Source organism: Kitasatospora sp. NPDC090091, assembly GCF_044747365.1.
Classification (GTDB): domain Bacteria; phylum Actinomycetota; class Actinomycetes; order Streptomycetales; family Streptomycetaceae; genus Kitasatospora.
In genome coordinates, this window is record NZ_JBIVDY010000007.1 from 112343 (window position 1) to 341515 (window position 229173).

A 229173-nucleotide genomic window follows, 5' to 3' on the forward strand; every position below is an offset into this window, starting at 1 on the left:
GGGTCAGTGCTGCCAGACGCGCACGTAGTCGACCTGCATGTCCGCCGGGGTCGCGGTCGGGCCGGAGGCGTAGACCGCGTTGTTGAGGATCAGGTACATCGGCGACGAGGTGATGCCGCTGGTGATCTGGCCGACCTTCACGCCGTCGTAGTAGTAGGTCACCGAGCCCGGCTGCCAGTCGGCGCCGAAGGTGTGCCAGCCGGTGTAGTTGCCCGGGGCGCAGCCGCCGGGGCCGCCGGACGGGGAGTGGAAGTGGTAGCAGGCCTGACCGCTCAGGCCCTCCATGACGTCCAGCTCACCGTCGGCGGGCCAGTTCTGGCCGTCGGTCCAGAAGGCCGGCCAGTTGGCGACCTGCGAACCGGACGCCGGCAGGTAGATCCGGGCCTCGAACGCGCCGTAGGTGAACTGGGCCTTGCCGTTGGTGTTGACCAGGCCCGAGGTGTACGCGTAGTTCTTGCCGTTCACCGTGGCCGGCTTCTGCTCGGCCTTGAGGTGCAGGCTGCCGCCGCTCTCGCTGATCTGGGACGGGGCGTAGGCGCCGGACTCGTCGCCGTTCACCGGAGGCGTCGTGCAGGTGGGGCAGCCGAACCAGTTCGGGTTCCACTTCGAGCTGTCCAGCGAGGAGCCGTTGAACTCGTCGGCGAAGACCGAGCGCCAGGTGCCGGGGATGCCGAGCGGGGCGGCGCCGGAGCCGGACGGCTGGGTGGGCGTGGTGGTGGGCGTGGGCGTGGTGGTGGGCGTGGGCGTGGCCGTGGCGGTCGGCGACGTGGTGGGCGACGGCGAGGTGCTCGGGGTCGGCGACGCGGTGGCCGTGGGCGACGCCGTAGCCGTGGGCGACGCGCTGGGCGTGGTCGGCGAGGCGGTGGCCGTGGGCGACGCCGTGGCCGACGGCGTGGCGGTGGCCGACGGCGTCGAGGTGGGGCTCGACGTCGGGGTCGGCGTCGGGGTCGTCGCACCGGCGGTGAAGGTTCCGATCGGCGTCAGGTTGTGCCAGGTGTTGTTGACCTCGTACGCCACGAAGTACGTGTACTTGCCGGCCGGGAAGGTGCGGCTGTCCGGCGTGAACGTCTTCTGCGTCGAGGACAGCGTCGTCGGGATGGCACCGCGGAAGTCGTAGTGCGTGCCGTCGGCCCCGCGGACCGCGATGGTCAGGGCCTGCACCGCGGTCCGCTTGGTGGCGTGCAGCTTGGCGGTGGCGGTGACCGTCGCGCCGGCGCCGGGCGCGGACGGCGTGACCGTCAGCGAGTCGACCACCACCGGATCGGCCGGCGTGGTCGGCAGGGCCCAGGCGGCGGCCGCTCCGGTGCCGGTCGCGGCGACCGCGAGGGCGAGGACGGCGAGCCTTCGCCGCCCGGTGAACGAGCTGCGGGCACGGTGCTTCGAGTGTTTGGGCATGAGGGGGAGGACCTTTCGTTCCCCCCCGGCTGTGGACACGCGGCAGCCTGAACGAGGGAACGGTCCGTACGCAAGCCCGATGCCGCGGCCGGAACCGCGGCATCGATCGTGCACGTGCTTAAAACTCCAGGTGGGGCGGCCCTTCGAGGTGAGGATTCGGGCCCGCTGTGAGATGGGGCACAGGCGGGCTGCGGGCGCCGGTCCGGCGGTGGGTGGGGGCCGCTCGGACCGGGGGTCCGGATCAGGCCGGTCAGCGCACCTCCGAGGCGATCGCCCGGCTGATCTGCCGGGCTGCGAAGCCCGTGCCGCAGACGAAGCGCATCATCGGCCCGAAGGTGTCGGCGGCGGACAGGCCGGTGAAGTAGAGCCCGGGCACCGAGGACTCGAAGCCGTGGGACAGCCGGGGTGAGCCGCCGTTGCGCCGGGCCACCGTCCGGCGCAGTCCCGGTTCCAGCATCTCCAGCCGCTCGACGTCGACCCGGTACCCGGTGGCGGCCAGCACCTGGTCGACCTCCAGGGTGTCGGTGGTGCCGCGCAGCCGGAGCCGGACCCGGCCGTCGACCTCCTCGGCCGACACCACCCGGTGCCCGGTGAGCAGCGGGAACCGGCCGAGCACCCGCTCGCGCAGCCACCACGCCCCGGACGGTCCGAGTACCGTGCGCACCAGCTCCGCCCGGGTGCGGTCCGGCAGGTACCGGAAGGCCACCGGAGCCCGGGTGAACGCGACGAACGACCAGCCCGGGCCCAGCGGGGATCCCGGGTGCGCGATCCGCGCGGACCACGCCCGGTCACCCGGCCGGTCCGAATCGGGCGGCTCGCCGAACTGCAGGCGCTCCGTCCGCGCGACCAGGACCGGTTCGGCACCCGCCTCGTACATCAGCGTGGCGCTCTCCAGGGCCGACTGCCCGGCTCCGATCACCGCGACCCGCTGGCCGGCGAACTTCGCCAGGTCGGCGTGGTCCGAGGTGTGCGAGGCGAGCCCCGCCGCGACCAGCGGCTGCAGGTCGGCCGGGATCCGCGCGTAGGACGGGAAGCCGCTGGCCAGCACCACCGCGCGGGCCGTGAACGCCTCACCGGTGTCCAGGTGGAGCCGGAAGCCGGCCGGCGCCCCCTCGACCCGGACCACGGCCGCACGCTCCACCCCGGGCACGCACCGCTGCTGGTACCACTCGCCGTAGCGGACGAACTCGTCGATCGGCACCGCGTAGCGGTCGCCCACCCGCGGCTGGTTCCTGCTGGCCCGGAAGTCGTTCAGCCCGAACCGGCGCTCGGGGTCCGCGATGGACGACGCCCTGGGCGTGGACTTCAGGAACATTCCGACGGGCATCCGCGCCCGCCAACTGCCCATCGGCACACCCATGATGCGGGCCGTGACGCCACGCGCCCTGAGGTGGGCCGCGACGGACAGCCCGTACGGGCCGGCGCCGACGATCGCGACGGGCACTTCAGTGATCGAGTTCATTTCGAACCTCCCAGGGCAAGACCCTTGGCCATCCGCTGTCCGGCGAAGCCGGCCACGCGGCGTGTCCCCTGACCGCCGAAGCGGATCGCCATGACGGCGGCCGGTGCCGGGTCGTCACGGCACAGCCAGGCACGCTCCGTGGACCGCCGCGGCTTCAGGTCCGGCAGCGGACGCCGGTCCTGCCAGTACGTGACGGCGGCGGAGAGCATGTCCAGCTGCCCCACCCCGAAGAAACGGTGAAGCTGCGGACCGCGCGGTACCGGGCGTCCGGTGAGGGACAGGTGCAGGGCGCGGACCACGTCCACGCCTCCCGCCGTCTCGAACAGCCGGAACTGGGCACCGGTGCGGGGATTGAAGTCGAGCAGCTTGTACCTGCCGTCGCGCAGGTCCAGCCGCCAGTCGAGGTCGGCGATGCCGCTGTACCCCAGCGCCCGGCAGAGCCGGACGGCGAGTTCGGCCAGTTCGGGGTTGGGCACCGACACCGCTCGGGTGGTGAACCCGCCCGTGGGCGGGTAGGAACGCAGTTTCTGCCCGGTGAAGACGGCGAGCGGTTCGCCGCCGGGGCCGCAGCACAGGTGGGTGATCCAGTCCTCGGAGCGTTCCGGGGCCAGGTACTCCTGGGCCAGCAGCGAGAGGCTGCCGTTCGGCGGGCAGGCGGCCAGCAGCTCCCGCTCGTCGCGCACGATCGTGGAGTGCGAGACCACCGGGCGGCTGAGCCGGGTGAACGGCTCCAGGTTCTTCAGGACCATCGGGTAGCCGCAGGTCCGGGCGGCCGCCAGCAGTTCGTCGTGGTCGCCCGGAGCGACGGTGACGGGTGCCGGGACGCCGTGTTCCTCGCAGATCGCATGCATGGCGGCCTTGTTGGCGAGCCGCCGGGGAAGCCCGGCCGGCACCGGCGGCAGCACGAAGTACGGGGACAGCTCGTCGGCGTGCTCGGCCAGCAGGACCGCAGCCTCGTCGTCGGTGGGCAGGGCGATGCACCGGCGGCCGATCGTCCGGCCGACGTCCTTGACGACGGCGAGCAGCCGGTCGGTGCGCTCACCCCCGGTGGTGGGGCGGACGAAGGCGCGCGTCAGGTAGCGGGAGAGCGCCGTCGGCGTGAGCCGGTCCTCGACCATCGCGTACACCGGCACCCCGGCGCGGCCCAGCGACCGCACGACGCCCACCGGGCCGTGCGCCAGCGGGTACCTCCCCACCTTGACGAGCAGGACCGCGGTCTCCCGGTCGAGGTCCAGCCTGACCGGATCGGTGTGGTCGGCCCGGTTCATGTCGCTCCTCCTTCTTGTCGTGCGCTTCGATGCCGCTGCTCGTGTGCGTCAGTGCTGCCACACGGCGACCCAGTCGACCTTCACCTGCGTCGAGTCGACGCCGGGCGGGGGCGACTGCTGGTAGCCCACGGCAAGGTTGAGAATCAGTTCCATCGGGATGGTCGGGATCGAGGCCCGGTCGGTGACCTGGAAGACCTGCACGCCGTCGACGTACCAGGTGACGGCGTCCGGCTCCCAGTCGAGTCCGAGGACGTGGTAGCCGACGGCGAAGTCCGCCGGCCCGTGGGCGTAGTGGGCGTCGATGTCGGTGCCGTCGGGGGCCTCGGCGTGCAGGTTGAGGTCGACGTACTGGTTGCTGTTGATGAACTCGGCGATGTCCAGCTCCGGCAGGCCGCCCCTGGTGTTGGCGGAGAGCAGCCAGAACGCCGGGAACATGCCGAGCGGTTGGTCGGTGGTCCGGATCGCGGCGGCGAAGTACCCGTAGGTGAAGGTGTGCCGCGGGGTGCCGTCCCAGTGGTCGCGGCCGGTGGAGACCATGCCGGAGGTCCAGGGGTAGGTCCGCCCGTCGCTGCCGGGTGTGGACTGGCGCTGGGCGGTGAGCGTGAGCGCGCCGTTCCCCACCGAGACCTGGCCGGGGAGGTACCACTGGTCCTCGTGGTTGCCGGCGTTGGTGCAGCCGCCGACGTTCCAGTCGTAGCAGGTGGTCCACTTGGAGCCGTCGAGGCTGGTTCCGTTGAAGTCGTCCCGGAAGGCCTCGTGCCACTGGCCCGTTGCGGGCGGCTGGTCCGCCCCGACCGGCAGGGGCGCATCGGCGTCGCCCGCGGCCGCCGTGGTCGGCGGGTGGAGCGCCGCCGCGCCGACGCCGGCGCCGTTGGCCGCGCCGCAGGCCGCGGCCAGCAGCAGCGCGCCCGCCACGGAGACCAGCCGCCACCGGACCTTGGGCCGCGCGGGCTGCCCGGCGAACGCCCCGGCGGACGGCCCGCCGACGCGGTGGGAACGGCGGGAACGGCGGTCGGGCTCGTCCGATCCGGGGGCGGACGAAGGCCCGGGTGCGGATGCCGGGGCGGGGCCGGCGGGCAGGCGGCGCGGGAGCACCGTCAGGAGGGTGGTGAGCACGGCGAGTGCCAGCACGGCCCGGCCGACCGTGAAGGAGTGCGTGAAGAACAGCGCCTCCGCGGTCAGCATCGTGAGCGCCAGGCTCACCGTCACGGTCAGCGCGGCGGCGCTCACCCGTCCGGGCCCCCGGTCGCGCCAGGACGGGCCCGGCCGGGCCCAGGCCACGGCCGCCGCGCCCGGACCGGCGAGCAGGAAGAAGCCGGTGGCGACGGCCCGCAGCGGGTTCCCGGCCGGGAGCAGCAGGGTGGCGAGGGCGGCCCAGCCGGAGAGCGCCGGCAGCACGCGCGGCAGGGTCCACGGTCGGACGGTCACGGCGTCCTCCCTCCGGTCGGGGCGGAGCCGTTGCTCCCGCCGCCGGACGGCGCGTACTGGTAGACGACAGCGTCGTCGTTGGAGAACACCAGCCGCAGGTCGGGGGCGGTCGCCGCGGCGGCCGCGAAGCCCTCGGTGGCGGAGACCGGCAGCAGCCCGGTGAGCTCGCACTCGGCGAGCTGGGCCCGGGTCAGGATCAGGTAGGTCGGGCCGCCGGCGACGTTCGGGCGCTCCAGCACCATCCGCAGGACGTCGCCGGGGTTGGCCACCAGGCGCTTCAGGTCCTCGTGGGAGGCGTCGCTGAGGACGAGCCGGTCGTGGTCGTCGTAGTGCAGCTCGCCTCCGGGCTCGTTGGAGGTCAGCGAGACGATCCGGGAGCCGGGCGGGGTGGCGGCGACGTAGCGGAGTGCGGCGGCCTCCTGCGGGGTGAAGTAGTTCATGCTCTCCTTGCCGAAGTAGCCGAAGAGCAGGCCGCCGAGCAGGCCGAGCAGGACGACGGCGGTCAGGCCGGTCCGCAGCGGGCCGCCGGGCGGGGCGGCCTGCGGGGCGGCCGGCGGAACGGGCTTGTGTCCGGCCGGGTCACCGGGCCGGGTACCGGCTTCGGGACCGGCCGGGGCATCGGTGGGCCTGGCGTCGGCGGGCTTGGCGTCGGCGGGCTTGGCGTCCCGGGTGCCCCAGAGCAGGGTCGCGGCGAGGAAGGCGGCGGCCGGGAGGGCGAACAGGTAGGCCCGGAAGAGCATCTCCCCCTCGTAGGCGTTGGCCAGCAGCACCACGATCGGAGCCGTCAGCAGCGGCACCAGGCCCACCCGGCGCACCCAGCGGCGGCGGACCAGCGCGCTCAGGGCGAGCAGGAAGACCGCGGCGGTCAGGCAGCGGTCGGCCCAGGAGGTCATGATCTGGCCCGGGGCGGCCTGGCCCAGCGTGGCGAGGCCGGCCGCCGCGTTGTGGTCCGGCGAGCCCAGGGCGCTGACCAGGCCGGCCAGGTTCTGCGACACGAACGGCCGGGCCACGGTGGCGTCCCAGAGCACGGTCAGGCCGACCAGCGCGGCCAGCACCGGCAGCACGGTGCGGCGGTTGCGGCGGCCCAGCGCCAGCAGGGCCAGGCTCGCGGCCAGCATGATCGGGGTCAGCTGGTGAGAGGAGACGATCGCCGCGAGCAGCACCAGGACCAGCAGGAACGGCGCCACCCGCCAACCGCCGCGCGGCGGGACCTCGTCGGCCGTCGACAGGGCCCGGGCGCCGGGCGGGCCCTGCCGCCGCTGCGCGGGGCCGCGCCCGGCCGCGACCGAACGCGCCACCGCCAGCTGACGCATGACCAGCGCGATCACGGTGAGCGACAGCAGATACGCGAAGGCCTGCGGGGAGAAGTAGTCCTGCCCGACCCAGGCGGTCGAGAAGTAGAGCCAGACCCCGCCCCAGACCAGCCGGCGGTCCTTGGTGATGCTCCGGAAGAGCATCAGCAGCGGGCCGAGCAGCAGCAGGTTGGTGATCACCGGGTACCAGGAGGCGTAGCCCAGGACGGAGTCCAGGCCGGTGGCGCGCAGGACCAGTGCGTGCAGCTGGAAGAAGCCGGGCCACTGGTTGTAGACGTCGAGCTTGCCGGCGCCCGGCACCGCCCCGCCGTGGCGCAGCATGGCGTCGACGATCGCGACGTGCTTCCAGGCCCAGGCGTACCGCAGGGTCGGGTAGAGCAGGCTGGGCGTGGCGTGGATCACCAGGATCAGGGCCACGACGTACGCGGCGGGCCACCGGTGGCGGATCCTCGGGGCGCGCAGTGCGGTGACGAATCCGATGGTGAGCAGCACCAGGGCGGCGAAGTAGGCCGGCGGCAGTGCCTGGAGCAGGCCGAGGTCGCCCATCCGGGAGAGCTGTGTCCGGGAGAGGGCCAGCAGCCAGAGTGCCAGTGCGGCCGGCAGGGCGCCGCGGACCACCCAGCCGGACCGACCGGGGGCGGCGAGGGCCTCGCGGAGACCGCCGCTCCGGTGGGCGGAGGTGCGCTGGGCGAGTGGGCGGTGAGCCGGTGTCCGCGGGTCGGGTCGGACGTCTTCACGTTCCAGGGAGTCGGTCACTGTGATCACTCCTGACCGCGGCCTCTCGGTGGTCCGCCCACCGGGCGGCCGAGAGCCGCGCGCAGGCGGCGGTACGTCCGCCACGCCCGGGTGGCGGCACTCTCGTGGAAGGGCGCGGTCGGGGCGCCCCGGCGCTTCGTCCAGTCGTCGAACACCTGCGGCGGTGTGTCGGAGCGGACCATCAGGCGGGCGATCCGCAGCGGGTCGTCGGCCGGGGAGCTGAAGGCGTTCCGGACGGCGGCGGCCGAGGTGTACCCGGCCTGGGCGACCTTGCGGCGGACCTCGGCGCCCGAGTACCCGTGCGGGTAGGCGAAGGAGACGACCTCGTGGCCGAGGACGTCCTCCAGCTCCGTCTTGCAGCCGGCGATCTCGTCGGTCAGCCGCTTGCCGTAGACGGTGTCCATCGGGACGTGGGTCCGGGAGTGGGCGCCGATCTCGACGCCCAGGGCGTCCAGGGTGCCGAGCTGGCGCCAGTTCAGCATCGGCGCCGGCGGCAGCATGCTGCCGGTGCCGCGCCCGCCGGGCGGGTGGAGGGCTCCGGTGGTGACGTACAGGGTGGCGGGCAGCCCGTCGTCGGAGAGGATCGGGGCGACCGTCCAGTAGAAGTCGGCGTAGCCGTCGTCGAAGGTCAGGACGGCGGCGCCGGGCGGCAGCTGCGGTCCGCCGCGCAGGGCGGCGACCAGGCGGCGCAGCGGTACGAGTTGCAGGCCGTTGTCCGCGATGCGGGCCAGCTGCTCGCGGAACAGGGCGGGCGTGACGGTGTACGGCGCGAGCCAGGACGGCGGGTCGTCCGAGACCGAGTGGTAGAGGAAGACGGGTATCTCGTTCATGGCGCACCCCAGGTGGGTGCACCTGTGGCCGGCCGGCCGGCCGCGGTGGGGCGGAGCCCGGTGGGCTCGTCGCGGGTGGGCTCGTCACGGGAGGGCTCGTCACGGGAGGGCTCGCCGTCGGCGGGCTCGCCTCCGGTGACCGGACGGACCGCTCCGGTCCGGCGGGGCACGGTCCGTCCGGTTCGGCCGCCGGCGGAACCGGTGAGGTAGCCGGCGGCGGTCAGGGCGACGCCGGCGCAGAGCGCCGCCGCCGTGGCGGGGCGCCACCGGCGCAGGCTGCGCAGCACCGCGGCGGGCACGGTGTGCCGCAGGTAGGTGCGCTCGCTCGCGAGGCCGGCGGCGGCGCCGTCGTGCTTCACCACCGCGGCCTTGGAACGGCCTTCGGCGAAGCAGCGCGCGGCGAAGTAGGAGAGGGTGGTGCGGGCCGGCGGCACCCGGTGGCGGACGGCGGCGGCCGGCTCGTAGCGGAGCACGGCGCCCGGGTGCCGGGCGACCAGCCGGATGCAGAGTTCGGTCTCCTCGCAGCCGAGCGGGCGCCGCCCGACCCGGCCGAGGTCGGTCCGGAAGCCGCCGGCGGCCAGCGCCTCGGCGCGGCGGAAGGACATGTTGGCGCCGATGAAGTTGCGCACCCGGGCGGCCCGGCGCGGCAGGCCCCGGTAGGAGCAGCCGACCACCCAGTCGAACTCGGGCGGGAACCAGCTGGGGCGGCCGCTCTGCCACCACGGCCGGACCAGGCCGCCGACGCCGAGCACCTCCGGTGCCCGGTAGCCGGCCAGCAGGTGCCGGGTCCAGTCGGGGGCGGCGGTGGCGTCGTCGTCGAGGAAGGCGATCAGCTCGCCGCGGGCCGCTCCCAGGGCGGTGTTGCGGGCGCCGGAGAGGCCGCGCCGCTGCGCGTTGGCGAGGATCCGCAGGCCGGTGGAGAGGTGCTCCCGGGCGAGGCGGAGGAGTTCGGGGCAGTGGTCGACGACGAGCAGCAGTTCGTCCGGGGGACGGTGCTGGGCGTGGACCGAGGCGACGGCGGCGCACAGGTCGTCCCAGCGCTCGACGGTGTAGGCGCAGATCACGACGGTCAGGCTCGGCCCGGGGCCGTCGGCGGGCCCGGGGGTCCGGTCACCGGCCCGGTCGGACGACCGGTCGACCGGCTCGGCGGAGCGGTCAGTGCTCATCGCCCTCGCCTCCTTCCGTGGCGACCGGCTGCGCGACCCGCGGCTCGGCGGCCGGCGCCTCCATGGTCCGCAGCCAGCGCCGCAGGACGACGAGCAGGAACGCCGCCAGCGTGTACTCGGCGATCACCCAGGCGAGGCCCACGCCGACCAGTCCGTAGCGCGGCAGCAGCAGCGAGACCAGGGTGATGATCATGACGGCGGAGGCCATCCGCACCCCGACCATCCAGGGCAGCGCGCGACGGACCCGGGCCACCTGGATGACCACGTTGGTCACCGCGATCGGCAGCGCGCACAGGGCGAGCAGCCGCAGCACCGCGGTGCCGTTCGCGGCGTAGGAGGCGCCGAACACGCTCAGGATCCAGGGCGCACCGACCACGATGACGAGCACGGCGCCCGACAGCAGCAGGCCGGTGTGGCGCAGCATCCGCCGGGCGTACTCGGCGAGCCGCCGCGGGTCGCGGGCGCCCTCGACGACCAGCGAGTGGCCCATGCTGAACGTCGCGACGAAGAGGGTGGAGGCGATGACGAAGGCCAGCGAGTAGTAGGCGCTGCCCTCCGGGCCGAGCTGGGCCAGCACGATCAGGGGGACGGCGCTGTAGCTCGCGAAGCTGAAGAGGTTGCCCAGGTAGTCGGCGCCGGCCCAGCGCAGGACCCGCTGGGGCGGTTCGGCGCCGCCGTCGTCGGCCGCCTCGTGGGCCGGCACGGCCCGGCGGAACAGCACCACGTTGGCCAGTGCGATCGAGACGACCATGGCGACCGCCCAGGCGACCAGGATGCCGGTGCCGACGGCCAGGGCCGCGCAGCCCGCGAGGAGCAGGGACTTGGCGACCGCGAAGACCGCGTTCTCGCCGAGCACCCAGCCGGTGCGGCGGGTTCCGGTGAGCGCGCCGTCCTGGAGGACGAAGATCGCGTAGCCGGCGGTGGCCGCGACGAAGGAGACCGTGAGCACCGGCGAGTGCAGGAAGCGCAGGTTGGGTGCGACCACCGGGATCAGCAGCAGGAAGCCGACCGCGACCAGGGCGCTGCACCCGGCGCTGACCGCGTAGCACCACAGCACCAGGCGCCTGGTGTGCCGGCCGGCGGCCGGGACGAACCGCACCAGGGCGTCCCCGAGGTTGAGGCTGCCGAGCGTGGCCAGGAACATCGCGGCCGACAGCGCCGCGTAGCTGCGCCCGACCGTCTCGACGGAGTAGTAGCGGGTGGCGAGGATCCAGAAGAACGCGCCGAGCCCGGCTGCGACGATCGAACTCGCGGCCAGCACGTGGCCGTTGTGCATCAGGGCGTCCGCGCGCAGCCGCTCGGTCATGGCCTTGAGCCGGGCTCGCAGCAGTACGGGGTAGGTGCACTCGCAGGGGAGCGCCACCGGGCACGAGCACGGCCGGGCGGACGCGGTCCTCCGCCGGGAGCGGGCGTGGTCGAGGATGGACATCACGGCCTCGCCGAGTGGTCGGCCCGGCGTTGCATCCGGACGCTGCGCAGGTAGCAGACCGGCCCGTAGACCAGCCCGAGGAGCTCCAGCCGCCCGAGGTGGGCCATCAGCGGGTCGCGGCGTGCCCCGGCCGGGGCGCCCCGGTGCAGGGTCTGCCGGACTCCGCGCGGCACCCGGGCGAGCAGGGCGGCCAGCAGCAGCGGCTGCCGGCGGGCGGCGGCGGCGAGGTAGGCGCCGAAGCCGACGCCGAAGCCGAAGACCTGGGTGGTCAGCGACTCCATGGAGCGGCGGTGGGGGTGCCAGACCAGGGCGTCCGGCCGGTACACGACGGTGTGGCCGGAGGTCAGCACCTGGAGGAAGGAGAGCAGGTCCTCCCCGCCGCGTGCCGGGGTGCCGGTGCTGGTGGCGGGGTCGAAGCCGCCGAGGGAGCGGAGCAGGCCGGTGCGGAAGGCCATGTTGGCCCCGGTGCCGAGCCGGCCGGTGGCGAAGGGGAAGAGCGGGTCGTCGGACGGTTCGGCGAGCGACCAGCTGCGCACGGTGAAGCCCTTGGCGTAGCCGCAGTAGCGCTCCAGCGCGATCTGCGCCCGGGTGTCCAGCTCGGCGGGCAGCACCAGTCCGGTCACACAGCCCACCCGCGGGTCCGAGCGGAAGCCGTCGACCAGGGCGGCCGCCCACCCGGCGTCGATCAGGAGGTCGTCGTCGGCGAAGGCGCAGATCTCGCCGTGGGCCACGGCCAGGCCGCGGTTGCGGGCCCGGGCCAGGCCGGGCACCGGCTCGTGGACGTAGCGGACCCGGCCCGGGTAGCGGAGCCGGACGAGCAGTTCGGTGGCCCGGTCCGAGGGGGCGTTGTCGACCACGATCACCTCGGTGTGCCGGTAGGTGCCGGCCAGCAGGGCGTCCAGGGAGCGCGGCAGCAGGTCGGCGCGGTCGTGCGTGCACACGACGACGCTCACCAGCGGGGTGCCGGCCGGCCGTGCCGGCGGGGCGGCGGCCGGCGGGGCGCCGGGCGCGGGCAGGTCCAGTTCACGGGCCGCCGCCGCGGTCAGGGCGTGGCAGAGTCCGTCCCGGTCGCCGGGCACGGCCTCGGCGGTCACCAGGCCGAGGGGCTGTCCCCGGTGCCGGATCAGCGCCAGGACGCGCCCGTTCGGGGAGAACACCTCACCCCGTCCGGGGCGGTGCAGTTCCTCCGGGCGTTCGAGGTCCAGCTCGGCGACGGCGACGGGCGCGGACGGAAGGGCGATCGGGGCGTTCATGACGGCTGACCTCCGACGCGGCCCGCCGCACCGGGGCGGCGCTGCTGCCAGACGGTGAACAGGTAGCAGAACGGGCCGTACAGCAGCCCGCGGCGCTCCAGCTTGCGGAGGCTGCGCAGGGTGCCGCTGTCGACCCGCCCGACGTGGGGGGCCACCCGGTGGGCGACGTGCCATCGCCACACCCCGTAGGGCAGCCGCCGGACGAGGTCGGCGAGCAGGCTCGGCCGGTGCGAGACCGCCGCCGCCAGGTACGCGCCGAAGCCGACGCCGAAGCCGCTGATCTGGTGGGCGAGCGCCTCCATGGTCCGCCGGTGCCGGTGCCAGATGATCGCGTCGGGCTGGTAGGCGATGGTGTGCCCGGCGGTCAGCACCTGCTGGAAGGAGAGCAGGTCCTCCCCGCCGCGCGAGGGCGTGCCGGTGCCGGTCGCCGGGTCGAAGCCGCCGACGGAGCGGATCACGTCGGTGCGGAAGGCCATGTTGGCGCCCATCCCGAAGCGGCCCGTGGAGAACTGGACCAGCGGGTCGGCCAGCGGTTCCCGGAGCGACCAGCTCCGGGCGGCGAATCCCCGGCCGGGGCCGCAGTACTCCTCCACGACGAACTGCGCCTCGGTGTCGAGCTCGGCGGGCAGCACCAGACCGGTCACGCAGCCGATCCGGTCGTCCGACTGGAACGCCTCCGCCAGGGCCGTCACCCAGCGGGAGTCGGCGATGGCGTCGTCGTCCGTGAAGGCGCAGATGTCGCCGCGGGCGGCGGCGACGCCCCGGTTGCGGGCCCGGGACAGGCCCGGCAGGGGCTCCCGGACGTACCGGACCCGGTCGCCGTAGCGCGATCGGACCAGCCGCTCGGTGGCGTCGGTCCGGGGGGCGTTGTCCACCACGATCACCTCGATCGCGGGCGATCCGATGCCCACCAGCGAGTCCAGGCAGCGGGGCAGCATTTCGGCGCGGTCCCGGGTGCAGACGATCACGCTGACGGTCGGCGGGCCCGCAGGCACCCGGGCGCGTCCGACCCGACCAGGACGCGCCGCGGGTGTCGCGGTGGACAGGGCGGGAACGGGGAGTTCCCGGTGAGCGGCGTCGACCAGCGCCCGGCGCAGCGTGGCGGAGTCGCCTGCTGTTCCGGTGGCCGTGACCAAGCCGAGCGGGTGTCCGTGCAGCCGCACCAACGCCAACACGCGGCCGGCCGGGTCGGCGGCACCGAGACCGCCGGGCGAGCGCAGCCCGCTCGGCTCGTCCAGGTCCAGGTCGACGACGCGGACGGGGGTGTAGAGCGAGTCGCGGGCGGCAGGGCGCGGACAGGCAGCTGCGGTGCGCCGGTCGGAGCCATTCATCATCGCTCCTCCGCGGAAGGGGCCGCCGAGGCCCGGGCGCCGGGACGCTCGGAGATCAGGGTCCTCAGCACCCGGTGGCCGTCGGAGACGGCGTGGAGGTGGGAGCGGCCGCTGCGGCGGGGGAGTTCCAGGCTCGGCACCTCGGCGATCCGCAGTCCGGAGCGCAGCGCGTGCGCGATCATCTCGGCCTCGATCTCGAAGCCGGTCGACCGCAGGTCGAGCGCGTCCAGGAAGGAGCGGCGGAAGGCACAGTAGCCGTAGCACAGGTCGGTGAGGTGTGCGTCGTACAGGCGGTTGACCACGGTGAGCAGGACCCGGTTGCCGAGCGAGCGGATCCGGGTGAAGTCCAGCGAGCCGCCGCCCGCGATGCACCGGGAGCCCTTGACGAAGTCGTAGCCGTGGTCGAGGAAGTGGAGGAAGTGCGGGATCTCGCCGGGCCACATGGACCCGTCGGCGTCCAGCATGACGATGTACTCGCCGGACGCGGCGGCGAAGCCGGTGCGCAGGGCGTTGCCCTTGCCGGGGCCGCGCTGGGCGACGCTGCGGACGGTCGGCAGGCAGTGCCGGGCCATCGGGATGGTGGCGTCGCTGGACGAACCGTCGACCAGGATGACCTCGTCGACGCAGCGCGGGATCTGCTCGAATACCCAGGGGATGTTCCGGGCCTCGTTCTGCGCGGGAACGACCAGCGTCACGCTGTGCTTGCTGGGGACGCCGTCCCCGGCCCGGCGCATCGGCCGCCGGGCGACGGCCCGGTCCTCGGCGCGGCGGTTGGGCCGGCCGTCCTGCTCCGGGTGCGGAACGACGTGGTTGGGCACGGTGGTACTCATCGAGGACGGCCTCTCGGGGGGAGGCGGCGGGCGGCGCCGGGCACGGCGCGGCCCCTGATGGAACGGGGCGGGCCCGGGCGCGCGACTGATGCGCGGGGGGCGGGGCCCCGGAGGGAAGTCCCCGGGGGGACTGCCGAAAAGCTGGAGAGCGACTCTCGCGGCCGAATGGGGTGCGCGCCGCCTGCTCTCGCTCGGGCGCCGGAGCGCCCGGTCTGTCGAACTGGCCAATGTGCTTCCCGCACCGGGGTGCGGGGTGTGCCAGGGCCTCATCGTGCCCAGGTGATCTGCGCCACGTCAAGGGGTTTGTGGGGATTGGTTTCTTATGCCCGATTCGGAATGGATCGGGTGGATCCGGCCGGGCGGCCCGCGGGCACCGGAACGCGGCCGGCCCCGGCCGTGTCGCGGCGCCGTGACGCCCTGCCGCGGCGCAGGGCGCGCGCCCGGGCGGGCGGCCCCGGGCAGCGGCCCGCTCAGCGCCCGACCGGCCGGCCCTCCGGCTCCTCGGCGATCCGCCGGGCGATCTCCCCCGGCCGCACCGGCCGCCCGAAGTGCCAGCCCTGCGCCCAGTCGCAGCCGATGCTGCGCAGCCGCTCGGCGTCCTTGCGGGTCTCCACGCCCTCGGCCGTGACGGTCAGCCCCAGCGCGTGCGCCATCGACACCAGGCCGCTGACGATCCGCCAGCCGGTGGCCTCGTCCTTGGCCGGGTCGTGCAGGTCGCCGACGAACGAGCCGGCGATCTTCAGCCCGGAGACCGGGAGGTCGCGCAGGTAGGCGAGGTTGGACCAGCCGGTGCCGAAGTCGTCCACCGCGAGCGAGACGCCGAGGTCGACCAGGCCGTGCAGGGTGCGCAGCGCCTCGTCCTCCGGGCCGACCACGGTCGACTCGGTGATCTCCAGCTGGAGCAGGGCCGGGTCCAGGCCGGTGGTGTCGAGGATCCGGTCGAGGTCGGTGACGAGCGCGGCACTGCGGGCCTGACGGACCGCCAGGTTGACGTTGAGCTGCGGCGCGTCGCCGCCGAACCGCTTGGTCCAGTCGGCCGCCTGACCGCACGCCTGCTCCAGCACCCAGCGGCCGAGCGGCATGATCAGGCCGGTCTCCTCCGCGGTCGTGACGAACTCGTCCGGGCCGAGCACGCCGAGCTGCGGGTGGCGCCAGCGCACCAGCGCCTCCACCGCGGCGAGCCGGCCGTCGGCCAGTGCGTAGAGCGGCTGGTAGTCGATGAAGAACTCGCCGCGGTCCAGCGCGGCGGGCATCCGGACCGAGACCGCGTAGCGGCTGACGGCGCGGGCGTTCTCCTTGGGGTCGAAGAGCGTCCACCGGCCGCGGCCGGCCTCCTTGGCCCGGTACAGCGTCAGGTCCGCGGCGCGGACGGCGGCGCCGGGTGTGGTGGTGGAGACGCGCCGCTCCAGCACGCCCACGCTCGCGCCGACGGCCAGCTTGTGATCGCCGATCAGCACCGGTCCGGCCAGCGCCTTCAGCACGGTCTTGGCGGCGGCCACCGCCTCCTGCTCACCGCGGCAGTTCTCCAGCAGCACCACGAACTCGTCGCCGCCGAGCCGGGCGACCAGGTGGCCGAGCGGGGTGAGGGCGGCCTTGAGCCGGGCGGCGACGGCGGAGAGCAGCTGGTCCCCGGTGTCGTGCCCGAGGCTGTCGTTGACCACCTTGAAGCCGTCGAGGTCCACGTAGCAGAGCCCGAACCGGGCACCCGGGTCCGGCTCCTCGAAGAGCTTCTCCAGCCGCTCGAAGAAGGCGGCCCGGTTGGGCAGGCCGGTCAGCGGGTCGTGGGTGGCCTGGTGGCGCAGCCGCTCCTGGAGGCGGTAGCGGTCGGTGATGTCCTCCAGCATCGCCACCTGGTACTGCGGGCGGCCGTCGTCGTCGCGGATCAGCGAGACCGTCAGGTGGGTCCAGACCACCTCGCCGTCCTGCCGGTAGTACGGCTTGTCGACCTGGAAGTAGTCCCGCTTGCCGCTGATCAGCTCCTCGTACGCCTCCCAGACGCCGGGGGTGTCCTCGGGGTGGACGAGGTCGCCGACCCGGCGGCCCTGCATGTCCTCCGGCGCGGCTCCGAACAGCTCCTGCAGCGCCTTGTTGACGGCCAGGATGTTGCCCTCGGTGTCGCCGATGCCGATGCCGATCGCGGCGCTCTCGAACAGCGCGCGGAAGCGGGCCTCGGAGGCGCGCAGCGCCCGCTCGGCCTCCTTGCGGGCGGCGTCGGCGGCGGTGCGGATCGCCTCCTGCTCACGCAGCGTGCGCTCGCGCAGGGCGGCGGCCCAGCCGGCCGCGAAGGCGCCGCACACCGCCGGGCCGCGGCCGTCGGAGGCCGGCTGTTCCTGGAGCAGCTCGACGGCCCGGGCCAGCACGACCGGGTCGGTGAAGTGGGCGTCGACCAGCTCGGCGCCGGCCTGCTCGGCCAGGTGCGGCTCGAACGGCTGGTCCTGCTGGGCGCGGTGGAGCAACGCGGCGGTCCGGGAGACCAGCCGGCCGAGCAGGCCGGGGTGGACGGCCGTGCCGTGGTCACCGGAGAGCAGCCGCGCCCAGTCCTCGTGGAACCGTTCGGCGCTGCTCGGCACCGGCGCCTCGCTCACGCTCCCTCCCCGCTGCGCGGAACGGCGGCCGCGCCGGCGGCGCGGCGCCGGGCGGTTCCGCCCCGGCCGCCGGCCGGGGGGACCGCCGTCGCGCTCACGTTCACGCGCGGAACCCCACGCCCGCCACCCCGGTCATCCGCTCGGGGTGCTGGCCGACCGCCTCGGGCTGGTCCGGACGCCACTGCGGCAGGTAGACGACGCCGGGCTCGACCAGCTCGAAGCCGGTGAACATCGCGGTGATCTGCTCGACGGTGCGCATGGTCAGCGGGGTGGGCGTCATCCGGTACAGCTTCTGGTGGTCCTCGGCCTGGTCGGGGCGGCCCTCCAGTGAGGCGTGCGACAGCACCAGCGCGCTGCCGGGCGGCAGGGCGTCGCGCAGCACCGCGACGAGCTTCCACGGGTCGTCGGCGTCGCCGACGAAGTGCAGGACGGCGACCAGCAGCACGGCCACCGGCTCGCCGGGCGCCAGCAGCGCACGCACCTCGGGGCGCTCCAGCAGGTCGTCGACGTCCCGCAGGTCGGCCTGGACGACGGCGCTCTGCGGGTCGTCCTGCAGCAGCAGCCGGCTGTGCGCGGCGGCGACGGGGTCGCGGTCGACGTAGACCACCTCGGACTCGGGGTTGATCGCCCGGGCGATCTCGTGCACCGCGCCGAAGGTGGGGATGCCGGAACCGATGTCGAGGAAGCGCGTGATGCCCTGCTCCGCGACGAACTGCACCGCGCGGCGCAGGAAGGCGCGGTTGGACCGCATGATCTGGGGCAGCTCCGGCCACAGGGCTATCGCCTTGCGGGCCATCTCCCGGTCCACCTCGAAGTTGTGCGAACCGCCGAGGTAGTAGTCGTAGACCCGCGCGGCGTTCGGTTTGTCCAGGTCCGTGCCCTCCGGTACCCAGTTCGGTCGCCGCATCCTAGGGACTCCTTCGTTCCGGTTCCGGGAAGCCAGCTGTCTGACGGGACTGCTGCGACTGATGAGACTACAAGCACAAAAGATCCTCCCCTGCACGCCGAACGCGTGCAAGCGGAGTTCCGCCCTCCCACCGGCGGGTTCCCGTCGGGCGCTGACGGAGCGCTTCCACTCGACGCCCGCGGCGCGCCGCGGCCGTCCGGACTGCCGTTCCGGCGCCGACGACCGAGAATGGAGCCGATGGCCGGACGCATCGAGGACTACGCCCTGATCGGCGACCTGCAGACCGCCGCCCTGGTGGGCCGGGACGGCTCGGTCGACTGGCTCTGCCTGCCCCGGTTCGACTCCCCCAGCTGCTTCTCCGGTCTGCTCGGCGGCGGCGAACACGGTGCGTGGCGGCTCGCCCCGGTCGGCGCCGCGCAGTGTTCCACCCGCCGCTACCGGAGCGACAGCCTGGTGCTGGAGAGTGAGTGGCGCACCCCCGAGGGCGCCGTCCGGGTCACCGACTTCATGCCCCAGCGCGGCCAGGGCGGCCGGCGCACCCCCCAGCTGATCCGGATCGTCGAGGGGATCGAGGGCAGCGTGCCGGTCCGCGGCGAACTTCGACTGCGGTTCAACTACGGCCGGATCGAGCCCTGGGTCCGCCGCACCGGCCGCCACCGGGTCGCCGTCGCCGGGCCCGACTCGGCCTGGCTGCGGGTCCCGCCCGGGGTGCACACCTACGGCCTGGACGGCGTCACCGTCTCCGAATTCACCACCACCCCCGGCCGCCGCACCGCCTTCGTGCTCACCTGGCAGCCCTCCCACCTGCCCACCACCCCGCGCACCGACACCGAGGACGCGCTGGTCGCCACCCTCCGCGACTGGCAGCACTGGGCCGACGGCTGCCGCTACGACGGCGAGTGGCGGGACGCCGTCCTGCGCTCGCTGATCACCCTCAAGGCCCTCGCCTACGAACCCACCGGCGGGATCGTCGCCGCCGCGACCGCCTCGCTGCCCGAGCGGATCGGCGGGATGCGCAACTGGGACTACCGGTTCTGCTGGCTGCGGGACTCCTCGATGACGCTCTCCGCGCTGCTGCGCGGCGGCTTCCGCGAGGAGGCCGCCGCCTGGCGCCGCTGGCTGCTGCGCGCCATCGCCGGCGAGCCCCGCGACCTGCAGGCCGTCTACGGCGTGGCCGGCGAGCGCGTCCTCGGCGAGACCATCGCCGACTGGCTGCCCGGCTACGAGGGCTCCCGGCCGGTCCGGTTCGGCAACGCCGCCGTAGACCAGCTCCAACTCGACGTCTACGGCGAGGTGGTCGACACCCTGCACCTCGCCCTGCTGGCCGGCCTGCCGATGGAGCGGCACGTCTGGACCCTGCTCCGGGCACTGATGGACTACCTGGAGCGGCACTGGCAGGAGCCGGACGAGGGCCTCTGGGAGGTCCGCGGCGGGCGGCAGCACTTCGTCCACTCCAAGGTGATGTCCTGGGTGGCCGCCGACCGCGCCGTCCGGCTGGCCGAGGCCACCGGCCTGCCCGCACCCGTCGACCGCTGGCGGGCCATGCGCGACGCCGTCCACGCCGACGTCTGCGCGAACGGCTACGACCGGCGGCGCGGGGTGTTCGTCCAGCACTACGGCGGCCAGGGGCTGGACGCGGCAACGCTGTTCGTGGTCAAGACCGGCTTCCTGCCGCCGGACGACCCGCGCGTGGTCCGTACCGTGGACGCGATCCGGGAGGGCCTGGACCACGGCGGCCTGGTCCGCCGCTACCAGGCCCGGCAGCGCACCGACGGCCTGCCCGGCGGCGAAGGGGCCTTCCTGGCCTGTTCGTTCTGGCTCGCCGACGCACTGGCCGCCACCGGCCGCCGGACGGAGGCCCGGGACCTGTTCGCCCGGGTGGTCGGGCTCGGCAACGACCTCGGCCTGCTCTCCGAGCAGTGGGATCCGCGCGCCCGGCGCCAACTCGGCAACACCCCGCAGGCGTTCACCCACGTCGCGCTGGTCAACACGGCCTTCACCCTGAACGAGTCTGCGTAGGGCGGGCGGGGGCGGTTCGCGGCGCGGCAGGGTTCCGGTGGCGACTGCGCCCGGCGGGCACGCCCTATAGTGCGGGCGTGGACCCCAACCACTACCGGTTCCGCGACGCGTGGCGGCTCACCGCACCGGCCGACTCCGTGTACGCGGTGCTGGAGGACGTCCGGAACTACCCGCTCTGGTGGCCCGAGATCCGCGCCGTCCGGGAGGACGACCCGGACTCCGGCACGGTGGTGGTGCGCGGTTACCTGCCGTACCGGCTGGTGATCGGCCTGCGGACGGTCCGGCGCGATCCGGCGGCGGGGGTGCTGGAGGCCGCCATGACCGGCGACCTCACGGGCTGGTCCCGTTGGACGGTCGCCCCGCACGACGGCGGCAGCCTGATCCGGTTCGAGGAGGACACCCGCCCCGGCAAGGCCCTGCTGCGCCGGCTCGCCCTCCCGCTGCACCTGGTGTTCCGGGCCAACCACGCCGTGATGATGCGCCGCGGCCTGCGCGGGCTGGCGGCCCACCTCGGCTCGGCCCCGCCGCGCCGGGCGGCGCGGGGGTGACTCCCCGGGGGACGGCTCTCACCCGGTGAACAGCCAGCGGCGCAGCAGCCGCGTCACCACCGGCAGCGCCGCGTAGGTCATCAGCGCGCTGATCAGCGGCGCGGTCACCAGCGGGCGGACGGCCACCGGCAGGCCGGCGAGGTGCGGGTTGAGCAGCAGGCTCGCCGTGACGGTGAGCGGGGCTATCGCCACCGTCGAGGCGACGGCCATCTTCCAGCGCACCGGCGGCCGTCCCTTGGCCGCGGCCGGGGTGGTGGCGAACCAGCCCTCCATGCCGAGGATCTCGTGCCGGTGCACCTCGTGGTGGTGCCCGTCCGCCTCGGCGAAGCAGGCTGCCCGCGCCGGGGAGTCCTGCCAGGAGCGGAACGCGGCGGTGTCCCGGAAGTGCAGCAGCAGGTGCCAGGGGTCGTCCGGGCCGGCCGGGCGCAGCAGGCCGGTCCCGAGGTTGCCCTCGTGCGCGGCGGCCGCGGCGAGGATGCCCTTCGCCCAGACCTCGAACGCCGCCTCGTACCCGGGCTCCACCCGCCGGGCCACGAACAGCGTGATCTCGTCGCCCTGTTGTCCGTGCTGTCCGTCCGCCGCCATCCTGCGCCCCTCCTCCTGCCGGTGGCCGTCCGGCCCGCCGGTGGCCGCCCGTCGTGCGGTGCCCGACCGGCATGCCAGGCCCGCAGCGTAGGCGCAACGTTCCGGCCGGTGCCGCACCGGGGGTGCCGCCGCCCAACAGGACGTGATCATCGTCCAGCCGGCCCCGGCCCCCTGCCCGGCCGGTTCGGGCGATCCTCCGAAGCGACCGCCCGTCACCCGCCGCTACCGCACGGCCCGGCGGCCCGCTACTGCATCGGGCCGCTACCGCAGCCGGCCGGGGGTATCCGGGCCGCGGGGCGGGAAGACGGGAGGAACGGCGGCCACGGCCCGCCCGGTGGCCCTGACCGCCGCCGTTCCCCCACCCGCTCCCCACGCGTTCCCCCTGGAGGCCGCATGACCAGCCAGCCGGACGAGTTCGGCTTCGACCGGCCCTTCGACCGCACGGGCACCGGGAGCAGCAAGTGGGCGCGGGCCGGGCGCTCCGCCGACCCCGCCGGCGTGATCGCGATGGGGCTGGCCGACATGGACCTGCCCGGACCGCCGGCCGTCGCCCGGGCGCTGGAACGCCGGGCACGGCACCGGGCGTACGGGTACACGGTGTGCGATCCCGCCGACCGGGAGCTGGTGGCCGACTGGTACCGCGTGCGGCACGGGGTGACGGTGGACCCGGCGTGGGTGGTGCTGCTGCCGTTCGGTCCGCGGACGGCCGTGCGGCTGCTGCTGGAGGCCGCGCGCCCGACCGGGCCGGTGCTGTTCCCGACCCCCGAGTGGGGCGGCTTCGCCCAGCTGTGCCGGGCCGCCGCCCTGCCGTACCGGGAGGTGCCGCTGGAGCAGGACGCCACGGGCTACCGGCTGCCGCTCGCCGCCCTCACCGGGCACCTGGCCGCCCTGCCCCCCTCCGCCGCCGGACCGCGGCGCCCGGACTCCCACCACCGCCCCGGCGCCCCCGGCGTCGTGCTGCTGAGCAGCCCGCACAACCCCTCCGGCCGGGTCTGGACCGCGGCCGAGATCCGTGCGCTGGCGGAAGCCACGGCGCGGGCCGGCGCCGTGCTCGTCTCGGACGAGGTGCACGGCGACCTCACCCATCCGGGCCACCGCCACCCGGTGGCCGTCGACGCGGCGGGGCCGTACCGGGAGCGGACGGTCACGCTCAACTCGGTCGGCAAGACCTTCAACGCCCCGGGCATCCCGAGCAGCTTCGCCCTGGTGCCGGACGCCGCGCTGCGCGAGCGGTTCACCGGGGTGATGGCGGGCTACGGGCTCTGGGAGGGCGGGCTGCTGGAGCAGGAGGTACAGCGGGCCGCGCTGCGGCACGGCGGTCCGTGGCTGGACGCGCTGCTGGCGCACCTGGCGGCCGCCCGGGACCGGCTGACCGGCCTGCTCGGCGGCGCCGTCCGCTCCGCACCGCAGGCCTCGTACCTGCTCTGGGTGGACGCCGCCGCGCTCGGCCTGCCGCGGGTGGGGGCCCGGGCGGCGCTGCTGGAGCGGTGCGGGCTGGAGGCCTCGGACGGGGCCGACTTCGGGCCCGGCGGCGAGGGCTCGCTGCGGCTCGACTACGCCCTGCCTGCACCGGACCTGGAGGTCGTCGCGGAGCGGCTGAAACGGCTCCGAACGACCTGATTCACCCGGTTGCCACCCCCTCCGAGCTGCGAGGACGCTCTCTTCACGAGATGTTCGCGGAGCGGCCCCGCATGGTCCGTAGCAGACTGGGCAGGGTAGACCGGGCCGCAATCGTGATCCCGAGGATGGTGAGTCCGGTGATACCCGTTCGCCCGACCAGCTCGACCAGCCCGCCGGAACGGCAGAGCGCCGGACCGCCCCCGACCGGGGTGTCCCCGCTCACCGAATCGGCGGCGCGCAGCCACATGGCCGGCGTCTGCTTCAAGATCGGCCCTCCCCGGCTGGTCGGCGTCGAGGTCGAGTGGTTCGTCCACGACGACCGATGTCCCACCGACCCGGTCCTACCGGAGCGGCTGCACGCCGCACTGGACGCACTGCCCCTCGGTGGCCCCGACGGCACGTCGCTCCCCTCCGGAGCCCGCCTCACCCTCGAACCCGGCGGACAGGTCGAGCTCAGCTCCCCGCCCGCCGACGGCCTCGTCGCCTGCGTCGCCGACACCCGGCGCGACCTCGCCGCCCTGCGGGCCGCCTTCGCGGCGCAGGGCCTGCGCCTCACCGGCACCGGCACCGATCCCCTCGCCCGCCCGCGGCACATGGTGCTGGACCACCCGCGCTATCTGGCGATGGAACGTTTCTTCAACTCCGCCGGGCCCTGGGGCCGGATCATGATGACCGGCACCGCATCCGTCCAGGTCTGCCTGGACGCCGGCGACGCGAGCGGGCCGCACGCGGTGGACCGCCGCTGGCGCCTGGCCCACCGGCTCGGGCCGGTGCTGGTCGCCGCCTTCGCCAACTCCCCGGTGCTGGACGGGAAGCCGACCGGCCACCGGTCCACCCGGCAGACCGTCTGGTCCCGGATGGACCCCACCCGCACGCTTGCCCCCGAGCCCGACCACGGCGACCCGTGCGAGGCCTGGACCAGGTACGTCCTGGACGCCGAGGTGCTCTGCATCCGCCGCCCCGACGGGCTGCCCTGGACGGCGCCGGCCGGGCTGACCTTCGCCGACTGGCTGCGCGGCGCCGGCGAGCGCCCGCCCACCCTGGCCGACCTGGACTACCACCGCACCACGCTCTTCCCGCCGGTCCGCCCGCGCGGCCACCTGGAGCTGCGGATGATCGACGCCCAGCCGGGCGACGGCTGGATCGTCCCCGCCGCCCTGGTCGGCGCGCTGCTGGACGACCCGGTCGCCGCCGACGCCGCACTCGCCGCCCTGGAGCCGCTGGAGTGCGCCGACGGCCCGCGCCCGCCGCGCAGTGACGCCTGGCGCCGCGCCGCCACCCTGGCCGTGGCCGACCCCGAGCTGCGCCGCGCCGCCCTCGCCTGCTTCGCCGCCGCCGACGCCGCGCTGGGCCGCCTGCCCGGCGCCGAGCGGCTGCGCACCGCCGTCGCCGCCTTCGCCGAGCGCTACCCCGCGCGCGGCCGCTGCCCGGCCGACGACCAGCTGGACGCCCTGCGCTCCGGCACCCGACGCACTCCCCCGGAGGAGGCCGCACCATGATCGACGACGCCCGCCCGACCGGCGCCCCCGCCGCCGGCACCCCCGCCGGCGCCCGGCCGTCCGCCGCCCGGCCCGCCGCCGACCTCTCCGCGCCCGGACCGGACACCCCGGTCGAGGCCCTGCGCGAGGCGATCGCCGCCGAACTGCAGGCCGCCCGCGTCCGGACCGCCGCGCTGACCGACTGCGTCGAGGACACCGACCTCACCGCCCAGCACTCCCCGCTGATGTCGCCGCTGGTCTGGGACCTCGCGCACATCGGCAACCAGGAGGAGCTCTGGCTGCTGCGCAACGTCGGCGGCCGGGACCCGATGCACCCGGAGATCGACCCGCTCTACGACGCCTTCCAGCACCCGCGCGCCGAGCGGCCCACCCTGCCGCTGCTGCCGCCCGGCGAGGCCCGGGCGTACGCGCACGACGTCCGCGGCCGGGTGCTCGACCTGCTCGACGCCAGCCCGCTGGAGGGCGTGCCGCTGCTGGACGCCGGGTTCGCCTTCGGCATGATCGCCCAGCACGAACAGCAGCACGACGAGACCATGCTGATCACCCACCAGCTCCGCAAGGGCGAGCCGGTGCTGGCCGCTCCCCCGCCGCCGCCCGCCCCGGCGGACGCCGCCGCGCTGCCCGCCGACGTGCTGATCCCGGCCGGCCCGTTCACCATGGGCACCGACACCGAGCCCTGGGCGCTGGACAACGAGCGCCCCGCGCACCTGGTCGAGCTGCCCGCCTACCGGCTGGACACCGCGCCCGTCACCAACGGCGCCTACCTGCGGTTCATCGCCGACGGCGGCTACGACGACCCGCGCTGGTGGGAGCCCGCCGGCTGGGAGCACCGGCAGCAGGCCGGGCTCACCGCCCCGCTGTTCTGGCGGCGCGAGAGCGGCCAGTGGCTGCGCCGCCGCTTCGGCGTCCTGGAGCCCGTCCCGCTCGACGAACCGGTGCTGCACGTGGGCTGGTACGAGGCCGACGCGTACGCGCGGTGGGCCGGGCGGCGGCTGCCGACCGAGGCGGAGTGGGAGAAGGCCGCCCGGCACGACCCGGCCACCGGCCGCTCCCGCCGCTACCCCTGGGGCGATGCCGCCCCCGCCCCCGCCCACGCCAACCTGGGCCAGCGGCACCTGCGCCCGGCCCCGGCCGGCAGCTACCCGAAGGGCGAATCGCCCTACGGCGTCCGGCAGTTGATGGGCGATGTGTGGGAGTGGACGGCCAGCGACTTCCGGCCCTACCCCGGCTTCTCGGCCTGGCCGTACAAGGAGTACTCGGAGGTCTTCTTCGGGCCCGAGTACAAGGTGCTGCGCGGCGGCTGCTTCGCCGTCGCCCCGGTCGCCTGCCGCGGCACGTTCCGCAACTGGGACTACCCGATCCGGCGGCAGATCTTCGCCGGGTTCCGCACCGCCGCCGACGTGGAGGCCGGCTGATGTGCCGCCACCTGGCCTACCTGGGCGCTCCGGTGGCACCCCGGCAGCTGCTGGTGGAGCCGCCGTTCGGACTCCACCGGCAGTCCTGGGCGCCGCGCATCCAGCAGTACGGCACGGTCAACGCGGACGGCTTCGGCCTCGGCTGGTACGCGGACGAGGACGCGGTCCCGGCCCGGTACCGGCGGGCCGGGCCGGTCTGGGCGGACGCCGCCTTCGCCGACCTCGCCCGGGTGATCCGCACCCGGGCGCTGGTGGCGGCCGTCCGCTCCGCCACCGAGGGCTGCGCGGCGGGCGAGGAGGCCGCCGCCCCCTTCGCCGCCGAGCGGTGGCTGTTCAGCCACAACGGCGCGGTGGCCGGCTGGCCGGGCAAGCTGGACGCCCTGGCCGCGCTGCTGCCGCCGGCCGAGCTGCTGGAGCTGGTGGCGCGCACCGACTCGGCGCTGCTCTGGGCCCTGGTGCTGCACCGGCTGCGGGCCGGCGCCGGCCTGGGCGACGCGCTGGCCGGCACCGTCGCGGACGTGGCCGCGCACACCACCGGCCGGCTCAACCTGCTGCTCACCGACGGCCGCGCGATCGCCGCGACCGCCTGGGGCGACACCCTGCACCACCGGAGCCTGCCCGGCCTCGGTGTGGTGGTCGCCTCCGAGCCCTTCGACGACCACCCGGACTGGACGGCCGTCCCGGACGGCTCGCTGCTGCTGGCCGGCCCGGAGGGCGTCACGGTCCAACCGCTCTGACCCGGGTAGGCGCCCGGAACAGCGCCCGCGCCGCCGGCCACGCCGAGCCGGCCGCCTCATGCCCTCTCCTTCACCTTTTGAACAGAGGATCCATCGCCCCATGAGCACCTTCGACGTCACCCGCCTGCTGCCCGCCGACCACTTCAGCACCGCCCTGCGGCACGACGTGCAGCTCGGTCTGACCTCCGAACCCAAGTGGCTGCCGCCGAAGTGGTTCTACGACGCCCGCGGCAGCGAGCTGTTCGAGGAGATCACCCGGCTCCCGGAGTACTACCCGACCCGCGCCGAGCGGGCCATCCTGACCGCGCGGGCCGGCGAGATCGCCGCCGTCACCGGGGCCCGCACCCTGGTGGAGCTGGGCTCCGGCTCCTCCGAGAAGACCCGGCTGCTGCTGGACGCGCTGCGCGGGCGCGACACCCTGGACACCTACGTCCCGGTGGACGTCAGCGAGAGCGCGCTGACCGCCGCCGGGGAGGCGCTCGCCGACGAGTACCCCGGGCTGTCGGTGCACGGCGTGCTGGCCGACTTCACCGCCCGGCTCGGCCTGCCCCCGGGCGGCGGCCCGCGGCTGGTGGCCTTCCTCGGCGGCACCCTCGGCAACCTGCTCCCGGCCGAGCGGGCGGCCTTCCTGCGCGGCCTGCGCGCCGCCCTGGACCCGGGCGACTTCCTGCTCCTCGGCACCGACCTGGTCAAGGACCCGCGGGTGCTGGTCGCCGCCTACGACGACGCGGCCGGGGTCACCGGCGAGTTCAACAAGAACGTGCTCGACGTGCTCAACCGGGAGCTCGGCGCCGACTTCGACCCGGCCGCGTTCGAACACGTGGCGCTCTGGGACCAGGAGCAGGAGTGGATCGAGATGCGGCTGCGCTCGCTGCGCTCGCAGACCGTGAAGATCCCGGCGCTGGACCTGCCGGTCCACTTCGACCGGGGCGAGGAGCTGCGCACCGAGGTCTCGGCCAAGTTCCGCCGCGAGCGGGTCGCCGATGAGCTGGCCGCGGCCGGCATGCGGCTCTCCCACTGGTGGACGGACGACGAGGGCCGGTTCGGGCTCTCCCTGGCCGAGCCTATTTGATTTTTCACCTTACTAATGAGCAAAGGGACTTGAAGGGCATCCCGTGTACAACACTTGAACATTGACGCGTTACGATCGCGACGACCGAGCTCAGCGCCGAGTACCAGTCGAGCACCAGGAGTCAAGATCGTGAGCGTCACCCAGCAGCCCGCGGAGCCGGGGGCGGCGGAGGCCGGGTCCTCCGGCCGCCTCGGCTTCGTCGTCTTCATCACCGCCGCCGCGGCCCTCGGCGGCTTCCTGTTCGGCTACGACAGCTCCGTGATCAACGGCGCCGTCTCCGGCATCCAGGACAGGTTCGGCGTCGGCGACGGCGTGACCGGCCTGATCGTCTCCTCGGCGCTGCTGGGTTCGGCCGTCGGTGCCGCGCTGGCCGGCCGGTTCGCCGACCGCTACGGCCGGATCAAGGTGATGAAGGCGGGCGCCCTGCTGTTCGCGGTGAGCGCCGTCGGCTCGATGCTGCCGTTCTCCGCCTGGGACCTCGCCTTCTGGCGGGTCCTCGGCGGTGCGGCGATCGGCATCGCCTCGGTGATCGCGCCGACCTACATCGCCGAGGTCGCGCCGACCCGCTACCGCGGCCGGCTGGCCTCATTCCAGCAGGCGGCGATCGTGCTCGGTATCGCCATCTCCCAGCTGGTCAACTGGGTGCTCGCGGACGCCGCCGGCGGCGACACCCGCGGCCACCTGCTCGGGCTGGAGGCCTGGCAGTGGATGTTGGGCATCTGCGTCGTGCCGGCCGCGGTCTACTTCGTGCTCTCCTCGACGATCCCCGAGTCCCCGCGCTACCTGATCTCGGCCGGCCGGCTGGACGAGGCCCGCACCGTGCTCGCCGAGGTCGAGGGCAAGGACGCCGACACCGACGCCAGGATCGCGGAGATCCAGGGCCTGATCGCCTCCGACCACCGCCCGCGCTTCCGCGACCTGCTCGGCGGCCGGTTCGGTCTGCTGCCCGTCGTCTGGGTCGGCATCGGCCTGTCGGTCTTCCAGCAGCTGGTCGGCATCAACGTGATCTTCTACTACTCGTCGATCCTCTGGCAGTCGGTCGGCATCGACCAGAGCAACTCGCTGCTGATCAGCTTCATCGGCTCGGTCATCAACATCCTCGGCACCGTGGTCGCGATCCTGCTGGTGGACCGGATCGGCCGCAAGCCGCTCGCCCTGATCGGCTCGGCCGGCATGGCCGTCGCGCTGGCCGCCTGCGGCTGGGCGTTCTCCTCGGCCACCGGCAGCGGCGACAACGTCTCGCTGCCCGACCTCCAGGGAACGGTGGCACTGGTCGCGGCCAACGCCTTCGTGCTGTTCTTCGCGATGTCGTGGGGCGTGGTGGTCTGGGTGATGCTCGGCGAGATGTTCCCCAACCGCGTCCGCGCCGCCGCGCTCTCCGTCGCCGCCTCGGCACAGTGGATCGCCAACTGGGCGATCACCGTCTCGTTCCCCTCGCTCTCGCGCTGGAACCTCTCGGCGACCTACCTGGCGTACGCGGGCTTCGCCGCACTGTCGATCCTCTTCGTGGCCCGCTTCATGAAGGAGACCAAGGGCGTCCGCCTGGAGGACATGGGCTGAGCCACCGGCCGACGCTCCACGACGCCGGCCCGGTCCGGCCCGGCCACCCCGACCAGAGGCCGTCGCCGGTCCGACAGTCGGACCATCGGCCCCCGCACCATAGCGCCCCGGGCGCGGGTGCGGGGGCCGAATCGTTCACTCCCTGCGGCGGGCCGTGCACCTCCGGTACTCATGACCGGCAGGAGGGATGTGTCCTTGATCTTCAACCGGCTTCGTACCCGCAGCACCCACAGCAGCCGCCGGCCCGCTTCGGCGCCCGCCGCAGCGCCGGCGTCGGCACCCGCCGCCGGCTGCCCGTACGCCCACGCGCACCCCGCCACCGACGCCACCGGGCCGGCCCGGGCGACCGCCGCCCGGCCCGGGCCGACGGCCGCTCCGAAGCCCGCGCCGACGGCCGGTTCGAGGCCCGCGCCCCGGCCCGACCTGCTGCCCGCGGTCCGGCAGCCGACCGGCCACGCCACCGGGCGGCTCACCCCCCACCCGGCCGAGCCGTTCACCGACCCCGGGGAGGCCGCCGCCTTCGTCCGCCAGTTCCACCACGAGCAGCCCGCCGCCGGCGACCCGGCCGAGCGGCTGCGCGCGGTGCTCGACGAGATCGACCGCACCGGCACCTACGAGCACACCCCGGCCGAGCTGGCCTACGGCGCCAAGCTGGCCTGGCGCAACGCCGCCCGCTGCATCGGCCGGCTGTACTGGCACAGCCTGGTGGTGCGCGACCTGCGGCACCTGGGTTCGGCCGACGACATCGCCGCCGAGTGCTTCGAGCACCTGCGCACGGCGACCAACGGCGGGCGGATCCGCCCGGTGGTCTCGGTCTTCGCCCCCGACCGGCCCGGCCGCCCGGCCGCGCGCATCCTCAACCAGCAACTGGTCCGCTACGCCGGCCACCCCGCCGCGGACGGCGGCTGGACCGGCGATCCGGCCGGCGCACGGCTCGCCGCCCGGGCCCGCGACCTCGGGTGGAAGTGCGGCCGGGAGCGGTTCGAGGTGCTGCCGCTGCTGGTCCAGGAGCGGCCCGGCGAACGCCCCGAGTGGTACGAGCTGCCGGACGACACCACGTTGGAGGTCGAGCTCACCCACCCCGACCACGACTGGTTCGCCGAGCTGGGGCTGCGCTGGTACGCGGTGCCCGCGATCAGCGACATGACGCTGGAGATCGGCGGCGTCCGCTACCCCACAGCGCCGTTCAACGGCTGGTACATGGGCACCGAGATCGGCGCGCGCAACCTCGCCGACGCCGACCGGTACGACATGCTGGCGACCGTGGCCGGGCGGCTCGGTCTGGACACCTCCAGCGACCGCACGCTCTGGCGGGACCGGGCGCTGGTGGAGCTCAATGTGGCGGTGCTGCACTCGTTCCAGGAGGCCGGGGTGACCATGGCCGACCACCACACGGAGTCGGCGCGGTTCCTCAAGCACGTTGCCCAGGAGCAGCGGCTCGGCCGGCCCACCCCGGCCGACTGGAGCTGGATCGTGCCGCCGGTCTCCGGCGGGCTCACGCCCGTCTACCACCGGTACTACGACCCGGTGGACCTCGCGCTGCGGCCCGCGTTCACGGCGCGCGAGCCCTGGTGACGGCCGCCGGCCGGGCCGCGGTCACCGGCCGGGCCGCGGTCACTTGCCCGGCCGCCGTCGCGCTCGCCGGCCGGCTCGTGGCCGGCCCGGCCGTGTCGGCCCGGTCTCCGTCGCCGCCCGCGTCCTACCGGTCTCCCCCGGCCCGCCGGGCGCCCTCGACCGTGCGGTCGAACCTGAGCGCCAGCCCGTCGAGGAGCGCCTCCAGCCCGGTCTCGAAGGCGCCCTCGTCGATCGCCCCCCGGTGCTCGGCGAGCCGGTGGGCCTCGCCGAGGTGGGGGTAGTCGGCCGCGTCGTACAGCCCGGCGTCCTCCGGGAAGCCCGCCGCGAACGAGGCCAGCGCCGAGCCGGTGACGAAGTACCGCATCAGCGCGCCGATCCGGGTGGCCTGCCCGCGCGGCCAACCGGACTCGACCAGGCAGCCGAAGACGGCGTCGGCCAGCCGCAGCGCGTTCGGCCGGCGTCCGGGGCCCTGGGCCAGCACCGGGACGATGTTCGGGTGGGCGGCCAGGGCCGCCCGGTAGGAGCGGGCCCAGGCCCGCAGCGCCTCCGGCCAGGGCGCCCCCGGGGTGAACATCGACAGGTCGACCTCGCCCATCACGCTGTCCACCACCGCATCCAGCAGCTCGTCCTTGGTGCCGAAGTGGTTGTAGAGGGACGGCCCGCTGACGGACAGCTCGGTGGCCAGGCGCCGGGTGGAGAGCGCGTCCAGCCCCTCGGCGTCGACGAGCCGGAGCGCGGCCGTGATGATGCGCTCACGGCTGAGCAGCGGGGTGCGCGGGCGGGCCATCGGCGCGGTTCCTCCGGTCGGGTGAGGGTCGGGGCGGCTTCCCGCGTGTCTGCCTGCGGGTCGCCAGGGGATGGGGATCGATTCTGGCAGGTGGCCCTTCCCAGCGGAGCCCCGTCGGGGCTACAGTCCCCCCATAAAACTTGCAGCGCTAGTTTAACGGGGTCTCGATGAACCTGGAGCTGTCCGAGGAACAGACCGCCGTCCGCGACCTGGCGGCCTCCTTCACCGACCGCGAGATCGCCCCGCACGCCGCCGCCTGGGACCGCGCCGAGTCCGTCGACCGCGCGATCATCGGCAGGCTCGGCAAGCTGGGCTTCCTCGGCCTCACCCTGCCCGAGGAGTACGGCGGCAGCGGCGGGGACCACCTCGCCTACTGCCTGGTCCTGGAGGAGCTGGGGCGCGGCGACTCCGCCGTCCGCGGCATCGTCTCGGTCTCGCTCGGGCTGGTCGGCAAGTCGGTCAACGCCTACGGGACGGAGGAGCAGAAGCGGGAGTGGCTGCCCCGGCTCACCTCGGGCGAGGCGCTCGGCTGCTTCGCGCTCACCGAGCCCGGCACCGGCTCGGACGCCGCCAACCTCACCACCCGGGCGGTACGCGACGGCGGCGACTGGCTGATCAGCGGCAGCAAGACGTTCATCACCAACGGCACCTGGGCCGACGTCGCCCTGGTGTTCGCCCGCACCGGAGGCGACGACCCCGAGCGGCAGGGCCACCGCGGGGTGACCGCCTTCCTCGTCCCCACCGGCCTGCCCGGCTTCACCCGCACCGAGATCCACGGGAAGCTCGGCCTGCGCGGCCAGGCCACCGCCGAACTCTCCTTCGACGGCGTCCGGGTGCCCGACTCCGCCCGGCTCGGCGAGGTCGGCAAGGGCTTCACGGTCGCCATGGCCGCGCTCGCCAAGGGCCGGATGTCGGTCGCCGCCGGCTGCGTCGGCATCGCCCGGGCCTGCCTGGACGCCGCCGTCCGGTACGCGGGCGAGCGCGAGCAGTTCGGCAAGCCGATCGCCTCGCACCAGCTGGTGCAGGAGCTGCTCTCCGACATCGCGGTCGACGTCGAGGCCTCCCGGCTGCTCACCTGGAAGGTCGCCGACCACATCGACCGCGGCCTGCCGTTCGCCACCGAGTCCTCCGTCGCCAAGCTCTACGCGAGCGAGGCCGCCGTCCGGGCCGCCAACAACGCACTCCAGGTGTTCGGCGGCTACGGGTTCATCGACGAGTACCCGGTCGGCAAGTACCTGCGCGACGCGCGGGTGATGACGCTCTACGAGGGCACCAGCCAGATCCACAAACTGCTCATCGGGCGCTCGCTCACCGGCGTCAACGCCTTCTGAGCGGCCCCGCTCCACGCTGTTCCGTTCTTCCGCTCTTCCGCTCTTCCGCTGTTCTGATAAGGAGCCCGACGACGTGCGTCCTGTCTACTTCGCCGCAGCCCGCCGCACACCCATCGGCCGGCTGCGCGGAGCGCTCGCCACGGTCCGCCCCGACGACCTCTCGGCCACCGTGCTGCGCGCCCTGCTCGCCGACGTGCCCGCCCTCGACCCGGCCCGGATCGACGACGTCTACTGGGGCGCCGCCAACCAGGCCGGCGAGGACAACCGCAACGCCGCCCGGATGGCGGCGCTGCTGGCCGGCCTGCCCGACACCGTCCCCGGAGCCACGGTCAACCGGCTCTGCGCCTCCGGCCTGGAGGCCGTCACCCTGGCCGCCCGGGCGATCGGCTCCGGCGAGGCCGATGTGGTGCTGGCCGGCGGCTGCGAGTCGATGACCCGCGCGCCGTTCGTCCTCCCCCGCCCCGACGAGGCGCTGCCGCACCGGATCGAGACCTTCGACACCCGGCTCGGCTGGCGCCTCACCAACCCCCGGATGGCCGACCTGCACGGGGTGCTCTCCATGGGCGAGACCGCCGAGGAGGTCGCCTCCCGCTACGGGATCACCCGCGAGCGGCAGGACGCCTTCGCCCTCCGCAGCCACCAGCGCGCCGCCGAGGCCCGCAGATGCGGCCACTTCGACGCCGAGCTGGTGCCGGTCGAGCGGCCGGACGGGGTGACGGTCACCCAGGACGAGAGCATCCGCGAGGACACCAGCCCGGAGAAGCTCGCGAAGCTCAAGCCCGCCTTCCGCCCCGGCGGCACGGTGACCGCCGGCAACGCCTCGCCGATGAACGACGGCGCCGCCGGCCTGGTCCTGGTCAGCGAGGAGGCACTGGGCGACCTCGGCCTCCAGCCACTGGGCCGGTACGTCGCCGGGGCCTCGGCCGGCGTGCACCCGGACGTGATGGGCATCGGCCCGGTGCCGGCCACCCGGAAGGCGCTCGCCCGGGTCGGCTGGTCGCTCGACGACCTCGGGGAGGCCGAGCTCAACGAGGCCTTCGCCGCCCAGGTGCTGGCCTCCATGGACCAGCTGGGCATCGATCCGGAGCTGGTCAACCCGACCGGCGGGGCGATCGCCCTCGGCCACCCGCTGGGCGGCTCCGGCGCCCGCATCCTCACCACCCTGCTGCACCGGATGCGCCGCAACGGCACCCGGCGCGGGCTGGCCACCATGTGTGTGGGCGTCGGTCAGGGCACCGCCGTCCTCGTCGAGAACGTCAACTGAGCAGCACTGAGCATCGTCCGGAGGGAGAGTCCGTCGTGACTCGTTTCGCAGGCAAGGTCGCCGTCGTCACCGGTGCGGCCCAGGGCATCGGCGCGGCCACCGCGCGGCTGCTGGCGGAGGAGGGTGCGGCCGTGGCCGTCGTCGACCTCACCGCCGAGCGCGCCGCCGGGACGGTCGAGGAGATCACCGCCAAGGGCGGCACCGCGCGCGCGTACGGCTGCGACGTGGCCGACTACGACGCGGTGGAGGCGGTCTTCGCCGAGGTCGTGAACGACCTCGGCGGGGTGCACATCCTGGTGAACAACGCCGGGATCACCCGGGACAACCTGTTCTTCAAGATGGCCAAGGCCGACTGGGACACGGTGCTGACGGTCAATCTGACCAGCGCCTACAACTGCAGCCACGTCGCCCAGAAGTACATGGTGGCGCAGAAGTACGGCAAGATCGTCTCGCTCAGCTCGCGCTCCGCGCTCGGCAACCGGGGCCAGGCCAACTACGCCGCCGCCAAGGCCGGCATCCAGGGCCTCACCGCCACCCTGGCGATCGAGCTGGGCCCGTTCAACATCAACGTCAACGCCGTCGCCCCCGGCTACATCGCCACCGCGATGACGGCCGCCACCGCCGAGCGGGTCGGCGCCTCGGCCGAGGACCACCAGGCGGAGGTCGCCGCCCGGACCCCGCTGCGGCGGGTCGGCCGGCCGGAGGAGATCGCCTCGGTGGTGGCCTTCCTCGCGAGCGAGGACGCCGCGTACGTCAGCGGCCAGACGCTGTACGTCAACGGTGGGGCCCGCTGAGCCCGAACGGCGGGGCATAGCGCCTTTCGACTGACGATTCGTCATACTGTCGGCCCGGGTGGAGACTTACCTTCACCTGGGCCGGCCTTTACCTTTTCCGGTGGCCAAGCGTGACCATGCCGCAGGTACCAAATGACTATGGCATGATCATGCGGCTCTCGATGGGATGGCCGGAGCCACCCGACCGGACCCGGTCGGGCCCCGTATCCCAAGGAGTCCCATGGGCAGCCCCGCCACCCTCCGCCGCTCCCTGGCCCTGCTCGCCGCGGGGGCCACCGCCCTGACCGCCGGCACCGTCGCAGTACCGGCCGCGTCCACCGCGGCGTCCGCCTCCCTCTCCGGCGTCCACGTCCGCCCCGCCTCCGCCGGGCACCACAGCGCCGTCGGGCGGACGGCGCCCCTCTCCACCTCGGAGTGCGTCAGCCAGATCGGCATCCACTGCTACTCCCCGCTCCAGTACCGGACCGCCTACAACCTCGACCCGCTGTACCGGGAGGGCATCACCGGCAAGGGCCGGACCATCGTCATCGTCGACTCCTTCGGCTCGCCGACCATCCAGCACGACCTGGAGGTCTTCGACAAGCAGTGGGGCCTCCCCGACACCAAGGTCGAGGTGGTCAAGTGGGGCAACGTCCCGGAGTTCGACCCGAAGAACCCCGAGCACACCGGCTGGGCCGGCGAGACCACCCTCGACGTCGAGTACGCCCACGCCATCGCGCCCGACGCGCACATCATCGTGGTGGAGACCGGTGTCGCCGAGACCGAGGGGACGACCGGTCTGCCGGAGATGATGGACGCCGAGAAGGCCCTGATCAAGGCCGGCCGGGCGGACGTCATCTCGCAGAGCTTCGGCGCCACCGAGAACACCTTCCCCGGCTTCGACAAGGGCGACTTCAAGTCCCTGACCGACCTGCGCTACGCCTTCAAGGAGGCCGCCGCCCACGACGTCACCGTGCTCGCCGCCTCCGGGGACAACGGCGCCACCGACGCGCAGGAGAACGGCGAGGACCTCTACCCGTACCGGGTCAACTCCTGGCCGTCCGCCGACCCGCTGGTCACCTCCATCGGCGGCACCCAGCTCACCCTGGACGACGCCGGCAAGCGCACCGCGCCCGACAAGGTGTGGCACGACAAGTACGGCGCGGGCGGCGGCGGGGTCTCCGGCGTCTTCGAGCGCCCGTGGTACCAGGCCGGCGTCGCCGGCGTGACCGGCAACCACCGCGGCACGCCCGACATCAGCATGAGCGCGGCCGTGGACGGCGGCGCCTGGACGTACGAGTCCTACGACCCGACCTCGGTCGGCTGGCACCTCACCGGCGGCACCAGCGAGGCGACCCCGGTCTTCTCGGGCGTCGTCGCCCTCGCCGACCAGCTCGCCGGCCACCGGCTCGGCCAGATCAACTGGCGCCTGTACGGCCTCAGCCTGCTGCCGCCGAAGTGGAGCGGCCTGGTCGACGTGACGGAGGGCGACAACTCCTGGGAGAAGGTGACGGGCTACCAGGCCGCCAAGGGCTACGACCTGGCGAGCGGCCTCGGCACCATCGACGGCGCCAAGTTCGTCCACGCCATCGCCGGTCGCTGACCGGCCCCGGGCGGGCGGGACGTACCGGCCAGCCCGCCCTGGGAAGGTTCGTCCGGAACGCTCGCGCGCGGGAAGTCGACCTGGTCGACTTCCCGCGCGCGGGTGTGTCCGGCGGCGCCGACCGGACCGGACGGCTGCTCCCCTTCCGGCGGGTCAGGACTACGGCCGGGCGCCCTGGGCCGCGAGGTTGGCCAGGTGGCGTTCGGCGGCACGCAGCTTGCGGTTGTCCGTGCCGGGCAGGTAGGCCCGGAGCTCGATGATCTCCGGCGCGATGCGGATCGCATCCGCGCGGTCCGGGATCGCCCGCCAGCAAGCCTCCGCGTTGGTGGCAGCCCGCTGGGTCTCCGGGTGCTCCGGCCCCTGCGAGCGCAGCAGCGTCAGCGCCACCTCGCGGTAGATGTCGGCCGCCTCAGCCGTCCGCCCGGCCAGCCGGCACACGTGGGCGCGGACCTGCCGCACCTGGAGCACGGGCTCGGAGACGGTGCCGTGCTCGGCGATGGCCTCCAGTTCGAGGGCGAACGCGAGGTCGGTCGCGGCGGCGTGGTCCCCGGCGTCGGCACTGCGGACGATCCGGCCGATCACCTCTTGGTAGTCGGCCCGGGGCCGCCGGGCCGCGTCGTCCTCGGCCGGGGGCGCCTCGGCGGGGGCGGCGTCGTCGGGCTCAGCGCCGTCGGGCGCCGGGGCCTCGGAGCCCTCGTCGGCAGAGCCCTCGTCGGAGCGCTCGTCAGCGGGGGCCTCCGCCGCGGGGACCGCGTCGGAGGGTACGGCGTCCTGCGGAACGGCGTCCTGGGGCACCTCGTCGGCCGGCACTGCATCCACCGGCACCGCATCCACCGGCACCGCATCCGCCGGGACCTCGTCGGCCGGCGCCGCGTCCTGCGCGACGGCGTCCGCCGGAGCGGGCTTGGCGAGCCGGATGCCGTCCGTCAGCGTGGGCCGCCAGGCGTACGGCTTCACCAGGTCGACGGGCTGGGCCGGAGGCGGGGGCGTGGCCGGGACCGCCGCCTTCAGCAGGTCCACCGGCCCCTCGGACACCACCGGCGCCGGAGCCGGGGCCGCCACCGGAGCCGGCACCGCGGCGGGCGCGGCCGGCGGCACCGGCGGAGCCGCCGGCACGGGCGCAGCGCCTCCCGTCACCCCGGCGGCCGCCGGCTTGTCCAGGGTGACGGCCGGCCGGTCCGCGGGCACGGCGTCGCGCGGCACCGCATCGCGCGGCGCGGCGTCCCGGGCGGCGGGCGGCCGGGGCAGCACCGCGGCCGGGCGGCCCTCGAACGGGACGGGGTCGAGCTGCGAACCGTCCGTCCGGCGGGCCGTGTTGCGGAAGAACGGGCGGTTCGGCGCGTGCGTGGCCAGGATGACGACGTCCGGACGGAGCACCGAGTAGACCTGGTTGCGCAACTGCTCGGGGGCGAGCACGGCCTCCGCCCCCGGGCGGCCGCCGTGCAGGGCCTCGATCAGGGCACGGGTGAAGGTGCCGATCTGCTCCGGGTCGGGGCTGACCACCGCCCAGAGCGGGAGACCCTCGGTGAGCGGCGAGATGGTGCCCTGGAGGAACGGCAGGGCGCTCTGATCGGCGCTCAGGTCGGCGATGACCAGCGTCTGCCACTCGGCCGGCCGGTGGCGCAGTTCGCCGGCGATGGACTGCCAGGCCAGGCCGTCCTGCCGGACGCTGCCGGGCTTGGAGTCGCGCAGGGTGAGGTGCAGTTGGCCGCCGCGCTTGTCGGCGAGCAGGTGGCCGCCGAGATGGACCAGCAGCGGTCCGGGGTGCCGGGCGGCGGCGCGCAGGTGGGCGAGCACGGTGTGCGGGTCGCTGGCGCCGGGGAGGTGGACGGCGTCGACCGCGTCGGCGGCGAGCAGGACCTGCGGCGAGACGGCGGCCAGCATCGCGGAGAGCACGGGCGCCTGGGTCGGCCCGCCGCGCCCCCAGGTGCGGCGGCCGGAAGTGCCGTAGCCGCCCTCGACGACCAGGATCCGGCCGCGCGGTGCGGCACCGAGGCCGCCCGGGCCGGAGCCCGGGCCCACGCCGATCCCGTGCGCGGGCGTGGCGCCGGGCACGGTGAACGGCAGCGGTGTCGCGGACGGCGGAAGGTCCACCGCGGGCATACCCGTGACGGTCCATCCGGTCGGCGGCGTCGGCGGCGGCGGCACGGGGGGAGCCACGGGCGGCGCTGCGGGCGGCGCGGTCGGCGGGTCGTACAGGGCGGCCGGGCCGGGCACGTGCTCGTCGTACGGGTTGCGCGGTCCGGGCGGTACGGCGTCGCGCGGCACGGCGTCCGCCACGGGATCGGGGCCGCCGGGGACAGCCGTCGTCTCCGCCATCTCTGGTCACCGCCCCGCCCCGCCGCGCTGCGGCGTCTGCTGCCCTTGCCTCGTGGTGGCGGAGCCACCACAACCCGTGGGCGCCACCCTACGAGATCACGCCCCGCCCGAGCCAGGCCGGGTCCGCCCCGGACGGCACCGCCGGGGGCGCGGGTGACGGAGTGCCACCCGCGCCGTCAGGTCCCGGCCGGTCAGCCCGAGAGGAGGTCGCGGAGCAGGGCGACCGTGTCGGCGTCGAGGTCGCGGCCGGTGCGGCGGCTCAGGGCGTCGAGCCGGTTGACGGCGCGGACCAGTTGGTCGCGGGCGCCGGCCGAGGCGTAGGCGTAGAACAGGTCGCGGTGCAGCAGTTCGACGTCCGGGGCGACGGCGAGGCCGCGGAAGACGGCGGCCTCGGCGCTGCGGTGGTCGCCGTACTGGAGGCGGCGGGCGGCGAGTTCGTGCGCGGTGTCGACGATCGCGGCGATCATGTCCTGCCGCTCCGCCTCGGCCCAGCCGTACGAGGCGGGCGGGGCCTCCGCGAACGGGGCGCCCCGGACCAGCGCCAGGGCGTGGGCGAGCGCCGCGTCCGCGGTGGCGCTGGTGCTGCGCATGCCGCGCCGGTAGAGGCTGCGGAACTCGTCCCAGTCGCAGGTGACGGTCGGGGCGTAGGAGTAGCCGTCGGCGGTGTCGGTGGGCAGGAACGGCCGCCCCTCCGAGGAGGTGCCGAGCCAGCCGGCCAGGTCGGCGAGCTTCGCGGGCAGCGGGCTCTTGGCGTCGGCCGCGGTCGGGTGCGGGTCGAGGTGGGCCGCGCCCGGGTGGAGGTCGTGGTCGAGGGCGTTGTGGTCGGCGCCCGGACGCAGCGCCAGGTACGCGGCGAGCTCGGTGAGCCGGGGCAGGGCGCCGGGGTCGGCGGTACCGGCGGCGCCGGCCACGTCGACCGGGCCGAGCAGCCGGATCCGGGGCGCGGTGCGGCTGGCGTGCGCCTCCGGGGAGCGGAGGATGGCGAGCAGGTCGTCGCAGTCGGTGCGGCCCGGGATGGTGCGGGCCACCGGTGCGGTGGCGGCGGGGCCGGGCTCGGGAGCCGGGCCCGGCTCCGGGCGGCCCGGGGTGCGCGGGGCCGCGGCGGCCGCGGCGGGCGCGGGGTCGTGCGTCGGCGCCGGCTCGGACGTGGTGGCACGCTCGGCCGCCGCACGGTCCGGCGCGGCGCCCGCCTCGGGGGCCGGCGCCGACGCCGAGGCCGGCTCGGACGCGGGCTCGGACGCGGGCTCGGGCTCGGGCTCGGGCTGGACGGGTGCGGCAGGCGGCAGCGGCTGGACGGGGACCACCACGTCGCCCCGGGCCCCGGGCCCGGACGGGAGGCGGAGGTTCTGGGTGGTCTCCTCCTGGTCCGCCCCGCCGGCGGCCGGCGCGCCCGAGGGCGACGCGGCCTGCACCGCGGGCGGCGCCGGGTGGGTACTCGCGTGCCGGCCGAGGCCGTTGACCAGGAATCGCGCCGCCGGGCCACCGTTCGCACCGCTCGTGCCGTTCGTCCCGTTCACACCGCTCGCACCGTTCGCGGCAGCCGCGGCGGGCCCGGCCGGCGCCGCCGGGTCGGTGCCCGCGAACGGGCTGGCGCCCGTGCCGATCACCCGGGCGAGCAGGCGCGGTCCGGCCGCCTCCGCCCCGTCGTCCTCGTCCGCTGCGCCGAAGTCCCCGCCCAGACCGCCGCCGAGGCCCGCGAACGGCTCCGCGGCGGCCCCGACGGCCGCCAGCACCGGTACCGGGCTGGGGAGTTCGGCCGGTTCGAGGTCGATGCCGGGGCCGTCGAGGGTCCAGGCCGGCGCCGGGTGCTGGGTGGTGTCGTCGGCGGCCCGGAGGAGTTCGGTGACCTGCTCGTACTGCAGGCCGGTCAGGCGCTGCAGCTCCAGGCTGAGGTGCAGGCCCGGGATGGTGGCCTGGCCGGTGGCGGGCAGCGTCCAGCGGGCGACCGGGCCGGTGCCGCGTTCGGGCGCCCGGGTGATGACGGCGACGCAGGTCCGGGGGCGGGCGTCGAGCAGGCGGCCGAGCTCGGCGGGGATGCCGCCGCCGGGCTGCTGGGCGCAGAGCACGATCTCCGGGATCCAGGACTCGTCGGCCAGGCCCCGGCTGCGGGCCTCCCGCGGGCTGGTGGACTCGGCCGCGACCAGGGTGGCCCGGGCCTTGGCGGTGCGCGGCCCGAGGGCGGTGAGCGCCGCCTCCAGGGTGGTGTGCCGGTGGATCCGCTCGGCGGCCGGTCCGCTGATCGGCAGCTCTTCGGCGAGGTCGACCAGGTGCAGGTGCAGCCGGTCGGCGAGCGGGCTGTGGGCGAGCTCGACGGCCAGCGTGCGCAGCACGTCGCGGGCGTCGTCCGGGTGGCCGGAGAGGTGCAGCAGCCGGACGGTCTCCAGGTCGGCGAGGACGACCGAGCCGTCCGGCGCGGTGCCGAGGGTGACCAGCGCCGGGTAGGGTGCGGCGGCCTTGCGGGCCTGGCCGGGCGAGAGCAGCTCGGTGGAGTCGGCCGCGCACCACCAGATGTTCGGGGTGTGGGCGGCGCGGAACGGCGCGATCGGGGCGGCCGGGCCGGAGAGGTGCAGCTCGACGGTGTGGTTGGGGGTGACCCGGGCGGCGACGATGGCCGGCAGGTGCTTGCCGCCCCGGACGGTGTTGCGGGCCATGGTGCGCAGGGCGCGGTCGAGCAGGTCGAGGCCGCGGTCGTCCTGGCGGGTCTTCAGCTCGGCCTCGAACGCGGCGGCGGGTGAGGCCGGGAGGGCGATGCGGTGGCGCGGGCGGCGGGCGCGGAGCTGTCCACCGCGCTTGCGGGCGACCGTGCCGACCATGATGGCGGCGAGCAGCACGCCGACGGTGGAGGCGGCCAGGGCGACGGTGTAGTCGTCGCTGGGGGCGTCCTCCGCGTGCGCGGCGGGCGTCGCCGGGGCGTGGGCGGGCGGCGTCGCGGCGGTCGGGGCCGGCGCGGGAGCCTGGGTGGCCGGGGCCGGGGCCGGAGCGGGTGCCTGGCTCGCGGGTGCGGACGGCGCGGGTGCGGGTGCCTGCGTGGCGGGCGCCGGTGGCGCGGACGGCGCCGGCGCGGGCTCGGGCGCGGGCGCGGGGGCCGGGGCCGGGGCCGGGGCGGCCGCACCCGGCAGCGTCAGGACCATCCCCGGCACCACCACGTCCGGGTCGGTCAGCCGCTCCCCGTCCGGGGCCTCGACGCCCTTGTTCGCGTCGAACAGCTTCGGCCAGGCCTCGGCGTCCCCCAACTCCCGCTCGGCGATGGCCGACAGGCTGTCCCCGGCGGCCACCGTCACCGTGGCGTGCCCGGAGCCGGCGCCCCCGCCGGTCCCGGCCGGCGGCGCCGACGGTGTCGGGGCCGGGGCGGGCGCCGGGGCCTTGGCGTCGTCGGCCTTGGCGTCGCCCGGCATCAGCAGCTCCCAGCCGGGCTGGATCGGCCGCTCGGCGTCGAAGCGGGTGCCCGAGTCGTCCATCACCCGCCCGTCGTTGAGCTTGGCGATCTCCACCCAGCGCTCGCCGGAGCCGAGTTGGCGCTCGGCGATGGACCAGAGGCTGTCGGCGGGCCGGCTGTCCCGGACGGTGTAGCCGGGGTGCTGGTCGGCGGCGGGCGCGAGCGCGGGTGCCGCCTGGGCGGCGGGCAGCGCGGCGCGCGGAGTGCCGGCGGCCACCTCGGCGGGCGCGGCGGCCGGGGCCCGGTCGGGGGCGGCGGCGAAGGCCGAGCCGGCCACCGGGAGCAACGCGATCACCGAGCCGACCAGGCCGGCGGCGAGCCGCTGGCTCCAGCCGAAGGCCGGGATCCGCCGGGCGATCCGGCCGCGCAGCTGGGCCGGGATCTCCAGCAGGACGGAGAACGCGAAGCAGAGCCAGCCCAGCCAGCCGACCACGACCAGCAGCCAGAGGAAGAGCCGCCCGTCGTCGGGGCTGGTCAGCGCCTGCCCGATTCCGTCCGGCGCGACCTCGCCCATCCCGGCGACGGCCTGGGTGCCGTACAGCAGCAGGGCGGGCAGGCCGATCAGCAGGGCGAGCAGGGTGAACAGCGCCGCGAGGGCGGTGAGCACGGCGCCGCCCCGGCCGCGGCGCGGCGGCAGCGGTGCCGGCCGCCGGCCGGACGCCGGGGAGGCGGGCCCGCCGCGGGCCGGACGTCCGGCGCGGGCTTGGTCCTTGGCACGTGGCGCGACCATCAGTCGGTCTCCGCTTTCTCGACTCCGTGGACGAGGGTGGCACTCCCCTTGCCCGTGACCTTCTGCTTGCCGAGCTCCCCCAGCAGGGCCGGCCGGAACTCGGCCTTCACCGTGACGGTGACGACCGAGCCGTCGGCCGAGAACGTCACGCTCTCGGCCTGGAGGTGGTACAGGGCGAGGTAGCTGTTGGCGGCGTCCCGGACGTAGTCCTGCTTCACCCGGTAGCCCGCGCCCTGGAGGACGGCGGCCTCGTCGAGCTGCTGTCCCCCGATCCGGGCGGCCTCCTGGGCGTAGCCGTCGGTCCGCTCGGCGACCCGCAACCGGCCGGCCGCGTCCACCACGAGGGCGATGACCAGGATCAGGAAGGCCGCGCAGATCGCCACGAAGATGCCGATCGCGCCGCGGTCCGACCGGCCGCGCACGGCGCACCGCGCGCCTGCCGTCCGGGCGCCCCGCCGGCCCGCTCCCCCGGGTCTGCGCACCGCCGCGCACCCCTCCCGCACGTTCCTCTCCCCACCGGTCCCCGCCGGAACCGCTCCGCCTCGCACCTGCCGTCCCCCGGGAGCCCTCCGCTTGCGTCTCCCCCGCCCGGACGCTCCCCAATCCCCGCCCCGAGACCTCGCCCGCACCGGGCGTCTCACCCGCCCCGGTAGCGGTCGACCACCGAGACGAAGTGGCCGGTGAGCCGCTTCGTCCAGGGCATCCCCGGCCCCGGCAGCAGGTCGTTCAGCGGCACCTCGCACACCACCGTCACCTCGACGGTCACCAGCGGGGCGCCGTGGGTGACCAGTTCGCCCTGCTTGACGCCGGCCTCCCAGTGCCGGCAGGCCACGCCCTGCTGCCGCATGGTGTCCAGGGCGGCCTTCTTCACCAGCTCGTCCATCCCGTCGACGCTGCGCGCCAGCGAGGCGGTCCGGGCGGCCGAGCGGGCCGCCGACTCCACCGTGCCGGCCGAGGTCTGCACCCGGCCCGCGGCGGCGGTGGCGAGGATCAGCGCCGCCACGGCCGGCAGGACGATCGCCGCCTCGATCGCGACCCCGCCCGCGTCCCGTCCGTGCGCCGACCGGGCGGCCCGCCGGGCGGCGAACCGGCGCCCCCACGCGGCGGTCCGGGCCCGGGCGTTCACGGCGCCGCCTTCGGCGGGACGAACCGCTCGCGCGGGCCCTCGGCCGACTGGACCACGGTCGGGTTGAGGAACGGGACCACCGACGGGGCGGTCAGCCGGACCGTCACCCGGACCAGGACCGGGGAGCTGCCGTCCGTCCGCACGTCGTACCCGCGGACGTCCTGCCGGTCGAGGAAGTCCTCGGCCTGCGACTTCGCCGCCGCGTTCTTGACCTCGTCGCGCTGGTTGCCCTGCACCCGCCCCGCGTCGACGCCCTCGCGGGCGGCGGTGAGCGCGACCTGGCGGTAGTACCACACCATCGCCACGTCGACGACGAGCAGGATCATCACCAGGACGACCGGGAAGACGATGGCCAGGCTCAGGCTCATCGCTCCCCGGTCGCCTCGGCGACGGGGCCGTTCGATCACGTGGCCGCACCCGCTCCGGGCATGTTCGGGTCCTGCTCGACCTTCTTCACGACCTTGTCCTTCAGCGCGTACAGGGCCACCGCGACGGCCCCCGCGACGAAGACCAGCGCGATGATGGCGAGGGCGAGCTCGATGCTGATCGCACCGCGGTCGCCGCGGGCCCGGGCGGCCTTCACCCGGCCGACCCGGAACTGGAAGAGCAGCAGGGCGAACTGGACGGGCAGCAGGGTCGGCCGGAGCAACCGGCCGGCCAGGGACTTGAGCTGCTGGGACATCAGGGGACTCCCGGGGTTGGGTGCGGTGTCGTCCGCTCGCGGTGCCGCATCGACGTCAGGCGAGCATCTGGTGGAGGGCGGGGAAGACGATCAGGACGGTCATCAGCAGGGTCAGGGCGGCGCCGGGCGCGACCATCCGCTCGCTGTCGGCGTTGGCCCGGGCCAGGTCCTCGGCGAGCAGCTCGCCGCGCAGGCCCTTGGCCCGGGCCCGCAGGGTGTCGTAGACGGCGGCGCCGTCGGTGCCGGAGAGCCGCATGATGTCGGCGACGTCCTGCAGCGGCGTCAGCCCGAGCTCCACGGCCAGCGCGTCCAGCCCGGCCCAGGGCGGCAGCCGGTCGGTGGCGGCGCGGTCCAGGGCGTCCCGGATCCGGCCGAAGACGGTGCCGCGGCCGACCGAGGCGGCGCGGCGCAGCGCCTCGGCCGGGCCGAGGTCGGCGGCCCGCTCCAGCGCGACCAGCTCCAGGTAGGCGGCGATGCCGTGCAGGTACTCGGTGCGCGCCTCCTTGGCCTCCCCGCGCACGATGGCGTCCGGGACGAACCAGAACAGCCCGGCCAGCAGCGGCCCGACCAGCAGCGGCAGCGCGAACGGCAGGCCCATGTCCAGGAGCGCCGCGGTCGCCCCCAGGTAGGCCGGCAGGACGAGGCCGACGAGCGCGAACAGCAGCTTGTGCGCCATGAACCGGGCCGGGCTGCGGCCGATCAGCGACAGCTCGCGGTGCGGGATGCGCACCCCGCGCAGGCCGAGCGACCGCTCGCCGATCCGGTCGAACCAGCGGGGCCGCTCGTCCGGGTCGGCCACCCGCTCGGCGGGCGTGCGGTGCAGCCGCTCCAGCGCCTGGCCCAGGTCGGGCGGGGCGGGCCGGAGTTCGGAGACCAGCAGGGCGATGCCGCCGGCCGCGAGCGCGCCGGCCAGCACGGACCAGGGGGAGATCACCGGACCTCCCCGAGGAGTCGGCGCTCGCCGCCCGCGTCCCGGCCCTCGCCGTCGTCCGGCGCGGCCGCGGTCCGGCCGCGCCGCCCGGTCCGGCTGCGCCGGTCGGCCTCCAGCAGCCGCGGCACCGGCGGGTGCGAGGCGAGCGCGCGCATCCAGGCGATGATCGCCACGAACAGCCCGGCGACCACGGCCAGCACGATCTGGCCCAGCGCGGTGCTGTACGGCCGGGTGTAGTCGGTGCTGAACGAGCCGATCGAGACGACCAGCACGATGATGCCGACCAGCCAGCGGATGGTGGTCCGGTGCTTGGCCCGGTCGGCCTCGATCGTGCGGCGCTGGCGGACCTCCTCGCGGACCGACTCGGCCATGTCGGAGAGCGCCCGGGCCAGACCCGGGCCGCTGTCCCCGGCGCGCAGCAGCAGCGCCGCGAGGACCTTGTCGGCGGTGGCGTCGGCGATGCTGTCCGCGAAGGCTCGCAGCGCCTCCTCCGGGCGCCAGCGGGCCTGCAGTCGGGCGGCCAGCTCGGCCACCTCCTCCTCGATCGCGGCGGGCGCCGTCCGGCGGCTGGTGACGATGGCCTGGTTGAGGCCGACGCCGAGCAGCAGCACGTCGGCGATCCGCTGGGTCCACTCGGACAGCGCCTCCAGCCGCTCGATCCGGTGGGTGTCCGGGCGGGTGGTGTCGAACAGCCAGGGCAGGCCGAAGACGCCCAGCGGGACGAGCAGCGCGGTGAGCGGGATGCCGGTGAAGAGCCAGCCGAGCGGCGCGCCGACCAGGGCGGCCGGCAGCTGGACCCGGCGCAGCCGCACCATCCGGGCCGGGGCCGCGCCCGGGGCGCCGTACCAGAACACGTGCAGCCGGCCGGCCAGCGGGTTCCGGTCCGCCCCGGCGTCCTCCTCGACGGGCTCGCTGCCGCGGGCCCAGGCCACCAGGGCGACCACGCCGAGCGCGACCAGCAGGCCGCAGAGCACGAAGAGCAGCGTCATCGGGCGCCTCCGCCGATCCGCAGCTGCAGCGGCTCGGCCCAGCTGCCGAAGCGCGAGCCGAGCAGGGCCGCGTCGAAGCCGGCCCGCCGCAGGTCGTCCAGGCAGTTCGGCGGGGTGTGCGGGACGGCGCGCGGCTCGCCCAGGTCGGGGCGCGGGCCGAAGACCGTGTTCAGCGCGGGCCTCCCGCTCTCGCCGAGGCCGGTGACCTCCAGGACGTGCGAGACGAACCGGTGCCGGCGGCCGCCGACCGCGGTCTCGTCGACCATCGAGACGTGCACGATGAGGTCCACCGCGTTGGCGGTGAGCCGGTAGGCCAGCGCGTCCGTCATGTGCGAGCCGTACTCGAGGCAGAGCTCGGCGATGCGGTCCACCACCATGTGCGGGCCGCGGGCGTGCAGGGTGCACATCGAGCCGCCCTCGCCGTTGGTCATCACCCGCAGCATCGGGACGACCTCGCCGGAGCGGACCTCGCCGACGATGATCCGCGACAGCGTCATCCGCAGCGCGGCCGGGATGAGGTCCCCGATGCTCAACTCGCCCGCCATCCGGCCGTCGACGCGCTCGCCGTTGCCCTCGCGGGCCTCCATCGGGACGACCTGGCGCAGGTGGCCGAGGGTGTGCAGCCAGAGCTCGAACTCCGACTCCAGGGTGCCGATCCGCTCGTCCGGCGGGATCTCGGCGGCCATCGCGCGCAGCAGGCTGGTCTTGCCGACGCCCTGGGTGCCGGTGATCATCACGTTCTTCCGGGCCCGGATCGCCGCCGCCAGGAAGGCCGCCAGGGTGGAGTCCAGGGTGCCGAGGCGCACCATCTCGGGCAGCGTCGCCGAGGCCACCCGGTGGCGGCGGATCGCCACGTACGGGCGGGGGGTCACCTCGGTGAGCGCCTGGAGACGCATGCCGCCCTCCAGGCGCAGCGCGAGCGTCGGACTGGCGGTGGAGAGGCTGCGCTCGCCGCCGCCGTGCTGGCGGGCGAGGTCCTGGAGCAGCTCGATCAGCTCGGCGTCGCTGTCGGCCACCGGCGGCACCTGGCGCAGCGGCTGGTGCACGCGGGAGACCCAGACGTCGTCGCAGCCGTTGATCAGGATGTTCTCGATCTCCGGGTCGTCCAGGTAGGGCTGGAGCCGCCCGGCCCGGAAGAGCAGGTCGAAGACGGCCTCGGCCAGCGCGCGGTCCTGCTCGCGGGTGGGCGGGATGCCGTGGGTCTGCGCGTAGGCGTCGGACCAGCGGGCGACGGCCTCCTCGATCAGCGCCCGGCCGCGCTGGCGGCGGGTGGCGCGGTCCGGCTCGGTGCCGGAGGCGGCGGTCAACCGGGTGATCTGCTGGTGCAGTTCGGCCGCGACCTGGCGCTTGAGCTCGCGGGCGACCTGCGGGTCGACGGCCGGCCGGGTGGCGGCGCCGCGCAGGTCGAGCGAGGGCAGCTGGGAGGGGACGGCGGTGGGGCCCGCGGCGCCGCCGGGCACGCCGGCGACCGGCCCCGGCGCGACCGGGCCGGTCCCGGTGAACCCCGGTGCGGTGACTCCGGCTGTGAAGTCCGGTGCGCCCACGCCCGGTCGGGCGCTCGGCGGCGGCGACGGCGACGGCTGCGGCTGCGGCTGCGGCTGCGTCCAGGGCAGCGCGGCCGGGTCGGCCGCCGGGTGCTGGTGCAGGGGGCTACCGCGCACGGAGCACCTCCCCGGGTGCGGTGGGCGACTGCCGCGGCCCGTGGCCGGACGGCGGCTGGTCCTGGCGGTACTGCTCGGGCTGCACCCGGCCGTAGGGCCGGCCGGCGGCCTGCGGGTCGCTCCCCCGGGCAGGGCCGTCCTGCGGAGCCGCGGGCTGCGGGCCGTGCTGCTGCGCGTGCTGCGGGCCGTAGTGCTGTCCGTACTGCTGGGCGTGCTGCGGGCCGTACGGCTGCGGGTGCTGAGGGTCGTACTGCTGCGCGTGCTGCTCGGCCGCACCCGGACCTGTCTGCGGCGACGGCTCCGGCGACGGCTGTGGCCAGTGCGCGGCGGGCGACGGCTGCGCCGCGTACGTCGGCGGTACCTCCTGCCCGTACGGCGCCCCCTGCGCGTACGGCGGCTGCGGCTCCTGCGGCCGCCCGTGCACCGGGAACGGCGCGGGCGCGGCCGGCTGCGGCGCCAGCCCGGCGAGCGGCGCCACCGGACCGGTGGTGATCACCGGCGCGGCCGGCTGCGGCACCTGCCCGTAGAGCGGGGCGGGCTGCGGCGACGTCTGGGCCGGCTGTGGTGGCGCGTAGGCGAGCGGCTGGCCCCCCGGACCGGGTGCGGGCGCGGCGGGCAGCTGCGCGGGCGCCGCCGTGGGCGCCAGCCGCTGCCGGCGGCGGCGCACCAGTAGCTGCACCTCGTCGGCCGCCGACCGGGCGGTGCGCATCAGCTCGGAGCGGATGAACCGCCGGTCGGTGGTGTCCCCGCCGTCGGAGAGGATCCGCGCGGTGCGCACCGCGTGCGGCAGCAGGCCGATCACCGGCAGCCCGAACTCGCGCGAGACCTCCGCCCCCGAGTACGGCCCCTCGGCGACCAGCAGCAGGCCCAGCGCGTCCGCCCCGGTGCCGGCGGCGGCCAGGTCCTCGGCGAGCGCCGACAGCCGCGGCCGGGCCGCGCTCAGCCCGCGCAGGGTGGTGCGCACGGTCACCGCCACCGCGTCCGCCCGGCGGGCGAGGACGGCGCTGGCCCCGGTGGCGCCGGAGCGGCCGAGGTCGAGGATCACGTCGTAGCCCTGCGACTCCAGCCCGTGCAGCACCTCGATCAGCGGCTCCCAGGTGTAGGCGAGCCCCGGCGCCTGGGACGGGTCGGTCAGCCCGGGCAGCAGCAGCCGCTCGGCGTTGCCGTCCGGCGAGAGGTCGATCAGCTGCTCCCAGAGCGTCTGGGCGAGCAGGCCGCGCCGGTCGGCGACGGCGAGGTTGCGCAGCCCGTAGACCGCCTCGACCCGCCCCTCCAGGGCGCCCGCCAGCACCGCGCCGCCGTCCGGGTCGCACTCGACCAGCAGGATCCGGCGCCCGGGCTGGAGCGGCCAGGCCAGCAGCAGCGCCAGCGCCGCCGTGGTGGCGCCCGGCGCCCCGGGCCCGCCGGCCACCGCGATCACCGCCATCTCAGGCCCCACCCGCCCCGGACGGCGCGGCCGCCGTACCGCCCGGCGCTGCGGGCGCACCGGACGCCGCCCCCGGTGCGGCGCCGGACGCACCGGCCGACGGGGAGGCCGCGGGTGCCCCCGAGGGTGCGCCGGTCGCCGCGCCGCGCGGCGCCAGCACCACCTGGATCCGCTGGCTGGCCACCCAGGCCGCCAGCTTGGCGGCGTCGGCGGACGGCACCGCCACGTCGACCACCTGGCTGCCGTCGGTGTCCACCCGGCCGACCGTGATCACCACGGCGGAGAGCGACTCCGGCCGCCCGGTGTCCGGGGTGTAGACCACGACGATCGGCACCCCGGGCTGCAGCCTGGTCGCCGGCAGCTGGGTCCGCTTGGCCGAGACGCCCACGATCAGCTGGTTCGGCTGGACGCTCAGCGACTGCGCCAGGTGCGCCTTGGTCAGCATCTCGCCGCGCTTGAGGTCGGTGGCGGCCCGCATCCCGACCGCCTTGCTCCGGTCCGCCGCGTCCAGCGGCTTCAGCGCCGGGTCGGTCGCGATCCGCGCCACCACCAGGTCCGCGTCGGTCAGCACCTGCCCGTACGGCACGTCATGGGCCAGCGCCAGCACGGCGACCCGCTGCCCGGTGCTGTTGTAGAGCACCGCGCCGCCGAGCCCGCCGGCGGCGATCAGCGCGATCGCCATCGCCAGGACGGCCGGCCGCCGACGCCGGGCGCGCAGCGTCCGGCCCGGAGCGTGCGGCGTCGCGCGCCCCTGCTCGGGCAGCACCGCCGCCGCAGTCCCGGACGTGCCGGCTCCCGGCGTCGCGAATGTACGGTTCTCCACCGGATTCCGACCTCTCCTGCGTCGTGCGGTTCTCGCTGCGTACGGACGTTGCGGACGTGCTGCGCCGGCCCCGGGCGACGGTCTCCCGCCGCCCGCCGGTCAGTTGAGGACCTGCACCTCGCCCACCCTGAGCTTGAGGTCGGTGAAGAGCGACATGTCCTTGGGATCGACCTTCTGGTTGCTCCCGGTCACGGTCACGTAGCCGCGCCACCGCGTGGTGACCGTTCCGGTGAAGGTGCCGCCCTGCTTGCCGCCCGAGCCGGTGGTGAACACGTGGCCGCAGGTCGGCGACTTCGCCGCGCCGTACTTGGCCTCGTACGGCGTGCCGCCGGCGTTCGGCCCCGCACAGACGACCGCCGGGCCGCCGTCGCCGAGGTCCCACTCCACCGACTCCAGCTTCGGGGTGACGGTCACGCTGATCGCGCCCTCCGTCACCGTGACCGGATTCAGCGTGGTCGCGTTCTTGAGCCAGAACCAGACCGGGACGCCGACCACGGACGTGCCCTCGGGCGCGACACCCGGCTCGGGGAACGGGAACGTGAGGGCGTCCCAGATCTCCTTGGCCTTGGTGCCCGGGTTCATCGGCGGCGGCGCGGCCGGCGCCTGGGCGAAGAACGTCGGCTGCGGTGCGCCGAAGGTGCCGTCGCTGTAGGCGCAGGTGACGTCGTAGATCGCCCCCTCCGACGGCTTGTGCCCGGCCCAGACCGGGTCCTCCGCGCCGGGCTGCGGGCTGGTGGTGCGGTAGTAGCAGCCGTTGGAGCTGCTGAACCAGCCGTAGACGGGGTCGTGGCAGGCCATCGGCACGCCGTTCCACTGGCACACCTGGTCGCCGCCGCCACCGCCCCCGCCGCCCGTGCCGCCGCCACCGGGGCTGGGCGTGCTGCCCGGGGTGTGGACGCCCGTGCAGATCACGTTCACCGCGCACTGCGTGACGTCGCCCCCGCCGCCGGCAGGCGGTTCGTCCGCCAACGCGGTGCCTCCGGGGGAAAGCAGCAATCCGGCGAACAACAGCGCCGGGACCGGGATTCGCCGTACCGGTTTCAGCATGTTCGGTCCACCTCCTGCTTGAACTCGGTTACCAGCCAACGCGCCTGGTACTTCCGCACGGAAACGGTCGCGATGTAGCGGGTGAGCCGCTTCGGCGGATCCTTTACCGCGCGCGTCGCCGCATCCGCCTGATGCCACCCCGAGACGTCCAGGCAGTCCTCGATCACGGCCGTCTGCGGATCGGCCTTGAGGTCCACGCTCTTCAGCACGGGGGAATTGCCCGGGCTTCCGATCATTACCAGTTTGGCGTCGTGCAACTGGCGGAGATTGACGAGTGATCCGCTCAGCGCCTTCCCGGAGGAGAAGGCCTCCAGCCGGGAACCGTCCGAATCCGTTCGGCCGAAGTCCTCGACCTGCGTCTGCCACCAGTCCTGATACGTCCTCAGCACCAGCCGCCCGGCCGCTCCTTCGGGGCCGTCGGTCGGCGCGATCCGGTCGTTTGCGGAACCACCCGAAGGAGTTAGCGGCGCAACTCCCGCAACAGTGGGCGCAGTCGTCCCGAGACGATCGACCGAACCGGCGTCACCACCGCCCGCACAGGCACTCAGGAGCAACGCCGAAACCAGCCCGGCGCCCCCCACCGCCCCAGTGCGCACCAGATTTCCGCGCCGCCACATCGCCCCACCTCGTCGCGACCGACCCCGTAGGTGGTCCGTGGTCGCCAGAAGATTTCCGCCGTCCCGCTGGTGTGCCGCGAGAGCATCGATTCTTCGCCATCCCGCCCCTGCACGGCAACACCCCGAGCCCCCTGACCTTACGTGGAAGGCGGATCCGTCGGGGCACTTTCGCGCCACAGGACGGCCAACAGTTCTTCGGAAAGCGACAATCCGGCCAATGCGCCCCGAACGGCGGCCCGATTGCGCATCAGCAGGCGCCCGCCATGCGGCGGTACGAGCAGGCGTGCGCCCGGCGTACCGGCACTCGGGGCGGCGTCCGGCCCGCCGTCGAGCAGGGCCGCCACGGCCGGCTGGAGGTCGATCGGGGAGACCACCGCGGGCGCGCCCGGGAGGCCGTGCCGCAGGACGGTGGTGAGCGCGTGGCTGAACGATCCCTCGGCACCGGGCAGGACGGCGTCCCGGCCCCGTCTACCGGCGGTGAACCGGCCGACCCGGCCCCAGAGCGGGACGCGCGGGTAGCTGAGCAGCTCGCCCGCACCGTCCTCGCCGCCGCCGCGTTCGAGCGCCGCCCAGGTGTCCCGGTCGGCGACGGCGTCGACCAGCAGCAGCGCCTCCTCCTGGTCGCCGTGGACCATCGCGCTGACCACCCAGTCCCAGGCCAGGCCGCGCCGGTAGGCGTTGTCGGCGGTGGAGCCGCCGGTGACCAGGGCCAGCCGCCGGCCGCGCGGGTCGGCGACCAGCTGGCCGACCAGGCAGACCACCAGCCAGCGGCCCGGCCGGGCGGCCGCCTCGCGCACCGCGGTGAGCATGGTGTTGGCGTCCGCGGCCGGGTCCACCGCGGTGACCCGGCAGCCCGCCGAGCCGGCGTCGAAGCACATCCCGGGCAGCACCTCGGCGAGCAGCCGCGCGCCCTCGGCCGCCCGGGCCGAACCGCCGAAGCCGCGGTCGGGCCCGCCGTTCGCCCCGATCACCACCAGATCGACCCCGCTGACCACCCGCATCGCCCCCTCCTCGCCGGCCCGCCGTCGCCGGGACCGCCCACCGCTCCGTCTCACCGCCTCGCCGCCGCCGGCCGGGGCACGTCCGCGGCGAACCGCGGCCCGACCGGCCGTGCCCCCGGCATGTTCCACCGCCGCGGGCCGGCACCGGCCACCGCCGCACAAGCTACCGCCCCCCGGGCCGCCTCCCCGGCCCGTAGAGGGGCTCCCGACCCGGGCGCTCCGGGACCATGGGCCCTATCGACCCGCCGCCGGGGCGGAGGACGATCGGACCCATGGACCGTGACGACCGTGTGGAGACCCTGAGCGAGGCCGAGTGCCTGCGACTGCTCAGCACCGTGCCCGTCGGGCGCGTGGTGTACACCGAGCACGCGCTGCCCGCGGTCCTGCCGCTCTCCTTCGACCTCGCACCGGACGGGCGTCTGCTGCTGGCCGTGCGCCGGGACAGCACCACCGCGCGCGGGTTGGACGGCACCGTCGTCGCGTTCCAGGCGGACCGGCTGGACCCGGTCACCCGCACCGGCTGGAGCGTGCTGGTGCACGGCCGGGCGGACCTGCTGCGCGACCCGGAGCAGATCCGCCGGGCACTGCGCTCCGGCCTGCGGCCGTGGGTCGGGGACCCGGACCCGCTGTTCGTCGCCCTGGTACCGGAGCTGGTCACCGGCCGCCGCCTGCTGCCCGCCGGCCGTACGGTGACGCGCTTCTGACCGCCCGCCCGCACCCCGGGGACGGCCACCGCCCGTTCCCCCGCATTCCGCCCGGCTCCTGACAGGTGACCGGCAAGTAGGCATACTCTGCCGAGTCCGCACCCCACCTGCCACCAGGAGCGCACCGTGACGATCTTCGCGTCCCTCGCCGACCTCACCGCCGCCGTCGGCACCGAGCTGGGCACCAGCGAGTGGCACACCGTCGACCAGTCCCGGATCGACCTGTTCGCCGAGGCCACCGGTGACCACCAGTGGATCCACGTGGACCCCGAGCGGGCGAAGGAGAGCCGGTTCGGCTCGACCATCGCGCACGGCTACCTGACACTGTCGATGATCCCGGTGCTGGCCAAGGAGTGCTACGGCGTCGAGGGCGTGCGAATGGCGCTCAACTACGGCTCCGACAAGGTGCGGTTCCCCGCGCCGCTGCCGGTCGGCACGGCGATCCGGGCGACCGCGGAGCTGGTCTCGGCCGCCGAGGTGCCCGGCGGCGCCCAGGTGGTGGTCCGCTTCACCATCACCAGCGCCGAGAGCGCCAAGCCGCACTGCGTCGCCGAGGCGATCACCCGCTTCTACGCCTGACGCCGGCGGCCACCCCGCCGGAACGGGCCGGGCGCCGTTCGCGGCCCCGGCCCGGGCGCCGTTCGCGGCCCCGGCCCGGCCGCCGTTCGAACCCGCCCCGGCGCCGGCCGCCCCTGCACCCGTACGCCGAACGGCCCGTGGCGGGCCGCCCACCAGGTCCGGACGGCCCACTGCGAGTAACCTCCGACGAGATGGTTGTCGTACCTCAGCGGCCCCACCGCCCTGGGTGCGCGCCCCGGCATGTCCGGTAGCCGTAACCGTCCTTGGAGGTGCCGTGCCCCGCTCCGTTCCGTGGTACTCCCGCGTCGCCGGTCTGACCTCGCCGTCCGCCACCGCGTCCGCGCCCTCCGCCGACCGGACCGGACCGGGCCTGGCCGGCCTCTCCCGGGCGGCCTGGCACCGGATCCGCACCGACGCCTTCGGCGCCGACCCCCGCGGCGAACGGCTCGCCCGGATCCACCGCTCGCCGCAGTTCGCCGACGGGGCCTTCCGCAACCCCCTGCCCACCCGCCGGCTGGTCTACGAGCGCACGCCGCTGGAGATCACCCGCGCCCAGCTGGCCGCCGACAAGACCCGCCGCATGCCCGCGGCCGCCGTGCCGCTGCACCGGCTGCTCCCGGTCGACCTGGCCGCCCCGCCCGCCTCCGGCCTGCGGCTGACCTGGCTCGGCCACGCCACCGTGCTGGCCGAGCTCGACGGCCGCCGGGTGCTGTTCGACCCGGTCTGGGGCGAGCGCTGTTCGCCGTTCGCCTGGACCGGCCCCAAGCGGCTCCACCCGGTGCCGCTGCCGCTCGGCGAACTCGGCCCGGTGGACGTGGTGGTGGTCTCGCACGACCACTACGACCACCTCGACATGGCGACCATCCGCGCGCTCACCGGCACCGGCACGGTCTTCGCCGTACCGCTCGGCGTCGGCGCGCACCTGGAGCACTGGGGCGTCCCCGCCGGGCGGATCGTCGAGCTGGACTGGTGGGAGTCGGCCGAGGTGGCCGGGCTGACCCTGACCGCCACCCCGGCCCGGCACTACTGCAGCCGCGGCCCGCGCACCAGCGCACTGTTCCTCTGGGCCTCCTGGGTGGTGGCCGGCGGCGGGCACCGGCTCTTCCACAGCGGCGACACCGGGTACTTCCCGGGCTTCGCCGAGATCGGCCGCCGGCTCGGCCCGTTCGACGCGACGATGATGCAGGTCGGCGCCTACTGCGACTACTGGCCCGAGGTGCACATGACGCCCGAGGAGGGCGTCCGGGCCCACCTGGACATCGGCGGCGAGCTGCTGCTCCCGATCCACTGGTGCACCTTCAACCTGGCGCCGCACCCGTGGGAGGAACCCGCCGAGCGGGTCGTCGCCGCGGCCCAGGCGCTCGGTGCGCGGCTGGCGGTGCCCCGCCCCGGCAAGCCGTTCGAGCCGGTCGACCCGCCCGCGCTGCGCCTCTGGTGGCGGGCGGTCGCCGCCCCGCCGAAGGACGACTCCGGACTGGTGGTGCCGGCCGCCCCGGCCACCGCACCCGACCGTCCGCCGGCCCGGCCGGTGGCGACGACGGAGGACGACGGCGTCGCGGTGTGACGGCCGGACGGGCTCCGGCCCGCCCGGACGCCCGTGGGGCCCGGGGCCCGTCGACCCCGGGCCCGCGTCGGCCCCGCGTCGGCCCTGCTCGGCCGGCCCCGCTCAGCCGGCCAGGACGTCGCGCAGCGAGCGCGCCTCCTTCACCAGCCGGCTCGACCCCGGCCGGGCCGCCACCGCGTCCACCTCCGCCACCGGCCCGCGGGCCCCGCAGCGGCGCGCGGCGTCCGCCGCGACGGCCAGCACCTCACCGGCGCCCCGGGCGGGCTCGCCCGCGAGCAGGGCCGGCAGGACGGGCGCCAGGACCGACCAGACGGTCGCGTACGCGCCGGTCGCCGCGGCGGCGGCCAGCGCCTGGCCGAGCCGGTTCGGCTTCACCGTGCCGCGGGCGACCAGATCGCCGAGCTCGCGGCCGAGCAGGCCGGCGTCCAGGTCACCGCGGGCGGCGAGCACCAGCAGGGCGTCCACCGCGGCCGTGCGGTCGTCGGGGAAGCGCGCGCCCAGGCCGTAGGCCACCGCCAGGTGCACCGCGATCCCGGCCCGGCCGCCGGCCTCGGCGAGGACCGGCAGCAGCGCCCCGGCCCCGCGCTCCTCCCGGTCGGCCACGGCCGCGAACCGGTCCAGCCAGCGGGCCGTCTGCTCCTCCCGGTGGTGCGGGAGCACCGCCACCCAGTGCGCCGTCGGCCAGTACCAGCCGTCCTGCCTCCGGGCCCGGGCGATGCTGGGCTCGGTGGCCTCCAGCAGGGCCCGGAAGTCCCCGCCCAGGCGTTCGCCGGCCGGCCCCTGCGGCCCCGCCCCGACACCGGGCTGGGCGACGAGCACCCGGTCGATGTCCTCCCACGAGCGCTCCCAGTAGTGCGGGCCGTGCAGCCGGCCGCCGCCCGCCCCGGGGCCCGGAGCGAAGACCACCCGGTCCGAGGGCAGCGACGGCAGCCCGCCGTCGCGCAGCCACTGCGCCACCCACCGCCCGGCCGGCGAGGCCAGCCGGCCGGCGTCGGCGAGCACCGCCGGGTCGGCGGTCGGGGCGAGCCGCAGCAGGGCCGCGTGCAGGTCCGCCGTCCCGGGCCGGGCGCCGGCCGCCTCGTACACCGCGATCCGCTCCACCAGCTCGGCCGGCGCGATGGCCCCGGTGGCGTCGGTGGGCGTGGCGAGCAGCAGCGGCGGCCGGTCGGCGGTGACCTGCTCGGCGGCCTCCGTGAGCCGCGCGGCCAGTACGTTCGCGTACGGCGTGTTGTGCGGGCCGCGCAGCACGTCCCGGCCCTTGTCGCGGAAGACCACGCCCCGCCGGTGCGGGTCGACCTTCCCGGCGATCGCGGCGGCGACGTACAGGACGTCCTGCGGGCCGCAGTCCCGCCAGCGCGCGACGTCGTCCCAGACGTGCACCCGCAGCACCGGCTCCAGCGCCCCGGCGAGCGCCGCGTGGTCCAGGTGGGCGTGCCGGACCAGGCCGTCCAGGGTGCGCTCGAAGTCGGCGACGCCCGGCGCGACGCCCGCCAGCAGCGCCGACAGCTCCTCGGCGACCTCGGCCGGCGTGGCGATCGGCGCGCCCAGCGGCCGCGGCACCGGCGCCGGCGCCGGCGGGAGCAGTTCGCTCCACCCGGCGTCCGGGTCGCCGTCGTCGCCGACCGGTGCGCCGAGCAGTCCGCCGGCCCGCGCGTGGTGGGCCGGGTTGAGCCCCTCGGCGGCGAACCGCAGCTCGGGCAGGACGGCCTCGCCGGCCTTCGCCAGATGCCGGGCGACGACGTTCAGCGCCCGCTCCTGGAGGTCGGTGTCCGGGTGGGCGAAGGCCTCGGCCGCGGCCAGTACCACGGGGCCGGCCCGCTCCGGCGCGCGCTTCGCGGCCCTGTCCAGCCAGCCCAGCTGGGCCCGGACGAGCTTCTTCTCGGTCCGGAACAGCACCACGGCCGAGGCCTCGGCCAGCAGCTCCGGCTCGACCAGGCCGCGCTCGTCCAGGCCGGCCAGCACCTGCTGGGCGTGGCCGGCCACCGCCGGGAGGCCGTCCAGCATGGCGACCAGGCTGCGCGCGTGCCCCCGGTACTCGGCGTCGTCCGGGGCCAGCGCCGTCAGGACGGCGAGGAAGGCGCGCTGGTCGGCGGGCTTGCCGCCGCGTACCAGCCGGGCCAGGCAGCGGTCGAGCAGCTCGGCGCGGTCCACCGTGCCGCTCGTCGCCAGCATCGCGACGGCCGCCGGGAAGGCGTCCCCGGGCCGGTCGGTGTACCGGGCCTCCAGCTGCCAGCCGACGTCCTCCAGCTCGAACACCCGGGGCAGCAGGACCGGGGTGAAGGCGTCCTCCGCCATCAGCTCCTGCAGCGTCCGGGGCCGGCCGCTGCGCCCGGACGTGCTGCCGAGCCGGTCGAGCCACTCCGCGGTGAAGGCGTCGGTCGCGGGCACCGGGCAGCCGGTCCGGCGGACCACCTCCTCGATCAGCGGGTAGAGGTCCCAGCCCCAGCGCGAGCCGCGCCGGGCCGCCAGCCGGGTGGCCACCTCGACCTGCCACTCGACCGGCTGCGCCCGGACGACCTCGGTGAGCGCGGGGTGCCGGGCCCCGAAGTGCTCGGCGAAGTCCCGCCCGTTGATCCAGGTGGCGGCGCCGGCCGGGCCGGCGTGGCAGCCGGCCCCGGCCACCAGCAGCGCCCCGCTGCGCGCACTCGCCTCCTCGGACCACTGGCCGCGGACCTCCTTGCGCAACTCCTTCAGGGCCGGCAGGCAGGCCCGGCGCTCGGCCGGCCCGAGCGCCGCCACCAGGGCCGGCACCTGGGGCGTCCGCCCCTCCCGAACCGCCGTCAACAGCTCCTCGACGCCGTTCACGCGACCGGCTCCTTCCCGTTCGGGGCGGTCGAACCGCCCATGGCACCCGCGGCGACCGCCGCACCACCCGGGGCGTTGCGCTCCCGGACCATCCCGACCGCCAGGGCGTGCTTGCACGGCCCGCGCCCGCCCCGGTACTTCGCCCACCAGAGGCAGGTGCAGCTGATCCGGCCCGCCCCGTCCGTCCGCACCCGCTGGATGTGGTCGTCCACGGTGACGGTCGCGAGCGAGCCGTCGCCTTCCAGCCGCACCGCGCCCGCCGCCACCAGCGCGTGCGCCGCCCGCAGCCGCGGGTTCCGGGCCTCCGCCCGGCCCGCCTCGTACGGCAGCTGCCGGTGGAAGTAGGCGGCCTCGGCCGTGTCGTAGCCGATCTGCCCGGCGGTGCCGAGCCTGGTCAGCGCGGCCCGGACCCGGGCGGGGGTGAGCCCGGACTGCTCGGCCAGCTCGGCCACCTCGATCCGCGGCTCCCAGGCCAGCAGGACGGCGACCAGGTCGGCGTCCTGCTCGGCCGTCGCGGCGGCCAGGGCGCCGAGCACGCCGCCCTCGCCGGAGAAGCCGCGCGAGGCGTCCGGCGACAGCGTGAGCGTCAGCCGCATGCCGGGCAGCACCACCTCCCAGGCCGAGGCCGTCGGGCCGTCACCGGGCACCGCCGGGCCGTAGACCCGCAGCGCCAGCGCGTGCCGCAGCACCCGCTGCAGCGCCGCGAGCCGGTCCGGGCCGGGCAGGCAGACCGCGCCGGGCACCGGCCGGGTGGTCGGGCGCAGCGTCCGGCCGGCCGGGACGACCCACAGGGCGGTGCGGGCGCCGGCCCGGCCGCCGCCGCGCGGCAGCGAGCGCAGGAAGCGGACCGCCTCGGCGGCGGGCAGCTCGGCGCGCAGGTCGAACCCGGCGGCCGTCACCTGGGTCTCGGCGAAGCCGCGCAGCCAGCGCTCGGGCAGCGGCACCTTCTTCTCGACGACCGGGCCGTCGAAGGTGGTGACCTCCAGCGCGTCCGGCCCGACGGCGAGGTGCAGCGGCTCGGCCGGGCCGATCCGGGTGAGCGCCTCCCGCAGCGGGTTGTTGACGTCGACGTTGGTGGTGCCGTGGCCGATCTCGTCACCGTCCAGCCCGGCCTGGAGGACGTCGAGGCGGGCGTAGACGCCGCAGCAGCCGGAGAAGGACTCGAACCGCAGCCGGTCGCCGTTGGCGGTGACCACCGGGTCGAGCGAGGCGCGCAGCTGCGGCTGGTAGTAGCGGGCGGCGGCGACGTCGGCGACCGCGAGCAGGGCGGCGGCGGCCGGGGCCGGGTCGGCCAGGAAGCCCGCGAAGAAGCGCGGATTGGCGACCGCCCCGAGCGGGGTGGCGCCGCCGGAGGTCTCCAGGGCGAGGCGCGGTCCGGCGGCGTCGGAGAGGACGGCGGACGGGCGCAGATAGGCGTACGCGTGTGCGGCTTGCGACATGCGGAGCACGCTAGGCGCGGCCACTGACAACCCGTCGGCCACGGCCGGGACTGGAACAGGTTCTATGCCTGATGTTCGCCCGGAATGGTTACCCAGGTCACACCGTCGGACCGTTGGCTTCTGCCACTATGGGCCTGTGACCGACGTGACTGAACAGGAGAGACGGGCCACCGACACCATCGGCCCGTTCGCCGAGCTGCTGCGGATCGAGCGGCTGGACGAGAACACGTTCCGGGGCCAGTGCCACGCCGGCGCCCCGATGCGCGCCTTCGGCGGCCAGGTCGCCGCGCAGGCGCTGACGGCCGCCGGGCGCACCGTCGAGCCGGACCGCCCGGTGCACTCGCTGCACGGCTACTTCCTGCTCCCCGGCGATCCGACCCGCCCGATCCGCTACGAGGTCGACCGGGTCCGCCAGGGCATGTCGTACGCCACCCGGCGGGTCACGGCGGTGCAGGGCGACGCGGCGATCTTCACCCTCTCCGCCTCGTTCAAGCGGCCCGAGGCGGCCGCCGACCGGCACCGGGAGGTGCCGCCGGTCCCCGGCCCCGAGGAGCTCCCGGACGCGTTCTCGCTCTGGGACGAGGCGGCCCGCGCCGAGCTGGCCCGCTCGGGCGGCTTCGGCTCGCTGGAGCTGCGGTTCGTCCCGGCGGACGCCCCCGGGCTGCCGCCGGCCGTCCCGGGCATGCCGCAGCAGTACGTCTGGCTGCGCACCGGCTCGCCGCTGGACGACGACGACCCGCTGCTGCACGTCTGCGCGCTCACCTACCTGTCGGACCTCACCCTGGCCTCGACCGCCGGGCTGCACGTCCAGCCGAACTTCTTCCAGCGACGGGAGCCGCCGCGGCTGATGATGGCCTCGCTGGACCACGCGATGTGGTTCCACCGCCCGTTCCGGGCCGACGAGTGGCTGCTGTTCGCCCAGCGCAGCCCCTCCTCCTCGGACGGCCGGGGGCTGTCGCTCGGCGAGTTCTACGACCGGGAGGGGCGGCTGGTCGCCTCCGCCGTCCAGGAGGCGCTGATCCGCGACCGCGGCGCCCGGCCGCGCTGACCGGCGGCCGGCGGCGGCCGGTCGGCCGGGCCCGACCGCCCCGGGAACGGTCCGGCGGCACCTGAGGGACAGTCGCCGAGCCGTCCCCCCACCGGAAGGGGGACGGCGGGCGAACGCGGGGCGGCCGGTCGGCGTCATACTCCTGAGCGGCCCCGGGCCGTATCATGGTGCGGGTGACCAAGGTTGACCTGTCACCACGACCGGTGGAGGCGATGTCTCCGCGTCAGCTGGAACGCCGCGAATCCCTGATCGCGGCCGCACTCGCCCTGGTGAACGAGATCGGCGTCGAGCGGCTGCAGATGAAGCAGGTCTGCGAGCGCTCGGGAGTCGCCCTCGGGACGGCGTACCGCTACTTCTCCTCCAAGGACCACCTGCTGGCGGCGGCGATCGCCGAGTGGCACCGGCTGCTCCTGGCCGACCTGGTGGCGGAGCTGCGCGGGCCGCGGGCCGGACTGGGCGCCACCGACCGGGTGGTGCGCTTCGTCCGCGGCGGGATGCGCGCCTACCAGCGCCAGCCCGAGCTCGCCAGACTCAGGGTGGCCGTCGCCGCCTCCACCGACCCGTTCGCCAGCGAGGCCCTGCAGGGCATGGCCCGGGCCGACAGCGCCGCGCTGCAGGCGGTGATGGCCGAGGTGCCGGCCGCCGCGAGCGACCTGGTGCGGCACATCGTCGGCCACGCCTGGCAGGGCGAGCTGACGGCCTGGGTGACCGGCCGCACCACGCTCGGCGACGCCCGGCGGCGGCTGGAGGACGTGGTGCGGCTGGTGCTGACCCCGTACGAGACACCGTTCCCGGCTCCCTACGAGGGCCTGGCGGAGGTGCGGGCGGACCTCCGGTCCGAGGTCCGGCCGACCGTGTGAGCCGGTCCGGGGCGCGAGCCGGCCGCCGGCTCGCGCCCCGGGCTCAGACGGCCGTCACCGGGTGGACCACGACGGCGTCGAACAGGTAGCCCTCCCGGTTGAACGCCGCCACCTCGGGCTGGGTGCTGCCCAGCCGGTCGGTCGCGCGGGCCCGCAGCTCGTACCGGCCGGGCCGCTCCGGGCGCCAGTCGAAGCTCCAGCGCGTCCACTCGTCGCGGCGCGGCTCGTCCCGCAGCTCGGCGCCGTACCACCGGCGGCCGCCGTCGGTGCTCACCTCCACCCGGCGCACCGGCGCGGCGCCCGACCAGGACCGCCCGTGCAGCCGGTGCGTACGGCCTGCGTCCAGCACCGCGTCGCGGGCCAGCTCGAAGGCGCTCTTGACCACCTGGCCGGTGATCGGCGCGCTGCCGCCGGCCGGGTGGCCGGGGCCGAAGAGCCGGTAGAAGTGGGTGTTCCAGGGCGAGTGGAGCGGCCGGTCGGCCACCTCGATCGTGCCGACCCACTTGATCGAGGCGATCCCGACCCAGCCCGGCACCACCAGCCGCACCGGGGCGCCGTGGTCGGGCGTCAGCGGCTCGCCGTTCATCTCGTGGGCGAGCAGGACGTCGTCCAGCGCCTTGGCCACCGGCAGCGGGCGGCGCACCCGGCCGAAGTCGACGCCGCCAGCGGTGTACTCCGGGTCCAGGCCGCTCGGCAGGACGTCCACCGCCTCCGGGGTCAGGCCGGCCAGGCGCAGCACCTCGGCCAGCCGCACGCCGCGCCACTCGGCGGAGCCGACCCCGCCGAGCGCCCACGGGGTGCCGGGCACGGCCTGGTGCTGCTGGCCGGCGAAGAAGCCGCGGCCGTTGCCGGCGCACTCGATCAGCGCGCTGATCCGGGTGGCGGGCAGCTCCCGCAGGTCGTCCAGGCCGAACTCGACCGCCTGCTCGGCGGTGGGCGTGCCGCGCAGCCCGCTGCCGAACAGCCGCAGGCGCCAGGAGGCCGGGTCGATCAGCGGGGTGGAGGTGTGGTTGCGGACGAAGAACCGCTCCACCGGGACGTGCCGGCCGACCGTGCTGCGGCCGTCGGTGCCGCGCAGCGCGTCCCACCGCATCTCGGCATTGCTGCCGTGCGGGACGAACCACTCGGCGGGCAGCGGCTTGACGATCCCGGCCGCGGGGGAGGTCGCGGCCTCGTCGGCGCGCTCTCCCCCGCCGCCGGCCGGGCGCCGGACGGAGTACGACATACGTCCATTTTCCGGCCCGGCCGACGCCCGGCGAGTGCGCCACGACGGCGCCGTCCGGCCGGGTGGGGCATATCCGACAAGCCGACGCCCACCTCCCATCCGGACTTCACCCACGCGTAGCGATCGTTAACGCCGCCCTGGAACGCTCTGTGACATGAACGCCCACCCTCCGGCGACCTCCCAGGATCCGCGCTTCCCGCTCCCCCAGCGGCACCGCCGCTTCCTCGCCTGCGCCGCCGTGCTCGCCTCCGTCGCCCTGGGCACCCTCGGTGTCGGCGCCACCGTCGAGACCGTCCGGCACGACACCGCGGCGACGACCACGGCGAGCAAGTGATGTGACCTGGGCCACATCGACGCGTGGTAGGGTCGCCGGTATGGCCACGACCAAGAAGTACACCGTGACGCTGCCCGAGGAGCTGGCCGAGGAGATCCGCGCCAAGGTCGGCCCCGGCGAGTTCAGTCGCTACGTCACCCAGGCGATAGAGCGCCAGGCCGAGCGCGATCGCCTGGGCGAACTGGTGGACTGGTGGGAGGCCGAGTACGGGCCCGTCACCGACGAGGAGCAGGCCCAGGCCGAGGCCGCCCACCGCGCTCTGGTCGCCCGGCACGCTGCTCGCCGGGCCCGCCTCGTCGAAGAGGAGCGTCGGGCGAGTTGACCAGCACCTCCGTCTACGTGCTGGACTCCGAGGGCCTGTCACAGGCCGCGCTCGGGAACCGCGCGATGGGCGCGCAGTTGCAGTACGCACAGCGCCACGGCATCCCGGTCGTCACGACCACGATGACGCTCGTCGAGGCACACCACGCTCGCGTCAACCAGGCCGCCTGGAAGTGGATACTGTCCCGGATCGTCGTGGTCCCCATCACCCAGGACGTCTCCGACCAGGCAATCCATTTGCTCGCCGAGGCCGGCCTGCACGGACACAAGTACGCCATCGATGCCGTACTCGCAGCCGTCGCGCTCCGACAGCCCGGGGACGTCACCGTCTTCACGTCCGACGTGGATGACATGGAACGGCTCTGCGGCAACCGCCTGGTCGTCCAGCCGATCTAGGTCCCGTGGTCAAACTCCCGCTTGCCTGGCGCGTTCGCCGGTGGGGGACGGGACGGTGACCGCCGGGTCGCGGCGGGAGTGGCGGCCGGTGCCCGGGGCCGGCAGGAGGTCGGCCGCGGGGGCGTAGCGGGCGGCGGGGGCGCGGAGCAGCCAGCCCGGCGGGCGGGTGCCGCGGGGGGTGGGGGTGATCAGGCCCATCCGGTGCAGCAGGTCGAGTGCGTCCCGCCGCAGGGCCGTGCGGTCGGCGAGGTAGTCCCGCCGCCAGCCGGCCGGGAGGCCGTACTCGTCGGCGATGTCGCCGAGCACGCCGTCTATCAGCGCGTCGGGAACCGGGACGACCGGCACCGCCGGCTCGCCGCCGGTGGCCTCGGCGTCCTCGGCGTCCTCGCCGGGCAGCGGGCGGACCTCCTCGACCAGGCGCTCGACCAGCAGCAGCGCGGCCTGCGCCAGGGTGCCGGGACCGGGCAGCACGAGGTCGGTGAGCTCCTCCGCGGGGTCGAGCAGGGCGACGCCCTCGGCCCGCGACTCGGCCTCCAGGCCCAGGAACTCGGCGAGGGCCGCCGGACCGCTGTGGCGGTGCTCGCGGAGCCAGGCGCGCTGATCCTCGGACAGGTCGGCGACGAGGACGGCCGGGGTCTCGGCGAGGCGGCGGCGGACGGCGGTGCCGGGTTCGGCCTCCGCGGCGCGGCGGATCAGGTCGGCGGCGTCGGCGGCCAGCGCGGGCGGCCCGGCGGGGACGGCACGGGCCAGCTCCCGGTCGACCGTCAGGACGGCGTCCTCGTCGGCCGGGTCGGCGGGCACGCCGGTGAGCACCTGCCAGTCGGCGAGCGCGGCCAGGGCCATGGTGAGGTCGCCGGGGGCGGCGGCGGGGACCGGTCCGGGCGCGGCGTGCATCGCCGCCCGCAGCCGGCCCAACGGCAGTTGCTCGGGGGCGTCGACCAGCAGGGCCAGGACGAGGGCGAGCTGGGCGTAGCCGCCGGGGGTGAACGGGGCACCGGTGGCCGGGTGTTCGAGCCGGCGGGTGGCGCCGGGGCCGAGCCCGGCCTTGCAGAGGCGGGCGTGCCAGGGACCTACCACGAGGCGGTAGCCGAGCAGGGTGTCGAAGCGCTCGGCGAGCCAGTCGCGGTGACGACGGATCAGCGGGAAGCCGTCGGCGTGCGGGCCGGAGGCGGTGACCAGCGGGTGGGCGAGCAGCAGCCGGGCGGCGATCCGCTGCTCGGCCGCGGCGGCGGAGCGGTCCTGCGGGCCGGCCCCCGCGGTCGCGCCGGCCGGCCCCGGCGCCACGGCCGCGGCGCCGCGGGACCGCTCGGGCTTGCGGTGCCGCCCGGGGCTGCCGGGCTTGGCTCCCGAGCGGACGACGGGCAGGGTGTCGGCGTCCCGCCGGGCCCGGCGCGGACCGCGGGCCGGGCGGGTCTCGCGGGCGCGCAGCGCGGCGGCCGCGTGCGCGGTGGGGCCGTGCCACCAGCTGACGTCCACCGCGGTCCCGGCGCCGGCGGTGGCCTGCGCGGGAACGGCCGGCGCGGGGGCCGCCTCGGCGGGGGCGCCGAAGTGCCGGGCGGGGTAGAGGCCGAAGGAGGCGGCGCAGAGGTCGTCGGCGGTGCCGGGATCGGCCTCGGCGAACCACTGGGCGAGCCGGAGCAGCCCGGGGTCGGGCGAGAGCCCGTCGGCGGAGTCGGCCGGCGCGGACCCCTGCGGAGCGTCAGGCCCGGCTCCGCGTACGGCGGCGACGGCGTCGGTGGTGCTCCGCCCCGCCCCGCCCGTGCGCCCGTCCGACGTGCCGCCGGCCACCTGCGTGGCGCCGGCCGCGTACTCCTGCTGCTCCATGTCGTGGACCAGACTAGACGGTGGGCGCCGCCCCCGGTGGCAGCAACTGCTCCTCCCGGCGAATTGACCTGCCCCGCTCCGCCGGTACCGGCGGCCCACCGCCGCCTCCCCGCGCCTCCCCCGGCGCCTCCCCGCCGCCGGGCGGATCCGCCGCCGCGTCACCGCCCGGTCGGCACCGGGCCTACGCACCGGTAACAATGTCTTCCAGCGGCGGGCCCGGCCGGCCGGACAGGCCCTAGGGTTGTCCGGCCGAACGGGCCCGCCGTGCCCGCGCACCGCCCCATCCACCCACCCGGAGGACACCGCCGCATGAGCATCCGTACGACCACCCGCGCCGTTCTCGGCGGGCGCCTGCGCTCCGCCACCGGGCTGCTCGCCGGCTTCGCCGCCACCTCCGCAGCCCACCTGGGCGCGATCCTCACCGAGACCCCGGTGCTCCGGCACGCCACCAAGCCGGCCCTGATGCCCCTGCTCGCCGCACACAGCGTCACGGCCGCCACCGAGGCCGGCCGGGAGGCCCCGAAGCTGCTGGCGCCGGCGCTGCTGTTCAGCACCGGCGGCGACGTACTGCTGCAGCTCGGCAACGACACCGCCTTCCTGGCCGGCATGGGCTCGTTCGCGGCGGCGCACGTCTGCTACGTGACGATGTTCGTCCGGCGCGGGGCGCTGACCGACCGGCGGCGGGCGCTGCTGGTGGCCGCCGCCTACGCGACGGCCTGGGCGACGATGATCGGCCGGCTCTGGCCGGACCTCGGCGACCTGCAGATCCCGGTGGCGGGGTACAGCCTGCTGCTCGCCTCGACCGCCGTCACCTCGGCGGGCCTCGGCTGGCGGACCGGCCTGGGCGGGGCGCTCTTCCTGCTCTCGGACACGCTGATCGCGACCAAGCTGGCGAAGTGGCAGGAGCTGCCGGGCCACCAGTTCTGGATCATGGCGACGTACGTCCTGGCCCAGTACCTGCTGGCGAGCGGCACCCTGCGGGGCGAGGAGGCGCCCACCGCCGAGCCCGGCGCCACGCGGCCCGTCCTCCGGCCGACCGCCCGGCCCGCCACGGTCTGACCCGCCGTGCCGGAGGCCCTTCAGGCCGAGCCGGCGCCGGTCCGCCGCCGCAGCAGCCAGAACCCGCCGATGCCACCGGCGACCAGCGCCGCGCCGCCGGCCAGCTCCGCCGGATTGGCCGCGACCGAGCCGCCGAGCCCGGTCTTCACGGCACCGTGCGGGGCCACCTGCTGGCTGCCGGCGCCGGACTGGCCGAGCGAGCCGGCCCACTCCCCCGCCGCCTGGCTCCACGACCCGAGGCTCTCCGCGGGCGAGGAGGCGGCCACGGTGGTGACGGTCACGCTGGTCGAGAAGACGGCGCCGTCCGGGCAGGTGCCGTCGACCTTGTTGTCACCGCTGTTCTTGCCCGCCAGCCGGGCGGAGCCGGTGTGCTTGCCGTCCGAGCCGAGCGTGAGGGTGGCCGGGCCGCCCTCGAACGCCGAGGAGTGGGCGGTGATGGTCTTGGCGCTGGGCTTGTCGGACTTCTCGCAGGAGACCGTGACCGTCACGGTCTGACCCGGTGCGGCCTGGGACGGGCTGACCGTGGCGGCGCCGTCCTTGGCCTGCGCGGTGGGAGCCGTCAGGCCGGTCAGCACCGCCGCGCCGATCAGGGCGGCGGCGGCCGTACGCGTGGGGCGCATGCCGGAACCTCCGGGATTCTCGGGCGCAGCCGGGGACTCCAATGTCCACGTGATCGAACAACTACACCCAGTCATTCACCGACGGTAGGCACCCGCCCCCCGTCCGGCCACCGCTCTGGACCGTTCGGGGGACTCGCCGTCACAGGTCGCCGTCACACGGAGTGATCCGGTCCGGGTCAGAGGTCGAGGTCGACCACGACCGGGGCGTGGTCGGAGGTGCCCTTGCCCTTGCGCGCCTCGCGGTCGACGTAGCTGTCGGTGACCGCGTCGGCGAAGGGCTTGTTGCCGTAGGTGAGGTCGATCCGCATGCCCCGGTTCTTCGGGAAGGCCAGCTGGCGGTAGTCCCAGTAGGTGTAGGGGCGGTCGTACTTGAGCGGGCGGGGCACGACGTCCTGGAGGCCGGCCCCGGCGAGGGCGGCCAGCGCCTCGCGCTCGGCGGGGGTGACGTGGGTGAGGCCCTCGAAGGCGGCGACGTCGAAGACGTCCTCGTCGGTGGGGGCGATGTTGAAGTCGCCCAGGACGGCGAACGGGCGCGGGCCGGCCGCGTCCTCGGCCGCCGCCACCCGCAGCGCCTCCAGCCACTCCAGCTTGTAGTGGTAGTGGGCGTGGTCGACCTCGCGGCCGTTCGGCACGTAGACCGACCAGACCCGGACCGGGCCGCAGGTGGCGGCGATGGCGCGCGGCTCGACGTCGGGCAGCAGGGCGCCGTCGGCCAGGTAGCCGGGCTGGCCGGGGAGGTCGCGCACGACGTCGTCGAGGCCGAGCCGGGAGACGATGGCGACGCCGTTCCAGCGGCCGGTGCCGTGGGCCGCCGTCTCGTAGCCCAGTTCGCGCACCTCCTCGTACGGGAAGGCGTCACTGGCGCACTTGAGCTCCTGGAGGCAGAGCACGTCCGGCTTGGCGCTCTCCAGCCATTCCAGGAGCTTGGGCAGCCGCGCGGTGACGGAGTTGATGTTCCAGGTGGCGATGCGGACGGTCACGGCTTGCGGCCTTCCCGGTGGCGGTACGGACGAGGGGCGGGCGCCCGAGCGGACGCCCACCCCGAATCTACCGAACGGCACCGACAGACCCGGCCGGCGTCAGGGGGCGGGCCGCACCACCGCGGCCGAACCGCCGCCGCGCCGCACCGGTTCGGCGGCGGCCACCCAGCGGCCGTCCGGCAGCCGTTCGACGCCGGTGGCCGCCCCGATCTCGGGCGTGCTCGCGAACACGTGGCCGAGCGCCTCCAGCCGGGCGCGCTCGGGCAGTGCGAGGAAGTCCGGCTCGGCCTGGGTGGCGGCCGTGTTGCGCTGGCTGGCGCGCGGCGCGGCGATCGCCTGCTCCAGGCTGAGGCCGCGGTCGAGGCGGCCGAGCAGCACCTGGAGCGTGGTGGTGATGATGGTCGCGCCGCCGGGCGAGCCGGTCGCGAGCAGCGGCTCGCCGTCGCGCAGCACGATGGTCGGCGAGAGCGAGGAGCGCGGGCGCTTGCCGGGGCCGGGCAGGTTGGGGTCGGGCACCCCGGGGGTGAGCGGGGTGAAGTTGAAGTCGGTGAGCTCGTTGTTGAGCAGGAACCCGCGGCCGGGGACGGTGATGCCGCTGCCGCCGGTCTGCTCCAGGGTGAGCGTGTAGGAGACGACGTTGCCCCAGCGGTCGGCGACGGTGAGGTGGCTGGTGCTCAGCCCCTCGTACGGCTCGGCGGCGGGCGCCACGCCGGTGTCGGCGCAGCGGGCGGGGTGGCGCGGGTCACCGGGGGCGAGCGGGCTGGTGAGGGCACGGTCGGGGCTGATCAGGCAGGCCCGGGAGGCGGCGTAGCGCTCGGAGAGCAGCTCCCGCACGGGGACGTCGTTGAAGGCCGGGTCGCCGACCCAGCGGTTGCGGTCGGCGAAGGCGATCCGGCTGGCGTCCAGGAAGTGGTGGTAGTACTGCGTGCCGTCGTACCGCCCGACCTCGCCGTCCTCCAGGATGCCGAGCGCCTCGCCGACGGTGGTGCCGCCGGAGCTGGACGGGGCGATCGAGTAGAGGTCGTAGTCGCGGTAGGCGACGTGGGTGGGCTGCTGCCGGCGGACCCGGTAGGCGGCCAGGTCGGCGGCGTCCACCTTGCCGGGGCGGGCGTTGCGGCCGGAGGCCGGGTCCACCGGGGGGTGCTGGACGGTCTTGACGATGTCGGCGGCGAGGTCGCCCCGGTAGAGCGCGTCGGTGCCCTCGCGGCCGAGCTGCCGGTAGGTGGCGGCGAGGTCCGGGTTGCGGAAGGTGGAGCCGACGGCGGGCAGCGCGCCGCCGGGGAGGAAGAGCTTCGCCGTGTCCGGGAAGTCCTTGAACCGGGCCTGGTTCAGCGCGGTCTGGTCCTGGAACGTCCGGTCGACGGTGAAGCCCTGCTCGGCGATCCGCTCGGCGGGCTTCAGCGCGTCGGCGAAGGAGCGCCTGCCCCAGAGCCCGACGGCCGTCTCCCAGGTGGCCGGGGCGCCGGGCACGCCGACGGAGAGGCCGCTGGTGACGGCGTCGGCGAAGGGCAGCGGCTTGCCGTCCTCCAGGAAGAGCGAGGTGTCGGCCGTCCGGGAGGCGGTCTCCCGGCCGTCGATGGTGGAGACCCGGCCGGTGGCGTGGTCGTAGTAGACGAAGTACCCGCCGCCGCCGATCCCGGCCGAGTACGGCTCGGTGACCCCGAGGGCGGCGGCGACGGCGACGGCGGCGTCCACCGCGTTCCCGCCCTTGCGCAGCACCTCGATCCCGGCCGCCGTGGCGTCGGCGTCCACGCTGGCCACCGCACCGCCCCAGCCCACCGCCTCGGGCACCTTGGGCGGTGGTTCCGCCGCTCCGGCCGGCCCCGCGGCGGAGCAGACCAGGGCGGTGGCGAGCAGGATCGGCGGGGTGATGCGGGCCAGAGCTCTCATCCGAAGGGCCTCCCGAGTCGGCGTCAACTCCGTTGTTTCACAGGAGGCATGGCCCGGACAACAGGGCCGCACCGGTACCACCGCGCAGTTGACGCTCCGCCCGGGTCCCGGCGCACGCCGGAGCAGCAAAGGGGCGCCCGCCACCGGGCGGGCGCCCCCACGGGCCAAGCCGTGCAGACCGGCCCTACGGCACGCTGCGCTCCACCCGGCGGCGCTTGATGGTGCGGAAGCGGCGGGCCACCTGGCGAGCCAGGTCGGCGGCGCCGACCAGGCCGGCCTCGTTGCCGAGCGCGGCGTGCACGATGGTGGACTCCGGGCGGAAGCCGCGGCCGGTCAGGGTCCGGCGGAAGGTGTCCCGGGCCGGGGCGAGCAGGAGGTCACCGGCCTCGGAGACGCCACCGCCGATCACGAAGCGGCCCGGGTCGAGTGCGGCCGCCAGGTTGGCGATGCCGACGCCGAGCCAGGTGCCCACCTCGTACAGCAGCTCGGTGGCGGTCGGGTCGCCGGCCCGGGCGGCCTCGGTGACCAGCGGGCCGGTGATGCCCTCGGCGGTGCCGCCGGCCCGGGCCAGCAGCGGCTGGACCACCGGCGACTCCTCGGCGACCAGCTCCCGGGCGTCCCGCACCAGGGCGTTCCCGGAGGAGTACTGCTCCCAGCAGCCGCGGTTGCCGCACGGGCAGCGGTGGCCGCCGGGCACCACCTGCATGTGCCCGAACTCCCCCGCCAGCCCGTACTTGCCCCGGTCGACGTAGCCGTCGCGGACCACGGCGCCGCCGATCCCGGTCCCCAGGGTGAGCATCACCATGTGGTCCTCGCCGCGCCCGGCGCCGAACCGCCACTCGGCCCAGGCGGCCGCGTTGGCGTCGTTCTCGACGATCACCGGGAAGCGCAGCCGCTCGCTGAGCGCCTCGCGCAGCGGCTCGCCGCGCCAGTTCAGGTGCGGGGCGAACAGCACCGTCGAGCGGTCCGCGTCGACCCAGCCGGCCGCGCCGACGCCCACCGCGTGGACGTCGTGCCGGTCGGCGAGTTCGAGCACCAGCTCGACGATGACGTCCTCGACCACCTTGGGGCTCTTGCTCTTGTCGGGGGTGTCGGTGCGCACCTTCTCCAGCACCTTGCCCTCGCCGTCCACCACGCCGGCGACCACCTTGGTGCCGCCGATGTCGACGCCGATGGTGGGCAGCCGCAGGACGCCGGCGGGGAGGGCTCGCCGGCGGCGCTCGGCCCGCGGGCCGAGGCCGAGCAGGTTGGGCAGGACCGGCGGCCGGGTGCCGGCGTTGGGGCTGGTCACGGCTGCGGACGCTCCTCACGGGGTTCGGGGGCGGGGTCGGTGGGTCGGCCCAGCTCGTGCGAGAGCTCGGCGAGGTCGGAGCCCCCGGCCATCTCGGTGGTGAGCTGCTCCAGGCCGATCTCCGCCCGGGGGTGGCTGCCGGCCGTCCGGCCCCGCTTGAGCAGGGTGAAGTGGTCACCGACCAGGTACGCGTGGTGCGGGTTGTGGGTGATCAGCACCACCCCGAGGCCGGCGTCACGGGCGGCGGTGACGTACTTGAGCACCACACCCGACTGCTTGACGCCGAGCGCGGCGGTCGGCTCGTCCAGGATGAGCACCTTGGCGCCGAAGTGCACGGCGCGGGCGATCGCCACGCACTGGCGCTGGCCGCCGGAGAGGGTGCCGATCGGGCGGTCGACGTCGTGCAGGTCGATGCCCATCCGGGCGAGCGCCTCGCGGGTGGTGGCGCGCATGCCGTCGGTGTCCAGCCGCAGCCCGCCCCAGCGGCGGTGGCCCTGCTCGGAGCCGAGGAAGAAGTTGCGCCAGACCGGCATCAGCGGGACGACCGCGAGGTCCTGGTAGACGGTGGCGATGCCGCGGTCGAGCGCCTCGCGCGGGGAGTCGAAGCGGACCTCCTCGCCGCCGACCGTGAAGGTGCCCTCGTCGTGCTGGTGCAGCCCGGCGATGATCTTGATCAGGGTGGACTTGCCGGCGCCGTTGTCGCCGAGCACGCAGCTGATCTCGCCGGCCCGCAGGCTCAGCGAGACGTCCTCCAGTGCGCGGACCGTGCCGTAGGTCTTGCCGACCCCGTCGAGCGCGAGCAGCTCGGTCATCGCGGTCCCCTCTCGGCGCGGCGCTTGACCCAGGAGTTCAGCAGGGCGGCGAGCAGCAGCATCGCACCCAGGAAGAACTTGAACCAGTCGGGGTTCCACTGGGCGTAGACGATGCCCTTGCCGACCATGCCGAAGATCAGCGCGCCGAGTGCGGCGCCGACCACCGAGCCGTAGCCGCCGGTGATCAGGCAGCCGCCGATCACCGCGGCCACGATGTAGATCAGCTCGTTGCCGACGCCCTCGCCGGACTGCACGGTGCCGAAGGAGAACAGCAGGTGCTGGCCGAGCACCCAGGCGCAGAAGCCGACCCCGAGGTAGAGCACGGTCCTGGTCCGGGCGACCGGCACACCGACCGCGCGGGCCGCGGCCGCGTCGCCGCCGACCGCGAAGATCCAGTTGCCGAAGCGGGTGCGCAGCAGCACCCAGCTGCCGACCGCCACCAGGCCGAGCCACCACCAGACGGTGGCCCGGATCGTCAGCCCGCCGACGGTCACCTCGGAGGCGAACAGCCACCGGCAGGACGCGAAGCCCTCCATGTCGGAGATCGGCTTGGTCGAGACCGTGCCGGAGACCAGCTTGGTGACGCCGAGGTTGGCGCCGGTGAGCATCAGGAAGGTGCCCAGGGTGACGATGAAGCTCGGCAGCCTGGTGCGGCCGAGCATCCAGCCGTTGAAGAAGCCGATCGCCAGCGTGACGGCCAGCGAGACCAGCACGCCGACCCAGGTGACCGCGGTCAGCTGGTAGCTGACCATCGACGAGGTGAGCGCGGCGGTGGTGACCAGCACGCCGGCCGAGAGGTCGAACTCGCCGCCGATCATCAGCAGCGAGACCGGCACCGCCATGATGCCGATGGTGGACGCCGCATACAGCACGGTGCCCAGCGAGGAGACCCGCAGGAACGGTTCGGCGACGGCGGCGAAGACCAGGAAGACCGCCACCGCGGCGATCAGCGCGCCCAGCTCGGGCCGGGCGAGCAGCCGCCGCACCGCGGCCGGCCGCTCCTGGACGAGGACGTCGGTGCTCAACGCGTCCCCCTCGCAACGTACTCGGCGAGGGCGTCGGCGTCGTTCCGGGTGAGGATCTGCGGGCCGGTCAGCACCGGCTTGCCGCCGCCGAGCATGTCCAGGTTGGAGCGGTAGAGCCAGAGCAGGTCGACGCCCTCGTACCCCTGGAGGTAGGGCTGCTGGTCGACGGCGAAGCCGACGGAGCCGGACTTCAGCCCGGCCACCACCGCCTGGCCCAGGTCGAAGGTGTCCAGCTCGACCGGGCGGCGGGCGTCCTGGACGGCCTGCAGGCCGGTGGCGGCCATCGGGCCGGAGAGGGTGAGCACGGTGTCGATGGCCGGGTCGGCCTGGAGCTTGGCGGCGACGGCGGCGCGCGCGTCGGGCATGTTGACGCCGTCGACGTAGAGAACCTGGAAGGCGCCGCCGGCCTTGCTCCGGGCCCCGCCGCAGCGCTGCTCCTGGCCGACGTTGCCCTGCTCGTGGATGACGCAGAGGACGCTCTTGCGGCCGCGGGCGGCCAGCTCGGCGCCGGCGGCCTGGCCGGCGGTGGACTCGTCCTGGCCGATGTGGGTGAGCGCGCCGAACTTCGCGGAGTACTCCTGGCCGGAGTTGATGGTGATCACCGGGATGCCGGCGGCCTTGGCCTTGCCCAGCACGTCGGCGAGCGCGTCGCCCTTGGCGAGGGTGACCAGCAGGCCGTCGACCTTCTGGTCGATGGCGGCCTGGACGAGCTGGACCTGGTTCTGGGTCTGCGCGTCGTTGGAGTACAGGAAGGTGATGTTGTCCTTGGCGGCGGCCTGCTCGGCGCCCTTGCGCACGGTGTCCCAGAAGGCGTCGCCGGCGCCCGCGTGGGTCACCATGGCGACCTTCCAGCGCGGGGTGGTGACGGCGCCGCCGGCGGCGGCCGCTGCCTTGGCGCGGGCCTGCTCGGCGCGTCTGCCGCCGGTGCTGCTGCAGCCGGCCACGGCGACCACCACTGCCAGGGCGGCGCAGACGGGCCAGAACCGGCGGGAAGGGCGAAAGCGGGTTGTGCTCATCCCCATAGTCTCGCTGGCCCACGAGCGCGCGATTGCACCGCCTCGCCCGCCACCGGAGTCCGGACGGGCGGTATCGTGCCCTGTCGGGGGCAATCCTGGGCGCCCGCTGGGCGCATGGTCCGGGCGCGGGCTGTCAGGGTGGCAGACTAGGGCGAACCCGGAAAGGGATCATCACGGAAACGTGATGTTCCTCTCAGGTTCCGCACAGATTCGGACGGCAACCGATCCCCGTTCGAGGCCGTCCAATGCCATTGGAGTGCGTTCGGGCGAGTGGGGCCCGAGCGGCTTGCGAACCCGGATACGAGAATTTGATGCAACTGACAGGCACGCCATTCCTCATCTGCACGGTGATCCTCGTGCCGATCTCCATCGCGGTGGCGATGCTGTGCTGGGGTCGGGTGCGCGGGCCCCAGCCGGTGCGGATCCTGTCCCGGCTCGTCATGATCGTGTTCTGCCAGATCACCGCCGTGGTGATGGTGTTCGTCATGGTCAACAACGCCAACCTGATCTACGGCAGCTGGGAGGACCTGCTGGGCACCGGCAACCACGTCCGCGCGGTGCCCTCGATCCCGCCGGCCGAGCAGCCGGTCCCGGCCGCGGGTGGCACGGCCGGTGCGCAGCCGACCGCGGGCGGGGACGCCGCGAAGCCCAAGCTCACCCAGCAGTTCCGCGGCGTCAACGACCCGGCCGTCCCGGGCGACGTGCAGAAGACCGACCTCAAGGGCCCGGTCTCCGGCGTCGACGGCGAGGTGCTGGTCTGGCTCCCGCCGCAGTACAACGACCCGGCGTTCAAGGACAAGAAGTTCCCGGTCGTCGAGCTGATCCCGGGCTACCCGGGCTCCTCGTCCACCTGGTACGGCACGCTGAAGGTCTCCGAGCAGCTCAAGCCGCTGATGCAGCAGGGCAAGGTGGCGCCGTTCATCCTGGTCTCGCCGCGCACCCTGCTGCTCGGCGGCCACCAGGACGCCGGCTGCACCGACATCCCCGGCAAGATCAACGCGGACGCCTGGCTGACCCGGGACGTGCCGCAGATGGTCATGGACAACTTCCGCGCCGACCCGTCGCCCGAGCGCTGGGGCATCGCCGGCTACTCGGCCGGCGCCCACTGCGCGGCCAAGCTCTCGCTCGCCCACCCGAACCGCTACCGCGCCGGCGTGGCCCTGTCCGGCTACAACGACCCGGCGGTCGAGAAGGACTCGCTGGTCGGCAAGGACGCCAAGCTGCGCGAGGCCAACAACCCGGTCAACATCCTGAAGAGCGCCCAGCAGCCGCCGAAGGTCTCGCTGTACGTCTCCGGGAACAAGGGCGACGGCTTCGAGGACGGCCAGGCGATCGCCGCCGTGGCCAAGGCCCCGACCACCGTCCAGGTCCAGGAGGCCACCGGCCCGCACACCACCGACCAGTGGAAGGCCCTGGTGCCGGGCGTCTTCGAGTGGCTGACCGGCGTCATCCCGGTCCAGTAGGAGCCGGTCCAGTAGGTCCCGGTACGTCAGGACGAAAGCCACGAGGGCCCGCCGCGCAGTGCGCGGCGGGCCCTCGTGCATTGCGGTGCCCCGGGGCGCGGTGGCCCCGGGGCACCGCGCCCAGGTTCTAGACGGCGTCGGCGTACCAGATCCGGCTCGGCGGGTCACCGGCCTCGGTGTCCGCGCTGAACCGCTTGGGCGTCCCCGGGCGCAGCGCGGGCCTGACCACCTGCCAGAGCCGTTCGACGGCCTCACCGGTGAAGCCGTCGAACTCCGGCACCGCCTGGAGCAGCACGGCGCCGTCGGCCAGCTCCTCCACCCGGTGGAACCCGGCGGCGCCGATGGCCTCCGCGCCGCCGAGCTGCTGGACGATCTCCCGGGGAACGACCATCAGCCACTCGTACCCGCGCAGCAGCCGCCGCGACTGCGGCAGTGTCATCCGGGGCAGCGGCGGACCGACCCGCTCCTCGTGCTCGGTGCGGCCCAACGTCCGGTCGTACCCGATCTGCGCGTAGGAGGGGTCGAGTTCCTGCGAGTAGTCCCGCAGCAGCCCGCCCCACCGGTCCTGGCCGTCCGGCCCGAAGCGCCCCTTCGGGGTCAGCGCGCTGAGCCTGATCCAGTCCTGGCACTTCTCCTCGCGCGCGGCGGCCATCCGCAGCACCGGGTCGCCGGGCATGCCGTGCTCGTCGAGCCGGTAGAGGGCGGTCTCCGCCAGCAGGATGTCCTCGCCCAGCCACTTGCGCAGCAGGGGCAGGTTCTTCCTGGTGAGGATCCGGGTGCGGTGGGTGATCCGACCGTTGCCGCGGTTCACGGTGTCCGCCGAGAAGAAGCCCCAGAGCGCTCCCGGCGGGCCGCACGGAACGGACTTGGTGAGCGACTCCGCGACCAGATCGGTGGAGTCGAGGACCGCCTGGAGGGACTCCCCCTCCAGGCGTTCCGCACCCTCGACCAGCCAGCGCCACGCGAGGTCGGCGAACGCCTCGGCGTCGCGGTACTCGGTGTCGATCTCGCATCGGATGGTGTGCATTGCTGTGTTTCGCTCCTTGAAGTCCCGCCCGGCCACGCCGGTCAGGGCGAGGCGGTGCCGGCGGTAAGGCAGTAGGCGATGAACCCCAAGATACCGACCACCACGACCTCGGCCGTGCTGGTCTGCTGCTGCTGCGTCATGGTGGGGTAGTTGAACGTGAGCCCTCCCCCGTCGAGGCTGCCGCCGACGGCGTGCGGCATCGCCTGGGGTGTGGCCGGGACCTCGGGCCCCAGGGTTCCGCTCTTGATCGGACGCGTCGAGGTCCATCCGGGCCGTGTGCCGTACTGCTCCTTGGGAACCGGCATGGCCTGGGGGACGGGCACCGGGTGCGGGACCCGTTGGGGCTCGCCGCCGCGGTTGTCCTCCTTCGTCCACTTGTAGGTGATGATGCCGTCGGCCTTGCCGTCCTTGGCGGTGATGAACTCGGCGGGGTTGCCGATGTTCGGCACCGGACCGAGTTCGGCGCCCAGCTTCCCGCCGCGCTTCACCGTCCGGGTGTCGCCGGCCTCGATCAGCATCTCCTGCAGCTTGTCGATGTAGCGGGCGAGCTGCGCCGGCCCGTCGGCCTCCGCGCCACCGCCCTCGTGCTTGACCTCCCAGATCAGGACCTCGTCCTTGCCCCACTCCACGATGTCGGCGTAGCCGGGCTTCCCGTTGCCCTTGGCCGAGCCCTCACGGATGAAGACGTCGTTGTCGAAGTCGTTGTAGGGGTGCCGGGCCTTGAGGTAGGTGGTAGCCATCAGGACGGCCGTGTCGTGGCGCGGCGTCCAGACCTTCCACCACTTCTCCTCCTCGGGCTCCGGGTCGGAGCCGAGGTCCGGCTCCTCCTCGCCGCTCGCGGTGGCCTCGGCCTCGCGCTTGGCCCGCTCCTGCTGCATCTGCCATTCGCGCAGGTCCGGGTCGTACAGGCCGGACGGGTCGCAGCGGTTGACCGGGTCACTGTGCGAGTAGCCGTAGGTGTTCCACTGCTGCGGGTCGTCGGGGACGAGGACCGGGTCCGGGCTGACGAACCGTCCGGTGGAGGGCTGGTACTGGCGTGCCCCCAGGTTGGTCAGACCGGTGACGTCGTCCTTGGTGCCTCCGATGAACCCCTTGTCACCTGCCCAGACGCCCGCCGCGGGCTGGGTGCCGCGGGGGTTGCCGAAGGGGTCCATCGGCCGGCGGGTGACGGCGAGGCTGGTGGCGTCGACCGTCAGCAGGCCGCTGTTGTGGTGGTCGGCCAGCTGGATGGTCAGGCCGCCGTTGCCGACCCGGACCATGGTGAGGCCGCCGGGCACCGGGTAGGAGCGGGTGCCGGTGAGGGTCTTGGTGACGGTGTCGTAGGTGACCTGGTCGCCACCCAGGCTGATGGTGGTCTTCCCCGGGTTGCGGCGGACCAGCTGGTTGCCGTCCGCGTCGTAGACGTAGCTGGTGACCTGGTTCGGGACGGTCCACTTCTGGCCGGCCGGCACGGTCGTGGCGCAGTCACCGAGCACCAGGTCGGTGCCGTTGGTGGTGACGTCGCCGGGGACGGCCAGGCAGCGGGCGGCCGCCTGGTTGAGGACGGTGCCGTCGGCGCGGGCCGTCCACTTCTGCGCGGCGCCGCCGTCGCAGGGCTGGAGCTGGACGGGCGAGCCGGCCGCGGTGCCGATGGCGGTCACGCACTTGTCGAAGGCCTTGAGCAGGCCGCCGCTGACCGCGAAGCGCTGTCCGCCGCCGGTGTTGCAGGTGTAGATCTGCGCCGGGGTGCCGTTGGCCGAGCTGCCGCCCTGCATGTCCAGGCACTTGCCGCCGATGCCGGTGATCGGGCCGGCCTGGGCGAAGCTGTCGAGCTTGCCCTCGGTGTTCCAGGCGAGGTCGGCGGTGCCGGCCTTGGAGGTGTAGATCGAGGTGGTGTTGCCGGCGGCGTCGTACCTGTCGCTGCCGGAGACCGTGGTGCTCGCGCCGACCTTGGTTCCGGTACCCGTCAGTGCGTGCGGACCACCGCTGCCGTTTCCGGTGTTGACCGTCCCCGCGTTCGGGAACGTCTGGGTGGTGACGGCGTCCTTGGTGGAGTCGCCTCCGATGTCGTGCTGGACGAACCGGGTGCGGTTGCCCGTGACGTCGTAGCCGTACTCCTGCCAGTAGGGGTTGCCGCCGCCGACCGTGGTCAGCGAGGGCGCGACGGCGCCACTGGTCGGGCTGGTGTTGGCACACCGGCCCTGGTCCAGGGTCTGGTGCTCGGCCGGGTCCGGGACGGTGACGCGCCCGGTGTCGCTCCAGGCGGTGGTCAGCCGGCCGAGGCTGTCGTAGCCGAAGCACTGCAGGTCGCGGGCGGCCGGGTTGTTGTCGGGGGTGGTGCTGATCGAGGTGACGCGACCGGAGTCGTCGTAGGTGTAGCCGGTCTGCTGGACCGCGCCGGAGGTGGAGGTCTGCTTGTCCAGGAACTGGTTACGCAGCCGGCTGGTGGCCTGGTCGTAGTCGTTGGTGACGACGACCTGGGAGGCCCAGGGGTTCACGGTGGAGCGGATCACCCGGCCGAAGGCGTCGTACTCGGTCTGGGTGTCGTAGGTGGTGGCGCCGGCGTACTTGTACACCTGGCCGTAGTCGTTGTACGAGTACGCGAGGTCGTCCACCGGCAGTCCGCCGACGGCGGGCAGCAGACGGGACTTCACGTTGCCGGTGATCTTGTCGAAGGTGCTCGACGCGGTGTAGGTGAAGGTGCCGCTCTGTCCGACCTCGCTGCCCGGGATCGTGATGGTCATCCCGGTGGCGCGGTAGGCGTCGTCGTAACCGGTCGCCGCAGTCGTGTAGGCCTGCCCGGAGGCGCCGCCCACGTAGCGGGTGGAGGAGCTCGGCTTGCCCTTGGCGACCGTGTCGTAGGCCCAGCCCGCGAGCTGGTTGGCCGGGGCGACGCTGCCCTCGTACTCGCCGGTCTTGCGGCCGGTCAGGTCGTAGGTGAAGGCGAGCTTGCGGCCGCGGTTGTCGGTGGTGGTCGCCACCCGGGAGGCCTGGTCGTAGGTCTGGGTGACCGTGCCGGTGTCCGGGTCGGTCGCCGAGATCTGCCGGTCCCGCAGGTCGTAGCTGTACGTCCAGCGGTTGCCGGCCGCGTCGGTGCGCGACTCGGGCTTGCCCTCGGGCGTGTAGCCGTAGCTGGACACCACCGCGTCGGCGCGGTTGCCGGTGGCGGTCGGCGTGTTGTACTGCCACCGCTCGACGGTGCGGCCACGGGCGTCGGAGACGGCGCTGGTCGGCCAGGTGCCGGCGGGCGGAACCAGGTCGACCCGGTCCACACCGGCGTAGGCCGTGGTGGACCGGCTCTGCTCGACACCGAGCGACCAGGAGGCCACCACGGTGGCCCGGCCCCGTCCGTCGTAACTGGTCCGGGTCTGGGAGGGCACGGTCGAGTCGGCCGCCTGCACCACGGTGCCCGTGGGACCGGAGGCGTTGTTGTACCAGGCCGCGTCGGCGGTCTTGACCCGGCCCTGCGAGTCGTACAGCGTCTCGGTGATCAGCCGGCCGGTGAAGGCCGGGTTCTCCGGCGACGCCTGGCTCTGCCGGGTGCGGCCGAAGCCGTCCAGGATGTCGATCTTGCGGGTCTGGACCGGGTTGGCCAGGTCCTTCTTGAGCACGAACGTCGTCACCGAGGACGGCGAGCCGGCCGTGTTCGAGAGGTTGTACGCGAAGCTCAGGTTCGGGTTCGGGTTGGCCCCCGGCGTGCGGCCGGCCAGCCAGACACCGGTGAGGCGCCCGAGGGCGTCCCAGACCTGCGTGCTGGTCTTGTTGTTCGGGTCCTTGACGGTGAGTGTGTTGCCGCGGCGCGGGTCGATCGTGGTGACGGTGTCCCAGGTGACCCCGCTGAGGCCCGGCGCGGGCGCCGAGGAGGTCAGCGTGGACGGCAGCTCGCCGGCGGCGGCCGCGGCGTAGCTGGTGCGGGTGGTCGCGCCGTTGGGGTGCTGGGCGTCCTTGACGGTCAGCGCGGTGACGGACTCGACCCGGCCGTACTTGTCGAAGGTGGTGCTGGTCGTGTCGGTGAAGGTGGCGCTGCCGTTGGCTTCGTAGCGCTCCAGCTCCTGGGCGCCGCTCGGGTTGGCGGCGGCCGCGGCCTGGCCGAACGGCAGGTTGTCGTACAGCACGCGGCTGCGGGAGGCGGTGTTGCCGGGGCCGGCGCCGGCGGTGCACGCGTCGGTGCCGGAGACGGTCAGCGTCTCGGCGGCCAGGTCGGTGCGCTGCGGGTCGGGCCCGGTGGCGTAGGACGTGCGGGTGCACAGGTCGGGCAGGCCGTCGGCCTGGTCGAGCACCGTGCTCGTGCGGTTCGGGTGGTCCGGGTCGCTCACCGTGGTCTTGGTGGTGGTGCGCCAGGTCTGGTCGGCCTTGAGCCCCTGGGTGGTGACCGTCCGGGTGGTCGCGGTGTAGCGCGCGACGAGGTCCGGCAGACCGTTGCCGCGCGGGTGGGTCGCGGTGGCGACCTCGCCCGAGGCGCCGTTCACGGTCCGCGCGGCGACCTTGCCGTTCTCCTGGTCGAACACCTCGGTCTGCAGGACCTGGCCGGCCAGCCAGTCGACGTCGACGACGTCCCGGCCGAGCGCGTCGGTCAGGTGCACGCTGCGGGTGCCGCCGCCGATCCGGGCGTCGCCGTCCATGCCCTGCCGGTAGGTGGTGCGGGTCTGCGTCCGGGGACCGTCGTTGCCGCTGCCCGCCGTGACGGTGACCGCCGCGAATCCGCGGAAGTCGCCCCAGGTGCGGGCGTTGGACTCGGTGAACTCGCTGTCGTCGCGGTGCCAGCCGGCCCGCTCGTAGGCGTACTTGGTGATCTTCTGCGGAGCGTCGGTGGCGGTGTCGTTCTCCGTCAGCGAGGCGACCGTGTAGTGGTTGAACCAGTCCAGCACCGGGGTCGCGTCGGCGACCGAGCCCGGCGGCAGCCAGCGGACGGGGTAGCAGCCGAGGCTGTTGTCGTCCTCGGCGGCCGGCATCACCTTGTTGATCCGGGAGCAGGCCGGCAGGTTGTAGTCGACGTTGAGCACGCCGCCGAGCTCGTTGTGGATCTGCTGGATGCGCGGGCGGTTCATCAGCGGGGGCGCCGGCACCAGGTCGGTGCCGTCCACCCGGTTGGGCAGCATCACCGGGGTGAAGCTGACCAGCGGGGAGCTGAGTTCGGGCGTCGCGGTCCTGCCGGTGCGCTTCACCGAGTCCAGCCACAGCGCCTTCTGGCTGGTGGCGTCCTTCGGGTCGGGGAACGAGTGCTTCAGCTCGTAGGCGTCGACGTCCTTCCAGGCGTTGTTCACGCGCACCTGGGTGGTGATGCCCGACAGGCGCTTGGTGGTGAAGTAGCTGGGCCCGTAGTGGGTGCAGGTGCCGTCCTGCTTGCACTCCTGGTCCACCGGCACGTCGGGCCAGTTGTTCTTGTTGGCGACGGTGCGCTGGGCGGGGTCGCAGTTCGCGGTGTCGAGGCAGCGCTCGGCGGTCGCGAAGGTGATCCGGGCGGCGGGCTGCAGGGCGCCCTTGGCGGCCACCTGCTCGTCCAGACGCTGCCCGAACCCGACGGAGGCCGGGAGGTTGGCCCGGGTGTACGCGGTGCGGGTGCCGTTGCCGCTGTTCTGGGCGCCGCCGCGGGCGTACCAGTTGGTCTCCGGGGACCAGGTGAAGGTGGTCAGGTTGCCCTTCGGGTCCACGATGTAGTCCAGCGAGAGCCGCTGCCACATCTGGCACCAGGACGCCTTGCCCTGGGCCGAGTCGTAGCAGGGGTCGCCGCTGGTGGGCGAGTAGACCGGCACGGTGGAGACGGAGTTGGACGCGGGGTCGCTCTTGTCGCCGCCGGGCAGGTGGTTGAGCCCGAAGTAGTAGACCGTGCCGGAGCTGTCGGTCACCTTGGCGTAGGCGCCGTCCCGGGCGTCGTTGCCGGCGCCGGAGCCGAACTCGACCTTGGTGCCGTCGTCGTCCTTCGGGTGCCAGACGCCGGTCGCGGCGTCGGTGGTGGCACCGGTCGAGCCGGCGTTACGGTCGCGGACCAGCTGGCCGGAGTGCGAGCCGAGCGAGAGGGTGGCGTTGAAGCCGGCCCAGCACTGGTCGCCGGAGTTCTTGATGCCCGCCTTGTCGCAGGGCTTGAAGGTCCGCTCGATGAAGCCGGGGTTCAGCTCCCAGCCGTCACCGACCCAGGACGCCTGGGCGTTGGTGGCGGAGGTCTTGCCGTCCACCGACGAGGAGTTGTACGCGAGCGCGACCGTGGGCGCCGCGCCGCCGAGCGACGGCGGCACCTGGATGGGGTAGCTGTAGGACAGCGCGCCGGACGCACTGCCGGCGGCCCAGGCCGAGGAGGGGTTGAGTGCGGAGGCGGCGTAGTCGCCGCCGCCGCCGGCCGGCGCGGTCTCGGCGGCCAGCAGCAGCGGAGCGGCGGCGGGGGCCGGGGCCGAGGCCGGGCGGGCACCGGTGGTGAAGGCCGCCCGGACGGCGCCACCGGTCTTCTCCGGGGCCGCAGCGGCGGGCGCGGCGGCGGGCGCGGCGGGCAGCGCGAGGTCGGCGACCAGTCGCTTGGCGGCGGCGTCGTAGTGGCTCGCCACCGGGGTGCGGACCTGGCAGGCGGGCACCTCGGGGGTGGTCGCGGCGCACGCGGGCAGCGTCACCAGGCGGCCGCGGGAGGCGAACTCGCCCCCGGTGGCGGCGTCCAGCGCGGCCACGTCCATACCGACCTGGACCGGCGCCGGGGCGGTCTGCTCCTGCGGTGCCGAGGCGGCGGGGGCCGCGGCCGCCGGCTGTGCGGTGAGGGTGAAGAGCAGGCCGTTGACGCCGGCCGCGCGGGCGCTCGACGCGTCGCCCTGGACGACGGTCACCGCTGCGGGGGTGTCGGCGGCCGCGGCCGCGCCGGTCTTCGGCGCCACCCAGACCGGCAGCCGGCCGGCCTTGGCGGGCGCCTCCGGGCGGGCACCGGCGAGGTCGGCGGTGGCCGCCTCGCGCTGGGCCGGGGCCGGCGCGGGCGCCTTCCCGGCGCGCTCGGGCACCGGGTAGTGCGGCGCGATCGCGGCGGCCTTGGCGGCATCGGTCACGGCGACCGACTGGCTGCCGGGCAGCGGTGTGCCGGGCGGCTGCCAGACCTTGGAGAAGTCCGGCTTGGCGGCGGCCTGCGCCGCCGGGCCGAGCAGCGAGCCGGCCACCGCGAAGACGACCGGCGCGGCTGTCCACCGCCAGGGCCTTCTCCCGCGTTGTGGTCTGTCCGAATTTGACACGTTCCCACCCCGTTAGGTGCAAAAGGTATTTGAATGCTCATCAGAAATAAGCAGCCGGAACCTAGCAGTCCGGCGACCGGCTCTGCCAACCACTTGGGCAGGCCGCGGCGAGTGACCCATATCACTGCCGGGTCATCCGATCTGTTTCGCATCCAAACCCGGACAAGCCCGCTCGGCGAACGTTTGTCGACCGTCCGTCAGAGCTGCCACAGTGCGCCTGACCTCTGCGTATCCGCCCGTTCGCGGTGCGCGCCGAACCACGGGGGAGTTCCATGCCCACCACGCCCAGACCCAGACCCGACCGGCCGGCCCGACGGCCCGCCGCCGCCCTGGTCTCCTTCGCCGTCGCGGCCGGACTGCTGACCGTCAGTCCGCTCGCCGCCCACGCCGCCGGCGGCCCGTCCCCGGCCCCGAGCGTCACCGCCGCCAAGCCGCCCACCCGGCCGGCCCCGGACAAGGTCCAGGACGCCGTCGCCCGCGCCAAGCGCGAGGGCAAGGACATCCCCGTCCCCGAACTCACCGACGAATACACCACGGTGGTCGCCACGGCCGGCGGCAAGCTGCGCTCCGAGCAGCACCAGCAGGCCCAGCGCGCCAAGCGCACCGACGGCTCCTGGGCCGCCCTGGACGACACCCTCGTGAAGCGCGCCGACGGCACCGTCGCCCCCGCCGTCGCCGGCGGCGACCTGGTCATCTCCGGCGGCGGCACCGGCCCGCTGGCCACCATGACCACCCAGGACGGCAAGCAGCTCGCCGTCTCCTCGCCCTTCCCCGGCCCGCTCCCGGCGCCGGTGCTCACCGGCAACGGCGCACTCTTCCGCGACGTCGCGCCGGACACCGACCTCCAGGTCAACGCGACCAAGTGGGGCGGCTACACCACCGTCGTCGTGCTGCGCACGCCCGCCGCGGCGGCCAACCCCGCCGTGCGCACCCTCGTCTTCCCCACCGCCACCAAGGGCCTGGAGCTCGGCAAGAGCGCCGAGGGCGCGCTGACCGCCTCGGCCGACGGCGAGGCGGTCTTCACCGCCCCCACCCCGCAGATGTGGTCGGCCAAGGAGGCCCGGACGCCGGGCGCCCGGGCCGCCGCCAAGTCCGCCGCCGCCGAGCCCTTCGCCGGCTCCGCGCCCCGCGCCCAGGGCGCCCCGAAGGCCGCCGCCGAAGCGCCCGCGGCCGGACAGCCCGCCGCCGAGGCCGGCGCCGCGACCCGCACCGCGCCGGACGCGCCGAGCACGGCCGCCGGACCGGGCGCACTCGCCACGGTCGCCGACATCCCGGTGGCGGAGGCGAAGGTCCACGACAAGGGCGGCAAGGCCGAGGGCGCGATCACCCTCACCCCGAGCCCCGACCTGCTGGACGGCCCCAGCACCTCGTACCCGGTCTACGTCGACCCGTCCTGGGGCCGGGACGCCCGCGGCAAGCAGCACCACGCCTGGGTGATGCAGGCCCACACCACCACCGGCAACTTCGACCGCACCGGATCCAACGACCGTGACCGGCCGGGCTCGGGCTACCAGGGCTGGGAGTCCCCGTACGGCATCGAGCGGGCGCTGTTCGAGTTCGACCTCAACGGCTACGCCGGCGCCACCATCAACTACGCCAACCTGCAGATCAAGCAGTACATATCCTCGGACCACTCCTGCTCCACGACCTACCCGGTGAACCTCTACCGGGCACGGGAGTTCGACTCCTCCGTGTCCTGGGGCAACCACCAGATCCGGGAGTGGATCGACGGCAAGAACGTACCGGGCAACGGCACCCTGAACGAGTGCTACAACGACATCCCGGTCGACTTCAACATCACCAACGCCCTGCGCGACGGCATCCGCAACACCGGCGTGCCGCTCGCCTTCGCCGTCCTCGGCCAGGAGGGCAGCGGCCAGCGGATGGGCTTCAAGCGGTACTCCTACGACGCGACGCTGAGCAGCGAGTACGACTTCCCGCCGCGGGTGCCCACCAACGAGCGGGTCACCCCGGCCCCGCACCGGGTCACCACCTCGGACACCGACGCCTGCGCCGACGTCCCGGTCTCCTCGTACGGCTACGTCACCAACACCACTGCCACGCTGCGCTCGACCGTCAGCAGCCCCAACCAGGGCCAGCTGACCGAGTACCTCAGCATCTGGGACAACACCACCGGCGGCAACGTCGTGAACAACGGCTGGTCCGGCTTCGTCGGCACCGGCAGCGAGGCCGCGTACGACCTGCCGGTCGGGCTGCTCCAGAACGGCCACCACTACGGTTGGTTCGCCCAGGGCGACGACGGCCTGCTGCGCGGACCGTCCGGCACCGTCTGCCACTTCGCGGTCGACCTGACCCCGCCGGTGTTCGGCTTCGGCGCCTTCACCGACCCGGCCACCCAGTTCCCGCCGGCCGGCAACGGCCAGACCACGCAGCTGAAGCTCGGCGACACCGGCCACATCCCGGTGACCGCCTCCGACCCCAGCCCGGGCGCCGGCCTGATCTCCTCCGGCCTGGCCTGCGTCCAGTGGAGCTACGAGCCGCAGCTGGCCAACGCCGAGCAGAAGTGCGCCCCCGGCGGCTCGCTGACGATCACCGACATCGCCACCAAGCCCCCCCACTGGGGCACCAACGTCCTGTACGCCCGCGCCGTCGACGAGGCCGGGAACTCCTCGCAGACCTACTCGTACGCCTTCTACGTCCCGTGGGCGCCCGGCCCGGTCGCCTTCGGTGACACCACCGGCGACGCCCGCCCGGACATCCTGCTGGCCGACACCGCCGGCAACCTGGTGACGCACGGCCGGGCCACCGATGCGGGCAACGCCAGTGTGCCGCCCACCGGCACCGCGGCCCCGGCCGCGCAGGCGCCCGGCAACGACTCGCCGACGAACCCGCGGACGTGGAAGGACTACCGGATCTCGCACCGCGGCTCGCTCGACCCGACCACCAACCTGGACGACCTGTTCGTCCACAAGGACCAGAGCAAGCCCGGCGCCGGCGACGGCGACGACGCGCTGTACTACTACTCGGACACGCTCTCCGACCCGGGCCGCTTCACCCGCGGTACCTCGACCACCGTCGACCGGCCGGACTGCAGCACCACGTACGCCACCTCCTGCAACGGCCACCACGACGGCGGCAGCTGGGCCCTGGCCCGCCAGATCACCCCGATCGGCTCGGCCAAGGACACCCGCACCCCGAGCCGTCAGGTGACCGACGCCACCGGCGTGTTCGCGATCGACTCGGACAGCCTCTGGTTCTACCCGGTCAAGACCAACCACACCCTGGCGCCGCCGTCGCTGGTCGCGGCCGGCGGCTGGGACGACAAGGACCTGATGGTCCCCGGCAACACGCTGGCGATCGGCGCCACCACGGCCACCACCCCGGCCCTGTGGGTCCGCAACCGGACCAACGGCGACATCTTCCAGTACGCGCTGACCACCGCCGGACGGCCGGACGGCTCCACCACGGTGACCGCCCTGACGGCCAACCCGCCCACCAAGATCGGTTACGGCATCACCGCCGGGAGCTACCCGACGGTCGGCTCCGACGGCGACGTCACCGACGACCAGGTGCCCGACTTCTGGGCCGCCGACGCCGCGGGCAACCTGCACGTGTGGGCCGCCACCACCGCCGGCGGCAAGGTCAACGGCTTCACCGGCGAGCACATCCGCGGCACCACCCAGGCGCCGTACGCCCAGTGGCGGCTGACCGGCGACACCAACGCCAACCCGGCCGCGTTCAACGGCACCGCCAACGGCGTCGCCTGGACCGCCGACACCGTCGACGGCCACGCGACGACGGTGGCCTCGTTCGACGGCACCCGCAAGTCCGACCTCACCGCCAAGTACACCGTCGACACCCGCAAGAGCTTCACCGTCAGCACCTGGGCCTACCTGGCCAAGGACGACGCCGGCATGGTCGTCAGCCAGGAGACCACGCACGGCAGTGCGTTCATGATCTACGGCGACCACGGCACCTGGAAGTTCGGCATCGCCCGGGCCGACACGGCGAACGACTGGCCGTACGACTGGACCTCGGCCCAGAGCCCGGCCGCCGCGTACCAGCTCAACACCTGGACCCAGCTGACCGCGAGCTACAACGCCGACACCGGCCAGATGAACCTGTACGTGAACGGCAGCCTGGCCGGGACGGCGCAGCACGCCGCGTCGACCAGCCCCACCGCGACCGGCAGCCTGGTCGTCGGCCGCTACCGCAACAACGACGCGAGCAGCAACTACCTCACCGGCCGGGTGAGCAACCTCGCCGTCTACGACACCGCGGTCACCGCGACCACCAGCAACAGCCCGGTCCGCTTCGCGGCCCACTTCGGCCGCTGCATGGACGCACCGAACAACAACACCGGCAACGGCATGCACCCGCAGCTGTGGGACTGCAACAGCAGCGACGCCCAGCGGTTCAGCCTGAACGCCAACGGCACGCTCACCATCAACGGCCAGTGCGTGGCCGTGAGCGGCAACGGCACCGCGTCCGGCACCGCGGTCATCCTGTGGACCTGCCTCGGCGAGGGCGGCCAGCAGTGGCGCGCCCGGGCCGACGGCAGCATCTACAACCCGCAGTCGGGCATGTGCCTGGACGTCCCCTGGGCGAACAGCAACCCGGGCACCGTCTTCCAGCTGTTCACCTGCAACGGCACGCCGGCGCAGCGCTGGAGCATCCCGACCGTGAACACCCCCGTCCTGCCCGTCAACCCGTAGCAGGACTCCGGGCAGGCAGTGCGCCCCGTCGGCCGGCCGGCCGACGGGGCGCCGTCGTGTCAGGCCAGTTCGAGGGCCAGGTAGAAGTCCACCCGGTCCTCCAGGCGGGAGAGGTCCCGCCCGGTCAGCTCCTCGATCCGGCCGATCCGGTAGCGGAGGGTGTTGACGTGCACGTGCAGCTGGCCGGCGCAGCGCGTCCAGGAGCCGTCCGAGCGCAGGAACGCCTCCAGCGTGCGGACCAGGTCGGCCTGGTGCTCGATGTCGTAGGCGATCACCTTGTCCAGCAGACGGCTGCGGAAGGCGCGGCGGACCTCGTCCGGGACGGCGGCCAGCAGCAGCACGTGCGAGGCCAGCTCCTCGGGGCCGGCCACGCAGACCCGGCCGACCCGGGCGCCGGCGATCCGGCGGGCGTGCCGGGCTTCCTCCAGGGCGCCGCGCAGGCCGCCGGCCTCGGGGGCGGGGGCGGAGACGCCGAGGGTGATCCGCCCCTCGGAGCCGAGGCCGGCCTCCAGCGGGGCGAGCAGCTCACGCAGGGTGTCGGCGGGGACGGCGGCGTCCATCGCGGGCATCACCACGACCGCGCCGGTGCCGGCCCCGGCGACCAGGGCCCGGTCGGTGGTGCCGCCCAGGGCCTCCTCCAGGACGGCGCGCACCGCCCCCTCGGGCAGGCCGGTCCCCTCGGCGCTGAGCACCAGCCAGTTGCCGTCCGGCGCCTGGGGCTTCGGCTCGGGGGTCTCGTACCGGGCGGCCATCGCCGAGGAGGCGTAGAGGGTGCGGCTGATCTCGGCCGGGTCGGCGTCGCGCTGCAGCAGGGTGAGCACCTCGTCGGCGAGCCGGCGGCGCAGCCGGCGGCCCTCGTCGCGGCGCTGGCGCTCGGCGGCGACCAGCCGGGCCAGGTTCTCGGCGAGCTGCTGGCGCTTGGTGGTCCACTCGGTGACGTCGCCGGCCACCGCGAGCACCCAGTCGGCGAGCGGCGCCTCGGCGTCGGGGGTGGCCGAGGCGGGCAGCAGCGAGTACGAGCCGGTGAGCAGCCGGGCCCGGTGCGGGGGCCGGCGGCGCTGGCGCTGGGCGCCGAGGTGGGCCCGGACCAGCTGGTCGCGGTCCTCGGCGGAGAGCCGGTCGGCGGGGCCGGCGATCACCGCGCCGGTGGGGGTGAGCACCCAGCAGTCGAGGTCGAGGTCGCCGCCGAGCAGGTCGAGGACGGCGTCCAGCCCGCCGCCGCCGGCCGCGGAGACCAGCAGGCGGTGGCGGTCGACCAGGGCGGCCAGGTCGGCGGCGCGGTCGGCCGAGACCTGCCGGCCGATGAACTCGGTGACGGTCCCGAAAGCGATGTCGTCGGGTACCGCCAAGAGGGGCATCCGGTGCCGCCGGCAGGCGTCCACGAGGTCCTCGGGGACGGGGCCGACCTCGGCCTCGCCGGCCGCGAGGGCGACGGCGCCGCCGGCCACGATCGTCCTGACGAACCGCTCGGAGTCGGCCGGGCCGGTGCGCCAGAGCATGCCGGTGAGCACCAGCTCACCGCCGTGCAGGTAGCGGCCGGGGTCGTGCAGGTCCGTGGTCATGACACCGCTGACCTGCCGGTCCAGCTCTTCCTCCGCCGCGAGCAGGCGCAGTCGCGGGGCTCCGGGGGCGAGCAGGTCACGGACACGCATCCGGGACTCCTAACGGGCTGGGGGTGAGGGTGAGGGCCCGAGCGCTCGGTCCGGGCAGACAGTGTGCCCGAACATCAGTGCTCGGTGTTACGTACCGACGAGTGCCCGGATCACGGGCCCATAGCTTGGGAATCACGGCCGGATTACGGTCGTAGGTAGCGCCCCGTAAACAGCTGGGCTGCGCGATTGTCCTCCTTAGAGGAACGTACAGGATGCCGGGCGGCACCACAGCCGGGGCTTCATGCCATCGGTGACTCCCAGTGGGCCCCGTCACAGCGGTTCACTGGCCACAAGCCGCCGGACACATCCGGGTGACCAGGACGCAAAGCGAAGGCGACAAAGCAGTAGCACAGTCCGAACACCGGAAGCGGGCACTGTGCCCACCGTCCGGCAGCAACGACTTGAGGAGACACCCGCATGGAGTTCCTTCGGCCCGCTACCTGGGACGAGGCACTCGCGGTGAAGGCTGAGTACCCGACCGCGCTGCCCATCTCGGGCGGTACGGACGTCATGGTCGAGATGAACTTCGACGTGCACCGGCCATCCGCGATTCTCGACCTGAACCGCATCACCGAGCTCACCGAATGGTCGAACGACGGCAGCGTCGTCCGGCTCGGTGCCTCCGTCCCGTACACCCGGATCATCGACGAGCTGTCCGGCCCGCTGCCGGGCCTCGCGCTGGCGGCCCACACCGTCGGCTCCCCGCAGATCCGCAACCGCGGCGGTGTCGGCGGCAACCTCGGCGGGGCCTCCCCGGCCGGTGACGCGCACCCCGCGCTGCTGGCGGCCGGGCGCGACGTCTTCGTCGAGGCCGGCTCGGTGCGCGGCACCCGGATGATCCCGATCGACGAGTTCTACGTCGGCGTGAAGCGCAACAGCCTGGAGCCGGACGAGCTGATCCGGGCCGTGCACATCCCGGTGGCGGACGGCCCGCAGCAGTTCTCGAAGATCGGCACCCGCAACGCGATGGTGATCGCGGTCTGCGCCTTCGGTTTCGCCCTCCACCCGAGGAACGGCACCGTCGGCACCGGTATCGGTTCGGCTGCCCCCACGCCGCGCCGCGCCGTCGAGGCCGAGGAGTACCTGCAGGGCGTGCTCGCCGAGCGCGGGCTCTGGGAGTCCGGCGACCTGCTGGGCGCCGAGGTGATCCAGCGGTTCGGCGAGCTGGTGAAGGACGCCGCCTCCCCCATCGACGACGTCCGCGGCACCGCCGACTACCGGCGCCACTCGCTGGCCGTGATGGCCCGCCGCACCCTCACCTGGTGTTGGAACGACTACAGCAAGCAGATCAGGAGCGCGGCATGAGGGTCACTTTCACCGCCAACGGCAAGCCGGTCGAGGCCGACGACGTCTGGGAGGGCGAGAGCCTGCTGTACGTCCTGCGCGAGCGGGTCGGCCTCCCGGGTTCGAAGAACGCCTGCGAGCAGGGCGAGTGCGGCTCCTGCACCGTCTACCTGGACGGCGTGCCGGTCTGCTCCTGCCTGGTCGCGGCCGGCCAGGTGCAGGACCGCGAGGTCCGCACCGTCGAGGGCCTGGCCGAGGAGACCGGCGAGCTGGGCCTGGTCCAGCAGGCGTTCGTCGACGCCGGCGCCGTGCAGTGCGGCTTCTGCACCCCGGGTCTGCTGGTGCAGACCGACGCCCTGCTGGAGCGGGACGCCCAGCCGAGCGACAACGACATCCGCGAGGCGCTGTCGGGCAACCTCTGCCGCTGCACGGGCTACGAGAAGATCATGGACGCGGTGCGGCTGGCTTCCGCCCGCAAGTGCGCCGGTAAGGCGGTCTCGGAATGAGCGTTCGCACCATCCAGGGTCAGAAGAACCTCCAGAACATCAACCAGGCCAGCAAGGACGGCATCGGCGGCTCGCCGCTGCGCCCGGACGGCAACCTGAAGGTCAAGGGCGAGTTCGCGTACTCGTCCGACATGTGGCACGAGGACATGCTCTGGGGTATGGCGCTGCGCTCGCCGCACCCCCGGGCCAACATCCTGAGTGTGGACATCTCCGAGGCGCTCAAGGTGCCGGGCGTCTACGCGGTGCTCACCCACGACGACATCCCGGGCTCCAAGTACTACGGCCTGGAGATCCAGGACCAGCCGGCCCTGGCGATCGACAAGGTCCGCTACCACGGTGAGGCGATCGCGCTGGTCGCGGCCGACCACCCGGAGACGGCCCGCCGCGCGGTGAAGAAGATCAAGGTCGAGTACGAGGTGCTCACCCCGATCACCACCGAGGAGCAGTGCCTCGACCCGGAGACCCACGGCTACGTGCACGAGCCGCACGAGTACAAGTCCCACGGGTACGGCAACATCTGCCACGAGCAGAAGCTCGTCTCCGGCCTCGGCGTGACGGACGAGGTCCGTGCGATGGCCGACGTCATCGTCAAGGGCACCTACGAGGTCGGCATGCAGGACCAGGCCTTCCTCGGCCCGGAGTCCGGCCTGGCCGTGCCCGCCGAGGACGGCGGCATCGACCTCTACATCGCCACCCAGTGGCTGCACGTGGACCGCCAGCAGATGGCCCCCGTGCTGGCCCTGCCGGAGGAGAAGGTCCGGCTCACGCTCGCCGGCGTCGGCGGCGCCTTCGGCGGCCGCGAGGACCTCTCGATGCAGATCCACGCCTGCCTGCTGGCCCAGCACACCGGCAAGCCGGTCAAGATCGTCTACTCCCGCGACGAGTCCTTCTTCGGCCACGTGCACCGCCACCCGGCGCGGATGACCTACGAGCACGGCGCCACCCGCGACGGCAAGCTGGTCTTCGCCGACGCCCGGATCGTGCTGGACGGCGGCGCGTACGCCTCCGCCTCGCCCGCCGTGGTCGGCAACGCCGCCTCGCTCGGGCACGGCCCGTACGTGATCCCGAACGTCAAGATGCACGCCATCGCGCTGTACAGCAACAACCCGTCCTGCGGCGCGATGCGCGGCTTCGGCGCCGTCCAGGCCGCGTTCGGCTACGAGACGCAGATGGACCGGCTGGCCGCCGAGCTGGGCATGGACCCGGTCGAGCTCCGCCAGCTGAACGCGATGGCCGAGGGCGACCACATGCCCACCGGCCAGCAGATCGACTCGCCGGCCCCGGTCGCCGAGCTGCTCCGGCGGGTCAAGGACATGCCGCTCCCGCCGCCGCTGGACCTCGACCACCTGGACGTCCGGCAGATCCCGGGCGCGCTGTCCAACACCTCGCACGGCGAGGGCATCGTGCGCGGCGTCGGCTACTCGGTCGGCATCAAGAACGTCGGTTTCTCCGAGGGCTTCGACGACTACTCGACCGCGCGGGTCCGCCTGGAGGTGATCGGCGGCGAGCCGGTCGCCATGGTGCACACCGCGATGGCGGAGGTCGGCCAGGGCGGTGTCACCGTCCACGCCCAGATCGCCCGCACCGAGCTGGGCGTCGAGCAGGTGACCATCCACCCGGCCAACACCGAGGTCGGCTCGGCCGGTTCGACGTCCGCCTCGCGGCAGACCTACATGACCGGCGGCGCGGTGAAGCTGGCCGCCGAGGCGGTCAAGCAGGCGCTGATCGAGAAGGGCCGCCGGCGCTACGGCTGGGCCCAGAACGACCTGTCGCTGGTCGGCGGCAAGGTGGTCTCGGAGTCGGCCGGCGCGCTGGTCTCCATGGTCGACCTGCTCGGCGACGAGGCGATCGACCTCACCCGGGAGCACCACCACCGTCCGACCGTCCCCTTCGACAAGGAGACCGGACAGGGCTTCGGCCACGTCCAGTACACCTTCTGCGCCAACCGCGCGGTGGTCGACGTGGACGTCGAGCTCGGCCTCGTCAAGGTGGTGGAGCTGACCGCCGCCCAGGACGTGGGCAAGGCGCTCAACCCGCTCTCCGTGGTGGGCCAGATCCAGGGCGGCTGCACCCAGGCGCTCGGCCTGGCCGTGATGGAGGAGATCATCGTCAAGGACGGGAAGGTGCGCAACGCGTCCTTCACCGACTACCTGATCCCCACCATCCTGGACACCCCGCCGATCCCGGTCGACGTCCTCGAACTGCCCGACCCCAACGCGCCGTACGGTCTGCGCGGCGTCGGCGAGGCTCCCACCGTCTCCGCGACGCCGTCGATCGTGGCCGCCATCCGCAACGCCACCGGTCTGGCGCTCAACCGGATCCCGGTCCGGCCCGAGCACCTCACCACCGAGGCCCCGGAAGCCCTCTAGCCGGAACCTCCGCACACCTCCCCGGGGCGGCGACCGCCTTCTCCGAGCGCGAGCGAGGGGAACGGCGAGCACAGGCCCGCCGCCCCGGGGCAGCACCACCGAACGCAGTGAAGAGCACCGCCCATGCACCATCCGAAGCAATGCGAACGCACCACTCCGCTGCCTCTCCCACGCCGGGGCTCTGCAGCGGTGCCCACCACCCTCGCACTGCCGGCACTGCCACAGAGTGCGCCCAGTGAGTCGAATCGTCCCCCTGTGCCAACTTCGTTGACTGGCTGTCAGGTCGGCTCGCCCACCCCAACCCCCTTTGACACTTGGGAGTGGACATGACCAGGATCCCCACGGAGCCCGGCACCACTGAAGACAGACCCGCCGAGGACGACGCCCCCACGTCGGCCCCTGCGACTCCTTCGAAGAACGCGCTGGACGCGTACTTCAAGATCTCCGCGCGGGGATCGACGCTCACCAACGAACTCCGCGGTGGCGTCACCACCTTCATGGCGATGGCCTACATCATCCTGCTCAACCCGCTCATCCTGAGCGGTGCCGACGTCACCGGCGTCAAGCTGGACCACGCCGCGCTGACCACCGCCACGGCGCTCGCGGCCGCCGTCACCACCATCCTGATGGGCGTGGTGGGCAACGTCCCGCTCGCGCTGGCCGCCGGCCTCTCGGTCTCCGGGGCCGTCTCCGCCCTGGTCGTCCCGCACACCACCTGGCCACAGGCCATGGGTCTGTGCGTCATCTACGGCCTGCTGATCGTGCTCCTGGTGGTCTCCGGCCTCCGCGAGAAGATCATGAACGGCATCCCGCTGCCGCTCAAGCACGCGATCACCATCGGCATCGGCCTGTTCGTGACGATCATCGGCCTCTACAAGGCCGGCTTCGTGCACACCGGCGGCCCCACCCCGCTGTCGCTCGGCCCCACCGGCGAGCTGGCCGGCTGGCCGGTCCTGATCTTCTGCGTCACGCTGCTGTCGATCTTCGTGCTGATGGCCCGCAACGTCCGCGGCGCCATCCTGATCGGCATCGCCGGCGGCACCGTCCTGGCGGTGGTCGTCAACAAGTTGGCCGACGTGCCGGCCGACGCCTGGAAGAACTCCGTGCCGGTCTGGCCGGGCAGCCCGGTCTCCGCCCCCGACTTCAGCCTCTTCGGCGACGTCGACCTGTTCGGCGCCTTCGGCGGCAAGGGGATGGGCGCGATCAGCGCCTCCGTCGCGGTCTTCACCCTCGTCCTGGCGGGCTTCTTCGACGCGATGGCCACCATCATCGGTGTCGGCACCGAGGCGGGCCTGGCCGACAAGCAGGGCCGGATGCCCGGCCTCTCCAAGGCCCTGTTCATCGACGGCGCCGGCGGCGCGGTCGGCGGCCTGGCCGGCGCCTCCGGGCAGACCGTGTTCGTCGAGTCGGCCACCGGCGTCGGCGACGGTGCCCGGACCGGCCTCGCCTCCGCCGTCACCGGCGGCCTGTTCGCCCTGATGCTCTTCTTCTCCCCGCTCGCCGGCATCGTCCCGGTCGAGGTCGCCTCCGCCGCCCTCGTCGTGATCGGCGCGATGATGATGAGCCAGGCCCGGCACATCGACTGGTCCGACCGCGAGGTCGCCATCCCGGCCTTCCTCACCTGCGTCCTGATGCCGTTCACCTACAGCATCACCGCCGGTGTCGCCGCGGGCGTCATCTCCTACACGGTCATCAAGGCCGGCCAGGGCAAGTGGCGCGAGCCCGGCCCGCTGATGTGGATCCTGACCGCCGTCTTCGTGGTCTACTTCGCGCTCACCCCGATCAAGTCCTGGCTGGGCGTGCACTAGCAGCACCGCCGCCGTACGGGAATCGTTTCCCGTACGGCGGCACCACCCGTTCCGTCCGTTGAGGTTGAAGGAGCTCCCCGACATGCAGGACATCGCCGAGCAGCTGCAGGCCTGGCACGCGTCCGGGCGTTCCTTCGCCGTGGCGACGGTGGTCGGGGTCTCCGGCAGCGCGCCGCGCGATCCGGGCGCCGCACTCGCCGTCGACGCGGCCGGCGAGGCCGTCGGCAGCGTCTCCGGGGGCTGCGTCGAGGGGGCCGTGTACGAGCTCTGCCAGGCCGCGATCGAGTCCGGCGAGCCGGTCCTGGAGCGGTTCGGCTACAGCGACGAGGACGCCTTCGCCGTCGGCCTGACCTGCGGCGGCATGCTGGACGTCTTCGTCCAGCCGGTCGTCCCCGGCACCGACCCCGCGCTCGACGCCGGCATCGCCTACATCGCCTCCGGCACCCCGGTGGCCCTCGCCCGGGTCATCGCCGGCCCCGGCGGCCTGGTCGGCGCCACCGTCGCCGTCACCGCCGACACCCACCACGGTGCCCTCTCCCCCGCACCGACGACCGTGGCCAACCTGGAGCGCGCCGTCGTCGCCGAGGCCCGGGCCATGCTGGACGCCGGCCGCACCGGCCGGGTCGTCCTCGGCCTGGACGGCCGCCCGTGCGACGAGCACGAGCAGGGCACCGTCACCGTCTTCGTCGAGTCCTACGTGCCCGCGCCGCGGATGCTGGTCTTCGGCGCCATCGACTTCGCCGCCGCCGTGGTGCGGATCGGCAAGTTCCTCGGCTACCACGTCACCGTCTGCGACGCCCGCCCGGTGTTCGCCACCCGCAAGCGGTTCCCGGACGCCGACGAGGTCGTCGTCGACTGGCCGCACCGCTATCTGGACGCGCAGCTGGAGCGGATCGACGGCCGGACCGTGCTCTGCGTGCTCACCCACGACGCCAAGTTCGACATCCCGCTGCTGGAGCGCGCGCTGCGGCTGCCGGTCGGCTACGTCGGGGCGATGGGCTCGCGCCGCACCCACCGCGACCGGCTGGAGCGGCTGCGCGAGGCCGGCCTCACCGGGGCCGAGATCGGGCGGCTGCGCTCGCCGATCGGCCTGGACCTCGGCGCCCGCACGCCCGAGGAGACCGCCGTCTCGGTCGCCGCGGAGATCGTCGCCCACCGGCGGGGCGGCAGCTGCCTGCCGCTGAGCACCGGCGACGGGCCGATCCACCACGACGTGGCGCGCGCGGCGGAGGCCGCGGACGGCCCGGCCGCCGGGGACCCCCGGCCGCACGCGGCCTGAGCGGCGGGGCGGGGCGGCGCGCGGCGTCCGCGGTGTGCGGGTGGGCTCCGCCGGTCAGGTCACGACGTTGTAGGCCTCGCAGATCATCGGCGGGGTGGTGGGCATGCCGATCTCCTGAAGGATCGGCATCAGCACCGCCGCGAAGTGGTCGAAGGCCTCCCTGGACTCCCAGACGTCGGTGACGTGCCACCCCCCGCCCGGCGTCGGGCCCGCCGCGTGCAGGATCAGCCCGCGCACCGGCCAGTCCGACGGCGAGTTCAGCCCCGCTCCGCCGGTCAGCCGGTCCACGCTCTCCTGGTACTGCGCCTGGGTGGCCTCGGGAAACTCGAACACCACGATGACGGCCATGGGCTGCTGCTCCTGCTCGCTGGGCCGGCGGGTCGCCGGGGACGGCCGACTCCAGTGCAGCCCCGGCCCGGGCCCGGTCGCCAGCCGGCGCCCCCGCCCGGGTGACAGCGACCGCAGGCGACCTCAAGTGGCCTCAGGTGACACCGGGTCGCATTGCGGGCCCCTGGCGGCGGCGTGACGCTGGAGTCCGGCGGACTCACCGTGAGCCCCGGGAAAGGAGCAGCCGTCATGCGTGCCCTGCTGGAGATCGAGCTCGACACCGAGACGACCAACGCGCTGATCACCGACGGCACGGTCCGCGAGCGGTTCGAGCGGATCATGTCCAACCTCCGGCCGGAGGCGGCCTACGCGTTCGCCCGCAACGGCCGGCGGTGCCAGATCGTCGTCATCGACATCGCGGACGAGGCCTCGATCCCGTCCATCTGCGAGCCGTTCTGGCTGGAGTTCAACGCCGACGTCGACCTGCACCTCTGCATGAACCCGGAAGAGCTGCGCGCCGGGCTGGACCGGGTGGGCCGCTGAGGGGACGGCAGAGGTCCGCCGGGCCGCCGGCCGCCGACGGCAGCTGAGTCCGCGTCAGTCCGAGACCGCGGGCTGCAGCCCGAAGCCGACCACCACCGCACCGCTCACGGCCGTGGCGTCCTGCTCAGAGGGGCCGGACGTGTTCGGCCACGGCCCGGCCCTCCTGCTCCGTCGCGTCGTACTCCACCCGCTGGCCCTCGGTCAGCGCCCGGTCGCCCTCCCCCACGATCGAGTCGAAGTACACGTACAGCGCGGGCCCGTCCTCGTCGGGCGTGATCAGGCCGTAGCCGTGTTGCACGTTGTAGGACTGCACGGTTCCGGTGGCCATGGGTACTCCTTCGGTCGCTTGGGGTGACGACCTCCTGGGTACCACCCCCGGGCGCCGAACGAATGCTGCCGCGCCCGGGGGCCGTGCGGTGTCAGCGGTAGTTCGCCGGATCCAGGAACCCCTCGGTCCGCTCCGCGTCCAGCAGGTAGCGCCAGCAGTCCGGGCGGCCGCCGTCCACGTCGGTGAAGCCGTACTCCTGGGCCAGACCGCCGCTGGAGAGCGAGCGGCCGTTCCAGCGCGCCGCCTCCGGGTCGGTGGCCAGCGCCACGACCGCCCGTCCGACGAAGGCCGGCGACTCCGAGATGCCGAACTGCGGCTCCCGCTCGGTGGCCTCGCGCCAGGTCTCCTCGGTGACGCCGAAGTGCTCCAGCATCATCTCCGAGCGCAGCCAGCCCGGCGTCAGCGCGACCGCCGTCGCCCCGCGCGGGCCGAGCTCGTGCCCGAGGGCGAAGGCCATCCGCAGGATCGAGGACTTGGCGAGGTCGTAGAAGAGCGAGTTCCGGTACCGCGTCCCGTTGTACTCGGCCGTGCCGTCGGTCATCTCCACCACCAGCCCGCCCGGGCGGCGCAGCAGCAGCGGCAGCAGGAAGTGGTTGGTGATCGCGTGGGTCTCCACCGCCAGGCGCAGCAGGCGCAGCCCGTTGTCGAGGTCGTGCTCCCAGACCGGGACCTCCCACTCGAAGAGCTGCTCGCCGCCCCAGATGTCGTTCACCAGGATGTCCAGCCCGCCGTGCTCGGCCTCGATGCGCTTCGCCACGGCCGCCACCTCCTCGGGCACCAGGTGGTCCGCCCGGACGGCGATCCCCTGCCCGCCCGCGGCGGTGACCAGCTCGGCGGTCTCCTCCAGCGTCTCGGCCCGCCCGTACTCCGACCGCTGGCCCTGCGCGCTGCGCCCCGTCCCGTACACGACCGCCCCGGCGGCCCCCAGCTGCACCGCGATCCCCCGCCCGGCCCCCCGGGTCGCCCCGGCCACCAGTGCGACCTTGCCCTTGAGTGGCTGCCCGCTCATGCCCGTCCTCTCCTCGCGCCTCCCGTGCCCACCCATCCTGCCCCGGTTCCCCGCACCGCGGGCGCGATGTCGTCGGACCTCAGTCCGCCGTGCCGGGCGGGACGACCCAGCGGGTGGACTGACCGGTGACGGCCGCGATCATGTCGTAGTCGCCGTCGTAGTGCAGGACGGTGCGGCCGTGGCGTTCGGCCGCGGCTGCGATGACGAGGTCGGCCACGGACAGCGCCCGCCGGTTGCCGGCGGCGGTGAGGAGCGCCTGGACCTCGATGGCGCGGTCCCACACCTCGTCAGGCGTCGGCAGCCGGTCGAGGCCGCGCAATCCCTCGCGGATTCGGTATCGCAGGTCCGGGGGCCGTTCGGTCAGGTGACGTTGAGGCGGGCGGCGAGGCGGAGGAGGCCCGGGGAGAGGCGGCTCAGGAAGCGGGCGGCCTTGGCCTCGGGGGTGACCGGGACGACGGGGCGGCCGGTGCGGACGGCGTCGAGGATGGCGGCGGCCACCTTCTCGGGCGGGAAGCCGCGGCGGGCGTAGAGCCTCGCGGCGCGGGCCTGCTTTGCGGCCTGCTCCGCCGCGGTGGTGGCCGAGAAGGTGGAGGTGCGGGTGATGTTGGTGTTGACGATGCCGGGGCAGATGGTGGAGACCCCGATGCCGTGGCCGGCCAGTTCGGCGCGCAGGCAGTCGGAGAGCATGAAGACCGCGGCCTTGCTGGTGGCGTACGCGGTGAGCGCCTTGGAGGGCAGGTAGGCGGCGGCCGAGGAGACGTTGACGATGTGGCCGCCGGCGCCGCGGTCGGCCATCAGCGTGCCGAAGGCCCGGCAGCCGTGGATGACGCCCCAGAGGTTGACGTCCAGGACGCGCTGCCACTCCTTCGAGGTGGTCTGCAGGAAAGTCCCGGAGTGGCCGATGCCCGCGTTGTTGACCACCACGTCGGGCACGCCGTGGTCGGCCGCGACCTCCTTGGCGAAGGCGTCGACGGCGTCGCCGTCACTCACGTCGACCTGGTAGGCGTGGGCCACCGGGCCGATCAGGGAGGCGAGTTCGGCGGTGCGCTCGGCGGCCGCGAGGTCGAGGTCGCAGACCACCACCCGGGCGCCGTCCTCGGCGAAGGCCAGCGCGGTGGCCCGGCCGATGCCGCTGCCGCCGCCGGTGACCACGACCAGCCGGCCGGCGGCGGCCGCCTCGGCGGCCCTCCCGGCGTCGACGGCGGCGGTGAACTCGCGGACCATTCCGGCCACGGTGGATCCCTTCTCCAGCAGGGCGGACCAGTGGGTGGCGTGCAGCGAGCGGCGGGTGAGCCTGGGCACCCAGCGCTCCAGCCCCTCGGAGAGGAACGCGCCCACGTAGCGGTCCTTGGTCAGGGTGATCAGCTGGACCGGCACCTCGGTGGGCCGCTCGCGCGGGTTGCGCAGGGCGGGCCGCATGTTGGCCCGGTACAGCTCGATGCCGCGGACGGCGTCGCGCCGCAGGGTGGGCTGCGGGTGGCCGGCGCGCGGGGTGACCTCCTCCAGGTCCCGCAGCACGCGCGGCCAGGCGCGGGCCAGGCCGAGCCGCCAGACGCCGGGGGCGAGGTAGGGCAGGTGGAAGGCGGTGATGTACCAGGAGTGGACGCCCTGCGAGAGCAGCTGCTTGAGGTGGCGCGGGGTGGGCCGGCGGAGACGGTGGCGCAGCCAGTGGCCCATGTGGTCCAGGCAGGGCCCGGACATCGTGGTGTAGGAGGCGAGCCGCTGCTCGGCGCCGGGCGCGGTGACGGCCTCCCAGGACTGCAGCGAGCCCCAGTCGTGGGCCACCACGTGCACCGGCCGGTCCGGGCTGACCGCGTCGGCGACGGCGAACAGGTCGGCGGCCAGCTGCTCCAGCCGGTAGCCCTCGCGCGCGGACGGGACGCCGGACTCGCCGGCGCCGCGCACGTCGTAGCGGACCACGTGGTGGTCGCGGGCCAGGTCGGCGGCGACGTCGTCCCAGACCGCGTGCGTGTCGGGGTAACCGTGCACCAGCAGGACGGTGGGCCCGGTCGGATCGCCCTCCTCGAAGACGGCGAGCGGCAGCCCGCCGGAGTGGACGGTCCGGCGGCGGGGGGTCGTCGTCATCGGGTCGCCTCCTGGGCGGTCTCGGCCCCGGCCGGGACGGACGCGGGCGTGCCCGCCGCCGCGCTCCAGCGCCGGACGTGCGGCAGGTCGTCGTCGAGCCAGTACGCGTCGTCCTCGGTGACCACCAGCAGCTCCTCGAACTTGATGCCCACCTCGCGGAACCCGATGTGCGGCTCGACCGCCCACAGGCCCGGGGTCGGCGCGTGCCGGGACGCCCGGCCGTCCGCCCAGAGCGGGGAGCGGCCGTGCAGGCGCTCGCTGATCAGCTCGCGGCCGAGGGTCTGGAGTGTACGCACCCCGAAGCCGAAGAGGTTGACCCCGGCGGGACCGCGGGCGGTCATCCGGGTCACCTGGTGGCCGATCACCCGGCCCGGGTAGACCTGGTGCCGGTTGTCGTAGCCGTGCGCGGCGATCTGCGCGTCGACGGCCGCATACACCTCGTTCAGCGGCTTGCGGGCGCGGACCTCCGCCAGGATCAGCTCGCGGTAGACCTGGAGGTCGGCGGCGAGCCGGTCCCAGACCCGGTTCTCGCCGACCTTGCCGCCGTAGCCGATGTCGGCGGTGTAGCCGTCCACCACGGGGGCGCAGTCCAGCACGTACGGCATGCCCTCCTCCAGCCGGCGGCCGCCGGCGAAGAACTGCAGCGGCGTGTGGAAGTGCCGGAACGCCGTCCGGTCGCCGAACCAGGCGAACGGGACGTGGAAGAAGTCCTGCACGCCCGCACCGACCAGGCAGTGGCGCAGCTTGGCGGTGGCCTGCCGTTCGGTGACGCCGGGTTCGATCCAGGCGGCGACCTGCTCGGCGCAGTGGTAGGCGAGTTGCTGGGTCTCGCGGAAGCGGGCGAGGTCGTGCTCGGTGAACGGGAAGGTCGGGGGCTTCGCCACGGCGGGGGGCTCCTGTTCTGGGGTCCGGGGCTGCGGGGGCGGGGCTGCTGCGGGTCGACGGGCCTGACGCGTCGTCGAAGGGCCCTAAAGGTCGACGACGAGCGTCTCGCCCTCGGCGGCCCGGGAGACGCACGGCAGCAGGGCGCCGGCGGCGCGCTGCTCGGGGGTGAGGCGGCGGTCGCGGTGGTCGGGCGCGCCGGCGAGCAGGCGGACCTCGCAGGTGCCGCAGAACCCCTGGTGGCAGGAGTAGGGCAGGTCCGGGCGGGCCTCGCGGAGCACGTCCAGGGCGGACCGGTCGGCGGGGACGGCGAGCGCCGGGCCGTCCGCGCCGAGGCGGACGGTGAACGGCTCGCCGTCGGTGATCGGCGCCGCGCCGAACCGCTCGAAGTGCAGGGCGGCGGCGGGCGATCCGTCCAGCGCGCCCTGGACGGCGGCGAGCATCGGGGCCGGGCCGCAGCAGTAGGCGGCGGCCCCGGGCGGGGCGTACCCGAGCAGCTCGGCGCCGGTCGGCACGCCGCCGTGCTCGTCGTCGGTGCGCCGGTGGACCCGGCGCGGATCGAGGTCGTCCAGCTCGTCCGCGTACGGGAGGGTGGCGGCGCTGCGGCCGACCAGGACCAGCCGCCAGTCCAGTCCGTGGCGCTGCGCCTCGCGGGCCATCGGCAGCAGCGGGGTGACCCCGATGCCGCCGGCCAGCAGCAGGACGGCGGGCTCGGCGCAGAAGGCGAAGCCGTTGCGCGGGCGGCGGGCGGTGAGGCGGGTGCCCTGGTGCAGGGCGTCGTGGACCTCCACCGAACCGCCGCCGCCCCCGGGCAGCCGGCGGACGGCGATCCGGTAGGCGGTGCGCTCGGCCGGGTCGCCGCAGAGCGAGTAGTGGCGCTCGCGGCCGGAGGGGAGCGTGAGACGCAGGTGCGCACCCGGCTGCCAGCGCGGCAGCGGGCCGCCGGAGGGGTCGGTGAGCCGCAGTTCGACGACGTCCGCGGCGACTTCGCGGCGGGCGGCGACCACCAGTTGCAGCGGCGGGGTGGGACGGCCGACCGGCCGACGGGGGTTGCGGCGCAGCAGCGGGCTGCCGAGGGCGGGGCTGTAGCGGTCGCCGAAGGCGGTGAGCCGCCGCATGAACCGGTCGGCGTGGGGGCGGCCGTAGAGGTCGGGGGGCGGGGTGTGCAGGTCCATCCGGCGGGTCCTTGGGTGTCCGTGGGGGGCGGCGTCGGGTGAGGTGGGCGGGTGGGGGCCGGTCCGCGGCCGCCGCTCGGCGGCCGCGGGGTGCCCGTCCCGCCCGACCGTCAGTGGGCGGCCGCCGCGCGGGCGGCCGGGGAGGTGGCCAGGTAGCCGAGGGCCTGGCTGGACGAGCCCTCCTGGGTGGGGTGGTAGCCGGGGCGCAGGTAACGCAGGCCGGAGCGCACCGACTTGACCGGATCGGGCAGCAGTCCGCGCCGGGCGATCCGGCGGGCCTCGCGCCAGGACGGCCTCAGCCGTCCGTCGAGGCTGGGGTCGGCCGCCAGCAGGAACCGGGCGCCGCGCACCCAGAGGTGGACCAGCAGCGGCCCGGAGACCGCCATCCCGCGGATCCGCCGCAGGTAGCCGGGGTCGAGGTGGACCATCAGGTCGAACGCGACGCTGCGGTGCTCGACCTCCTCGGCGCCGTGCCAGCGCAGCAGGTCCAGCATCGTCGGGTCGGCCTTGGCCCGGTCCAGGCCCGGGGAGTTGAGCGCCCAGTCGCCCAGGAAGGCGGTGAAGTGCTCGATCGCCGCGACGAAGGCGACCCGCTCGATGATGTTCTCGCGCCGCCGGGCCGGTGTCAGGCCCGGCCTGTCGCCGAGGACCCGCTGGAACAGCCAGGCGATCTGACGGACGTACGGGCGCGGGTCGAGCCCCTGGCCGAGCAGGTGGTCCAGCACCTCCTGGTGCGCCTCGGCGTGGATGGCCTCCTGGCCGATGAAGCCGAGCACCTCCTCGCGCAGCTGCTCGTCGCGGATCAGCGGCAGCGCCTCCTTGAACACCTTGACGAACCAGCGCTCGCCCTCCGGCAGCAGCAGGTGGAGGACGTTGATGACGTGGGTGGCCATCGGCTCGTCCGGGATCCAGTGCAGCGGCAGGCCGGCCCAGTCGAAGCGGACGTCCCGGGGCTCCAGGACGAGGCTGTCGTGGACGCGCGAGGCCGGGGCGGCGACGGCGGGAACGGGCGTGGAGCGGGGCATGGGAGGGCCCTCCTGACCTGCGGGTGGCGGCTCGGCTCAGGGAAACGTACTCGCGGGTAGCGGCGGCGACAAGGGGTTCGGAGCCTCTTATCGACATCGAGTCTAATAAGTGATGTGCACCGCGGGGCACCCCGGGAAACACGAAGGCCCCGCCGAATCCGGCGGGGCCCCACGTGGACGGGCGGACGGCGGCCGGTCAGACCGCCATGGCGAGCATCAGCGGCGCCGCCCGGGCCGCCAACAGCTCCGCCGCCGCCTTGAGCCGGTGCACGTTGTCCACCGGCATCGACGTGGCCAGGCAGCCGACCGTGCTGCCCGCCGTCACCGGCACGGCCGCGCAGACGGTGCCGAGCGCGTACTCCTGGATGTCCAGCACCGGCACGGTGGCGGGCTGCCGCTCCAGCCGGTGCATCAGCTGGTCGGTGTCGGTGACGGTGCGCGAGGTCAGCCGGGCCACCGGGTGCCGGGAGAAGTGGTCCCGGCGGCCGTCGTGGTCGAGCTGACTCAGCAGGCACTTCCCGATCGCACTGGCGTGCGCGGTGGCCCGGAAGTCCACCCACTCCTGTACCGCGGGCGCGTGGTCGGCGGCGGAGACCGCCTCCACCGACAACTCCCCGTCGTGGTACCGGCTGAAGTACACTGCCGCACCCAACTCGTCGCGCAGTTCGGCGAGTTGCCGGTTCATCCGGGCCCGGACGAGCTGCTCCCGGTTGTGCTGTCCGAGCAGCGCGAACGTGCCGCCGAGCAGCCAACCGCCGTCCTGGCACTGGAGATAGCCCTCGATCTCCAGGATCTCGGCGAGCCTCCGGACCGTCGACAGGCTCAGGGACGTCTCCCTGGCGAGGGCGACCAGGGTGGCACCGCCGGCATGCCGGTCGACGGCCTCCAGCAGTCTCAGGGCGTGCTGCAAGGAGGTGATCGAACCGGGCGTGCCCTGGTCCGGCGCGGCGTGACGACCCGGGGCTGGTGTCGACATGTCGTCCCCTTCCGATGTCCGCCCGCACGGCGACCTGCGGGCTTCCTCCAGCCTAGCCACCCGGACGGCCGGGCAGTTGCCGTCCACGGATATTGGTGCAGGTCTCGTGAACGGGCTTGACCGGCATATGCCCCGGCCGCCGCGCCAGGACACTCACGCCCCGCGGCCCGCGCCGGCACCGGCCCCCCGACCCGCCGGGAACGCGGAGCGGGCCCCTCCCCACTGCCCAGGGGGGAGAGGCCCGGCCGCGGCCGCCGGGGTGCGGGCCCCGGCGGCCGGTGAGGGTGGTTCGGACGAGCGTGCGGCGCCTCGTCAGCCCTCTTCGCCGGCGCGGAGCTCGGCCACGGCCGCCTCCAGGCGGGCGCCGTACTCCTCGTCGGCCGCGTGGAAGTGGGCGAGGTTCTTCTCCACGATGTCGTCGCGGGTGACCTGCGCGAGGAAGCCCGCGATGTTGCCGATCAGGCGGGACTTCTCGCCCTCCGACATCAGGCGGTAGAGCTCGCCGGCCTGGAAGAAGTCGTCGTCCTTGGTGTGGGCCGGCGTGGTGTAGGTGCCGGTGTGGCCGCTCAGCCTGACCGGCGCGGCGAGCGCGTTGTCGGTCTGGGCGGGGCCGTCGTACGAGTTGGGCTCGTAGTTCTTGCCGCGGCCCGACTTGTTGATCGCGTGGAAGCCGTCGCGGCCGTAGTTGGCGGCCTCGGTGGCGCGCGGGGCGTTCACCGGCAGCTGGGTGTGGTTCACGCCGAGGCGGTAGCGCTGGGCGTCCGCGTAGGCGAACAGGCGGCCCTGGAGCATCTTGTCCGGGGACGGGCCGATGCCGGGCACGAAGTTGTTCGGCGAGAACGCGGACTGCTCGACGTCGGCGAAGACGTTCTCGGGGTTGCGGTTGAGCACCAGGCGGCCGACCTTGACCAGCGGGTAGTCGGCGTGCGGCCACACCTTGGTGAGGTCGAACGGGTTGAAGCGGTAGTCCGCGGCCTCGGCGACCGGCATCAGCTGGACGTAGACGGTCCAGGACGGGAACACACCCCGCTCGATGGCCTGGTGCAGGTCGCGCTGGTGCGAGTCGGCGTCGGCGCCGAGCACCTCGGCGGACTGCCCGCCGTCCAGCGAGCGGATGCCCTGGTTGGTCTTGAAGTGGTACTTCACCCAGTAGGCGTCGCCCTGCTCGTTGACCCACTGGTAGGTGTGCGAGCCGTAGCCGTTCATGTGGCGGTAGGACGCCGGGATGCCGCGGTCGCCGAAGAGCCAGGTGATCTGGTGCGTCGAGGCCGGCGAGTGGGCCCAGAAGTCCCAGACGTTGTCCGCCTCCTGGATGCCGGTGTACGGGTCGCGCTTCTGCGAGTGGATGAAGTCGGGGAACTTCAGCGGGTCCTTGATGAAGAAGACCGGGGTGTTGTTGCCGACGAGGTCGTAGTTGCCCTCCTCGGTGTAGAACTTCACCGCGAAGCCGCGGGGGTCGCGCACGGCGTCGCTGGAGCCCAGGTTGCCGGCCACGGTGGAGAAGCGCAGGAACAGCTCGGTGCGCTTGCCGACCTCGGAGAGGAAGGCGGCCTTGGTGTACTGCGAGACCTCGTCGGTCACCTCGAAGTAGCCGTACGCGCCGGAGCCGCGGGCGTGCACGACGCGCTCCGGGATGCGCTCGCGGTTGAACCGGGCCAGCTTCTCCAGCAGCTGCTGGTCCTGGATGAGCAGCGGGCCGTACTCGCCGGCCGAGGCCGAGTTCTGGTTGTCGGCGATCGGCGCGCCGGACTCCGTGGTCAGGATCTTGGACATGGAGGGTCCTTCAGGTGTCGATACAAGCGGTGCGTGGAGGAGGGGTTGGCGTCCGAGCGGCGGCCGCTCAGATGCCGAGCAGGCGCCAGACGGCCGAGCGGCGGCGGGAGGAGTGCTCGCCGTCGGGGCCGTCGGCGGGACGGAGCTCGGCGACGGCGGCGGTGGCCGCGGCCGGGTCCGCCAGCGGGCGGGCGGCGGTGAGCGCGGCGGCCTCGTCGGCGGTGAGGCCGGCCTCGGCGAGCGCGGCGGCGGCCTCGGCGGCCGGAACGGCGTTGAACCAGCGCAGCGCGAGGGCGGCGCGGCCGGCCTCGGTCAGCCGGCCGGTGAGGCGGAGCCGGGCGAGACCGCCGTCCGGGTAGACGTTGATCCGCACGTGGGTGACCGGGCGGCCGACGTCGAGCCGGAACCGGTGCCGGGTGTCGGGCTGCAGGCGGGTGCGGGGCAGGATCCCGAACCAGCCGTCGCGGTCCTCGGAGGGTTTGCCGCCCCGCGAGGCGTCGTAGCCGACCAGGTCGGCCCAGCCGGGGGCGTTGGCGACGAAGTGGGTGGTGTCCACCTCGGCGGCCAGGACCTCGCCGCCCCCGGCCAGGGCGATCTGTACCCAGTCGTTGGCCTTGTCGCGCCGACGCCGGGTCTCCCAGCCCTCGCCCATGACGGAGGCGCGACCGGGAGCGTTCAGGTTGTGCGGGGAGGAGAAGTAGCGGTCGGACGCCGCCTCGGCCACGCCGCCGAACTCCTGGGCGGCGAGGTCGAAGGTGAGGCCGTCGAGCTCGCGCGGGTCGGGCAGCACCTCGCCGTGGACGCGGAGCCGGGCCACGCCGCCGTCCGGGAAGATGTTCAGCCGGACGTGGGTGTAGCGGGTCCCGTCGCGGACCTCGAACTCGTGGGCGGTGTCGCCCTGGAGCGGGGTGCGCGGCAGCAGCTCGACCCACTCCGCGGCGGCCAGCTCCTCCGGCGAGGGGTGGCCGGCTATCGCGGCGGCCTCGACCGAGGCGCTCTCCGGGTAGTTGCCGGTGAAGTGCGCGGTGTCGACGATCAGGCCGCGGATCACGCCGGCGACGCCGAGCCGGACGATCGTCCAGTCGTGGTCGTCGTCGGTGGGGTGCGGCTGGTCGGCGCTGACGCCGCGGCGCCGCTTGGACTCCCAGCCGTCCATGATCTGGCCCTTGTGGCCGAAGGTGTGCGGCCGGAACTCGGCGGGCTTGGCGACCAGCAGGTTCTCGGCGTCCGCGAAGGTGTCCTCGTTGGTGGCGACGACGCCGGCGCCGAGCAGCCGGGAGGCCAGGTTGACCAGCTCGGTGAAGGGAGCGCTCGGGGTGTTGACGGTGCTCACTGCGTCTCCTCGGGGCGGGTGACCGGGCCGGCGGCCGGGCGGGTGATCTGGCGGCCGAACGGCTCGGCCGCGACGTCGACGACCCGGCCGCGCAGCCAGGTGGCGCGCACGGCGCCGGTCAGCGTCCGGCCGGCGTACGGGGTGACGGGGTTGCGGTGGTGGAGCTCGCCGGCGTTCACGGCGAACGCGGCGTCCGGGTCGAAGGCGACCAGGTCGGCGTCGTGGCCGACGGCGATGGCGCCCTTGGTGCCGGTGAGGCCGACCAGCGAGGCCGGGCCGCTCGCCATCCAGCGGACGACGTCGCCGAGCGTGTGGCCGCGGCGGCGGGCCTCGGTCCAGATCGCCGGCAGGCCCAGCTGCAGGGAGGCGATGCCGCCCCAGGCCTTGGCGAAGTCCCCGCTGCCGCCGAACTCCGGCAGCAGCTTGAGGTCCGGGGTGGACGGCGAGTGGTCGGATACGACGGCGACGAACTCGCCGGCCGCCAGGGCCGCCCAGAGCGCGTCCCGGTTGGACTCGTCCCGGATCGGCGGGCAGCACTTGAACGCGGTGTCGCCGTCCGGCACCTGCTCGGCCGCGAGGGTGAGGTAGTGCGGGCAGGTCTCGGCGGTCACCCGGACGCCGTCCTCGCGGGCCTGCCGCAGCAGCGGCAGCACGGCGGCCGAGGAGACGTGCAGGATGTGCACCCGGGCGCCGGTGCGGCGGGCGGTGTCGAGCAGCCGCGCGACGGCCGCGGTCTCGGCGTCGGCGGGCCGCGAGGCGAGGAAGTCCCGGTAGTGGACGCCGGGTTGCTGCGGGGCGGCGTCCAGGACGGTCGGATCCTCGGCGTGGATGATCGCCAGCGCCCCGATCCGGGCCTGCTCGGCCAGCGCGGCCTCCAGGTCGGCCGCCTCGACGTGCGGGAACTCGTCCACGCCGGACGGCGCGAGGAAGCTCTTGAAGCCGAACACGCCCGCGCGGTGCAGCGGTTCGAGGTCCGGGACGTTGCCGGGGACGGCGCCGCCCCAGAAGCCGAGGTCGACCCAGGCCTGGCCCTCGGCGGTCTTCCGCTTGGCCTCCAGGCCGGCCACCGTGGTGGTGGGCGGGATCGAGTTGAGCGGCATGTCGATGATCGTGGTGACGCCGCCGGCGGCGGCCGCCCGGGTGGCGGTGGCGAAGCCCTCCCACTCGGTCCGGCCGGGCTCGTTGACGTGCACGTGGGTGTCGACCAGACCGGGCAGCAGCGCGGTGTCGCCGAGGTCGGTCAGATGCTGGTCGCCGGCGAGCAGCGAGCCGTGCTCGGCGATCTGCTCGATCCGCCCGTCCCGGATCAGCACGTCCGCGGGGCGCTCGCCGTCCGGCAGGACCACCCGGCGGGAGCGGATCACCGCAGTCTCGCTGAGGGGCATGGGGGACCTCCGAAGCCTGAAGAAGAGGGGTGGGGTACGTCGAAGGATTGCCCGGAGCCTAGGGCTGCCTTCAACAAAACGTCAATGGAGGAACGTACGAGGGCCGACGGGTTCCGGCCGCCCCGGGGCGGGCCTTCGGCCCGGCCGGCCGGAGCCCTCCCGCCCGCCTCGGACGGGGGCCTGCGGTCGACCGCGGAGGGTTCTGCCGGTCAGCCGGCGAGGAACTCCGCCGCCAGCCGCTCCCCCGCGACCTCGGCGAGCTCCGCCGCCCGGGTCATGCTGTCCCCGGGCTGTTCGGCCAGGTCGGTGAGGGCGTACGCGCCGACGAAGCCGGCCGCCCGCCACTCGCTCTCGGACAGTTCCAACCGCCCTGCCACAGCAGCCACCCGAACCCCCGCCCGGGTGGCCGCCGCGGCAACGCCGGCGGGTGCCTTGCCGTGGAGCGTCTGCGCGTCCAGGCAGCCCTCACCGGTCACGACGAGGCGTGCCCCACGCACGGCCTCGTCAAAACCCAGCAGATCGAGCATCAGCTCGATGCCGGGTCGCATGGTGGCGCCGAGCAGGGCGAGGGCGGCGAAGCCCACCCCGCCTGCGGCCCCGGCGCCGGGGGCGTTGCGGAAGTCCCGGCCGACGGCCTCGCCGACGACGTCGGCGAAGCGGGTCAGGCCCTCCTCCAGGATCACCAGGTCCTCGCCGTCGGCGCCCTTCTGCGGGCCGTAGACGGCGGTCGCGCCGCGCGGGCCGAGCAGCGGGTTGTCCACGTCGCAGGCCACCACGATCTCGATCCCGGTGAGCCCCGCCGCCGATGTCGCCGTGGCCAGCGGGCCGAGGTCGAGCCGGTCGAGCTTGCGCAGCGCGGCGCCGCCCGGGGCCAGCTCGGTGCCGTCGGCGTCCAGCAGGCCGACGCCGAGGGCCTGGACCATGCCGGCCCCGCCGTCGGTGCAGGCGCTGCCGCCGAGGCCGAGCACGATCCGCTTGGCGCCCAGGCTCACCGCCCGGCCGATCAGCTGGCCGACCCCGTAGGAGCCGGCCGCGAGCGGGGCGGTCCGGCCGCCGGGGAGCCGGGCCAGCCCGGAGGACTGCGCCAGCTCGACCACGGCGGTGTCGCCCCGCACGGCGAGTGCGGCGTCCACCGGCAGGCCGGTGGGGCCGGCCACCTTGGCCGGGATCCGGTTGAAGCCGGCGGCCAGCGCGGCGGCCAGGGTGCCCTCGCCGCCGTCGGCGACCGGCAGCTCGCGGACCTCGGTGCCGGGCGCGGCGCGGCGGATGCCGGCGGCGATCCGGGCGGCGACCTCGGCACCCTCCAGGGTGCCCTTGAACTTGTCGGGAGCTACGACCACATGGCCCTGAGTGGGGGTGGCGGGCATGGCGTGGGCCTCACTTCCGGACTGGTCTGGCAATGGTTCGTCAAGCATGTGCCCCCGTCGGGGGTGCGTCCTCCGGGGGCCTGCCCGCGCCCGACGGGTGTCCGCCGGACGGTCTGCCCGCGATCCGGGCGGACACCCCTCCGGGCGCGGGCCCGGGTGGGGGTGCGGTGGCCCCCTCCCCGCCGTTCCCCTCGTCCCGCTTCCGACGTACGAGAGGCTCCCCTCGGCGAAGGAGAGGGCCGGGCGACACGCAACTGGCACGACCGAAGTGCCCCCGTCAGGGAGTGCGTGTCACCGGCTTGGTCGATCGGCAGGAGGCGGATGAGCCCCAACCCACCTGCCGATCGGGCCTGGCCTCCTGGTGGCGCGGGCACGACCGGATAGGTACACGCCACCAGGAGGAGTCTGCGGGCCTCGGGGGCCCGGGTCGGTCCAGGGCTTGTCTTCAAACTCCCGCCAGGCAGGCGGGAGTTTGAAGACAGGCCCTAGGTCACTTGACCTCGCGGCCGGACAGCCGCTCGACGCCGCGCAGCAGCGCCGAGTGGTCGAGGGAGCCGTCGCCGTTGGCCCGGGCCGAGGCGACCAGCTGGGCGACGACCGCGCCGACCGGCAGGGCGGCACCCACGGCGCGGGCGGCGTCGGTGACGATGCCCATGTCCTTGTGGTGCAGGTCGATGCGGAAGCCGGGGGCGAACTCGCGGTTGAGCATGTTCGCCTTCTTGCGGTTGAGCACGGTCGAGCCGGCCAGGCCGCCGCCGAGCACGTCCAGCGCGGCGCCCAGGTCGACGCCGGCGTTCTCCAGGAAGACCACGGCCTCGGCCAGGACCTGGATGTTGACGGCGACGATCAGCTGGTTGGCGGCCTTCACGGTCTGGCCGGCGCCGGCCGGGCCGACGTGGACGACCGTGGTGCCCAGCACGTCGAACAGCGGCTTGGCCTCGGCGAAGTCCTCCGCCGCGCCACCGACCATGATCGACAGGACCGCCTCGACGGCGCCCGCCTCGCCGCCGGAGACCGGGGCGTCCAGGGTGCGGACGCCCTTCTCCTTGGCGGCGGCCTCGACCTTGATCGAGGTCTGCGGGGTGATCGAGGACATGTCGATCACCAGGGTGCCGGGCGCGACGTTCTCCAGGACGCCGCCCTCACCCAGGATGACCTGCTCGACGTGCGGGTCGGCCGGGACCATGGTGATGACGACCTCGGCGTCCTTCACCGCGTCGGCGATGCTGGTGGCGCCGTGGCCGCCGGCGGCGACCAGGGCGTCGATCTGCGGCTGGGTGAGGTTGAAGCCGGTGACGTGGTGCCCGGCCTTGACCAGGTTGGCGGCCATCGGGCTGCCCATGATGCCGAGGCCGATGAAGGCGATCTTGCGGCTCATCGCGTCGTTCCTTAGGTGCGTGGAGGGGTGGGGTGCGGGAGGTGCGGCGGGCGCGCCGGACGGCGGTGCGCTCAGCCGGCCGAGCGCAGCTCGCGCGGAAGCCACTCGAAGCTGTCGGCGCTGACGCCGGTGGAGGGGCGGTACTCAAGCCCGATCCGGCCGGTGTAGCCGGCGGCGGTGAGGCGGGCGAACAGGTCCTCGAAGTCGAGGCCGCCGGTGCCCGGCTCGTTGCGGCCCGGGTTGTCGGCGATCTGGACGTGGCCGAAGCGGTCGGCGTAGGTGTCGATGACCGCGGCCAGGTCCTCGCCGTTCATGGCCAGGTGGTAGAGGTCGCAGAGGAACTTCGCGTTGCCCAGGCCGGTGGCGGCGTTGACCTTGTCCACGACCTCGACCGCGGCGGCGGCGGAGACCAGCGGGTAGTCCGGCGACTCGGGCTTGTTCAGCGCCTCGATCAGCAGGATCGCGCCGATCCCGTGGGCGGCCCGGGCGGCGAGGACGAGGTTCTCCAGCGCGAGCGCGTCCTGCTCGGCCGGGTCCGCACCCTCGACCCGGTTGCCGTACAGCGCGTTGAGCGCCTTGGTGCCGAGCGAGCCGGCCAGCTCGGCGGCGACCGGGACGTTGGCGCGGAAGCGGTCCTTCGCGGCCGGCACGGAGACGGTGCCGCGGACGCCGAGGCTGAGGTCGTCCAGGAAGTTGAGCCCGGTGAGCTGCACGCCGGCGTCGGTGAAGGCCTTGCGGAGCGCGTCCAGCTCGGCCTCCGCCGGCGTGGCGCTCTCGCCGAACGGCCACCAGAGCTCGGCGGCGGTGAAGCCCGCGGCGGCGGCAGCGGCCGGGCGCTCCAGGAGCGGGAGCTCGCTGAACAGGATCGACAGGTTGACCGTGTAGCGGTGCTGGGCCGCAGCCGTCACGTCAATCACCTCTCACTCTCTTCCGTCATCCGCAACTTCCACGATCCGGAAGAGGGATTCTGCTTGGTGGAAGCATGTCCGCCGCGCCGAGCGGGTGTCAAGACCGCCGCAACAATTTGTTGAAGCCGACCGAAACCGCTCCCCCGCAGGCCCCGCCGCTGTTCGATCGACCAGCCCCTGCCCGGCCGCACCCCCGCTCGCTACAGTGGGCGAGTGCGATTGATGGTGGAGTTCACGACAGAACCGTTCGAACTGGACACGTTCCCGGAGCACGCCGTGGCGGCCCGGAAGGTGGTCGACGAGGCCGGCCTGGCCGTCTCGGTCGGCCCCTTCGGCACCGGCGCGGAGGGCGATGCCGAGCAGGTCCTGGGCGCGGTGACCAAGCTGCTCCGGGACACCCTGGACGCGGGAGCGACCAGGATCTCGGTCCAGGTCAGCGTGCTCGGAGAGGAGGGCGGTACGCCGTGACCGAGCACGTGGAACACCCGCTCGCCGCGGCGATAAAGCCGCTGCTGGACGCCGTCGGCGCCACGCCCGTCCGACTGGACGAGGCGAAGGCCGAGGACGTCGTCCTGGAGTGGGAGGGCGCCCCGGCGCTCGCCGTACGACTGCCCCACCTCAGCAGCGCGCTCGACCGCCTGCTGGCCGAGATGACCCGCCAGTTCGACGGCCGCCCGCTGACCGAGCTGGACCGCTGGGAGAAGCAGCGCGTGGTCGCCCTCCTGGAGGAGCGCGGCGCCTTCACCGTCCGCCACGGGGTGGAGACGGTCGCCTCGGCGCTCGGCGTCAGCCGCTTCACCGTGTACAACTACCTCAACCGCCAGGACGGCTCGAAGTCCGGCTGAGCGCGGCCGGCGAGCGCCCCGCGAGGTGTGCGAAGCCGCCCGTGAGGTGCGCGGATCCGCGTACATCCGGGTGAACCCCGCCGGTCCGGCCAGTCTTCACCAGCCCCCGGCGGGGCACACTTGTCTCATCGCACACGAAACGGCCGGGTAACCGGGACCCGTTCAAAACGTAACCACCAACCGTTCAACAAAGTGTTGACGGCCACGTTGGGTCGATCTAGCTTGTGCGGGTGGCACCACTCTTCAGGAGGTCCACCCGTGACCAACCACCCCCACGCCCTTGACTCCCTGGCGGCGGCCGACGCCGCCGAGCTGAGGACGATCCTGCTGGAGGTCTGCTCCAGCCCCACCTGGGCCGACGCCGTCGCGGCGGCCCGGCCCTGGTCCGACCGTACGGCCCTGCTCGACGCCAACGCGTCGGCCATGGCCGCCCTCACGGTCGCCGACCTGAACGACGCGATGGCCGGCCACGCCCGGATCGGCAAGCCCAAGGCGGGCGACGCCACCTCCGAGCGCGAGCAGGCCGGCATCAAGGGAGTGGACACCGCACTCCTCGACGAACTGCACGAGGCCAACGCCGCCTACGAGGCGAAGTTCGGCCACGTGTTCCTGATCTGCGCCACCGGGCGCACCGCGGACACCATGCTCACCGCGCTGCGGGAGCGCTACCCCAACGACGACGCCACCGAGGCGGAGATCGTCCGGGGCGAGCTGCGCAAGATCAACGACATCCGGATCAACCGGCTGCTCGACGAAGACTGACGCCACGCCAGTTCTTCTCGACGCAACGTCACACCTGCCATCAGTAAGGTCACTTCACCCATGACTGGCATCTCCACCCACGTGCTCGACACCAGCCTCGGCCGCCCGGCCGAGGGTGTCCCGGTCGAGCTCGCGCTGCACACCGAGGGTGGCTGGAAGGTGCTCGGCACCTCCGCCACGGACTCCGACGGCCGGGCCAAGGACCTGCCGGCCGTGGAGGCGGGCTCGGTCGTCCGGCTGCTCTTCGACACCGCCGCGTACTACGCGGCGAAGTCCGACGAGACGCCGTTCTTCCCCGAGGTCTCGATCGTCTTCACGGTCGCGCCCGCGCAGCACCACTACCACGTGCCGCTGCTGCTCAACCCGTTCGGATACTCGGTCTACCGCGGAAGCTAGACCGCTTGATTGATTGGGAGCCATGTCATGGCCCACGTGCTCGGTCAGAACCAGTACGGCAAGGCGGAGAACCGCATCGTCCGGATCTACCGTGACTCGACCCGTCACGAGATCAAGGACCTGAACGTCTCGGTCTCCCTCCAGGGCGAGTTCGAGGACGTCCACCTCACCGGGTCGAACGCCAACTGCCTGCCCACCGACACGACGAAGAACACCGTGTACGCCTTCGCCAAGGAGTACGGGATCGAGTCGGCCGAGGCCTTCGGCATCCTGCTGGCGCGGCACTTCGTGGACAACACCGAGCGCGGTGTCGTGCACAGCGCCCGGATCCGGATCGAGGAGTACACCTGGGACCGGATCAAGACGCCGGACAACTCGGCGCGCTTCATCGGCTCCGAGGAGGTCGGCCACTCCTTCGTCCGCAACGGGCAGGAGACCCGCACCGCCGAGATCGTCTACGACGGCGAGTCCGTCCAGGTCATCTCGGGCCTCAAGGACCTCGTCGTGATGAACTCCACCAACTCGGAGTTCTGGGGCTACATCAAGGACCGGTACACCACCCTCCAGGAGGCGTACGACCGCATCCTCGCCACCCAGGTGACGGCGCGCTGGAAGTACGGCTTCAGCGGCCGCGACGGTGAGGCCCAGCCCAACTGGAACCGCTCCTACTCCCACGTGAAGCGGCACCTGCTGGAGGCCTTCGCCGAGACCTACTCCTACTCGCTGCAGCAGACCCTGCACGCGATGGGCACCCGGGTGCTGAACAACCGCGCCGAGGTGGACGAGGTCCGCCTGGAGCTGCCGAACAAGCACCACTTCCTGGTCGACCTGGAGCCCTTCGGCCTCAAGAACGACAACGAGGTCTACTACGCCGCCGACCGGATGTACGGCCTGATCGAGGGCACCGTGCACCGCGAGGGCGTGGTCCCGGTGATCCCGGTCGCCTGACCTCCCCCATGAACACCGTCCGGCGTCGCCGCACCCTCCGGCCCCCTGTGGCCGGTCGATCCCGGACGGGCCGCACCACCCGCTCAACCCGTAACACCCGCTCAACCCGTAGCACCCGCAGTACCCGTCACATCCGCAGTACCGGCACCACCTGTTTCTCCACCCCCACCCACCGGAGACCGTGCCCGCTTCACGGCGGCCGGCCCGGGGAGCTGGAGATACCGGCCGGGGGACCCTTGCACCGCCGTCCCGCCCCCGGCCGCCGCGCGATCGAAACGTCTCCAGCGCCGCGGGCGCGTCGCGAGCCACGGGCACAAGAGGGGCTCGACATGGCACCCAGCAACACCAGCAGCACAGACGGCGGTTCCACCCCTGCAAGAACTTCTGGTCCGGACGGTGCGTCAAGCAGCCTCCCCGGCAAGCCGTCCGGACCGGAAACCCACCCCGTGGACGAACTGCTGCCACCGGTGAAGCTCGTCTCCACCGGCCTGCAGCACGTCGCCGCGATGTACGCGGGAGTCGTCGCTCCCCCGCTCATCGTCGGCGCCGGCGTGGGGCTCTCCCCCGCCGAGCTCGCCCTGCTCATCTCGGCCAGCCTGTTCACCGCCGGACTGGCCACCCTGCTCCAGACCCTCGGCTTCTGGAAGATCGGCGCCCGCCTGCCGTTCGTGAACGGCGTCTCGTTCGCCGGCGTCGCCCCCATGATCGCCATAGCCGAGGAGCACGGACCGAAGGACGCCCTCCCGGTGATCTTCGGAGCGGTGATCGTCGCGGGGCTCCTGTGCTTCCTCGCTGCACCGTACTTCTGCAAGCTGATCAGGTTCTTCCCACCGGTCGTCCAGGGCACCGTGATCACCCTCATCGGGGTGTCCCTGCTCCCGGTGGCGGTCAACTGGGCGCGCGGCGGCTCACCGGGCGCCCCCGGGTACGGCTCCATGCGGGCCATCGGCCTCGCCGCGATCACCCTCGTCGCGGTGGTGCTCTGCAACCGGCTGCTGCGCGGCTTCTGGCAACAGCTCTCCCTGCTCGTCGGACTGGCGATCGGCACCCTGCTCGCCTTCCCGCTGGGCCTCGCCGACTTCGGCGCGGTCAAGGACGCGAAGGTCTTCGCGCTCCCCTCCCCGTTCCACTTCGGCGCGCCGATGTTCGACGCGGCCGCGATCGCCTCGCTCTGCATCGTCATGGTGGTCTCGATGACCGAGTCCACCGCCGACATGCTGGCGCTCGGCAGGATCGTCGACCGCGAGGCCGACGAGCCCGTGCTCGCCGCCGGCCTGCGGGCGGACGGACTGGCCACCGCGCTCAGCCCGGTCTTCAACGGCTTCGCCGCCAGCGCCTTCGCCCAGAACATCGGGCTGGTGGCGCTGACGAAGATCCGCAGCCGCTTCGTGGTCGCGGCCGGCGGAGGCATCCTGATCCTGCTCGGGCTCTTCCCCGTGCTCGGGTCGCTCGTCTCCCTCGTCCCGCAGCCCGTCCTGGGCGGCGCCGGGATCGTGCTCTTCGGCACGGTCGCGGCGAGCGGCATCCGCACCCTCGCGGAGGCCGGCATGGAGTCCGGCTCCAACACCATCCTGGTGTCGGTCTCGCTCGGCGTCGGCATCGTCCCGATCGCGGTACCGACCTTCTACGACTCCTTCCCGGAGGCCGTCCGCACCCTGATGCACTCCGGGATCTCGGCCGGCTGCGTGGCGGCCGTCCTGCTCAACCTGCTCTTCCACCACGTCGGAGTCGCCCGCCGGCCGCCGGCCGACGGGACACCCGGCACGGCGGTGCCGACGGCGACACCGTCCTGACCCACCGGGCGGGCATGCCCGCCATGCCCGCCCGGCCTCCCCCATAGGAGTTCCCCATGGCAGTCCAGCCCCCGCCCGCCGACCAGCGGATCGTGATCGAGAACGTCGCGATCGCGACGGTCGACGCCAACGACACCGAGTACGCCCGCGGCCACGTGGTCATCCTCGGCAACAGGATCGAGTCGGTCGGCAACGGCCCCGCCCCGCAGTGGCTGGACAACGTGGTGCGCCGGATCAACGGCGAGGGCCACCTCGTCACCCCCGGCCTGGTCAACACCCATCACCACTTCTACCAGTGGATCACCCGCGGCCTCGCCCAGGACAACATCCTCTTCGACTGGCTGGTCGCCCTCTACCCGACCTGGGCCCGGATCGACGAGAAGCTCGTCCACGCCGCCTCCCAGGGCTCCGCCGCCGCGCTGCTCAAGTCCGGCTGCACCACCGCCTCGGACCACCACTACGTCTTCCCCAAGGACGGCGGCGACGTCCTCGGCGCCTCCATCGAGGCGGTCCAGGAGCTCGGCCTGCGCTTCACCGCGCTGCGCGGCTCGATGGACCGCAGCAAGAAGGACGGCGGCCTGCCGCCGGACCACGCCGTCGAGGAGCTCGACGCCATCCTCGCCTCCTCCGAGGCGGCCGTGGACAAGTACCACGACTCCTCCTTCGGCTCGATGCTGCACGTCGCCATCGCGCCCTGCTCGCCCTTCTCGGTCTCCACCGACCTGCTGCGCGAGTCCGCCGTGCTGGCCCGCCGCAAGGGCGTCCGGCTGCACACCCACGGCTCCGAGACCGCCGAGGAAGAGGCGTTCTGCAAGCAGCTGTTCGGGATGGGCCCGACCGACTACTTCGAGTCGGTCGGCTGGCTCGGCGAGGACGTCTGGATGGCGCACTGCGTCCACATGAACGACTCCGACATCGCCAAGTTCGCCGAGACCGGCACCGGTGTGGCGCACTGTCCCTCCTCCAACGCCCGCCTCGCCGCCGGCATCGCCCGCGTCCCCGACATGCTGAAGGCCGGCGTACCGGTCGGCCTCGGCGTCGACGGCACCGCCTCCAACGAGTCCGGCGAGCTGGGTACCGAGCTGCGCAACGCGCTGCTGATCAACCGTCTGCACGGCTACCCGACCGCCCTCACCGGCCGCCAGGCGCTGCGTCTGGGCACCATGGGCGGCGCCCGGGTGCTCGGCCGGCAGAACGAGATCGGTTCGATCGAGGCCGGCAAGCTGGCCGACCTCGCCCTGTGGAAGATCGACGGCATCATGCACTCCTCGATCGCCGACCCGGTCGCCGCCCTCACCCTCGGCGCCCTCCCCCCGCTGGCCACCCTCTTCGTCAACGGCAACGCCGTCGTCGAGAAGGGCCAGCTGACCACCGTCAACGAGGACCGGATCGCCCGCGACTGCGCCCGCGCCGCCAAGGAGCTGGCCTCCCGGCCCGTCTGATCCCCGCTCCGCCCCGTTCCCGATCCGCTGAACAACCCTCTCCCGGGGCGGGAGGCCACCCGGCCCTCCCGCTCCCCTCCCACTCCGGGCCGCCCAGGGACGGTGCGTGACCCGGACTCCGCGAGCCGCCCCTCCCGGCCGGCGAGCGGACCGCAGCCCCGGACCCACGGCGAGGGTCCGGGGCTGCGGCGTGTCCGCGCCCACTCCCGTCGGGCGCGGACACCGCCGGATGCCGGGCCAGGTGCCGGCCGGGCAGGGCAGGTCCAGGCAGGGCAGGCAGGCCCGGGTCGGCTGCCCTGCCGACCTCAACGCGGTGAACGCGAACAGCGAACAGACGGCAGAGTCCGACCTCCGGACTCTGCCGTCTGTTCGCTGGTGGCCGTACGCCGTACGCCCGGCGTCGCTCAGGCGGTGCGGCCGAGCGTGGCGAGGTAGGCGCGCCAGCCGCCGTGGTGGGTGATCTCGCGGTGGACGCCGCGCTCCGCCTCGCCGCGGGCGAGCAGCATCGAGAGGCAGGCCGAGCCGTCCGCCAGCTCGATCACCCCGAGCTCCAGCTCGCGCGGCTCCCCGGGCAGGACGACGTCGCGCAGGTGCTCCAGGCTGACGTCGTACAGCTCGCCCTCGATGGCGGTGTCGACGGACGGGTCGGGGTGCAGCCCCGGGCAGACGTCGCTCTCGCCGCCGACGTCGATCGAGAAGAAGCGGTAGCCGGGGGCGGTGCGGACCGGGCCGACCAGCGCGTCCGCGACGGAGGCGTGGAAGGGGCCGCCCACCATGGCCTGGCCGTTGAAGAAGATGCGTGCCATGAGGTTCCTCCGGAAAGCCGTTCCGTACGGCGACGAGAGGACAGGTGGATTCGTCGCCGTACGGAACGGAGCAAAGGGCGGCGGGTCTGCTACAGCCTGGCAGGCGGCAGCCGACCCGCGCGCGGATAGATTGGGCTCAGCCCAGCAGGGGAAGCGCGGGGAGGGTCAGGAAGTCCACGAACTCCTCGGCCAGGGCGACCTGTTCGAAGAGCTTGGCGGCCTCGCGCCAGCGCCCACCGGCGTAGACGTCGTCGCCCAGCTCGGCCCGGAGCTCGGCCAGCTCCGTGGCCACCAGACGGCGCACGAGGTCGGCGGTGGCCTTCTCGCCGGTGTCCGCGAGCACCACGCCGTTGTTGATCCACTGCCAGATCTGCGAGCGGGAGATCTCGGCGGTGGCGGCGTCCTCCATCATGTTGAAGATGCCGACGGCGCCGAGGCCGCGCAGCCACGCCTCGATGTAGCGGACGCCGACCTGGACGGCGTTGTGCAGACCCGCGTGGGTGCAGGTCCCGCCGGCGCCGGCGATGTCGAGCAGCTGGGCCGCGGTGACGGGCTCGGCCGGGCCCGGGTTGTCCTTCTGGTTCGGACGGTCGCCGAGCACGGCGTCGAAGGAGGCGCGGGCGACCGGGACCAGGTCCGGGTGCGCCACCCAGGAACCGTCGAAGCCGTGGCCGGCCTCCCGGTCCTTGTCGGCCTTGACCTTCTCCAGGGCGGCCGCGTTGACCTCCGGGTCCTTGCGGCTCGGGATGAACGCGGCCATGCCGCCGATGGCGTGGGCGCCGCGCCGGTGGCAGGTCTGCACCAGCAGCCGGGTGTAGGCGGCCATGAACGGCGAGGCCATGGTGACGGTGTTGCGGTCCGGCAGGATGTAGTGCTCGCCGGCGTCGCGGAAGTTCTTGACGATCGAGAACAGGTAGTCCCAGCGGCCCGCGTTGAGCCCGGCCGCGTGGTCGCGCAGCTCGTAGAGGATCTCCTCCATCTCGAAGGCGGCGGTGATCGTCTCGATCAGGACGGTCGCGCGGATGGTGCCGTGCGGGATGCCGAGGGCGGCCTGGGCGTGGGTGAAGACGTCGTTCCACAGCCGCGTTTCGAGGTGGCTCTCGGTCTTCGGCAGGTAGAAGTACGGGCCGGAGTTCGGGTCCTCCGCACCGCGGGCGGTCAGCCGGGCCGCGTTGTGGAAGAAGTAGAGCCCGAAGTCGAAGAAGGCACCGGCCACCGGGACGCCGTCGACCAGCAGGTGGTTCTCGTCCAGGTGCCAGCCGCGCGGGCGGACCACGACGGTGGCGAGCTCGGCGGCGGGCTTGAGGGTGTAGGCCTTGCCGGCCGAGGACGTGAAGTCGATCCGGCCCTCGAAGGCGTCGATCAGGTTGATCTGGCCGCTGACCACGTTCTCCCAGGTCGGGGCGGTGGCGTCCTCGAAGTCGGCGAGCCAGACCTTGGCGCCCGAGTTGAGCGCGTTGATGACCATCTTGCGGTCGGTGGGGCCGGTGATCTCGACCCGGCGGTCCTGGAGCGCGCGCGGGGCCTCGGCCACCGTCCAGTCGCCCTCGCGCACGGCGGCCGTCTCGGGGAGGAAGTCCAGGGTGCCGGCCTGTGCGATCTCGGCGCGGCGGGTCTTGCGGCGGGCCAGGAGCTCCTGTCGGCGGTCCTCGAAGGCGCGGTGGAGGCCGACGACGAAGGCGACCGCCTCCGGAGTGAGCACCTCCTCCGCCCGATGGACGCGCGGACCGGCGACAGTGACGACCGGAGCGGCGGGGGAGGCGCCGGCGGGTCCCTGATCTGTAGCCATGAGCAGGACACTCCTAAGACGGTTGAGCATGGCGAAGGGAGTTCCGGTGGGAACTTCCTTGATCTGAACCGATCTGAACCCCACCTACCGGAGGGTTCGATTCTGTAAGGTGGAGACTAGTTTCCGCGATACAGAATTTCAACGGTTTGTTGAGGTGATCGCAGGGACTCTACTCCTCCCCCGACAGCGAAGGGAACGCCGGTGGTCGCGACCCCCGACACAGCATCGACGACGGGCACGGACCGCGCGAGCGGCGGTGTGCAGTCCGTCGAGCGCGCCTTCCAGCTGCTGGAGGCGCTGGCCGACTCCGGCGGCGTGGCGACGCTCAGCGAGCTCTCCACCTCCTCCGGCCTGCCCATGCCCACCATCCATCGACTGGTTCGTACCCTCGTCCAGCAGGGCTATGTCCGCCAGGACACCGCGCGCCGCTACACCCTGGGGCCGCGGCTGATCCGGCTGGGCGAGACGGCCGGCCGGCTGCTCGGCAGCTGGGCCCGCCCGTACCTGGCCGAGCTGATGGAGGCCACCGGGGAGACCGCCAACCTGGCCGTGCTGGAGGGCGGCGAGGTGGTCTACGTCGGGCAGGTGCAGTCGCGGCGCTCGATGCGGATGTTCACCGAGGTCGGCCGCCGGGTGCAGCCGCACTGCACCGGTGTCGGCAAGGCCCTGCTGGCCCAGCTGCCGGAGGAGGAGGCGCGCGCGGTCCTCGGCCCCAACCCGCTGCCCGCCCACACCGAGTTCACCGTGACGGACCCGCAGGCCCTGCTGGACCAGTTGGCGGAGGCCCGCGAGCGCGGCTACGTGGTGGACGACCAGGAGCAGGAGATCGGGGTGCGCTGCATCGCGCTCGCGGTACCGGGCGCGCCGACGCCGACGGCCCTCTCGGTCTCCGGCCCGGAGGCCCGGATCCGGGCACTGGAGGAACAGGTCGGCGCCTCGTCGCTGGTGCCGGTGATGCATCAGATCGCGATCCGGCTGGGGCAGGTCCTGGCACCCTGACGTGGCGTCATGTGGTGTGTGAACGCGGGGAGTCGGCACGTCCGACTTCCTGCGTACGGCTTTCCGGGAACGGCTCCCTGCACCGGCTCCCGCGCCGGCTCGTTCTCTCGGGCCCGGCTGCGGGGGCGGGTTCGCCCGTTCGAGCGGCCCGAGGGCGGGTTGCCCCGGCCGCGGCGGACCGGTCGGTCACGCTGGGGGCGGACGCAATGCCCCGCGACGGTGCGGGGCACCGGAAGCAGAGGGCAGGGTGAGCGCCGATGTCGCGCAGAGGGTCCGCACGGGTTTTCCTCGGAAGGTCGCTGACGGTGGGGTGCGCGCTCGTCGCGCTGGCCGCCGGTCCGGCACTGGCCTGCCCGACCGACGAGGGGCAGCAGGCTCCCGCGCCGGCCGCCGAGCAGGCCCCCGTACCGGTCGCGGCGGCGCCCGCGACGTCCGACTCCGACCTGGCCGTGATCCGGATCGACCCGGACGCCGCCGCACCCGGTGGCACCACCACGGTGTACGCCTTCGTCGGGAACCTCGGCCCGGACCGCACCGCCTCGCCCTTCACCCTGGTGGTCACCCTGCCCGAGGGCGTGACGCCGGAGGGCCCGTTCTACCCCGAGAACTGCTATCCGTTCCAGAACGGCCACCGGGTGCGCTGCAGCTTCCCGGCCGGCCTGCCGAGGTTCCAGAGCGCAACGGCCCGGATCCCGGTCCGGCTGGCCCCGACCGTCCCGGCGCCGAGCACGCTGACCGGGGGCTGGGTCGCGGTGCGCGGCGACGACGACAAGAACGAGGCCGACAACAAGCAGCCGTTCGAGATCGGCGTCGTCCGGACCACCTGAGCCGCGCCGCCCGGCGCAGCGACGCGCCGTGGCGCCGCGAACGCAGCGACGCCGGAGCGCCGGCCCTCGTGCGGAGAGGGCGGCGGCTCCGGCGTCGCGGCGTCACGGCCGTGGTGCGTGCTCCGGTCAGCGGTAGACGCGGAGGTAGTCCGCGGCGAAGGTGATCGGGGCCGTGCCCTGCGGCGCGGGGTGGTACTGCCCGGCGCTGAGCGACAGGTTCAGGATCGGGTAGGCCGACCAGCCGGCGCCGACGCCCTTGCCGTCCGAGAAGACCTTCACCCCGTTGATGTACCAGTCCACCGAGGTGGCGCCGTACTGGGTGCCGACGGTGACCCACTGGTCGTGCGCGATGGACTTCGCGTCGGTGACGTACTTGTAGCCCGGGTTGATGTGGTTGGTCAGCTCCAGCAGGTTCGCGTTGTCCGCGTGGTACTCGAAGCTGTCGATCTCGCCGTGGTTGCCGCTGGTGCCGTTCCACGTCCACAGCGCCGGCCAGGCGCCGGTGCCCGCGGGGAGCTTGACCCGGGTCTCGATGTAGTCGCCGGTCTTCACCTTGAAGCCCTCGGTGGAGTACTCGGTGGTGAGCAGGCCGGTGTCCCAGGCCTTCTTGCCGTTCTCCAGCGCGTGGGTGCTCGGCCGGGCGGTGAAGGTGGCGACACCGCCGGAGACGCCGACGTTGTCCTTGTTCAGCCAGTCGAGCTTGTTGTCGTCCGGGTTGTGGTCGCCGTAGTGGTACGAGCTGCTCCGGTCGGCCGTCCAGCGGGAGCCCAGGGCGAGGCTGTCGAACTCGTCGGACCAGGTCAGCTTCTTCCCGGCGACGGGCGCCGCGGTGGCCGGGCTGCTCGGGGCGGCGGTCGCGGTGGGCGCCGGCGTGGGCGTCGCGGTGGGCGTCGCGGTGGGGGCGGGGCTCGGGGTGGCGGTGGCCGCGGAGACCACCAGCTGCCGCGACGGCAGGTTGTGCCAGGCGCCGCCGAGGTCCTGCCAGAAGCCGAACTGGGTGTAGGTGCCGGCCGGCAGCGTGCGCGAACCGGTGGTGATCGACAGGCCGCTCGGGCATATCTGCACGTTGGCGACGTTGCCCGGGAAGTCGAGGTTGTGTCCGGCCGCGTCGCGCACCCCGACACCGACCGTCTTCGCCGTGAAGCAGGCCGAGGAGTGGACGGTCAGCGAGGCGGTGGTGGCCTTGCCCGCGACCATGGTGGCGGGGGTCAGCTTGTCCTGGGTGACGGTCGGCGTGGTCGCCGCGTGCGCACCGGTGACCGCCGGGAGGCCGAGCAGGCCGGCGCCGCCGACGGCGAGCGCGCCGGTGACGGCGAAGGCCGCGTTGCGGCCGCGGCGGGAGGGTCGGGCATGGCGCGGCGCACCGCGCCGGGCAGGCTTCTGCATGGCAGTGTCCTCTGCGACGCCTGCGAGGTGAGCTGTCGGGTTCGGGCTGAGGTTGCCCGGCCGCCCGTGGAGCGGCTTCACCCCTAGCCGGCCGAGCGCGGGGAGCGCACAGGCCGGCACTACCTTGGGTCCCCCGCTCCCGTCCGCTGTGGTGCTCGGTTACCGGCCGGCGGGTGGACAGGACTCGGCGTCCCGACGGCGGGGGTCCGCGAAGCGGACGTCCGAGCAGGCTAGGCAGCCCCTCCGGGACGCGACAACTCGGCGGGGTCGGTTGTCGCGCAGCTCACATCCGGGCCGCGGCCGGCCCCGCCGGAGTTGATCAAGTCGCGGGCGCCGGTGATCAGTTGCCCGGCCGCTCGGCCGGCCGCGGCCGGTTCAGCCGAGCCAGGCGTCGACCTGCGACATCGCCTCCGGGGACCAGGCCAGCTCCAGGTGGTTGAGCCCGTCCAGCAACCGGGTGCCGCCGACCGTGGCGATGCCGGTGGTGTCCAGCGCACTCCTGGTGAAGACGATGCCGTCGCTCGGCCCGCGGTTCTCGTTCAGGACACCGGGGATGTCGGCCGAGCCGCCCGCCAGCAGATAGGTGCGGACCGCCGCCGGGACGCCCGCCCGCTGCAGCGGCCCGATCAGCGAGCCGGCGTCGATCGCCGCCTGGATGCCCTGGCCGGAGGTGTAGAAGCCCTGGCCGCCGTAGTACGTCGTCCACCAGTCCTGCGCCGTCCCGTCCACCCCGTAGGCGCCGTCCCAGCGGGCGAGCAGCTGGCGCTGGCCCGGGTAGCAGTCGTGGCCGCCGGACGGCAGCACGCCGAGGCAGGGCTGCGCCGTGTACGTCCCGTAGCAGGTCATGTACAGGTGCGGCGAGGGGGCGTTGGCGGTGCCCCCGCAGGCCGGCCAGGTGGCCAGGGAGAACGCCCAGCCGTGGGCGTAGACGTAGTCCAGGCCGCCGTTCGGGCCGCCGACGGTCACCAGTCGGCGGACGTCGCCTGCGTACGCCCGCCCCCAGGCCGGGCGGACGGAGGAGACGTAGGCGCGGGCCGCCACCTCGCCCTTGCTCCAGGCGACCACGTCCACCTGGGGCACGCCCAGCCGGGCGCGGATCAGGGCGACGGCGTCCCCGACCGCCTGGGCCTGGAGCAGGTTGTCGCCGTGCTTGTGGGCGAAGCCGATCGCGAACACCCGGTGGCCGGTCGCGGCGAGGTACTGGGCCAGCCCGGTGGACGGGCAGCCGGCCGGGCCGGTGGCGCCGCAGCTGCCGCTCTCGCCGGGGTCGGCCCAGGCGCGGTCGGCGTTGTCGTTGGCGCCGTGGACGAGCAGGACGGGCGTGGTGCGGCTGCCGGTGTCCCAGCCGGCGGCGGAGTAGAGCAGGAACCGGCCGGAGAACGGCTGGCGGACCCCGCCGAAGTAGGTGAGGCGGGCGCCGTCCTGGTCGCCGCGGCCGCCGGGCGGGTACTGCTCGGCGGGGAAGCCGGGGGTGGTGTCGAGGTAGCGCTCGACCTTGGCCCAGCCGTTGGCCGGGGCGGGGAAGGTCGCCTCCAGGGCCACGCCTGCGGTCACGGCGGGAGCCCCGGCGGGGGCGGGGACAGTGGGGGCGGCCCCGGCGGGAGCGGGCGGCGCTGCCAGGAGGAACAGGGTGAGCGCGAGCAGCGCGGCGAGGGCGGCGGGTACGCGGTGCGCGGTCGGGGTCCGGTGGGCGGTCGGGGTCCGGTGGGCGGCGGGCATCCGGTGGCGGGTGGTCCGGCGGGTCCTCGCTCGGGTGGTGCGGGTGCTGGGCATCGGCGGCTCCGTGGTCGGACTGGGCCGGGCCCACGCCCCGGTGGGCCGGCGCCAGCACGGTACGGCCGGGCCGCCCGGGCGCCCATGTGCCCGGGTCACACCCGGTGCGCGGCCGGGGTGGCGCCCCGCGCCGTGGCGGGGTGTCGGCAAGTACGTCGCGGAGGTCACCTCGTCGGATAGGTTGGAGGTCCGTCCGCGGCCGCGTGCCGACCGGCCCCTGCACCGCGGTGGACCGGTCCACTCGGACCGCGTGCACAGCACCACCCAGCACAGCACAGCACCGCCCAGCACAGCACCGCAGGCACGACACCGCACGCCCGGCACGTACGCCGGGGACCGCACGACGAGAGACGAGGACCCGTCCCGCCATGACCGCCCCCCTGCCCGCCTTCGCCGGCCGTACCTACCTCTTCCAGGTCGACAACGGCGCGGCCTTCCGCAACGCCTACTCGGCCGACGGCAAGCGGCTGCGCTGGGAGGGCCTCGGCGAATCGGCCGGCCAGTGGGAGGACGTGGCCCTGCACGTCGCGGAGGTCGGCCCGGAGCTGTACTTCGTCAGCTGGACCGAGCAGAGCGGCATCACCGTCAGCCACGTGATGGACCTCGGCAAGCTGACGGTGCGCGCGTTCTGGACGTACGAGGGCGAGGGCGGCCGGGTCGGCGAGCTGCACACCGGCACGCTGGAGCAGGTGGCCTGAGCCGGTCGGTTCTTCCCGCCCTCCCCGGCCCGCCCCTCCCCGGGATCGGGGCCGGCTGCCCCCGGATCGGGCCGGCAGGCCCGGGTCAGACCGGCTGGCCCGGGACCGTCAGGCGCTCGGAGAGCCACTCCAGCGAGGACGGCAGCAGCTTGCTCCACGTCTCGAAGTTGTGGCCGCCGGTCTGCAGCATGCTGTACGAGACCTTCATCGGGCTCTGCACCGCGCCGACGAAGGCCTCGGTGTCACGCCGGTACTCGCCGTCCCCCTCCTTGGTGCCGGCCAGCAGCACGGACACCTTGGGCTGCGGCAGGTTCTTCAGCCGCCACATCAGGTCGGCCTCGCTGCGGCGCTGCTCGGCGCCGGCGCCCTTGAACAGGTCGGTGGTGGTCGGGTCGTCGGCGGCCCGGTAGTAGCCGGAGAGCGAGACGGCGGTCGGGAAGACGTCCGGGTGGCGCATGGCCAGCTTGAGCGCGCAGTAGCCCCCGGTCGAGTTGCCCATGAAGCCCCACGCCTGCGGAGCGGTGGAGACCCGGAACGTCGCCTGGATCGCGGACGGGACGTCCTTGGTGTAGTAGGTGTCGGACTGCGGGCCGCCCGGGACATCCTCACACTCGGTGTCCTGCGGCAGCGCGGGCGACGGGGTCATCAGCACCAGGACGGTCGGCTGCATCCGGCCCTCCTGCATCAACTTCAGTGCGGCGCCGGGGTAGTTGAGCCGAGTAACCAGATTCTTGGCGATGCCGGGGAAGCCCGTGCTGATGATGACCGCCGGGAACTGCCTCTGCGCGTACTCGGGCTGGAAGTACTGCGGCGGCAGGTAGACGTACCCCTCGGTGGAGAGCCGGGAGACGGCGCCGTCGATCCGCACCTCGCGGATCTCCCCGGACTGCTTGGGGTCCCGGCCCAGCGCCCCGCCGCCCTGGACGTTGGCGTGGCCGATGGTCTCCACCAGCAGGCGGCCGGAGGCGTCCGCCTTGTTGTGGATGACGACCGGTCCGTTGTCGCCCGTGCCGAGCAGGTCGTCCCAGCTGCTGTAGAAGGCAAAGTAGTTGTTGGCCACGAGCCCCAGCGCGGCGAGCACCGTGAGCTGGGTGGCGAGCAGTGCGCCGATCCGGCCGAGTACGGCCTGCCAGCTCTGCTTCGCGAGTCTCGGCCAGAGCCAGACCGTGCCGACCATCATCACCACGGCGATCACTACGGTCAGCGCCAACACCTTGTGGCTCGTCAGACCCATGTCCTGCTTGCTCCCACGCCTCGAACTCGCCGCCCGGCCACTAGCGGGCAGTTGCTAGGACACTGGGGCGGGCCGCCCCGGTTCCCCCGTCCACAGCAGAGGCCGTCGCCGAGGCGCGGTAACCCACCCTAGCGTCCCTCGGGGGGCCTTCGGACCCGCCGACCAGCGGGGACCGGAAGGATGAGACGCGCCGACCCGCCCTCACGGACCGACCGGTCGGCCTGTCCGGGCGCGGGACCGGAGCGCCGGGCGAGCGGGGTGGGCCGGAGGCGCGGCGGAGGGCCCGTCGAGCCTGATCGACCAACGGGTTAACCGAGGGTGAACACGAACACCCCTCCGGGTGTCCATCGATGGCGGCCCGTCAGCTGACGCGCGCCCAGAGGCGTAGCCCGGCGGTCAGTTCGCGCATGCAGCGGGCGCCGAGCTCCTGCGGCGACCCCGGCCCGGCGGTCGGCGCGTCGGAGAACGCCCACTCCTCCAGCGCCACCCGGATGGCCGTGGTCGCGGCGGCTGCGGCGAGCCGGATCTCCAGCGCGTCCGTCCCGTCCGGGCAGCGGGCGGCGATCACCTCGTGCAGCCGCTCCTCGGAATCGCCGTGCACCCGCTGCCAGACCTCGGCCAGGCGCGGATCGCGCAGCAGGTCGCGGGTCCAGTGCATGGCTTCGGCCGCCGCGGCGTCGCCCGGTGTCAGCGCCTCGACCGCCGAGCACTCCAGCGCCTCGCGGACCGGAAGCTCGGCCGAGGTCTCCGCGAACAGCGCCACCCAGCGCCGGCCACCGGCGGCCAGCAGCGGGGCGACGGCGTCCTCCTTCACCGAGAAGTAGCGGTAGAAGGTGCGCAGCGAGATGCCGGAGGCAAGGGCGATCTCCTCGGCGGTGACCGCCTCGGCCCCGCGCTCGGCGAAGAGCGCGGCGGCGTTGCGCGCGATCTCCAGGCGGGTCGAGTCACGGCGGCGCTGGTTCAGGGTGGGGCGTTCGGTCACGGTCGCCAGCGTACGCGCGGACGAGCCCGGTTGGCACGACGTGCCGAGTCGGCGCGGCGTGCCGGAGTGACGCGGCACGCCGGAGTGGCGCAGTGTGCCGAACCTCACGCCGACACCCCCACTCCGACACCTACGCCACTCCGACGTGGCACGCCACGACACGCCACCATGGCGCGCCGAGCCACATCGGCACGTCATGCACAATTGGCACGTCGTGCCACATCGGCGTACCGTGTCAGGCGAGGTCGCGAGACCACGAACGAACGGCGAACGGAGTACCACCATGGAGCGCTTCAGCGGACGGAACGTCCTGATCACCGGCGGCGGCTCGGGCATCGGCCAGGCCACCGTGCACCGGATCCTCGCCGAGGGCGGGCGGGTCGTCGCGGTCGACGTCAACGAGGACGGCCTGAAGGCGACGCTGGAGCGGGCCACCGCCGACGGCACGGCCGACCGCCTGACGACGGCGGTGCTGGACATCTCCGACGAGGCCGCCGTCCGCGCCGGCGTGGCCGAGGCGGTGGCGGGCCTCGGCGGCCTGGACGTCCTGGTGAACGCGGCCGGCATCCTGCGCTCCTCGCACACCCACGAGACCAGCCTGGAGTTCTGGAACAAGCTGATCGCGGTCAACCTGACCGGCACGTTCCTGATGACCCGTGAAGCACTGCCCGCCCTGCTCGCCGGCGGCAAGGGCGTCGTGGTGAACTTCAGCTCCACCTCCGCGACCTTCGCCCACCCCTACATGGCCGCCTACGCCGCGACCAAGGGCGGGATCCAGTCCTTCACGCACGCCATCGCGTCCGAGTACTCGAAGCAGGGCCTGCGCGCGGTCTGCGTCGCGCCCGGCAGCATCGACAGCGGCATGACCAACAACCCCGGCCTCCCCGCCGACACCGACTTCAGCCTGCTCGCCAAGCTCGCCCCCGCCCTCGGCCAGGGCTTCGCGGGCCCGGAGACCGTCGCCGGCGTGATCGCCATGCTGGCCTCGGACGACGGCGCCTTCGTCACCGGCACCGAGATCCGCATCGACGGCGGCACCCACATGTGACCCGCCGCCCCCACGCCGACCGGGGCCCGTGCCACTCCCCACGAGCGGCGCGGGCCCTGTCGCACCTCCCCGACCACCGGGCGGGCCTGCCGCCCCAGCCCGTCAGCCCAGCCCGTCAGCCCGGTTCGTCAGCCCAGCCCGCCGTTCCGGGCGGCGGCCAGGGCGGCCGTGACGGACCGGTCGGCGGCCTCGTCGTCCACCGGCTCGGCGGTGATCAGCACGCAGAAGTAGAGCGGCGCGGCCACAGCCCTGATCACCGCGCCCGGATCGATCCCGGCGGGCAGCTCGCCGCGCTCGACCGCGCGGGTGATGACCGGTTCGGCCCGGCGCAGCCGATCGTGGAAGATCCGCGCCCGGGCCTCGGCGATCCCGGGCGCCTGGGCGGCCTCCGACAGCATCACCGCCAGCACCGCCGCACCGCTCGGCCCGCGCAGCCAGGCGGCGAGGCCCCGGGCCAGCAGGCGCAGGTCACCCTCGACCGTCCCGGTGTCGGGGATCGGGATCTCCGCGGCGATCTGCCCGGCCAGAGCGTCGACGATCAGGCCGTCCTTGTCCTTCCACCGCCGGTACACGGTGGTCTTGTGGACGCCCGCCCGGCGGGCGACGGCGTCGACCGTCAGCGCGGCATAGCGCATCTCGGCGAGTTCGGCGAGGGTCGCGGCCAGGACGGCCGTCCGCACCTTCTCCCCGCGCCCGATCGTCGGGCGGACCCGACCGGCCTCCACGGAGTCGGACGGGCCGGCGCCGGCCGGAGCCGACGTGGACGGACCGGACCCAACCGGAGCCGGCACGGACTGGCCGGACTCGGCCGGACGCGAGTCGGAAGACATTGCAACTCCTGGTTGCGTTACGACGGACAGCGTGACACGCTCAGGCTATCGCAACCATGAGTTGCGATGTCGCCCGAGGCCTTGCCATTCGGAGGGGAACACGCATGCCCAGGCCCTATCGCCACACCACCCCCGTTCCGCAGAAGTCCGCCACCGGACGGGTCGCCGCCGTCTACGCGCAGATGGAGACGGACTTCCTGCTCGCCGACGGCCCCCTGATGAGCCTCTCCCCTGCGCCTGAGGTGCTGGCCGCCACCTGGGCGCTGCTGCGCGAGGCCGAGATCGTCGGCACCGCGCCGCGCGCGGACAAGGAGGCCGTCGCGAGCGCAGTCTCGCTCGCCAACCGCTGCCCGTTCTGCACCGAGGCGCACGCACTGCTCGCCCACGGCGCCGGGGACCACCGGCTCGCCGAGGACGCCCGGGCCGGCCGCACACCCGCCGACCGGCGCGGCGCGGCGCTGCTGGAGTGGGCCGGCGCCACCCGTTCCCCCGGCAGCCCCGCACTGGCGGCGCCGCCCTTCCCCGCCGACCAGGCACCCGAGTTCGTCGGCACGGCGCTGGCCACCCACTTCATCAACCGCATGGTCACCGCCCTGCTCGACGAGGAGGCGCTGCTGCCGAGCGCACTGCGCCGCTCCGAGTACGTCCGGCGGGCCGCCGCGCTCGCGGTCGGCCGGGCCGCACGGCGCAGCCCCGAGGCCGGAGCCGGCCTCGCCGTCCTCGACGGGGCGCTCCCGGGCGGGCCCGCTCCCGGATGGGCCGGCCCGGGCGCGGTCGGCCCGGCCTACCTGGCGCTCCGGGCCGCGGCGTCCGCCGGCGGCGAGCTGCTGGGCGAGGCCGCCCGGGCAGCCGTGCTCGGTGCAGTGGCCGGCTGGGACGGCAGCCACCCGCCGCTCGGCGGCGACCCGACGGCTCTCGCCCTCACCGACGTCCCGTCCGAGCAGCGGCCGGGCGCCCGGTTGGCGCTGCTGGCCGCCCTGGCGCCCTACCGGATCACCGACGCGGACGTCGCCGCGTGGCGGACCGGCCGGGGCGGGAACGGGATCGGGCACGGCAGCGGGGGCACGAGCGACGACGGTGGGCTGACCAGGGTCCTGGCGTTCGGGGCGATCACGGCCACCGTGCGGGTGGAGGGGTGGATCACCTCGGGCTCGCGGTCGGCATCGGCATCGGCATCGGCCGCGTAGCCGTCACCCGGCCGGCGGATCGGGTCAGGGGCTGCGCGACACCCCCGCGGTGGCTTTTACTGGAAGGGAGGGCACCCGAGCCGGCGGCCGGGCGAAGCGTTTCGCCACCGCCGGTGGTTCACCGGTTCACCGCCAGGAGGTCGTGCCATGAGCCCGCCTTCGCAAGAGCTGGATTTACCGCGCCTCGTCGTCGACAGCCCGGACCGACTCAAGGGTCAGGTGTTCGTCCTCGCCGACGAGCCGATGCTGGTCGGCCGGAGTGCCGACTGCCAGATCCACGTGGGTGATCCCGGCGTCAGCCGGCGGCACGCCGTGGTGTGGCGCACCGACGGCCACACCACCGTCGAGGACCTGTCCTCCACCAACGGCACCAAGCTGAACGGCCACCCGGTGCTCGGCCAGGAGGAGGTGCACGCCGGGGACGTGCTGGACTTCGGCCCGTTCGAGGTGCACTACGAGGAGCCGCGCGACGCCGACGTCACCGTCCCCGGGATCGGTGCTCCGGGGCCGACGGCCACCTTCCGCACCGTGCAGCCGCCCACCCCGGCGCCCGGGCCGGGGCAGCAGCCCCGCTCGCCGCAGCGGGACCGGCCGGCGACGCCCCCGCAGGGCGGGCCCGCAGCGCCGACGCCACCGGCTCCGCCCCCGGCAGCCGCGGCCGGACACGCGGCGCCGCCGCACCCCGCCCAGCCGCCGGGGCAGCCCTGGCAGCCGCCGCCCCCGGGAGCGGAGCGCCGCTTCGACGTGGGGCAGCAGCAGGCCGGGAACCTGAGCAACGTCGCCGGCAACCAGTACAACTTCATGCAGGCGAGGCGGGACAACTTCTTCCGCGAGATCGCCGCCACCCGGACCAGGGCGCGCCACCTGATCATCGTCGGCCTCGTGATGTTCCTGGTCGGCAGCGGGGTCTACTTCTGGGCGCTGATCAGGTTCATCTCCGCAGGCAGCGACGCCGTCAACTCGGAGAACCCCGACTACTCCGTCCCCGACCTGCTCGGGCCGAAGATCGGGGGCGTTCCGGTCGGCGCCATCGGCTTCGCAGCGGCGGCGATCGGCACCGTCCTGATGGTGATCGGGATCGTCCTGCACATCGTCACCACCTCGCGCCGCCGCCGCTTCGAAGAAGACGAGTCGCGGCGGTTCAACGTCCCGCCGCCGGTGCGCTGAGCCCGACCCGACGGCTCCCCGGAGGAGGCGGCCCCATGGTCTTCAACATCGGCAACCAGCAGGGCGGCGTGGTCAACAACGTCGCGGGCGACCAGACCGTCCACGGCGGCCAGTCGGGCCACCTCACGGCGGACGGACAGGACGTGCGCGGCCTCGTCGGCGATCTGCGGACCGCCGTCGAACAGGCACAGCTGCCGCCCGCGGTGGCGCCCGAGGTCCGGGCCGAGCTGGACTCGCTCGACACGGAGGTCAACCGCCCGGAGCCGAACCGCGAGGTGGTGGCCGGCCGCCTCACCCGGATCACCCGGATGCTCACCACGGCCGGCGCCCTCGCCGCCGCCGGCACCAGGCTGGTCGGCCCGATCTCCGCGCTGGCCGGCTGGCTGGGCACCCTGGGTCAGCCGATCCTGCATCTGCTCGGCGGCTGAACCGGTCCGGGCGCGCGGCGGCGTGGACCGGGCCCCGGGGCGGGAGGGGCGGTGACGAGCGCCGCTCAGGTCGGGCGGGCGTGGGCGCGGCGCGACCCGGGGCGGGTGCCGGTCCAGGCGGCCCGGCGGTCGGCGGCGAGGTTGCCCGACCAGACCAACGCGGCCCCGACCAGGGCGAAGCCGCAGGTCGTCAGGAAGCAGGCGCCGGCGACCCGCTCGTAGCCGCGGGGCAGCGCGGGGTCGAGGAAGGCGTACGGGTACCAGTCGGTGACCGCACCGCGGATGAGCGCGTAGCCGAGGTAGAGCAGCGGGAACGCCAGCCAGGCGGCCAGCGCCGGCAGCAGCCGGATCCGGCGGGCCGGCGGGTCGACCAGCCAGTCCGCGAGCATGACGACCGGCATCACCCGGTGGAGCACCTGACCGGCCCAGGGGAGCATCACCTCCCCCGGGTAGCTCGCCACGCCCAGGCCGTAGACCAGCCCGGTGACCGTCGTGCAGAGCAGCACCGCGCCGCGCACCACGGGCGGCACCGGGCGCCCGCCGGTCAGCCCCGCCCAGCCGCCGAGCAGCAGGACCGCCATGGCGGCGAGGTTGCTCAGGTTGGTGAAGTAGCTGAAGAAGTCCGGCACCCCGACCGGGCCGGTCGCGGCGTGGTAACCGGCGACTCCGAGCGCCACGGCCGCGAGGGCGCCGAACGCGATCCGGCAGAAGGCCAACCATCGGGGCATCGTCGAATCCGCCTCTCACCGGGGGCGTCCTGGTCCGATCGTTCCTCAGATTCAAACCCGGGCGGGCGGCCGCGGCCACCGGAGGGCCGGCGGTGCACGGGACGGGGGCGGAAGGAACGGCCCCGGGCGGGGTCCGGGCGGGTCAGGCCTCGGTCCGGCCGCGGTCAGGCCTTCCAGTCGGCGGCCAGGGCCCGGGCGGGGTTCGCGGTGAACACGAGGCCCGGCAGCTCCGCGCCGAACTCGCCGGCGAGCCGTGGGGCGAGGGAGGTCAACAGGTGGGCGGGGCCGGGGGCGTGCCGCGCGGACCGGGTGGTGGTGTCGGCGCCCAGCAGGATCCGGTCGGCGTGGCCGGCGTCGAGCAGGGTGGCGAGGATGTCGAACAGGTGCCGCTCCGCGGCGAGGTCGCCCCGGCGTGGGACGTCCAGCGCGACGAAGACGCCGAGGTCGGCGAAGTCGCGGATCGGCTCCAGGGCGGAGAGGCGGTTGAGGTGGCCCAGGATCAGCCGCTCGGGCGGCACCTGGAACCGGCTTTCGAGCTGGAACAGCACGGCCACCGGGTCGGTCCCGGAGTCGTGGTGGACGGCGATCGGGGCCCCGGTCGCGTGGTGGGCCTCGGCGGCCGCCCGCAGCACCCGGCGGGTGTGCCCGGTCATCGGTCCGTTGTCGCCCGCGACCTTGATCAGCCCGGCCCTGGTCCCGTCGGGCGCACCGCGCAGACCGGTGGTCAGTTCGGCGGTGAACAGCTCGGCGAGCCCCTCGTACCAGCCGTCGAGCAGGGCCCGGTCGTAGTGGACGGCCTGGTGCAGGCCGGTGGCCACCACCAGGTGGACGCCGGTGGCGCGGGAGAGTCCGGCGAGCACGTCGTTGCCCCGGCCCGTCCCGTACGGGCTCCACTGGACGAACGACCGGCCGCCGGCCGCCGCGAACGAGTGCAGCACCTCCTCGGCCGCGGCCGGGTCGTCCAGCTCCTCGCCGGGGAGGCGGGGACTGCGCAGGAACAGGTGGTCATGGGCGTCGCAGGCGCCGAGCTCGGCCGGGTCGAGGTCGCCCAGGACGGTACGTACGGCGGCGCTCACTCTGCGGCCCCGCCGGTCGCGGCGCCGCCGGCGACCGCCTGCGCGTTCGCCGCGGGTTCGTCCGCCGCGTGTGCCTCTTCCGCCCGGTCGTCCGCCGCCGCGAAGGTGGCCGCGGCGACGCGCAGGCCGGCCAGGGCCTTGGGCACGCCGACGTACGGAGCGAGGTGGACCAGGACCTCGGTGACCTCCTCCCGGGTGAGGCCGATCCGCAGGCTGTTGCGGACGTGGTCGGCGAGCTGCGGTTCGACGCCGCCGAGCGCGGTGAGGGCGGCCAGGTTGGCCACCTGGCGGTCGCGCAGGGAGAGCCCGGGCCGCTGGTAGGTGCCGCCGAACAGGGCGGTGACGATCCAGTCGGCGAAGCCGGGTGCCAACGTGTCCAGCCCCTGCAGGGTGGCGGTCGCGGTCTGCGGACCGGCGAGTTCGTCCAGCAGGGCGTAGCCGGCGGCGCGGTCGAGCGGCGCGGGGGCGAGCGCGGTGGGTTCCATGGGCTCGGTCGGTCCCTTCATCGGTCGGTCTCTCACCAGTGGCGGCCGGCCGGCAGCCGGTCGAGTTCGGGGCGGCTCAGGTGCAGCACGCGGAAGCGGGTGCCGGGGGTCCCGCCGGGCACCGGGCCGGACCAGAGTGCGAACCGCAGCAGCTCCCAGCGGCCGGGGTCGACGGCGACGGCGGCGGTGTGCAGGTCGGGGTGGTCGGGCAGGTCGGCGAGGGCCGCCTCGACCGCCTCGGCCGGGTCGGCGCCCTCGGGAAGGCGTTCCAGCCGGCGGGTCGCGGTGGCGGGGGCGCCGCGGGCCGGACCCTGAGCAGCGCCGTGGCGCAGCCCGGCACCGAGCCAGTGCCGGACGGCCGGACGCCCGAAGTCGGCGCTCAGGCCACGGAAGCCCGGGCCGAAGAGGAAGCTGTTCATCCCTTCGGCGGTGCGCCAGAGGTAGAACGGGGCGTAGGCGTTGACCGGCGAGCCGTCCTGGCCGCGCTCCCGCACCAGGTAGGCCTTGGCCCCGAGCCCGGGGTGGGCGTCCAGCAGGTGACCCCTGTCGGCGACCCGCCTGCGGATGATCCCCATGTCGTAGTCGGCGGGGAGGGTGATCTCGTACTGCATGGCGTGCACGAGCGGCTCCGGCCCTCAGTCGGCCCGGTGGGCGGCGAGCAGCCCGAGGGCCCCCCGGACGGCCTGCTCGAACGGCTCGGCGCTGTCGGCGGCCCGGGCGAGGACGTAGCCGCCCTGGACGACCGCGACCACGGCGGCGGCGGTGTCGGCCGGATCGGCGGCGGCACCGAGCTCGCCCGCGGCCTGGCCCTCGGCGATCAGCCCGGCGATCCGGCCGCGCAGCCAGTCGAAGGTCTCCTCGACGGGGGCCCGCAGCTGCGGGTCGGCGACGACGTCCGGGTCCTGGGCCATCCGCCCGATCCGGCAGCCGCGCAGCACGTCGCGCTCGCGGTGCAGGTAGGCGGCGATCCGCTCGAAGGCGGTGCCCGGCCCGGCGAGGTCGGCCTCGGCGACGGCGCGCATCTGCTCGGCGCTGCGGCGCAGGGCGGCGGCGGCGAGGTCGGGCTTGCCGGTGAAGTGGTGGTACATGCTGCCCTGGCCGACGCCGGAGCGCTGCTGGATGGCCTTGGGGCTGGTGCCGACGTAGCCGCGCTCCCAGAGGAGTTCCTGGGTGCTCTCGATGAGGCGGTCCTGGGTTGCCATGGGAAGCACTGTACATACCTGTAGGTACAGCTGTACATACCACTAGGTACAGAATCTGTTCGGGCCGTGGGCCGTGGGCCGTGGGCCGCGAGCCGCGGGTCGCAGGCCGCCGCGCGCGGCCCGGACAGCGCCGAGCGGGCCGAACAGCGCGACGCGGCGGGGCCGTTGCCCTTGTCGATGGTTGATCCCGGCCCCAGGCTGGCAGGATGTCCGCCATGACCTACCTCGCCGCGGATGACCGCTATGCCTCGATGACCTACCGCCGGGCCGGCCGCAGTGGCGTGCAGCTCCCGGCCGTCTCGCTCGGCCTGTGGCACAACTTCGGTGACGCCCAGCCGCTCGACGTCCAGCGGGCGGTCCTGCGCCGCGCCTTCGACCGGGGCATCACCCACTTCGACCTGGCGAACAACTACGGCCCTCCGTACGGCAGCGCCGAACGCAACTTCGGCTACCTCTTCGCCCAGGACCTCCGCCCGTACCGGGACGAGCTGTTCATCGCCAGCAAGGCCGGCTACGACATGTGGCCCGGCCCGTACGGCGACGGCGGCAGCCGCAAGTACCTGCTGGCCAGCCTGGACCAGTCACTGGGCCGGATGGGCCTGGACTACGTGGACGTCTTCTACTCGCACCGCTACGACCCGGACACTCCGCTGGAGGAGACGATGGGTGCGCTGGACTCGGCGGTCCGCTCGGGCCGGGCGCTGTACGCGGGCATCTCCAACTACCCGGCGGAACAGCACCGCGAGGCGGTGGCGCTCCTGCGCGCCATGGGCACGCCGGTGCTGATGAACCAGTCGGCGTACTCGATCCTCAACCGCACCGTCGAGGGCGACGTGCTGGACGCGGTCGGCGACACCCACACCAGCCTGATCGCCTACTCCCCGCTCGCCCAGGGGCTCCTGACGGACCGCTACCTGAGCGGACAGGTCCCGGCCGGGTCGCGAATGTCGGTCGGCCACTTCCTCCGGGAGGAGGCGCTCACCGAGGCCAAGCTGGAGCAGCTGCGCGCGCTGAGCAAGGTGGCCGAGCGGCGCGGGCAGACCCTCGCGCAGCTGGCGCTCTCCTGGGTACTGCGGGACGAGCGCGTGGTGTCGGTGATCATCGGCGCGAGCAGTGTGGCCCAGCTGGACCAGAACATCGACGCGCTCAACGGCGGACCGCTGACGGCCGAGGAGCTGACCGAGATCGACGCGCTGAGCCGCTGACGCCGCGTGGCGCTGCGCCGGCCTCCACCGGGGCTCCCGAACCGTCCCACGCGCCACGTGCTCCGACATCACGCCACAACACCGCAGCCGGAAGGGCGTTCACGGCGAACGCCCTCCCGGCCCGCGGCAGTGCCCGTCAGTGGCGGCCGGGGTCAGGCCACCGGCGTGTACTTGTAGCCGACCCGACGGACCGTCACGATGCTTTCCCGGTAAGCGGTTCCGAGCTTCCGGCGCAGCCGTGCCACGTGCACGTCCACCGTCCGGCCGTCGCCGACGTGGCCGTAGCCCCAGACGGCGGAGACCAGGTGGTCCCGGGTGTGCACCCGCTGGGGGTGTTCGGTCAGGTGCGCCAGCAGCTCGAACTCCAGGTAGGTGAGGTCGAGCAACCGCCCGTCGACGTAGGCGTTCCGGCGCTCCACGTCGACGGTGATCCCCCGGTCGGCCGGGCGGACCGGACGGACGGCGGCAGGCCCGCCGGAGCCCGGGCCGGCCGCGACCGGGCCGGGCGGAGTCCCGCTCTCGGCGGGCACCAGGACCAGGTAGCCGACCAGAGGGTGCCCGGGGGCGGCGACGCCGAACTGTGCGCCGTACTGGGCGAGCAGGGCCTGCGGCAGCACGCCCTGCGGGAGCGCGGCGACGACCGCGGCCCCCTCGGGGAGCGCGGCGAGCAGTTCCTGCGGCGGCTGCGGGGCCGGTACCGGCTGCAGCGCCGAGGGGGCCGGGACGGCCGGCTGCGCCGGAACCGCGGCGACGTGCGCCGCGGCGGGCGCCTGGCGCTGCGGCGGACCGCCGCGCCAGCGCTCGGCGGTCGGTCGGTCGGCCTCCCTCGACCGGTCGGCGGTCGAAGGAACGGAACGGACCGCGCGCAGGTGCGGGGGCGCGCTGGGCAGGGGCAGGGTGGCCGTGGAGGAAGAGGTCATGGTGCTGCTCATTTCGCGCGGAACGGACGGGGTGGAGTCGTCTGCGCGTCGACCGGGCGGAGTGGACCGGCGCTGATCCGAAATCAGCGGGCGGAGAGCCGGGACGCGCTGGGCGAACCCGGACACGTCTGGTCGAACAGGTGCGGCTGCCGGGACGGCCAGAACGGTTCGAGGTCGGAGCGGCCGCGAACGGGTCCGGCCGCGGCGCCGACGGCACGGGCGACGGGGTCGGCGGCAGGCGCGGCCTGGGTGGGGAGGAGGGGGTTCACTGGTGCTCTCCGCGATGCGGGCCTGGGCAGCGGCGGCCGGTCGGACGGGTCCGACCGGGCCGGGTCGACGAGTCGACGGTTCGTCGGGCGGGGCTCGGGCGAGGGCTCGCGCGGCGGCTGGGAGGCCGCGGAGAGCGGACGCAGGAGGCCGGCCGGAAGATCCGTCGGGATACCGGGGGGGCTGGTCCGTCAGCGACAGCAGGCGCTGCAGATCAGCGCCTGGTCGATGTAACGACGGACCGTCAGCGCCGGGGTGACCGGGGCGGGGGCGGACGTGACGGCTGCGCGTCGCTGGTCGACGGTCACGGTGCTTCCCCTCCCCCCTGCCGGATGTCCTGAGGCACCCGGACCGGAGCCCGGGCGGCCTTCGACCCCAGAGCCTTCCACGCCGGGCCGGTCCAGGCAACCTCCCGCACGTGAAACGTCCGCAATGCGGACGCCCTCATGAGACGCCGGACTCGTCGGCGGGCTGGTGCCGGACTGGTGCCGGACTCGTCGTCAGACCCGGGCCGGTGCACGCCGGCGCCGCGCCGCGGCATGCTCGACCAGCGTGACCAGCAGTTCCTTCCCGTCCTCGCGCTGCCGGGCGTCGCAGAGCAGCACCGGGATGTCGGGGTCCAGGTCGAGCGCGTCCCGGACCTCCTCGACCGTGAACACCTCGGTCCCGTCGAAGCAGTTCACCGCCACCACGAACGGGATGCCGCGCTGCTCGAAGAAGTCCACCGACGGGAAGCAGTCCGCCAGTCGGCGCGTGTCGGCCAAGACCACCGCGCCCAGTGCGCCGTGGGCCAGCTCGTCCCAGACGAACCAGAACCGGTCCTGGCCCGGCGTGCCGAACAGGTAGAGGGCCAGCCCTGGCCGCAGGTCGATCCGGCCGAAGTCCATCGCCACGGTGGTGGTGCGCTTGGCCTCCACGCCCGAGGTGTCGTCGAACGGGCGGCCGAGCTCGCTCAGCTCCTCCTCGGTGCGCAGCGGACGGATCTCGCTGACCGACCCGACCAGGGTGGTCTTGCCCGCGCCGAAGCCGCCGGCGACCAGGATCTTCACCGCGACGCCCGGGCCGCCGCGCCAACTCGGGTCGGTGGTCGCGGCGGCGCCGGACGCGCCCGTCGAGGCGGCGGACGCCCCCGCCGGGGTGGTCGGGTCAGAGCGCACGGAGTCCATTGATCACGTCTCGCAGCAGGCGCTCGTCCGGGAGCTCGGCGAGCGGAACGGGTCGGGTGACGCTGATCAGCTCGGCGTCGTAGAGGTCGCCGAGCAGCACCCGGACGACGCTCACCGGCAGGTCGGTGTAGGAGCCGAGCTCGGCGACGGAGAGCGGCTCCCGGCGGCACCAGGCCAGGATGGTCTGGTGCTCCGGGTCGAGCACGTGCGCGGGCACCGCCCCCGCATCGGGCCCCGGTTCGGCGGCGGTGATCAGCGAGATCAGGTCGAACAGGCCGTCCTCGACCGGCCGGGTGCGGCCCCGGGTCATCGAGAACAGCCGCACCACCGGGCCGGCGTCGTCGTCGAACCAGCGGTCGTCGACCGGGGTGCGCGGCAGGAACAGGTCGACCTCGGGCGCGTCTCCGCCCGGGTCGTCCTGTTCGCGCGTCGGCTCCTCGTCCGCCATCGGGCCGCTCATCTCACCGGCGAGGCGGCTTCGGTGCGCGGTTCGGCGGCCATGTGCTCACCCACCCGCTTGACCAGCAGGGCCATCTCGTAGGCGATCTGGCCGATGTCGGCCTCGGCCTCGCTGAGCACGGCCAGGCAGCTGCCGTCGCCGGCCGCGGTGATGAAGAGGAACGCCTCGTCCAGCTCCACCATGGTCTGGCGGACGCCGCCCACCTTGAAGTGCCCGCCGGCGCCCTTGGCGAGGCTGTGGAAGCCGGCCGCCACGGCGGCGAGGTGCTCGGCGTCCTCGCGGTCGAGGTCGCGGGAGGCGCCGGTGGCCAGCCCGTCGCTGGAGAGGATCACCGCGTGCCGCAGGGCCGCGACGCGCCCCACCAGGTCGTCGAGGAGCCAGTTGAGGTCCCCGGACGACTGCATCGAAGTGGTCATGAATCAGTTCCTTCCGCTGGGGCGGGTGGTGCGGGTACTGCCGGTGTTCCGGATGGTGCGGGTCCTGCGGTCCGGGCCGGGGGCCCGGGGGGTCCTGAGGGTGGTGCGTACGGGGACCGGTCGGCGCGCGGCACCGGGGGCGCGGACGGCACCCGGCGGACGAGCGGCGCCGGGGAGCCGGCGGCGGGCGCGGGCAGCGCCGCCGGGGCGGGCGCCGGGGCGATCGCGCGCCGGGACGGGTCCGGGGGCTGCCAGGCGGGCACGGCGACCGGACGGGCCGGTGCGGGCACGGACCGGGCCGTGGCGCCGCGTCCGCGGGTGAAACCGCGCTGGAAGGAGGTGAAGGCCGCCCGGGCCTCCTCCGGCGAGCGCTCCCGGGCGGTCTCGGCGGCCAGGGTGCCGGCGGTGCCGCCCGCACCCCGTCGGGCCTCCTCCGCGGCGCGCTCCTTCAGCTGCGGCGCGAGGCTGGCCTGCCGGACGCGGCGCGGCAGCACGCCGGCCGCGCCGGGAGCGCGGGACGGCAGCGGAGTGGCGGGCGCGGCGTCGGCCGACGTCGCCCCGGCGGCGGCAGCCCGGCCGGGGGCCACCTCGGCGGGCGGCGCGTCGGCCGGCAGAACGTCAACGGGCGGCGCGGCGGCCGGCGCGTCGGCGGGCAGAACGTCGGCGGACGGCGCGTCGGCGGACGGCGACTCGGCGCGGCGGTGGCGCCCGGTGCCCGGGCCGTCCTCCCCGCTGCCGTCCGGGGCCGCGACCAGCAGCGGTCCGCCCTTGGTCCGGGAGCGGCGCGGCAGGCCGCCCGGGGTGCGGGCGGGCTCCGGCGCCGACGGGCGCGGACCGCCGCTCACCCGGTGCCGGCCGCCCTGGCCGGCGCCGGACCCGGCGGCGCGGGTACCGCCGCCGGTTCCCTCCTCGCCGCTCAGCGGGGGCACCGCGACCAGGTCCCGCTGGCCGCGCCGGCCCGTCGCCGGACGGCGTCCGGACGGGGCTCCGGCCGGAGCTCCGGCAGCGGGGCCGGCCGCAGGGCCGACACCGGAGACGGCACCGGCGCGCGATCCCGCACCGGCGGCCGCCGGCTCCGGCATCCCGTCCGGCGCCTCCGCCAGCAGCTCGCGCGGGACCAGCACCACCGCGGTGGTACCCCCGTACGGCGAGGGCCGCAGGTGGACGCGGATGCCGTGCCGCCGCGCCAGCCGGCTGACCACGAACAGGCCCAGCCGGTCGGTGTCCGCGAGGTCGAACTCCTGCTCCACCGCGAGGCGCTCGTTGATCTCGGCGAGGGCCTGCTCGCCCAGGCCGAGCCCGCGGTCGTCGATCTCCAGGGCGAAGCCGTGCGCCACCACCTCGCCCTGGACCGTCACCTGGGTGCTCGGCGGGGAGAACACCGCGGCGTTCTCGACCAGCTCGGCCACCAGGTGGGTGACGTCGGCGACGGCGCTGCCCAGCAGGCCGGTGCCGGGGAACGGCCGGACGATCACCCGCGCGTAGTCCTCGACCTCGCCGACGGCGGCGCGGACCACGTCCACCATCCGCACCGGCTTGCGCCAGGCCCGCCCCGGCGAGCCGCCGGCCAGGATGATCAGGCCTTCGGCGTGCCGGCGCATGCGGGTGGTGAGGTGGTCGACCTTGAAGAGGTCCTCCAGCTCCGCCGGGTCCTCGGTGCGGCGCTCCATGGTGTCCAGCAGCGTCAGCTGGCGGTGCAGCAGCACCTGGCTGCGGCGGGCCAGGTTGACGAAGACCGCCGAGACGCCGCGCCGCAGCTCGGCCTGTTCGACGGCGGCCTCGACGGCGGCCCGCTGCACGGCGTTGATCGCGCGGCCGACCTGGCCGACCTCGGCCGGGCCGAACTCCAGCTCCGGCGCCTCGACCGCGACGTCCACCGCCTCGCCGCGGCGCAGCCGCAGCATCACCGAGGGCAGGCGGGTGCCGGCCAGCTCGTTGGCCGCGTTGCGCAGGCCGATCAGCTCGCGGGCGAGGCCGCGGCCGATCCGGTAGGAGATGAGCACCGACAGCACCACCGCGACCAGGCCGATCGCACCGGCGATGCCGCCGCGCCAGAGCAGGCCGATCGCGTAGGAGTGCTCGCGGTCGCCGATGGTGCCGGCCAGCCTGCTGTTGATCGCGGCGAGGTCGCCCAGCGCGCGGTCGGCGGTCTCCCGCCAGGAGTCGCCGTTGATCGCCTGGACCACCCGGTCCGGCCCGCCCGCGCCGACGAAGTCGGCCTCGGCGCGGGCCAGCGCCGCCCAGGCCTCGCCGCCGCGCAGGGCGATGTAGTCGGCCTGGTCGACCGGCTCCAGCTCGGCGACGTAGACCGTGAAGAGCGCCTGCTGGTTGTGCAGGGCGTCCAGCGCGACCTGGTACTGCTCGGCGGTGGGCTTCCCCGTGGCGGTGCGCAGCCCCTCCATCGCCGCGTCCTCCTGCGACAGGTACTCGCGGGCGCGCGCCAGCTCGATCAGGATCGTTCCCTGCCGCGGCAGTTGGCCGCTCTGCCGGGCGACGAACGCGGACCGGAAGCCGAAGGTGGGCTTGACCAGGTCGCTGTACTGGCCGAGCGCGAACTCCCAGTTGAGGGCCGAGCGGCCGATCTGGGCGCGCAGCGGGGCGAGCTGGTCGGCGGCGGCGAGGATCTGCAGGTAGCGGCCGCGCTGGGCGGCGTCGAGCCGCCCGTTGCTGCCGTCCTTCTTCTGCCGCAGGGCGGCGAGGCCGCGGTCGGTGACGCCCTGGGCGTGCTCGAAGGCGTCCCGCGCGGACCGCGAGGCCGGGTCGGCCAGCCGCTGGACGGCGGCGCGCCGCTCGTTCTGCAGCGCGTAGGCGTACTGGTCGACCGGTGTCCCGAACTCCTTGTACGTACTGCTGACCTCCAACTGGCTCCAGACGTCTCCGGTGGTGGCGAGCGTCGCGTACGCCCACAGGGCGGTGAGAGCGACGATGGGCACCAGGAGCAGCGCGATGATCTTCGCGCGGATCGAGCTGCTGCGCAGACGCATGGAGTCCTCGGTCGGGAAGTGCCAGGCGCGGACGGGGAGCGGTTCGAGGGGCCGCCGGCGGGAGCCTAGGGCGGGCGGGCGACATCGGGACGGCGGCGGGGAGACGGCGGGTGGTCGGGAGGCGGGCGGAGCGGTCGGGCGAAACGGCTGTCATGACAGGTGCATGACGGGTAGAACGCAGACGGACAAACGGTGGTACAGGCGGTGGCCGCCAGGTCGAGCGGGCCTCGTCGGAAGGTCCCGGCCTCGGGTCTGCGAGAGCCTACTACGCCCTGACCACTCGTTCGAGGGTCGAACCCGTCCTCTCCCCCGCCCCGACGCGATCATGCCCGGATCGTCCCCGACGTCCCGGAATCGCCCCCTCGTCCGATCCGCCCGCGCCGCGCCGCCACGGCACTCGTCCAACGGGCACGTGCCGATCTCGTCGCGTCACGGTCACAACCCTGGGCAGTGACAGAGCTATCCGATAGTTTCGCTCCACCTGCCCGACCGGTCGGGGCGCCGCAGACCCGGACGCCCCCACGGGCCCGGCAGGCCGGGGCCGCGAACGCGATCGGGGGTACAGTGCGCGAGTTCACCTCCCCCGCACCGGCCGGCCCCCCGGCCCGGGGCGGACTGGCCGACTCGCTCTACGACACCGCCGAACGCTCCCCCGGGCTGGTCCAGCTGGCTCGCCGGTCCGGCAGCGACGAGGAATGGCGCGAGGTCACCGCGAGCGTCTTCCGGGACGAGGTGATGGCGCTCGCCAAGGGCTTACTCACCCGGGGCGTGCGGTACGGCGACCGGGTCGCACTGATGTCCCGGACCCGCTACGAGTGGACGCTGTTCGACTACGCGCTCTGGTCCGTCGGCGCCATCCCCGTCCCGGTCTACCCCACGGCGTCGGCCGAGCAGGTCCGCTGGATCCTGGCCGAGACCCAGGCGGTGGCCTGCCTGGTCGAGGACGAGGACCACGCCATGACGGTCGGCGCCGTCTGCGACGCGCTCCCCGAGCTCACCGGCATCTGGCAGCTGGACCGGGACTGCACCGCCGCGATCGCCGAGGACGGCCGCGGCGTGCCCGACTCGCTGGTGCACCGCCAGCGGCTCGGCGTCACGGCCGAGAACGTCGCCACCGTCGTCTACACCTCCGGCACCACCGGCCGGCCGAAGGGCTGCCTGCTCACCCACGGCGACCTCGCCACCGCGGCCGACGCCCTGCTCGACGGCTGGGGCGACGTCTTCCGGGACACCGGCGGCCCCCAGCCGTCCACCCTGCTCTTCCTCCCGCTCGCGCACGTCTACGGCCGGATGGTGCAGGTCGCGGCGGTGCGCGGCGGCTTCCGGATCGGCCACGTCGCCGAGGTCTCCACCGACTCCCTGCTGCCCGCGTTCGCCTCCTACCGGCCGACCTTCCTGCACATGGTCCCGTACGTCCTCGACAAGGTCTTCAACCAGGCCCGGCGGGCCGCCGAGGAGGCCGGGCGCGGCGAACTCTTCGAACAGGCCCGCCAGGTGGCCGTCGAGTGGGCGACCGCCCGCGAGCAACGGGCACTCGGCCGCGGCCCCGGCCCGGGCCCGAAGCTGCGGCTGCGCCACCTCGCCTACGAGCGGACGGTGTACCAGCGGCTGCGCGCCGTCCTCGGCGGCCGGGTCCGCGGGATGATGTGCGGCGGATCTTCGCTGGGCCGGGAGTTGGGCCTCTTCTTCACCGGCGTCGGCCTCGACCTGTACGAGGGCTACGGCCTGACCGAGACCTCCGCCGCGATCACCGCCAACCCGGCGGGCCGGCAGAAGCTGGGCACGGTCGGCCGGCCGGTGCCCGGCGCCACCGTGGCCATCGCCGACGACGGCGAGGTCTGGGTGCGCGGCGCCGGCGTCTTCGGCGGGTACCTCAACCACCCGCGCTGCACGGCGGAGTCGCTCTTCGACGGCTGGTTCGGCACCGGCGACCTGGGCAGCCTGGACGAGGACGGCTACCTGACCATCACCGGCCGCAAGAAGGACCTCATCGTCACCAGCAGCGGCAAGAACCTCGCACCGACCGCCCTGGAGGAGCGGGTCCAGGCGCACCCGCTGGTCTCCCAGTGCCTGGTCGTCGGCGACGACCGCCCGTACGTGGCCGCGCTGATCACGCTCGACCCGGCGGCGCTGGCGCACTGGCTGAAGACGCACGGCCGGGGGCAGTTGGACCCGTGGGCGGTGCTCTCCGACGAGGAGCTGCACGCGGAGATCCAACGGGCGGTCGCGGCCGCCAACACCGCCGTCTCGCGGGCCGAGTCGATCCGCGCGTTCCGGCTGCTTCCGCGGGAGTTCGGCGTGGACCAGGGCCTGCTCACGCCCTCGCTGAAGCTGCGGCGGGCGGCCATCGTGGCGTACTACGGGCAGGACGTCGAGGAGTTGTACGCGCCCTGACGGGGCGGGTCGCGAGACCGTTGGACTCTGTCGTTCTGACGAGGCGTCTTGTCTCCCTCGTCGCACGCGGTTCGGCGTTCGGTCCGGCTTCCGCCCGGCGCGCGCTTCACTCACCGTTCCCTTGACGATCCGAGTGGTCCAGTCCATTGTTTTGCCTCGGTCTGAGTGCGGCACGCCGACGGCTCCCGTCCCTCGGGGAGCGTTCCACCCCGTTCCACGCGCCCTTCTCAGGGGCGCGCCCACGCCCCCACTCCCCCACGCAGGAGTCCTCACGTGTCCACGCCTTCACGCCCGTCCATGTCCGCAGGCCCGGCTGCGCCGGCGCACCGACCCCTCCCGGTGCGGCTCTCCGCGCTGGCGGCGGGTGTGCTGCTCGCCGTCGGCGGCCCGGCCGCGCCCGCCTCCGCCGACCCGGCGCCCGCCGCCCCCGGCGCAGAAGGCGCCGGCGCGCCCGTCGTCAACCTGGCTACCAACCCCGGCTTCGAGATCCCCGCCTCCTCGCTGGCGGACTGGGGCAGCGTCCCCGGCTGGCGCTGCACCGGCGGCCCCGCCGAGGCGGCCGTCACCACCACGGCCCCGCACTCCGGCGGGTCCGCCCTCGGCGTCACCCCGGCGAGCGACGACTCCAACGGCGAGTGCGCCCAGACCGTCTCCGTCCAGCCCAACACCACGTACACCGCCTCCGCCTGGGTCCGCGGCAAGTACGTCCACCTGGGCGCCACCGGCACCGGCCGGGACGTCGCGCCCGCCTGGACCGCGAGCACGAACGGCGGCTGGCAGCAGCTCACCACCCGCTTCACCACCGGTCCGGACGCCCGCACCGTCCGGCTGTACGTCCACGGCTGGTACCAGCAGGGCCCGTTCGCCGTCGACGACGTCCGGGTGGACGGTCCGGCCCCGGCACCCGCCACCGGTGCCGGCTCGGTACCGACCGGCGACCGGGTCGTCTTCTTCACCGTCGACGACGGCTGGCAGCGCACCCCCGAGGCGGAGAGGTTCATCGCCGACCACCGGCTGCCGATCACCGCGTTCCCTCTGCCGATGCCGGCCGCCACCGACCCCGGCTTCTTCCGCCGGGTCACCGCCGCCCCCGGCTCCTCCGTCCAGGACCACAGCGTCTCCCACCAGGACCTCTCCAAGCTCCCGCTCGCCGAGCAGCAGGTGGAGATCTGCGACGCCCGGGACTCGCTGACCCGCCTCTTCGGCGCCGCCCCGACGGTCTTCCGCCCGCCGTACTTCGCCTGGAACGCCGACACCCTGCAGGCCGCCGCCAACTGCGGCATCCGCACCGTCATGACCGCGAACGCCGACTTCAGCTGGGGCGCCTCCAACATCTGGCACGAAGGCACCCTGTCGCCCGGCGACGTCGTCCTGCTGCACTGGACCGACACCCTCGCCACCGACCTCCAGCGGGCCCTCGCCGCGGCCGAGGCGGCCGGCCTCAAGCCGGCCGGCCTGGCCTCCTACCTGCACTGACCCGCCCGCGGCGCTCCGCCGGTCCCGGGGGGATCGGCGGAGCGGCCGCGTCCGCCGCCGTTCCGAGGGGACGGGGCGCGGGAGGACCCGGTTCGTTGACACGGAGCGGGCGGGATGGCTCTAATGAGGGCGTGCAGCGTGGCGTCGGCCAAAGAGAACTGGGCCGGCCGACAGCCGAGCGAGCACCTTCACCGAGGGACGATGCGCGATGAGTACTCACTCCGCTCCCCTGATCTGACCTCAGCGGCCGCCGCGGCGTTCCTGAGTCGGTTCGCATGACCAGCCGCCGAGCCCCCTGCCGCTCACCCGTACGCACCGTCAGCTGCCGGCGCGGTCACGGGCTGCGCAGCGGCCGGGCGCTCGCGCAACGCCGCTTGTGGCCCTCCCGTCCCATGTTTCGGAGAACCCACAGGCGTATGCCCATGTCTTTCAATCAAGCGATCATCGAGGAGTTCCGCGCCAACGGCGGGAAGGTCGGCGGCCCGTTCGAGGGCGGTGATCTCCTGCTGCTCACCACCACCGGCGCACGGTCCGGCCGCGAGCACACCGTGCCGCTCGGCTATGTCCGCGCGGAGGGGCTGCTACTGGTCGTCGCCTCGGCGGCCGGAGCGCCGGAGCACCCCCAGTGGTACCGCAATCTGCTCGCCCACCCGGTGGTGCGGGTGGAGCTCGGGACGGAGGTGTTCGAAGCCGTCGCCGTCCCGGCCGAGGGCGCGCGCCGCGACCGGCTGTTCGAAGCGGTGGTCCGGGTCGCACCCGGCTACGGCGACTACCAGGCGCACACCGAACGGGCCCTGCCGGTGGTGGCGCTGGAACGGGCCGCCGCCGAGGCCGAGCCGCGCGAGGTGGCCAACCTCGCCGACAAGCTGGTGGAGGTCCACACCTGGCTGCGCGCCCAGTTGCGGCACGTCCGGGAGGAGACGGAGGCGTACTTCGCCTCCGGGGCAGTGGCCGACGGACGCCCGCCCGGGCTCGGATTCCAGGTGCGGCAGCACTGCCTCGCCTTCTGCGAGGGTCTGACGCACCACCACACCGGCGAGGACGCCGCGATCTTCCCCGCGTTGGCGCGGAGCCATCCGGAGCTGCGTCCGACCCTGGAACGCCTGGGCGGGCAGCACCGTGAAGTGGGACGCATCAGAGACCGGTTGGTGGCGCTGCTCGCCGGTATCGGCGTGGCCGATCCGCAGCGGTTCCGGGCCGAGCTGGTGCTGATGTCGGCCGAGTTGGAGGCACACCTCGATTTCGAGGAGGCCGAGCTGCTGCCCGTTCTCGCCGGCATCCCGTTCCCGCCGAGGCGGTGAAGTGGGGAGGCGGTGAGGCGGTGAAGTGCTGAATCGCTGAAGTGCTGAGCCGGGACCGCGGGCGCGCGCCCTCGGGGCGCGTCCGGCACTTCCCGCGTGCGGGCCGTACCGCCGGTCCCCGCCCGCCTCGGCGTCGAGGCGGGCGGGGACCGGCGGGCGTGCGGGCGCCGGGCGGACCGGCGCCCGGCTATGCCTGCGCGGAGAAGACCGGGAGGTAACCGCCCGAGTGGCCGGAGGCCTTCGGGTGGTAGCTCTCCTCGATCGGGAACGTGGTGCTGTTCAGCCAGGTCGTGGCGGAACCGCAGATCTCGTGCTCGGTGAAGATGCTTCTGACGTCGCCGAAGGCGAAGCCAGCGTTGGCGGCACGCTTGGCGATCACGCCGTCGAGGACGTCGGCGGCGCTGTTGATCGCCTTGCGCTTGGTGTCGCCGATGCCGAAGATGCAGCTGCCGCCGATCTTGTACATGTGGGGGTAGCCGAGCACGACCACGCGGGCGTTGGGGGCCTTGGCGTGGATCGCCGCGTAGACCTGGTCGAGCTTGCCGGGCAGGGTGTTGTTGGCGTAGGCCTTCGCCGCCTCGACCGCGTTGATGCAGGCGCTGTCCGAGTCGAGCACGCAGGTCTGCATGGTGCTTGCGAAGCCGGCGTCGTTGCCGCCGACGCTGATGCTGACCAGCGTGGTGGAGGAGTTGAGGACGGAGAGCTGGTTGTTGATCACGTCGTCGGTCCGCGCGCCCGAGCAGGCGGTGAACGCGAAGGACGACGGCGCGTGGGCGTTCTTCCAGAGGTAGGCGTAGGCGTTGGTGCTCCGCTTGCAGCTCCCGCTCTCGGCGGTGTAGCTGCCGGCGCCGAGACCGGAGGCGTAGGAGTCCCCCAGCGCGGCGTAGTTGACGCCGGCTGCGCTCGCGGAGCCGGCGGTGGAGAGGGTGGTGAGGGTGAGGAGAGCCGTGAGGGCGGCAACGGACATGGCACGGGTGGGGCGCGGCATGACACCTCCAGGAAGTGACGTGAGTCACAGATTTGATACCAGGCAGTAGGTATCGCGGGAAGTGCTCATGCCAGGGCAATTGACGGTCCATCCGACAGCCGCGGGGTGAACTGCCGTGCAGGCGCGGCGAAATGCGCTGGTCACGCCCCGGCGGTGCGCTCGGTGCGGGCCGCGCGGCTCACCCGTTCGGCGGTCCGCCCTGCGGGTCGCCGGGCGGCCCGGCGCCGGGACGGTCGCGGTGAAGAGCGCCGGGAAGGCCACGGGAAGGACGCCGGGAAGGACACCCGGGCGGGGTGCGTCGCGGGTTGGGTACGGGCAGCAGGGAACTCACCGCCACGGCATCTGCCGCGGGGTCAGGCGGAAGCCGGCCCCCGGTCAGTCCCCGACCGGACGGCCGGCGCTCGCGCCGGTGGGGGTCGTGTCCGCGCCGGGGAACACCTCGCAGCCCCCGACCGGGAGCTCCTCGATCGCCTCGTTCGCCGCCGCCGGCACACCGAGCCACCGGACGGCGGTCGTCACCGCTGCCCGGGCCTGCCGCAGGCCGGGCGCGCCCCAGCCGAGCAGCTCGACCGCGAGGCCGGGCGCGACCAGCAGCCGCCGGTAGTGCCGGCCCGAGGCCGGGTCGGGCATGCTCGGCCCGACCGCGCACAGGACCGCGGCCATCCGGACCCGGGCGCACTCGTGCCCGTTGTTGGCCGACCCCACCCGGTCGTAGAGGTAGCCGAGGTAGTGGGGCGTGCCGATCGACGCCTGGGCCTCCTCGGCCGCCTCACGGGCCAGCGCGGCACCGGGGTCACCGCCGTCCTCCGGCTCCAGCGAGCCGCCGGGGAGGGAGACGATGCCGTCCCTGGGGTTGACCAGGGTCAGCACCCGGCCGTCGGGCGCGAACAGCCAGCCCCACGACTGCTTCACCGGCAGCCCGGCGGGCACCCGCTCGCCGGGGCGCCACGGCCATCCCGCGGTGGGACGCCGGCGCACCTTGCCGAGCAGCTCGGCGATCTCCGCGCTGTACTCGATCCGGCTCATGCGTCCCCCCTTTCGGTGTAGGGCTCGCCGGACCGGCGGTGCGCGGGGAGGGCCTGCGGTGCGCGGTTCGGGGCGGAGCGGCAGAAGCGCCGGCGTGGGGATCCGCACGCTTCTACTGTTGATCTTCCCGGAAATCTTCCCCGAACAGGCGGTCGATGAACAGTCCCCAGCGCCGCTTGGTGGACACCCGGCCGCGAGTTGCCTGGTCAGGCCAGGGGCCCACCGCCCTCCCGGTCCGGGCTGTCGGCCCCCGGCGGAGCATGGTCCGAAGACCCGGGAGCGGGCCCCCGGCCCGACCGCGGCGGCCGGACCGGCGGAGGGTCGGGGAGGGCGAACCCCGGCAGCGGCACCGCGCCCGGAGGGTGGGGCAGGCCGCGGCCGACGTCGTCGGCGAGCGCGTCGAAGACCTCCTGGGCGGTCATCGGCCGCAGTCGGCCCCCGGCCAGGGCCCAGCCCCGGATCACCTGGCCGCCGGGCGCGGCCGGGTCTCCGTGCAGCAGCAGCGCACCCTCGCCGCCGGCGGCCGCACCCGCCGCCAGCGTGACGCAGAACGCCTCGACGTCCCGGCCTGCGCCGATCAGGCGGCCGCCCGTGACCCGGACGTCCGCCGCCGCGGTGAGCTCCTCGCCGTCCTCCGGGCCGTGGCAGCGCAGCGTGAGCAGGTGGCGGCCCTCGCCCGCGCCGTCGGTCAGCGCCAGCCAGACCGCCGCCACGTGCGTCATCACGGCCACCAGCCGCGGCTGCCCGAGCGGGCCCTCGCCGACCGCCTCCAGCAACGCGCCGCCGGCCACGGTGATCCGCACCCTGGCCCGGTGGTCGTCCAGCAGGACGGGCAGCAGGTCGGTCAGCCGCTCCCCCGCGTAGACGAACGGCTCCCCCGCCAGCTCCGGATCGGCCGCGTAGGCGACGCGCCCCGCGGCGCCCGACGGGTCGAACCCGTAGGCCGCGCAGTAGTCCTCGAAGTCGGGCGGGTCGAGCACCCGCAGGTGCACCTCCAGCCCCTCCGCCCGCAACGCCCTGAGCCGGGACTCCGTCTGCCGCAGGTACTCCCGGAAGGCGACCGCCCCGAACAGGCCGTGCCGGGCCAGGCCGGCGAAGTCGGCCGCCCGGACGGCCACCGCGAGCGCCACCGGCTGCGGCGGCGGCGCGCCGCGCGCCCGGCCGCGCAGGCCCGGACGGCCACCCGGCCCGCCCGGCGTCCGGAAGCCGCCCCACCCGCCGGCCGGCGGCCCGCCCGACCCGCCCGGAGGCCCGCCCACGGGGCCGCCACCCGGCGGTCGGCCGGCCCGGGGCCGCCGCGAGGCGAGCCGGACACCCGGACGCGGCGCCGCCACCCGCACACCGGCCACGGCAGCGGCGCCCGCCCCCACTCCCGCGCGGGCCGCCCGACCCGCCCGCACCTGCGACAACACCTGCTTGAACTGTACGGACATACGCCCTCCCGTTCGGTCGTGGCCGGTCGGCCCGCGCCGCTCCGAGGCCCGGGGCCCCTGAGCTGCGCCGGCGCTCACGACCGTACACACCGTCACTGACAATCCACCCCGAGTGACCACCCGGAGCCGCCCGAGCGACCACCCGGCCGTCGGTTCGGCCCGGGGATCCGGATCCCCGGACCCCTGCACCGCACCGACGGCCGCGACCATACACACCGTCACCGACAATCAACCCTGGGCGACGGAACGCGCCCCGGCCGGGCCGGCCGCGGGACGCCCGGGACCGCCGTTCCGGCCGGGTTGTCAGTGCCGGGCGTTAGGGTCGGGGACCATGCGGCTGCTGCATACCTCCGACTGGCACCTCGGGCGCTCCTTCCACCGGGAGAGCCTCCACGACGCCCAACGCGCCTTCCTCGACCACCTGGTGGCGGTGGTCGAGACCGAGCGCGTGGACGCCGTGCTGGTCGCCGGCGACGTCTACGACCGGGCGCTGCCGGGCCTGGACGCGGTCGCGCTCTTCGACGACGTGCTGCACCGGCTGGCCGCGCTCGGCGTGCCGACGGTGTTCATCAGCGGCAACCACGACTCGGCCCGCCGGCTCGGCGTGGGCGCCGGCCTGATCGGCCGGGCCGGAATCCACCTGCGGACCGACCCCGGCGAGTGCGCGGAGCCCGTCCTGCTCGCCGACGAGCACGGGCCGGTCGCCGTCTACGGGCTGCCCTACCTGGAGCCGACGCTGGTCCGCGAGCGGTTCGGGCTGGAGCGCGGCGGCCACGCGGCCGTGCTCGGCGCGGCGATGGAGCAGGTCCGGGCCGACCTCGCGGCCCGCCCGGCGGGCACCCGCGCGGTGGTCCTGGCGCACGCCTTCGTCACCGGCGGCGCGCCCAGCGACAGCGAGCGGGACATCGCCGTCGGCGGCGTCGCCTCGGTGCCCGCCTCGGTCTTCGACGGCGTGCACTACGCGGCGCTCGGCCATCTGCACGGCTGCCAGACGCTCGCCCCGCACCTGCGTTACAGCGGTTCCCCGCTCGCCTACTCCTTCTCCGAGGCCCGGCAGCGCAAGACCATGTGGCTGGTCGACCTCGCCGCCGACGGCGCGGTCGCCGCCGAGCGGGTCGACTGCCCGCAGCCACGCCCCCTCGCCTGCCTGCGCGGCCGGCTCGACGAGCTGCTCACCGGCGAGGAGTACGCGGCTCACGAGAAGTCCTGGGTGCAGGCCACGCTCACCGACCCGGTCCGCCCGGCCGAGCCGATGGAGCAGCTGCGCCGCCGCTTCCCGCACACGCTGCAGCTGCTCTTCGAGCCGGAGGAGAGCCCGGCGGTGCCCTCGCAGTCGTACGCGGCGCGGGTCAGCGGCCGCGCCGACCTGGAGATCGCCGAGGGCTTCCTGCGGCACGTCCGCCCCGGCGCCGAGCCGGATCCGGACGAGCTGGACTGGCTGCGCGAGGGCTTCGAGACCGTCCGGGAGACCGGCGACCGGAAGGCGGAGCTGCCCCGATGAGGCTCCACCGGCTCACCGTCACCGCGTTCGGTCCGTTCGCCGGCTCCGAGACGGTCGACTTCGACGCGCTCGCCGCCGGCGGCCTGTTCCTGCTTCGCGGCGCCACCGGCGCGGGCAAGAGCAGCGTGCTGGACGCCGTCTGCTTCGCCCTCTACGGCGAGACCCCCGGCACCCGCCGGGCCAACCGGTTGCGCAGCGACCACGCCGACCCGCTGCGGCTCACCGAGGTCCGGCTGGAGCTGACGCTCGGCGGGCGGCGGCTGCAGATCACCCGGCTCCCGGAACAGCTGCGGCCGAAGAAGGTCGGCAAGGGCACGACCGTCGAGCGGGCCCAGACCCTGCTCCGCGAGTGGTCCGCCGACAGCGGCGACGGCACGCCCGGCTGGCGGGCGGTCAGCAAGTCGCACCAGGAGGCCGGCGAGGAGATCCACCGGCTGATCGGGATGAGCCGGGACCAGTTCTGCCAGGTCGTGCTGCTCCCGCAGGGCGACTTCGCGCGCTTCCTGAAGGGCGACTCGGAGGAGCGCAGCAAGCTGCTGCGGCGGCTGTTCGACACCGAGCGGTTCCAGCACGTCGAGTCCTGGCTGGCCGAGCAGCGCCGGGCCCAGGAGGCCGCCGTCCAGGCCGGGCGGCGCAGGCTGCGGGACTTGGCCAGCAAGGCCGAGCAGGCGGCCGGCCCGCAGGCCGAGCCGGCCGCTGCCTGGGTGCCGGCGGAGGACGAGCCGGCGCACGCCGCCGCCGGTCTCACCGACGGCGTGCTCGGCTGGGCCGCGATCCTGCGCAGCGGCGCCGCCGAGCAGCTGGCCGTCGCCGACGCCGCGCTGGCCGGCGTGGAGGACGAGCACCGGCGGGCCCAGCAGGCCCGGGCCGACGCCGAGGAGCTGGCCGGCCTCCAGCGGCGCCACCAGGCGGCGGCGCTGGAGGCGGCCCGGCTCGCCGAGGCCGGCCCGGCCATGGAGCGCGACCGGCTCCGGCTGGCCGAGGCGCAGTCCGCCGTCGGCGTGGAGGCGGTGCTGCACCTGCGGGCGGGCGCCGCTGATGCGCACCGCGAGGCGCACGAGGAGGAGCGCCGCCGACGGGCCGCGCTGGCCGGAGCGCCCGGCGAGGGCCCGCTGCTGGCGCGCGCGGAGACCGCGGAGCTCACCGCGGCCGAGCAGCGGCTGCGGGCCGAGGCGGTCCGGCTGGAGGCGGCCCAGGCCGAGGAGCGCCGGTGCGGGGAGCTGGTCCGTGAGCAGGAGTCGCTGGACGGGGAGCGCCGCCGGGCCGAGGAGCTGGCCGAGGAGGCGGCCGACTGGCTGGCCGGCTTCGACGATCGGCTCGCCGAGCTCCAGGAGGAGCAGACGGCCGCCCGCGCGGCCGGCTCCCTCGTCGAGCAGTTGGACGCACGGCGGGCCGAGGTGGCGGAGCGGCTGGAAGCCGCCCGCCGCCGGGACGGCCTGCGCGCGGAGATCGCGGCGGCCGGGCCGCGGGCGCTCACGCTGCGCGCCGAGGCGCTGGACGCCCGCGAGCACAGCCAGGACGTGCGCGAGCGCCGGCTCACCGGCATGGCCGCCGAACTGGCGGCCCAGCTGCGGGCGGGCGAGGCGTGCCGGGTCTGCGGTTCGCCGGAGCACCCCGAGCCGGCCCTCCCGTCCGGTGGCCAGGTCGGTGCGGAGGACGAGGAGCGCGCACTGGCCGCCCAGGCCGCGGCCGAGCAGCGGGCCGGCGCGGCCGAGCGCGAGCTGGCCGGCCTGCAGGTCCGCGAGGCCGCCGCCGCGGGTGCGGCCGGCCCGGAGAGCGCGGAGGCGCTGGCCGCGGCGCTCGCCGAGACGGAGCGGGAGCGCCGGGAGGCGTTGCGCGTCGCGGAGGGGCTGGGCGCCGTCACCCGGCGGATCGAGCGGCTGGCGGAGGAGCAGGCCCGCCGGCTCGCCGCGGTGCGCGAGGCCGGCGAGCGCACGGCCGTGCTGACCGACCGGATCCAGCTGCTCGCCGCCGAGCGGGAGGAGCTGACCAGGCGGGTCGCCGAAGCCCGCGACGGTGCGCCCTCGGTGGCCGCCCGCGCCGCGGGCCTGGCCCGCCTCGCCGACGGCGTCGCAGCGCTCGCCGCGGCCGCCCGGGCCGGTGCGGACGCGGCCCGGCGGCTGAAGGAGGCCGACGACGAGCTGGCGCGCGCGGCCGCGGACGCCGGGTTCCCGAGTCCGGCGGAGGCTGCGGCCGTCCTGCTGCCCCGGGAGCAGCGCGAGCGGCTGGAGGGCCGGCTGGCGCGGTACCGCTCGGAGCTGGCGGCGGTCGAGCGGCTGCTCGCCGAGCCCGGCCTGGCCGCGGCGGCGGCAGGCCCGCCGGCCGACGTGCCCGGTGCCCAGACCCGGCTCCGGACGGCGGTCGACCGGCTGCGCGGGGCACACGCCGCGCAGCAGGCGGCGGGCGAGCGCTGCGCGGCGCTCGCCGGGATCGGCCGGCAGCTGGCCGAGCTGGCGGCGTCGCTGGCGCCGACCCTGGCGCGGTACGGCCGGATCAACCGGCTCGCCGCGCTGGCCGCCGGGACGTCGGCGGAGAACCGGCTCCGGATGCGCCTGGAGTCGTACGTCCTGGCAGCACGGCTGGAGCAGGTCGCGGCGGCGGCCAGCGACCGCCTGGTACGGATGTCGGGCGGCCGGTACACCCTCGTCCACAGCGACGACCGGGGCACCGGCAACAAGCGCTCGGGGCTGGCGCTGCGCGTGGTGGACGCCTGGACCGGTACCGAGCGGGACACCGCGACGCTCTCCGGCGGCGAGAGCTTCTTCGCCTCGCTCGCCCTGGCCCTGGGTCTGGCCGACGTGGTCACGGACGAGGCCGGCGGCATGCCGCTCGACACGCTCTTCATCGACGAGGGCTTCGGCACGCTGGACGAGCACACGCTGGAGGAGGTCATGGACGTCCTCGACGGCCTTCGGGAGCGGGACCGCGCGGTCGGCATCGTCAGCCACGTCGCCGACCTGCGGAGCCGGATCCCGGCGCAGCTGCTGGTCCGCAAGGGCCGGCACGGCTCCACGCTCGCCCTGGCCGGGCGGGAGGACGCCTGAGGCCGGGGGCGGCGCACGGACGGGGCCCGATGCGGGGCCGGACGTCCGGGGCCCCCGGACGGGACGGCGTCCGAGGGCCCGGCGGGGCCCGGGGGCCCGGCCCGGGCCCGTCACGCGTCAGCCGGTCGCAGGTGATCGGCCGGCCGGCGGGTGGCCACGGGGTGAAACGGGTGAACGGCTGAAGGCTCGGCCGGGCAGTCGGGCGGTCGAGCTGTCGGCGGACGTGGACCGGCGGTCAGCCGGAGCAGGCGATCCGCTGGGCCTGCTGCCAGGCGCAGACGGGGCAGAGGGTGGTGCCCGGGTGGTCGGCGGGCAGTTCGGTGGGCTCGCCGCAGAGCACGCAGTCGGCGCGCGGACCGACCGGGTCGGGGTCATGGACCAGCGCCGCCGCTGCGGCCTCGGCCCCGTCGGGGGTGAGGACGCAGATCGGGCCGTCGTCGCCGGTCTCCGCTGCCGCTTCGCTCATGACGCCTTCCTACTCCGCCGCCCGGCCGGAATCAAGGCCGCCCGGCGCCCGGGGAGGCGCGGGAGGGATGCGGCGACCGCCGCACAGGCCGACCGCCGCACAGGCCGACCACTACGTAGGCCGACCACTGCGCAGGCCGGGCGCCCGGCGGCGGCCCAGCACCCCCCCGCGCCGGTCGGGCATCCGCCGCGGGTACGGTGGCCGGGTGTCCGCCACCCTGCTCCGACGCCTCGCGGCCGCCCGGGCCGCCGCCCCCAACTACCCCGAGGTGGGCGCCACCCGGGGTGCCCGGCTCCCCGCCGGGTACGCGCACCTGCGGCGGCGCATCCACCTCGGGCACGGGCCCGAGGTGCTGGAGCGGGCCGGCCGCTACGTGCTCGGCTGGGGCTGCCAGCTCGGCACCGGCTTCGCCGTCCACCCCTACGCGCCGGCCGAGGAGGGCGCGACCGTCCTGCTGCGGCTGACCCTGCCCCGGCTGCGCCGTCCCAGGCTGGTGATCCCCTGCCGGGTGGTGTGGACGGTGGACGAACCGGACCGGACCGGTTTCGCGTACGGGACGCTGCCCGGCCACCCGGAGTGCGGCGAGGAGGCGTTCCTGGTCAGCATGGACGCCGACGGCGAGGTCTGGTTCGAGGTGACGGCCTTCGCCCGGCTCGCCGCCTGGTACGCGCGGCTCGGCCGCCCGGTGTCGGTGCTCTGCCAGTACCTGGCGATCGAGGGCTATCTCACCGCCGTGGCCGCGGCCGTCACCGGCGGCGCCGCTGCCCCCACCGCCCCTGACCCCGCCGCCCCTGCCCCTACCGCCCCCGTCACCGGCGCCCGCGCTGCCGGCGGGCGGGCGTAGGCGACGACGGCGCAGGAGCCGGTCTCCGTCCGGCCGCCGGATCAGCCGAGGAAGGACAGCCGGACCGTCCTCCGCGGGTTGTCCCCGTTGGTGTCGACCAGGACCACCGACTGCCAGATGCCGAGGGCGAGTTGGCCGCCGATCACGGGCAGCGTGGCGTGCGGCGCCACCAGGCCGGGGACGACGTGGTCGCGGCCGTGGCCGCGGCTGCCGTGCCGGTGGCGCCAGCGGTCGTCGGCGGGCAGGAGTTCGCGCAGGGTCGCGAGGAGGTCGTCGTCGCTGCCCGAACCGGTCTCCAGGACGGCGATGCCGGCCGTGGCGTGCGGCACGAAGACGTTGAGCAAACCGTCGCGCCCGGCGGCCCGTTCGTCGAGGAACGCGGCACAGCGGTCGGTGATGTCGAGTGCCACCTCGTGGCTGCCCGTGGCGATCTCGAACGTGGTGGAGTGGAAGAGGGTGGAGTGGATGTTGTCCGCCATGGGCTCATCCTCACCCAGCTCAGGTGGCTCTCCGTCCCGGCTCGCCGACTCTCCTTGCCAAGGAGGCAAGGTGTCGTAGGCTGAGAGGTTCAGACCTTCCCGCGCCCGAGGCCGCCCCTGTCCTCGCGCTTCCACTCGGGTTCGGCGATCCCGGGCACGCCGAAGACCCGAGGGGCTCTTGAGGCCCATCGGGTCGGATGCCGCTCGCGGCGGCGACGCCGGCCGGGCCTACGGCCCGGTCCGCAGGACGGGCCTCAGCTGCGGCTGCCGAAGAGGCTCCGGCGCAGCCGGCGCAGCGGCGCCAGCAGCGAGACCCGCACGTGGCGGCGCGGCGCGGTCGGGGCGCCGGCGCCGCGCGGCGTCAGCTCCCTTATCAGCCCGAGCGCCTCGGCGGTGTCCACCGCCGGGAGTGCGGGCGCGCCGAGCACAGCCAGGTGTCGCTCGATCCGGCGGCCGGTCGTGCCGACGCCGCACTGGATCGCCGGCACACGGGGCCGAGTCCGCACTTGCATGTGTTCCATCAGTTTTCCCACCCCTACGAGGCGCCAGGGCCGTGAGGCGAAGACTATCCGTGACAGACGGCCTTCGCGCAACCGTCCTGGTGTGCTGCCACCGTACCGTGCGGCGTCAACTGACGACGCACCAGGGGCCACCCGTCCGGTCACGACTAGGCATCAATGATGGTGCACGACCCGCCGCCCGTCACCGGGGCGACGGAGGCACTGGCCCGGCGCCTGCCCGAGAGGCACGCGCCGGGCGCGCAGGGTCACCGACAGTCATGGCCCACAGTCCCCGGGCGGGCGGCGGAGCCGGTGAGCGCCGGGCGCACCCCCGACCGTCACGCCGCTACGCTCCGCGACCGCAGGCTCGCTCGACCCACTAGCCGCACTCCCGGCGTCACCAGATACGACTATCACTTCAGGAAGTGAACACAACCGTGGGATTGACTCGGCTCCGACCTCCAAGCAATATCTTCATCGACACGCGCGGGCGCGAGCTCGCACCGCCGCACCCAGCCGCGCGTTCGACAGATGAAGATCTCCGGCTCCCCCGAGCCACTGCCCGGCCGCCTCGACGCTGCGGTGGCCAGGCTCGGGAGGTTCCCGGACAGGCGGCCGGCCGTAGAGGGTCGGCCGGGCCGCCACCTGGCTGCCGGTGCCGCCCCGCACGGGGCCCGGCACCGGCGGTTCCGGCTCCGGGGCCGGCTCCGAGAACGCCGCCTTCCTCCCCCTGCGCCACCGGACGCCCCGCGCGGATCCGCCGCCGACCGCGCTCGCTAGACTCGGCCAGCGTGCCAGTCCTCCTCAGCATCGTGCTCCCGGTCCACGGAGTGGAGCGCTACCTGCCCCGCTGCCTCGACTCGATCCTGGAAGCCACTCCCGCCGGGGAGTCCCGCTTCGAGGTGATCGCGGTCGACGACCGCTCCCCGGACCGCTGCGGCGAGATCCTGGACGAGTACGCCGCCCGCGACCGCCGGCTGCGCGTGCTGCACCTCACCGAGAACCAGGGCCTCGGGGGCGCCCGGACGGCCGCGCTGCCCGAGGTGCGCGGCGAGTACATCTGGTTCGTCGACAGCGACGACTGGCTGCCGGACGGCACGGTCTCCGCGCTCGTCGACGAGCTCGCCCAGGAGTCGAAGCGCGACCGGCCGACCGACGTCCTGCTCACCGACTTCGTCCACGCCTACCCGGACGGCGGGACCGAGCCCAACCCCTGGCGCCACGTGCTGGTGGGCTCCCCGCTGGTCGAGGGCGCGACCGCGGCCGAGCACCCGGCGCTGTTCCAGACCGTGATGTCGGTGTGGAACAAGGTGTTCCGCCGCGAGTTCCTGCTCGGTCTCGGCGTCTCCTTCGGGCGCGGCTTCTACGAGGACATCTCGGTCACCTACCCGGCGCTGCTGGCCGCCGAGCGGCTGCGCTACCTCGACCGCCCCTGCTACTTCTACCGGCGCGGCCGCGCCGGTGCGATCACCTCCACCGCCTCCCCCAAGCACGCCGACGCGTTCGCCCAGTACGACGCGATCTTCGCCTTCCTGGACCGCCCGGACCGGCCCGGCCGCCCGGTCCCGGAGTCGCTGCGCACCCTGGTCTTCGACCGCACCGTCCGGCAGGCGCTCAACGTCTACGACACCCCCGGGCTGGTCCCGGCGGACCGGCGCAAGGACTTCTTCCGCCGGATCTCCGAGCACTTCGCCCGCCACCGCCCGGCCGGCTACCGGTTCCCGGGTGGGGTGCGCGGTGTGCAGTACCGGCTGGCCGCGCGCGGCGCGCGGGTCGCGTACGCGGAGCTGCGGCGCACCGGGCGGCTGCCGCGCGAGCTCAAGCGCGGGGCGCGGGCGGTGGCTCCGGCGGTGAAGAAGGGGGTGCGCAGCAGCGCCCGGTTCACCGCGTACAACGCCTTCCGCCGGCTGCCGCTGGACGAGCACCTGGCGGTCTACGCGGCGTACTGGCACCGCGGGTACGCCTGCAGCCCGGCGGCGATCTACGAGAAGGCGAAGGAGCTGGCGCCGGACGTCCGGGGCGTCTGGGTGGTGGAGAACCGCGCCCGGGCGGCCGCGCTGCCCGCCGGCCTGCCGTACGTGATCGTCAACACGCCCGCCTACCTGAAGGCGATGGCGACCGCCAAGTACTTCGTGAACAACGTCAACTTCCCCCGGACCATGGTCAAGCGGCCGGGCACGGTGCACGTCCAGACGCAGCACGGCACGCCGCTGAAGGCGATGGGCATGGACCTGAAGGACCACCCGGTGGCGGCCGACGGCATGGACTTCGACCTGCTGCAGGAGGCCGTCGACCGCTGGGACTTCCTGGTCTCGTCCAACCCGCACACCAGCGAGCACTTCGCCCGCGCCTTCCCGGGCCGGTACGAGATGCTGGACACCGGCTACCCGCGCAACGACCGGCTGGCGAACGCCGGGCCGGCCGAGGTGGCCGCGATGCGCGAGCGGTTCGGGCTGGCTGCCGGGCGCACCGCCGTGCTGTACGCGCCGACGCACCGCGAGGGCCAGGGCGGCTACGTGCCGCTGCTGGACGTGCGCGAGCTGGCTCGGCGGCTGGGCCCCGGCTTCACGCTGCTGGTCCGCACGCACTACTTCCACACCGGTGGCCCGGGTGACCTGGCGGCGGGCGAGGACGCGGCGGAGATCGTGGACGTCTCCGCGCACCCGACCGTGGAGGACCTCTACCTGGCGGCGGACGTGCTGGTCACGGACTACTCGTCGATGATGTTCGACTACGCCGTGCTGGACCGGCCGGTCGTGGTGTTCGCGCCGGACTGGGAGGAGTACAGGCGGAACCGCGGCGTCTACTTCGACCTGTTCGCCGAGCCGCCGGGTGCGGTGACGGTGGACGCGGACGGGCTGGCGGCGGCGCTGCTGGCGGGCGACCCGGAGCCGGAGGCCCGGGCGAAGTTCCGGGAGCGGTTCTGCCCGTGGGACGACGGCGGGGCCGCCGAGCGGGTGGTCCGCCGCGTGTTCCCCGTCCGGGGCTGAGCGGCGGGCCCGAGGGCCGAGCGGCAGGCCCGAGGGCCCGAGCAACGGGCCCACGCTTGAGCGGCGGGCCCCGGGTCGCCCCGGGGCCCGGCCCGGACGGGCTCAGCCCTGGCGGGCGGCCAGGAACTCGTCGAAGGTGAGCTCGCCGTCGTGGTTGGTGTCCATCTGCTTGATGATGGCCTCGGCCACCGAGATCGACGTGGTCAGGTCGCCGAGCTCGCGCGCGACCAGGGCGTACTCGGCGGCGGTGATCCGGCCGTCGCCGTTCACGTCGAACTTCTCGAAGGCCGCGCGGATGTTGTCGACGTCTGCCATGGGGACCCCTCCTGAGGGAACTGAAAGCTGCTGAGCTGTTGGACTGCTGAAACGCCGATCCGCCGGTCGGTCGAACGGCCGATCCACCGATCAGGCGATGCTCCGATCACGAAGATCCGCCGATCGGACCGACCTGCTGATCGGGAAGACCTGCTGATGTGCGTTTCTCTACGACGGCCGTACCCTACCCGGCCGTGGTGAGCGCCACGGCTGCCGGGAGTGGACGGGTTCGGGGGTGGGTGTCGTAGTCTGCGGGTCTGATTCCCGGCCCGGCCGGGGACGACCACCGATCGTCGACCGTTCAGGCCCGGGCTTCCCTCGGGCGTGCACGTCCTGGGAGGGACCATGCTCGATCTCGTCACCAAGCTGGCGCTGAAACCGCTCGCGCGTGGGATCTGGCGGCCGAACATCGAGGGCCTGGAGAACGTGCCGCGCAAGGGCGGGGTCATCCTGGCCAGCAACCACCTCTCCTTCATCGACAGCGTGGTGATCCCGCTGACCGCGCCGCGCCGGGTGCACTTCCTGGCCAAGGCCGAGTACTTCACCGGCCCCGGCATGAAGGGCGCGCTCTCCAAGGGCTTCTTCGAGGCGATCGGCGCGGTGCCGGTCGAGCGCGGCACCTACCGCTCCGCGCAGGCCTCGCTGGAGTCGGCGCTGGCGATCCTGGAGGACGGCAAGGCCTTCGGCATCTACCCCGAGGGCACCCGCTCGCTCGACGGCCGCCTCTACCGGGGCAAGACCGGTGTGGCCTGGCTGGCCCTGACCGCGGGCGTCCCGGTGGTGCCGGTGGCGCTGGAGGGCCCGGAGCAGATCCTGCCGATCGGCAAGCGCGTCCCCCGGATCAAGAAGGTGACGGTCCGTTTCGGCGAGCCGCTGCACTTCGACGAGCTGCACGGCCAGGCCCGCTCGCTCAAGGCCCGCCGGCAGGTCACCGACGAGGTGATGCGGGCGATCCAGCAGCTCTCCGGCCAGGAGGTCGTGGAGAGCTACAACGAGATCCCCAAGGCGGCCTGAGCCCGTCGGCGGGCGGCCCCGCCGTCCGGCCCGGGCCCGTTCGCGGCCCGGGCCCGCGGCCGCTCAGACGCGGCCGAGCCGGACGGCCGGCACCTCGCGCCGCAGCAGCGCCGCGTACCGGCCGTCGGCCTCGACCAGCTGGTCGTGGGTGCCCAGCTCGACCACCTCGCCGCGGTCCAGGACGACGATCTGGTCGGCCGACCGGACGGTCGAGAGCCGGTGGGCGATGGTGATGGTGGTCCGCCCCGCCGCCAGCGTGTCGATGGCCTGCTGGACGGCACGTTCGGTCCGGTTGTCGAGGGCGCTGGTGGCCTCGTCCAGGATCAGCACCGGCGGGTTGCGCAGGATGGTCCGGGCGAGCGCGAGCCGCTGCTTCTCCCCTCCCGAGAAGCGGTAGCCGCGCTCGCCGACCAGGGTGTCGTAGCCGTCCGGCAGTGCGGCGATGGTGTCGTGGATCTGCGCGGCCCCGGCCGCGGCGACCAGTTCGGCGTCGGTGGCGTCCGGCTTGGCGAAGCGCAGGTTGTCGGCGACCGAGGCGTGGAAGAGGTAGGTCTCCTGGGAGACCACGCCGACCGCCCGGGACAGCGCGTCGAAGGAGAGCTCGCGGACGTCGACCCCGTCGATGGTGACCCGGCCTCCGGTGACGTCGTAGAGGCGGGGCACCAGGTAGCTGAGGGTCGTCTTGCCGGAGCCGGTCTCGCCGACGACGGCGAGCGAGCTCCCGGCCGGGACCTTGAGCTCGACGCCGGAGAGGGTGGGCCGTTCCTGGTCCGGGTCGTAGCGGAAGTCGACGCCCTCGAACCGGACCTCGCCGGTGATCCGCCCCAGCTCGACCGGCCGCTCCGGCTCCGCGATCTCGACCGGCAGGTCCAGGTACTCGAAGATGCGGTGGAACAGCGCGAGCGACGTCTGCACCTGCACACCGGTCGAGAGCAGGCTCACGGTGGGCCGGAACAGGCCCTGCTGGAGCGAGACGAAGGCGACCAGGGTGCCGACCGAGACGATCGGCGAGCCGCCGGCCGCGGCCAGGCCGGCCGCCCAGTAGATCACCGCGGGCATCGCGGCCATCACGATCTGGATGGTGTTCATCCGCCAGCGCCCCGCCATGCTGGCGCGCACCTCCAGCTCGGCCAGCTCGTCGGACTGGCCGGTGAACTCCTTGGCCAGCGAGTCGGAGCGGCCCATGGTGCGGCCGAGCAGGATGCCGCTGACCGAGAGGGACTCCTGCACCGCCGAGCTCATCGCGGCGAGCTGCTTCTGCCGCTCTGTGGTGATCTTCTTCCGCTCGTTGCCGACCCGCCGGCTGATCCAGACGAACACGGGCAGGAGCAGCAGCGAGACGACGGTGAGCCGCCAGTCGAGCGCGACCATGGCCACGACGGAGGCGATGACGGAGGTGAAGTTGGAGACCAGCGAGGTCGCCGTCGACGTCACGGTGGACTGCATGCCGCCGATGTCGTTGGCGATCCGGGACTGCACCTCGCCGGTGCGGGTGCGGGTGAAGAAGGCCAGCGACATCCGCTGGAGGTGGCTGTAGACGGCGGTGCGCAGGTCGTGCATGACGCGCTGGCCGACGGTGGTGGAGATCAGCGTCTGCAGCACGTTGAAGATGCTGTTGACCACGGCGGCGGCGACCATGCCGAGCGCCAGCAGGCTGAGCAGGCCGGTGCGGCCCTGTGGGATGGCCGTGTCCAGGACGGCCCTGAGCAGGAACGGCGATATCACCGACACCACGGCGGAGGCCGCCACCAGCAGCCCGACCACGGTGAGCCGGCCCGAGTACGGGCGGAACAGCGCGAGGATGCGGCGCCACTGGGCCGGCGGGCGGGGCTCGTCCTCGGCGCGGGCGGGTGGGGTCCATCGGATGCCGTCGGGCCTCAAGGGCAGACCTCCCAGGGTCGGACGCGCGGGCGGCGCGCGGCGGGCGCGGCTGCGCGCACCCGTGCGGAGGGCATGGCACCGCGCGGGCGCGCGGCGGGCATGGCGGTGCAGCGGACACCGGCATGGCGAGCATAGCTCATAGTTAGCGAAGCTAATAGTGAGGCTCGCTCTATTCCCGCCGCACCCGGACCGCTGCACCGCCGCCCGCGTCGGGCCGCACCCCGGGGGTCCCGGGCCGCACGCCCGCCGCGAGCGCCTCCCGCTCAGTCGGTCCGGTAGGTGCGCGCCGCCTTCGAGGAGAGTCCGCCGAGCTTGCCGGAGGGCAGCAGGCGGGCGACCGCCACCGCGATCTTGTACCGCTTGCCCGGCACGGACAACGAACGACCGCGGGCGAGGTCCCGCATGGCCTCCTCGACCACCCGCTCGGCCGACAGCCAGCCCCAGGACGGGATGTTGCCGGTGCCCATGCCCGCCCGCTGGTGGAACTCGGTCCGGGTGAAGCCCGGGCAGAGCGCCATCAGCCGCACGCCGGTGCCGCCGAGGTCGCGCATCACGCCCTGGGTGAAGCTCACCACCCACGCCTTGCTCGCGCCGTACGTGCCGCGCGGCAGGAAGGCCGCCACCGAGGCGACGTTGACGATCGCGCCCCGCCGCCGCTCGCGCATCCCCGGCAGGGCGGCCGTGGTCAGCCGGAGGATCGCCTCGACGTGGACCTTGAGCATGTCGAGCTCGTCCTGGAGCGGGACGGTGAGGAAGGCGCCTTTGTTGCCGAAGCCGGCATTGTTCACCAGCAGGTCCACCGGGCGGCCGGCGTCCGACAGCCGCGCCTCCACGGCGGCGATGCCCTCCTCGGTGGCGAGATCGGCGGTGAGCACCTCCGCGTCGATGCCGTACTTGGCGTGCAGGTCTGCAGCAGAGCTCTCCAGCCGCCCGGTGTCCCGGGCCACCAGGACGAGCCGGTAGCCGCTCCGGGCGAGCCGGCGGGCGAACGCGGCTCCGATGCCGGCGGTCGCGCCGGTGATCAAGGCAGTGGTCATGCACCCGACCGTACCGACTCGCCGGCGGCCAGGGGTACTGCTCGCCGGCACCGGAGCGTCGCGGGCCCCCTCGGACCTTGCGCGGACGGGCCGTTCGCCACCGAGCGCATCCGGGACCGGGTTCCGCCCCGTGCCGCCGGTCACGCAGAGTACGCCCTTTGCGTCTGACAGTTCGCACCCGTATCGTCGGACGAGGGGGCATCGCCGGGCCAGGCGATGAAGTCTCGATGAGGAGGCAGCCGATGCTTGCTCAGACCACCCGAACCACGCGGGCTCCGCTCGCCACGCCGGCCGAGGCCGACGTGCTCGGCACGCTGATCGTGGAGGACGAGGCGACCGTCAGTGACGCGCCCACGTACCGGCCCGAAGCCGCGGGCGTGCTGATCGCCCTCCTGCTGCTGTCGCCGAAGCAGCCCAAGGAGAAGACCCGGTAGCCGGCCGGGCTCACCGGTCTCCACGACAGGAGAACCTCATTCCCATGCCGTTCGCCGACACTTCCCTCCGTGACGAGTACGCCGCGGCCGTCGAGCGAGTGGCGGGCCGGGTCCTCGACGCCCTCCGGGGCGCCGCGGGCCCGGCCGCGCCCGACCGGCCCGGCGGCAGCCCGCCGGACGGTCCGCCGAACAGCCCACCTCCGGAACCACCGCTCTTGGAAGGCCCGTTGTCCCGGGCCGAGTTGGCCGCCGTCCGGGTACTCGGGCCGGACGTGTTCGCACCCCGGCTGCTGCACGGCCTCGCCCCCGACCGGCCGACCGCGCTGGCCGCCACGCTGGCCCTGGAGGCGTTCCCCGTACCGACCGACGGCGCGACCGCCGATCGGTCCGCCGGCGCCGTGGCCGCGTCCTGGCGCGACCGCGCCACCCTCGATCTGCTCGCCCTCGGCGGTCACTCCGGCGGTCACCCCGGCTACGCCGCACGGCCGGCTTCCCGGCCGGATCCGCTGCCGGCCCCCGTGCCCGAGCCCGACCGACTCGGCTGGGCCCGCTGGTCGGTGGCCATGGCCCAACTCTCGCCGCTCGCCCTGCCCGAGCTCGGCGGGCCGGTCCACGACCTCGCCCGCCGCCACAGCCTCGCCCTGGCCCGGGGAGCCACCCGCTCGATGATGCGGCGCGACCTCCGCACCGCCGCCCGGATCGCCCGGTGGCTGGCCTGGACCGTCGCGAGCGGCACCGCGGAACACCTGGAGGTCGCCCCCGTTCTCGACCGGGTCCGCTCCGCCGGCGACGGCAGTGCCCGGATCGCACTCGAAGTCGCCATCGCCGAGGGCCTGTTGGCGCTCCGTCCGAACGGAGCGGCGGGATGACCGGCAGCACCGACACGACCGTCCTGCGCAGCGCCCAACAGGTCTCCTCGGGCGCGCTGCGCTGGCTGCACTCCTGCTACCGGAACGGGCTCGGCCGCTTCCCCGAGGATGCGACCATCGACCTGGCCGACCCCGACAACGTCTACAAGCCGCTGGGGGAGGCCGCGTTGGCGACCGGGCTGCTGCTGCGCGAGGGCGTCGCGGGCGCCGAGGACAGCCGGATCGCCCACGAGACGCTCGACCTCGCCTGGGAGCAGCTGCGGGGCGGCGACCTGCTCTACGAACGGCAGTTGCGCTACCCGCTGATGACCGACCCGTTGGAGGTCTACGTCCACTTCGCCCGGGCCGACCACCGCCACCGGGCCCTGGAGGAGCTGCTGGAGTCGCTGGCCCGGCTCCGTGCGGTGCAGGCCATGGAGATGCTGCCCAACCGGCGGCTGGCCGTCGCCAACGCCCGCCGGGTGGTGGGCCTGGAGCAGCAGCCGGACTGGTCCGCCCTCGCGGCGGCCACCTGGCTGGGGGCCACGCCCGAGCCCTGGATGATCGACTGGCTGACCGCCTACGACGTCACCCACACCGTGTTCCACCTCACCGACTGGGGCGCCCGACCGGACGGCCTGCCCGCCCCGATGCGCGACTACCTGCGCGACTGGCTGCCGGTCTGGCTGGACGTCTGGCAGGAGATCGGCCAGTGGGACCTGGTCGGCGAACTGCTCATCGTCGCCGCGTGCATCGGCGAGACCGGGGCCGGCGCCCCCGGCTGGCGGGCGCTGGCCGCCGCACAGCGGCCCGACGGCCTGGTGCCGCGCGACGCCGACCCGGTCGCCGGCGAGCCGGAGCAGCTGCTCACGGACCACGGCCACACCGCCGTCGTCACCGTGGTCGCCGCCGCGATCACCCTGGCCCGCGCGCTGGGCGGCGCGTCCGGCGCCACCGCCGCGGCGGCCTAGATGGACGGCCCGACCGGGGAGGCCCGGGCCGTCGGCCTGGCCGGCGGGCCGGTCGACCCGCTCGGAGTCGGTCCGCTCGACGGCGAGTTGGGCGGGCAGGATGCGGACCTGCTGGTCGCGGCGGCCGCGCCGTTCGCCACCGCCGTCACCCTGGCCGTCGCCCGGGGCGAGCGGCAGGCCGTCCACGCCCGCGGACGGCTGTCGCACGGGGGTGCGCCCTGCACGCCGGACAGCGTCTTCGAACTCGGCTCCGTCACCAAGACGTTCACCGCGCTGCTGCTCGCCTCGATGACCGCACGCGGCGAAGTCGCCCTGGCCGACCCGGTGGAGTTGCACCTCCCCCGGCACTGGCGGCCACCGGCCGTCCGGGGCGGGGAGCCCGTCCGGCTCCTTCACCTGGCCACCCACACGTCCGGGCTGCCCCGCCTGCCGCCGGGCCTGCTGACGAGCGCCCTGCCGGCCTGGTTCAGCAACCCGTACGCGACCTTCGGGGACGAGCAGTTGCAGGCCGCGTTGGCCAGAACGGCGGTGCACCACCGGCCCGGTAGCCGGTTCACCTACTCCAACTACGGCGTCGGTCTCCTCGGGCGGCTGCTCGCCGAGGCCGCGTCCACCGACTATCCGGCGCTCCTCGCCGACCGCGTCTGCCGACCGCTGGGCCTGCGCACCACGACCTGCAGCCCGGGCCCGCCGGACCGGGCGGTCGGACACCGTCGCGAGCGCCCGCTGCCGCCCTGGCGCATCCCCGGCCTGCCGGGCGCCGGCGCCGTCCGTGCCGGCGGCACGGACCTGCTGCGCTACCTCCGCGCCCATCTCGCACCGGGTGACGGGGAGCTGGGGGCGGCGCTGCGCGACGTCCGGCAACCCCGGCTGCGCCTGCCGCACTCCGCGGACCGGCTCTGTCTGGTCTGGAACCACCGCCGGACCGGCGGCCGCGACCTCCTCTTCCACTCAGGTGGCACCCGTGGCTTCACCGCCTTCGTCGGCTTCTGCCCGCAGACCGCCACGGCCGTCGCCGCCCTGGCCAACTGCGGCCCCGCCCTGGACGGCCGGTTCGTCCAGGCCGGCTACGAGGCGCTGAAGCAGCTCTCCTCCGCACGGCCCTGACAGCCGACCGCGGCCGACGGTGACCGGCGGGTCCGCCGGGTGGATCCACCCGGCGGACCCGCCGTCCGGCTCAGTGCTCGGCCGACCGCGCGGCCGTGTCGGCCGCTCCCCCGGCGCCGACCGGGCGCAGGCGGGTGGCGGCGGTGGCGGCCAACTGCGGGGCGAGCTTGGCGACGTCGCGGGAGCCGACCGCCGCGATGACCAGCGGCAGCAGCGCACGGACGGGCTGCATGCCGCGCAGCCAGGCCTGGGCGTAGACGTGGGCCGAGCGGCGGGCGATGCCGTCCACCAGGCGGTCCACGGCCGGGCCGAGCGGGTAGGTCTTGTTGGCGGGCCAGGGCAGCCGGGAGCGCATCTGCTTGAGGACGGTGTCCTGGTCGGCGCCGCGCACCATGTCGGTGTCGGTCCAACTCAGGTAACCGACACCGACCTTGACTCCCTGATGCGCGACCTCGGCGCGGATCGAGTGGGCGAAGGCCTCCACGCCCGCCTTGCTGGCGCAGTACGCGCTCATCAGCGGCGCTGGCGTGAGCGCGGCGAGCGAGGCGATCTGCAACAGGTAGCCGCCGCTCTCGGTGAGGGCCGGGAGGAAGGCCCGCGCGGTGGCGACGCTGCCGAGCAGGTTCACCTCGATCACCCGGCTGAACGCCCGGTGGTCGCTGTCGAGCAGCGGGCCGCCGATGGCGATGCCCGCGTTGGCCACCACGGCGTCGATCCGGCCGTAGTGTTCCTTGATCAACCGGGCGGTCTCGGTGAGGGCGTCGACGTCGGTGACATCGGCCTCCCAGGCGGTGGCGGACGGGCCGCAGAGCGCGGCGACGGCCTTGAGTTCGGCCGGCTCCAGGCCGACCAGTGCGACCTTGGCGCCGCGCAGGGTGAGCTTGCGGGCGAGCTCGGCACCGACGCCGCGCGCGGCCCCCGTGACGACGACGACCTGCGCGGACAGCGGCGGAGTGGCGTTCATGCGGACACGGACCTCTCGGTGGCGGTGGCGGCGGACGGGGCGGGGCCGGGAACGGTCGGAACGGACACGGCCGGGGCGGTCCCGGCAGCAGCGACGGCGGCTCCGGCGGCGGGCCCGGCTGCACGGAGGTGGGCGGCGGCCATCCGGTGGATCTCGGCGGCCACCTCGGCGGGCCGCTCCATCGGGGCCATGTGGCCGACCCCGGGGAGCAGGAGCAGCCCCTGCGGGTCGGCCAGCGCCGCCACCATCCGGTGGGCGTGCACCGGCGGGGTGAGCCGGTCGTCGGTGCCGACCACGACGGCGGTCGGCGCGGCGAGCCGGGCCAGCCCCGGCCGGACGTCGAGCTCCCCCAGCACACCGGCCCACGCCGCCCGGACCCCGGTGGGGCAGGCGTGCACGATGCGCGCCGCCGCCTCGACCGGCCCGTCGGGCGAACTCGCCCCCATGGTGGCGTACTTGAGCACGGAGCGGCTGGCCGGGCCGACCGGACCGAGTGGCAGCCGGGACCGCAGGACCTGGCGGTGGAGGAACCGGCGCAGCCCCGGGGAGCGCACCACGCCGGGCAGCACCCGGAGTTCGGCGATCAGGTCGGACGGGCCGGTCGAGACGAGTACGGCGGCGGCGGTCCGCTCGGCGACCTCGGGGCGGCCGCCGGCGGCCATGATGGTCATGCCGCCCATGCTGTGCCCGGCGAGGAGGGCGCGCTCGCCGGCCGGGACGGTCCGCGTCAGCACGGCGGAGAGGTCCTCGGCGAGCGCGCGGGTGGAGTAGCGGACCGGGCTGGGCGGGATCTCACTGCGGCCGTGTCCGCGCTGGTCGTACGCCACCACCCGGTAGCGGTCGACGAGCCGGCGGATCACCGGCGCCCAGAAGACGGTGGAGCAGGTCCAGCCGTGGGCGAGGACGACGGTCGGGGCGCCGGGCTGCCCGTGCACCTCGACGTGGAGCCGGATGCCGTCGGCCGACCGGACGTCCAACTGCTCGGCGGGGCTCAGCGGTTCGTAGTCGGCGGGGATCGCGGGGCTCATACCAGGGCCTCCGCAGTTGCGGCGGCCGAGCCCGGCGCCGTGGGGGCGGCGCGCATGATCAGCTCGTACTCGGCGAGGTCGACCTTCCGGGTGGCCCGGCGGAACGCCGTCGTCGAACCGGGCCAGAGCACGGTGTTCTTGCCGTTGGGGTCCAGGTACCAGCTGCGGCAGCCGCCGGTGGTCCAGACGGTGCGGTCCATCCGGTGCTGGAGTTCGAGGTTCCACTGCCGCTGGGCGCGCTCGGTCGGCTGCATCGCGGTGGCGCCGATCGAGCCCAGGGTGGTGAGCGCGTCGATCATGTAGTTCAGCTGGGACTCGATCATCAGGATCATCGAGCTGTTCCCCAGGCCGGTGTTGGGGCCGATCACGAAGAAGAGGTTCGGGAAGCCCCGCACGGTGGAGCCGCGCAGCGCCTCCATGCCGTCCTTCCACTCCTCCGCCAGGCTCGTGCCGTCGACGCCGAACACCCGCTCGCCGACGGGCATGTCGGTGACGTGGAAGCCGGTGCCGAAGACGATCGCGTCCACCTCGTGCTCGCTGCCGTCCGCCGCGACGAGGGTGGAGCCGCGCACCTCGCGCAGGCCGGAGGCGACCACCTCGGTGTTGGCGGCGGCGAGCGCCGGGTAGTAGGTGTTGCTGAGCAGGATGCGCTTGCAGCCGATCCGGTAGTCCGGGGTGAGCCTGGCGCGCAGCGCGGGGTCGGCGACGCTCTGGGCGAGGTGCCGTTCGGCGAGCTGCTGGACGACCTTGAGCAGGCCGGGCCGGCGGACGAAGGCGTCCACCTGGAGCTCGCGCAGGGCGAAGAGGGTGCCGCGGCGGATCTTGGCGGTCACCGGGAGCCGGCCGTGCAGCCACTTCTCGATCTCGCTGATCTCGCGGTCGCGGCGCGGGAGCACCCAGGCGGGTGTGCGCTGGAAGACCGTCAGCCGGCCCACCCGCGGCTGGATCGACGGGACGATCTGGGCGGCGGAGGCGCCGGTGCCCACCATCGCGACGCGCTTGCCGGCAAGGTCGTAGTCGTGGTCCCAGCGGGAGGAGTGGAACACCTTGCCGGGGAAGGCGTCCAGGCCCGGCAGGTCGGGGATCTGCGGATCGGCCAGCGGCCCGGCGGCGGAGACGACGGCGTCGGCGGTCCACTCGCCGGCTGTGGTGGTGATCCGCCAGCAGGCCTGGCCCGCCTCCCAACGGGCCTCGGTGACTTCGGCGTTGAAGCGCAGGTGCGGGCGGATGCCGAAGACGTCGGTGACCTTCTCCAGGTAGGCGCGGATGTCCGGCTGGCCGGAGAAGCTGCGCGGCCAGTCCGGATTCGGGGCGAAGGAGAAGGAGTAGAGGTGGGAGGGCACGTCGCAGGCGCAACCGGGGTAGCTGTTGTCGCGCCAGGTCCCGCCGACCGAGTCGGCGCGCTCCAGGATGACGAAGTCGGTGATCCCGGCGCGGCGGAGCCGGACGCCGGCGCCGATCCCGCCGAAGCCGGAGCCGATCACCGCGACCCGGACGTGCCGGACGGGCGCCGGCGCCGCCGCGGCGGTCCCGGCCGTCCGGGCCGTCGGCACGGTCGCGGCGGCGGTCGCGGCCGGCGCGGTGGCGGTCGCGGCCGGCGCGGTGGCGGCGTCCGGTGCGGCGGCGTCCGGTGCGGCGGTGGCGGCCGCTTCCGACGCGGCGTCGGCAGCGCCGGAGTCCCGGCCGGACGCGCCGGGGCGGGGGCGCTTGGTGCTGGATGCCATGCGGCGTCCTCCTGAGGGTGGGGGCCTGAGGTGCGCACTGCCGCGACGCGCCGCCTCCATGGTGCCGTGGCGTGCCGCGAGAACCATGCCAGCAATCACTGGCATGGTCGGCAGATTAGCCCTTGTTGACAGTCGATGGAAGAAGCCCGGCCGCCGCACTTCCACGATCGGCGGACCTATGCTGAGCGCCGTGGACAAGGTCAGAGCGGCGGCGGACGACAAGCAGCGCGAGTACCGGGTGGAGGAGCTGGCCGAGGCGGCCGGCATCACCACCCGCACGCTGCGCTTCTACCGCGAGCGCAAGCTGCTCCAGCCGCCGCGCAAGGAGGGCCGGATCGCCTGGTACGGCGAGACGCACCTCGCCCGGCTCCGGGTGATCGCCGAACTGCTGGAGCGCGGCCACACCCTGGGCGGGATCGCGGAGCTCATCGGCGCCGGCGAGAGCGGCCGGGACGTCGCCGAGCTGATCGGGCTGGAGGCGGCGATCGTCGCCCCCTGGTCCGACGAGACCGCGGTCCGGCTGGACTGGGACGAGCTGAAGGCCACCTTCGGGGACCAGCTCACCGAGGAGAACACCGCCGAGTCCGTCGCCCAGGGCTTCATCACCGTCGACGAGGACGGGATCACCCACGTCAGCCGCCGGCTGCTGGACGCCACCACGGACCTCGTCGCCGAAGGCGTGCCGCTCTCGGCGGTGCTGGAGGCCAGCCGGCGGACGCGCGAGCACGTGGACGCGATCGCCGAGGTCTTCATCGCCCTGGCCCGTGAACACCTCCTGGGCGCCCTCACGGGCGACACCCCGCTGCCACCCGGCGAGGCCGCCCGGCTGACCGAGCAGGTGCTGCGGGTGCGCCCGCTGGCCCGGACCGTCACCGACGCGCAGTTCGCCCTGGCCATGGACCGCCGGGTGCACGCCGAGTACGAGGAGTTGCTGCGGCAGCGCCTGGAGCAGCGGGACGAGGCCGGCCCGGGGAGCGGCACCGGCGCCGAGGCGTAGCGGGCGCCGAGGCGTAGCGGGCGCCGGAAGAGCCCGGTCGGCCGAGCCGCACGCCCCGGACGGCGGCCGCGCGGGCGGCATCCGCCCGCGCGCCCCTGGTTCACCGCCAACTCCCGCGTGGAAGAAGGTAATGGGGACCATCGGGAGGGGGCGGGAGATGGACGCGCTGGCGACCGCGGGCACGGTGGCGATCCCGGTCCTCGCGGCATGGTCGGTGCTGCGGCTCTGGCTCCGCCCCGGGGCGACACTGGGCGACGCGGTGTCGGCGTACGGGTGGTCCGCGCTCGGTCTGGCGGTCGGAAGATTCTCCGGACCCGGCTGGCTGGTGCCCGCCTGCTGGACGACGACCGGCCTCGCACTGGCGTACCACCTCGGCCGACTGCTCCTGTGGATCGTCGCGAAGCCGATCGTCCCGATCGATCCCGTCGTGCTGCGACAGCGCCTGCTGGACGCCTGCCGCGCGGAGACCGGGCCCGAGGCGTTCCTGGTCGGCGTGAGCCCGGACGGGTACCTCACCTTCTGGGGGCTGGAGACCGCGGGCATCCCGCGCTGCCGGCTCCGACCCGGTCCGGGCTGCGCGACCTGCCTCCTGGAGGAGCTCGTCGGGGAGTTGGCCGTCGACGCGGCGGACGTCGTCGCGGAGTACCGGGCCCGGCTGGCGGAGCGGGCGAACCAGCTGTTCGCCCTGCGGCGGGGCGTGATCGACAACCGGTGGAAGGCGGAGCTGCGCCCGGTCAAGGGGGCCAGGACGCCGTTCGAGCACTCCCCCTGCACCGTCCACCGGTTCTGAGCGAGGCGCCGTTCACCCGCCCCGCCCGGCACAGTTCACTCGGGGCGGCCTGCGCCGTTCACCGGCTCCCGGCAGGCCGCGCCCTCACCGAGCCGCGCCCCGCCCGGAGTTGGCCGGTCCTCCAAGGCGGTCGCGCGGCCTCGGGAGACTCCGCTGGGTGATCCGACGGTTACCCGCCCCTGCGGCCGCCCGTTACGGTCGAGGCTCACCCGCGGCCCTTCCACAGGCCGGGCCGGTGGTGGGAGGCGGGCGCCCACCCCCGGCCGCATGTGGGGGCTCACCGGAATGTCCGTGGTCACAAGATTCCGATCGGCGGCGCAGCTGACGGGCGGTGGAGTGCTGGTCTGGTCGCTGCTGGGCCGGCTGCCCAATGCGATGTGCCCGATCGGCACACTCCTGCTGGTCACCCGGAACACCGACAGCGTCTGGTGGGGCTCGGTGGTCGCCGGCGCGCTGGCCGTCGGCCAGGCGGTCGGCGGTCCGCTGGTCGGCCGGCTCGCCGACCGGCGCGGACAGCGGTCCGTCGGACTGGTCGCGGCGGCCGTCAACACGGTGGCGATCCTGGCGCTGGTGGCAGCCTCCGAGGGCGGGCTCGACCTTGCGTGGCAGATCGCCCCGGCCGCACTGATCGGGCTCTCGGTGCCGCTGGTCGGCCCGCTGTCGCGCAGCCGGTGGATCGGACTGGCCGACGGCGATGCCGAGTTGACGTCCTCGATGCTCTCGCTGGACGGCATCGTGGACGAGATCTCCTTCACCACCGGTCCTGCGCTGGTCGGTGTGCTGGCCACTCTGGCCTCTCCCGCCGTCGGGCTGCTGACCGCGGCCGCGCTGGTCGGCGTCTGCGCCACCCTGTTCGCCCTGCACCCCACCGCCGCGCCGGGCACCGCCGGAGAGCAGGGCCCGCAGGTCACCCACCGCCGCTCCGGCGAGCCCCTGTTGACCACGCCGTACGTCCTGCTGCTCGCCGGGATGGGGCTGCTGGGGGCCTGCTTCGGTTCGGTGCAGGTCGGCGTGACGGCCACCACGGACGCCCTCGGGCAGGCGGGTGCGGCCGGGCTGCTGTACGGCTTCATGGGCTTCACCAGCGCCTTCGCGGGCATCGCCACCGCCGCCCTGCCCACCCGCTGGGGGCTCCCGCTGCGGCTGCGTGCCGGGACCGTCCTGCTCTGCTCCGCCTCCGTCCTGCTGCTCTTCTCCGGCGGCAGTGTGACCGCGCTGGCCGCCGGGATCGGCGGCCTGGGGGTGGCGGTCGCCCCGCAGATGATCACGATGTTCGGGCTGGCGGAACGGACGGTCCCGACCGCCCGGCTGGGCGAGGCGATGGCCGCACTGGTCAGCGCGATCATCCTGGCCCAGTCGGCCGGGACGTTCCTGGGCGGCTGGTTCGCCGACCACGTCGGGCCCACCGCACCGTTCCGGGTCACCGTTGCCTCGGCCGCGGCCGCCCTGCTGCTCGCCCTGCTCACCGCCACCGACCGCCGCTACCGGCGCCGGAGCCCGGCCGACACCGACGTCCGGACCGGCTCCGACACCGACGCCCTCACCCGGGCCGGGGCCCGCACCGACGGCGCGGCCGAGGACGCCGTCCGACCCGCCGCCGGTTCCACTCCGAAGCCCAAAATCGCCCCAACACCCGGCGCGGATTTCCGGCAGGACACGGAGCCGACGCGCCCTCAACGTGAAGGAATCGAGCAGCCCGAGCCGTCCCGGAGGGCATAGCGGAGCGGTCCGCTCCACACGTTAGGCTCATCCCCCGATGCCCGCGCCGCACCACGTCGCGCGGGCATCGAGCCATACGGACGGACGTACCGGAGCCGGGCGGCACCGGTCGCACGGCGTGCGCCGGAGACGGGGGAACGGGGAGACATGAGTGGCGGACCAGCCCAGGGTGCCGGGGGCACGGGTGACGGCGGAGCCGGCGGATACGGCGTCAACGTGGCCGGGCTGCACGGGGTCAGCGAGGCGCTGAGCAAGACGGCGACCGACATCGCGGAGGCCAAGACCGCCTACGCGGGCGGGCTCTGCTACGCGTCGACGGCCTTCGGCGAGTTCGGGATGGACAAGGCCTGGTCGTCCTTCGACCAGAACTGGTCGAAGGAGATCGACGTCACCCAGCGCGCCCTGGACGAGCTGGCGCAGAAGATGTCGACCACCACGCAGAACTACCGCAACACCGAGAAGGCCGTGGCCGCCTCGCTGTCGCCGGCGGGCGGCGGCCGATGAGCAAGGTCAAGGACCTGGAGAGCGCCCAGCACAGCATCGAGAAGTTCTCGCTCATGTTCGCCAACCTCCAGCTGCTGGAGGGGATCGACAAGGCCCTGGCCGTCCCGGAGCCGGTCGGCGACCCGGGGGCGATCCGGGCCCGGGCCCAGGACTACGCCAAGGCGGCCGCCTCCTTCGGCAAGGCCGCGCAGGACCTCTCGGGCATAGCCGGCAACCAGCTGCCCGCGGTCTGGACCGGGTCGGTCGCCGAGCACGCCACCCAGGCGGTGCACGCGATGTCGGCGGAGACGGTCACCTCCAAGGAGACCCTCGCCGAGGCCGCGAAGGTGATGGAGGCCTGGGCCAACGACCTGCAGTGGGCGAAGTCCGTCGACGCCCAGGGCCGCCAGCAGCTGCAGTCCGCCCGGGAGAAGGCGCGCAAGGACCCGGGCGGCTTCGACCAGGGCGCCCGCGAGGAGGCCCTGAACGGCGTCGCCGCCCAGCTTTCGGGCGCCCGCCGCGCCGAGAGCTGCGGGACGAGCACGGCGAGCAAGCTCAACCAGCTGGCGTCCAAGGCCCGTGCCGAACGGGCCGGCCAGGGGTCGATCGACCCGCTCGCGGCCGTGGTGCTGGCCACCGAGAAGAACCCGGGCGCCGGCGAGGACGACGGCTACATCCTCACGCCCAACCAGCTGGACCGCGCCACCCAGATCCTCGGCGTGATGCCCGGCGGCGACCAGGCGGCGTTCCGCGCGCTGCTCTCCAACGCCAAGTCGCCCGAGGAGGCGGCGTACCTGTGGAAGGCGCTGGCGGCCGGCCACTCGGTGGCCGACATCCAGAAGTTCGACGAGGGCATCCACCCGCACGGCGACGACCCGGCCTGGCTCGCCCAGCACCTGGTGCCGGCGACCAGTACCGGTGACACCAACCGCGAGTCCTCGGACAACATCGACGTCACGTACCAGGGCCAGAACGTCAACATCGACGGGTACTCGGTCTACTCGCAGCGCGACGTCAGCGACTGCGTGGCCGCGTCCACCGTGATCGCCCAGGCGAAGCTGGACCCGCTGCTGATGTACCAGCTGACCACCGGCGGCACGCCCGACGCGCCCGGCGCCGACTCGCCGGAGAACTTCGAGCAGCGGCTGCAGAAGACCTACATCGGCGAGTACATCGACGGCCAGAAGGTCGACGGCCGGAAGACCTACCCCAAGGAGGACAGCGGCCTCGGCCCCAAGGCCCAGACCTACCTGGCCGACAAGGACCTCGGCAAGGCCACCGGCGCCGACTACGAGCACGTCGAGCTGGAGAGCGACGAGGACCGGCGGGCGGCGCTGACCCGGATCGAGAAGTCGGTGGACGAGGGCCTGCCCGTCCCGATCACCGTGCGCAACAGCGACTCCGGCCACCAGATGATGATCATCGGGCGGGACGGCGACAGGCTGCAGATCTACAACCCCTGGGGCTTCACCTCCTGGGTGACGGAGGAGCAGTTCGTCAACAGCCAGCTCGGCGGACTGACGCCCGGCGACCACCCCCTGAACAAGTCGACCGCCCTGGAGCTGCCGAAATGACCACCGTCCGGTCGGACGCCGAACTGGCGGACCTCGACGTCCCCGCCGCCGTCACCCGCGGCCTGCTGCTCGCCGGCGGCCCGCGCCAGGCCCTGTTCACCGAGGCCGCCATCGCCGCCGCGCACCGGGCCGAGGCCGCGGGCATCGGCCCGTACCCGCTCGGCTTCCTGGCCCAGCACGTCCGGGCCGGCGGCTTCGCGGCGGCCCTCGCCCTGCCCGACCCGGTCATCGGCGAGCCCGGCCGCACGCTGGTCCGCGGCTGGCTGCAGGCCGCCGCGGCGACCGGCGCCGACCTGGGGCGCGAGCACCTGTTCGCGCGCTGGCTGGCGGAGGTCGCCGCGCTGATCTCGCTGCGGCGCGATGCCCGGGCGGGGAACGCGTGACGGGCGGCCGGCGCCGCCTGCTCCACCGCGGCCTCGCCCTGGCCGCCGCCCTCGTGGCGGCGGCCACGGCGGCCGGCTGCTCCTCCTCCCCGGCCGGCGGCCCGGACCGGCAGCCGGACACCGTCCTCGCGCTGCCCGCCGACAAGGACGCGGACGCCGTGGGAGGGGGCCGGCAGCCGGCGTTCGCGCCGTCCGAGGTCCACCTCGCGGTCGGCGGCTCGGTGGGCGTCAGCCTGACCTCCGCGCCGCTGCCGCACGGCTGGCAGCTCGCCGGGGAGGGCGATCCGGCGGTCGTCCGCCGGGGCCCGGACGCCCCGCTGAGCAGTTGCCCGGCCGACTCGGCCGGCTGCGGCCACACCGTCCGGCAGACCTGGACGGCGGCCACCGCCGGCTCCACCACGCTCACCTGGAACTTCGTCGACCGCACCAGCTGCGGCCGCGGGGCCGGCGGGCCGGGGACGGCCGGAGCAGCGACGGGCTCCCCGGCCACGGGCGGTTCCGGGACGGCCGGGCCCGCGTCGTCCTGCAAGGTGCTGGCCGTCAAGGAGGTCCGGATCAGCGTGGGCTGACGGTTTGCCAGGCTACGGGTTCGGCGTCCGGTAGGACCGGGTGCTCTTCGGGATGCTCCGTGAGGAGCGGAGCCGTCCCCGTCAGAGCGTGCGGCCCAGCAGCTCGAACAGCGCGTCCCAGTGCCGGGCGTCCCCCTCCGGGTGATAGGGCACGGTGTCGGTCTGGGTGAAGCCGTGCCGGGCGCCTTCGTAGACCTCGCAGGTGTGCTTGACACCGGCGGCGGCGAGCGCGGCGGCGAACCGGTCGATCTCCTCGGCCGGCAGCGACCGGTCCTGGTCGGCGTGGCCGAAGTAGAGCTCCGCGGTGACCCGTTCGGCGACCAGGTGCGGGCTGTCCGGGGAGTCGGTGGCGAGGTAGGAGCCGTGGAAGCCGGCCGCTGCGGCGACCCGGTCCGGGAAGGCACCCGCCGTGCGCAGGGCGAGTCCGGCCCCGAGGCAGTAGCCGGTGATGCCGACCGGGCCGTCCGTGACCAGCGGGGAGTCGGCCAGCCGGCGCAGGTAGGCGTCGGCGTCGCGGGTGAAGCGCTCCGGGGTGAGCGCCTCGATCATCGGGGAGAGGCGCCGGAACAGCGTCGGGTCGGCGGCCGGGTCGATCGGCGCGGGCGGCTCGGGAAGCTCGATGATCGGCGTACGGCCGTGCCGGTAGAGGACGTTGGGCATCAGCACGGTGTAGCCCCCGGCGGCGATCCGGTCGGCCATCGCCCTCAGCGCGGGCCGGATGCCGAAGGCGCTCATGTAGAACAGCACACCCGGGTGGGCCAGGCCGTCGTCCGGACGGACGAGGTAGGCGTCGGCCGTGCCGTCCGACGTCGTGATGTCCACGGATGTGCCGCGTACGGCGGTTGCCACGATCGTCTCCTCTGCTTCGGCGGGCGGAGTTCGGCCCGCACGCAGTATCGGTCGCGGCGCTCCTCTCGTCCACGCATTTCCATCGGGCCCGCGCCGGCCCCGGCTCAGGCGTTCCAGGTGCGGGTGCAGAGCACCAGCCGGTATCCGTCCGGGTCGGCGACGGTGACGCCGAACTCGTCCCAGTACGGGTTGTGCGCCGGCACCCGCGTCCCGCCCGCGGCCTCCAGGCGCGCGACGGCGGCCTCGTCCACGGGGGCACCCAGGTAGAGGACGAAGAGGTCGTCGACGGTCGGGGTCGGCTCCAGCGGCTGCTCCGGGTCGTGGGTCAGCTCGAAGTGCCAAGTGCCGCCGGGGAGACCGACCATGACCAGGTCGTGCTCGCCGGACACGCGCTCGGTGGTGCGCCAGAGCACCGAGAGGCCGAGGCCGTCGACGTAGAAGCGCTCGGCGGCGGCGAGGTCCCGGGAGGGGCGGGCGACGCGGATCTGCGTAGTGGAGTCGATCATGCGGTGAGCCTATCCGCCCACCGGGGGAGCCAGACGTGCTGACAGCTGTTCAGAACCGCTGCAGGCGTTCCTCGTCGGAGGTGCGGGGACAGGTGAGGCAGGCGGAGTCCGGGCGGATCGCGTAGTAGAGGCAGCAGCCGAGCCGGGTCCGGGTGTGGTGCTCGCGGCCGTCGGCACCGCGCAGGAGGCGGAATTCGGCGGCGCCCGGCAGCGGTTGGGTGCCGCCGGGCAGCACCGCTGCGGCGGCCGCCACGGCGGCGGCCTCCTCGTCGAGCATCCGGCCGAGGTACCAGACGGCGGAGGCCAGGTCGTCCGTGACCATGCCCCAGAGGGCGCGGGTGCCGCGCCGGGTGGGCCCGGCGAAGGCGGTGAGCAGCGGCTCCACGTGGGCGACGACGGCGGCGCGGAGTTCGGCGCGGAGTTCGTCGTCGCCCGGCAGGGTGCGGTGGGCGCGCGGGCGCAGCGCGAGGTCCCCGGTGGGGGCGTGCAGCCAGAGGTCGCGGGGGTCGATCACGGGCACCCGCCGGGCGAGGTGCCAGGGGCCGGCGATCAGGAGGCAGGCGGACCACACGTAGTGGTGCAGCAGCCGGGAGGCGGCGACGTGCGGGCGCGGCGAGGTGCCGTGCTCGGCGGCGAGCGGGGCGATCCGGGCGGACTCGCCGGTCAGCGCCTCGGCCAGGGCGGCGGGATCGTCGGCCAGTCGGGCCGCGGAGTGCCAGCCCTGCGCGGGCGCGGGGTCCGGGCCGTCGGCCGAGAGCAGGGTGAGCGGGAGGGCCGGGCAGAGTTCCACCAGCCGCCGGTAGTCCGCGACGAGCGCCGCGTCGTCACGACGCGAGCGCGCGGTGTCCGTATGACGGGACGACACCGCGTCCACGCCGGGCGCGTGGGCGGTGCATGCGAGCGCGGAGGGTGCATGTGCGCCGGGTGCGAGCGCTGGGTGCGCCCCACGGGTGGGCGCACCGTCCCGGGCGGCCTGCAGGCCGGAGGCGAGCGGGCCGCCCGGCGCATCGTCAGCACAGAGAGGACCCAGTGCGGACGCGGCCGCGGGCATGGGTGTGGCACCCGAGATCATCGGCACTCCCGAGATCGATTAAGGTGAGGCTCACCTTACAGCCGCACCGAACCGCACGGTCGCCGACCCGCACCGCCGGCCCGGGCCACCCGCCCGGACCTGCATCCGGACAGCTCCACCCAGGACGGGCGGATCGGGACAGGACTTGACGAGGTTAGGCATGCCTAACCTAATATCTCGAATCGTGTTGAAGACCGACCCGCCGACGGCCACCGCCCCGGCAGCGCCCGGGACCTCCGCCGTACGGCGGCCCCTGCTGCTGACCGCGGGGGCCTGCGCGCTCGTCCTCTGCGTCGCGCTGAGCCTCGCGCTCGGCTCCCGCTCCATCCCGATCTCCACCGTGATCGACGCCCTGACCGGCTCCGGATCCGGCGGCGACGCCGACGTGGTGACGGGCCTTCGGGTTCCGCGCACCGTCATCGGTCTGGCCGTCGGCGCCGCGCTCGGCGTCGCCGGGGCCGTCGCCCAGGGCGTCACCCGCAACCCGCTGGCCTCGCCGATCACGCTCGGCATCAACGCCGGCGCGAGCTTCGCCGTGGTCGCCGCGATCTACAGCCTCGGGCTCTCCCAGCCGGTCGAGTACGTCTGGTTCGCCTTCCTCGGGGCGGCCGTCGCCGCGGTGGCGGCGTACGCGATGTCCCGCCACGGCGGGGACCTCGACCCGGTCCGGCTGGCGCTCGGCGGCACGGTGCTCACCGTGGTGCTCACCTCCTGGACCTCCGCGCTGATGCTGGCCAGCCACCGCACGCTGGACGAGGCCCGGTTCTGGCTGGCCGGCTCGATCGCCGGACGGCACCTCGACACCCTCACGCCCGTCCTGCCGTTCCTGGTCCTCGGCCTGATCGGCGCCTTCGCCGTCGCCCCCGCGCTCAACGCGCTGGCCCTCGGCGACGAGGCCGCGCAGTCGCTCGGCGTGCCGGTCGCACGGATCCGCGCCCTCGGCGGCCTCGCCGTGGTGCTGCTCGCGGGCAGCGCGGTCGCCGTCGCCGGGCCGGTCGCCTTCATCGGCCTGGCCGCCCCGCACCTGGTCCGGCCGCTGCTCGGCAACGACCACCGCTGGCTGCTGCCCGGCTGCCTGATCACCGGTCCGCTGCTGCTGCTCGCGGCCGACGTGCTGGGGCGCCTGGTGGTCCGGCCGTCCGAGATCGAGGTCGGCATCGTGACGGCCTTCCTCGGCGCGCCGCTGCTCGCCGTGCTGGCCCGGAAGGTGGCCCGATGACCACGCTCACCCTGGACACCGCGGCACGGGCGGCCGCGGGGACGAGCGCGGCCCGCCGCCGGGCCCGGACCGCCGCCTGGTCGCTGCTGGCCGCCGCCCTGCTGGTGCTGCTCACCGGCGTCGCGCTCGCCACCGGCCAGGTGAAGATGTCCGTCTGGGACGCGCTGCGCGCCCTGGTCGGCGTCGGCGACGCCGGGAACGTGCTGGTGGTGCAGGAGTTCCGGGCCCCCCGGGTGGTCTCGGCGCTGGTCGCAGGCGCCGGACTCGCCGTGGCCGGCTCGATGCTGCAGCGGCTCTTCCGCAACCCGCTCGCCTCCCCCGACACCATCGGCGTCACCGGCGGGGCCTCCTTCGGCGCCGTCCTGATGCTCGCCACCGGCGCCTCGCAGGAGCTGATCCCGCTCGCCGCGCTCGGCGGCGGCCTCCTCGCCGCGCTGCTGCTCGGCGGCTTCGCCTGGCGCTCGCGGATGGCGGTGACCCGGCTGGTGCTGGTCGGTCTGGCGGTCCAGCAGGGGCTCGCCGCGGCCGTCAACCTGATGATCGTTCGGTTCCCCGCCGAGCTCGCCGCCTCCGCGATGCAGTGGACCACCGGCTCGCTGTACGGGCGCAACTGGACCGAGGTCTGGATCGGCGGCACCGCCATCGCGCTCACCGCCGCCGTCGCGGTGCTCTGCCACCGCCGGATCGCCGTCCTGGACCTCGGCGACGACTCGGCCGGCGGTCTCGGTCTCAACCCGAACCGCGACCGGCTGCTCCTGCTGCTGCTGACCATCGCGCTGGCCTCGCTCGCCGCCGCGCTGACCGGGCCGGTCGCCTTCGTCGCGCTCGCCGTGCCGCACCTGGTCCGGCTGCTCGCCGGGCCGCCGACCCTCGGCACCCTGGGCCTCACCGCGCTCACCGGCGCCGTGCTGCTGCTCTCCTCCGACCTCCTCGTGCTCCACGTGATCCCCGTCCACGGCCTGCCGGTCGGTGCCGTCACCGCCACCCTCGGCGCGCCCTGGCTCCTGGTGCTGATGATCCGCCAGGGCCGACTCCCCCAGAGGAGCAGCTGATGACCGCCGCCACCGACCGGCAGCCCGCCACCGACCGGCAGCCCGCGACCGAGGGGGCCGGCGGCGCCAACCGGCTCGCCGCCCACGGCCTCCACCTGCGGTACGGCAACCGGGTGATCGTGGACGGGCTCGACCTGGAGCTGCCCGGCGGAGCCGTCACCGCGATCGTCGGCCCGAACGCCTGCGGCAAGTCCACCCTGCTGCGCGGCCTGGTCCGGCTGCTCGACCCGGCCGCCGGAACCGTCACCCTGGACGGCTCCGACATCCACCGGATGCCGGCGCGGGCGCTCGCCAAGCGGATGGGCCTGCTGCCGCAGCAGCCGGTCACCCCCGAGGCGATCACCGTCGAGGCGCTGGTGCGGCTCGGCCGCTTCCCGCACCAGCGGATGCTCAGCCCCTGGTCCAAGGCCGACCAGGCCGCGGTCGAGGAGGCGCTGGCCCGCACCGGTACCGACGTGCTGCGCGACCAGCAGGTGGACCGGCTCTCCGGCGGCCAGCGCCAGCGCGCCTGGATCGCCCTGGCGCTCGCCCAGGACACCGAGCTGCTGCTGCTCGACGAGCCGACCACCTTCCTGGACCTGCGGCACCAGCTGGACGTCCTCGACCTGGTCGCCGACCTGCACGCCGACGCCGGACGCACCGTCGTCATGGTGCTGCACGACCTCGGCCAGGCCGCCCGCTACGCCGACCACCTGGTGGTGCTCAAGGACGGCCGGCTCGCCGCCGCCGGAGCGCCCGCCGAGGTGCTGACGGCCGAGCTGGTGGAGGAGGTCTTCCAGGTGCCCTGCCAGGTCGTGCCCGACCCGGAGACCGGCACCCCGCTGGTCGTGCCACGGGCACGGACCCGGTCCCGGACCGCCGCCGCCTCCGGCTGATCCCCTTCCGTCTTCCGGCCGCCCCGCGCTCACCCGCGGGCCGAGCCGGTGTCCCACCCTGCCCGGAACCGTCCGGCAACCCCGCACCAGAGACAAGGAACCGCCATGAACCGCTCGCTCCGCGCCCGCAGACTCCCCGTCGCCGTCCTGGCCGTCGCGCTCTCCACCACGCTGCTCGCCGCCTGCGGCAGCAACGGCGACTCGAAGGACGCCGCCAAGCCCGCCGGCGACACCGCCTCGGCCGCCGCCGGCTCCGGTGCGGTCTTCCCGCGGAGCGTCACGCACGCCGCCGGCACCGCCGAGATCAAGGCCCAGCCGAAGCGCGTCGTGGTCCTGGACAGCGGCGAGCTGGACGACGTCACCCTGCTGGGCATCACCCCGGTCGGCGCGGTCTCCCCGCACATGAAGACCGAGGGCGGCTTCCCGGGCTACCTCAAGGACAAGATCAAGGACACCAAGGACGTCGGCCCGATGGCCGAGCCGAACCTGGAGCTGATCGCCTCCCTCAAGCCCGACCTGATCCTCTCCTCGAAGGTCCGGCACGCCAAGGTCTACGACAAGCTGAACGCCATCGCGCCGACCGTGCTGGCCGAGACCACGGGCTTCCCGTGGAAGGAGAACCTCGCCCTCTACGCGCAGGCGCTCGGCAAGGAGGCGGAGGCCAAGAAGGCGCTCGCCGACTACGAGGCCCGCGCCGCCAAGCTCGGCGAGGCGATCAAGGCCAAGTACAACGGCACCGCCCCGACCGCCTCCGTGGTCCGCTTCGTCGCCGGCCCGACCCGCCTCTACCAGAAGCAGTCGTTCAGCGGCGTCGTGCTGAAGGACGCCGGTCTGGGCCGCCCGGCCTCGCAGGACGTCGACAAGTCGATGCTGGAGGTCAGTGCCGAGCAGATCAACCAGGCCGACGCCGACCTGGTCTTCGTCACCGTCGCCGACGACCCGACCAAGACCAAGCAGAGCGAGGTCCAGGGCACCCCGGTCTGGCAGGGCCTGAACGCCGTCAAGAACAACAAGGTGTTCAACGTGCCGGACGAGACCTGGATGTCCGGCATCGGCGTCCAGGCCGCCGACGCCATGCTCGGCGACATCGCCAAGGCCGCGGGCGTCGACGCGCCCAAGTAACCACCCCCACGGACGGGGCGGGCCCGCACGACGGCCCGCCCCACCCAACCCGCCCCCCCACGGAGAGGACCCCGCCGACCATGCGGCTCTACCTGCTCGCCCACAACCCCACCGACTCGGTCACCGAAGGCTTCCTGCCCGCGGCCGCCCGGTTGGGCCTCGACGTCACCGTCCTCTCCGACGACGCGGCGGCCCACCGCCTCGCCTACGCCGAACTCGTCTTCCCCGCCGGCTCGCTGGAGGTGCTGGAGTGTGACGTCCGGGACTTCCGCGAGGTGATCGGGCGGATCTCCCGCCACCACGCGGCCGACGCGGTCTTCACCAACAGCGACCACCTGCAGACCCAGGCCGCGCTCGCCGCCGAGTACTTCGGCCTGCCGGCCAAGGACTGGAAGGCCACCCTGCGGGCCAAGAACAAGGCCGAACTCCGCCGCCACCTCGGCGAGTCCGGCTTGGACACGGTCTGGTCGGCCGAGCTGGCCGCCGAGCAGGCCCCGTCCGACCTCCGCGCCCTGGACGCCCCCTTCCCGTGCATCGTCAAGCCCCGCGAGGGCGTTGCCAGCGAGGACGTCGAACTCGTCCGGGACATGGACGCGTTGGTCCGGCTCTGCGAAGAGATCCAGCACCGCCGCCCCGGCGCGGCGCTGGTGGTGGAGGAGTTCCTGGTCGGCGAGCTCCGCACGCTGGAGACGCTCGGCGACGGCACCGTCCGGCACGTCCTGGGCGGCTTCGAGACCCGGCTCTCGCCGCCGCCGTACTTCATCGAGGAGGTGCTGGAGTTCGTCCACGCCCACCCGCAGCCGGTGGTGGACCAGATCCTCGCCCAACTGGACGCGCTCGGCGTCGGGTTCGGGATCTGCCACACCGAGTTCATCGTGCAGCCGGACGGGCGGGCCAGGATCGTCGAGGTCAACTACCGCGCCATCGGTGACCGGTCCGACCTCATGATGGCCGGGTTCCTCGGTATCCCGCTCTTCGAGCACGTCCTGAACGTCCACCTGGGCCGGCCGCTGCCCGCCGACCTCGGCGCCCGCACCGACCTCCTGGCCCACAACCTGGCCGTCTGCGCCGACCGGGCCGGCACCCTCACCGCCGCCCCCGAACCGTGCGACCTCGACGTCGCCGGCGTCGGGCTCTCGTACCGCCCGATGCGTGCGGTCGGGACACGGCACCCGCACTACCGCACCAACCGGGACTACATCGGCGCGATCTGGACCGTCGGCCCGGACCTCACCGAACTGCGGCGGGCCGCCGCCGAGTTCGTAGCCGCCAACCGCTGGGAGATCACGCCGTGAACGCCGTGAGCTCCGCGGCCCCCTCCCCCACCGCCCGGCAGCTGACGATCCGGGTGCTCTCCGCCCTGCTGCGCGAGGACGTCCTCGGCCTGCGCACCCGCAGCGTCCCGGCCGACCGCGCGGACGGCCGCTGGCTCACCCTGCCCCAGCACGCACTCGCCCTGCCCGTCGCCGAGGAGGGCTTCCAGAGCGAGTACGCCGCCCGGCTGCCGCTGCTGGAGCTCGACGGCGCCCGGCTGACCGGGCTGGACCCGATCCTGACCGCGCTCGCCGGGCTGGCCGACCCCGAGGACCGGGACGGCTGGGCCGCCTTCGCCGAGGAGTGCCGGCAGACCCTGGCCACCATGGAGCTGCACGAGCGCGTCCGGGGCGAGGTGCACGCGGCGCTCACCGACCTGTACGGCCCCGACCCCGCCCATTGGACCGGCCTCGCCGCCACCCTCGGGCAGGACACCCTCGCCGCCCACCTCGACCACCCGGTATACCCGACCGCCCGCGGACGCTCCGGGCTCGGCGAGCCACAACTGCGCTCCTACGCCCCCGAGTTCCACCCGGCCTTCGAACTCCGCTGGCTGGCCGTGCCGGCCGGCGACGTCCGCCGGCGCGGCGAGCAGCCGCTGCCCAGCTGGTGGCCCGCCCCGGCCTGGCTCGGCCTCGACCTCGACGGCGACTGGCTCACCCTGCCCGTCCACCCGCTCTCCGTCGGAGCGCCGCTCGACGAGGCGCTGGACGCCCTCGGCCTGACCGGGCGGGCCGTGCTCGCCGACCGGCCGTACCTGACCGTCGTACCGACGCTGTCCATGCGCACCGTCGCCGTCGCCGAGGACCCGGCCTGCCACCTGAAGCTGCCGCTGGCCACCGCCACGCTCGGCCTGAAGAACCGCCGCACCATCAAGCCCGGCGTGCTGCCCGACGGCGCCGCCGGCCAGCGTCTGCTGGAGACCGTCATCGGCCGCGAACCGCGCTTCGTCGCCACGGTCCTGCACGCCGACGAGCAGTGCTACCTCGAAACCGGGCACGAGCTGCTGGCCGTCCTGCTGCGCCGCTACCCGGCCGAGCTGGGCGACACCGTGACCGTCCCGCTCGCCTCGTTGCTGGCCCCCGCGCCCGGCGGCCGACTGGTGGTCGACCACCTCGCGGACCGCTTCTACGGCGGCGACCCGCTGGCCCTCTACGACGCCTTCCTCGCCCTGCTGTTCGACTGGCAGACCACGCTCTTCCGCTACGGCATCGCCCTGGAGTCGCACCAGCAGAACACGTCGCTGGTGCTGGACCGGAGCGACGGCCGGACCAGGCTGCGGCTGCTCTACAAGGACAACGACGGCCCCCGGATCAACGGCCCGCGACTCGCCACCGAGCTCGGCGAACTCGCCCCGGATCCATCTGAGTTCGACGACCACCAGCGGATGTTCGGCGACACCGACCGGCCGCTGACCGACCTCTTCACGACCATCACCGGCCATCTGTGCACCGCCTCCCTCGCCTTCGGCCTGGCCGCCCACGGGCGCGCCGGACTCGACGACACCATGGCGCTGCTGCGCAAGCGGCTCGCCGAGGCGGTGGACCGGATCGGCCCGGCGGGCGAATCCCTGCGCGCCGACCTGCTGGACGCCGAACGGCTGCCGGTGAAGGCGATGGTCACCGCCGGCACGCTGCTCAGCAAGCAGCGCTCCGGCGCCACCGACATCAACAAGCACTACACCAGCGGGCCCAACTACCTGCTGCCGCACCGCGTCACGCCGCCGGGGGCCACCCGATGACGGTCGACACCCTGGCGAAGCTGCCCGCCGGCGAGACCGCCCGCGCCGGCGGCCTCGGCCGGCGCCAGGTGCACGCCGTCGCCGCCTGCTACTTCGTCGCCTCCTTCGCCGCGCTCGGCCTGCCGCCGTACCTCACGGCGATCCTGCCCACGCTGGGCGACGCCCAGGGCCGGTGGGCCGGCGTGCTCTACATCGTGCCGACGGTGTTCAGCGCGCTCGGCGCCCCGCTCTGGGGGCGGCTCGCCGACCGGTTCGGCCGCAAGCGCCTGCTGCTCCGCGCCCAACTCGGGCTCACCGTCTCCTTCCTGCTCGCCGGCGCCGCCGACAGCCTGCCCGCGTTCACGCTCGCCCTGGTCCTCCAGGGATTCCTGGGCGGCACCTTCGCCGCGACCAACGGCTACCTGGCCGCGGCCCTCGACGGCGCACGGCTCTCCCGGGCGCTCACCCTGATGCAGGGCAGTGCACGGGCCGCCCTGGTCGCCGCCCCCATCCTGGTCGGCACGCTGTCGCCGTGGATCGACCCGCACCGGCAGTACCTGCTGATGGCCGTCCTGCCGCTGGCCGCCGCCGTGCTGCTCTCGCTGCTGCCGGAGCCGGGCCGGCCGGCCGCCGCCACGGTCTGCACCGGCGACGCCGAAGGCGAGAGCGGAGGCGCGATCGGGGGCGGCGTCGGCACCGCGAACGCCGGCGGGGCCGGGGCGGCGGACGAGGCCGAACCGGCCGCGGCCGCCTGCACGCCGCTCACCGCGCTCTACGCCTTCGAATTCGCCTTCGTCTTCACGACGATCATCTCCTTCCCCTATCTGATATCCCTGGCCGAGGAACGGCTCCCCGGGGTCTCCGAGACCACCACCGGCGTGCTGTTCGCGCTGCCGCACCTCTGCTACCTGGCGTTCGCCGCCCGCACCCACACCGCCTTCCTCACCCGCCCGCGCGCCGGGATCGCGCTCGGCTTCGGCTTCGTGGCCCTCGGCCTGGCCGGACACGCCGTCGCATACTCGCTGCCGGTCTTCGTGGCCGTCCGGCTGCTGCTCGGCGCCGGGCTCACCCTGGGCCTGGTCTGCCTCTCCGTGCTGGCCGCCGAGGCCGCACGGGGACGGGCACCGGGCCGGATGTTCGGCACCCTCGAATTCGTCTCCAAGGGCGGCGCCGTGGTCGCCGGTGCCGTCGCGGCACTGGCCAACGGCCGGTTCGGCGCCGCCGCCCCCGTGCTGGTCGGCACCGCCGCCGCACTGCTGGCCGCCGCCGCGGCCACCGCACTCGCCGCCCCCTCCCCCAAGCGCTGGAGTCACCGATGACCCGCGAACTGCCGACCGCCGACCATGCGGTGGCCCACACCCTGCTCAACTGCCTGCTGCGCGAGGTCTCCGCACCCGAGCACCAGACCGCCGTCGCCGACGGCCGGCTGCTGCTCCGGCTGCCCCGGCGCGGCGTCCTGCTGCGGGTCGCGCTGCGCCGCACCTCGCTGCTCGGCGCGCACCGCTTCACCGGCCCGGTGGAGGAGGAACGCCCCGACGGCTGGTCCGAGCTGGACTGGCGCTCGCTCGCCGACCACGTCCAGGGGGAGCTGGAGCTGCGCACCGGAACGGTGAACGAGGAGTTCCTCGACCAGCTGGCGTCCAGCCACTCCGGCGTGCTGGCCGGGCTGGAGAACCGCCCCGCCGCCGGACCGGACCGCTACCTGGAGTCCGAGCAGGCCCTGCTCTTCGGGCACCGCTTCCACCCCGCGCCCAAGTCCCGCTCCGCCGAGCGCGGCGACTGGCGCTCCTACGCGCCCGAGTCGCGGGCCGAGTTCCGGCTGCGCCACCTGGCCGTCCGGGAGGAGCTCGTCGCCGAGTCCTCGACCGACCCGGCGGCGACCGCACTGCTGGACGGCCTGTGCGAGGTGCCGGCCGGCTACCGGCTGCTGCCCGCACACCCCTGGCAGTTCCAACTCCTCGCCGACCACCCGCTGTTGCGCGGCGCCCTGGAGCGCGGGGACATCCTGGACCTCGGCCCCGGCGGCGAGCCGTTCGCCGCCACCGCCTCGGTGCGCACCCTGCACGGCGCGGGCGCGTTCCTGAAGTTCAGCCTCAACGTGCGGATCACCAACTGCCTGCGCAAGAACGCCGCCTACGAGCTGACCGGCGCGGTGGCCCTGACCCGGCTGCTCGCCCCGGCGCTGACCGACCTCGCCGAGCGCTTCCCGGACGCCGCGATGCTGCGCGAGCCGGCCTTCCGCACGCTGGCGCTGCCCGGCGCGGACGGCCTTCCCGACCGGTCGCTCTACGAGGGCTTCGGCCTGATCGTCCGCGAGGGCTTCACCGGCCTGGTGCGCCCCGGCGTCACCCCGCTGCTGGCCGCGGCCGTGGCCGACGAGCATCCGACCAGCTCGGCCCACATCTCGCAGCTGCTCGGCCCGGACGCCGACGCGCGGGCGGCCCTGGACTGGTGGACCGCCTACCTGCGGCTGCTCGTCCCGCCGGTGCTGGCCGCCTACTTCGACCACGGCGTCGTGCTGGAGCCGCACCTGCAGAACGTGCTGATCGGGGTGGACGCCGACGGCCGCCCCGCCCAGGTGGTCTTCCGCGACCTGGAGGGCACCAAGCTCGTCCCCGAGCGGAACGCCGCGGTGCTGGCCGCCCTGCCGCCCGAGGTGGCCGGACCGATGGCCTACGACGCCGAACGCGGCTGGGACCGGGTGGTCTACTGCCTCCTGGTCAACCACGTCGCCGAGCTGCTCGCCGCCCTCGCCGACCGCCACCCGGAGGCGGAGGGCGCCCTCTGGGAGGCCGTGCGCCGCGTGCTGGAGGAGTACGCCGCCGCCCACGGCCGCCCGCCCCGGCTGCGCGCGCTGCTCGCCGGGGTGCCGCTGCCGGCCAAGGCCAACCTGCTGACCCGCTGGGAGCGCCGCCCCGACCGCGAGGCCGGCTACGTGCGGCTGCCCTCCCCGCTCGGCCGCTCGGTCCTGGCCGGCGCGGCGCAGCTGGCGCCGCAGAGCGCCGGCCGCACGCCGGCGTGGAGCGCCCGATGAACGACACCCTGCCGCTGGGAGGCACCCGATGACCGACACCGTCCGCCGGCACGTCGCCGGGCTGGCGCCGGACGCGCTGCCCGCCTTCGTCCACGACCTGGCGGTGCTGCGCGCGCACGCCGCCGCCGTCCGGGCCGCGCTGCCCGAGCGCGTCGAGCTGTACTACGCCGCCAAGGCCAACCCCGACGCCCCGGTGCTGGCCGCGCTGCGGTCCGCCGTCGACGGCTACGAGGTTTCCAGCGGCGGCGAGTTGGCGCACGTGCGGCAGTCCGTGCCGGACGCCCCGCTGGCCTTCGGCGGGCCGGGCAAGACGGCGGCCGAGATCGCGGCCGCCGTCGAGGCCGGGGTGCACCGCTGGCACGTCGAGAGCGAGCAGGAGCTGTACCGGCTCGCCGCCGCCCTGACCGACCGGCCGCAGGCCTCGGTGGACGTGCTGCTACGGGTGAACCTGCCGGTGGGCGCGGGCGCCCTGGACGCGGTCGCCCTGGCGATGGGCGGCCGGCCGACGCCGTTCGGCCTGGACCCGGAGCGCGCCGAGGCGTGCGCCCGCCTGCTGACCGACCCGCTCGGCCCGTTCGGCGCGCTCCGCCCGCGGCTGCGGCTGCGCGGCGTGCACGCCCACCTGGCGAGCGGGCTGGCCGCGGCGGAGCAGCTGGCCCTCGCCGAGCAGATCGTCGGCTGGTCGGCGCGGCTGGCCGAACGGCACGCGGTCACGCTCGACGAGGTAAACGTGGGCGGCGGCATGGCCGTCGACTACGCCGACCCACAGGCGCGCTTCGACTGGACCGCGTTCGGCGAGGGCCTCGGCAAGCTGCTCGACCGCCACCCCGGGCTGAACCTGCGGATCGAGCCGGGCCGCGCGCTGACGGCGTACTGCGGCTGGTACGCCACCGAGGTGCTGGACGTGAAGCAGAGCCACGGGGAGGACTTCGCGGTCGTCCGCGGCGGCACCCACCACCTGCGCACACCGGCCACCCGCGGGCACGACCAGCCGTTCACCGTGCTGCCGGTCGGGGCCTGGGCGCACCCGTGGCCGCGCCCGGCCGTCACCACGGGCCGGGCCACCCTGGCGGGCCAGCTCTGCACCCCGAAGGACGTCCTCGCGCGCAGCGCGCCGGCCGCGGACGGGCTGCGCACGGGAGACCGGGTGCTCTTCGCGATGGCGGGCGCCTACGCGTGGAACATCTCGCACCACGACTTCCTGATGCACCCGCACCCGGGCTTCCACTACCTCGACGACGACGGTTCGGCGGCGACCGGCTGAGGGCGGGCTGCCGGCGGCCGGCTTCCGGCGGCTTCCGGCGGCTTCCGGCGGCTTGCGGCTTCCGGCGAACAACTTTCAGCCGACAGACTCTGAAGTCTGTCGGCCGGAAGTCGTTCGGCCGACCACCCCCGGGGCCATCACCTCACTGCCGGAGCGCCCCCGGTCCGGCCCCCTGCCGCAGGTCGGCACCGCACAGACGTGCGAGAGTGGTAGCCAGCGAAGGGAGCGCGCAGTGCTGATGGACAGGGTGGCGGAGATCCTCGCCGAGGCGTCTGCCGAGGCGGTGGAGCCGCGGTTCCGGGCGCTGACCGCCGGCGAGGTGATGGAGAAGGCCCCCGGTGAGGTGGTGACCATCGCCGACCGCGAGGCCGAGGCGATCATCGAGCGACGCCTGCGCGAGCTGCTGCCCGTCCCGGTGGTCGGTGAGGAGGCCGTCGCCGCCGATCCCGCCCTCGCCCGCGCCCTGCACTCCGAGCCCGCCGTCTGGCTGGTCGACCCGGTGGACGGGACGTCCAACTTCATCGCCGGCCGCCCCGACTACGCCGTGATGGCCTCCCTGGTCCGCTCCGGCCAGACCGTGGCCTCGTGGATCTGGCAGCCGTCCAACGCCGTCTGCTACACCGCCGAGCTGGGCGCCGGCGCCTGGCGCAACGGCCACCGCCTCACCCGGCCGCCCGCGCCGGCCACCCCCGCCAAGTGGCGCGGCGCGGTGAAGAGCCGTTTCCTGAACCCGGAGCAGCGCCGCCGGGTGGAGGCGAACACCGCGGCCTTCGGCGAGGTGAGCCCGGGCCGGCACGCCGCCGGGATCGAGTACCCGGAGCTCGCCGAGGGCGGGCTGGACTTCATCCTGTACTGGCGCACCCTGCCCTGGGACCACGCCCCCGGCTCGCTCCTGGTCAGCGAGGCCGGCGGGGTCTCCGCCCGCCTGGACGGCAGCCCCTACCGCCCGGAGGCGCCGGGCTGCGAGAACGGACTCCTGGTGGCCGCCGACCGGGAGACCTGGGAGCGGACCCGCGCCATCCTGCTCGGCCCGGAGGACTAGAAGCGGCCGGGTCCTGTCCGGTCGGCCGCGGGCCCACGCCCTGCGGGCTCGCCCGACGGACTCACCCTGCGGGCTCACCAGACGACGGGGAGCCGCTCCGGCAGGCGCTTGATGAAGCCGGGCCGCCAGGCCAGCTGCTCGACCGGCAGGGCCAGCCGCAGGCCCGGCAGGCGCTCGACCAGCGCCGTGATCGCGATCTCCGCGTGGGTGCGGCCGAGCGCCGACGCCGGGCAGAAGTGGCGGCCGGCGCCGAATGCGAGGTGCGGGTTGGAGGCCCGGTCGAAGTCGATGCGCTCCGGCTCCGGGAAGACCGCCGGGTCGTAGTTGGCACCCTCGACCAGCACCAGCACCAGCTCGCCCTCCTTCACCTCCACGTCGCCCAGCCGGACGTCCGCGAGCGCGATCCGGGGCAGCGCGTCGCCGATGGAGAGGTTCACCCGCAGCAGCTCGTCCACCGCCCGGCCGATCAGCGCCGGCTCCCGGCGCAGCCGCTCCGCCAGCTCCGGCTGCTGCGCGAGGTAGATGATCGCGTGCAGCAGGAACGACGAGGTGGAGACGGCACCCGCACCGAACAGCGACAGCGCGACGGTGGCCAGCAGCTCGTCACCCACCCGGTCGGACGCCTCGGGCGAGCGGCGCAGTTCGGCGAACCGGCCGAGCAGGCCCTCCTTGGGCTCCGGGTCGGCGTTGAGACGCGCCACCATGTAGCCGAGGTCCTTGTACCAGTTGGGCGCGGCACCCTCGAACGGGACGGGGCTGGTCAGGAAGGCCACGTCGATGCCGGCCGTCAGGCGCCGCCAGTCGTCGGTCGGGATGCCGAGCAGCCGGCAGTGCAGGGCGGCCGAGTACGGCTCGGTGAAGCCGTCGCGCAGCTCGGCCGGCGCGCCCTGCTCGACCAGCGCGTCGATCAGCCGGTGGGCCTGCGCCTGCAGCCAGCCGTCCAGCTCCTTGTCCGCACGGGGCGAGAGGGTCTTCATGACGGCGTTGCGCAGTCCCGCGCTGTTGATGTTGCCCATGTTGTCGACCACCTCCGGCGGGATGGTCAGCGCGTACTGGCGCGGGACGCCCGGGTTGGCGGTGTCCTTGAGGCTGAACCGCTCGTCCTCCAGCACCTGCTTGGCCAGCGCGTAGCTGCTGACCAGCCAGGCGGGGTCACCGGTCATGGTGCGGACCCGGGCGACGGGCTGCTCCTCGCGCAGCCGGCTCGCCTCCTCCGGCAACACGTCGCCTCTGCGGGAGAGCGGGAAGGTGGGATCGGTCATGGCTGAACTCCGTTGCGGATCGGGGCGGTACGGGCGGGAAGGCGTGCGGGCGGGAAGGCGTGCGGGCGTGCGGGCGTGCGGGAACGGAACGGAACGGCAGGGAGGCGTGGGTGCGGGGAGGCGTGGCCGGCTCAGGCGGCGCGGGCCGGCAGCTCGGCCGTCACGGACAGCGGCGGGGCGGCCGGACGGACCACCGCGTACGCCTGGCCGGGCGCCGCCCGCAGGCCTTCGTCACGGCCGAACAGGACGGGGGTGAGCGGGAGTTCGATGTGGTAGCAGCTGACCGAGGAGGCCACTCCGAGCAGCGCCGGGGTGTCCAGGAAGAACGGCAGCTCTGCGGCGATGTACTGCAGGCCGGCGGCGAGCTGCTGCTCGTTCGGCGCCAGGCCCTCGTCCATCCGGGCGGCCAGGAAGCCGCGCGCCATGCGCTCGGCGGCCGCGCGGAACTCCCGGTCGGTCCGCAGCGCGTCGACCACCTGGTGGTGCAGCCGCCCGTACGCGGGGTGGCCGGTGAACTCGGAGAGCGCGTGGGCCCGGACGTTGTCGGGTTCGCCGGCCTCCTCGGCGCCGCGCGCGATCCGCCGGGCGGTGGCCTTGACCTCCTTGGCAGCCCGCCGCCGGGCGTGCTCGGCGGTGTAGCCGAAGGCCGCGAACTGCGCCTCGACGTGCAGGTCCGCGTGGACGATGTCGATGCGCTCGAAGAACTCGCTCCCCCATCTGATGAGTTCGGATATCCGGCGGTGACTGAAGTAGCTGTTTCCCGGGCTCACGCCGATGAGCAGGTGGTCGCCGTGCCGCCAGATCTCCCGGCAGCGGGCGGAGAACGGAAATGCCTCGTACGCGGTCCGGTCGATGGTGACGGCGCTTTCTCCCGGGAGGGTTTCGCGCATGCCTGGTCTCCGCTTCGCAGAAATGGTCAAGGGATTCGTCGCGCGCGGCTTCGTACGGTTCCCGCCGGCTCCTCCGGTGCACGCGGTTCACGCCGGCCGGTACCGGTTCGCACGGTTCCACCGGGATTCACGGAATTGCACGGCGGGTAGGCGGAGTTCACCCGGATGTAAGGGTGAGCTCACCGCATGCCGATAGTGCGCGCCTGGTCAGGCGGCCTGCCCCGGAGAGCCGTGTGCGCTTGGTGGGGCGGCGACCACATGAAGTTACCGCCGGTTCTCGGGATCTCCGCAAGCCCTGCCGGGGGGTTGGCGGAATCTGATCTCCGGGCGGCCGAAATCGGCCTGTACTCCCGCGCGAAGGTATGTCCACGGAGGCTTTTCGGCGGCGGCGGAATATCCCTCGGGCAGCATGTCACACCAGTGTGACTTCCTCCAACATCCGCCCGGGGAATAGGCGTTGTTTTGGAATCCAGGCACCGGGCCCGGGTGCGCCGACCACCGGGCGATGCGCCCACCGCCGCACCGCCGAGCACCCGACAGGGCCTACGCCGGCCGGGTCTCCCGGCCGATGCGCACCACCTCGTGCAGCAGCGCCCCGATCTCGGCCGCGGCGGCGTGCGGATTCAGCAGGGTGAGCTTCAACCGGACCCGGCCCGGCCCCTCGCCGGGCAGTTCGGTCCGGCCGACGACGGCGCGGCCGGTGCGCAGCAGCGTCCGGCGCAGCTCGGCGTTGACCGCGTCGAGCGCGGCCCCGTCGTGCTCGCCCGGCGGGCGGTAGCGGAACACCACGGTGGTGAGGACCGGTTCGGCGTGCAGCTCCAGTTCGGGCTCGGCCCGCACGGCCTCGGCGGCGCCGCGCGCCAGCAGGTGGCAGGCGTCGACCAGCCGGCCGAGGCCCGCCCGCCCGAGGGTGCGCAGGGTGACCGCGATCTTGAAGGCGTCGGCCCGCCGGGTGGTGCGCAGCGACAGGCCCAACAGGCTGGGGTAGCCGGCCTGTTCGTCGTCGGCCGGGTTGAGGTACTCGGCGCGGCGGGCGAGCGACACGTAGGTCTCGGCCCGCCGCACCAGGAAGATCCCGGCGGCGGCGGGCTGCCAGCCGAGCTTGTGCCAGTCCAGCGAGACCGAGTCGGCCCGGGCGATGCCGTCGAGCAGCGGCGCGAGCCGGTCGGAGAGCAGCGCGCCGCCCCCGTACGCGGCGTCGACGTGCAGCCAGGCGCCGTAGCGGGCGGCGAGGTCGGCCGCGGTGTGCAGCGGGTCGATCGCCCCGGTGTCGGTGGTGCCGGCGGTCGCGACCACGGCGATCGGGGTGTTCCCGGCCCAGCTGGTCTCGGCCAGGACGCGTTCCAGGGCGGCCGGGTGCATGCGCAGTTCGCGGTCGACGGGGACGGTGACGACGGCCCGCTCGCCGAGGCCGAGCAGGGCGGCGGCGCGCTGGACGGAGAAGTGCGCGGCCTCCGAGGCGATGATCCGGGGCCGGGCACCGGCCGGGAGGCCGTCCAGCTCGACGATGCCGTCCAGCTTCTGGTCGCGGGCCAGCATCAGGCCCATCAGGTTCGACTCGGTGCCGCCGGAGGTGAGCACGCCGGCGGCGCGGGCCGGGTCGAAGCCGACCAGGGCGGCGAGCTCGGCGAGCAGCGCGGTCTCCAGCGCGGTGGCGGCGGGCGCCTGGTCCCAGGAGTCCTGGGAGGGGTTGAGCGCGCTGACGGCGAGGTCGGCGGCGGCGGCCACGGCCAGCGGCGGGCAGTGCAGGTGGGCGGCGCAGGCCGGGTCGGCGGGATCGGCGGCGCCGCGGGCGAGCACCTCGGTGAGGCGGGCCAGGGCATCCGCTCCGCTCGCCGCGGCCAGTGCTTCGGCGACCAGCGCGGCGACCTGCCCCGGGTGTCCGGCCGGCAGCGGCCCGACGCGGCGGGCGGCGCCGGCGTCCAGGGCGTCCAGCACGGTGGCCAGCAGCGGACCGAGGGCGCCCGGGCCGCCCGCACCGCCGGCGAGCGCGTCGAGCCCGGCGGACGGGTCGTCGGGCATCCCGGGGTCGCCGGACCTCCCGGGCTCGGGCCCGCCGGGGCCGCCGCCGGGCGCGCCGGGAGCACCGAGGCCGTCCGGAGCACCGGCCCCCCAGGGGTCGTCCGGGAGGTCACCACCGCCGGGCACCTCCGGGCCGTCACCCGCGTCGCCGTCCCCGCCCGCGTCGCCGCCCCCGCCCGCGCCGCTCACCGCGTCCCCGCCGAGGCGGCCGCCGCAGCCGTGCCGGAGGCGGCCCTGGCTCTGCCTGCGGCGTCCCCCGCGTGCCCCGCAGCCCCCCTGTCCCCCGCGGCCACCGACGCGATCGCGTCCGCCAGCCGGTCGAGGACGGCGTCGGCCTGCTCGTCGGTGATGGTGAGCGGTGGCAGCAGGCGCAGCACCGCGTCGTGCCGGCCGCCGAGTTCGACGATCAGCCCGCGGGCCAGGCACGCCTCGCGCACCCTGACGGCGAGTGCGGGCGCGGCCGGCCGGGCCCCGCAGGCGTCCGGTTCGGCGTCGGGGTCGACCAGCTCGACGCCGATCATCAGCCCGCGGCCGCGCACGTCGCCGATCACCGGGAGCTCGCCGGCCAGCGCGCGCAGCCGCTCGGCCATCCGGGCGCCGACCAGCGCGGCCCGCTCGGCCAGCCCGTGGGCGGCGACGAAGCGGATCGTGGCCGCCCCCGCCGCCATGGCGAGCGTGTTGCCGCGGAAGGTGCCGGTGTGCGCACCGGGCCGCCAGCCGTCGTACTCCTCGCGGTAGACGACGACGGCGAGCGGCAGGCTGCCGCCGATCGCCTTCGAGAGCACCATCGCGTCCGGGACGATCCCGCTGTGCTCGACCGCCCACATCGCCCCGGTGCGGCCGACGCCGGTCTGCACCTCGTCCACGATCAGCGGGATGCCGCGCTCGGCGGTGATCCGGCGCATCTCGCGCAGCCAGCCGTCCGGGGCGGGCACGACGCCGCCCTCGCCCTGGACCGCCTCCAGGATCATCGCGGCCGGCCGGACCACCCCGCCCGAGGGGTCGTCCAGGAGCCGCTCCGCGTAGGTCGCGGCGAGGTCGGTGCCGCTCTCCCCGCCGACGCCGAACGGGCAGCGGTACGCGTACGGGTAGGGCAGCCGGACCACCTCGCCGCCGCCCGGCAGCGGCTCCTTGACGGCGGTGTTGCCGGTGAGCGCGAGGGCCCCGGCGGTCATCCCGTGGTAGGCGCCGGTGAAGGCGAGCGAGCCGGAGCGGCCGGTGGCGGTCTGCATCAGCTTGAGCGCGGCCTCGACGGCGTCGGTGCCGGCGGGACCACAGAAGTGCACCCGCGCCTGCCCGGCGAACTCCTCCGGCAGGCTCTCGAACAGCGCGGTGGTGAAGTCGTCCTTCTCGGCGGTGGCGAGGTCCAGCAGGTGGAGCGGGGCGCCGCTGTCCAGGGTGCGGCGGATCGCCTCCAGCACCACCGGGTGGTTGTGGCCGAGCGCGAGCGTGCCGGCGCCGGAGAGGCAGTCCAGGTAGCGGCGGCCGTCGGCGCCCTCGACGGTCATGCCGTTGGCGCGCACCGGCACGATCGGGAACGAGCGGGCGTACGTGCGGGCGGCGGACTCGCGGACGCGCTGGCGGCGCAGGATGGCGTCGCCGCCGGGGGTCTGGGCGGGCACGGTCGGACCGGTGGCGGGCTCGGCGGCGAGCGTCAAGGCAGGACTCCCAAGAAGTTAGGTAAGCCTAACTTTACTTTGCTTGACCTGGCCGAATACACCGAGGGCCGCCAGAATCACCCGCGCGGGTGACAACGGGCCCGATCACCCAACGAGCGGGCCGCCCGGAGGTTACGGGCTTCCGCGCTACGCTCGCCCCATGTCGCCCGAATCCTCGCCCGCGCCGTCCGACTACGAGGCCGAACTGGCCCGCACCCGCGAGTTCTTCGCCGCCCGCGCCGCCGGCTGGGACGCCCGCTTCCCGGACGACGGCCCGCGCTACGCCGCCGCGATCGCCGAACTCGGCCTGCGCCCGGGCGACTCCGTACTGGACGCCGGCTGCGGCACCGGCCGCGCGCTGCCCCTGCTGCGCGCCGCGGTCGGCCCGGAGGGGCAGGTGCTCGGCGCCGACGTCACCCCGGAGATGCTGGACGAGGCCGCCGCCCGCCACCCCGGCACCGCAGCCCTGCTGCTCGCCGACTGCGCCCGCCTCCCGCTCCCGGACGCCTCGCTCGACGCCGTCTTCGCCGCCGGCCTGGTCTCCCATCTCCCCGACCCGGCCCGGGCCCTGCGCGAACTCGCCCGCGTCACCCGCCCGGGCGCCCCGCTCGCGCTCTTCCACCCCGTCGGCCGCGCCGTCCTCGCCGCGCGCCACGGCCGCGAGCTCACGCCCGACGACCTCCGCGCCGAGCCCAACCTGCGCCCGCTGCTGGCCGGCGCCGGCTGGCGGCTGGACCGCTGCACGGACACCGACGAGCGCTACCTCGCCCTCGCCACGCGGGTGTAGCCGAGGGCCGGCCGTTCCTCGCCCGGCGCCCGGGCGGGGACGGGGGCGCCCGCGATCCAAGATCATCGCCGTGCCAGACTCGGACTCCCGCGCACCCGGACGGGTGCCTGACGAGAGGATCCCCATGGCGCTCTTCGGCAATGCCCACCGGGTGGACAACACCGAGGCCCAGCAGGAGTTCGCCCGACTGCTCGGCGCGGGCGAACAGGTGCAGGCCGCCTACCAGCTGGTGCGCGACACCTTCCTGTTCACCGACCGCCGGATGATCCTGATCGACAAGCAGGGCATCACCGGCAAGAAGACCGAGTACCACTCGGTCCCCTACCGCAGCATCACCCACTACGCCGTGGAGACGGCCGGGTCGTTCGACCTCGACGCCGAGCTGAAGATCTGGGTCTCGGGCGCGGCACTGCCGATCTCCAAGAACTTCACCAAGGGCGTCGACATCTACGAGGTGCAGGCGCTCCTCACCCAGTACGTCGCCCGGTAGTCCCGAGGCCCGGCCGCCCGCGAGCCCCGCTACGCCCCGCCGGCCGTCCAGCGGTAGCAGAGCTCCGGGCGGCCGACGCTGCCGTACTGGGGCTCGCGGGCGGCGAGGCCGGTGTCGACCAGGTGCTCCAGGTAGCGGCGGGCGGTGATGCGCGAGACGCCTGCGGCGGAGCCGGCCGCCGCCGCGGAGAGCCCGGTCCGGGCCTCGCGCAGTACGGCCGCGACGGTCTCCAGCGTCGGCGCGCTCAACCCCTTGGGCAGGGCGGTGCGTTCGGGCGTGCGGAGCAGGGCGAGGGCCTGGTCGACCTCGTCCTGGCCGGTCGCGTCGCCGGTGCGCCCGAGGGAGTCGCGGTAGCGGGCGTACCGCTCCAGGCGGTCGTGCAGGGCGGCGGCGCTGAACGGCTTCAGCAGGTACTGGACCACGCCGGCCGAGACCGCCTGCCGCACCATCGCGAGGTCGCGCGCCGAGGTGACGGCGATGACGTCGGTGGTGTGCCCGGCCGCGCGCAGGGTGCCGCAGAGCTGCAGGCCGTGCCCGTCCGGCAGGTAGAGGTCGAGCAGCGTGAGGTCGACGGGCGTGCCGGCGGCCCGGGCGCGCTCCAGGAAGCGCAGCGCCTCCGCACAGCCGTGCACCGTGCCGACGGCGCGGAAGCCGGGTTCGCGGTCGACGTAGAGGGTGTGCGCGGCGGCGGCCACCGGGTCGTCCTCGACCACCAGGACGGTGATCTCCGGGCGGGGCCCGCCACCGCGGCGCGCACCGGGGCGGCGGGGCCCGTCCGCGGGCCGGTCCGAGGACCGGTCCGGGCGCCCGTCCGCGGGCCGGTCGGCCGGCCGGTTCACGACGCCACCGGCTCGGGCAGCCGGGCCGGGCGGCCGAGCGGCAGCCGGACGGTGAGCACCGCGCCGCGGTCGCGGCCGACCTCGACGGTGCCGCCGTTGCGCCGGGCGGCCTGGGCGACCAGGGCGAGCCCGAGGCCGTGACCGCGGTCGTCCTGCTTGGTGCTCCAGCCGCGCCGGAACACGTCCGCAACGGCGGACGGGTCGATGCCGGTGCCGGTGTCGGCGACGCGGAGCAGCAGGTGTCCGCCGGCGAAGGACGCGGCCCCGCCGTGCTCCGCCGCACCGGACTCCGCCGCACCGGGCTCGATCCGGGCCGTGACGGTGACCTCGGGCGGGTCGGGGCTCTCGGCGGCCCCGGCGATCGCCGCGTCCACCGCGTTGTCGATCAGGTTGCCGAGCACGGTGATCAGATCGCGGGCGGACAGGCCCGGCGGCAGCACGCCGTCGTCGATCCGGCTGTCCTCGGTGAGCGTCAACTCCACGCCCCGCTCGGCGGCCTGGGCCGCCTTGCCGAGCAGCAGCGCCGCCAGCACCGGCTCGCCGACGGCGGCGACGACGCGGTCGGTCAGCTGCTGGGCGAGTTCGAGCTCGGCGGTCGCGAACTCCACCGCCTCCCGGTGCCGCCCGAGTTCGACCAGCGAGACGACGGCGTGCAATCGGTTGGCCGCCTCGTGCGCCTGCGCGCCGAGCGCCTCGGTGAATCCCCGCACCGAGTCCAACTCGCCGCTCAGCGACTGCAGTTCGGTGTGGTCACGGAGGGTCAGCACCCGCCCGAGGCCGGTCCCGATGGTCGACGTGTTGAGCACCACCACCCGCTCGGCGGTGAGGTGGACCTCGTCCCGGACCGGCTCGGCCCCGAGCACGGCGGCCACCAGCGCCGCCGGCAGCCCCAGCTCGTCGAGCGGCCGCCCCTCCACCTCCCCGTCCAGCGCGAGGAGTTCGCGGGCGGCGTCGTTGCAGAGCACCACCCGGTGCCGGCGGTCGAGCAGCACCAGCCCCTCGCGCACCGAGTGCAGGGTGGCCTGGTGGTACTCGTAGAGGTGGCTGAGCTCGGCCGGCCCCATGCCGTGGGTGTGGCGCCGCAGCCGGGAGTTGGCGAGGTAGGTGCCGGCGCCGCCGACCGCCAGGGCGGCCACCGCGACACCGACCAGCGCGAGCAGCGGCCCGCGCAGCTGCGCGGAGATCGACTGCACCGTGATCCCGGCGCTGACCAGCGCGACCACCCGGTGCCGCTCGTCCAGCACCGGCGTGACCACCCGGACCGACGGGCCGAGCGTCCCGGTGTACGTCTCGCTGCGGGTCTGCCCGGCGAGCGCCCAGTCGATGTGCCCCAGGAACGTCTTGCCGATCTGCTCGGGCAGCGGGTGGGTCCAGCGCACCCCGGCGGTGTCCATCACGGTGATGAAGGAGACCCCGGTGTCCGCGCGGACCTGCTCGGCGTAGGGCTGGAGCACGGCGCTCGGGTCGGGCGCGCCGACGGCGGCCAGCACGGACGGCGAGTCCGCCACCGAGCGGGCGACCGCGGTGACCTGGCGGCGGGCGGCGTCCTCGGCCCGGCCCGCGGTGAACAGGTACGCCAGCACGGCGCCCCCGGCCACCACCGCGGCCACGATCACCACCTGGACGACGAAGAGCTGTCCGGCCAGGCTGCGCACCGGTCCACGCGGCCGCCGGCGCGGTGTGGGGTGGGTGCGCACGGACATGCCAGACAGTGTGCACCACCGCCGACGCCCGGCAAGAGCCTCGTTCGCACCGCGGCCCTGCCGCCTCCGACGCCCGGGGCCGCGCCGCCCGGCACCTGCGGCCGTGCGCCTGCCGCCCGGCCCCGGCATGAACTCTATGAACGCAAACGTGACCCCCGTCACTGTCCGGCCCGATAGTCGGAGCGGCCCACCACCCAGGGCCGCCAGGACTGCAGGGCGAAGGAGCCGCAGATGTCGATCACTGGAGCAGGGCCCCAGGCGGGGGTCAGACGCCGGGACCGCACCCACTACCTCTACCTCGCGGTGATCGCGGCGGTGGTCGCGGGCGTCGCGGTCGGCCTGGTCGCGCCGGCCTTCGCGGTCGAGCTGAAGCCGCTCGGGACCGGCTTCGTCAACCTGATCAAGATGATGATCAGCCCGGTGATCTTCTGCACCATCGTGCTGGGCATCGGCTCCGTGACCAAGGCCGCGAAGGTCGGCAGGGTCGGCGGACTCGCGCTCGGCTACTTCCTCACCATGTCGACCGTGGCGCTGGCCATCGGCCTGGTGGTGGGCAACCTGCTGGAGCCGGGCGGCGGCCTGCACCTGACCGCCGCGCTCGCGAAGTCCGGCCACGCCCAGGCCGCCGCGGGACACGCCCAGTCCACGACCGACTTCCTGCTCGGGATGATCCCGACCTCCATGCTCTCCGCCCTCACCGAGGGCAAGGTGCTGCAGACCCTGCTGATCGCCCTGCTGGCCGGCTTCGCCCTGCAGGCGATGGGCCCGGCCGGCGCGCCGGTCCTGCGCGGGATCGAGCACGTGCAGCGGCTGGTGTTCCGGATCATGTCGATGATCATGTGGGTGGCGCCGATCGGGGCCTTCGGGGCGATGGCCGCGGTGGTCGGGGCGACCGGTGTGGCCGCGCTGAAGAGCCTCGCCGTCATCATGATCGGCTTCTACGTCACCTGCATCCTGTTCGTGGTCGTGGTGCTCGGCACGCTGCTGCGGCTGGTCGCCGGCGTCAACGTGTTCGCGCTGCTGCGCTACCTCGGCCGCGAGTTCCTGCTGATCCTCTCCACCTCGTCCTCGGAGAGCGCGCTGCCCCGACTGATCGCCAAGATGGAGCACCTCGGCGTCAGCCGCCCGGTCGTCGGCATCACCGTCCCGACCGGCTACAGCTTCAACCTCGACGGCACCGCGATCTACCTCACCATGGCCTCGATCTTCATCTCCGAGGCGATGGACAAGCCGATGTCGCTGGGCGAGCAGCTCTCGCTGCTGGTCTTCATGGTCATCGCCAGCAAGGGCGCGGCCGGGGTCACCGGCGCCGGGCTGGCCACCCTGGCGGGCGGGCTGCAGTCGCACAAACCAGCACTGGTGGACGGCGTCGGCCTGATCGTCGGCATCGACCGCTTCATGTCGGAGGCGCGGGCGCTGACCAACTTCGCCGGCAACGCCGTCGCCACCGTGCTGATCGGGCACTGGACCGGCGAGCTCGACCGCGAGCAGGCCCGGCGGGTGCTGGCCGGCGACGCTCCGTTCGACGAGCAGACCCTGGTGGACACGCACGGCACCGCGGCACCCGCTCCCGAGGGCGCACCCGCGGGCGGCGGAGCGCTGCCGGAGCCGGTCCCCGCGCAGAGCGGCGGCGCCGCGAGCGCGACGGCCGCCTGAGCCCCGGCGCCCCACCCGACGCCCCCACGTAATGGACTCCCCCGGTCCGGCGCCTCGCCCAACCCCCCGAGCGGCGCCGGGCCGGGGGCCTTTCCGTCCGCCGACCCCGCGCCGGTCCGCCTCAGGGCTCGTCGGAGCCGCTGACCGCCCAGCTCAGACCCGTCGCCGGATCCTCCATCGCGAGGTGCAGATGGCGCAGGCCGTCCGCCGGATCCCACCAGGTGAAGCAGCGCATCCGGGCCACCAGCGCGTTCACCGCCGCACGGTCCGGCCCGTCATGGCCGGCCATCGCGCCGAGCGCCCGCCAGAGCGCCAGCCGGCCGTGCGCCGACCCGCGCGACCGCTCGGTCGCGCCCGCCTGGACCAGCACCGGGTAAGCGATCGCGAACGGCAGGTACCCGCCGGTGACCCGGTGGCCCGGGGCCAGCTGGGCGGCCGCCCGCGGGGCGGGCCCGCGGACGCAGACCACGTCCACCCAGTCGGCCAGCGCGGCCAGCGCCCCGGTCGCCGGCTGGCCGCGGAGCCGGCCGTCCGGCTCCGGCAGCAGCACCGGCCCCAGCCCCTCGCGCGTGGCGGGCAGCGTCAACAGCGCACTGCGTGCACCGCCGCCGGGCAGGTAGTCGCGCACCCGCACGCCCTCACCCCAGCCGACCGCCTCCCACGGCTCCAGCAGCAGCGGAACGCCCTCCGGGTCGGTCTCCGCCCCGTACGAGAGGTCCTCGCCGATCAGCACCCGGGTCTGCGCGACCAGCCGCCGCACCGGGGCCGGGCCGAGCAGCGGGGCCAGCCGCAGCCAGGAGTGCCGGGTGGCGAGCACCTCCCAGAGCGGACCGGCGTCGTGGTCCACCACCCCGGCGGAGGTCCCGGGGCCGCCGTCCGCGTCGAACAGACGGACGGCCAGTTCGGGCGGTGCGGCGTACGCGATCAGGTGGCCGAGCAGGGCGGTCTCCACCACCGCCGCCTCCTCGCCCTCGCGCGCCACCGCGGCGGCCCGGACCTGCCGGTAGACGGCCAGCAGGTCGTGCCAGCGGCCGCCCTCGACCAGGGTGCGGAGCCGGTGCTCCTGGTACGTGATCACGATTTTCAGCGTACGGGCCGGGGCCCCGCATCAGCTGACTTGCCGTCAGCTCGGTGCGTCGGGCGGCGCCGGGGCCCCGGGCGCCCGGCCCGCGCGCCACCGCCCCGCGTCGACGCCTCCCCCGCCGCGTCCCCCGCCACCTCCCTGGTCGCCGCCGCCGGCGCGCTCCCCTTCGAGGAAGGTCCGGAGGTGGCGGAGCGCCCGGCGACGGGTGACCGCCAGCGTGGAGCGGTGCACCCCCAGCAGCGCCGCGGCCTCGTCGATGCTGTAGCCGTCGACGTCGACCAGCAGGACGACGCGCGCCTGCTTGGCGGTCAGGCGGCGCAGCAGGCGGACCACCTCCCAGTGGGCCTGCAGCTCCCCGAACCCGCCACCGCACGGTTCCGCGTCGACCCGCGCGCCCTCCAGCGGTTCCGGGACGACCGGTCGGCGCCGCTCCCGACGCCACTGGTCGCGCAGGATGTTGGCCATGATGGTGAACACGTACGCATAGGGCTGCGGATGGCCGAGGAAGCGCTCGGGACGGCGGGCGATCCGCAGATACGCGTCGTGCACGATGTCGCCGGCGGTGAACGGACTCCCGGTGAGCGAGACGGCCGCCCGGTGGAGCCTCGGCAGCATTTCCGTGAACGCCCGATGGAAATCCGCCGCTTCGACGCCTTCCGATCGGGCGGTGTCCGATCCCGACCGCATTCCGCCCGCATCAGGCCGGCCACCCGCCGGCCGGCCGCATCCGGACCGCCCACACCCGGAGGCGTCCCACCCGGCCCGGTCGCGGCCGGAAGGGTCCCGTTCGGAGGGGCCGTGTTCGGAGGGGCCCCGCTCGGAGGAGTCCCGCCCGGAGGGGTCCTGTTCGGAGGAACGGGCACCGGCGGCGGTGTCCGGTCTTCCTCCACCTCGGCACTGACGGACGAATTCCATGACGCTCCCTCGGAAATCGACAGCCGAAGGCACCGGTCGGCGATTCAACACCAACCGTCATGTGATGCAGATCACATCATAGTTCGCCATCTCACGATGCGCAGTCATTCGTGTGCAATTCGTCATCGGCCGTACGGGGCTCGGGAATTGCGCCGTGGCTGAGCCGGCCTGCCCGCGTGGAAGCACGGAGGGGTGCCACCCACCCCGGGTGGCACCCCTCCCGGCCGTCCCGGCCCTCCCGGGCCTCGGCCTCCGGCGTCCGGCGTGGCTACGGCTGCAGCGGCGCCGTGTCCGCCGGCAGACGGGCCGCGTGCACCCGGCCCGCGTGCTCGACCAGGTTGATCAGCACCTCCTTGCCCGAGGCGCGGAGGCGGGCGTCGCAGAGCACCACCGGTGTGCCGGCCTCCAGGTCCAGCGCCCGGGCGACGTCCTCGACACCGAACTCCCGGGTGCCGGCGAAGCGGTTGACCGCCACCACGAAGGGGATGCCGCGGTGCTCGAAGAAGTCGACCGCCGGGAAGCAGTCGGTCAGCCGGCGGGTGTCGGCCAGCACCACCGCGCCGAGCGCCCCCTGCGCCAACTCGTCCCAGAGGAACCAGAACCGGTCCTGCCCCGGCGTGCCGAAGAGGTAGACGGCCAGGCCCTCACGGATGGTGATCCGACCGAAGTCCATGGCCACGGTGGTGGTGGTCTTCCGCTCGACGCCGCCGAGGTCGTCCACGCCCCGCCCGGCCTCGGTGAGCCGCTCCTCCGTGCGCAGCGGCCGGATCTCGCTGACCGCGCCCACCAGCGTGGTCTTGCCGACACCGAAGCCGCCCGCGACCAGGATCTTCAGTGCCAGTACGGACTCGTCGGCCCCTGCCGCGCCGACCGCGCCGTCGGAGGCCCGGCCGTTGTCCCGCCCGGCGCCGGGGCGTGAGCTGTCAGAGTGCGCGGAGTCCACCGATGACCTCCTGGAGGATGCGCTCGTCGGGGAGCAGGGCGGGCGGGACGGGGCGGGTCACCCGGATGGACCCGGCCGCCAGCAGGTCGCCGAGGAGCACCCGGACCACGCCCAGCGGCAGGTCGAGGTCGGCGGCGAGCTCGGCCACCGACAGCCCGTCGCCCCGGCACAGGTCGAGGATCGCCGCCTGTTCGGGGCCGACCGGCAGGTCCGGCGCGCCGGGCTCCTCCGCGGGATCCGGCAGGTCGGTCACCACCAGCGCGATCAGGTCGAACTCGCGCCCACTGGGCCTGGTCCGGCCCCTGGTGACCGCGTACGGGCGGACCAGCGGGCCCGCTTCGTCGTCGTACCAGCGCGCTCCGAGTGCGGCGGCGAGCGGGTTGCGGCGCTGCGGGTGCGGCACGCCGCTCACCCGCCGTCCGCACTGCGCGGGGGTGTGAACAGGTGCTCGCCGACCCGGCGGACCAGTCTGGCCATCTCGTACGCGATCAGGCCGAGGTCGGCGCGCTCGGTGCAGAACACCGCCAGGCAGGTGCCCTCGCCGGCAGCGGCCACGAACAGGAAGCCGCGCTCCAGCTCCACCATGGTCTGCCGGACCTCGCCGGCGTCGAGGTGCCGGCCGGCCACCTTGGCCAGGCTGTGGAAGCCGGAGGCGACGGCGGCCAGGTGTTCGCCGTCCTCGCGGCCGAGGCCCGCCGAGGTCCCCATGGCGAGGCCGTCGGCGGAGAGCATCACGGCGAACCGGGCCTCGGCCACCCGCGCGACCAGTTCGTCGAGCAGCCAGTCGAGCTCTCCCGCGCGGTGCGTGGTGCCGATCATGGGCGGTCTCCTTCGGTGTGCTGCGGTGGCAGGGACGGGTGGTGCGGTGCGGGGGCCGTGTCCCGACGCGGGTCGGCGTCGGCCCGGGTCCGGGCCCGGTCGCCGTGCGGGTTCTCGCGGCCGTCCGGGTTCCCGCGGCCGTCGTCCGGACGCCGGCCGCGGGCCCAGCCGGACTGGAAGGCGGACAGCGCGGCGCGGGCCGCCTCCGGGCTCCGGCCGGACGCGGGCGCGGCGGCGGCGGCGGTGATGCGGCGGCCGTCCCCGCCGGGGCGGGACGGGGCCTCGCGCAGCTGGGGGACGAGGCTCGCCTGCCGAACGCGGCGCGGCAGCTCCTCCGGCCCCGTGTGGCCGCCTCGGAGCGCGGGCGCGGGCGCGGCGGCCGGGCGGTTCGGGCGGTTCGAAGCCTTCGGGCCGTTCGGACCGGGCTGCGGACGACGGGCGACACCCTGGCCCGCGTCCGCAGCCGGACCGTCCTCCCGGGCACCCGAGGCCCGGAACGGTAGGGGACGCAGCACCCCGGGGTCGCCGCCCCGGGCGCCGAACGGCAGCAACGCCCCTCCATCCGGCGGCGGCCCACCCACCGCCGGAAGCTCTTCGATCGGTACGCCGCCGCCCGCCGGTCCGTCGGCCGCCGGTCCCGGCTTGCCGGTTCGCGGCTCAGGCGGCGCGGTCGTGGTCGCCCGGTGCCGGCCGCACGGGCGCGGTCGGGAACTCCTCGATGGTGAGCTCGCCCGCCTCCCGGTAGGCGGCGCGCTCCTGGGCGGTCGGGGAGAGCGCGACGAAGGCCGAGGTGAGGAAGAGGAACGAGCCGAGCCCGACGGCGAGCGGGAAGACGAACTCCATCGGCGCGGCCCCGCCGAGGCCGGTCCGGGCCGGCTCCAGGTGGACGTGGATGGCGGCCATGGCCGTGTAGTGCATGCAGCTCACGGCGAGGCCCATCACCAGCGACGCGCCGACGGCCGCGTACACGTTGCGGATGGTGACGGCCGCCCAGAGCGCCGCCGTGGCGGCGCCGACCGCGATCAGGACGGAGAGCGCGACGGTGCCCGCGTCGTAGCGCAGACCGCCGTGCAGCCGCATCGCGGCCATGCCCAGGTAGTGCATCGCGGCGACACCGAGTCCGGTGGTGAGCCCGCCGGTCAGCAGGGCGAGGCCCCGGTGCCGCCCGTGGCCGACGGCGAACATGCCGAGGCCCGTGACCAGGACGGCCACCAGCAGACTGAGCACGGTCAGCGGGACGTTGTAGCGCAGCTCGGTGCCGTCGACGGCGAACCCGAACATGGCGACGAAGTGCATCGTCCAGATCCCGGAACCGATCGCGGCGGCCGCGGTCAGCAGCCAGTTCCGGCGGGAGGCCCCGGTCGCGGCCAGACCGCGCAGTGTGCAGCGCAGGCCCAGGGCGGCCCCGGCGCACGCCACCACGTACGAGAGCGCGGGCGTGAGCCAGCCGAAGCTGAAGTGATTCATCGTGCCCATCGGACCTCCGGTCGACCGGTCGGGCCCGGGCGGTTCACGCTGCGCGCCCGGGCTCCCCGCACCGGACGGACTCCACGCGGTCGGCGGACGGCGACGGGTCCGGACCAGGCCGGAGGGTTGATCGCTTGTCATATGCCAGAAGCACGTGCGCACCCGGTTCAGGGTGCGTGGGACGCTATCGGGGGCACCGAAGAGCCCTCGCGAAGATGTGAAAAGCTGCCCACCGCGCACGGCGGCTGTGCTCGAATGGGCCGGTCCTCTGCCCGCGCGCACCGCCCCGGCCCGGCCCGTCCGCCCCCGGCCGGCACCTCGCAACGACCGGCGACCGGCGACCGGCCCCAGCCCTTTGCACCGGCACTTTGCAAAGCGCCATCGCACTTTGCAAAGCACGCCGGGCTCAAGCGGCCGGGCTCAAGCGGCCGAGCTCAGGGGACCGGCCTCAAGGGGCCGACCGCGGCACGAGGCGGATCCGCAGCGGACCGTCCACCTGCAGCGTGATGCCCTGGCCGACCGCCACCTCCCGGTCGACCGCCTCGAAGTCGAAGCCGCGCAGCAGCACCCCCAGCGCGAGCACCGACTCCAACATCGAGAAGTGCTGCCCGATGCAGGCGCGCGGGCCGCCCCCGAACGGGTACCAGGCGTAGCGGTGACGACCCTGCTCCCGCTCGGGGAGGAAGCGGTCCGGGTCGAAGCGCTCCGGCTCCTCCCAGTGGTCCGGATGCCGGTGCGTCACCCACGGCGCCAGCACCACCTGCGCTCCGGCCGGCACGACGAGCCCGCCGATCACCGTCTCGGCCACCGCCCGCCGGCCGAGCAGCGAGGCGGCGGGGTACAGCCGCATCGCCTCCTTGACCACCCGGGTCACGTACGGCATGGCCTCGAGGTCCGCGGCGGCCGGCTCGCGTCCGCCCAGTACCTCCTCCGCCTCCTCCCGGGCCCGCCGCCGCTGCTCCGGGTGCTTGGCCAGCAGGTGCAGCGCGAAGGCGAGCGAGGTCGCCGTGGTCTCGTGGCCGGCGAGCAGGAAGATCAGCACCTGGTCCCGCAGCTCGGCCGGGTCGAGCCGCTCGCCGCCCTCGCCCCGCGCCCCGGCGAGCAGCCCGAGCAGGTCGTCGGACGCGTCCTCGCCCGTGGGGCCGGCGTCCGGCCCGGATTCGGCCCCGCCCCCGGCGCGCGCCGGGCGGGCGGCACGCTCGGCGATGATCCGGTCGCAGACCCGGTAGAGGTCCCGCTGCGCCTCGGCGCCGCGCCGGTTGGACGGGGTCGGCCAGCCCCGCGGCAGGCGGACCGGCGCGAAGCCGCGCTCCATGACGTACTCGCCGAGGACCGGGAAGCTGCGGTGCACCACCGCGACCGCCTCCTCCACGTCCGCCCCGAACAGGATCCTGGCGACGGTGCGCAGCGCGAACCGGGACATCTCGTCGGCCACGTCCACCACGCCGTCCGGCACCGCCCGCCAGCGCTCGGCCAGCGTCCGCGCCTCCAGCCCGATCGCCGCCGCGTAGCCGTCGACCCGGCGGCGGGTGAACAACGGCTGGACGAGGCGGCGCTGGCGCTGGTAGTCGCCGTCCTGGCTGGTCAGCAGGCCGTTGCCGACGCTGGTCCGCAGCTCCTCGTAGAAGTTGTTCTCCTTGCGGAAGTTGGACGCCTCGCCGCCGAGCACCTGCTGGGCGCCCTCCGGCGAGAAGACCGCGAAGAACTCGGTCCGCAGCCCCGGCGGCCCGGCCGTGAAGCGGACCACGTCGCCGTAGTCGCGCCGGGCGGCCAGGTAGGTCCGGAAGGGCCTGCGCGTGAGGTCGAACAGTGAGCCGATCAGCGGGAGTCCGGGCGGTCCGGGTATCCGGACGGCGGCAGCGGTCATCGGGGCCTCCTGTGCGGTGGTGTACCCACCAGTAAACTGACGTGCCGTCATCAAGGGAAGGTGGCGCAGTGCACCGGGGAGCACCCCGCGCCCACCGGCCCTGCTGTGCGGGACCAGAGACCCGGTTTGAGCCTTCCGACAGCAGGGAACGGGCTGCCGGCAACCCTCGCCTGTGCGATGAAACAGGCGATATTCCGCTGGTATTTGCGGCACTATGATCGCCATATCAGCCGCACCTGCGGACGTGACACCGCGCCCCGTCCGGCGCGCCCCGGAGGGAATAGCACGATGAGCACCGACACCACGCCCACCGCCCGCACCCGCAGACTCGCCGTCGTTGCCGCAGCGGCTCTCGTCCTCAGCCTCGGGATCACCGCCTGCGGCAGCGACGGCGACACGAAGTCCTCGGGCGCCACCGGCACCGCGTCCGCCGGCGCCACCGCGGGCGCCGGCTCCTCGACCGCCGCCTCGGCCGACGTTCCGAAGGCCTCCGGCGCGATCACCGTCTTCGCCGCGGCCTCGCTCAAGGAGAGCTTCACCGAGCTCGGCAAGAAGTTCGAGGCCGCCAACCCGGGCGCCAAGGTCACGTTCAACTTCGGCGGCAGCTCCAGCCTCGCCACCAGCATCAACTCCGGCGCCCCCGCCGACGTGTTCGCCGCGGCCAGCCCGGCCACCATGAAGACGGTCAGTGACGCGGGCGGCGCCGTCGGCACGCCGAAGACCTTCGTGAAGAACACGCTCACCATCGCCGTGCCCAAGGGCAACCCCAAGCACGTCGCGGGGCTCAAGGACCTCTCCGCCCCCGGCGTCAAGGTCGCGCTCTGCGCGAAGGAGGTGCCGTGCGGCGCCGCCGCGCAGACGGCCCTCAAGGCGGCCGGCGTCGAGCTCACCCCGGTCACCCTGGAGCAGGACGTCAAGGGCGCGCTCACCAAGGTCGAGCTGGGCGAGGTCGACGCCTCGCTGGTGTACAAGACCGATGTGAAGGCCGATGCTGCGAAGATCGACGGCGTGGACTTCCCCGAGGCCGCCAAGGCCGTGAACGACTACCCGATCGCCGCCCTGGCCAAGGCGCCGAACAAGGACGGCGCAGCCGCCTTCGTCGCCTACATCGGGTCGGCCGAGGCGCAGCAGGTGCTCACCGCGGCGGGGTTCCAGGCGCCGTGAGCCCCCGCACCACCGGGCCGGATGCCGGGGTGGCAGTCCCGGGTACGGGCCTGCCACCCCGGCGGCGGCGCGCAAACCGCGTTCCGGTCGCGCTGCTGCTCCCGGCGCTGCTCGGGCTGGCGTTCCTGACCCTGCCGCTGGTCGGGCTGCTGATCCGGGCCCCCTGGAGCAGCCTGTCCGACCAGCTCACCAGCACCGAGGTCTGGGACGCGCTGCGCCTCTCGCTCGTCTCCGCCACGGCGGCGACGGGGGTGTCGCTGGTGCTCGGGGTGCCGCTGGCCTGGCTGCTGGCGCGGACCGAGCTGCCCGGGCGCCGGCTCGTCCGGGCGCTGGTGACCCTGCCCCTCGTGCTGCCGCCGGTGGTGGGCGGTGTGGCTCTGCTGCTGGTGCTCGGGAGGCGCGGCATCGTCGGCTCGTGGCTGGACTCCGCCTTCGGCATCACCCTGCCGTTCACCACCACCGGTGTGATCGTCGCCGAGTCGTTCGTGGCGATGCCGTTCCTGGTGATCAGCGTCGAGGGCGCGCTGCGGGCCGCCGACCCGCGGTACGAGGAGGCGGCCGCCACCCTGGGGGCCTCGCGGCTGACCGCCTTCCGTCGGGTCACCCTGCCGCTGATCGCGCCCGGCATCGGCGCGGGCGCCGTCCTGGCCTGGGCGCGGGCGCTGGGCGAGTTCGGGGCGACGATCACCTTCGCGGGCAACTTCCCGGGCAGGACGCAGACGATGCCGCTGGCCGTCTACCTCGCCATGGAGCGCGACCCGGAGGCGGCGATCGCACTCTCGCTGGTGCTGCTGGTGGTCTCCGTCGCCGTCCTGGCCGGGCTGCGCGAACGCTGGCTGTCGACCTCGTGAGCGCTCCCCCCGCCCCCGCGACGACCCCAAGCCCTGCGACGCCCTGGAAGCCCACACCGTGACTGCCGCCGCCCCCGCCCTCGACGCCCGGCTGCAGGTGGACCGCACCGCCTTCAGCCTCGACCTCGCACTGACCGCCGCCCCCGGCGAGGTGGTCGCCCTGCTCGGACCGAACGGCGCCGGCAAGTCCACCGCCCTGCGCGCGCTCGCCGGCCTGCTCCCGCTCAGCGGCGGCCACCTGCACCTGGACGGCCGCGTCCTGGAGGAACCGGCCCAGCGGCTGCACACCCCCGCCGAGGAGCGCCCGGTCGGCGTGGTGTTCCAGGACTACCTGCTCTTCCCGCACCTCAGCGCGCTCGACAACGTCGCCTTCGGCCCGCGCTGCCAGGGTCGGCCCAAGCGCGAGGCGCGCGCCGAGGCGGCCGACTGGCTGGAGCGGATGGGCCTGACCGAGCACGCCACCGTCCGGCCGGGCCGCCTCTCCGGGGGCCAGGCGCAGCGGGTGGCGCTCGCCCGCGCGCTGGCCGTCCGGCCCCGGCTGCTGCTGCTCGACGAGCCGCTGGCCGCCCTGGACGCCCGCACCCGCCTCGACGTCCGCTCGCAGCTGCGCCGCCACCTCGCCGAGTTCGAGGCGATGGCGGTGCTGGTGACGCACGACCCGCTGGACGCGATGGTGCTGGCCGACCGGCTGGTGGTGATCGAGGACGGGCGCGAGGTGCAGTCCGGCAGCCCGGCCGAGATCGCCCGCCGGCCGCGCACCGACTACATCGCACGCCTGGTCGGCCTCAACCTCTACCAGGGCACGGCGGACGGCCACCGGGTCACGCTGGCGGACGGTACCGAGCTGGCCACCACCGAGGAGCTGTCCGGCCCCGCCTTCGTGGCCTTCCCCCCGTCGGCGGTGACGCTGTACCGGGAGAAGCCGCAGTCCAGCGCGCGCAACGTCTGGGAGCTGGAGGTGGCGGGCCTGGACCTGCACGGCGACCAGGTGCGCGCCGACCTGGCCGGCGCCGTGCCGATGGCCGCCGATCTGACCCCCGCCGCCGCGGCCGAGCTGGACCTCGCCCCGGGCGCCACCGTCTGGGCCTCGGTCAAGGCCGCCCAGACGCACGCATACCCGGCCTAACCCCGCCGCCCCGGCGCGGGGCGGCGGGGGCCGGGGCCGGGGCCGGGGCCGGCGGACGCCCGAACGCCCGAACGCCCCCGATCGGGCCCTACTCCGAGGGCTCCACGAAGCCCGCCTCGTACGCGGCGATCACCGCCTGGGTGCGGTCCCGGGCACCGAGCTTCGCCAGGACGCTGCTGACGTGCGTCTTCACCGTCTGCACCCCGAGGAACAGCTGCTCGGCGATCTCCCCGTTGGCCAGTCCGCGGGCCATCAGGCGCAGCACCTCCGCCTCGCGCCCGGTCAGGGCGGCGCGCTCCAGGGTCTCGCGCGCGGCGCGGTTGCCCTGGCCCACGGCGAGGCGCCGGATCGCGGCCGGGAAGAGCAGCGACTCGCCCGCAGCGACCAGCCGGACGGCCTGGGCGATCTCGGAGGGGCGCGAGCGCTTCAGCAGGAACCCGTCGGCGCCGGCCCGCAGCGCCTGGTAGACGTAGTCGTCGTTCTCGAAGGTGGTGACGACCAGGATCTTCGGGGCCTGCTCCGACCGTCCGTCGCCCGCGGCCGCGCCGCTGCCCGGCCCGACCAGCGCCCGGGTGGCGGCCAAGCCGTCCGTCCCCGGCATCCGGACGTCCATCAGCACCACGTGCGGGCGCAGTTCGCGGGCCAGTGCAACCGCCTCGGCCCCGTCGGCGGCCTCGCCGACCACCTTCAGGTCGCCCTGGGCCTCCAGGACGGCCCGCAGGCCGGCCCGGACCAGTTCCTCGTCGTCGGCCAGCAGTATGTTGATCATCACGCGCCCAAGCGTAGGGGGACGCGCACGGCCAGCACCCACTCGCCCGACTCCGCGTCCGACCCGGCCGAGGCCTCGCCGCCGAGCAGGACGGCCCGTTCCCGGATGCCGCGAAGTCCCTTCCCGCCCCGGCGCGGGGTGGACCGGCCGGGCGCCGCCGGGCCCACGGCATTGGCGCAGCGCAGCTCGAACGCGCCCTCGCGCACGGCCATCCGGACGCTGATCGGCTGCCCGGGCGCGTACTTGAGGGCGTTGGTGACCCCCTCCTGGACGATCCGGTAGCCCTCGCGGGAGAGCACGCCCGGCAGCTTCCCGGACGGCACGTCGATCCACGCCTCGACCTGGCTGCCGGCCGAGCGGGCGGTCTCGAAGAGCGCGGGGAGCTGCTCGATGCCGGGGCGCTCGCGGGCGTCCCCGCCCTCGGCGGCGGGGCCTCCGCCGCCGGGGCGGTCGCCGGTGTCGCGGAGCAGGACGAGGGTGCGCTCCAGGTCGTCCATCGCCCGGCGCCCGGTCTCCTCGATGACTTCGAGCGCCCTGGCGACGAACGCCGGATCGCCGACCTCACGCGCTGCACCGGCCTGAATGACCGTCACCGTCAGCGCGTGGCCGATGGAGTCGTGCAGCTCGCGCGCCAACAGGTTGCGCTCCAGCAGCCGTTCGGCCCGCAGTTCGGCGGCGGCCAGCCGCTCGGCCTGCGACGGACCCAACAGCCTGATGGCCATGGCCAGTTGGAGTCTCCCGGCCCATACGATCAGCCAGCCGAGGCCGAACAGCAGGACCGGCGCCAGCAGTTGGTACCACGACAGGCCCGTGCGGGCCGGGAACCGGACACCGTAGAGGTCGGGCTCCGGCCGGACGACCAGGTCGACGGCGGCCATCGCCACCAGGATGCAGGCCACCCCGACGGCCGAGCCCAGGGCCGTCCGCCCGACCAGCCACACCGCGGTCCGCCGCCGGTCGGCCCAGCTGCGGGCCGGCTCGGCGGCGATGTCCTGCTCCCGGTCGGGCATCAGCAGCAGCCGGGCCTGCACGCCCTCGGCCCGGCGCATCGCGGGCACCAGGGCCGCCAGGACGAGCAGGGCGACGTCCACCGGAACCGCCCGCGCCAGGATCCCGCCGAGGGTCGGGCCGGCCGTCCCCGGATAGACCATCAGGACCACGCCGACGAAGATCCAGCCGATGAGCAGGTGCATCAGCCGCGCGTAGGCGGCGGCGCTCAGCAGGGGCGCGAACATACGGGGCATTCGGCCATCCTGCCAGGTCAGCGGCGCGGGCGGCCTCCCTCTCGGGAGGGAGGGCCGTCCACTCCCCGGCGGGATCCGCAGAGGTGGTCCGCTCCGGTCGAATGGTGACCACCCCGGGGACGCCACCGCAGACGGCGCCGGAGGCAGAGCGAACAGGAGAACGACCGTGATCCAGGTCCAGGGCCTCAGCAAGGAGTACGACGGCACGCGGGTGGTCGCCGACCTCGACTTCGAGGTCCGGCCCGGAGTGGTGACGGGCTTCCTCGGCCCGAACGGCGCCGGCAAGAGCACCACGATGCGGATGGTCCTCGGGCTGGAGCGGCCGACGGCCGGCCGCGCCCTGGTCGACGGCCGCCCGTACGCCGAACTGCCCGACCCGCTGCGCCGGGTCGGCGCCCTGCTCGACCCGCAGGCCGTGCACGGCGGTCGCACGGCACGCGGCCACCTGCGCTGGCTCGCTGCGAGCAACGCCCTGCCGAGGCGCCGGGTGGACGAGGTGCTCGCCCAGGTCGGCCTCACCGACGCGGCCGACCGCAGGATCCGCGGCTTCTCCCTCGGCATGCGCCAACGCCTGGGCGTGGCCGCCGCGTTGCTCGGCGACCCGCCGGTGCTGATGCTCGACGAGCCGGTGAACGGGCTCGACCCGGAGGGCATCCGCTGGATCCGCACGCTGCTGCGCGGCCTGGCCGCCGAGGGGCGCTCGGTGCTGGTCTCCTCGCACCTGATGACGGAGATGGCCCTCACCGCCGACCACCTGGTGGTGATCGGGCGGGGCCGGCTGCTGGCGGACGCCGCCACCGCGGAGTTCATCGACCGGCACGGCCGCACCCGGATCCGGGTGCGTGCGGTCAACCCGGAGAAGCTGTCCGCCCTGATGCGCGACTCCGGCCTGGACGCGGAGCCGGTGGACGGCGGCGCGTGGGAGGTCAGCGGCGCCGAACCCGAGCAGCTCGCCGCCCTGGCGGCGGCCAACGGCGTGGTGCTGTACGAGATCGCCGTCCAACAGGACTCCCTGGAGGAGGCGTTCATGCGGATGACCGCCGACAGCGTCGAGTACCGGGCGGTGGCGGCATGAGCGCCCCGATCGTGCCGGCGGTCACGGCCACCACGACCGGTCGCTCCGTCCTCGGCGCGGCCACGGCGCCGGGTCTGCTCGACGTCCTGCGCGCCGAGCGGATCAAGCTCACCACCCTCCGCTCGCTCTGGATCACCCCGGTGCTCGCGGCGCTGTTCACCGCCGGGGTCGGCACCGCCGTCGCAGCGGCGGTCGGCGGGGCGGACGCCAGCCTCACCGACGACCCCGGCGTCGGCATCCACTACGGCCTCAACTTCGGCCAGGCCGCCCTCGCCTGCTTCGGGATCCTGCTGCTCGGGCAGGAGTTCAACACCCGCATGATCGGCATCTCGCTGGCCGCCGTCCCCCGGCGCGGGCGCCTCTACGGCGCGAAGCTGGCGGTCGGCGCGCTCGTCGCCCTGGTGGTCGGCGCGGTCGGGACGGCCGGCTCCTTCGCCGGGTACGCCGCCTTCACACCCGGCGCCTGGGACGGCCCGGCCTTCGTCCGCAGCGCCACCGCCGGAGTGCTCTACCCGGTGCTGCTGACGGTGCTCTGCCTCGGGCTGACCGCCGTGATGCGCAACCTCACCGCGGCCATGGGCCTGTTGGTGCCGACCGTCTTCCTGCTCTCGCCGCTGCTCTCCGCCGTGCCGGGCGTGCGGCACGTGGTGCAGTTCCTCCCGGACCGCGCCGGCCAGTACGCGCTGCGCTACGCCGACGACCCGGCGGTCGGCTACGGGCACTGGACCGGGCTGCTGATCATGGCCCTCTGGACCGCCGCCGCGGCCTGCGGCGGGCTCCGCTCGATCCGCCGCCACGCCGCCTGAGGTTCCCCGCCGCCCGTCACCCGAACCAGTCAGAAGAGGAAGCCGATGACCTCCGCCCTTGCGGTGCTCCGCTCCGAGCGGGTCAAGTTCACCACGCTCCGGTCCCAGTGGATCACCCCGCTCGTCGCCGTCGCACTCACCGTCGGCATCACCGTCCTCGTCAACATCGCGTACGGGACCGTCGACCACACCCCCGGCGAGGACCCGGCCGGCGGGATCTACTACGGCCTGCTCTTCGGCCACGTCGCCGTCGCCTGCATCGGGGTCCTGCTGCTCGGGCAGGAGTTCAACACCCGCATGATCGGCGTCTCGCTCACCGCCGTCCCCCGGCGCGGGCGCCTCTACGGCGCGAAGCTGGCGGTCGGCGCCGGTCTGGGGCTGCTGGTGGGGCTGGTCTCCACCGCGGGCTCGTTCCTCGCGGTCGCCACCACCGTCGGCCTCGACCTGTCCACCCCGGGCCTCGGGCGCAGCTTCCTCGCCGGTGTGCTCTACCACCCGCTGCTGGTGATGCTCTGCCTCGGCCTGACCGCCATGATGCGCAACTTCAGTGCAGCGCTCGGCGTGCTGACACCGATGCTCTTCCTCGGCACGACCTTCCTGGCCGCGATCCCCGGGGTCAGCGAGGTGGGCCGGTTCCTCCCCGACCGGGCCGGGCTGTACGCGATGCAGACCCAGATGGACCCGGCCGTCCACTACGGCCACTGGACCGCCCTGCTGATCATGGCGCTCTGGACCGCCGCCGCTGCCTACGGCGGACTGCGCTCGATCCGCCGCTACGCCGCCTGAACGGGCGCCGGGGGACACCGAGGGACGCCGACGGACGGCAGCGAACAGCGTGCGGACGCTGCCCGCTGCCGTCCGTCTCCGGCCCGCGGCGTCACCCGCGCAGTGCCGGGTGGTCGGCGACGACCGTGCAGCTCCCGGGGGCGATCTCCGTGAAGCCCGCGTCCTGGACCAGCGGCAGCCCGCTCGCCACCAGCTCCGCCCAGGCGTCGGGCGTGGCGGTGCGGACCGCCAGGGCGAAGCCCGACTCGGCCCACTCCTTGCGCTGCGCGTCGCTCAGCCGCCACCAGGCGAGCTGGGCCGCGTGGCCGGTCTGGGCCATGGTCTTGCCGGCGCTCATCTCCAGCTCCGGGTTCAGCCAGAGCACCGGGATGCCGGCCTCGGCGCCCTCCACCGGGCCGGTCTCCTCCAGGTCGGTGCCGGAGACCTGGAGCTTCGCGAGCTCCTTCGGCCAGCCGTCGAGCGGGACCGGCGGGAACACCCGCACCTCGGCCTCCTGACCGGTCACCGTGATGCCCGGCAGCTCGCCGGCCTTGCGCCACTCGCCGCCCCGCGCCCGGCGGACCACCTTGCGGATCCGGGCATCCTCCCAGGCCGCCACCTGCTCCGCCCACTCGCCGTCCTCCTCGGTGACCCGGGGGTCGGCCAGCAGGGTGAGCACGGCGCGCGCCGAGGTCTCCAGTGCGTCGGTTCGCCCGGGCGGAGTCGCCTTCTCCAGCCGGACGAGCAGCGGGAGCACGTACTGCGGCCGCGCATCGCGGTCCTCGGGAGCAGGGGCAGGGACGGGAGCATCGAACGGAGAAGTCACCCGTCAAGCATGCCAGCCCCCGCTCCGCGACGATCACCGCAGGCGCGGCCACGGCCGGAGCCGGAGCCGCCGGGGAAGGGGCGCGGCCGGCCCGGGGACAGGATCAGGAGAGGTAGTCCTCCGGTCCGCCGTCGCGCCGGATGTCCAGTGTCACGCAGTGGAACCCGCCGCCGAGCACCCGCGAGTGCCGCAGCCGGTGCGGCAGGACGGTGATGCCGGCGTGCTCCAGCTGCTTGATCAGGCTGTGCTGCCCCGACTCCACGATCGCCGTGTCCGGGCTGATCATCAGGAGGTTCATGCTGATCCAGCTCTCGCTGAGCGCGTGCTCGGGCGAGTCCGCCGACGGCTCGGCGGGCGGGCACCAGAGGATGTCCCAGCCGCGCAGCGGCTCGGGCACCGTCTCGGGGCTGATCCGCTCCGGGTTGAGCAGCACCAGCCCCGGACGCAGCAGCGCGATGGTGCTGTCGATGTGGGTGTAGCCGTAGATGTCGCGCAGCGGGTGGAGCCTGAGGTCGCCCAGCAGGCCGAGCGTCGACTCCAGCCACTTCAGGCCGAGTTCGTTGCCGCTGCGGGAGACCTGGTAGAAGACGTCGCGGCCGAGCCGGAGCACGTTGGCGGCGTCGAAGACGGGCTCGGCCTCGCCCAGCAGCGGCAGGCCGTCGGCGTCGAACTCGAAGAGCCCGTCGTCGAGTCGGGGCCGCGGCGCGGAGAGCCAGCGGGCGCCGCCGAGCAGGTACTCCTGGAAGAGGTCGCGCAGGCCGAACACTTCGAAGTAGCGGTGGCGCATCGGGCTCGCCACCTCGATCACCGTCTCCCCGACGACCAGCGTGAGGTCGCGCGGGCAGTAGGAGTGGAAGCCGCCGTCGGCCTTCCAGGCGGGCGCGGAGAACGCGGCCGCGTGGTCGACGACTCGGGGCTGGTGGACGGTCACGCCCAGCCCGCGGAGGGTGGCGACCAGCGCGTCGAGATCCTCCTCGGTCTCCTCCACGACCTGCTGCGGGTAGGCGCCGACCTCGATCGCGGCGAGCTCCGCGGCGCCGGTCTTCGGGAAGCAGGAGAGCCAGGACGACGGGTCGGTCTGCTCGGGCAGCCGGGCGCCCACGGCGGTGCCGACCACCACCTCGCGCAGCGTGGTGAACTCGTCCCAGCTGTGGACCGGACGGGCCGGCGCAACCGGGCGCGTCGACTCGGACATGACTCCCCCTTGACACGTGGCGGAACAGCGTGGATTCGGAACGGATCGGACAGCGAACAGCGGGCAGCCGGAATCGGCCGAACATCGGTACCGGCGGGGAAGAACGAGAACATCCGGCGGAAGCGGATACCGAACGGCCCGCTCCTGCGACGGAATTACCTCGAACCTCGGAGAAACCGCCGACCCGGCCGAGGCCGGCCGCGACGGACGGGAAATCACCGGCCGGACAGGCGAATTCACGGATTGCGTGAGCCGGGATCGATCGCCAAGCTACCCGGCCGCCCGACGGCCACGCAAGGGAGTGATCGACATTCCCGGCTCCGCCCGATCGGCCCGGTGATTGACCGGCCCGTTGTTCAACGCCGCTTTCCCGACGCTGATCAAACCCGCAGGACGCGGCGGATCCGGCTCCCGCTCGCCAGGGTCAGCAGCGCCCCACCGGCCGCCGCGATCCCGGCCACGGCCAGGCTCTGCCGCCGGGCCCGGCGCCGGTCGGCCGCCGCCGCACGGACGGCGGCCGCCAGGAAGGCGCGCTCGACGCCGCCCGGCACCAGCTCGCCGGCCGCCACCTGCCGTCGCACCCCCTCCAGCCGTCCACCCCGGTAGAGCAGTTCCGGGTCACGGTCGGCCGCCGCCCAGCTGTGCGCCGCCTCGGTGAGCCGGCGGTGTTCGACGATCGTCTCCCGCCCCTCGGCCAGCCAGTCGCGGAGCCGGGGCCAGGCCTGCGGCAGCGCGTGATGGGCCAGCTCCACGGTGTCCCGGTCCAGGACCACCAGCCGGGCCCGGACCAGTCGTTCGAGCACCCCGGGAACGCCCGGATCGTCGAACTCCCGCCGTCCGACGGGCTGGTGCGCCCCGTCGCCGCCGGCTCCCGTCGGCGGCCGGCCGCCGAGCCGCAGGAAGACCGCCTTCGCCCGCTCCCGGTCCGCCGCGTCCAGTCCGTTGAACAACGCCTCGGCCGTCCGGGCCAGCGCTCCCTCGAACCCGCCGGTGGCCTGGAAGCCGGCCAGGGTGAGGGCGTTGCCGCTGCGCCTGCGCCAGGTCTCCAACAGGGCGGCCGAGAGCAGCGGCAGTGCGCCGGGCTGTCGGGCGGCGGTGGAGATCAGGACGGCGAGCAGGGCGCCCTCGACGGTGCAGCCGGCCCGGAGCGCCGGTTCGGTGATCGCCCGGCGCAGTTCGTCCGGTGCCGGCGGGCCGACGTCCAGGACGGCGCCGTGGACGACCGCGGCCAGCCCCCGGTGCTCCGCCTGGAGCGCGGCCACCTGGTCGGAGCGGAGCACCAGCACCACCCGGCACGGCCCGAGCCCGGCGGGCCCGGTGCCGGGTCCGCCGAGCCCGTCTGCACCGAAGGCGTCCGCCCCGAGTCCGCCGGCCGCGATCCCGTCGGCACCGAGTCCGCCGGCCCCGGGGCCGTCCGCCCGGCCCTCCGCGACCGCCACCAGGGTGTCCAGGAAGCGCGCGCGCTCCGCGGCGTCCCGGCAGCGCGTGCGTAACTCCTCCCCCTGGTCGACCACCAGGACCGGGCCCGCGGGGCCCGCCCCCGCCGCCCGGCCGCCGCGCGCACCTCGCGCCTCCCCGGCTCGCTGCCCGAGCCGGGCCAACGCCAGCATGTACGCCTCCATCGGGCGCTCCCCGGGGGTGAGCAGGGCCACCGGCACGGTGTCCGCCCCGCCCGGCCCCCGGCCGCTCCCCCGCCCGGGCCTCCGGCCGGCGGCTCCGCCGTGCGCGCCCGCACCGCCGGGAGCCCCACGGCCCGGCACTCCGCCGCCCGGCGCGTCCTCCCCCGGCACCCCGCCGCCCGCGCCCCGGACGCCGCCGGCGGCCGGCCCCCCGGCGAGCCGGGCGAGCAGCCCGGCCCGGACCAGCGAGGACTTTCCGACGCCGGACGGCCCGGTGACCACCACCAGGCGCCGCTCGTCGAGCAGCCCGACCAACCGGTCCAGCAGCGCCTCGCGCCCGAAGAACCGCTCCGCGTCCACCGCCTCGAAGGCCGCCGCCCCGGGGTAGGGGGCCCGCCCGGCGTCCTGGGATCGCCGCCGCGCGGCGGTGTCCGCGGCCAGCACGGCCGCCAGCAACTGCCAGCGGTGCTGCCACTCGCGGACGTCCCCGCCGCACGCCTGGACGTACGCCAGCGTCACGGCGAGGCTGGGCAGCCGCCGACCGCCCGCAGCCACCGAGAGGCTGGCCGCCGAACAGTGCGCCCGGACGGCCAGTTGGCGGTAGGGCGGGCTGCCGGCCCGTTCCCGCAACGCCCGTAGATCGCTCGCGAACCGCAGCAGCGGCCCATCCCCTTCGTCCAGCGGACTCTCCCGACGCGGCACTGCAGTCCTCTTCTCCGTCGAAGTGGCGACCTTCCGGTGTCCATCCCCCGGATTCATCATGCGCAGCACCGTTGGCGTCAAACAATGGGACGCACGAGCCGGTTGTTCCGAGTTGATGTTCAATGTCCAGTCGCTCGGCGCCGAACAATGCCGGTGGGATAGAACCGGGAGCCGCAGACTTCGCTGACTTCGGAGATTTCCCATGAAGTTCACGCGGTACTGCCGTTCCCTGCTGTCCACACCCGCGATGGCGGTGGAGCGGTACGCCAAGAGCCATCAGTCCGGGGCCGATATCGCCATGGTCGACCTGGAGGACTCGGTCCCGCCCGCACGGAAGGAGGAGGCCCGCCGGCTCGCCGAGGAGTTCTTCGACC

General features: G+C 74.6%; 192 protein-coding genes, 2 pseudogenes and 1 riboswitch (1 of these 195 running past the window's edge). Of the genes and pseudogenes, 84 read left to right on the forward strand and 110 right to left on the reverse strand.

The annotated features are described in order from the left end of the window. Positions 1 to 3 precede the first annotated feature (3 nt). From ACIPSC_RS14240 to ACIPSC_RS14300, 13 genes are all read right to left on the reverse strand, one after another. On the reverse strand, positions 4 to 1395 hold the full coding sequence (locus ACIPSC_RS14240; protein WP_400825704.1) for a family 16 glycosylhydrolase: 1392 nt from the start codon (positions 1393 to 1395) through the stop codon (positions 4 to 6). A 250-nt stretch (positions 1396 to 1645) separates the two neighbouring features. Then, entirely contained in the window at positions 1646 to 2857 is a 1212-nt protein-coding gene (locus tag ACIPSC_RS14245) for an NAD(P)-binding domain-containing protein (protein WP_400825707.1), read from the reverse strand. Then, positions 2854 to 4125: an ATP-grasp domain-containing protein gene (locus ACIPSC_RS14250; RefSeq protein WP_400825709.1), complete on the reverse strand. Its 1272-nt coding sequence runs from the start codon at positions 4123 to 4125 to the stop codon at positions 2854 to 2856. The genes ACIPSC_RS14245 and ACIPSC_RS14250 overlap by 4 nt, the downstream gene beginning before the upstream one ends. A gap of 48 nt (positions 4126 to 4173) precedes the next feature. Continuing rightward, positions 4174 to 5553 (reverse strand): family 16 glycosylhydrolase, encoded by a 1380-nt coding sequence (locus ACIPSC_RS14255; RefSeq protein ID WP_400825712.1) that lies wholly within the window; start codon positions 5551 to 5553, stop codon positions 4174 to 4176. Next, positions 5550 to 7622 carry a glycosyltransferase gene (locus ACIPSC_RS14260; protein WP_400825715.1) on the reverse strand — a complete coding sequence of 691 codons (2073 nt, stop codon included), beginning with the start codon at positions 7620 to 7622 and terminating at the stop codon, positions 5550 to 5552. The genes ACIPSC_RS14255 and ACIPSC_RS14260 overlap by 4 nt, the downstream gene beginning before the upstream one ends. Before the next feature lie 5 nt (positions 7623 to 7627). After that, a complete protein-coding gene (locus tag ACIPSC_RS14265; RefSeq protein ID WP_400825717.1) occupies positions 7628 to 8452 on the reverse strand; it encodes a polysaccharide deacetylase family protein in 825 nt (274 codons plus the stop codon). Next, the gene (locus ACIPSC_RS14270) at positions 8449 to 9618 is read right to left on the reverse strand and encodes a glycosyltransferase family 2 protein (RefSeq protein ID WP_400825719.1); all 1170 of its coding nucleotides are present in this window, start codon (positions 9616 to 9618) and stop codon (positions 8449 to 8451) included. Before ACIPSC_RS14270 ends, ACIPSC_RS14265 begins: the two co-directional genes overlap by 4 nt. Continuing rightward, a complete protein-coding gene (locus ACIPSC_RS14275) occupies positions 9608 to 11047 on the reverse strand; it encodes a lipopolysaccharide biosynthesis protein (protein WP_400825721.1) in 1440 nt (479 codons plus the stop codon). The genes ACIPSC_RS14270 and ACIPSC_RS14275 overlap by 11 nt, the downstream gene beginning before the upstream one ends. Then, positions 11047 to 12300 (reverse strand): glycosyltransferase, encoded by a 1254-nt coding sequence (locus tag ACIPSC_RS14280; protein WP_400825724.1) that lies wholly within the window; start codon positions 12298 to 12300, stop codon positions 11047 to 11049. The genes ACIPSC_RS14275 and ACIPSC_RS14280 overlap by 1 nt, the downstream gene beginning before the upstream one ends. Next, entirely contained in the window at positions 12297 to 13634 is a 1338-nt protein-coding gene (locus ACIPSC_RS14285; RefSeq protein ID WP_400825726.1) for a glycosyltransferase, read from the reverse strand. The genes ACIPSC_RS14280 and ACIPSC_RS14285 overlap by 4 nt, the downstream gene beginning before the upstream one ends. After that, the gene (locus tag ACIPSC_RS14290; RefSeq protein ID WP_400825728.1) at positions 13631 to 14461 is read right to left on the reverse strand and encodes a glycosyltransferase family 2 protein; all 831 of its coding nucleotides are present in this window, start codon (positions 14459 to 14461) and stop codon (positions 13631 to 13633) included. Before ACIPSC_RS14290 ends, ACIPSC_RS14285 begins: the two co-directional genes overlap by 4 nt. Before the next feature lie 470 nt (positions 14462 to 14931). Continuing rightward, on the reverse strand, positions 14932 to 17046 hold the full coding sequence (locus ACIPSC_RS14295) for a putative bifunctional diguanylate cyclase/phosphodiesterase (RefSeq protein WP_400825730.1): 2115 nt from the start codon (positions 17044 to 17046) through the stop codon (positions 14932 to 14934). A gap of 100 nt (positions 17047 to 17146) precedes the next feature. Then, on the reverse strand, positions 17147 to 17953 hold the full coding sequence (locus ACIPSC_RS14300; protein WP_400825732.1) for an SAM-dependent methyltransferase: 807 nt from the start codon (positions 17951 to 17953) through the stop codon (positions 17147 to 17149). Between the two features lie 237 nt (positions 17954 to 18190). On the opposite strand from ACIPSC_RS14300, the gene ACIPSC_RS14305 reads away from it, so the two are divergent. After that, on the forward strand, positions 18191 to 19972 hold the full coding sequence (locus tag ACIPSC_RS14305) for a glycoside hydrolase family 15 protein (RefSeq protein ID WP_400825733.1): 1782 nt from the start codon (positions 18191 to 18193) through the stop codon (positions 19970 to 19972). Between the two features lie 77 nt (positions 19973 to 20049). Further along, complete coding sequence (locus tag ACIPSC_RS14310; RefSeq protein WP_400825734.1) at positions 20050 to 20520, forward strand: SRPBCC family protein; 471 nt, start codon at positions 20050 to 20052, stop codon at positions 20518 to 20520. Between the two features lie 18 nt (positions 20521 to 20538). Here the strand turns inward: ACIPSC_RS14310 and ACIPSC_RS14315 are convergent, their stop codons facing one another. Beyond that, positions 20539 to 21105 carry an antibiotic biosynthesis monooxygenase gene (locus tag ACIPSC_RS14315; protein WP_400825736.1) on the reverse strand — a complete coding sequence of 189 codons (567 nt, stop codon included), beginning with the start codon at positions 21103 to 21105 and terminating at the stop codon, positions 20539 to 20541. Positions 21106 to 21498: 393 nt separating this feature from the next. Between ACIPSC_RS14315 and ACIPSC_RS14320 the strand changes: the two genes are divergently transcribed. The 7 genes from ACIPSC_RS14320 (at position 21499) to ACIPSC_RS14350 (ending at position 30583) form a co-directional block, all read left to right on the forward strand. Next, the gene (locus ACIPSC_RS14320) at positions 21499 to 22725 is read left to right on the forward strand and encodes an aminotransferase class I/II-fold pyridoxal phosphate-dependent enzyme (RefSeq protein ID WP_400825738.1); all 1227 of its coding nucleotides are present in this window, start codon (positions 21499 to 21501) and stop codon (positions 22723 to 22725) included. Positions 22726 to 22862: 137 nt separating this feature from the next. Further along, positions 22863 to 24224 (forward strand): ergothioneine biosynthesis glutamate--cysteine ligase EgtA, encoded by a 1362-nt coding sequence (egtA, locus tag ACIPSC_RS14325; RefSeq protein WP_400825741.1) that lies wholly within the window; start codon positions 22863 to 22865, stop codon positions 24222 to 24224. Further along, a complete protein-coding gene (gene egtB / locus ACIPSC_RS14330) occupies positions 24221 to 25639 on the forward strand; it encodes an ergothioneine biosynthesis protein EgtB (protein ID WP_400825744.1) in 1419 nt (472 codons plus the stop codon). Before egtA ends, egtB begins: the two co-directional genes overlap by 4 nt. After that, positions 25639 to 26376: an ergothioneine biosynthesis protein EgtC gene (gene egtC, locus ACIPSC_RS14335; RefSeq protein ID WP_400825746.1), complete on the forward strand. Its 738-nt coding sequence runs from the start codon at positions 25639 to 25641 to the stop codon at positions 26374 to 26376. The genes egtB and egtC overlap by 1 nt, the downstream gene beginning before the upstream one ends. 100 nt (positions 26377 to 26476) lie before the next feature. Further along, a complete protein-coding gene (gene egtD / locus ACIPSC_RS14340) occupies positions 26477 to 27448 on the forward strand; it encodes an L-histidine N(alpha)-methyltransferase (protein ID WP_400825749.1) in 972 nt (323 codons plus the stop codon). Positions 27449 to 27574: 126 nt separating this feature from the next. After that, on the forward strand, positions 27575 to 29008 hold the full coding sequence (locus ACIPSC_RS14345; RefSeq protein WP_400826091.1) for a sugar porter family MFS transporter: 1434 nt from the start codon (positions 27575 to 27577) through the stop codon (positions 29006 to 29008). A gap of 195 nt (positions 29009 to 29203) precedes the next feature. Next, positions 29204 to 30583 carry a nitric oxide synthase oxygenase gene (locus tag ACIPSC_RS14350; RefSeq protein ID WP_400825751.1) on the forward strand — a complete coding sequence of 460 codons (1380 nt, stop codon included), beginning with the start codon at positions 29204 to 29206 and terminating at the stop codon, positions 30581 to 30583. Positions 30584 to 30707: 124 nt separating this feature from the next. Here ACIPSC_RS14350 and ACIPSC_RS14355 read toward each other — a convergent pair whose 3' ends face one another. After that, the gene (locus ACIPSC_RS14355) at positions 30708 to 31370 is read right to left on the reverse strand and encodes a TetR/AcrR family transcriptional regulator (protein ID WP_400825753.1); all 663 of its coding nucleotides are present in this window, start codon (positions 31368 to 31370) and stop codon (positions 30708 to 30710) included. Positions 31371 to 31537: 167 nt separating this feature from the next. On the opposite strand from ACIPSC_RS14355, the gene ACIPSC_RS14360 reads away from it, so the two are divergent. The 4 genes from ACIPSC_RS14360 (at position 31538) to ACIPSC_RS14375 (ending at position 36341) form a co-directional block, all read left to right on the forward strand. Continuing rightward, positions 31538 to 32701, forward strand: a complete 1164-nt coding sequence (locus ACIPSC_RS14360) for an acyl-CoA dehydrogenase family protein (RefSeq protein ID WP_400825755.1) — start codon at positions 31538 to 31540, stop codon at positions 32699 to 32701. 73 nt (positions 32702 to 32774) lie between these two features. Next, positions 32775 to 33965, forward strand: a complete 1191-nt coding sequence (locus ACIPSC_RS14365) for a thiolase family protein (protein ID WP_400825757.1) — start codon at positions 32775 to 32777, stop codon at positions 33963 to 33965. Positions 33966 to 34000: 35 nt separating this feature from the next. Then, a complete protein-coding gene (gene fabG / locus ACIPSC_RS14370) occupies positions 34001 to 34759 on the forward strand; it encodes a 3-oxoacyl-ACP reductase FabG (protein ID WP_400825759.1) in 759 nt (252 codons plus the stop codon). A gap of 220 nt (positions 34760 to 34979) precedes the next feature. Beyond that, a complete protein-coding gene (locus ACIPSC_RS14375; protein ID WP_400825762.1) occupies positions 34980 to 36341 on the forward strand; it encodes a S8 family serine peptidase in 1362 nt (453 codons plus the stop codon). 159 nt (positions 36342 to 36500) lie between these two features. On the opposite strand, the gene ACIPSC_RS14380 is transcribed toward ACIPSC_RS14375, so the two are convergent. The 14 genes from ACIPSC_RS14380 to ACIPSC_RS14445 form a co-directional block, all read right to left on the reverse strand. Continuing rightward, positions 36501 to 38660: a hypothetical protein gene (locus ACIPSC_RS14380; protein WP_400825763.1), complete on the reverse strand. Its 2160-nt coding sequence runs from the start codon at positions 38658 to 38660 to the stop codon at positions 36501 to 36503. A gap of 191 nt (positions 38661 to 38851) precedes the next feature. Continuing rightward, a complete protein-coding gene (locus ACIPSC_RS14385; RefSeq protein ID WP_400825764.1) occupies positions 38852 to 42826 on the reverse strand; it encodes a BTAD domain-containing putative transcriptional regulator in 3975 nt (1324 codons plus the stop codon). Beyond that, positions 42826 to 43248, reverse strand: a complete 423-nt coding sequence (locus ACIPSC_RS14390) for a hypothetical protein (protein ID WP_238862546.1) — start codon at positions 43246 to 43248, stop codon at positions 42826 to 42828. Before ACIPSC_RS14390 ends, ACIPSC_RS14385 begins: the two co-directional genes overlap by 1 nt. 215 nt (positions 43249 to 43463) lie before the next feature. Next, entirely contained in the window at positions 43464 to 43952 is a 489-nt protein-coding gene (locus tag ACIPSC_RS14395; protein ID WP_400825765.1) for a TadE/TadG family type IV pilus assembly protein, read from the reverse strand. Continuing rightward, positions 43949 to 44320, reverse strand: coding sequence for a TadE/TadG family type IV pilus assembly protein (locus tag ACIPSC_RS14400; RefSeq protein WP_400825767.1), 372 nt, complete (start codon positions 44318 to 44320; stop codon positions 43949 to 43951). The genes ACIPSC_RS14395 and ACIPSC_RS14400 overlap by 4 nt, the downstream gene beginning before the upstream one ends. A gap of 35 nt (positions 44321 to 44355) precedes the next feature. Continuing rightward, a complete protein-coding gene (locus ACIPSC_RS14405; protein WP_400825769.1) occupies positions 44356 to 44634 on the reverse strand; it encodes a hypothetical protein in 279 nt (92 codons plus the stop codon). A 55-nt stretch (positions 44635 to 44689) separates the two neighbouring features. Continuing rightward, positions 44690 to 45568 (reverse strand): hypothetical protein, encoded by an 879-nt coding sequence (locus ACIPSC_RS14410; protein ID WP_400825771.1) that lies wholly within the window; start codon positions 45566 to 45568, stop codon positions 44690 to 44692. Next, positions 45565 to 46554 (reverse strand): type II secretion system F family protein, encoded by a 990-nt coding sequence (locus ACIPSC_RS14415; protein WP_400825773.1) that lies wholly within the window; start codon positions 46552 to 46554, stop codon positions 45565 to 45567. The genes ACIPSC_RS14410 and ACIPSC_RS14415 overlap by 4 nt, the downstream gene beginning before the upstream one ends. Next, a complete protein-coding gene (locus ACIPSC_RS14420) occupies positions 46551 to 48215 on the reverse strand; it encodes a CpaF family protein (RefSeq protein ID WP_400825775.1) in 1665 nt (554 codons plus the stop codon). Before ACIPSC_RS14420 ends, ACIPSC_RS14415 begins: the two co-directional genes overlap by 4 nt. Further along, the gene (locus tag ACIPSC_RS14425; protein ID WP_400825778.1) at positions 48205 to 49641 is read right to left on the reverse strand and encodes a hypothetical protein; all 1437 of its coding nucleotides are present in this window, start codon (positions 49639 to 49641) and stop codon (positions 48205 to 48207) included. The genes ACIPSC_RS14420 and ACIPSC_RS14425 overlap by 11 nt, the downstream gene beginning before the upstream one ends. Before the next feature lies 1 nt (position 49642). Then, positions 49643 to 50464, reverse strand: a complete 822-nt coding sequence (locus ACIPSC_RS14430) for an SAF domain-containing protein (protein ID WP_400825780.1) — start codon at positions 50462 to 50464, stop codon at positions 49643 to 49645. Between the two features lie 99 nt (positions 50465 to 50563). After that, on the reverse strand, positions 50564 to 51433 hold the full coding sequence (locus ACIPSC_RS14435) for a hypothetical protein (RefSeq protein ID WP_400825781.1): 870 nt from the start codon (positions 51431 to 51433) through the stop codon (positions 50564 to 50566). Positions 51434 to 51504: 71 nt separating this feature from the next. Beyond that, positions 51505 to 52128 carry a hypothetical protein gene (locus tag ACIPSC_RS14440; protein WP_400825783.1) on the reverse strand — a complete coding sequence of 208 codons (624 nt, stop codon included), beginning with the start codon at positions 52126 to 52128 and terminating at the stop codon, positions 51505 to 51507. 137 nt (positions 52129 to 52265) lie between these two features. Continuing rightward, the gene (locus tag ACIPSC_RS14445) at positions 52266 to 53129 is read right to left on the reverse strand and encodes a hypothetical protein (RefSeq protein ID WP_400825784.1); all 864 of its coding nucleotides are present in this window, start codon (positions 53127 to 53129) and stop codon (positions 52266 to 52268) included. 272 nt (positions 53130 to 53401) lie between these two features. Between ACIPSC_RS14445 and ACIPSC_RS14450 the strand changes: the two genes are divergently transcribed. The 3 genes from ACIPSC_RS14450 to ACIPSC_RS14460 all read left to right on the forward strand — a co-directional run bounded on the left by ACIPSC_RS14450 (position 53402) and on the right by ACIPSC_RS14460 (position 55976). Next, positions 53402 to 53833 carry a pyridoxamine 5'-phosphate oxidase family protein gene (locus ACIPSC_RS14450; protein WP_400825786.1) on the forward strand — a complete coding sequence of 144 codons (432 nt, stop codon included), beginning with the start codon at positions 53402 to 53404 and terminating at the stop codon, positions 53831 to 53833. Positions 53834 to 53959: 126 nt separating this feature from the next. After that, positions 53960 to 54412, forward strand: a complete 453-nt coding sequence (locus tag ACIPSC_RS14455; RefSeq protein ID WP_400825788.1) for a MaoC family dehydratase — start codon at positions 53960 to 53962, stop codon at positions 54410 to 54412. A gap of 370 nt (positions 54413 to 54782) precedes the next feature. Beyond that, positions 54783 to 55976 carry an MBL fold metallo-hydrolase gene (locus tag ACIPSC_RS14460; protein ID WP_400826092.1) on the forward strand — a complete coding sequence of 398 codons (1194 nt, stop codon included), beginning with the start codon at positions 54783 to 54785 and terminating at the stop codon, positions 55974 to 55976. 102 nt (positions 55977 to 56078) lie between these two features. Here ACIPSC_RS14460 and ACIPSC_RS14465 read toward each other — a convergent pair whose 3' ends face one another. Together ACIPSC_RS14465 and ACIPSC_RS14470 are read right to left on the reverse strand one after the other, a co-directional pair. Beyond that, positions 56079 to 58781: a DUF6493 family protein gene (locus tag ACIPSC_RS14465; protein ID WP_400825789.1), complete on the reverse strand. Its 2703-nt coding sequence runs from the start codon at positions 58779 to 58781 to the stop codon at positions 56079 to 56081. Further along, the gene (locus tag ACIPSC_RS14470; protein WP_400825791.1) at positions 58778 to 60220 is read right to left on the reverse strand and encodes an SWIM zinc finger family protein; all 1443 of its coding nucleotides are present in this window, start codon (positions 60218 to 60220) and stop codon (positions 58778 to 58780) included. The genes ACIPSC_RS14465 and ACIPSC_RS14470 overlap by 4 nt, the downstream gene beginning before the upstream one ends. A 136-nt stretch (positions 60221 to 60356) precedes the next feature. Between ACIPSC_RS14470 and ACIPSC_RS14475 the strand changes: the two genes are divergently transcribed. Next, positions 60357 to 61268, forward strand: coding sequence for an acyl-CoA thioesterase (locus tag ACIPSC_RS14475; RefSeq protein ID WP_400825793.1), 912 nt, complete (start codon positions 60357 to 60359; stop codon positions 61266 to 61268). Between the two features lie 173 nt (positions 61269 to 61441). Continuing rightward, positions 61442 to 62128, forward strand: a complete 687-nt coding sequence (locus ACIPSC_RS14480; RefSeq protein WP_400825795.1) for a TetR/AcrR family transcriptional regulator — start codon at positions 61442 to 61444, stop codon at positions 62126 to 62128. A gap of 43 nt (positions 62129 to 62171) precedes the next feature. Here the strand turns inward: ACIPSC_RS14480 and ACIPSC_RS14485 are convergent, their stop codons facing one another. Then, complete coding sequence (locus tag ACIPSC_RS14485) at positions 62172 to 63353, reverse strand: sulfite oxidase (RefSeq protein WP_400825796.1); 1182 nt, start codon at positions 63351 to 63353, stop codon at positions 62172 to 62174. Between the two features lie 154 nt (positions 63354 to 63507). Here ACIPSC_RS14485 and ACIPSC_RS14490 point away from each other — a divergent pair, with 154 nt between their 5' ends. From ACIPSC_RS14490 to ACIPSC_RS14500, 3 genes are read left to right on the forward strand one after another with little or no spacing between them, the layout of a single operon-like run. Then, positions 63508 to 63687, forward strand: a complete 180-nt coding sequence (locus tag ACIPSC_RS14490; RefSeq protein WP_400825798.1) for a hypothetical protein — start codon at positions 63508 to 63510, stop codon at positions 63685 to 63687. Positions 63688 to 63727: 40 nt separating this feature from the next. Further along, positions 63728 to 64009, forward strand: coding sequence for a hypothetical protein (locus ACIPSC_RS14495; RefSeq protein WP_400825799.1), 282 nt, complete (start codon positions 63728 to 63730; stop codon positions 64007 to 64009). Further along, complete coding sequence (locus ACIPSC_RS14500; RefSeq protein ID WP_400825800.1) at positions 64006 to 64404, forward strand: type II toxin-antitoxin system VapC family toxin; 399 nt, start codon at positions 64006 to 64008, stop codon at positions 64402 to 64404. Before ACIPSC_RS14495 ends, ACIPSC_RS14500 begins: the two co-directional genes overlap by 4 nt. A 9-nt stretch (positions 64405 to 64413) precedes the next feature. Here the strand turns inward: ACIPSC_RS14500 and ACIPSC_RS14505 are convergent, their stop codons facing one another. Then, positions 64414 to 66228 carry a DUF2398 family protein gene (locus ACIPSC_RS14505; protein ID WP_400825801.1) on the reverse strand — a complete coding sequence of 605 codons (1815 nt, stop codon included), beginning with the start codon at positions 66226 to 66228 and terminating at the stop codon, positions 64414 to 64416. A 309-nt stretch (positions 66229 to 66537) separates the two neighbouring features. Between ACIPSC_RS14505 and ACIPSC_RS14510 the strand changes: the two genes are divergently transcribed. Further along, positions 66538 to 67287 (forward strand): lysoplasmalogenase, encoded by a 750-nt coding sequence (locus ACIPSC_RS14510; RefSeq protein WP_400825803.1) that lies wholly within the window; start codon positions 66538 to 66540, stop codon positions 67285 to 67287. Between the two features lie 20 nt (positions 67288 to 67307). Here the strand turns inward: ACIPSC_RS14510 and ACIPSC_RS14515 are convergent, their stop codons facing one another. From ACIPSC_RS14515 to ACIPSC_RS14545, 7 genes are all read right to left on the reverse strand, one after another. Beyond that, positions 67308 to 67907, reverse strand: coding sequence for a hypothetical protein (locus ACIPSC_RS14515; protein WP_400825806.1), 600 nt, complete (start codon positions 67905 to 67907; stop codon positions 67308 to 67310). A gap of 176 nt (positions 67908 to 68083) precedes the next feature. Next, positions 68084 to 68887, reverse strand: coding sequence for an exodeoxyribonuclease III (locus ACIPSC_RS14520; protein ID WP_400825808.1), 804 nt, complete (start codon positions 68885 to 68887; stop codon positions 68084 to 68086). A 99-nt stretch (positions 68888 to 68986) separates the two neighbouring features. Next, positions 68987 to 70777, reverse strand: a complete 1791-nt coding sequence (gene ggt, locus ACIPSC_RS14525) for a gamma-glutamyltransferase (protein ID WP_400825811.1) — start codon at positions 70775 to 70777, stop codon at positions 68987 to 68989. Positions 70778 to 70961: 184 nt separating this feature from the next. Continuing rightward, positions 70962 to 72023 (reverse strand): ROK family glucokinase, encoded by a 1062-nt coding sequence (locus tag ACIPSC_RS14530; protein WP_395298497.1) that lies wholly within the window; start codon positions 72021 to 72023, stop codon positions 70962 to 70964. Between the two features lie 41 nt (positions 72024 to 72064). After that, entirely contained in the window at positions 72065 to 72880 is an 816-nt protein-coding gene (locus ACIPSC_RS14535) for an ATP-binding cassette domain-containing protein (RefSeq protein ID WP_400825813.1), read from the reverse strand. Next, positions 72877 to 73905: an ABC transporter permease gene (locus tag ACIPSC_RS14540; RefSeq protein ID WP_400825815.1), complete on the reverse strand. Its 1029-nt coding sequence runs from the start codon at positions 73903 to 73905 to the stop codon at positions 72877 to 72879. The genes ACIPSC_RS14535 and ACIPSC_RS14540 overlap by 4 nt, the downstream gene beginning before the upstream one ends. Then, a complete protein-coding gene (locus ACIPSC_RS14545; RefSeq protein ID WP_400825817.1) occupies positions 73902 to 74927 on the reverse strand; it encodes a substrate-binding domain-containing protein in 1026 nt (341 codons plus the stop codon). Before ACIPSC_RS14545 ends, ACIPSC_RS14540 begins: the two co-directional genes overlap by 4 nt. 350 nt (positions 74928 to 75277) lie before the next feature. Between ACIPSC_RS14545 and ACIPSC_RS14550 the strand changes: the two genes are divergently transcribed. Continuing rightward, the gene (locus ACIPSC_RS14550; RefSeq protein WP_400825818.1) at positions 75278 to 76384 is read left to right on the forward strand and encodes an alpha/beta hydrolase; all 1107 of its coding nucleotides are present in this window, start codon (positions 75278 to 75280) and stop codon (positions 76382 to 76384) included. Positions 76385 to 76511: 127 nt separating this feature from the next. Here ACIPSC_RS14550 and ACIPSC_RS14555 read toward each other — a convergent pair whose 3' ends face one another. Both ACIPSC_RS14555 and ACIPSC_RS14560 read right to left on the reverse strand, forming a co-directional pair. After that, positions 76512 to 77411, reverse strand: a complete 900-nt coding sequence (locus tag ACIPSC_RS14555) for a hypothetical protein (RefSeq protein WP_400825819.1) — start codon at positions 77409 to 77411, stop codon at positions 76512 to 76514. 41 nt (positions 77412 to 77452) lie between these two features. Then, positions 77453 to 84517 (reverse strand): ricin-type beta-trefoil lectin domain protein, encoded by a 7065-nt coding sequence (locus tag ACIPSC_RS14560; protein ID WP_400825820.1) that lies wholly within the window; start codon positions 84515 to 84517, stop codon positions 77453 to 77455. Positions 84518 to 84861: 344 nt separating this feature from the next. Here ACIPSC_RS14560 and ACIPSC_RS14565 point away from each other — a divergent pair, with 344 nt between their 5' ends. Continuing rightward, a complete protein-coding gene (locus ACIPSC_RS14565) occupies positions 84862 to 89265 on the forward strand; it encodes a ricin-type beta-trefoil lectin domain protein (RefSeq protein WP_400825821.1) in 4404 nt (1467 codons plus the stop codon). A gap of 59 nt (positions 89266 to 89324) precedes the next feature. On the opposite strand, the gene ACIPSC_RS14570 is transcribed toward ACIPSC_RS14565, so the two are convergent. After that, positions 89325 to 90917, reverse strand: coding sequence for a PucR family transcriptional regulator (locus tag ACIPSC_RS14570; RefSeq protein ID WP_400825822.1), 1593 nt, complete (start codon positions 90915 to 90917; stop codon positions 89325 to 89327). 417 nt (positions 90918 to 91334) lie between these two features. On the opposite strand from ACIPSC_RS14570, the gene ACIPSC_RS14575 reads away from it, so the two are divergent. The 5 genes from ACIPSC_RS14575 (at position 91335) to ACIPSC_RS14595 (ending at position 98163) form a co-directional block, all read left to right on the forward strand. Next, positions 91335 to 92222, forward strand: coding sequence for an FAD binding domain-containing protein (locus ACIPSC_RS14575; RefSeq protein ID WP_400825823.1), 888 nt, complete (start codon positions 91335 to 91337; stop codon positions 92220 to 92222). Then, positions 92219 to 92707 carry a (2Fe-2S)-binding protein gene (locus ACIPSC_RS14580; RefSeq protein WP_400825824.1) on the forward strand — a complete coding sequence of 163 codons (489 nt, stop codon included), beginning with the start codon at positions 92219 to 92221 and terminating at the stop codon, positions 92705 to 92707. The genes ACIPSC_RS14575 and ACIPSC_RS14580 overlap by 4 nt, the downstream gene beginning before the upstream one ends. Then, the gene (gene pucD, locus ACIPSC_RS14585; RefSeq protein ID WP_400825825.1) at positions 92704 to 95076 is read left to right on the forward strand and encodes a xanthine dehydrogenase subunit D; all 2373 of its coding nucleotides are present in this window, start codon (positions 92704 to 92706) and stop codon (positions 95074 to 95076) included. The genes ACIPSC_RS14580 and pucD overlap by 4 nt, the downstream gene beginning before the upstream one ends. Positions 95077 to 95402: 326 nt before the next feature. After that, positions 95403 to 96884, forward strand: coding sequence for an NCS2 family permease (locus tag ACIPSC_RS14590; RefSeq protein WP_400825826.1), 1482 nt, complete (start codon positions 95403 to 95405; stop codon positions 96882 to 96884). Between the two features lie 82 nt (positions 96885 to 96966). Next, positions 96967 to 98163: an XdhC family protein gene (locus ACIPSC_RS14595; protein ID WP_400825827.1), complete on the forward strand. Its 1197-nt coding sequence runs from the start codon at positions 96967 to 96969 to the stop codon at positions 98161 to 98163. A gap of 54 nt (positions 98164 to 98217) precedes the next feature. Here ACIPSC_RS14595 and ACIPSC_RS14600 read toward each other — a convergent pair whose 3' ends face one another. Continuing rightward, positions 98218 to 98511, reverse strand: a complete 294-nt coding sequence (locus tag ACIPSC_RS14600) for a hypothetical protein (protein WP_400825828.1) — start codon at positions 98509 to 98511, stop codon at positions 98218 to 98220. Positions 98512 to 98739: 228 nt separating this feature from the next. On the opposite strand from ACIPSC_RS14600, the gene ACIPSC_RS14605 reads away from it, so the two are divergent. Beyond that, on the forward strand, positions 98740 to 99033 hold the full coding sequence (locus ACIPSC_RS14605; protein ID WP_400825829.1) for a hypothetical protein: 294 nt from the start codon (positions 98740 to 98742) through the stop codon (positions 99031 to 99033). A 124-nt stretch (positions 99034 to 99157) separates the two neighbouring features. On the opposite strand, the gene ACIPSC_RS14610 is transcribed toward ACIPSC_RS14605, so the two are convergent. From ACIPSC_RS14610 to ACIPSC_RS14675, 14 genes and pseudogenes are all read right to left on the reverse strand, one after another. Then, a complete protein-coding gene (locus ACIPSC_RS14610; protein ID WP_400825830.1) occupies positions 99158 to 99361 on the reverse strand; it encodes a cold-shock protein in 204 nt (67 codons plus the stop codon). A 91-nt stretch (positions 99362 to 99452) separates the two neighbouring features. Beyond that, the gene (locus ACIPSC_RS14615; protein ID WP_400825831.1) at positions 99453 to 100370 is read right to left on the reverse strand and encodes an SDR family oxidoreductase; all 918 of its coding nucleotides are present in this window, start codon (positions 100368 to 100370) and stop codon (positions 99453 to 99455) included. Positions 100371 to 100449: 79 nt separating this feature from the next. Then, positions 100450 to 100704 (reverse strand): annotated as a pseudogene (locus tag ACIPSC_RS14620) (PIN domain-containing protein); the annotation flags it as partial. Positions 100705 to 100730: 26 nt separating this feature from the next. After that, a complete protein-coding gene (locus ACIPSC_RS14625) occupies positions 100731 to 102455 on the reverse strand; it encodes an SDR family oxidoreductase (protein WP_400825832.1) in 1725 nt (574 codons plus the stop codon). Then, positions 102452 to 103339 (reverse strand): M24 family metallopeptidase, encoded by an 888-nt coding sequence (locus ACIPSC_RS14630; protein ID WP_400825833.1) that lies wholly within the window; start codon positions 103337 to 103339, stop codon positions 102452 to 102454. The genes ACIPSC_RS14625 and ACIPSC_RS14630 overlap by 4 nt, the downstream gene beginning before the upstream one ends. Before the next feature lie 84 nt (positions 103340 to 103423). Then, positions 103424 to 104512, reverse strand: coding sequence for a PDR/VanB family oxidoreductase (locus ACIPSC_RS14635; protein ID WP_400825834.1), 1089 nt, complete (start codon positions 104510 to 104512; stop codon positions 103424 to 103426). Between the two features lie 110 nt (positions 104513 to 104622). After that, a complete protein-coding gene (locus ACIPSC_RS14640; protein ID WP_400825835.1) occupies positions 104623 to 105537 on the reverse strand; it encodes a metal-dependent hydrolase in 915 nt (304 codons plus the stop codon). A 196-nt stretch (positions 105538 to 105733) separates the two neighbouring features. Further along, positions 105734 to 106513 (reverse strand): IclR family transcriptional regulator, encoded by a 780-nt coding sequence (locus tag ACIPSC_RS14645; protein ID WP_400825836.1) that lies wholly within the window; start codon positions 106511 to 106513, stop codon positions 105734 to 105736. A 312-nt stretch (positions 106514 to 106825) separates the two neighbouring features. Continuing rightward, positions 106826 to 108286 carry a catalase gene (locus tag ACIPSC_RS14650; RefSeq protein ID WP_400825837.1) on the reverse strand — a complete coding sequence of 487 codons (1461 nt, stop codon included), beginning with the start codon at positions 108284 to 108286 and terminating at the stop codon, positions 106826 to 106828. A 280-nt stretch (positions 108287 to 108566) separates the two neighbouring features. After that, positions 108567 to 109619: pseudogene (alc, locus tag ACIPSC_RS14655) on the reverse strand (allantoicase); the annotation flags it as partial. Further along, positions 109616 to 111004 (reverse strand): allantoinase AllB, encoded by a 1389-nt coding sequence (allB, locus tag ACIPSC_RS14660; protein ID WP_400825839.1) that lies wholly within the window; start codon positions 111002 to 111004, stop codon positions 109616 to 109618. The pseudogene alc and the gene allB, both read right to left, overlap by 4 nt. 209 nt (positions 111005 to 111213) lie before the next feature. Beyond that, a complete protein-coding gene (locus ACIPSC_RS14665; RefSeq protein WP_400825840.1) occupies positions 111214 to 112371 on the reverse strand; it encodes a glycerate kinase in 1158 nt (385 codons plus the stop codon). A 490-nt stretch (positions 112372 to 112861) separates the two neighbouring features. Then, the gene (locus tag ACIPSC_RS14670; protein ID WP_400825841.1) at positions 112862 to 113749 is read right to left on the reverse strand and encodes a 2-hydroxy-3-oxopropionate reductase; all 888 of its coding nucleotides are present in this window, start codon (positions 113747 to 113749) and stop codon (positions 112862 to 112864) included. Positions 113750 to 113820: 71 nt separating this feature from the next. Continuing rightward, positions 113821 to 114666: a TIM barrel protein gene (locus ACIPSC_RS14675; RefSeq protein ID WP_400825842.1), complete on the reverse strand. Its 846-nt coding sequence runs from the start codon at positions 114664 to 114666 to the stop codon at positions 113821 to 113823. A 213-nt stretch (positions 114667 to 114879) separates the two neighbouring features. Between ACIPSC_RS14675 and ACIPSC_RS14680 the strand changes: the two genes are divergently transcribed. From ACIPSC_RS14680 to ACIPSC_RS14710, 7 genes are all read left to right on the forward strand, one after another. Continuing rightward, positions 114880 to 115125: a thiamine-binding protein gene (locus ACIPSC_RS14680; RefSeq protein WP_255752388.1), complete on the forward strand. Its 246-nt coding sequence runs from the start codon at positions 114880 to 114882 to the stop codon at positions 115123 to 115125. Next, positions 115122 to 115502 (forward strand): helix-turn-helix domain-containing protein, encoded by a 381-nt coding sequence (locus ACIPSC_RS14685; protein WP_238862494.1) that lies wholly within the window; start codon positions 115122 to 115124, stop codon positions 115500 to 115502. The genes ACIPSC_RS14680 and ACIPSC_RS14685 overlap by 4 nt, the downstream gene beginning before the upstream one ends. A gap of 258 nt (positions 115503 to 115760) precedes the next feature. After that, the gene (gene uraD, locus ACIPSC_RS14690; protein WP_400825844.1) at positions 115761 to 116264 is read left to right on the forward strand and encodes a 2-oxo-4-hydroxy-4-carboxy-5-ureidoimidazoline decarboxylase; all 504 of its coding nucleotides are present in this window, start codon (positions 115761 to 115763) and stop codon (positions 116262 to 116264) included. 60 nt (positions 116265 to 116324) lie between these two features. Next, the gene (uraH, locus tag ACIPSC_RS14695; protein WP_209409037.1) at positions 116325 to 116660 is read left to right on the forward strand and encodes a hydroxyisourate hydrolase; all 336 of its coding nucleotides are present in this window, start codon (positions 116325 to 116327) and stop codon (positions 116658 to 116660) included. A 27-nt stretch (positions 116661 to 116687) separates the two neighbouring features. Next, positions 116688 to 117608, forward strand: a complete 921-nt coding sequence (gene pucL / locus ACIPSC_RS14700; protein ID WP_400825846.1) for a factor-independent urate hydroxylase — start codon at positions 116688 to 116690, stop codon at positions 117606 to 117608. Between the two features lie 329 nt (positions 117609 to 117937). Further along, entirely contained in the window at positions 117938 to 119401 is a 1464-nt protein-coding gene (locus tag ACIPSC_RS14705; protein WP_400825847.1) for a nucleobase:cation symporter-2 family protein, read from the forward strand. A 56-nt stretch (positions 119402 to 119457) separates the two neighbouring features. Continuing rightward, positions 119458 to 120843, forward strand: a complete 1386-nt coding sequence (locus ACIPSC_RS14710; protein WP_400825849.1) for an 8-oxoguanine deaminase — start codon at positions 119458 to 119460, stop codon at positions 120841 to 120843. Positions 120844 to 121247: 404 nt separating this feature from the next. Here the strand turns inward: ACIPSC_RS14710 and ACIPSC_RS14715 are convergent, their stop codons facing one another. Then, complete coding sequence (locus ACIPSC_RS14715; protein WP_238862488.1) at positions 121248 to 121649, reverse strand: gamma-glutamylcyclotransferase; 402 nt, start codon at positions 121647 to 121649, stop codon at positions 121248 to 121250. 136 nt (positions 121650 to 121785) lie between these two features. Continuing rightward, a complete protein-coding gene (gene aceB, locus ACIPSC_RS14720; RefSeq protein ID WP_400825851.1) occupies positions 121786 to 123438 on the reverse strand; it encodes a malate synthase A in 1653 nt (550 codons plus the stop codon). Between the two features lie 201 nt (positions 123439 to 123639). Between aceB and ACIPSC_RS14725 the strand changes: the two genes are divergently transcribed. Further along, positions 123640 to 124437: an IclR family transcriptional regulator gene (locus ACIPSC_RS14725; protein ID WP_400825852.1), complete on the forward strand. Its 798-nt coding sequence runs from the start codon at positions 123640 to 123642 to the stop codon at positions 124435 to 124437. A 305-nt stretch (positions 124438 to 124742) separates the two neighbouring features. Continuing rightward, positions 124743 to 125264: a hypothetical protein gene (locus ACIPSC_RS14730; RefSeq protein ID WP_400825854.1), complete on the forward strand. Its 522-nt coding sequence runs from the start codon at positions 124743 to 124745 to the stop codon at positions 125262 to 125264. Between the two features lie 126 nt (positions 125265 to 125390). Here ACIPSC_RS14730 and ACIPSC_RS14735 read toward each other — a convergent pair whose 3' ends face one another. Together ACIPSC_RS14735 and ACIPSC_RS14740 are read right to left on the reverse strand one after the other, a co-directional pair. Beyond that, a complete protein-coding gene (locus ACIPSC_RS14735; RefSeq protein ID WP_400825856.1) occupies positions 125391 to 126650 on the reverse strand; it encodes a family 16 glycosylhydrolase in 1260 nt (419 codons plus the stop codon). Between the two features lie 2 nt (positions 126651 to 126652). After that, positions 126653 to 126814: riboswitch (cyclic di-AMP (ydaO/yuaA leader) on the reverse strand. A gap of 211 nt (positions 126815 to 127025) precedes the next feature. After that, on the reverse strand, positions 127026 to 128423 hold the full coding sequence (locus tag ACIPSC_RS14740) for an esterase/lipase family protein (protein ID WP_400825858.1): 1398 nt from the start codon (positions 128421 to 128423) through the stop codon (positions 127026 to 127028). A gap of 368 nt (positions 128424 to 128791) precedes the next feature. Between ACIPSC_RS14740 and ACIPSC_RS14745 the strand changes: the two genes are divergently transcribed. After that, the gene (locus ACIPSC_RS14745) at positions 128792 to 129121 is read left to right on the forward strand and encodes a MoaF-related domain-containing protein (RefSeq protein ID WP_313766416.1); all 330 of its coding nucleotides are present in this window, start codon (positions 128792 to 128794) and stop codon (positions 129119 to 129121) included. An 85-nt stretch (positions 129122 to 129206) separates the two neighbouring features. On the opposite strand, the gene ACIPSC_RS14750 is transcribed toward ACIPSC_RS14745, so the two are convergent. Next, positions 129207 to 130355, reverse strand: a complete 1149-nt coding sequence (locus ACIPSC_RS14750; RefSeq protein ID WP_400825859.1) for an alpha/beta hydrolase — start codon at positions 130353 to 130355, stop codon at positions 129207 to 129209. A 361-nt stretch (positions 130356 to 130716) separates the two neighbouring features. After that, positions 130717 to 131337, reverse strand: a complete 621-nt coding sequence (locus tag ACIPSC_RS14755; protein WP_400825860.1) for a TetR family transcriptional regulator — start codon at positions 131335 to 131337, stop codon at positions 130717 to 130719. Positions 131338 to 131620: 283 nt separating this feature from the next. Between ACIPSC_RS14755 and ACIPSC_RS14760 the strand changes: the two genes are divergently transcribed. Next, positions 131621 to 132385 (forward strand): SDR family NAD(P)-dependent oxidoreductase, encoded by a 765-nt coding sequence (locus tag ACIPSC_RS14760; RefSeq protein ID WP_400825862.1) that lies wholly within the window; start codon positions 131621 to 131623, stop codon positions 132383 to 132385. Positions 132386 to 132513: 128 nt separating this feature from the next. Here ACIPSC_RS14760 and ACIPSC_RS14765 read toward each other — a convergent pair whose 3' ends face one another. Then, on the reverse strand, positions 132514 to 133215 hold the full coding sequence (locus ACIPSC_RS14765; RefSeq protein WP_400825864.1) for a TetR/AcrR family transcriptional regulator: 702 nt from the start codon (positions 133213 to 133215) through the stop codon (positions 132514 to 132516). 104 nt (positions 133216 to 133319) lie between these two features. Here ACIPSC_RS14765 and ACIPSC_RS14770 point away from each other — a divergent pair, with 104 nt between their 5' ends. From ACIPSC_RS14770 to ACIPSC_RS14780, 3 genes are all read left to right on the forward strand, one after another. After that, positions 133320 to 134402, forward strand: a complete 1083-nt coding sequence (locus ACIPSC_RS14770; RefSeq protein ID WP_400825865.1) for a carboxymuconolactone decarboxylase family protein — start codon at positions 133320 to 133322, stop codon at positions 134400 to 134402. Between the two features lie 147 nt (positions 134403 to 134549). Then, the gene (locus tag ACIPSC_RS14775; RefSeq protein ID WP_400825867.1) at positions 134550 to 135569 is read left to right on the forward strand and encodes an FHA domain-containing protein; all 1020 of its coding nucleotides are present in this window, start codon (positions 134550 to 134552) and stop codon (positions 135567 to 135569) included. 35 nt (positions 135570 to 135604) lie between these two features. Next, positions 135605 to 135997 (forward strand): hypothetical protein, encoded by a 393-nt coding sequence (locus ACIPSC_RS14780; RefSeq protein ID WP_400825869.1) that lies wholly within the window; start codon positions 135605 to 135607, stop codon positions 135995 to 135997. A 65-nt stretch (positions 135998 to 136062) separates the two neighbouring features. Here ACIPSC_RS14780 and ACIPSC_RS14785 read toward each other — a convergent pair whose 3' ends face one another. From ACIPSC_RS14785 to ACIPSC_RS14805, 5 genes are all read right to left on the reverse strand, one after another. After that, positions 136063 to 136725: a Pr6Pr family membrane protein gene (locus tag ACIPSC_RS14785; RefSeq protein WP_400825870.1), complete on the reverse strand. Its 663-nt coding sequence runs from the start codon at positions 136723 to 136725 to the stop codon at positions 136063 to 136065. A 164-nt stretch (positions 136726 to 136889) separates the two neighbouring features. Beyond that, positions 136890 to 137801: a phosphotriesterase gene (locus ACIPSC_RS14790; protein ID WP_400825871.1), complete on the reverse strand. Its 912-nt coding sequence runs from the start codon at positions 137799 to 137801 to the stop codon at positions 136890 to 136892. After that, complete coding sequence (locus ACIPSC_RS14795; protein WP_400825873.1) at positions 137798 to 138307, reverse strand: carboxymuconolactone decarboxylase family protein; 510 nt, start codon at positions 138305 to 138307, stop codon at positions 137798 to 137800. Before ACIPSC_RS14795 ends, ACIPSC_RS14790 begins: the two co-directional genes overlap by 4 nt. Before the next feature lie 11 nt (positions 138308 to 138318). Beyond that, a complete protein-coding gene (locus tag ACIPSC_RS14800; RefSeq protein ID WP_400825874.1) occupies positions 138319 to 138906 on the reverse strand; it encodes a DUF4865 family protein in 588 nt (195 codons plus the stop codon). Positions 138907 to 138921: 15 nt separating this feature from the next. Then, on the reverse strand, positions 138922 to 139488 hold the full coding sequence (locus tag ACIPSC_RS14805) for a TetR/AcrR family transcriptional regulator (protein WP_400825875.1): 567 nt from the start codon (positions 139486 to 139488) through the stop codon (positions 138922 to 138924). A 215-nt stretch (positions 139489 to 139703) separates the two neighbouring features. Here ACIPSC_RS14805 and ACIPSC_RS14810 point away from each other — a divergent pair, with 215 nt between their 5' ends. Continuing rightward, on the forward strand, positions 139704 to 140693 hold the full coding sequence (locus ACIPSC_RS14810) for an aldo/keto reductase (RefSeq protein WP_400826095.1): 990 nt from the start codon (positions 139704 to 139706) through the stop codon (positions 140691 to 140693). Positions 140694 to 140845: 152 nt separating this feature from the next. On the opposite strand, the gene ACIPSC_RS14815 is transcribed toward ACIPSC_RS14810, so the two are convergent. From ACIPSC_RS14815 to ACIPSC_RS14840, 6 genes are all read right to left on the reverse strand, one after another. Continuing rightward, entirely contained in the window at positions 140846 to 141613 is a 768-nt protein-coding gene (locus tag ACIPSC_RS14815; RefSeq protein ID WP_400825877.1) for a winged helix-turn-helix domain-containing protein, read from the reverse strand. 83 nt (positions 141614 to 141696) lie between these two features. Then, positions 141697 to 141882: a hypothetical protein gene (locus tag ACIPSC_RS14820; protein WP_400825878.1), complete on the reverse strand. Its 186-nt coding sequence runs from the start codon at positions 141880 to 141882 to the stop codon at positions 141697 to 141699. Positions 141883 to 142380: 498 nt separating this feature from the next. Beyond that, the gene (locus tag ACIPSC_RS14825; protein ID WP_400825880.1) at positions 142381 to 143046 is read right to left on the reverse strand and encodes a GTP-binding protein; all 666 of its coding nucleotides are present in this window, start codon (positions 143044 to 143046) and stop codon (positions 142381 to 142383) included. After that, positions 143027 to 143494, reverse strand: coding sequence for a DUF742 domain-containing protein (locus ACIPSC_RS14830; protein ID WP_400825881.1), 468 nt, complete (start codon positions 143492 to 143494; stop codon positions 143027 to 143029). Before ACIPSC_RS14830 ends, ACIPSC_RS14825 begins: the two co-directional genes overlap by 20 nt. A gap of 8 nt (positions 143495 to 143502) precedes the next feature. Then, entirely contained in the window at positions 143503 to 143922 is a 420-nt protein-coding gene (locus ACIPSC_RS14835) for a roadblock/LC7 domain-containing protein (protein ID WP_400825883.1), read from the reverse strand. Next, positions 143919 to 146906, reverse strand: coding sequence for a nitrate- and nitrite sensing domain-containing protein (locus ACIPSC_RS14840; protein WP_400825884.1), 2988 nt, complete (start codon positions 146904 to 146906; stop codon positions 143919 to 143921). Before ACIPSC_RS14840 ends, ACIPSC_RS14835 begins: the two co-directional genes overlap by 4 nt. A gap of 564 nt (positions 146907 to 147470) precedes the next feature. Here ACIPSC_RS14840 and ACIPSC_RS14845 point away from each other — a divergent pair. The 3 genes from ACIPSC_RS14845 to ACIPSC_RS14855 all read left to right on the forward strand — a co-directional run bounded on the left by ACIPSC_RS14845 (position 147471) and on the right by ACIPSC_RS14855 (position 152077). Further along, complete coding sequence (locus tag ACIPSC_RS14845) at positions 147471 to 149300, forward strand: AMP-dependent synthetase/ligase (protein ID WP_400825886.1); 1830 nt, start codon at positions 147471 to 147473, stop codon at positions 149298 to 149300. Positions 149301 to 149573: 273 nt separating this feature from the next. After that, complete coding sequence (locus ACIPSC_RS14850) at positions 149574 to 150776, forward strand: polysaccharide deacetylase family protein (protein WP_400825887.1); 1203 nt, start codon at positions 149574 to 149576, stop codon at positions 150774 to 150776. A gap of 416 nt (positions 150777 to 151192) precedes the next feature. After that, positions 151193 to 152077 carry a nitroreductase/quinone reductase family protein gene (locus ACIPSC_RS14855; protein ID WP_400825890.1) on the forward strand — a complete coding sequence of 295 codons (885 nt, stop codon included), beginning with the start codon at positions 151193 to 151195 and terminating at the stop codon, positions 152075 to 152077. Between the two features lie 187 nt (positions 152078 to 152264). On the opposite strand, the gene ACIPSC_RS14860 is transcribed toward ACIPSC_RS14855, so the two are convergent. The 3 genes from ACIPSC_RS14860 to ACIPSC_RS14870 form a co-directional block, all read right to left on the reverse strand. Further along, the gene (locus tag ACIPSC_RS14860; protein ID WP_400825892.1) at positions 152265 to 153065 is read right to left on the reverse strand and encodes an SGNH/GDSL hydrolase family protein; all 801 of its coding nucleotides are present in this window, start codon (positions 153063 to 153065) and stop codon (positions 152265 to 152267) included. Between the two features lie 375 nt (positions 153066 to 153440). Further along, the gene (locus ACIPSC_RS14865; RefSeq protein WP_400825893.1) at positions 153441 to 154091 is read right to left on the reverse strand and encodes an NUDIX domain-containing protein; all 651 of its coding nucleotides are present in this window, start codon (positions 154089 to 154091) and stop codon (positions 153441 to 153443) included. Positions 154092 to 154297: 206 nt separating this feature from the next. After that, a complete protein-coding gene (locus ACIPSC_RS14870; protein WP_400825894.1) occupies positions 154298 to 155350 on the reverse strand; it encodes a hypothetical protein in 1053 nt (350 codons plus the stop codon). Positions 155351 to 155855: 505 nt separating this feature from the next. On the opposite strand from ACIPSC_RS14870, the gene ACIPSC_RS14875 reads away from it, so the two are divergent. Both ACIPSC_RS14875 and ACIPSC_RS14880 read left to right on the forward strand, forming a co-directional pair. After that, complete coding sequence (locus ACIPSC_RS14875) at positions 155856 to 157025, forward strand: exonuclease SbcCD subunit D (protein WP_400825895.1); 1170 nt, start codon at positions 155856 to 155858, stop codon at positions 157023 to 157025. Then, entirely contained in the window at positions 157022 to 160069 is a 3048-nt protein-coding gene (locus ACIPSC_RS14880) for an AAA family ATPase (protein ID WP_400825896.1), read from the forward strand. Before ACIPSC_RS14875 ends, ACIPSC_RS14880 begins: the two co-directional genes overlap by 4 nt. 235 nt (positions 160070 to 160304) lie before the next feature. On the opposite strand, the gene ACIPSC_RS14885 is transcribed toward ACIPSC_RS14880, so the two are convergent. Beyond that, positions 160305 to 160535, reverse strand: a complete 231-nt coding sequence (locus ACIPSC_RS14885; RefSeq protein WP_400825897.1) for a hypothetical protein — start codon at positions 160533 to 160535, stop codon at positions 160305 to 160307. A gap of 205 nt (positions 160536 to 160740) precedes the next feature. Here ACIPSC_RS14885 and ACIPSC_RS14890 point away from each other — a divergent pair, with 205 nt between their 5' ends. Next, positions 160741 to 161379, forward strand: coding sequence for a DUF1990 family protein (locus ACIPSC_RS14890; protein WP_400825899.1), 639 nt, complete (start codon positions 160741 to 160743; stop codon positions 161377 to 161379). 41 nt (positions 161380 to 161420) lie between these two features. On the opposite strand, the gene ACIPSC_RS14895 is transcribed toward ACIPSC_RS14890, so the two are convergent. Together ACIPSC_RS14895 and ACIPSC_RS14900 are read right to left on the reverse strand one after the other, a co-directional pair. After that, positions 161421 to 161858, reverse strand: a complete 438-nt coding sequence (locus ACIPSC_RS14895) for a YjbQ family protein (RefSeq protein ID WP_400825901.1) — start codon at positions 161856 to 161858, stop codon at positions 161421 to 161423. A 254-nt stretch (positions 161859 to 162112) separates the two neighbouring features. Beyond that, complete coding sequence (locus ACIPSC_RS14900; RefSeq protein WP_400825903.1) at positions 162113 to 162379, reverse strand: hypothetical protein; 267 nt, start codon at positions 162377 to 162379, stop codon at positions 162113 to 162115. A 770-nt stretch (positions 162380 to 163149) separates the two neighbouring features. On the opposite strand from ACIPSC_RS14900, the gene ACIPSC_RS14905 reads away from it, so the two are divergent. Then, positions 163150 to 165348 (forward strand): CDP-glycerol glycerophosphotransferase family protein, encoded by a 2199-nt coding sequence (locus ACIPSC_RS14905; protein WP_400825905.1) that lies wholly within the window; start codon positions 163150 to 163152, stop codon positions 165346 to 165348. A gap of 102 nt (positions 165349 to 165450) precedes the next feature. Here the strand turns inward: ACIPSC_RS14905 and ACIPSC_RS14910 are convergent, their stop codons facing one another. After that, complete coding sequence (locus ACIPSC_RS14910; protein WP_400825907.1) at positions 165451 to 165663, reverse strand: EF-hand domain-containing protein; 213 nt, start codon at positions 165661 to 165663, stop codon at positions 165451 to 165453. A 345-nt stretch (positions 165664 to 166008) separates the two neighbouring features. Here ACIPSC_RS14910 and ACIPSC_RS14915 point away from each other — a divergent pair, with 345 nt between their 5' ends. After that, positions 166009 to 166677, forward strand: a complete 669-nt coding sequence (locus ACIPSC_RS14915; protein WP_400825909.1) for a lysophospholipid acyltransferase family protein — start codon at positions 166009 to 166011, stop codon at positions 166675 to 166677. Between the two features lie 63 nt (positions 166678 to 166740). On the opposite strand, the gene ACIPSC_RS14920 is transcribed toward ACIPSC_RS14915, so the two are convergent. Both ACIPSC_RS14920 and ACIPSC_RS14925 read right to left on the reverse strand, forming a co-directional pair. Then, entirely contained in the window at positions 166741 to 168564 is a 1824-nt protein-coding gene (locus ACIPSC_RS14920) for an ABC transporter ATP-binding protein (RefSeq protein ID WP_400826096.1), read from the reverse strand. A gap of 257 nt (positions 168565 to 168821) precedes the next feature. Next, positions 168822 to 169595 carry an SDR family NAD(P)-dependent oxidoreductase gene (locus tag ACIPSC_RS14925; RefSeq protein ID WP_400825911.1) on the reverse strand — a complete coding sequence of 258 codons (774 nt, stop codon included), beginning with the start codon at positions 169593 to 169595 and terminating at the stop codon, positions 168822 to 168824. A 242-nt stretch (positions 169596 to 169837) separates the two neighbouring features. Here ACIPSC_RS14925 and ACIPSC_RS14930 point away from each other — a divergent pair, with 242 nt between their 5' ends. From ACIPSC_RS14930 to ACIPSC_RS14945, 4 genes are read left to right on the forward strand one after another with little or no spacing between them, the layout of a single operon-like run. Further along, entirely contained in the window at positions 169838 to 170029 is a 192-nt protein-coding gene (locus tag ACIPSC_RS14930; RefSeq protein ID WP_400825913.1) for a hypothetical protein, read from the forward strand. A 44-nt stretch (positions 170030 to 170073) separates the two neighbouring features. Next, positions 170074 to 170898: a hypothetical protein gene (locus ACIPSC_RS14935; protein ID WP_400825915.1), complete on the forward strand. Its 825-nt coding sequence runs from the start codon at positions 170074 to 170076 to the stop codon at positions 170896 to 170898. Next, on the forward strand, positions 170895 to 171848 hold the full coding sequence (locus tag ACIPSC_RS14940) for a DUF6895 family protein (RefSeq protein WP_400825917.1): 954 nt from the start codon (positions 170895 to 170897) through the stop codon (positions 171846 to 171848). Before ACIPSC_RS14935 ends, ACIPSC_RS14940 begins: the two co-directional genes overlap by 4 nt. Further along, positions 171849 to 172955 carry a serine hydrolase domain-containing protein gene (locus ACIPSC_RS14945; protein ID WP_400825919.1) on the forward strand — a complete coding sequence of 369 codons (1107 nt, stop codon included), beginning with the start codon at positions 171849 to 171851 and terminating at the stop codon, positions 172953 to 172955. A gap of 70 nt (positions 172956 to 173025) precedes the next feature. Here ACIPSC_RS14945 and ACIPSC_RS14950 read toward each other — a convergent pair whose 3' ends face one another. The 3 genes from ACIPSC_RS14950 to ACIPSC_RS14960 are packed head-to-tail and all read right to left on the reverse strand — an operon-like array spanning position 173026 to position 176671. After that, positions 173026 to 173919: an SDR family oxidoreductase gene (locus ACIPSC_RS14950; protein WP_400825921.1), complete on the reverse strand. Its 894-nt coding sequence runs from the start codon at positions 173917 to 173919 to the stop codon at positions 173026 to 173028. Further along, entirely contained in the window at positions 173916 to 174947 is a 1032-nt protein-coding gene (locus ACIPSC_RS14955; RefSeq protein ID WP_400825922.1) for an alpha/beta fold hydrolase, read from the reverse strand. Before ACIPSC_RS14955 ends, ACIPSC_RS14950 begins: the two co-directional genes overlap by 4 nt. Continuing rightward, positions 174944 to 176671, reverse strand: a complete 1728-nt coding sequence (locus ACIPSC_RS14960) for a flavin-containing monooxygenase (RefSeq protein WP_400825924.1) — start codon at positions 176669 to 176671, stop codon at positions 174944 to 174946. The genes ACIPSC_RS14955 and ACIPSC_RS14960 overlap by 4 nt, the downstream gene beginning before the upstream one ends. Before the next feature lie 178 nt (positions 176672 to 176849). On the opposite strand from ACIPSC_RS14960, the gene ACIPSC_RS14965 reads away from it, so the two are divergent. The 7 genes from ACIPSC_RS14965 to ACIPSC_RS14995 all read left to right on the forward strand — a co-directional run bounded on the left by ACIPSC_RS14965 (position 176850) and on the right by ACIPSC_RS14995 (position 183186). Then, the gene (locus ACIPSC_RS14965; RefSeq protein WP_400825927.1) at positions 176850 to 177668 is read left to right on the forward strand and encodes a MerR family transcriptional regulator; all 819 of its coding nucleotides are present in this window, start codon (positions 176850 to 176852) and stop codon (positions 177666 to 177668) included. Positions 177669 to 177825: 157 nt separating this feature from the next. Continuing rightward, complete coding sequence (locus ACIPSC_RS14970) at positions 177826 to 178458, forward strand: hypothetical protein (protein WP_400825929.1); 633 nt, start codon at positions 177826 to 177828, stop codon at positions 178456 to 178458. 291 nt (positions 178459 to 178749) lie between these two features. Further along, positions 178750 to 180177 carry an MFS transporter gene (locus ACIPSC_RS14975; protein WP_400825932.1) on the forward strand — a complete coding sequence of 476 codons (1428 nt, stop codon included), beginning with the start codon at positions 178750 to 178752 and terminating at the stop codon, positions 180175 to 180177. A 147-nt stretch (positions 180178 to 180324) separates the two neighbouring features. Beyond that, positions 180325 to 180681, forward strand: a complete 357-nt coding sequence (locus ACIPSC_RS14980; RefSeq protein WP_400825934.1) for a type VII secretion target — start codon at positions 180325 to 180327, stop codon at positions 180679 to 180681. Next, the gene (locus ACIPSC_RS14985) at positions 180678 to 182234 is read left to right on the forward strand and encodes a hypothetical protein (protein ID WP_400825937.1); all 1557 of its coding nucleotides are present in this window, start codon (positions 180678 to 180680) and stop codon (positions 182232 to 182234) included. The genes ACIPSC_RS14980 and ACIPSC_RS14985 overlap by 4 nt, the downstream gene beginning before the upstream one ends. Beyond that, the gene (locus ACIPSC_RS14990) at positions 182231 to 182617 is read left to right on the forward strand and encodes a hypothetical protein (protein WP_400825939.1); all 387 of its coding nucleotides are present in this window, start codon (positions 182231 to 182233) and stop codon (positions 182615 to 182617) included. The genes ACIPSC_RS14985 and ACIPSC_RS14990 overlap by 4 nt, the downstream gene beginning before the upstream one ends. Further along, positions 182614 to 183186 (forward strand): hypothetical protein, encoded by a 573-nt coding sequence (locus ACIPSC_RS14995; protein ID WP_400825941.1) that lies wholly within the window; start codon positions 182614 to 182616, stop codon positions 183184 to 183186. Before ACIPSC_RS14990 ends, ACIPSC_RS14995 begins: the two co-directional genes overlap by 4 nt. Before the next feature lie 81 nt (positions 183187 to 183267). Here ACIPSC_RS14995 and ACIPSC_RS15000 read toward each other — a convergent pair whose 3' ends face one another. The 3 genes from ACIPSC_RS15000 to ACIPSC_RS15010 all read right to left on the reverse strand — a co-directional run bounded on the left by ACIPSC_RS15000 (position 183268) and on the right by ACIPSC_RS15010 (position 185406). Continuing rightward, a complete protein-coding gene (locus tag ACIPSC_RS15000; RefSeq protein WP_400825942.1) occupies positions 183268 to 184035 on the reverse strand; it encodes a dienelactone hydrolase family protein in 768 nt (255 codons plus the stop codon). Positions 184036 to 184139: 104 nt separating this feature from the next. Next, positions 184140 to 184541: a VOC family protein gene (locus ACIPSC_RS15005; protein ID WP_400825944.1), complete on the reverse strand. Its 402-nt coding sequence runs from the start codon at positions 184539 to 184541 to the stop codon at positions 184140 to 184142. Between the two features lie 49 nt (positions 184542 to 184590). Next, on the reverse strand, positions 184591 to 185406 hold the full coding sequence (locus ACIPSC_RS15010) for an iron-sulfur protein (protein ID WP_400825946.1): 816 nt from the start codon (positions 185404 to 185406) through the stop codon (positions 184591 to 184593). 460 nt (positions 185407 to 185866) lie between these two features. On the opposite strand from ACIPSC_RS15010, the gene ACIPSC_RS15015 reads away from it, so the two are divergent. From ACIPSC_RS15015 to ACIPSC_RS15060, 10 genes are all read left to right on the forward strand, one after another. Beyond that, complete coding sequence (locus ACIPSC_RS15015; RefSeq protein ID WP_400826098.1) at positions 185867 to 186832, forward strand: FecCD family ABC transporter permease; 966 nt, start codon at positions 185867 to 185869, stop codon at positions 186830 to 186832. Then, positions 186829 to 187884: a FecCD family ABC transporter permease gene (locus ACIPSC_RS15020; protein ID WP_400825948.1), complete on the forward strand. Its 1056-nt coding sequence runs from the start codon at positions 186829 to 186831 to the stop codon at positions 187882 to 187884. Before ACIPSC_RS15015 ends, ACIPSC_RS15020 begins: the two co-directional genes overlap by 4 nt. Beyond that, positions 187884 to 188759, forward strand: coding sequence for an ABC transporter ATP-binding protein (locus tag ACIPSC_RS15025; protein ID WP_400825950.1), 876 nt, complete (start codon positions 187884 to 187886; stop codon positions 188757 to 188759). The genes ACIPSC_RS15020 and ACIPSC_RS15025 overlap by 1 nt, the downstream gene beginning before the upstream one ends. A 105-nt stretch (positions 188760 to 188864) precedes the next feature. Further along, on the forward strand, positions 188865 to 189881 hold the full coding sequence (locus tag ACIPSC_RS15030) for an ABC transporter substrate-binding protein (RefSeq protein ID WP_400825952.1): 1017 nt from the start codon (positions 188865 to 188867) through the stop codon (positions 189879 to 189881). Between the two features lie 80 nt (positions 189882 to 189961). Next, positions 189962 to 191176 (forward strand): acetyl-CoA carboxylase biotin carboxylase subunit family protein, encoded by a 1215-nt coding sequence (locus ACIPSC_RS15035; RefSeq protein WP_400825954.1) that lies wholly within the window; start codon positions 189962 to 189964, stop codon positions 191174 to 191176. Positions 191177 to 191181: 5 nt separating this feature from the next. Continuing rightward, positions 191182 to 192936, forward strand: a complete 1755-nt coding sequence (locus tag ACIPSC_RS15040; RefSeq protein WP_400826099.1) for an IucA/IucC family protein — start codon at positions 191182 to 191184, stop codon at positions 192934 to 192936. After that, positions 192933 to 194234 (forward strand): MFS transporter, encoded by a 1302-nt coding sequence (locus ACIPSC_RS15045; RefSeq protein WP_400825957.1) that lies wholly within the window; start codon positions 192933 to 192935, stop codon positions 194232 to 194234. The genes ACIPSC_RS15040 and ACIPSC_RS15045 overlap by 4 nt, the downstream gene beginning before the upstream one ends. Beyond that, positions 194231 to 195949, forward strand: coding sequence for an IucA/IucC family protein (locus ACIPSC_RS15050; RefSeq protein WP_400825958.1), 1719 nt, complete (start codon positions 194231 to 194233; stop codon positions 195947 to 195949). The genes ACIPSC_RS15045 and ACIPSC_RS15050 overlap by 4 nt, the downstream gene beginning before the upstream one ends. A gap of 28 nt (positions 195950 to 195977) precedes the next feature. Further along, complete coding sequence (locus ACIPSC_RS15055; RefSeq protein WP_400825961.1) at positions 195978 to 197213, forward strand: type III PLP-dependent enzyme; 1236 nt, start codon at positions 195978 to 195980, stop codon at positions 197211 to 197213. A gap of 238 nt (positions 197214 to 197451) precedes the next feature. After that, on the forward strand, positions 197452 to 198255 hold the full coding sequence (locus ACIPSC_RS15060) for an inositol monophosphatase family protein (protein ID WP_400826101.1): 804 nt from the start codon (positions 197452 to 197454) through the stop codon (positions 198253 to 198255). A 74-nt stretch (positions 198256 to 198329) separates the two neighbouring features. Here the strand turns inward: ACIPSC_RS15060 and ACIPSC_RS15065 are convergent, their stop codons facing one another. The 4 genes from ACIPSC_RS15065 to ACIPSC_RS15080 all read right to left on the reverse strand — a co-directional run bounded on the left by ACIPSC_RS15065 (position 198330) and on the right by ACIPSC_RS15080 (position 204087). Further along, positions 198330 to 199517 carry a cytochrome P450 gene (locus ACIPSC_RS15065; protein ID WP_400825963.1) on the reverse strand — a complete coding sequence of 396 codons (1188 nt, stop codon included), beginning with the start codon at positions 199515 to 199517 and terminating at the stop codon, positions 198330 to 198332. A 131-nt stretch (positions 199518 to 199648) separates the two neighbouring features. Then, a complete protein-coding gene (locus tag ACIPSC_RS15070; RefSeq protein WP_400825966.1) occupies positions 199649 to 200407 on the reverse strand; it encodes a tRNA-dependent cyclodipeptide synthase in 759 nt (252 codons plus the stop codon). Between the two features lie 543 nt (positions 200408 to 200950). Next, complete coding sequence (locus tag ACIPSC_RS15075; RefSeq protein ID WP_400826103.1) at positions 200951 to 202429, reverse strand: pyridoxal phosphate-dependent decarboxylase family protein; 1479 nt, start codon at positions 202427 to 202429, stop codon at positions 200951 to 200953. Between the two features lie 185 nt (positions 202430 to 202614). Continuing rightward, positions 202615 to 204087 (reverse strand): diaminobutyrate--2-oxoglutarate transaminase family protein, encoded by a 1473-nt coding sequence (locus tag ACIPSC_RS15080; RefSeq protein ID WP_400825968.1) that lies wholly within the window; start codon positions 204085 to 204087, stop codon positions 202615 to 202617. A gap of 160 nt (positions 204088 to 204247) precedes the next feature. Here ACIPSC_RS15080 and ACIPSC_RS15085 point away from each other — a divergent pair, with 160 nt between their 5' ends. Together ACIPSC_RS15085 and ACIPSC_RS15090 are read left to right on the forward strand one after the other, a co-directional pair. Next, complete coding sequence (locus ACIPSC_RS15085) at positions 204248 to 204874, forward strand: class I SAM-dependent methyltransferase (protein ID WP_400825970.1); 627 nt, start codon at positions 204248 to 204250, stop codon at positions 204872 to 204874. A 124-nt stretch (positions 204875 to 204998) separates the two neighbouring features. Continuing rightward, positions 204999 to 205364, forward strand: coding sequence for a PH domain-containing protein (locus ACIPSC_RS15090; protein WP_400825972.1), 366 nt, complete (start codon positions 204999 to 205001; stop codon positions 205362 to 205364). 29 nt (positions 205365 to 205393) lie between these two features. On the opposite strand, the gene ACIPSC_RS15095 is transcribed toward ACIPSC_RS15090, so the two are convergent. Further along, positions 205394 to 206089: a response regulator gene (locus tag ACIPSC_RS15095; RefSeq protein WP_400826105.1), complete on the reverse strand. Its 696-nt coding sequence runs from the start codon at positions 206087 to 206089 to the stop codon at positions 205394 to 205396. A 110-nt stretch (positions 206090 to 206199) separates the two neighbouring features. Then, on the reverse strand, positions 206200 to 207906 hold the full coding sequence (locus ACIPSC_RS15100; RefSeq protein ID WP_400825974.1) for an ATP-binding protein: 1707 nt from the start codon (positions 207904 to 207906) through the stop codon (positions 206200 to 206202). Between the two features lie 231 nt (positions 207907 to 208137). Here ACIPSC_RS15100 and ACIPSC_RS15105 point away from each other — a divergent pair, with 231 nt between their 5' ends. Next, positions 208138 to 209562: a cation:dicarboxylate symporter family transporter gene (locus ACIPSC_RS15105; protein WP_400825976.1), complete on the forward strand. Its 1425-nt coding sequence runs from the start codon at positions 208138 to 208140 to the stop codon at positions 209560 to 209562. A gap of 121 nt (positions 209563 to 209683) precedes the next feature. On the opposite strand, the gene ACIPSC_RS15110 is transcribed toward ACIPSC_RS15105, so the two are convergent. The 8 genes from ACIPSC_RS15110 to ACIPSC_RS15145 form a co-directional block, all read right to left on the reverse strand. Beyond that, complete coding sequence (locus ACIPSC_RS15110) at positions 209684 to 210640, reverse strand: hypothetical protein (RefSeq protein WP_400825977.1); 957 nt, start codon at positions 210638 to 210640, stop codon at positions 209684 to 209686. A 45-nt stretch (positions 210641 to 210685) separates the two neighbouring features. Next, positions 210686 to 211561 (reverse strand): RNA polymerase sigma factor, encoded by an 876-nt coding sequence (locus tag ACIPSC_RS15115; RefSeq protein ID WP_400825978.1) that lies wholly within the window; start codon positions 211559 to 211561, stop codon positions 210686 to 210688. A 268-nt stretch (positions 211562 to 211829) separates the two neighbouring features. Then, positions 211830 to 212402 carry a GTP-binding protein gene (locus ACIPSC_RS15120; RefSeq protein ID WP_400826106.1) on the reverse strand — a complete coding sequence of 191 codons (573 nt, stop codon included), beginning with the start codon at positions 212400 to 212402 and terminating at the stop codon, positions 211830 to 211832. Between the two features lie 82 nt (positions 212403 to 212484). Further along, positions 212485 to 212916 (reverse strand): DUF742 domain-containing protein, encoded by a 432-nt coding sequence (locus tag ACIPSC_RS15125; RefSeq protein WP_400825979.1) that lies wholly within the window; start codon positions 212914 to 212916, stop codon positions 212485 to 212487. Further along, positions 212913 to 213323: a roadblock/LC7 domain-containing protein gene (locus ACIPSC_RS15130; RefSeq protein ID WP_400825980.1), complete on the reverse strand. Its 411-nt coding sequence runs from the start codon at positions 213321 to 213323 to the stop codon at positions 212913 to 212915. Before ACIPSC_RS15130 ends, ACIPSC_RS15125 begins: the two co-directional genes overlap by 4 nt. Next, a complete protein-coding gene (locus ACIPSC_RS15135; protein ID WP_400825981.1) occupies positions 213320 to 213874 on the reverse strand; it encodes a hypothetical protein in 555 nt (184 codons plus the stop codon). Before ACIPSC_RS15135 ends, ACIPSC_RS15130 begins: the two co-directional genes overlap by 4 nt. 106 nt (positions 213875 to 213980) lie before the next feature. Continuing rightward, on the reverse strand, positions 213981 to 214799 hold the full coding sequence (locus tag ACIPSC_RS15140; RefSeq protein WP_400825983.1) for an MHYT domain-containing protein: 819 nt from the start codon (positions 214797 to 214799) through the stop codon (positions 213981 to 213983). A gap of 439 nt (positions 214800 to 215238) precedes the next feature. Next, entirely contained in the window at positions 215239 to 216657 is a 1419-nt protein-coding gene (locus ACIPSC_RS15145; protein ID WP_400825984.1) for a cytochrome P450, read from the reverse strand. A 288-nt stretch (positions 216658 to 216945) separates the two neighbouring features. Between ACIPSC_RS15145 and modA the strand changes: the two genes are divergently transcribed. The 3 genes from modA to ACIPSC_RS15160 are packed head-to-tail and all read left to right on the forward strand — an operon-like array spanning position 216946 to position 219798. After that, positions 216946 to 217821, forward strand: a complete 876-nt coding sequence (modA, locus tag ACIPSC_RS15150; protein ID WP_400825986.1) for a molybdate ABC transporter substrate-binding protein — start codon at positions 216946 to 216948, stop codon at positions 217819 to 217821. A 29-nt stretch (positions 217822 to 217850) separates the two neighbouring features. After that, a complete protein-coding gene (locus tag ACIPSC_RS15155) occupies positions 217851 to 218672 on the forward strand; it encodes an ABC transporter permease (RefSeq protein WP_400825987.1) in 822 nt (273 codons plus the stop codon). Positions 218673 to 218730: 58 nt separating this feature from the next. Then, the gene (locus ACIPSC_RS15160; protein ID WP_400825988.1) at positions 218731 to 219798 is read left to right on the forward strand and encodes an ABC transporter ATP-binding protein; all 1068 of its coding nucleotides are present in this window, start codon (positions 218731 to 218733) and stop codon (positions 219796 to 219798) included. An 88-nt stretch (positions 219799 to 219886) separates the two neighbouring features. Here the strand turns inward: ACIPSC_RS15160 and ACIPSC_RS15165 are convergent, their stop codons facing one another. Together ACIPSC_RS15165 and ACIPSC_RS15170 are read right to left on the reverse strand one after the other, a co-directional pair. Continuing rightward, on the reverse strand, positions 219887 to 220570 hold the full coding sequence (locus ACIPSC_RS15165; RefSeq protein WP_400825989.1) for a response regulator: 684 nt from the start codon (positions 220568 to 220570) through the stop codon (positions 219887 to 219889). Next, positions 220567 to 221811 carry a sensor histidine kinase gene (locus ACIPSC_RS15170; protein WP_400825991.1) on the reverse strand — a complete coding sequence of 415 codons (1245 nt, stop codon included), beginning with the start codon at positions 221809 to 221811 and terminating at the stop codon, positions 220567 to 220569. Before ACIPSC_RS15170 ends, ACIPSC_RS15165 begins: the two co-directional genes overlap by 4 nt. A gap of 166 nt (positions 221812 to 221977) precedes the next feature. On the opposite strand from ACIPSC_RS15170, the gene ACIPSC_RS15175 reads away from it, so the two are divergent. From ACIPSC_RS15175 to ACIPSC_RS15185, 3 genes are read left to right on the forward strand one after another with little or no spacing between them, the layout of a single operon-like run. After that, complete coding sequence (locus ACIPSC_RS15175; RefSeq protein ID WP_400825992.1) at positions 221978 to 222886, forward strand: ABC transporter ATP-binding protein; 909 nt, start codon at positions 221978 to 221980, stop codon at positions 222884 to 222886. Next, positions 222883 to 223692: an ABC transporter permease gene (locus ACIPSC_RS15180; protein WP_400825993.1), complete on the forward strand. Its 810-nt coding sequence runs from the start codon at positions 222883 to 222885 to the stop codon at positions 223690 to 223692. Before ACIPSC_RS15175 ends, ACIPSC_RS15180 begins: the two co-directional genes overlap by 4 nt. Before the next feature lie 45 nt (positions 223693 to 223737). Beyond that, on the forward strand, positions 223738 to 224478 hold the full coding sequence (locus ACIPSC_RS15185) for a hypothetical protein (RefSeq protein WP_400825994.1): 741 nt from the start codon (positions 223738 to 223740) through the stop codon (positions 224476 to 224478). Positions 224479 to 224569: 91 nt separating this feature from the next. Here the strand turns inward: ACIPSC_RS15185 and ACIPSC_RS15190 are convergent, their stop codons facing one another. The 3 genes from ACIPSC_RS15190 to ACIPSC_RS15200 form a co-directional block, all read right to left on the reverse strand. Then, positions 224570 to 225283, reverse strand: coding sequence for an aminoacyl-tRNA hydrolase (locus tag ACIPSC_RS15190; protein ID WP_400825995.1), 714 nt, complete (start codon positions 225281 to 225283; stop codon positions 224570 to 224572). Positions 225284 to 225386: 103 nt separating this feature from the next. Next, positions 225387 to 226478: an inosamine-phosphate amidinotransferase 1 gene (locus ACIPSC_RS15195; protein ID WP_400825996.1), complete on the reverse strand. Its 1092-nt coding sequence runs from the start codon at positions 226476 to 226478 to the stop codon at positions 225387 to 225389. A gap of 380 nt (positions 226479 to 226858) precedes the next feature. Further along, a complete protein-coding gene (locus ACIPSC_RS15200) occupies positions 226859 to 228799 on the reverse strand; it encodes an ATP-binding protein (protein ID WP_400825998.1) in 1941 nt (646 codons plus the stop codon). 202 nt (positions 228800 to 229001) lie between these two features. Between ACIPSC_RS15200 and ACIPSC_RS15205 the strand changes: the two genes are divergently transcribed. Next, on the forward strand, positions 229002 to 229173 hold the beginning of the coding sequence (locus ACIPSC_RS15205) for an HpcH/HpaI aldolase/citrate lyase family protein (protein ID WP_400825999.1). The gene runs 695 nt beyond the window's last position; the window shows 172 of its 867 coding nt (coding positions 1-172); its start codon is at positions 229002 to 229004; the stop codon falls past the right edge of the window.

Coding starts and splice junctions, on each gene's coding strand:
- ACIPSC_RS14240 (WP_400825704.1), bottom strand. CDS start 1,395: ATGCCCAAACACTCGAAGCACCGTGCCCGCAGCTCGTTCACCGGGCGG.
- ACIPSC_RS14245 (WP_400825707.1), bottom strand. CDS start 2,857: ATGAACTCGATCACTGAAGTGCCCGTCGCGATCGTCGGCGCCGGCCCG.
- ACIPSC_RS14250 (WP_400825709.1), bottom strand. CDS start 4,125: ATGAACCGGGCCGACCACACCGATCCGGTCAGGCTGGACCTCGACCGG.
- ACIPSC_RS14265 (WP_400825717.1), bottom strand. CDS start 8,452: ATGAACGAGATACCCGTCTTCCTCTACCACTCGGTCTCGGACGACCCG.
- ACIPSC_RS14270 (WP_400825719.1), bottom strand. CDS start 9,618: ATGAGCACTGACCGCTCCGCCGAGCCGGTCGACCGGTCGTCCGACCGG.
- ACIPSC_RS14275 (WP_400825721.1), bottom strand. CDS start 11,047: ATGTCCATCCTCGACCACGCCCGCTCCCGGCGGAGGACCGCGTCCGCC.
- ACIPSC_RS14280 (WP_400825724.1), bottom strand. CDS start 12,300: ATGAACGCCCCGATCGCCCTTCCGTCCGCGCCCGTCGCCGTCGCCGAG.
- ACIPSC_RS14285 (WP_400825726.1), bottom strand. CDS start 13,634: ATGATGAATGGCTCCGACCGGCGCACCGCAGCTGCCTGTCCGCGCCCT.
- ACIPSC_RS14290 (WP_400825728.1), bottom strand. CDS start 14,461: ATGAGTACCACCGTGCCCAACCACGTCGTTCCGCACCCGGAGCAGGAC.
- ACIPSC_RS14300 (WP_400825732.1), bottom strand. CDS start 17,953: ATGCGGCGACCGAACTGGGTACCGGAGGGCACGGACCTGGACAAACCG.
- ACIPSC_RS14305 (WP_400825733.1), top strand. CDS start 18,191: ATGGCCGGACGCATCGAGGACTACGCCCTGATCGGCGACCTGCAGACC.
- ACIPSC_RS14315 (WP_400825736.1), bottom strand. CDS start 21,105: ATGGCGGCGGACGGACAGCACGGACAACAGGGCGACGAGATCACGCTG.
- ACIPSC_RS14320 (WP_400825738.1), top strand. CDS start 21,499: ATGACCAGCCAGCCGGACGAGTTCGGCTTCGACCGGCCCTTCGACCGC.
- egtB (WP_400825744.1), top strand. CDS start 24,221: ATGATCGACGACGCCCGCCCGACCGGCGCCCCCGCCGCCGGCACCCCC.
- egtC (WP_400825746.1), top strand. CDS start 25,639: ATGTGCCGCCACCTGGCCTACCTGGGCGCTCCGGTGGCACCCCGGCAG.
- egtD (WP_400825749.1), top strand. CDS start 26,477: ATGAGCACCTTCGACGTCACCCGCCTGCTGCCCGCCGACCACTTCAGC.
- ACIPSC_RS14355 (WP_400825753.1), bottom strand. CDS start 31,370: ATGGCCCGCCCGCGCACCCCGCTGCTCAGCCGTGAGCGCATCATCACG.
- ACIPSC_RS14360 (WP_400825755.1), top strand. CDS start 31,538: ATGAACCTGGAGCTGTCCGAGGAACAGACCGCCGTCCGCGACCTGGCG.
- ACIPSC_RS14375 (WP_400825762.1), top strand. CDS start 34,980: ATGGGCAGCCCCGCCACCCTCCGCCGCTCCCTGGCCCTGCTCGCCGCG.
- ACIPSC_RS14380 (WP_400825763.1), bottom strand. CDS start 38,660: ATGGCGGAGACGACGGCTGTCCCCGGCGGCCCCGATCCCGTGGCGGAC.
- ACIPSC_RS14385 (WP_400825764.1), bottom strand. CDS start 42,826: ATGGTCGCGCCACGTGCCAAGGACCAAGCCCGCGCCGGACGTCCGGCC.
- ACIPSC_RS14400 (WP_400825767.1), bottom strand. CDS start 44,320: ATGAGCCTGAGCCTGGCCATCGTCTTCCCGGTCGTCCTGGTGATGATC.
- ACIPSC_RS14405 (WP_400825769.1), bottom strand. CDS start 44,634: ATGTCCCAGCAGCTCAAGTCCCTGGCCGGCCGGTTGCTCCGGCCGACC.
- ACIPSC_RS14415 (WP_400825773.1), bottom strand. CDS start 46,554: ATGACGCTGCTCTTCGTGCTCTGCGGCCTGCTGGTCGCGCTCGGCGTG.
- ACIPSC_RS14425 (WP_400825778.1), bottom strand. CDS start 49,641: ATGGCGGTGATCGCGGTGGCCGGCGGGCCCGGGGCGCCGGGCGCCACC.
- ACIPSC_RS14440 (WP_400825783.1), bottom strand. CDS start 52,128: ATGTGGCGGCGCGGAAATCTGGTGCGCACTGGGGCGGTGGGGGGCGCC.
- ACIPSC_RS14445 (WP_400825784.1), bottom strand. CDS start 53,129: ATGCGGGTGGTCAGCGGGGTCGATCTGGTGGTGATCGGGGCGAACGGC.
- ACIPSC_RS14450 (WP_400825786.1), top strand. CDS start 53,402: ATGGACCGTGACGACCGTGTGGAGACCCTGAGCGAGGCCGAGTGCCTG.
- ACIPSC_RS14470 (WP_400825791.1), bottom strand. CDS start 60,220: ATGTCGCAAGCCGCACACGCGTACGCCTATCTGCGCCCGTCCGCCGTC.
- ACIPSC_RS14485 (WP_400825796.1), bottom strand. CDS start 63,353: ATGTCGTACTCCGTCCGGCGCCCGGCCGGCGGCGGGGGAGAGCGCGCC.
- ACIPSC_RS14490 (WP_400825798.1), top strand. CDS start 63,508: ATGAACGCCCACCCTCCGGCGACCTCCCAGGATCCGCGCTTCCCGCTC.
- ACIPSC_RS14495 (WP_400825799.1), top strand. CDS start 63,728: ATGGCCACGACCAAGAAGTACACCGTGACGCTGCCCGAGGAGCTGGCC.
- ACIPSC_RS14505 (WP_400825801.1), bottom strand. CDS start 66,228: ATGGAGCAGCAGGAGTACGCGGCCGGCGCCACGCAGGTGGCCGGCGGC.
- ACIPSC_RS14510 (WP_400825803.1), top strand. CDS start 66,538: ATGAGCATCCGTACGACCACCCGCGCCGTTCTCGGCGGGCGCCTGCGC.
- ACIPSC_RS14515 (WP_400825806.1), bottom strand. CDS start 67,907: ATGCGCCCCACGCGTACGGCCGCCGCCGCCCTGATCGGCGCGGCGGTG.
- ggt (WP_400825811.1), bottom strand. CDS start 70,777: ATGAGAGCTCTGGCCCGCATCACCCCGCCGATCCTGCTCGCCACCGCC.
- ACIPSC_RS14535 (WP_400825813.1), bottom strand. CDS start 72,880: ATGACCGAGCTGCTCGCGCTCGACGGGGTCGGCAAGACCTACGGCACG.
- ACIPSC_RS14545 (WP_400825817.1), bottom strand. CDS start 74,927: ATGGGGATGAGCACAACCCGCTTTCGCCCTTCCCGCCGGTTCTGGCCC.
- ACIPSC_RS14555 (WP_400825819.1), bottom strand. CDS start 77,411: ATGCACACCATCCGATGCGAGATCGACACCGAGTACCGCGACGCCGAG.
- ACIPSC_RS14565 (WP_400825821.1), top strand. CDS start 84,862: ATGCCCACCACGCCCAGACCCAGACCCGACCGGCCGGCCCGACGGCCC.
- ACIPSC_RS14570 (WP_400825822.1), bottom strand. CDS start 90,917: ATGCGTGTCCGTGACCTGCTCGCCCCCGGAGCCCCGCGACTGCGCCTG.
- ACIPSC_RS14575 (WP_400825823.1), top strand. CDS start 91,335: ATGGAGTTCCTTCGGCCCGCTACCTGGGACGAGGCACTCGCGGTGAAG.
- ACIPSC_RS14580 (WP_400825824.1), top strand. CDS start 92,219: ATGAGGGTCACTTTCACCGCCAACGGCAAGCCGGTCGAGGCCGACGAC.
- pucD (WP_400825825.1), top strand. CDS start 92,704: ATGAGCGTTCGCACCATCCAGGGTCAGAAGAACCTCCAGAACATCAAC.
- ACIPSC_RS14590 (WP_400825826.1), top strand. CDS start 95,403: ATGACCAGGATCCCCACGGAGCCCGGCACCACTGAAGACAGACCCGCC.
- ACIPSC_RS14595 (WP_400825827.1), top strand. CDS start 96,967: ATGCAGGACATCGCCGAGCAGCTGCAGGCCTGGCACGCGTCCGGGCGT.
- ACIPSC_RS14600 (WP_400825828.1), bottom strand. CDS start 98,511: ATGGCCGTCATCGTGGTGTTCGAGTTTCCCGAGGCCACCCAGGCGCAG.
- ACIPSC_RS14605 (WP_400825829.1), top strand. CDS start 98,740: ATGCGTGCCCTGCTGGAGATCGAGCTCGACACCGAGACGACCAACGCG.
- ACIPSC_RS14610 (WP_400825830.1), bottom strand. CDS start 99,361: ATGGCCACCGGAACCGTGCAGTCCTACAACGTGCAACACGGCTACGGC.
- ACIPSC_RS14615 (WP_400825831.1), bottom strand. CDS start 100,370: ATGAGCGGGCAGCCACTCAAGGGCAAGGTCGCACTGGTGGCCGGGGCG.
- ACIPSC_RS14625 (WP_400825832.1), bottom strand. CDS start 102,455: ATGACGACGACCCCCCGCCGCCGGACCGTCCACTCCGGCGGGCTGCCG.
- ACIPSC_RS14635 (WP_400825834.1), bottom strand. CDS start 104,512: ATGGACCTGCACACCCCGCCCCCCGACCTCTACGGCCGCCCCCACGCC.
- ACIPSC_RS14640 (WP_400825835.1), bottom strand. CDS start 105,537: ATGCCCCGCTCCACGCCCGTTCCCGCCGTCGCCGCCCCGGCCTCGCGC.
- ACIPSC_RS14645 (WP_400825836.1), bottom strand. CDS start 106,513: ATGTCGACACCAGCCCCGGGTCGTCACGCCGCGCCGGACCAGGGCACG.
- ACIPSC_RS14650 (WP_400825837.1), bottom strand. CDS start 108,286: ATGTCCAAGATCCTGACCACGGAGTCCGGCGCGCCGATCGCCGACAAC.
- allB (WP_400825839.1), bottom strand. CDS start 111,004: ATGCCCCTCAGCGAGACTGCGGTGATCCGCTCCCGCCGGGTGGTCCTG.
- ACIPSC_RS14665 (WP_400825840.1), bottom strand. CDS start 112,371: ATGCCCGCCACCCCCACTCAGGGCCATGTGGTCGTAGCTCCCGACAAG.
- ACIPSC_RS14670 (WP_400825841.1), bottom strand. CDS start 113,749: ATGAGCCGCAAGATCGCCTTCATCGGCCTCGGCATCATGGGCAGCCCG.
- ACIPSC_RS14680 (WP_255752388.1), top strand. CDS start 114,880: ATGGTGGAGTTCACGACAGAACCGTTCGAACTGGACACGTTCCCGGAG.
- uraH (WP_209409037.1), top strand. CDS start 116,325: ATGACTGGCATCTCCACCCACGTGCTCGACACCAGCCTCGGCCGCCCG.
- pucL (WP_400825846.1), top strand. CDS start 116,688: ATGGCCCACGTGCTCGGTCAGAACCAGTACGGCAAGGCGGAGAACCGC.
- ACIPSC_RS14705 (WP_400825847.1), top strand. CDS start 117,938: ATGGCACCCAGCAACACCAGCAGCACAGACGGCGGTTCCACCCCTGCA.
- ACIPSC_RS14710 (WP_400825849.1), top strand. CDS start 119,458: ATGGCAGTCCAGCCCCCGCCCGCCGACCAGCGGATCGTGATCGAGAAC.
- ACIPSC_RS14715 (WP_238862488.1), bottom strand. CDS start 121,649: ATGGCACGCATCTTCTTCAACGGCCAGGCCATGGTGGGCGGCCCCTTC.
- aceB (WP_400825851.1), bottom strand. CDS start 123,438: ATGGCTACAGATCAGGGACCCGCCGGCGCCTCCCCCGCCGCTCCGGTC.
- ACIPSC_RS14735 (WP_400825856.1), bottom strand. CDS start 126,650: ATGCAGAAGCCTGCCCGGCGCGGTGCGCCGCGCCATGCCCGACCCTCC.
- ACIPSC_RS14740 (WP_400825858.1), bottom strand. CDS start 128,423: ATGCCCAGCACCCGCACCACCCGAGCGAGGACCCGCCGGACCACCCGC.
- ACIPSC_RS14745 (WP_313766416.1), top strand. CDS start 128,792: ATGACCGCCCCCCTGCCCGCCTTCGCCGGCCGTACCTACCTCTTCCAG.
- ACIPSC_RS14750 (WP_400825859.1), bottom strand. CDS start 130,355: ATGGGTCTGACGAGCCACAAGGTGTTGGCGCTGACCGTAGTGATCGCC.
- ACIPSC_RS14760 (WP_400825862.1), top strand. CDS start 131,621: ATGGAGCGCTTCAGCGGACGGAACGTCCTGATCACCGGCGGCGGCTCG.
- ACIPSC_RS14765 (WP_400825864.1), bottom strand. CDS start 133,215: ATGTCTTCCGACTCGCGTCCGGCCGAGTCCGGCCAGTCCGTGCCGGCT.
- ACIPSC_RS14770 (WP_400825865.1), top strand. CDS start 133,320: ATGCCCAGGCCCTATCGCCACACCACCCCCGTTCCGCAGAAGTCCGCC.
- ACIPSC_RS14775 (WP_400825867.1), top strand. CDS start 134,550: ATGAGCCCGCCTTCGCAAGAGCTGGATTTACCGCGCCTCGTCGTCGAC.
- ACIPSC_RS14780 (WP_400825869.1), top strand. CDS start 135,605: ATGGTCTTCAACATCGGCAACCAGCAGGGCGGCGTGGTCAACAACGTC.
- ACIPSC_RS14785 (WP_400825870.1), bottom strand. CDS start 136,725: ATGCCCCGATGGTTGGCCTTCTGCCGGATCGCGTTCGGCGCCCTCGCG.
- ACIPSC_RS14795 (WP_400825873.1), bottom strand. CDS start 138,307: ATGAAGGGACCGACCGAGCCCATGGAACCCACCGCGCTCGCCCCCGCG.
- ACIPSC_RS14805 (WP_400825875.1), bottom strand. CDS start 139,488: ATGGCAACCCAGGACCGCCTCATCGAGAGCACCCAGGAACTCCTCTGG.
- ACIPSC_RS14810 (WP_400826095.1), top strand. CDS start 139,704: ATGACCTACCTCGCCGCGGATGACCGCTATGCCTCGATGACCTACCGC.
- ACIPSC_RS14815 (WP_400825877.1), bottom strand. CDS start 141,613: ATGACCTCTTCCTCCACGGCCACCCTGCCCCTGCCCAGCGCGCCCCCG.
- ACIPSC_RS14825 (WP_400825880.1), bottom strand. CDS start 143,046: ATGGACTCCGTGCGCTCTGACCCGACCACCCCGGCGGGGGCGTCCGCC.
- ACIPSC_RS14830 (WP_400825881.1), bottom strand. CDS start 143,494: ATGGCGGACGAGGAGCCGACGCGCGAACAGGACGACCCGGGCGGAGAC.
- ACIPSC_RS14835 (WP_400825883.1), bottom strand. CDS start 143,922: ATGACCACTTCGATGCAGTCGTCCGGGGACCTCAACTGGCTCCTCGAC.
- ACIPSC_RS14840 (WP_400825884.1), bottom strand. CDS start 146,906: ATGCGTCTGCGCAGCAGCTCGATCCGCGCGAAGATCATCGCGCTGCTC.
- ACIPSC_RS14855 (WP_400825890.1), top strand. CDS start 151,193: ATGCCCATGTCTTTCAATCAAGCGATCATCGAGGAGTTCCGCGCCAAC.
- ACIPSC_RS14860 (WP_400825892.1), bottom strand. CDS start 153,065: ATGCCGCGCCCCACCCGTGCCATGTCCGTTGCCGCCCTCACGGCTCTC.
- ACIPSC_RS14865 (WP_400825893.1), bottom strand. CDS start 154,091: ATGAGCCGGATCGAGTACAGCGCGGAGATCGCCGAGCTGCTCGGCAAG.
- ACIPSC_RS14875 (WP_400825895.1), top strand. CDS start 155,856: ATGCGGCTGCTGCATACCTCCGACTGGCACCTCGGGCGCTCCTTCCAC.
- ACIPSC_RS14880 (WP_400825896.1), top strand. CDS start 157,022: ATGAGGCTCCACCGGCTCACCGTCACCGCGTTCGGTCCGTTCGCCGGC.
- ACIPSC_RS14885 (WP_400825897.1), bottom strand. CDS start 160,535: ATGAGCGAAGCGGCAGCGGAGACCGGCGACGACGGCCCGATCTGCGTC.
- ACIPSC_RS14895 (WP_400825901.1), bottom strand. CDS start 161,858: ATGGCGGACAACATCCACTCCACCCTCTTCCACTCCACCACGTTCGAG.
- ACIPSC_RS14900 (WP_400825903.1), bottom strand. CDS start 162,379: ATGGAACACATGCAAGTGCGGACTCGGCCCCGTGTGCCGGCGATCCAG.
- ACIPSC_RS14910 (WP_400825907.1), bottom strand. CDS start 165,663: ATGGCAGACGTCGACAACATCCGCGCGGCCTTCGAGAAGTTCGACGTG.
- ACIPSC_RS14915 (WP_400825909.1), top strand. CDS start 166,009: ATGCTCGATCTCGTCACCAAGCTGGCGCTGAAACCGCTCGCGCGTGGG.
- ACIPSC_RS14925 (WP_400825911.1), bottom strand. CDS start 169,595: ATGACCACTGCCTTGATCACCGGCGCGACCGCCGGCATCGGAGCCGCG.
- ACIPSC_RS14930 (WP_400825913.1), top strand. CDS start 169,838: ATGCTTGCTCAGACCACCCGAACCACGCGGGCTCCGCTCGCCACGCCG.
- ACIPSC_RS14935 (WP_400825915.1), top strand. CDS start 170,074: ATGCCGTTCGCCGACACTTCCCTCCGTGACGAGTACGCCGCGGCCGTC.
- ACIPSC_RS14940 (WP_400825917.1), top strand. CDS start 170,895: ATGACCGGCAGCACCGACACGACCGTCCTGCGCAGCGCCCAACAGGTC.
- ACIPSC_RS14945 (WP_400825919.1), top strand. CDS start 171,849: ATGGACGGCCCGACCGGGGAGGCCCGGGCCGTCGGCCTGGCCGGCGGG.
- ACIPSC_RS14950 (WP_400825921.1), bottom strand. CDS start 173,919: ATGAACGCCACTCCGCCGCTGTCCGCGCAGGTCGTCGTCGTCACGGGG.
- ACIPSC_RS14955 (WP_400825922.1), bottom strand. CDS start 174,947: ATGAGCCCCGCGATCCCCGCCGACTACGAACCGCTGAGCCCCGCCGAG.
- ACIPSC_RS14960 (WP_400825924.1), bottom strand. CDS start 176,671: ATGGCATCCAGCACCAAGCGCCCCCGCCCCGGCGCGTCCGGCCGGGAC.
- ACIPSC_RS14965 (WP_400825927.1), top strand. CDS start 176,850: ATGCTGAGCGCCGTGGACAAGGTCAGAGCGGCGGCGGACGACAAGCAG.
- ACIPSC_RS14970 (WP_400825929.1), top strand. CDS start 177,826: ATGGACGCGCTGGCGACCGCGGGCACGGTGGCGATCCCGGTCCTCGCG.
- ACIPSC_RS14980 (WP_400825934.1), top strand. CDS start 180,325: ATGAGTGGCGGACCAGCCCAGGGTGCCGGGGGCACGGGTGACGGCGGA.
- ACIPSC_RS14985 (WP_400825937.1), top strand. CDS start 180,678: ATGAGCAAGGTCAAGGACCTGGAGAGCGCCCAGCACAGCATCGAGAAG.
- ACIPSC_RS14990 (WP_400825939.1), top strand. CDS start 182,231: ATGACCACCGTCCGGTCGGACGCCGAACTGGCGGACCTCGACGTCCCC.
- ACIPSC_RS15005 (WP_400825944.1), bottom strand. CDS start 184,541: ATGATCGACTCCACTACGCAGATCCGCGTCGCCCGCCCCTCCCGGGAC.
- ACIPSC_RS15020 (WP_400825948.1), top strand. CDS start 186,829: ATGACCACGCTCACCCTGGACACCGCGGCACGGGCGGCCGCGGGGACG.
- ACIPSC_RS15025 (WP_400825950.1), top strand. CDS start 187,884: ATGACCGCCGCCACCGACCGGCAGCCCGCCACCGACCGGCAGCCCGCG.
- ACIPSC_RS15030 (WP_400825952.1), top strand. CDS start 188,865: ATGAACCGCTCGCTCCGCGCCCGCAGACTCCCCGTCGCCGTCCTGGCC.
- ACIPSC_RS15035 (WP_400825954.1), top strand. CDS start 189,962: ATGCGGCTCTACCTGCTCGCCCACAACCCCACCGACTCGGTCACCGAA.
- ACIPSC_RS15045 (WP_400825957.1), top strand. CDS start 192,933: ATGACGGTCGACACCCTGGCGAAGCTGCCCGCCGGCGAGACCGCCCGC.
- ACIPSC_RS15050 (WP_400825958.1), top strand. CDS start 194,231: ATGACCCGCGAACTGCCGACCGCCGACCATGCGGTGGCCCACACCCTG.
- ACIPSC_RS15055 (WP_400825961.1), top strand. CDS start 195,978: ATGACCGACACCGTCCGCCGGCACGTCGCCGGGCTGGCGCCGGACGCG.
- ACIPSC_RS15060 (WP_400826101.1), top strand. CDS start 197,452: ATGGACAGGGTGGCGGAGATCCTCGCCGAGGCGTCTGCCGAGGCGGTG.
- ACIPSC_RS15065 (WP_400825963.1), bottom strand. CDS start 199,517: ATGACCGATCCCACCTTCCCGCTCTCCCGCAGAGGCGACGTGTTGCCG.
- ACIPSC_RS15070 (WP_400825966.1), bottom strand. CDS start 200,407: ATGCGCGAAACCCTCCCGGGAGAAAGCGCCGTCACCATCGACCGGACC.
- ACIPSC_RS15075 (WP_400826103.1), bottom strand. CDS start 202,429: ATGCCCGACGACCCGTCCGCCGGGCTCGACGCGCTCGCCGGCGGTGCG.
- ACIPSC_RS15085 (WP_400825970.1), top strand. CDS start 204,248: ATGTCGCCCGAATCCTCGCCCGCGCCGTCCGACTACGAGGCCGAACTG.
- ACIPSC_RS15090 (WP_400825972.1), top strand. CDS start 204,999: ATGGCGCTCTTCGGCAATGCCCACCGGGTGGACAACACCGAGGCCCAG.
- ACIPSC_RS15100 (WP_400825974.1), bottom strand. CDS start 207,906: ATGTCCGTGCGCACCCACCCCACACCGCGCCGGCGGCCGCGTGGACCG.
- ACIPSC_RS15105 (WP_400825976.1), top strand. CDS start 208,138: ATGTCGATCACTGGAGCAGGGCCCCAGGCGGGGGTCAGACGCCGGGAC.
- ACIPSC_RS15115 (WP_400825978.1), bottom strand. CDS start 211,561: ATGGAATTCGTCCGTCAGTGCCGAGGTGGAGGAAGACCGGACACCGCC.
- ACIPSC_RS15130 (WP_400825980.1), bottom strand. CDS start 213,323: ATGATCGGCACCACGCACCGCGCGGGAGAGCTCGACTGGCTGCTCGAC.
- ACIPSC_RS15140 (WP_400825983.1), bottom strand. CDS start 214,799: ATGGGCACGATGAATCACTTCAGCTTCGGCTGGCTCACGCCCGCGCTC.
- ACIPSC_RS15145 (WP_400825984.1), bottom strand. CDS start 216,657: ATGACCGCTGCCGCCGTCCGGATACCCGGACCGCCCGGACTCCCGCTG.
- modA (WP_400825986.1), top strand. CDS start 216,946: ATGAGCACCGACACCACGCCCACCGCCCGCACCCGCAGACTCGCCGTC.
- ACIPSC_RS15170 (WP_400825991.1), bottom strand. CDS start 221,811: ATGCCCCGTATGTTCGCGCCCCTGCTGAGCGCCGCCGCCTACGCGCGG.
- ACIPSC_RS15180 (WP_400825993.1), top strand. CDS start 222,883: ATGAGCGCCCCGATCGTGCCGGCGGTCACGGCCACCACGACCGGTCGC.
- ACIPSC_RS15185 (WP_400825994.1), top strand. CDS start 223,738: ATGACCTCCGCCCTTGCGGTGCTCCGCTCCGAGCGGGTCAAGTTCACC.
- ACIPSC_RS15195 (WP_400825996.1), bottom strand. CDS start 226,478: ATGTCCGAGTCGACGCGCCCGGTTGCGCCGGCCCGTCCGGTCCACAGC.